Annotated in this window: 226 protein-coding genes, 7 tRNA genes, 2 rRNA genes, 7 pseudogenes and 2 CRISPR repeat arrays (2 of these 244 only partly in view); of the genes and pseudogenes, 74 read left to right on the forward strand and 168 right to left on the reverse strand. The window is 55.7% G+C overall.

Features of this window, described 5'->3' with window-relative positions; genetic code table 11:
* Positions 1 to 915 carry the end of an IS4 family transposase gene (locus HH1059_RS10055; RefSeq protein WP_096410027.1) on the forward strand. The gene continues 1,158 nt to the left of window position 1, outside the view, so 915 of the gene's 2,073 nt are visible here — the last part of the coding sequence; its start codon lies off the left edge, out of view; it ends in the stop codon at positions 913 to 915.
* Here HH1059_RS10055 and brxC read toward each other — a convergent pair.
* From brxC to HH1059_RS10075, 4 genes are read right to left on the reverse strand one after another with little or no spacing between them, the layout of a single operon-like run.
* The gene (brxC, locus tag HH1059_RS10060; protein WP_109962896.1) at positions 895 to 3,852 is read right to left on the reverse strand and encodes a BREX system P-loop protein BrxC; all 2,958 of its coding nucleotides are present in this window, start codon (positions 3,850 to 3,852) and stop codon (positions 895 to 897) included. The genes HH1059_RS10055 and brxC overlap by 21 nt on opposite strands.
* 15 nt (positions 3,853 to 3,867) lie before the next feature.
* The gene (locus tag HH1059_RS10065; RefSeq protein ID WP_096410028.1) at positions 3,868 to 4,440 is read right to left on the reverse strand and encodes a BREX protein BrxB domain-containing protein; all 573 of its coding nucleotides are present in this window, start codon (positions 4,438 to 4,440) and stop codon (positions 3,868 to 3,870) included.
* Positions 4,421 to 5,206 (reverse strand): BrxA family protein, encoded by a 786-nt coding sequence (locus HH1059_RS10070; protein ID WP_096410029.1) that lies wholly within the window; start codon positions 5,204 to 5,206, stop codon positions 4,421 to 4,423. Before HH1059_RS10070 ends, HH1059_RS10065 begins: the two co-directional genes overlap by 20 nt.
* Complete coding sequence (locus HH1059_RS10075; protein ID WP_096410030.1) at positions 5,203 to 5,694, reverse strand: BrxE family protein; 492 nt, start codon at positions 5,692 to 5,694, stop codon at positions 5,203 to 5,205. Before HH1059_RS10075 ends, HH1059_RS10070 begins: the two co-directional genes overlap by 4 nt.
* Positions 5,695 to 5,985: 291 nt before the next feature.
* Here HH1059_RS10075 and HH1059_RS13845 point away from each other — a divergent pair.
* A pseudogene (locus tag HH1059_RS13845) lies at positions 5,986 to 6,156 on the forward strand (acetoin utilization protein AcuC); the annotation flags it as partial.
* Between the two features lie 125 nt (positions 6,157 to 6,281).
* Here HH1059_RS13845 and HH1059_RS10080 read toward each other — a convergent pair.
* The 3 genes from HH1059_RS10080 to HH1059_RS10090 all read right to left on the reverse strand — a co-directional run bounded on the left by HH1059_RS10080 (position 6,282) and on the right by HH1059_RS10090 (position 8,953).
* Entirely contained in the window at positions 6,282 to 6,722 is a 441-nt protein-coding gene (locus tag HH1059_RS10080; protein WP_162549502.1) for a DUF488 domain-containing protein, read from the reverse strand.
* A gap of 88 nt (positions 6,723 to 6,810) precedes the next feature.
* A complete protein-coding gene (locus HH1059_RS10085) occupies positions 6,811 to 7,209 on the reverse strand; it encodes a secondary thiamine-phosphate synthase enzyme YjbQ (RefSeq protein WP_096410032.1) in 399 nt (132 codons plus the stop codon).
* A gap of 1,546 nt (positions 7,210 to 8,755) precedes the next feature.
* A complete protein-coding gene (locus tag HH1059_RS10090; protein WP_231901937.1) occupies positions 8,756 to 8,953 on the reverse strand; it encodes a class I SAM-dependent methyltransferase in 198 nt (65 codons plus the stop codon).
* A gap of 216 nt (positions 8,954 to 9,169) precedes the next feature.
* On the opposite strand from HH1059_RS10090, the gene HH1059_RS14125 reads away from it, so the two are divergent.
* The 3 genes from HH1059_RS14125 (at position 9,170) to HH1059_RS10105 (ending at position 12,573) form a co-directional block, all read left to right on the forward strand.
* Positions 9,170 to 9,556, forward strand: a complete 387-nt coding sequence (locus HH1059_RS14125) for a CFI-box-CTERM domain-containing protein (protein ID WP_096410034.1) — start codon at positions 9,170 to 9,172, stop codon at positions 9,554 to 9,556.
* Between the two features lie 562 nt (positions 9,557 to 10,118).
* Complete coding sequence (locus tag HH1059_RS10100; RefSeq protein WP_162549503.1) at positions 10,119 to 11,078, forward strand: hypothetical protein; 960 nt, start codon at positions 10,119 to 10,121, stop codon at positions 11,076 to 11,078.
* Positions 11,068 to 12,573, forward strand: coding sequence for a DUF2779 domain-containing protein (locus HH1059_RS10105; RefSeq protein ID WP_096410036.1), 1,506 nt, complete (start codon positions 11,068 to 11,070; stop codon positions 12,571 to 12,573). The genes HH1059_RS10100 and HH1059_RS10105 overlap by 11 nt, the downstream gene beginning before the upstream one ends.
* 37 nt (positions 12,574 to 12,610) lie before the next feature.
* Here the strand turns inward: HH1059_RS10105 and HH1059_RS10110 are convergent, their stop codons facing one another.
* The 3 genes from HH1059_RS10110 to HH1059_RS13985 form a co-directional block, all read right to left on the reverse strand.
* Positions 12,611 to 12,913, reverse strand: coding sequence for a hypothetical protein (locus HH1059_RS10110; protein ID WP_096410037.1), 303 nt, complete (start codon positions 12,911 to 12,913; stop codon positions 12,611 to 12,613).
* A 371-nt stretch (positions 12,914 to 13,284) separates the two neighbouring features.
* Complete coding sequence (locus HH1059_RS10120) at positions 13,285 to 14,064, reverse strand: hypothetical protein (protein ID WP_096410039.1); 780 nt, start codon at positions 14,062 to 14,064, stop codon at positions 13,285 to 13,287.
* A 400-nt stretch (positions 14,065 to 14,464) separates the two neighbouring features.
* Positions 14,465 to 14,593, reverse strand: coding sequence for a hypothetical protein (locus HH1059_RS13985; RefSeq protein WP_275951849.1), 129 nt, complete (start codon positions 14,591 to 14,593; stop codon positions 14,465 to 14,467).
* Positions 14,594 to 14,935: 342 nt separating this feature from the next.
* On the opposite strand from HH1059_RS13985, the pseudogene HH1059_RS10130 reads away from it, so the two are divergent.
* The 9 genes and pseudogenes from HH1059_RS10130 to HH1059_RS13850 form a co-directional block, all read left to right on the forward strand.
* A pseudogene (locus HH1059_RS10130) lies at positions 14,936 to 15,280 on the forward strand (IS1634 family transposase); the annotation flags it as partial.
* Between the two features lie 452 nt (positions 15,281 to 15,732).
* Complete coding sequence (locus HH1059_RS10135) at positions 15,733 to 16,386, forward strand: MarR family transcriptional regulator (protein WP_096410042.1); 654 nt, start codon at positions 15,733 to 15,735, stop codon at positions 16,384 to 16,386.
* Between the two features lie 3 nt (positions 16,387 to 16,389).
* On the forward strand, positions 16,390 to 17,094 hold the full coding sequence (locus HH1059_RS10140; RefSeq protein WP_096410043.1) for a hypothetical protein: 705 nt from the start codon (positions 16,390 to 16,392) through the stop codon (positions 17,092 to 17,094).
* Entirely contained in the window at positions 17,094 to 17,792 is a 699-nt protein-coding gene (locus HH1059_RS10145) for a SpoIIE family protein phosphatase (protein ID WP_096410044.1), read from the forward strand. The genes HH1059_RS10140 and HH1059_RS10145 overlap by 1 nt, the downstream gene beginning before the upstream one ends.
* Positions 17,793 to 18,134: 342 nt before the next feature.
* Positions 18,135 to 18,269: a hypothetical protein gene (locus HH1059_RS13990; RefSeq protein ID WP_276309270.1), complete on the forward strand. Its 135-nt coding sequence runs from the start codon at positions 18,135 to 18,137 to the stop codon at positions 18,267 to 18,269.
* A 1,558-nt stretch (positions 18,270 to 19,827) separates the two neighbouring features.
* Positions 19,828 to 20,649, forward strand: a complete 822-nt coding sequence (locus tag HH1059_RS10155) for a type IV toxin-antitoxin system AbiEi family antitoxin domain-containing protein (protein ID WP_096410046.1) — start codon at positions 19,828 to 19,830, stop codon at positions 20,647 to 20,649.
* A pseudogene (locus HH1059_RS13995) lies at positions 20,639 to 20,755 on the forward strand (nucleotidyl transferase AbiEii/AbiGii toxin family protein); the annotation flags it as partial. The gene HH1059_RS10155 and the pseudogene HH1059_RS13995, both read left to right, overlap by 11 nt.
* 86 nt (positions 20,756 to 20,841) lie before the next feature.
* The gene (locus HH1059_RS10160; RefSeq protein ID WP_242469209.1) at positions 20,842 to 21,276 is read left to right on the forward strand and encodes a nucleotidyl transferase AbiEii/AbiGii toxin family protein; all 435 of its coding nucleotides are present in this window, start codon (positions 20,842 to 20,844) and stop codon (positions 21,274 to 21,276) included.
* Positions 21,273 to 21,539: a hypothetical protein gene (locus HH1059_RS13850; RefSeq protein ID WP_231901938.1), complete on the forward strand. Its 267-nt coding sequence runs from the start codon at positions 21,273 to 21,275 to the stop codon at positions 21,537 to 21,539. Before HH1059_RS10160 ends, HH1059_RS13850 begins: the two co-directional genes overlap by 4 nt.
* Positions 21,540 to 21,584: 45 nt before the next feature.
* Here HH1059_RS13850 and HH1059_RS10165 read toward each other — a convergent pair whose 3' ends face one another.
* A complete protein-coding gene (locus HH1059_RS10165; RefSeq protein WP_096410411.1) occupies positions 21,585 to 21,746 on the reverse strand; it encodes an IS3 family transposase in 162 nt (53 codons plus the stop codon).
* Positions 21,747 to 22,588: 842 nt separating this feature from the next.
* Between HH1059_RS10165 and HH1059_RS10170 the strand changes: the two genes are divergently transcribed.
* Positions 22,589 to 23,089: a cyclin-dependent kinase inhibitor 3 family protein gene (locus HH1059_RS10170; RefSeq protein ID WP_162549504.1), complete on the forward strand. Its 501-nt coding sequence runs from the start codon at positions 22,589 to 22,591 to the stop codon at positions 23,087 to 23,089.
* Between the two features lie 803 nt (positions 23,090 to 23,892).
* On the opposite strand, the gene HH1059_RS10175 is transcribed toward HH1059_RS10170, so the two are convergent.
* The gene (locus HH1059_RS10175) at positions 23,893 to 24,459 is read right to left on the reverse strand and encodes an RES family NAD+ phosphorylase (RefSeq protein WP_197710724.1); all 567 of its coding nucleotides are present in this window, start codon (positions 24,457 to 24,459) and stop codon (positions 23,893 to 23,895) included.
* 124 nt (positions 24,460 to 24,583) lie between these two features.
* On the reverse strand, positions 24,584 to 24,967 hold the full coding sequence (locus tag HH1059_RS10180; protein ID WP_197710725.1) for an MbcA/ParS/Xre antitoxin family protein: 384 nt from the start codon (positions 24,965 to 24,967) through the stop codon (positions 24,584 to 24,586).
* Positions 24,968 to 26,327: 1,360 nt separating this feature from the next.
* Here HH1059_RS10180 and HH1059_RS10185 point away from each other — a divergent pair.
* Positions 26,328 to 28,124 (forward strand): annotated as a pseudogene (locus tag HH1059_RS10185) (Tn3 family transposase); the annotation flags it as partial.
* On the opposite strand, the gene HH1059_RS13490 reads toward HH1059_RS10185, so the two are convergent.
* A complete protein-coding gene (locus HH1059_RS13490) occupies positions 28,121 to 28,291 on the reverse strand; it encodes a hypothetical protein (protein WP_162549505.1) in 171 nt (56 codons plus the stop codon). The pseudogene HH1059_RS10185 and the gene HH1059_RS13490 overlap by 4 nt on opposite strands.
* A 96-nt stretch (positions 28,292 to 28,387) precedes the next feature.
* Between HH1059_RS13490 and HH1059_RS14000 the strand changes: the two genes are divergently transcribed.
* Genes HH1059_RS14000 through HH1059_RS10195 form a run of 3 tightly spaced genes read left to right on the forward strand, consistent with a single transcriptional unit; the run spans position 28,388 to position 31,858 of the window.
* Positions 28,388 to 28,522, forward strand: coding sequence for a hypothetical protein (locus HH1059_RS14000; RefSeq protein ID WP_275951824.1), 135 nt, complete (start codon positions 28,388 to 28,390; stop codon positions 28,520 to 28,522).
* The gene (locus HH1059_RS10190) at positions 28,519 to 29,928 is read left to right on the forward strand and encodes a DUF262 domain-containing protein (RefSeq protein ID WP_096410049.1); all 1,410 of its coding nucleotides are present in this window, start codon (positions 28,519 to 28,521) and stop codon (positions 29,926 to 29,928) included. Before HH1059_RS14000 ends, HH1059_RS10190 begins: the two co-directional genes overlap by 4 nt.
* Positions 29,921 to 31,858 (forward strand): DUF262 domain-containing protein, encoded by a 1,938-nt coding sequence (locus HH1059_RS10195; protein WP_096410050.1) that lies wholly within the window; start codon positions 29,921 to 29,923, stop codon positions 31,856 to 31,858. Before HH1059_RS10190 ends, HH1059_RS10195 begins: the two co-directional genes overlap by 8 nt.
* 71 nt (positions 31,859 to 31,929) lie before the next feature.
* Here the strand turns inward: HH1059_RS10195 and HH1059_RS13495 are convergent, their stop codons facing one another.
* On the reverse strand, positions 31,930 to 32,322 hold the full coding sequence (locus tag HH1059_RS13495) for a hypothetical protein (protein ID WP_162549506.1): 393 nt from the start codon (positions 32,320 to 32,322) through the stop codon (positions 31,930 to 31,932).
* Here HH1059_RS13495 and HH1059_RS10200 point away from each other — a divergent pair.
* The 3 genes from HH1059_RS10200 (at position 32,314) to HH1059_RS10210 (ending at position 34,842) form a co-directional block, all read left to right on the forward strand.
* Positions 32,314 to 32,592 (forward strand): hypothetical protein, encoded by a 279-nt coding sequence (locus HH1059_RS10200; RefSeq protein ID WP_096410051.1) that lies wholly within the window; start codon positions 32,314 to 32,316, stop codon positions 32,590 to 32,592. The two genes, HH1059_RS13495 and HH1059_RS10200, sit on opposite strands and share 9 nt — an antisense overlap.
* A 159-nt stretch (positions 32,593 to 32,751) precedes the next feature.
* Positions 32,752 to 33,726, forward strand: coding sequence for a L,D-transpeptidase family protein (locus HH1059_RS10205; protein ID WP_096410052.1), 975 nt, complete (start codon positions 32,752 to 32,754; stop codon positions 33,724 to 33,726).
* A gap of 183 nt (positions 33,727 to 33,909) precedes the next feature.
* Entirely contained in the window at positions 33,910 to 34,842 is a 933-nt protein-coding gene (locus HH1059_RS10210) for an arginase family protein (protein WP_096410053.1), read from the forward strand.
* A gap of 127 nt (positions 34,843 to 34,969) precedes the next feature.
* Here HH1059_RS10210 and HH1059_RS14130 read toward each other — a convergent pair whose 3' ends face one another.
* The 4 genes from HH1059_RS14130 to csx16 all read right to left on the reverse strand — a co-directional run bounded on the left by HH1059_RS14130 (position 34,970) and on the right by csx16 (position 38,126).
* Positions 34,970 to 35,410, reverse strand: coding sequence for a DUF488 domain-containing protein (locus HH1059_RS14130; RefSeq protein WP_162549507.1), 441 nt, complete (start codon positions 35,408 to 35,410; stop codon positions 34,970 to 34,972).
* 107 nt (positions 35,411 to 35,517) lie between these two features.
* Positions 35,518 to 36,060 (reverse strand): peptide-methionine (S)-S-oxide reductase MsrA, encoded by a 543-nt coding sequence (gene msrA / locus HH1059_RS10220; RefSeq protein ID WP_338033905.1) that lies wholly within the window; start codon positions 36,058 to 36,060, stop codon positions 35,518 to 35,520.
* Between the two features lie 42 nt (positions 36,061 to 36,102).
* Positions 36,103 to 36,510 carry a secondary thiamine-phosphate synthase enzyme YjbQ gene (locus tag HH1059_RS10225; RefSeq protein ID WP_096410056.1) on the reverse strand — a complete coding sequence of 136 codons (408 nt, stop codon included), beginning with the start codon at positions 36,508 to 36,510 and terminating at the stop codon, positions 36,103 to 36,105.
* Between the two features lie 632 nt (positions 36,511 to 37,142).
* Positions 37,143 to 37,674: a CRISPR direct-repeat array (repeat unit 36 nt; unit sequence GTCTGAATCTGGCCCTGTTTGAGAAGGGATTAAGAC).
* A 161-nt stretch (positions 37,675 to 37,835) separates the two neighbouring features.
* Complete coding sequence (gene csx16 / locus HH1059_RS10230; RefSeq protein ID WP_096410057.1) at positions 37,836 to 38,126, reverse strand: CRISPR-associated protein Csx16; 291 nt, start codon at positions 38,124 to 38,126, stop codon at positions 37,836 to 37,838.
* A gap of 139 nt (positions 38,127 to 38,265) precedes the next feature.
* Here csx16 and csm6 point away from each other — a divergent pair, with 139 nt between their 5' ends.
* Entirely contained in the window at positions 38,266 to 39,393 is a 1,128-nt protein-coding gene (gene csm6 / locus HH1059_RS10235; protein WP_096410058.1) for a CRISPR-associated ring nuclease Csm6, read from the forward strand.
* 24 nt (positions 39,394 to 39,417) lie between these two features.
* On the opposite strand, the gene HH1059_RS13500 is transcribed toward csm6, so the two are convergent.
* Positions 39,418 to 39,609, reverse strand: coding sequence for a hypothetical protein (locus tag HH1059_RS13500; RefSeq protein ID WP_162549508.1), 192 nt, complete (start codon positions 39,607 to 39,609; stop codon positions 39,418 to 39,420).
* A gap of 414 nt (positions 39,610 to 40,023) precedes the next feature.
* Here HH1059_RS13500 and cas6 (HH1059_RS10240) point away from each other — a divergent pair, with 414 nt between their 5' ends.
* From cas6 (HH1059_RS10240) to csx2, 8 genes are all read left to right on the forward strand, one after another.
* Complete coding sequence (gene cas6 / locus HH1059_RS10240) at positions 40,024 to 40,767, forward strand: CRISPR system precrRNA processing endoribonuclease RAMP protein Cas6 (protein ID WP_162549509.1); 744 nt, start codon at positions 40,024 to 40,026, stop codon at positions 40,765 to 40,767.
* On the forward strand, positions 40,764 to 43,394 hold the full coding sequence (gene cas10 / locus HH1059_RS10245) for a type III-A CRISPR-associated protein Cas10/Csm1 (protein ID WP_096410060.1): 2,631 nt from the start codon (positions 40,764 to 40,766) through the stop codon (positions 43,392 to 43,394). Before cas6 (HH1059_RS10240) ends, cas10 begins: the two co-directional genes overlap by 4 nt.
* Positions 43,391 to 43,840 (forward strand): type III-A CRISPR-associated protein Csm2, encoded by a 450-nt coding sequence (csm2, locus tag HH1059_RS10250; protein WP_096410061.1) that lies wholly within the window; start codon positions 43,391 to 43,393, stop codon positions 43,838 to 43,840. Before cas10 ends, csm2 begins: the two co-directional genes overlap by 4 nt.
* A 2-nt stretch (positions 43,841 to 43,842) precedes the next feature.
* Positions 43,843 to 44,646: a type III-A CRISPR-associated RAMP protein Csm3 gene (gene csm3, locus HH1059_RS10255; protein ID WP_096410062.1), complete on the forward strand. Its 804-nt coding sequence runs from the start codon at positions 43,843 to 43,845 to the stop codon at positions 44,644 to 44,646.
* A gap of 14 nt (positions 44,647 to 44,660) precedes the next feature.
* Positions 44,661 to 45,656: a type III-A CRISPR-associated RAMP protein Csm4 gene (csm4, locus tag HH1059_RS10260; protein WP_096410063.1), complete on the forward strand. Its 996-nt coding sequence runs from the start codon at positions 44,661 to 44,663 to the stop codon at positions 45,654 to 45,656.
* On the forward strand, positions 45,657 to 47,156 hold the full coding sequence (locus HH1059_RS10265) for an RAMP superfamily CRISPR-associated protein (protein ID WP_096410064.1): 1,500 nt from the start codon (positions 45,657 to 45,659) through the stop codon (positions 47,154 to 47,156).
* 1,206 nt (positions 47,157 to 48,362) lie between these two features.
* Positions 48,363 to 48,989, forward strand: coding sequence for a CRISPR system precrRNA processing endoribonuclease RAMP protein Cas6 (gene cas6, locus HH1059_RS13505; RefSeq protein ID WP_162549510.1), 627 nt, complete (start codon positions 48,363 to 48,365; stop codon positions 48,987 to 48,989).
* Between the two features lie 46 nt (positions 48,990 to 49,035).
* Positions 49,036 to 50,247 (forward strand): TIGR02221 family CRISPR-associated protein, encoded by a 1,212-nt coding sequence (gene csx2 / locus HH1059_RS10280; protein WP_096410067.1) that lies wholly within the window; start codon positions 49,036 to 49,038, stop codon positions 50,245 to 50,247.
* Positions 50,248 to 50,381: 134 nt separating this feature from the next.
* On the opposite strand, the gene HH1059_RS10285 is transcribed toward csx2, so the two are convergent.
* Positions 50,382 to 50,969 carry an NUDIX domain-containing protein gene (locus HH1059_RS10285; protein ID WP_096410068.1) on the reverse strand — a complete coding sequence of 196 codons (588 nt, stop codon included), beginning with the start codon at positions 50,967 to 50,969 and terminating at the stop codon, positions 50,382 to 50,384.
* Positions 50,969 to 53,140: a CRISPR-associated ring nuclease gene (locus HH1059_RS10290; RefSeq protein WP_096410069.1), complete on the reverse strand. Its 2,172-nt coding sequence runs from the start codon at positions 53,138 to 53,140 to the stop codon at positions 50,969 to 50,971. The genes HH1059_RS10285 and HH1059_RS10290 overlap by 1 nt, the downstream gene beginning before the upstream one ends.
* A gap of 179 nt (positions 53,141 to 53,319) precedes the next feature.
* Here HH1059_RS10290 and HH1059_RS10295 point away from each other — a divergent pair, with 179 nt between their 5' ends.
* The 5 genes from HH1059_RS10295 to HH1059_RS14135 all read left to right on the forward strand — a co-directional run bounded on the left by HH1059_RS10295 (position 53,320) and on the right by HH1059_RS14135 (position 56,039).
* On the forward strand, positions 53,320 to 53,601 hold the full coding sequence (locus HH1059_RS10295) for a CRISPR-associated endonuclease Cas2 (protein WP_096410070.1): 282 nt from the start codon (positions 53,320 to 53,322) through the stop codon (positions 53,599 to 53,601).
* Positions 53,602 to 53,614: 13 nt separating this feature from the next.
* Positions 53,615 to 54,415, forward strand: a complete 801-nt coding sequence (locus HH1059_RS10300) for a CRISPR-associated endonuclease Cas1 (RefSeq protein ID WP_096410071.1) — start codon at positions 53,615 to 53,617, stop codon at positions 54,413 to 54,415.
* The gene (gene cas2, locus HH1059_RS10305; protein ID WP_096410072.1) at positions 54,408 to 54,719 is read left to right on the forward strand and encodes a CRISPR-associated endonuclease Cas2; all 312 of its coding nucleotides are present in this window, start codon (positions 54,408 to 54,410) and stop codon (positions 54,717 to 54,719) included. Before HH1059_RS10300 ends, cas2 begins: the two co-directional genes overlap by 8 nt.
* Positions 54,720 to 54,829: 110 nt before the next feature.
* A complete protein-coding gene (gene cas1 / locus HH1059_RS10310) occupies positions 54,830 to 55,816 on the forward strand; it encodes a CRISPR-associated endonuclease Cas1 (protein ID WP_096410073.1) in 987 nt (328 codons plus the stop codon).
* The gene (locus tag HH1059_RS14135) at positions 55,809 to 56,039 is read left to right on the forward strand and encodes a helix-turn-helix domain-containing protein (protein WP_096410074.1); all 231 of its coding nucleotides are present in this window, start codon (positions 55,809 to 55,811) and stop codon (positions 56,037 to 56,039) included. The genes cas1 and HH1059_RS14135 overlap by 8 nt, the downstream gene beginning before the upstream one ends.
* Before the next feature lie 170 nt (positions 56,040 to 56,209).
* Positions 56,210 to 56,602: direct repeats of the CRISPR family, unit length 36 nt; unit sequence GTCTGAATCTGGCCCTGTTTGAGAAGGGATTAAGAC.
* Positions 56,603 to 57,342: 740 nt separating this feature from the next.
* On the opposite strand, the gene HH1059_RS13510 is transcribed toward HH1059_RS14135, so the two are convergent.
* Together HH1059_RS13510 and HH1059_RS10325 are read right to left on the reverse strand one after the other, a co-directional pair.
* Positions 57,343 to 57,762, reverse strand: a complete 420-nt coding sequence (locus tag HH1059_RS13510; RefSeq protein WP_162549511.1) for a hypothetical protein — start codon at positions 57,760 to 57,762, stop codon at positions 57,343 to 57,345.
* A 148-nt stretch (positions 57,763 to 57,910) separates the two neighbouring features.
* A complete protein-coding gene (locus HH1059_RS10325; RefSeq protein ID WP_096410076.1) occupies positions 57,911 to 58,828 on the reverse strand; it encodes a cation diffusion facilitator family transporter in 918 nt (305 codons plus the stop codon).
* Positions 58,829 to 58,922: 94 nt separating this feature from the next.
* Between HH1059_RS10325 and HH1059_RS10330 the strand changes: the two genes are divergently transcribed.
* Positions 58,923 to 59,867 carry a LysR family transcriptional regulator gene (locus HH1059_RS10330; protein WP_096410077.1) on the forward strand — a complete coding sequence of 315 codons (945 nt, stop codon included), beginning with the start codon at positions 58,923 to 58,925 and terminating at the stop codon, positions 59,865 to 59,867.
* An 80-nt stretch (positions 59,868 to 59,947) separates the two neighbouring features.
* Here HH1059_RS10330 and HH1059_RS10335 read toward each other — a convergent pair whose 3' ends face one another.
* The 7 genes and pseudogenes from HH1059_RS10335 to HH1059_RS10360 all read right to left on the reverse strand — a co-directional run.
* Positions 59,948 to 60,160, reverse strand: coding sequence for a hypothetical protein (locus tag HH1059_RS10335; RefSeq protein ID WP_096410078.1), 213 nt, complete (start codon positions 60,158 to 60,160; stop codon positions 59,948 to 59,950).
* A gap of 139 nt (positions 60,161 to 60,299) precedes the next feature.
* On the reverse strand, positions 60,300 to 61,142 hold the full coding sequence (locus tag HH1059_RS10340) for a phospholipase D-like domain-containing protein (protein WP_096410079.1): 843 nt from the start codon (positions 61,140 to 61,142) through the stop codon (positions 60,300 to 60,302).
* A 225-nt stretch (positions 61,143 to 61,367) separates the two neighbouring features.
* Complete coding sequence (locus tag HH1059_RS10345; protein ID WP_109962899.1) at positions 61,368 to 61,742, reverse strand: radical SAM protein; 375 nt, start codon at positions 61,740 to 61,742, stop codon at positions 61,368 to 61,370.
* A 60-nt stretch (positions 61,743 to 61,802) separates the two neighbouring features.
* Entirely contained in the window at positions 61,803 to 61,952 is a 150-nt protein-coding gene (locus HH1059_RS13515) for a hypothetical protein (protein ID WP_162549512.1), read from the reverse strand.
* A gap of 217 nt (positions 61,953 to 62,169) precedes the next feature.
* Positions 62,170 to 63,141, reverse strand: coding sequence for a hypothetical protein (locus tag HH1059_RS10350; RefSeq protein WP_096410081.1), 972 nt, complete (start codon positions 63,139 to 63,141; stop codon positions 62,170 to 62,172).
* Complete coding sequence (locus HH1059_RS10355) at positions 63,138 to 63,404, reverse strand: hypothetical protein (protein WP_162549513.1); 267 nt, start codon at positions 63,402 to 63,404, stop codon at positions 63,138 to 63,140. The genes HH1059_RS10350 and HH1059_RS10355 overlap by 4 nt, the downstream gene beginning before the upstream one ends.
* Positions 63,391 to 63,729, reverse strand: a pseudogene (locus HH1059_RS10360) (site-specific integrase); the annotation flags it as partial. The pseudogene HH1059_RS10360 and the gene HH1059_RS10355, both read right to left, overlap by 14 nt.
* Before the next feature lie 202 nt (positions 63,730 to 63,931).
* Here HH1059_RS10360 and HH1059_RS10365 point away from each other — a divergent pair.
* The 13 genes from HH1059_RS10365 to HH1059_RS10425 all read left to right on the forward strand — a co-directional run bounded on the left by HH1059_RS10365 (position 63,932) and on the right by HH1059_RS10425 (position 75,558).
* Positions 63,932 to 64,008: transfer RNA gene (locus HH1059_RS10365), tRNA-Val, on the forward strand.
* A gap of 94 nt (positions 64,009 to 64,102) precedes the next feature.
* Positions 64,103 to 66,025 carry a threonine--tRNA ligase gene (gene thrS, locus HH1059_RS10370; RefSeq protein ID WP_096410083.1) on the forward strand — a complete coding sequence of 641 codons (1,923 nt, stop codon included), beginning with the start codon at positions 64,103 to 64,105 and terminating at the stop codon, positions 66,023 to 66,025.
* A gap of 54 nt (positions 66,026 to 66,079) precedes the next feature.
* Positions 66,080 to 66,577: a translation initiation factor IF-3 gene (gene infC / locus HH1059_RS10375; RefSeq protein WP_338018635.1), complete on the forward strand. Its 498-nt coding sequence runs from the start codon at positions 66,080 to 66,082 to the stop codon at positions 66,575 to 66,577.
* A gap of 78 nt (positions 66,578 to 66,655) precedes the next feature.
* On the forward strand, positions 66,656 to 66,850 hold the full coding sequence (gene rpmI / locus HH1059_RS10380) for a 50S ribosomal protein L35 (protein WP_096410085.1): 195 nt from the start codon (positions 66,656 to 66,658) through the stop codon (positions 66,848 to 66,850).
* Between the two features lie 37 nt (positions 66,851 to 66,887).
* Positions 66,888 to 67,247 carry a 50S ribosomal protein L20 gene (gene rplT, locus HH1059_RS10385; protein WP_096410086.1) on the forward strand — a complete coding sequence of 120 codons (360 nt, stop codon included), beginning with the start codon at positions 66,888 to 66,890 and terminating at the stop codon, positions 67,245 to 67,247.
* A gap of 17 nt (positions 67,248 to 67,264) precedes the next feature.
* Positions 67,265 to 68,299 (forward strand): phenylalanine--tRNA ligase subunit alpha, encoded by a 1,035-nt coding sequence (gene pheS / locus HH1059_RS10390; RefSeq protein WP_096410087.1) that lies wholly within the window; start codon positions 67,265 to 67,267, stop codon positions 68,297 to 68,299.
* Between the two features lie 6 nt (positions 68,300 to 68,305).
* The gene (gene pheT / locus HH1059_RS10395; protein WP_096410088.1) at positions 68,306 to 70,693 is read left to right on the forward strand and encodes a phenylalanine--tRNA ligase subunit beta; all 2,388 of its coding nucleotides are present in this window, start codon (positions 68,306 to 68,308) and stop codon (positions 70,691 to 70,693) included.
* 1 nt (position 70,694) lies between these two features.
* The gene (gene ihfA, locus HH1059_RS10400) at positions 70,695 to 70,997 is read left to right on the forward strand and encodes an integration host factor subunit alpha (protein WP_096410089.1); all 303 of its coding nucleotides are present in this window, start codon (positions 70,695 to 70,697) and stop codon (positions 70,995 to 70,997) included.
* Positions 70,975 to 71,337, forward strand: a complete 363-nt coding sequence (locus HH1059_RS10405) for a MerR family transcriptional regulator (RefSeq protein ID WP_096410090.1) — start codon at positions 70,975 to 70,977, stop codon at positions 71,335 to 71,337. The genes ihfA and HH1059_RS10405 overlap by 23 nt, the downstream gene beginning before the upstream one ends.
* Positions 71,338 to 71,381: 44 nt before the next feature.
* Positions 71,382 to 71,458 (forward strand) — tRNA-Pro (locus HH1059_RS10410).
* Positions 71,459 to 71,801: 343 nt separating this feature from the next.
* The gene (locus HH1059_RS10415; protein WP_096410091.1) at positions 71,802 to 72,281 is read left to right on the forward strand and encodes a DUF3015 family protein; all 480 of its coding nucleotides are present in this window, start codon (positions 71,802 to 71,804) and stop codon (positions 72,279 to 72,281) included.
* 248 nt (positions 72,282 to 72,529) lie between these two features.
* Entirely contained in the window at positions 72,530 to 74,371 is a 1,842-nt protein-coding gene (locus tag HH1059_RS10420; RefSeq protein WP_162549514.1) for an Lnb N-terminal periplasmic domain-containing protein, read from the forward strand.
* 338 nt (positions 74,372 to 74,709) lie between these two features.
* Complete coding sequence (locus HH1059_RS10425; protein WP_162549515.1) at positions 74,710 to 75,558, forward strand: alpha/beta hydrolase; 849 nt, start codon at positions 74,710 to 74,712, stop codon at positions 75,556 to 75,558.
* Between the two features lie 23 nt (positions 75,559 to 75,581).
* On the opposite strand, the gene HH1059_RS10430 is transcribed toward HH1059_RS10425, so the two are convergent.
* From HH1059_RS10430 to ffh, 4 genes are all read right to left on the reverse strand, one after another.
* A complete protein-coding gene (locus HH1059_RS10430) occupies positions 75,582 to 76,331 on the reverse strand; it encodes a sulfite exporter TauE/SafE family protein (protein ID WP_231901941.1) in 750 nt (249 codons plus the stop codon).
* On the reverse strand, positions 76,321 to 77,772 hold the full coding sequence (locus tag HH1059_RS10435) for an SLC13 family permease (protein ID WP_275951822.1): 1,452 nt from the start codon (positions 77,770 to 77,772) through the stop codon (positions 76,321 to 76,323). Before HH1059_RS10435 ends, HH1059_RS10430 begins: the two co-directional genes overlap by 11 nt.
* Before the next feature lie 5 nt (positions 77,773 to 77,777).
* The gene (locus HH1059_RS10440; protein ID WP_096410096.1) at positions 77,778 to 79,406 is read right to left on the reverse strand and encodes a methyl-accepting chemotaxis protein; all 1,629 of its coding nucleotides are present in this window, start codon (positions 79,404 to 79,406) and stop codon (positions 77,778 to 77,780) included.
* Between the two features lie 95 nt (positions 79,407 to 79,501).
* Positions 79,502 to 80,902, reverse strand: coding sequence for a signal recognition particle protein (gene ffh, locus HH1059_RS10445; RefSeq protein WP_096410097.1), 1,401 nt, complete (start codon positions 80,900 to 80,902; stop codon positions 79,502 to 79,504).
* A gap of 205 nt (positions 80,903 to 81,107) precedes the next feature.
* Between ffh and HH1059_RS10450 the strand changes: the two genes are divergently transcribed.
* Positions 81,108 to 81,914, forward strand: a complete 807-nt coding sequence (locus HH1059_RS10450) for a cytochrome C assembly family protein (protein ID WP_096410098.1) — start codon at positions 81,108 to 81,110, stop codon at positions 81,912 to 81,914.
* Positions 81,915 to 82,032: 118 nt separating this feature from the next.
* Here the strand turns inward: HH1059_RS10450 and HH1059_RS10455 are convergent, their stop codons facing one another.
* On the reverse strand, positions 82,033 to 82,611 hold the full coding sequence (locus HH1059_RS10455; RefSeq protein ID WP_096410099.1) for a thioredoxin family protein: 579 nt from the start codon (positions 82,609 to 82,611) through the stop codon (positions 82,033 to 82,035).
* 62 nt (positions 82,612 to 82,673) lie between these two features.
* Positions 82,674 to 83,711 (reverse strand): TRAP transporter substrate-binding protein, encoded by a 1,038-nt coding sequence (locus HH1059_RS10460; protein ID WP_096410100.1) that lies wholly within the window; start codon positions 83,709 to 83,711, stop codon positions 82,674 to 82,676.
* A 109-nt stretch (positions 83,712 to 83,820) separates the two neighbouring features.
* Here HH1059_RS10460 and HH1059_RS10465 point away from each other — a divergent pair, with 109 nt between their 5' ends.
* Positions 83,821 to 84,378, forward strand: coding sequence for a TRAP transporter small permease (locus tag HH1059_RS10465; protein WP_096410101.1), 558 nt, complete (start codon positions 83,821 to 83,823; stop codon positions 84,376 to 84,378).
* On the forward strand, positions 84,372 to 85,658 hold the full coding sequence (locus HH1059_RS10470) for a TRAP transporter large permease (RefSeq protein ID WP_231901942.1): 1,287 nt from the start codon (positions 84,372 to 84,374) through the stop codon (positions 85,656 to 85,658). Before HH1059_RS10465 ends, HH1059_RS10470 begins: the two co-directional genes overlap by 7 nt.
* Positions 85,659 to 85,842: 184 nt before the next feature.
* On the opposite strand, the gene HH1059_RS10475 is transcribed toward HH1059_RS10470, so the two are convergent.
* The 11 genes from HH1059_RS10475 to HH1059_RS10525 all read right to left on the reverse strand — a co-directional run bounded on the left by HH1059_RS10475 (position 85,843) and on the right by HH1059_RS10525 (position 99,544).
* Positions 85,843 to 86,682, reverse strand: coding sequence for an energy transducer TonB (locus HH1059_RS10475; protein ID WP_207148213.1), 840 nt, complete (start codon positions 86,680 to 86,682; stop codon positions 85,843 to 85,845).
* Positions 86,682 to 87,080, reverse strand: a complete 399-nt coding sequence (locus HH1059_RS10480) for an ExbD/TolR family protein (protein ID WP_096410102.1) — start codon at positions 87,078 to 87,080, stop codon at positions 86,682 to 86,684. The genes HH1059_RS10475 and HH1059_RS10480 overlap by 1 nt, the downstream gene beginning before the upstream one ends.
* Positions 87,081 to 87,082: 2 nt before the next feature.
* The gene (locus tag HH1059_RS10485) at positions 87,083 to 87,481 is read right to left on the reverse strand and encodes an ExbD/TolR family protein (RefSeq protein ID WP_096410103.1); all 399 of its coding nucleotides are present in this window, start codon (positions 87,479 to 87,481) and stop codon (positions 87,083 to 87,085) included.
* Positions 87,471 to 88,271 (reverse strand): MotA/TolQ/ExbB proton channel family protein, encoded by an 801-nt coding sequence (locus HH1059_RS10490; protein WP_096410104.1) that lies wholly within the window; start codon positions 88,269 to 88,271, stop codon positions 87,471 to 87,473. The genes HH1059_RS10485 and HH1059_RS10490 overlap by 11 nt, the downstream gene beginning before the upstream one ends.
* A 127-nt stretch (positions 88,272 to 88,398) precedes the next feature.
* Entirely contained in the window at positions 88,399 to 88,914 is a 516-nt protein-coding gene (locus tag HH1059_RS10495) for a hypothetical protein (protein WP_096410105.1), read from the reverse strand.
* A complete protein-coding gene (locus HH1059_RS10500; RefSeq protein WP_096410106.1) occupies positions 88,911 to 89,492 on the reverse strand; it encodes a YajG family lipoprotein in 582 nt (193 codons plus the stop codon). Before HH1059_RS10500 ends, HH1059_RS10495 begins: the two co-directional genes overlap by 4 nt.
* Before the next feature lie 42 nt (positions 89,493 to 89,534).
* The gene (gene rssA, locus HH1059_RS10505; RefSeq protein WP_096410107.1) at positions 89,535 to 90,500 is read right to left on the reverse strand and encodes a patatin-like phospholipase RssA; all 966 of its coding nucleotides are present in this window, start codon (positions 90,498 to 90,500) and stop codon (positions 89,535 to 89,537) included.
* Between the two features lie 28 nt (positions 90,501 to 90,528).
* On the reverse strand, positions 90,529 to 91,239 hold the full coding sequence (locus tag HH1059_RS10510; RefSeq protein ID WP_096410108.1) for a TSCPD domain-containing protein: 711 nt from the start codon (positions 91,237 to 91,239) through the stop codon (positions 90,529 to 90,531).
* A gap of 20 nt (positions 91,240 to 91,259) precedes the next feature.
* Positions 91,260 to 94,496: an LAGLIDADG family homing endonuclease gene (locus tag HH1059_RS10515; protein WP_096410109.1), complete on the reverse strand. Its 3,237-nt coding sequence runs from the start codon at positions 94,494 to 94,496 to the stop codon at positions 91,260 to 91,262.
* 584 nt (positions 94,497 to 95,080) lie between these two features.
* Positions 95,081 to 97,798 (reverse strand): cation-transporting P-type ATPase, encoded by a 2,718-nt coding sequence (locus HH1059_RS10520; RefSeq protein WP_096410110.1) that lies wholly within the window; start codon positions 97,796 to 97,798, stop codon positions 95,081 to 95,083.
* Between the two features lie 87 nt (positions 97,799 to 97,885).
* Complete coding sequence (locus tag HH1059_RS10525) at positions 97,886 to 99,544, reverse strand: Na/Pi cotransporter family protein (RefSeq protein WP_096410111.1); 1,659 nt, start codon at positions 99,542 to 99,544, stop codon at positions 97,886 to 97,888.
* Positions 99,545 to 99,650: 106 nt separating this feature from the next.
* Here HH1059_RS10525 and HH1059_RS10530 point away from each other — a divergent pair, with 106 nt between their 5' ends.
* Entirely contained in the window at positions 99,651 to 100,436 is a 786-nt protein-coding gene (locus tag HH1059_RS10530; protein WP_096410112.1) for a hypothetical protein, read from the forward strand.
* A gap of 5 nt (positions 100,437 to 100,441) precedes the next feature.
* Here HH1059_RS10530 and HH1059_RS10535 read toward each other — a convergent pair whose 3' ends face one another.
* Both HH1059_RS10535 and rraA read right to left on the reverse strand, forming a co-directional pair.
* On the reverse strand, positions 100,442 to 100,828 hold the full coding sequence (locus HH1059_RS10535) for an RNA-binding S4 domain-containing protein (RefSeq protein WP_096410113.1): 387 nt from the start codon (positions 100,826 to 100,828) through the stop codon (positions 100,442 to 100,444).
* Positions 100,829 to 100,867: 39 nt separating this feature from the next.
* Positions 100,868 to 101,362, reverse strand: a complete 495-nt coding sequence (gene rraA / locus HH1059_RS10540; RefSeq protein ID WP_096410114.1) for a ribonuclease E activity regulator RraA — start codon at positions 101,360 to 101,362, stop codon at positions 100,868 to 100,870.
* 84 nt (positions 101,363 to 101,446) lie between these two features.
* Here rraA and HH1059_RS10545 point away from each other — a divergent pair, with 84 nt between their 5' ends.
* The 4 genes from HH1059_RS10545 to HH1059_RS10560 are packed head-to-tail and all read left to right on the forward strand — an operon-like array spanning position 101,447 to position 105,366.
* Positions 101,447 to 102,397 (forward strand): GGDEF domain-containing protein, encoded by a 951-nt coding sequence (locus tag HH1059_RS10545; protein WP_162549517.1) that lies wholly within the window; start codon positions 101,447 to 101,449, stop codon positions 102,395 to 102,397.
* 47 nt (positions 102,398 to 102,444) lie between these two features.
* Positions 102,445 to 103,551 carry a RuBisCO large subunit C-terminal-like domain-containing protein gene (locus HH1059_RS10550; RefSeq protein ID WP_096410116.1) on the forward strand — a complete coding sequence of 369 codons (1,107 nt, stop codon included), beginning with the start codon at positions 102,445 to 102,447 and terminating at the stop codon, positions 103,549 to 103,551.
* A gap of 29 nt (positions 103,552 to 103,580) precedes the next feature.
* The gene (locus tag HH1059_RS10555) at positions 103,581 to 104,051 is read left to right on the forward strand and encodes a cupin domain-containing protein (protein WP_170113006.1); all 471 of its coding nucleotides are present in this window, start codon (positions 103,581 to 103,583) and stop codon (positions 104,049 to 104,051) included.
* A 16-nt stretch (positions 104,052 to 104,067) separates the two neighbouring features.
* On the forward strand, positions 104,068 to 105,366 hold the full coding sequence (locus HH1059_RS10560; RefSeq protein ID WP_096410118.1) for an HlyC/CorC family transporter: 1,299 nt from the start codon (positions 104,068 to 104,070) through the stop codon (positions 105,364 to 105,366).
* A 32-nt stretch (positions 105,367 to 105,398) separates the two neighbouring features.
* On the opposite strand, the gene HH1059_RS10565 is transcribed toward HH1059_RS10560, so the two are convergent.
* The 19 genes and pseudogenes from HH1059_RS10565 to HH1059_RS10655 all read right to left on the reverse strand — a co-directional run bounded on the left by HH1059_RS10565 (position 105,399) and on the right by HH1059_RS10655 (position 123,950).
* Positions 105,399 to 105,911 (reverse strand): chemotaxis protein CheW, encoded by a 513-nt coding sequence (locus HH1059_RS10565; RefSeq protein ID WP_096410119.1) that lies wholly within the window; start codon positions 105,909 to 105,911, stop codon positions 105,399 to 105,401.
* Between the two features lie 21 nt (positions 105,912 to 105,932).
* The gene (locus HH1059_RS10570) at positions 105,933 to 106,859 is read right to left on the reverse strand and encodes a chemotaxis protein CheW (RefSeq protein WP_096410120.1); all 927 of its coding nucleotides are present in this window, start codon (positions 106,857 to 106,859) and stop codon (positions 105,933 to 105,935) included.
* Complete coding sequence (locus tag HH1059_RS10575; protein WP_096410121.1) at positions 106,852 to 107,646, reverse strand: ParA family protein; 795 nt, start codon at positions 107,644 to 107,646, stop codon at positions 106,852 to 106,854. The genes HH1059_RS10570 and HH1059_RS10575 overlap by 8 nt, the downstream gene beginning before the upstream one ends.
* A gap of 17 nt (positions 107,647 to 107,663) precedes the next feature.
* Positions 107,664 to 108,869, reverse strand: a complete 1,206-nt coding sequence (locus tag HH1059_RS10580; RefSeq protein WP_096410122.1) for a protein-glutamate methylesterase/protein-glutamine glutaminase — start codon at positions 108,867 to 108,869, stop codon at positions 107,664 to 107,666.
* A gap of 68 nt (positions 108,870 to 108,937) precedes the next feature.
* The gene (locus tag HH1059_RS10585) at positions 108,938 to 111,190 is read right to left on the reverse strand and encodes a chemotaxis protein CheA (RefSeq protein WP_096410123.1); all 2,253 of its coding nucleotides are present in this window, start codon (positions 111,188 to 111,190) and stop codon (positions 108,938 to 108,940) included.
* A 110-nt stretch (positions 111,191 to 111,300) separates the two neighbouring features.
* Positions 111,301 to 112,077 carry a protein phosphatase CheZ gene (locus HH1059_RS10590; protein WP_096410124.1) on the reverse strand — a complete coding sequence of 259 codons (777 nt, stop codon included), beginning with the start codon at positions 112,075 to 112,077 and terminating at the stop codon, positions 111,301 to 111,303.
* A gap of 5 nt (positions 112,078 to 112,082) precedes the next feature.
* Complete coding sequence (gene cheY, locus HH1059_RS10595) at positions 112,083 to 112,469, reverse strand: chemotaxis response regulator CheY (protein ID WP_096410415.1); 387 nt, start codon at positions 112,467 to 112,469, stop codon at positions 112,083 to 112,085.
* A gap of 43 nt (positions 112,470 to 112,512) precedes the next feature.
* Positions 112,513 to 113,256, reverse strand: coding sequence for an RNA polymerase sigma factor FliA (locus HH1059_RS10600; protein ID WP_096410125.1), 744 nt, complete (start codon positions 113,254 to 113,256; stop codon positions 112,513 to 112,515).
* On the reverse strand, positions 113,253 to 114,137 hold the full coding sequence (locus HH1059_RS10605) for a MinD/ParA family protein (protein WP_231901943.1): 885 nt from the start codon (positions 114,135 to 114,137) through the stop codon (positions 113,253 to 113,255). Before HH1059_RS10605 ends, HH1059_RS10600 begins: the two co-directional genes overlap by 4 nt.
* Entirely contained in the window at positions 114,124 to 115,983 is a 1,860-nt protein-coding gene (flhF, locus tag HH1059_RS13630) for a flagellar biosynthesis GTPase FlhF (RefSeq protein ID WP_096410126.1), read from the reverse strand. The genes HH1059_RS10605 and flhF overlap by 14 nt, the downstream gene beginning before the upstream one ends.
* A 6-nt stretch (positions 115,984 to 115,989) precedes the next feature.
* Positions 115,990 to 118,107: a flagellar biosynthesis protein FlhA gene (gene flhA / locus HH1059_RS10615; protein ID WP_096410127.1), complete on the reverse strand. Its 2,118-nt coding sequence runs from the start codon at positions 118,105 to 118,107 to the stop codon at positions 115,990 to 115,992.
* Positions 118,104 to 119,291 (reverse strand): flagellar biosynthesis protein FlhB, encoded by a 1,188-nt coding sequence (gene flhB / locus HH1059_RS10620; protein WP_096410128.1) that lies wholly within the window; start codon positions 119,289 to 119,291, stop codon positions 118,104 to 118,106. Before flhB ends, flhA begins: the two co-directional genes overlap by 4 nt.
* Before the next feature lie 3 nt (positions 119,292 to 119,294).
* Positions 119,295 to 120,086: a flagellar biosynthetic protein FliR gene (gene fliR / locus HH1059_RS10625; RefSeq protein ID WP_096410129.1), complete on the reverse strand. Its 792-nt coding sequence runs from the start codon at positions 120,084 to 120,086 to the stop codon at positions 119,295 to 119,297.
* A gap of 29 nt (positions 120,087 to 120,115) precedes the next feature.
* A complete protein-coding gene (gene fliQ / locus HH1059_RS10630; RefSeq protein WP_096410130.1) occupies positions 120,116 to 120,385 on the reverse strand; it encodes a flagellar biosynthesis protein FliQ in 270 nt (89 codons plus the stop codon).
* 91 nt (positions 120,386 to 120,476) lie between these two features.
* The gene (gene fliP / locus HH1059_RS10635; RefSeq protein ID WP_096410131.1) at positions 120,477 to 121,226 is read right to left on the reverse strand and encodes a flagellar type III secretion system pore protein FliP; all 750 of its coding nucleotides are present in this window, start codon (positions 121,224 to 121,226) and stop codon (positions 120,477 to 120,479) included.
* A 4-nt stretch (positions 121,227 to 121,230) separates the two neighbouring features.
* A complete protein-coding gene (gene fliO, locus HH1059_RS10640; RefSeq protein ID WP_096410132.1) occupies positions 121,231 to 121,725 on the reverse strand; it encodes a flagellar biosynthetic protein FliO in 495 nt (164 codons plus the stop codon).
* Entirely contained in the window at positions 121,725 to 122,279 is a 555-nt protein-coding gene (gene fliN / locus HH1059_RS10645; protein WP_096410133.1) for a flagellar motor switch protein FliN, read from the reverse strand. Before fliN ends, fliO begins: the two co-directional genes overlap by 1 nt.
* 234 nt (positions 122,280 to 122,513) lie before the next feature.
* Positions 122,514 to 123,476 (reverse strand): annotated as a pseudogene (gene fliM, locus HH1059_RS10650) (flagellar motor switch protein FliM); the annotation flags it as partial.
* Between the two features lie 21 nt (positions 123,477 to 123,497).
* Complete coding sequence (locus HH1059_RS10655) at positions 123,498 to 123,950, reverse strand: flagellar basal body-associated FliL family protein (RefSeq protein WP_096410135.1); 453 nt, start codon at positions 123,948 to 123,950, stop codon at positions 123,498 to 123,500.
* Positions 123,951 to 124,230: 280 nt separating this feature from the next.
* Between HH1059_RS10655 and HH1059_RS10660 the strand changes: the two genes are divergently transcribed.
* From HH1059_RS10660 to HH1059_RS10675, 4 genes are all read left to right on the forward strand, one after another.
* Positions 124,231 to 125,661, forward strand: a complete 1,431-nt coding sequence (locus HH1059_RS10660; protein ID WP_231901944.1) for a zinc-regulated TonB-dependent outer membrane receptor — start codon at positions 124,231 to 124,233, stop codon at positions 125,659 to 125,661.
* A gap of 36 nt (positions 125,662 to 125,697) precedes the next feature.
* Positions 125,698 to 126,621, forward strand: coding sequence for a metal ABC transporter substrate-binding protein (locus HH1059_RS10665; protein ID WP_096410136.1), 924 nt, complete (start codon positions 125,698 to 125,700; stop codon positions 126,619 to 126,621).
* Between the two features lie 254 nt (positions 126,622 to 126,875).
* Positions 126,876 to 127,505 carry an ATP-binding cassette domain-containing protein gene (locus HH1059_RS10670; protein ID WP_231901945.1) on the forward strand — a complete coding sequence of 210 codons (630 nt, stop codon included), beginning with the start codon at positions 126,876 to 126,878 and terminating at the stop codon, positions 127,503 to 127,505.
* Entirely contained in the window at positions 127,505 to 128,308 is an 804-nt protein-coding gene (locus HH1059_RS10675) for a metal ABC transporter permease (protein ID WP_096410137.1), read from the forward strand. The genes HH1059_RS10670 and HH1059_RS10675 overlap by 1 nt, the downstream gene beginning before the upstream one ends.
* A 94-nt stretch (positions 128,309 to 128,402) precedes the next feature.
* Here HH1059_RS10675 and HH1059_RS10680 read toward each other — a convergent pair whose 3' ends face one another.
* The 14 genes from HH1059_RS10680 to HH1059_RS10745 form a co-directional block, all read right to left on the reverse strand.
* Positions 128,403 to 129,884 (reverse strand): flagellar hook-length control protein FliK, encoded by a 1,482-nt coding sequence (locus tag HH1059_RS10680; RefSeq protein ID WP_096410138.1) that lies wholly within the window; start codon positions 129,882 to 129,884, stop codon positions 128,403 to 128,405.
* Between the two features lie 181 nt (positions 129,885 to 130,065).
* Positions 130,066 to 130,527 carry a flagellar export protein FliJ gene (fliJ, locus tag HH1059_RS10685; protein WP_096410139.1) on the reverse strand — a complete coding sequence of 154 codons (462 nt, stop codon included), beginning with the start codon at positions 130,525 to 130,527 and terminating at the stop codon, positions 130,066 to 130,068.
* 41 nt (positions 130,528 to 130,568) lie between these two features.
* A complete protein-coding gene (gene fliI, locus HH1059_RS10690) occupies positions 130,569 to 131,915 on the reverse strand; it encodes a flagellar protein export ATPase FliI (protein WP_096410140.1) in 1,347 nt (448 codons plus the stop codon).
* On the reverse strand, positions 131,912 to 132,982 hold the full coding sequence (locus HH1059_RS10695) for a flagellar assembly protein FliH (RefSeq protein ID WP_096410141.1): 1,071 nt from the start codon (positions 132,980 to 132,982) through the stop codon (positions 131,912 to 131,914). Before HH1059_RS10695 ends, fliI begins: the two co-directional genes overlap by 4 nt.
* A 103-nt stretch (positions 132,983 to 133,085) precedes the next feature.
* Positions 133,086 to 134,081 (reverse strand): flagellar motor switch protein FliG, encoded by a 996-nt coding sequence (gene fliG, locus HH1059_RS10700; protein WP_096410142.1) that lies wholly within the window; start codon positions 134,079 to 134,081, stop codon positions 133,086 to 133,088.
* Positions 134,082 to 134,093: 12 nt separating this feature from the next.
* Positions 134,094 to 135,875 carry a flagellar basal-body MS-ring/collar protein FliF gene (fliF, locus tag HH1059_RS10705; RefSeq protein WP_096410143.1) on the reverse strand — a complete coding sequence of 594 codons (1,782 nt, stop codon included), beginning with the start codon at positions 135,873 to 135,875 and terminating at the stop codon, positions 134,094 to 134,096.
* Positions 135,876 to 135,892: 17 nt separating this feature from the next.
* A complete protein-coding gene (fliE, locus tag HH1059_RS10710; RefSeq protein WP_096410144.1) occupies positions 135,893 to 136,213 on the reverse strand; it encodes a flagellar hook-basal body complex protein FliE in 321 nt (106 codons plus the stop codon).
* A gap of 10 nt (positions 136,214 to 136,223) precedes the next feature.
* Positions 136,224 to 137,744 carry a sigma-54-dependent transcriptional regulator gene (locus HH1059_RS10715; RefSeq protein ID WP_096410145.1) on the reverse strand — a complete coding sequence of 507 codons (1,521 nt, stop codon included), beginning with the start codon at positions 137,742 to 137,744 and terminating at the stop codon, positions 136,224 to 136,226.
* Positions 137,745 to 138,039: 295 nt separating this feature from the next.
* Positions 138,040 to 138,387 carry a flagellar protein FliT gene (locus tag HH1059_RS10720; protein WP_096410146.1) on the reverse strand — a complete coding sequence of 116 codons (348 nt, stop codon included), beginning with the start codon at positions 138,385 to 138,387 and terminating at the stop codon, positions 138,040 to 138,042.
* A gap of 15 nt (positions 138,388 to 138,402) precedes the next feature.
* Complete coding sequence (gene fliS, locus HH1059_RS10725) at positions 138,403 to 138,825, reverse strand: flagellar export chaperone FliS (protein WP_096410419.1); 423 nt, start codon at positions 138,823 to 138,825, stop codon at positions 138,403 to 138,405.
* A gap of 116 nt (positions 138,826 to 138,941) precedes the next feature.
* A complete protein-coding gene (fliD, locus tag HH1059_RS10730) occupies positions 138,942 to 140,363 on the reverse strand; it encodes a flagellar filament capping protein FliD (protein ID WP_096410147.1) in 1,422 nt (473 codons plus the stop codon).
* Positions 140,364 to 140,476: 113 nt separating this feature from the next.
* A complete protein-coding gene (locus HH1059_RS10735; RefSeq protein ID WP_162549518.1) occupies positions 140,477 to 140,923 on the reverse strand; it encodes a flagellar protein FlaG in 447 nt (148 codons plus the stop codon).
* An 80-nt stretch (positions 140,924 to 141,003) separates the two neighbouring features.
* Positions 141,004 to 142,506: a flagellin N-terminal helical domain-containing protein gene (locus HH1059_RS10740; protein WP_096410149.1), complete on the reverse strand. Its 1,503-nt coding sequence runs from the start codon at positions 142,504 to 142,506 to the stop codon at positions 141,004 to 141,006.
* Between the two features lie 316 nt (positions 142,507 to 142,822).
* Positions 142,823 to 144,235: a flagellin N-terminal helical domain-containing protein gene (locus HH1059_RS10745; RefSeq protein WP_096410150.1), complete on the reverse strand. Its 1,413-nt coding sequence runs from the start codon at positions 144,233 to 144,235 to the stop codon at positions 142,823 to 142,825.
* A gap of 560 nt (positions 144,236 to 144,795) precedes the next feature.
* Here HH1059_RS10745 and HH1059_RS10755 point away from each other — a divergent pair.
* Entirely contained in the window at positions 144,796 to 147,084 is a 2,289-nt protein-coding gene (locus tag HH1059_RS10755) for a TonB-dependent receptor family protein (protein WP_096410152.1), read from the forward strand.
* Positions 147,085 to 147,318: 234 nt separating this feature from the next.
* On the opposite strand, the gene flgL is transcribed toward HH1059_RS10755, so the two are convergent.
* From flgL to HH1059_RS10820, 13 genes are all read right to left on the reverse strand, one after another.
* A complete protein-coding gene (gene flgL, locus HH1059_RS10760; RefSeq protein ID WP_162549519.1) occupies positions 147,319 to 148,584 on the reverse strand; it encodes a flagellar hook-associated protein FlgL in 1,266 nt (421 codons plus the stop codon).
* Between the two features lie 10 nt (positions 148,585 to 148,594).
* Positions 148,595 to 150,652, reverse strand: a complete 2,058-nt coding sequence (flgK, locus tag HH1059_RS10765) for a flagellar hook-associated protein FlgK (RefSeq protein WP_096410154.1) — start codon at positions 150,650 to 150,652, stop codon at positions 148,595 to 148,597.
* A 44-nt stretch (positions 150,653 to 150,696) separates the two neighbouring features.
* Complete coding sequence (gene flgJ, locus HH1059_RS10770; RefSeq protein ID WP_096410155.1) at positions 150,697 to 151,779, reverse strand: flagellar assembly peptidoglycan hydrolase FlgJ; 1,083 nt, start codon at positions 151,777 to 151,779, stop codon at positions 150,697 to 150,699.
* 60 nt (positions 151,780 to 151,839) lie between these two features.
* A complete protein-coding gene (locus HH1059_RS10775; protein ID WP_096410156.1) occupies positions 151,840 to 152,952 on the reverse strand; it encodes a flagellar basal body P-ring protein FlgI in 1,113 nt (370 codons plus the stop codon).
* Positions 152,953 to 153,006: 54 nt separating this feature from the next.
* Positions 153,007 to 153,690 carry a flagellar basal body L-ring protein FlgH gene (locus tag HH1059_RS10780; protein ID WP_096410157.1) on the reverse strand — a complete coding sequence of 228 codons (684 nt, stop codon included), beginning with the start codon at positions 153,688 to 153,690 and terminating at the stop codon, positions 153,007 to 153,009.
* Positions 153,691 to 153,715: 25 nt separating this feature from the next.
* Positions 153,716 to 154,501: a flagellar basal-body rod protein FlgG gene (gene flgG / locus HH1059_RS10785; protein ID WP_096410158.1), complete on the reverse strand. Its 786-nt coding sequence runs from the start codon at positions 154,499 to 154,501 to the stop codon at positions 153,716 to 153,718.
* Between the two features lie 73 nt (positions 154,502 to 154,574).
* Positions 154,575 to 155,315: a flagellar basal-body rod protein FlgF gene (gene flgF, locus HH1059_RS10790; RefSeq protein ID WP_096410159.1), complete on the reverse strand. Its 741-nt coding sequence runs from the start codon at positions 155,313 to 155,315 to the stop codon at positions 154,575 to 154,577.
* 64 nt (positions 155,316 to 155,379) lie between these two features.
* Positions 155,380 to 156,603: a flagellar hook protein FlgE gene (gene flgE / locus HH1059_RS10795; RefSeq protein WP_096410160.1), complete on the reverse strand. Its 1,224-nt coding sequence runs from the start codon at positions 156,601 to 156,603 to the stop codon at positions 155,380 to 155,382.
* Positions 156,604 to 156,635: 32 nt separating this feature from the next.
* Positions 156,636 to 157,511: a flagellar hook assembly protein FlgD gene (locus tag HH1059_RS10800; RefSeq protein ID WP_096410161.1), complete on the reverse strand. Its 876-nt coding sequence runs from the start codon at positions 157,509 to 157,511 to the stop codon at positions 156,636 to 156,638.
* A gap of 15 nt (positions 157,512 to 157,526) precedes the next feature.
* Positions 157,527 to 158,096 carry a flagellar basal body rod protein FlgC gene (gene flgC / locus HH1059_RS10805; RefSeq protein WP_096410162.1) on the reverse strand — a complete coding sequence of 190 codons (570 nt, stop codon included), beginning with the start codon at positions 158,094 to 158,096 and terminating at the stop codon, positions 157,527 to 157,529.
* A gap of 6 nt (positions 158,097 to 158,102) precedes the next feature.
* Positions 158,103 to 158,504 (reverse strand): flagellar basal body rod protein FlgB, encoded by a 402-nt coding sequence (flgB, locus tag HH1059_RS10810; RefSeq protein ID WP_096410163.1) that lies wholly within the window; start codon positions 158,502 to 158,504, stop codon positions 158,103 to 158,105.
* A 275-nt stretch (positions 158,505 to 158,779) separates the two neighbouring features.
* Positions 158,780 to 159,604: a CheR family methyltransferase gene (locus HH1059_RS10815; protein WP_096410420.1), complete on the reverse strand. Its 825-nt coding sequence runs from the start codon at positions 159,602 to 159,604 to the stop codon at positions 158,780 to 158,782.
* Between the two features lie 20 nt (positions 159,605 to 159,624).
* The gene (locus HH1059_RS10820) at positions 159,625 to 160,560 is read right to left on the reverse strand and encodes a chemotaxis protein (protein WP_096410164.1); all 936 of its coding nucleotides are present in this window, start codon (positions 160,558 to 160,560) and stop codon (positions 159,625 to 159,627) included.
* 89 nt (positions 160,561 to 160,649) lie between these two features.
* On the opposite strand from HH1059_RS10820, the gene flgA reads away from it, so the two are divergent.
* The 4 genes from flgA to HH1059_RS10840 all read left to right on the forward strand — a co-directional run bounded on the left by flgA (position 160,650) and on the right by HH1059_RS10840 (position 162,977).
* A complete protein-coding gene (flgA, locus tag HH1059_RS10825) occupies positions 160,650 to 161,423 on the forward strand; it encodes a flagellar basal body P-ring formation chaperone FlgA (RefSeq protein ID WP_162549521.1) in 774 nt (257 codons plus the stop codon).
* A gap of 166 nt (positions 161,424 to 161,589) precedes the next feature.
* Entirely contained in the window at positions 161,590 to 161,898 is a 309-nt protein-coding gene (gene flgM / locus HH1059_RS10830; protein WP_096410166.1) for a flagellar biosynthesis anti-sigma factor FlgM, read from the forward strand.
* A 7-nt stretch (positions 161,899 to 161,905) separates the two neighbouring features.
* Entirely contained in the window at positions 161,906 to 162,418 is a 513-nt protein-coding gene (locus HH1059_RS10835) for a flagella synthesis protein FlgN (protein ID WP_162549522.1), read from the forward strand.
* Between the two features lie 181 nt (positions 162,419 to 162,599).
* Positions 162,600 to 162,977 (forward strand): hypothetical protein, encoded by a 378-nt coding sequence (locus HH1059_RS10840; RefSeq protein ID WP_096410168.1) that lies wholly within the window; start codon positions 162,600 to 162,602, stop codon positions 162,975 to 162,977.
* Here HH1059_RS10840 and rplS read toward each other — a convergent pair.
* Genes rplS through rpsP form a run of 4 tightly spaced genes read right to left on the reverse strand, consistent with a single transcriptional unit; the run spans position 162,970 to position 164,928 of the window.
* Entirely contained in the window at positions 162,970 to 163,323 is a 354-nt protein-coding gene (gene rplS / locus HH1059_RS10845) for a 50S ribosomal protein L19 (RefSeq protein ID WP_096410169.1), read from the reverse strand. The two genes, HH1059_RS10840 and rplS, sit on opposite strands and share 8 nt — an antisense overlap.
* Entirely contained in the window at positions 163,320 to 164,147 is an 828-nt protein-coding gene (gene trmD, locus HH1059_RS10850) for a tRNA (guanosine(37)-N1)-methyltransferase TrmD (protein WP_096410170.1), read from the reverse strand. Before trmD ends, rplS begins: the two co-directional genes overlap by 4 nt.
* A complete protein-coding gene (gene rimM, locus HH1059_RS10855; RefSeq protein ID WP_096410421.1) occupies positions 164,125 to 164,616 on the reverse strand; it encodes a ribosome maturation factor RimM in 492 nt (163 codons plus the stop codon). The genes trmD and rimM overlap by 23 nt, the downstream gene beginning before the upstream one ends.
* 54 nt (positions 164,617 to 164,670) lie before the next feature.
* Positions 164,671 to 164,928: a 30S ribosomal protein S16 gene (rpsP, locus tag HH1059_RS10860; RefSeq protein WP_096410171.1), complete on the reverse strand. Its 258-nt coding sequence runs from the start codon at positions 164,926 to 164,928 to the stop codon at positions 164,671 to 164,673.
* Positions 164,929 to 165,071: 143 nt separating this feature from the next.
* On the opposite strand from rpsP, the gene glpD reads away from it, so the two are divergent.
* Both glpD and HH1059_RS10870 read left to right on the forward strand, forming a co-directional pair.
* On the forward strand, positions 165,072 to 166,679 hold the full coding sequence (gene glpD, locus HH1059_RS10865; RefSeq protein ID WP_096410172.1) for a glycerol-3-phosphate dehydrogenase: 1,608 nt from the start codon (positions 165,072 to 165,074) through the stop codon (positions 166,677 to 166,679).
* Positions 166,680 to 167,035: 356 nt separating this feature from the next.
* A complete protein-coding gene (locus HH1059_RS10870; RefSeq protein ID WP_096410173.1) occupies positions 167,036 to 168,181 on the forward strand; it encodes an ABC transporter ATP-binding protein in 1,146 nt (381 codons plus the stop codon).
* Between the two features lie 54 nt (positions 168,182 to 168,235).
* Here the strand turns inward: HH1059_RS10870 and HH1059_RS10875 are convergent, their stop codons facing one another.
* The 9 genes from HH1059_RS10875 to hemH all read right to left on the reverse strand — a co-directional run bounded on the left by HH1059_RS10875 (position 168,236) and on the right by hemH (position 176,709).
* Positions 168,236 to 169,936 carry a complex I subunit 5 family protein gene (locus HH1059_RS10875; protein WP_096410174.1) on the reverse strand — a complete coding sequence of 567 codons (1,701 nt, stop codon included), beginning with the start codon at positions 169,934 to 169,936 and terminating at the stop codon, positions 168,236 to 168,238.
* Positions 169,926 to 171,440 (reverse strand): complex I subunit 5 family protein, encoded by a 1,515-nt coding sequence (locus tag HH1059_RS10880; protein WP_231901946.1) that lies wholly within the window; start codon positions 171,438 to 171,440, stop codon positions 169,926 to 169,928. Before HH1059_RS10880 ends, HH1059_RS10875 begins: the two co-directional genes overlap by 11 nt.
* Positions 171,437 to 172,903 (reverse strand): complex I subunit 5 family protein, encoded by a 1,467-nt coding sequence (locus HH1059_RS10885; protein ID WP_231901947.1) that lies wholly within the window; start codon positions 172,901 to 172,903, stop codon positions 171,437 to 171,439. The genes HH1059_RS10880 and HH1059_RS10885 overlap by 4 nt, the downstream gene beginning before the upstream one ends.
* The gene (locus tag HH1059_RS10890) at positions 172,900 to 173,211 is read right to left on the reverse strand and encodes a sodium:proton antiporter (RefSeq protein ID WP_096410175.1); all 312 of its coding nucleotides are present in this window, start codon (positions 173,209 to 173,211) and stop codon (positions 172,900 to 172,902) included. Before HH1059_RS10890 ends, HH1059_RS10885 begins: the two co-directional genes overlap by 4 nt.
* Complete coding sequence (gene mbhE / locus HH1059_RS10895) at positions 173,208 to 174,173, reverse strand: hydrogen gas-evolving membrane-bound hydrogenase subunit E (protein ID WP_096410176.1); 966 nt, start codon at positions 174,171 to 174,173, stop codon at positions 173,208 to 173,210. The genes HH1059_RS10890 and mbhE overlap by 4 nt, the downstream gene beginning before the upstream one ends.
* Complete coding sequence (locus tag HH1059_RS10900) at positions 174,170 to 174,475, reverse strand: cation:proton antiporter (protein ID WP_096410177.1); 306 nt, start codon at positions 174,473 to 174,475, stop codon at positions 174,170 to 174,172. The genes mbhE and HH1059_RS10900 overlap by 4 nt, the downstream gene beginning before the upstream one ends.
* Positions 174,472 to 174,744, reverse strand: a complete 273-nt coding sequence (locus tag HH1059_RS10905) for an MrpF/PhaF family protein (RefSeq protein ID WP_096410178.1) — start codon at positions 174,742 to 174,744, stop codon at positions 174,472 to 174,474. The genes HH1059_RS10900 and HH1059_RS10905 overlap by 4 nt, the downstream gene beginning before the upstream one ends.
* A 314-nt stretch (positions 174,745 to 175,058) precedes the next feature.
* Positions 175,059 to 175,556, reverse strand: coding sequence for a Na+/H+ antiporter subunit E (locus HH1059_RS10910; protein WP_096410179.1), 498 nt, complete (start codon positions 175,554 to 175,556; stop codon positions 175,059 to 175,061).
* A gap of 34 nt (positions 175,557 to 175,590) precedes the next feature.
* On the reverse strand, positions 175,591 to 176,709 hold the full coding sequence (hemH, locus tag HH1059_RS10915; RefSeq protein ID WP_096410180.1) for a ferrochelatase: 1,119 nt from the start codon (positions 176,707 to 176,709) through the stop codon (positions 175,591 to 175,593).
* Between the two features lie 325 nt (positions 176,710 to 177,034).
* Here hemH and HH1059_RS10920 point away from each other — a divergent pair, with 325 nt between their 5' ends.
* The 3 genes from HH1059_RS10920 to HH1059_RS10930 all read left to right on the forward strand — a co-directional run bounded on the left by HH1059_RS10920 (position 177,035) and on the right by HH1059_RS10930 (position 179,649).
* On the forward strand, positions 177,035 to 178,246 hold the full coding sequence (locus tag HH1059_RS10920) for a Na/Pi cotransporter family protein (RefSeq protein WP_096410181.1): 1,212 nt from the start codon (positions 177,035 to 177,037) through the stop codon (positions 178,244 to 178,246).
* 34 nt (positions 178,247 to 178,280) lie between these two features.
* Positions 178,281 to 178,955, forward strand: a complete 675-nt coding sequence (locus HH1059_RS10925; protein WP_096410182.1) for a phosphate signaling complex PhoU family protein — start codon at positions 178,281 to 178,283, stop codon at positions 178,953 to 178,955.
* Between the two features lie 253 nt (positions 178,956 to 179,208).
* Entirely contained in the window at positions 179,209 to 179,649 is a 441-nt protein-coding gene (locus tag HH1059_RS10930) for an arsenate reductase ArsC (protein WP_096410183.1), read from the forward strand.
* Between the two features lie 244 nt (positions 179,650 to 179,893).
* Here HH1059_RS10930 and ampD read toward each other — a convergent pair whose 3' ends face one another.
* The 3 genes from ampD to prmB are packed head-to-tail and all read right to left on the reverse strand — an operon-like array spanning position 179,894 to position 182,717.
* Positions 179,894 to 180,436, reverse strand: a complete 543-nt coding sequence (ampD, locus tag HH1059_RS10935) for a 1,6-anhydro-N-acetylmuramyl-L-alanine amidase AmpD (RefSeq protein ID WP_096410184.1) — start codon at positions 180,434 to 180,436, stop codon at positions 179,894 to 179,896.
* Between the two features lie 55 nt (positions 180,437 to 180,491).
* A complete protein-coding gene (phoR, locus tag HH1059_RS10940; protein ID WP_096410185.1) occupies positions 180,492 to 181,802 on the reverse strand; it encodes a phosphate regulon sensor histidine kinase PhoR in 1,311 nt (436 codons plus the stop codon).
* 33 nt (positions 181,803 to 181,835) lie between these two features.
* Positions 181,836 to 182,717, reverse strand: a complete 882-nt coding sequence (prmB, locus tag HH1059_RS10945; protein WP_096410424.1) for a 50S ribosomal protein L3 N(5)-glutamine methyltransferase — start codon at positions 182,715 to 182,717, stop codon at positions 181,836 to 181,838.
* 265 nt (positions 182,718 to 182,982) lie between these two features.
* Here prmB and HH1059_RS10950 point away from each other — a divergent pair, with 265 nt between their 5' ends.
* Both HH1059_RS10950 and asd read left to right on the forward strand, forming a co-directional pair.
* Entirely contained in the window at positions 182,983 to 183,654 is a 672-nt protein-coding gene (locus HH1059_RS10950; protein ID WP_096410186.1) for an SCO family protein, read from the forward strand.
* Positions 183,654 to 184,487: an archaetidylserine decarboxylase gene (asd, locus tag HH1059_RS10955; protein WP_096410187.1), complete on the forward strand. Its 834-nt coding sequence runs from the start codon at positions 183,654 to 183,656 to the stop codon at positions 184,485 to 184,487. Before HH1059_RS10950 ends, asd begins: the two co-directional genes overlap by 1 nt.
* Before the next feature lie 9 nt (positions 184,488 to 184,496).
* On the opposite strand, the gene HH1059_RS10960 is transcribed toward asd, so the two are convergent.
* From HH1059_RS10960 to HH1059_RS11235, 56 genes and pseudogenes are all read right to left on the reverse strand, one after another.
* On the reverse strand, positions 184,497 to 185,117 hold the full coding sequence (locus HH1059_RS10960; protein ID WP_096410188.1) for a class I SAM-dependent methyltransferase: 621 nt from the start codon (positions 185,115 to 185,117) through the stop codon (positions 184,497 to 184,499).
* A 255-nt stretch (positions 185,118 to 185,372) separates the two neighbouring features.
* The gene (locus tag HH1059_RS10965) at positions 185,373 to 186,647 is read right to left on the reverse strand and encodes an aspartate aminotransferase family protein (protein ID WP_096410189.1); all 1,275 of its coding nucleotides are present in this window, start codon (positions 186,645 to 186,647) and stop codon (positions 185,373 to 185,375) included.
* A gap of 47 nt (positions 186,648 to 186,694) precedes the next feature.
* Positions 186,695 to 188,137, reverse strand: a complete 1,443-nt coding sequence (locus tag HH1059_RS10970) for an MBL fold metallo-hydrolase RNA specificity domain-containing protein (RefSeq protein WP_096410190.1) — start codon at positions 188,135 to 188,137, stop codon at positions 186,695 to 186,697.
* 94 nt (positions 188,138 to 188,231) lie between these two features.
* On the reverse strand, positions 188,232 to 189,404 hold the full coding sequence (locus HH1059_RS10975; protein WP_096410191.1) for an isocitrate/isopropylmalate dehydrogenase family protein: 1,173 nt from the start codon (positions 189,402 to 189,404) through the stop codon (positions 188,232 to 188,234).
* A gap of 7 nt (positions 189,405 to 189,411) precedes the next feature.
* Positions 189,412 to 190,392, reverse strand: a complete 981-nt coding sequence (locus HH1059_RS10980; RefSeq protein WP_096410192.1) for a malate dehydrogenase — start codon at positions 190,390 to 190,392, stop codon at positions 189,412 to 189,414.
* 12 nt (positions 190,393 to 190,404) lie between these two features.
* A complete protein-coding gene (locus HH1059_RS10985; RefSeq protein WP_096410193.1) occupies positions 190,405 to 191,352 on the reverse strand; it encodes an SAM hydrolase/SAM-dependent halogenase family protein in 948 nt (315 codons plus the stop codon).
* Positions 191,312 to 191,749: a 50S ribosomal protein L17 gene (gene rplQ / locus HH1059_RS10990; protein WP_096410194.1), complete on the reverse strand. Its 438-nt coding sequence runs from the start codon at positions 191,747 to 191,749 to the stop codon at positions 191,312 to 191,314. The genes HH1059_RS10985 and rplQ overlap by 41 nt, the downstream gene beginning before the upstream one ends.
* Positions 191,750 to 191,774: 25 nt before the next feature.
* Complete coding sequence (locus HH1059_RS10995; protein WP_096410195.1) at positions 191,775 to 192,773, reverse strand: DNA-directed RNA polymerase subunit alpha; 999 nt, start codon at positions 192,771 to 192,773, stop codon at positions 191,775 to 191,777.
* Positions 192,774 to 192,800: 27 nt separating this feature from the next.
* Positions 192,801 to 193,424, reverse strand: a complete 624-nt coding sequence (gene rpsD, locus HH1059_RS11000) for a 30S ribosomal protein S4 (RefSeq protein WP_096410196.1) — start codon at positions 193,422 to 193,424, stop codon at positions 192,801 to 192,803.
* 16 nt (positions 193,425 to 193,440) lie between these two features.
* On the reverse strand, positions 193,441 to 193,836 hold the full coding sequence (gene rpsK, locus HH1059_RS11005) for a 30S ribosomal protein S11 (protein WP_096410197.1): 396 nt from the start codon (positions 193,834 to 193,836) through the stop codon (positions 193,441 to 193,443).
* Positions 193,837 to 193,913: 77 nt separating this feature from the next.
* Positions 193,914 to 194,273 carry a 30S ribosomal protein S13 gene (gene rpsM, locus HH1059_RS11010; RefSeq protein ID WP_096410198.1) on the reverse strand — a complete coding sequence of 120 codons (360 nt, stop codon included), beginning with the start codon at positions 194,271 to 194,273 and terminating at the stop codon, positions 193,914 to 193,916.
* Positions 194,274 to 194,357: 84 nt separating this feature from the next.
* The gene (gene rpmJ / locus HH1059_RS11015) at positions 194,358 to 194,471 is read right to left on the reverse strand and encodes a 50S ribosomal protein L36 (RefSeq protein ID WP_096410199.1); all 114 of its coding nucleotides are present in this window, start codon (positions 194,469 to 194,471) and stop codon (positions 194,358 to 194,360) included.
* Between the two features lie 111 nt (positions 194,472 to 194,582).
* Entirely contained in the window at positions 194,583 to 195,926 is a 1,344-nt protein-coding gene (gene secY / locus HH1059_RS11020) for a preprotein translocase subunit SecY (protein WP_420797774.1), read from the reverse strand.
* Position 195,927: 1 nt separating this feature from the next.
* Complete coding sequence (gene rplO / locus HH1059_RS11025; protein WP_096410200.1) at positions 195,928 to 196,365, reverse strand: 50S ribosomal protein L15; 438 nt, start codon at positions 196,363 to 196,365, stop codon at positions 195,928 to 195,930.
* Complete coding sequence (rpmD, locus tag HH1059_RS11030) at positions 196,365 to 196,553, reverse strand: 50S ribosomal protein L30 (RefSeq protein WP_096410201.1); 189 nt, start codon at positions 196,551 to 196,553, stop codon at positions 196,365 to 196,367. The genes rplO and rpmD overlap by 1 nt, the downstream gene beginning before the upstream one ends.
* Positions 196,554 to 196,555: 2 nt before the next feature.
* A complete protein-coding gene (gene rpsE / locus HH1059_RS11035) occupies positions 196,556 to 197,059 on the reverse strand; it encodes a 30S ribosomal protein S5 (RefSeq protein ID WP_096410202.1) in 504 nt (167 codons plus the stop codon).
* A gap of 17 nt (positions 197,060 to 197,076) precedes the next feature.
* A complete protein-coding gene (rplR, locus tag HH1059_RS11040; RefSeq protein WP_096410203.1) occupies positions 197,077 to 197,430 on the reverse strand; it encodes a 50S ribosomal protein L18 in 354 nt (117 codons plus the stop codon).
* A gap of 14 nt (positions 197,431 to 197,444) precedes the next feature.
* On the reverse strand, positions 197,445 to 197,978 hold the full coding sequence (gene rplF, locus HH1059_RS11045) for a 50S ribosomal protein L6 (RefSeq protein WP_096410204.1): 534 nt from the start codon (positions 197,976 to 197,978) through the stop codon (positions 197,445 to 197,447).
* Positions 197,979 to 197,991: 13 nt separating this feature from the next.
* A complete protein-coding gene (rpsH, locus tag HH1059_RS11050; RefSeq protein WP_096410205.1) occupies positions 197,992 to 198,387 on the reverse strand; it encodes a 30S ribosomal protein S8 in 396 nt (131 codons plus the stop codon).
* A gap of 13 nt (positions 198,388 to 198,400) precedes the next feature.
* On the reverse strand, positions 198,401 to 198,706 hold the full coding sequence (gene rpsN, locus HH1059_RS11055) for a 30S ribosomal protein S14 (protein ID WP_096410206.1): 306 nt from the start codon (positions 198,704 to 198,706) through the stop codon (positions 198,401 to 198,403).
* A gap of 21 nt (positions 198,707 to 198,727) precedes the next feature.
* Positions 198,728 to 199,267 (reverse strand): 50S ribosomal protein L5, encoded by a 540-nt coding sequence (gene rplE / locus HH1059_RS11060; RefSeq protein WP_096410426.1) that lies wholly within the window; start codon positions 199,265 to 199,267, stop codon positions 198,728 to 198,730.
* Positions 199,268 to 199,278: 11 nt separating this feature from the next.
* On the reverse strand, positions 199,279 to 199,596 hold the full coding sequence (gene rplX, locus HH1059_RS11065; RefSeq protein WP_096410207.1) for a 50S ribosomal protein L24: 318 nt from the start codon (positions 199,594 to 199,596) through the stop codon (positions 199,279 to 199,281).
* 12 nt (positions 199,597 to 199,608) lie between these two features.
* Positions 199,609 to 199,977 (reverse strand): 50S ribosomal protein L14, encoded by a 369-nt coding sequence (gene rplN, locus HH1059_RS11070; RefSeq protein ID WP_096410208.1) that lies wholly within the window; start codon positions 199,975 to 199,977, stop codon positions 199,609 to 199,611.
* A gap of 52 nt (positions 199,978 to 200,029) precedes the next feature.
* Positions 200,030 to 200,290 (reverse strand): 30S ribosomal protein S17, encoded by a 261-nt coding sequence (gene rpsQ, locus HH1059_RS11075; RefSeq protein WP_096410209.1) that lies wholly within the window; start codon positions 200,288 to 200,290, stop codon positions 200,030 to 200,032.
* Complete coding sequence (gene rpmC, locus HH1059_RS11080) at positions 200,287 to 200,490, reverse strand: 50S ribosomal protein L29 (protein ID WP_096410210.1); 204 nt, start codon at positions 200,488 to 200,490, stop codon at positions 200,287 to 200,289. Before rpmC ends, rpsQ begins: the two co-directional genes overlap by 4 nt.
* Positions 200,490 to 200,903 (reverse strand): 50S ribosomal protein L16, encoded by a 414-nt coding sequence (gene rplP / locus HH1059_RS11085; protein ID WP_096410211.1) that lies wholly within the window; start codon positions 200,901 to 200,903, stop codon positions 200,490 to 200,492. Before rplP ends, rpmC begins: the two co-directional genes overlap by 1 nt.
* Before the next feature lie 20 nt (positions 200,904 to 200,923).
* Positions 200,924 to 201,610, reverse strand: coding sequence for a 30S ribosomal protein S3 (rpsC, locus tag HH1059_RS11090; RefSeq protein WP_096410212.1), 687 nt, complete (start codon positions 201,608 to 201,610; stop codon positions 200,924 to 200,926).
* A 24-nt stretch (positions 201,611 to 201,634) separates the two neighbouring features.
* Positions 201,635 to 201,967, reverse strand: a complete 333-nt coding sequence (gene rplV, locus HH1059_RS11095; protein ID WP_096410213.1) for a 50S ribosomal protein L22 — start codon at positions 201,965 to 201,967, stop codon at positions 201,635 to 201,637.
* Positions 201,968 to 201,980: 13 nt separating this feature from the next.
* Positions 201,981 to 202,256: a 30S ribosomal protein S19 gene (rpsS, locus tag HH1059_RS11100; RefSeq protein ID WP_096410214.1), complete on the reverse strand. Its 276-nt coding sequence runs from the start codon at positions 202,254 to 202,256 to the stop codon at positions 201,981 to 201,983.
* A 13-nt stretch (positions 202,257 to 202,269) separates the two neighbouring features.
* The gene (gene rplB, locus HH1059_RS11105; protein ID WP_096410215.1) at positions 202,270 to 203,094 is read right to left on the reverse strand and encodes a 50S ribosomal protein L2; all 825 of its coding nucleotides are present in this window, start codon (positions 203,092 to 203,094) and stop codon (positions 202,270 to 202,272) included.
* Positions 203,095 to 203,106: 12 nt separating this feature from the next.
* Complete coding sequence (gene rplW / locus HH1059_RS11110; RefSeq protein ID WP_096410216.1) at positions 203,107 to 203,403, reverse strand: 50S ribosomal protein L23; 297 nt, start codon at positions 203,401 to 203,403, stop codon at positions 203,107 to 203,109.
* Positions 203,400 to 204,017, reverse strand: a complete 618-nt coding sequence (rplD, locus tag HH1059_RS11115) for a 50S ribosomal protein L4 (RefSeq protein WP_096410217.1) — start codon at positions 204,015 to 204,017, stop codon at positions 203,400 to 203,402. Before rplD ends, rplW begins: the two co-directional genes overlap by 4 nt.
* Before the next feature lie 15 nt (positions 204,018 to 204,032).
* Positions 204,033 to 204,686, reverse strand: a complete 654-nt coding sequence (gene rplC, locus HH1059_RS11120) for a 50S ribosomal protein L3 (RefSeq protein WP_096410218.1) — start codon at positions 204,684 to 204,686, stop codon at positions 204,033 to 204,035.
* 166 nt (positions 204,687 to 204,852) lie between these two features.
* Positions 204,853 to 205,188, reverse strand: coding sequence for a 30S ribosomal protein S10 (rpsJ, locus tag HH1059_RS11125; RefSeq protein WP_096410427.1), 336 nt, complete (start codon positions 205,186 to 205,188; stop codon positions 204,853 to 204,855).
* Between the two features lie 6 nt (positions 205,189 to 205,194).
* On the reverse strand, positions 205,195 to 206,385 hold the full coding sequence (tuf, locus tag HH1059_RS11130) for an elongation factor Tu (protein WP_096410219.1): 1,191 nt from the start codon (positions 206,383 to 206,385) through the stop codon (positions 205,195 to 205,197).
* Between the two features lie 53 nt (positions 206,386 to 206,438).
* Positions 206,439 to 208,535 carry an elongation factor G gene (fusA, locus tag HH1059_RS11135; RefSeq protein ID WP_096410220.1) on the reverse strand — a complete coding sequence of 699 codons (2,097 nt, stop codon included), beginning with the start codon at positions 208,533 to 208,535 and terminating at the stop codon, positions 206,439 to 206,441.
* A gap of 48 nt (positions 208,536 to 208,583) precedes the next feature.
* Complete coding sequence (gene rpsG, locus HH1059_RS11140) at positions 208,584 to 209,051, reverse strand: 30S ribosomal protein S7 (RefSeq protein WP_096410221.1); 468 nt, start codon at positions 209,049 to 209,051, stop codon at positions 208,584 to 208,586.
* Between the two features lie 12 nt (positions 209,052 to 209,063).
* Positions 209,064 to 209,441: a 30S ribosomal protein S12 gene (gene rpsL, locus HH1059_RS11145; protein WP_096410222.1), complete on the reverse strand. Its 378-nt coding sequence runs from the start codon at positions 209,439 to 209,441 to the stop codon at positions 209,064 to 209,066.
* Positions 209,442 to 209,680: 239 nt separating this feature from the next.
* A pseudogene (gene rpoC, locus HH1059_RS11150) lies at positions 209,681 to 213,845 on the reverse strand (DNA-directed RNA polymerase subunit beta'); the annotation flags it as partial.
* Between the two features lie 198 nt (positions 213,846 to 214,043).
* The gene (gene rpoB / locus HH1059_RS11155; protein ID WP_096410224.1) at positions 214,044 to 218,189 is read right to left on the reverse strand and encodes a DNA-directed RNA polymerase subunit beta; all 4,146 of its coding nucleotides are present in this window, start codon (positions 218,187 to 218,189) and stop codon (positions 214,044 to 214,046) included.
* A gap of 250 nt (positions 218,190 to 218,439) precedes the next feature.
* Positions 218,440 to 218,820, reverse strand: coding sequence for a 50S ribosomal protein L7/L12 (gene rplL, locus HH1059_RS11160; protein ID WP_096410225.1), 381 nt, complete (start codon positions 218,818 to 218,820; stop codon positions 218,440 to 218,442).
* Between the two features lie 79 nt (positions 218,821 to 218,899).
* A complete protein-coding gene (gene rplJ, locus HH1059_RS11165; protein ID WP_096410226.1) occupies positions 218,900 to 219,427 on the reverse strand; it encodes a 50S ribosomal protein L10 in 528 nt (175 codons plus the stop codon).
* 279 nt (positions 219,428 to 219,706) lie between these two features.
* Positions 219,707 to 220,402, reverse strand: coding sequence for a 50S ribosomal protein L1 (gene rplA, locus HH1059_RS11170; protein WP_096410227.1), 696 nt, complete (start codon positions 220,400 to 220,402; stop codon positions 219,707 to 219,709).
* Positions 220,403 to 220,405: 3 nt separating this feature from the next.
* Complete coding sequence (gene rplK, locus HH1059_RS11175) at positions 220,406 to 220,837, reverse strand: 50S ribosomal protein L11 (RefSeq protein ID WP_096410228.1); 432 nt, start codon at positions 220,835 to 220,837, stop codon at positions 220,406 to 220,408.
* Between the two features lie 86 nt (positions 220,838 to 220,923).
* Positions 220,924 to 221,457 carry a transcription termination/antitermination protein NusG gene (gene nusG / locus HH1059_RS11180; RefSeq protein WP_096410229.1) on the reverse strand — a complete coding sequence of 178 codons (534 nt, stop codon included), beginning with the start codon at positions 221,455 to 221,457 and terminating at the stop codon, positions 220,924 to 220,926.
* Positions 221,458 to 221,461: 4 nt separating this feature from the next.
* Positions 221,462 to 221,839, reverse strand: coding sequence for a preprotein translocase subunit SecE (gene secE, locus HH1059_RS11185; RefSeq protein WP_096410230.1), 378 nt, complete (start codon positions 221,837 to 221,839; stop codon positions 221,462 to 221,464).
* Between the two features lie 58 nt (positions 221,840 to 221,897).
* Positions 221,898 to 221,973: transfer RNA gene (locus HH1059_RS11190), tRNA-Trp, on the reverse strand.
* A 65-nt stretch (positions 221,974 to 222,038) separates the two neighbouring features.
* Complete coding sequence (tuf, locus tag HH1059_RS11195; RefSeq protein WP_096410231.1) at positions 222,039 to 223,229, reverse strand: elongation factor Tu; 1,191 nt, start codon at positions 223,227 to 223,229, stop codon at positions 222,039 to 222,041.
* A gap of 79 nt (positions 223,230 to 223,308) precedes the next feature.
* Positions 223,309 to 223,384: transfer RNA gene (locus HH1059_RS11200), tRNA-Thr, on the reverse strand.
* A 35-nt stretch (positions 223,385 to 223,419) separates the two neighbouring features.
* Positions 223,420 to 223,493: transfer RNA gene (locus HH1059_RS11205), tRNA-Gly, on the reverse strand.
* Between the two features lie 51 nt (positions 223,494 to 223,544).
* Positions 223,545 to 223,629, reverse strand: a tRNA-Tyr gene (locus tag HH1059_RS11210).
* Positions 223,630 to 223,682: 53 nt separating this feature from the next.
* Positions 223,683 to 223,758: transfer RNA gene (locus HH1059_RS11215), tRNA-Thr, on the reverse strand.
* Between the two features lie 93 nt (positions 223,759 to 223,851).
* The gene (locus tag HH1059_RS11220; RefSeq protein WP_162549524.1) at positions 223,852 to 224,613 is read right to left on the reverse strand and encodes a type III pantothenate kinase; all 762 of its coding nucleotides are present in this window, start codon (positions 224,611 to 224,613) and stop codon (positions 223,852 to 223,854) included.
* On the reverse strand, positions 224,607 to 225,599 hold the full coding sequence (locus HH1059_RS11225) for a biotin--[acetyl-CoA-carboxylase] ligase (protein WP_096410428.1): 993 nt from the start codon (positions 225,597 to 225,599) through the stop codon (positions 224,607 to 224,609). Before HH1059_RS11225 ends, HH1059_RS11220 begins: the two co-directional genes overlap by 7 nt.
* Before the next feature lie 80 nt (positions 225,600 to 225,679).
* A 5S ribosomal RNA gene (gene rrf, locus HH1059_RS11230) occupies positions 225,680 to 225,796 on the reverse strand.
* Between the two features lie 117 nt (positions 225,797 to 225,913).
* Positions 225,914 to 228,287, reverse strand: a 23S ribosomal RNA gene (locus HH1059_RS11235) (it continues 516 nt past the right edge of the window).

Here is a 228,287-nt window from a genome sequence, read left to right on the forward strand (position 1 = left end):
GAGTCCGGCAAATGGACGGACAGCCACCAGCGGGCGAGCGAGCTCCAGCAGCAGCTCGACACCGGCACCCGGGTAGTCAGCGTCGCCGACCGCGAGGGCGATCTCTTTGAGCTGCTCACCGCTGCGACCGATCCCGAGCGCGCTGACCTGCTAGTCCGGGCCAAGCACGACCGCCCCCTAGCCGATGGCTCGGGTCGGTTGTTTGGCCATATGAAGGCGCTCGACGCCGCCGGCGTCCAGGAGCTGACGCTGCCGAAGCGGGGCAACCAGAAGGCACGCACCACGCGCATGGCCGTCACCTTCGATCGGGTTACTCTCCAGCCCCCGAAGAACAAGCGCGGCCAGGAGCCGGTAACCCTCGATGTGATCCGTACCACGGAAATCAATCCACCGAAGGGGGCACAGCCGGTAACTTGGACCCTGTTGAGCACGGTGCCGGTAGAGACGCTTGAGGACGCCTGCGAGCGCCTCGCCTGGTATACAAAACGCTGGCAGATCGAGGTCTATCACCGGACCCTCAAGTCCGGCTGCCGCATCGAGGAGCGCCAGCTCGGCAGCGCTGACAGCCTCGAAGCATGCCTGGGCGTGGATCTGGTCGTCGCCTGGCGGGTATCGCTGCTCACCCATCAGAGCCGTGAAGATCCGAACGCCCCCTGCACAGTATTTTTTACCCCGGACCAATGGAAGGCGCTATGGGTGCGCACCGGCGCCGAGGGCATCCCGGAGGACAATGATGAACCCACGCTTCGGGAAGCCACGCGAACCGTCGCCACACTCGGCGGATTCCTGGGCCGTAGGAGCGATGGCGAGCCTGGGGCTCAGGCCCTTTGGAAAGGCCTGCAGCGACTCGATGACATCACCGAAATGTTCTGCATCATGATCGAAAGGGCGAGGTCAGGCCGCGCTCCGCCATGATGCCAGCCTACTTGTGTGTAAAGCCCAGAGCCGCTGCGGGGCATCAGAGGCGTCTGCCTCTTGCATCTCGACCATGGCCTGCGTGAGGTTGCCCAACCGTTCCCCGCCTGGCAACTCCAGGCTGGTCAGCTTGGCGCTAAGCTGGGCGAATCGCTGCTGGAGCTTCGGGAACAGGCCCATCGCGGTCCGGCTAATCTCATCCTCTAGGGGGACCACCGACTCGCCGGTAAACTCCGTGAGGCGCTCGGCTGCGAGGGCTAGCATCTCGTTGGACGGGCTGTCATCGCGCAGCGATACGCCCACGTTCTTGAAGGCGTTGTTGGTCTTGAGCGCTTCCTGCGCCTGCTGGCCGTTGACCGTGACGTCCCGTCCTCCCACGCGGAGCTTGATGACTCCAGCCATCAGCATTGCGGCAACCAGATACCGCAAGGTGTCCTGGGACCAGCCGAAGGGCGCCTCGGAGAAGCGTTTGGTCAGGCTCTTGCCCTCCACCTGGCCCACCTTATCCACATGATCGCGGATGCTCACGATGGCGCGGTTCTGGGTGTTGATCTGTGGTTGACCGTTCACGGTTTGAACCAGGCCCAGCGGATCGAGCTGGCTGGTGACGCCGTTGAGATTACCTACGCGCAGAAAACGCTCGGCAAGATCGGTATTCGCGCAGACCGGTGCCTCGCTGTAACGATCGAACACCTGCGTGGCCACTTCAGCGAGATGCTTGCGCGCCGCCTCTATCAGATCGCTGCTCAGGGTCTCTACCGCAGTCACCTGCCCGCGGAAGATGAACGAGCCCTGGACGAGGCTGCGCTTGAGTTGGCGCTGGAGCTCGCCCTGCAGGCGGGCGGCCCGGTCCTGCTGGCTCTTGCAGTACTCCTTAACCTCCTGGTCCGGCTCATTGCGGTATTTGTTGGCAATCTCTTGGCTACGATGGATCTCAGCTGTGAGATCGTCAATTTCCGTCGGATAGCGGCCGATCAAAAGCACCTGCTGCTCCGCATTACGCGTTACGGATTCATCGGTGAGCCGGGTGCGCGCTGCTTCGTAGTCGGCCGGATCCACCAGCTCGACGAGGGTCTGGATGGAATTGCGCTCGCCCGCCAGGGAAGTCGGTAGACCACCATTCTGTACCTTGAGTCCAGACTGCACCGACAGGGAACCCCCGAGCTGGGTGGTCGGCAAAGGCGAGAAGGCCTCACCCAGGGCTATGTTAATGAGGCGCTTGCGCTCCGCCTGACGGATCGGCAGTTTACTCCGCTCTTGCTCGATGTCGTTGAGCTTCTCGCTGAAGAAGCGCAGGCCGCCGTTCTGTTCACCAAATGGCACGTAGCTGTCGCCGATGAGATCCTCGATGGCGCCTTCCACTTCCGTTGCCTCGCTCGGCTGAGTGGCGTCCGGATGCATCAGACTGGCCACGTTTCGACGAGTTATGGGGAGATTGCCAAGGATCTGTAGTACTGCCACAGTCTTAGCCACCCGTTGGTGCAGCTCGGATGCCACGTAGTGGGTCTTATAAACGTTGGCGACCGCCTTGTGGATGGTCGGAAACGCCCGTTCGATATCCTTTTCAAGGGCGTCGTAGAGGATGACGTTGTTCGCGAGCCAGCCAACGGGCCGGTCGGCCACCGGGGTGCGATTACCGGTCTCATCGACAAGGATGTCCTGAATCACCTTGATGGCCGACCGCAGACCAATACCGCCAGTAGAGCGCGCTAACGAACCGAGTAGGTGCAACAGGATGTCGAAGTGCGCCGGCAGGAAGGGGTACAGGTCGATGAAGGTCTGGCGGTCAAAATCGGCGCCGTAGGCCCGCGCATCCTCGAGCTTGGTGCTCTGGCGCAGGGCCTGGCCGTACTGATCAAAGAGCTCGCCGATCTGCCGGCTACCCTCCGCGGACTTGCCGAGCAGGCGGCGGTAGCAGATCTCCTTAATATCATCCGCTTGCAGATTAATATTGATCGGGAAGCGGTCCTTGAGCTTAAACAGCTCCTGGGAATTGACCGAGGCGCCCGGAACGTCCTCAGTAAGGGTCTGCTGGCCCGTACCAATAATCCAGACCTTGCCCTGCCCCTGGGCCTTGATGTTCTTGGCAAGGCCGTCGAGGTTGAGGATCATCTGCGGCCTTGAGCCGACGTACTGGCCTACCTCGTCGATGATGAAGATGACGTATTCCTTGCCGGAGGCCTCGCGGACGATCTCCAGCATCTCCTGCACGCGGTCGTTCTCGAAACGAACTACGTCAGTAGACTCGGTGTTGAAGGCCTGCTGCGTGGGAAAAAGCTGTGGATAGAGCTCGTGAGCGATCTCGGGGATCAGGCTGTCGATCACCAACTCGTCGTTGCGGTAACCTGACCAATCCTCCCCGTTGGTTTTCTCCCGGAACATTTCCAGGAATTCCTCGTAACGACCCTCCTGCTTCAACCGCCGTTCCAGGTAGGCCACCTTGAGGTTACGACTGTAGCCCGCCCACTGGAGAACTTTGTAGTAAAGAACACTAGAGACCTCCGCCATGGTTGCACCCGACACCTGCTCCGTCGCCAAGTCCAGCATGAGAACGGCTGCCGGGAAGCGTTTGGCGACGTTATTCAACAGCTGCCGGGTGCTAGAGCTCTTGAGCCGGTCCTGCAGGTGCTGGCGAAACGGGACCCCATCAACCGTGACGCTCTCGTCAAAAGCGAGCCCGAGGTATTTCGTAAACGAGCTCTTGCCCGAGCCATAGAAACCGGAGACCCAGACACCCACCTCGTTCTCTCCGCCGGCGTCCATCGCAGCCTGCATCTTGCGCAGCAGGTCATTGAACTGCTCGTCGATGGCGTCGGTCACAACATACTCGGCGATCTCCTTCTTGAGCCGCTCTTCCTGGGAGACGCCGAAAGCGATTACCTTCTCAATGCTGCGATAGATGTCCCGGCTGGGGTCGAATAGGTCTTTGATTGCCATTATTGTCTCTTGTAGTTAGCCACCGACGTGGACCGAGCGATAATTGCCGTCCTCGGGATAAAACCCCAGGAACTTGAGCCGGGTATCGCCGGTGCGGATCCCCGGGTAGAAGAACACGGTCGGCACCTGGAACCGACCTTGGAGCTGGCCCTCGATGACGCCGATTCGCATATAGGGATGAAGGGCCTCGAGATCTGTAACCAGCAGGATCGCGTGTTGATTGCCTTCCAGCGGCTCGAGGGTGGCCTCCAAGCGCTGCTGTAACGCCCCGTTGGCGATGGCATTCGCGAGCGAGCTGTTGGTCTTGTCCCAGTCAACGGGCTTGCGTCGATCCGCCATAAGCCAGGTCTGACGCATGGGTGCGTTGCTCAGGATCTCGTCGACCGCCTGCGCGATCGAGAAGGTATGGACCTCCCACCCTTCGTTGGCCAGGCGGCTCGTCCACGCATGCATCTTCCGCTTGACAGACAGGATTTCCTCCGGACTGAACACAAGGTAGAAGATCGGCTCGAAGCTGGCATGGCCGAATTCACGCCCACGTCGGATCCGCTCCATAAGCTCGTTAAAGTTAATGTCCAGCGAGGGCATTCACTGCCTCCCCCATGGTGCGATAGCCCCAGGTGATCTGCGTTACATCACCAGCGGATTGCACAATGAAATGCCCCTCGGGGGCAAGGCGTTTGAGCTGCTGGCGGACGTCATCACCCTCCAAACCAAACAGTCCCCAATCAGGGTGGCGTATTATCTGTCTGTCTGCAAAACCCAATCCGCGGAGGTTATAGGCGAGGTATGTCGCCACTCGGGGATGGATACGAACCGGCCTTATTGGCCGTGGCGGTAAGCGACAATTGCCGAGCAGCCCAAAATCCGTGCACGTCCCCAGCAGATAGGACGCGACACGCCGCACCGTGCTCGGTGCCCAGGGTTTTTGAGTTCTGCCCTCTCGCACTGCAGCTTCGACAAAGGCTGTTGCATCGTCTCGGGAAAGCTCATCAAAACCAGCCATGTATCGGGGCCAAAAGACCTCACGGATGAAATCCGCCAGTATGCAATTGGCCCGCGCCGTATACAGCATAAACAGCTGGATGAGCTCGTCGCGCTGCCAATACTCCGCGAGACGCTTTAGTATGGCAGCCACCTCGGGATCCTCCATATACCGCGGCGCGAACCCTTCCTGTACCAAGTTTAGCAAACGACGTGCTGTCATCGTCGGAAAGCGCCCGGAGTCCAGAGCAGCTGTGTAGAGCTCGCGCACCGACATGCCCGAGCGGTAGAGCTCGAGCAGCGCGAGGGTCTCATCAACGAGGCCTAGGCCCGCTTGCAACCGCGTTGTGTAAAGTCTAGCCTCACTCACTCTGCGTGCCTCAGGTAGGGATAGGCCCGTCGATTCTCGTGGATTGCGGCCGCATAGTGACCGGCCATCTTCCCAAGCGAGAGGGCCAGGTCCTCGTCCCACCCGCCTACCAATACCGGCCCTTCATTGGGCTCGACGGGATAGGCGAGTGCGGACAGCCGCTGCATGGCCTCTTCCCGGCTGCCAAGATGGGCAAGGACTTGATCAATGCCCGTGGCGTCACGCAGGACCGCCGCGGCCGCCTGCTCGTGAAGTTCAGGCATTCGAAACAGGTGCACGATACGGCCCACGCCGATACGTTCGTCATGTGCCCTGGCGGCGGCTACGGTAACGCCCTGATACTGACTCAGAGGCAGCGAACGGGGAAAGACCGGCATTAAAAAAGTGCGAGAAGAACGCGCAAAAAACTGGCTGCCCCACCAACCATGCTCCTCTCCCAGATAACCCACAAGGGCCCTCAACTCGGCGAGGACTTCGATTGCCCGCATGAACGTCTCTCCAATTCCACCATCGATCCTACCTGCTGATTCTCACCGCTGGATGGCTGCAGAGTCACGCATTTTCTTAGTCGAGCACGGCCAGCACCATAGGGTTCGATTAAAATGAGATGGCAGCTTCCGATGAGCACAAGCGTGGCGTCGACCACTTACGCCAAAGGAACCTGCCATCGCTGTGAGAGGTAACGCATTTGCCGAGCTGATACAAGCCCCGCCGGTGGATCTTGAGTCGCACGCCCGGAAGCGCGGTGCCTTGCAACGCTCCCGCAACTTGCCGGTGATCCGCTCGCGAGCCTGCGCTATACGTCGAAGACGCACGCATCAGCGGCACGAAGCGTGCGGATCCTAGCTGAACGCTGGGCTGAAGGTCGGTTGTTAGCGCTGGGTGGCGACGGCTACGACTTGTCGAACATCGCTGCAGCCTGGACTGCCGTTGTCCGGGAACTCGCCTGAGGTTGGCACGCGTGGATGTTCCCAGTCGGCTTAGAGGCCGTGGAGAGCAACCCAGCGGACGTGCGCGAAGTCCGCGAATCGGCGGCGGCCTACGCTCGCGTGGGCGCCTATCTGTTGCCACATGCTCATCCTGCCAGGTGATGCGATGCGAGTTTGTGGCTTCGCTCCAAGCGCTCCGCGATCAACAGCCGATGACACTCTGCCGGGTCCCGCTCGTAACAGAGCAGGGCTACCGCCTCGGTGACGGCTCGCTCGGCGAGGGAATGGAGAGCGTCCTGGGTCTTCGGTTCTTCCAGATGCGACGCGTAAAGCTGGTAAAAGCGCTGTGCGTCCCCCGCCTTGGCGGCGTCACGGGCGGCTTGAGGGGCGCCGAGGACCGGCCAGCTCTCGTAGCCGATGCCGGCGCCAGGGAGTTCCCTGGCGAGGTGCTTGAAGGCGAATTCCCGCCGACGGGAGTGGGGGCTGGCCCGCACGTCGATGATGGTGGCCACGCTAGCCCTCTGCAGGGTTGCAATGAAGGCCTCGAGATAAGTGCGCTCGTAGCCGATGGTGTAGAGCGTGTGCAAGATTACCGACTCCTGCTGCGTTCTGGTGGCGCTGTGGCAGCACTAAAGTGGCGGCGTCCCCCTTGCAGCGCCTCTTCGGCTAGACTATTCAATTCAGCGTACATACCACCGTGCGCTCACGGCGAGGCCCATCAAACTCGCAGAGGAAGATACCCTGCCAAGTGGAGAGCCCCATTTTGCCGTTAATTATGGGTATGGTCTCACTCGGCCCAATGAGTCCGGCCTTAAGGTGAGAGTCGCCATTGCCATCTTGTGCATCGTGCTCCCAGACCCCGCGAGGTACAAGCTGCTGCAAAAGGTTGACGGCATCGCGGGGGACGCTCGCATCCCAATTCTCCTGGATCATAATGGCCGCGGTGGCGCCCTGCACATAGAGCGCTAGCAGGCCGTCGCTAACTTCCGCCTCCGCGACGGCTCGCCGGATCGGTTCAGTGATGTCAACGAGCTCCTCGCGTTGATGGGTAGTCACAGTGATGGTAGTGCGCATAACTTTACCCCTGCTCTAATGGTTGCCGGAGATGTCGGAGCACTGATTCGTCCTGAGGATGTGTTCGGCGCTCCAGCCTACTTCCCCATTCTTCCACCATGCTACCCTTGCTCTTAGCCTGTCCCGCCGGCGATTCGGTGGTGATAAGCCACCCAGGCTGACCCCGTCAAGCGCCTTATTTCAGCATCAGCCAAGAAGCAACCAAGGGCAAGCGACATGATATGACGCTCCCGTATGCTCCTCTGGTTGGGTTAGCTTGGGGATTATTTACAAATACTTTCATGATATATACGCTTATTCTTGTGCCCTCCCCCCGGGCTATGTCAGACACCAATGCCGGAGCGATCCGGCGTTGGCATTCGTTATGTCGGGATGGCACGCTCTAGTTGCACGGGCCTGGCGGTAGCGTGGTCATTGTTGAAGGTGATCTGACCTACTGTCCACAGAACGGACTCTTAAAGCGCTCTAGCCTGACTTGGTTACAGACGGTATGATCAAGTATAGGTGTTGGAGTTCTTTAAAAATGAGAATGGAGTGCAACTGCCAGCGTATGTTAAGTATTCGGGCACCTCGATTTCTGTCAAACCCCCTTATAGCTATCTGTTTTGAAAGGGCTTATAGAGCCGAGGAGTCTGAATCTGGCCCTGTTTGAGAAGGGATTAAGACTAGTTGTTGTTGCTATTCTTGAAGACCAATCCATTGTCTGAATCTGGCCCTGTTTGAGAAGGGATTAAGACCTTCCTCTTTTTGACTTTCTAGGCGAGCGCGTGTAAGTCTGAATCCGGCCCTGCTTGGGAAGGGAACAAGACTACGAGTGGGCATTGACTAGCCTATAGAGGTTTTTTTGGCCCTTGACATTTGCCTGTCAACACCACTCAGCCAACTAAGTTATGCACAAGGCTCAATGCTTGCGATTTGGACCAATAATCAGCCTGTAATAAAGCGCAAGACCCACTTTGCATCCTGCATTACAGTCATAAACCACTGATTTTAATGATCCCAGTGTCTTCCTGAACAAAAACTATCCAAACCCGCCAAATGCCCGTTCTTATTAGGCAGATGGAAAATCTCCACAAAGTTTTCCACAGCTTTTGTGGACAACATTCAGTAGCTCTCCCGCCTTCAGATCCACCCTACTCTAAGGCCGCGCCTACCCTTAGGCTCTCCGATGGACATGAGCACTCAAGCATCTCCTTTACCGCTCAGCCGCCGCTCTCCCCTCCTCTCTCGCCTGCTCCGTTCACCCCATCTATCTACCATGTCCGTTCATAATCCAACTCCCCGGTCACTTGCATAGTGGTTACCCGCCCCGTGACTCGCATCCAGGGCATATTCCCAGGGGTTGCGCCCCATAGATACACCTTGGATTGGATGCGGTTTGCGCGCCAAGCTTAAAATATAGCGGACGCTCTAGGCAGCCACTTTTGTAGCAGTGTCATCCCATAATTGGATTATTCACTGAATTGCTCTTCATGCAATCGAACGGCAACCTCTGCCCAAGACACCTCTGCCCTGCCGAGCGCATCAGAGCTGTGATTACTATGTTCTATATAGGCACCATGTTCCCGAGCCAGCTTATCCACTCATCAGGATGACGGCGCTGCGCCTCCTGACGCAGTTCAGCGGCTGGCTCCACCGCCACAACATCATGCCCTTGCTCAGCCAGCCAAGCTGCGTCCCGCCCAGATCCGGCACCTATATCAAGCACCAAAGCACCACCACCGCTGGGCAAATAATCACGCAACCAGCCGTGTACCAGATCAAAGTAGAGCTGCTCATATTGATCGGCAATCTGCGCGGCGCGGTTGTTTTACCAGGCGATGTTTGGGGGTTGGGTGTCGGGCATTGGTAGTTTGGCTTAATTAGCTTATGGTTGGTGTTGTTGGGCAAGCATATCAAGCCATGACGGGCCACACTAAATAGAAAGCCATTGGAGCTATTAGATTTAAGGGGGAGTGGAATGAACAAAACAAGGAGCAAACTATATAAGGCAGCGCGTATCTTAGGGGATGTACAAGCCGTTAAACGCGGACGCGTTGGGCAGCGCATAGCCCGGCGCTCAGTGGGCAGGGCTGTAGGACGTGGTTTGGGCAAAAGTGGGTGCTATATTGCAAGCTGTGCGTACGCCGATGCTAAACACCCTGACGTCGAGGCATTACGCCACTTCCGGGACGGCTTTCTGATTCAGAAAAAATGGGGCAGGAAGTTTATTGCATTCTATGAGAAAACTGCTCCAGGTCTGGTAGCTCGGCATGGGCATCGCCAGTGGCTTAACAAGCTGATCTACGTTTGTCTTAGTAATCTCGTTGTACCGGTGCTGAGACTATCGTCTAGGCACAATGAGTAAAAAGTGGCGTAACTAGCTCCGCCAGCGGGATGCATCCATCCGTCCTCTGCAATCCATGCCTTCGTGCCTCCCTGCGGGCAACTCCGCTAAAATTTGTGTTCGCTCCTGGCTGAAGGCATCGAGCGCTTTTGGTCGAACAGATTTATTGCCGCCAAGAAACACGCCACAAGTGCCTTGGCTCATTGCCATAAAAGATGAGGCTCTCGGTAGATTCCGGAAGGCCCGCCCCCGGCTTAACCTGAGCTTGACATTTGTATGTCTATTCGATTCAACTTCGATAAAGTTTACCTAGGGGACCTCTAGAAGCCGTCTATTAAGTCGCTATTGTCTCTGGAAGTGATCGATCAGTCTCGTAGAATGGATTCATTATCATGATAGGACTTTTAAGACGACGCGTAGTGTCGCGCAAATACACTAAAATGACTGAAGTGCTTTAGTTAATGCGCTCACTTGTGCTGCATTTAGTCAATACGGACACTTGTCAAGGTGTGGGGTTCCTTCACCCACGGTACATGCGCCATATCTGCAATGTCATTAACCGTTTATCCAGCCAGAGTCACTAATGAACAAAACTAGTCCCCACGAACATCGCATCCCAATCAACCGCAAGGAGAGCTTCTACACTGGAACCATCTTCCCCATGCTTGCCGCTGAGGGCGGATTCGAAGCACTGCGTAGAATTATCACGGAGGTGTATCCGGCCTCTCTGGATATCCCTTTGCTGAAAAAACCGTGGCGCCAGGGGTGGGACATGCAGTTCTTCACTGAGTACAGCCTAAAAGAGTCAATCGTCCCCGACACGCCTAACAAGATGTTCGAGAATATAGAGCTGAGCGGATCTAAAGAAACCCCGGATATTGTCCTTTACTTTTACCCCAATGACACTCAAGCAAGTCCTTTACGCGGCACCCTAGTAGGCATCGAAGCCAAGATGTTCACGCAGCCTAGCCTTCCCGACCTGGAGGGACAGATATCGGCTCAGCGACAGATCCTGCAACAGATGAGTGAGAAACTCGATAACTGCGATCTATACCAGCTCGTACTAATCCCTGAGGAAACGATCAAAAAATACGATGAACAAAAGCTCTCGGATTCTGTGCAAGAAGGCAGGTTCCAAGGCTGGTTGACCTGGAATTCGGTGCTTGACGCTTGGCAAAAAGCCAACGGTGACTATGCGTCCCCAGCCGGACTGTTCGCCAAAGACCTAGAATTTGCCTTAGAAAATTTCGACTCTCTAGTCTCTGAAGTATCCAGGAGCGGTCAGAACTGCGATGCTAAGCTGACAGGCAAAGCCATTTATAATGGGTTCAAGGAAGGCTCTACCGATTTTACCTATAAAATCATGGGGTGCAGCGGGGGACTCAATGGAAATAGGCTTAACAACCATATTGAAAAATCAGAATGGCAATATCAGGAATACGAGGTTAGCAACCAACACGAACCTTTTAACCACAACTGGTTTTCAATCGATGACTTCGTAAAGAAGATCGACAATCGATGCCCGAAATCAGATGACCATTGATCTCACTCAGAAGGCTTCCACCGCACCTCGCCTGTCCAAGTCCCGATTTATCGCCGGCTGGCAGTGCCCTCTGCGGCTCTGGTATGCCGTCCACCATCCGGAACTGGCACCGCCTCCCGACGATCGCCAGCAGGCGATTTTCGATAGAGGTCACAAGATCGGTGAACTGGCCCAGCAGCGCTATCTGGGTGGTAGGCTCGTTGCCGCCGATTTCCGCCACATCGAGGCGGCGATTGACGAAACCAACGCCCTGATGGCGAAGCCGGAAGTGCCTGTACTCTACGAACCAGCCATCCTTCACCGCAATGTCCTCACCAGGGTCGATATTTTAGCGCGCTTCGCATCCGGTTGGGACATAATAGAGGTTAAATCGTCTACCAGGGCCAAGGAGGTCTTCAGGGTCGATTTAGCTGTTCAGTACTGGATCCTCCGTGGGGCCGGGGTGCCGATAGACAGAGCAGGCCTGCTACTGCTCAATCGTGATTACGTCTACCCGGGAGGCGAATACGATCTGCAGTCTTTATTCCGCTTCGAGGAACTCACCGAGCAGTGCCAAGCTCGCCAGGGCTGGGTTGAGGAGCAGGTTGAGCGGTTTCAAGCAATCGTCGCAGGAGCATCGCCACCTGCTATCGAACCGGGGGAGCAGTGCACTACCCCATATACCTGCCCCTTTACCAGCCATTGCTGGCGTGATCGCGAACAGGCCGCCAACCCAATTACGCTCCTGCCAAACCTTGCCAGTAGTCGCGTTGCCTCGCTGCGCGAGAAGGGCATCGAAGCCATTGAGGATCTACCTCCCGATTATCGCTTGACCGACGTACAGCAGCGTGTGCGCCAAGCAACTCTAAGTGGTTTATCTTGGCAGTCGAGTGGCCTAAAAGCGGCGCTGGAGAAGGTAAGCTGGCCGCTGTTCTACCTTGATTTCGAGGCGGCAATGATGGCGCTACCCCCCTATGCGGGGATGCGACCTTACGATCCTGTGCCCTTTCAGTACTCCTGCCACATCCAGCGGCGGCCCTATGGATCTCTGGAACATCAAGAATTCCTGGCCACCGAAGACGGTGATCCCCGGACGCTGCTAGCCGAGTCGCTACTTGATACCCTCGGGGATAGCGGCTCGATCATCGTCTACTCCGGCTACGAGCAGGCGACCATAAACCGGCTAGCACAGGCCTTGCCGGATCAGGCGGGGCGGTTGCGCGCCCTGATTCCGCGGCTGGTCGATCTCCTGGCGATCGTTCGTAACCACTATTACCATCCGGATTTCAGGGGTTCCTTTTCGATCAAGAAGGTATTACCGGCCTTGGTCGAAGGTATGGATTACCTGGATATGGAGGTGGCCGACGGAGAGGCAGCAGGCCGCGCTTGGCAGCAGATGCTGGCTAGCGAGGACACAGCGGAGCAGGAGCGCTTGGCCGCGGCCCTACGTGCTTACTGCCGACAGGACAGTCTGGCGATGTACAGGTTGCGTGAGGCGCTGATGGAACTGACGTAGGTAGGAGTGACGAAGCCGCTCAGTGATCTTTTCATCCTCAACCGAGGGCAGTGACAGAAACCGTCTCCGGCAAAACCCAGCCCTTTTGGGCCTCCTGGTGCTTGGGCAACTGCGGGATAGAGGCGCGAAGCATGGGCATGAAAAGCCGAATCCAGGTAAGAGCCACCAAGCCCATATGCAGCTTTATCTTGTCGTTATCATCAACGACCGCTAGACCATCAGCACCGTCAGCTATCCGGCATAGTGTGCGCAGCAAGGCAAGTTTATTCGTGGAGCTTTTGTTATCGTTGAGAATGATATGGCGCAGCAGCGGTAACGACCCTGTCCCATCATCCGGCAACCGAATGGCAACGAAGACGGGAGGGTAGGATCCGGTACGCGAAATTGCAGCGCGTCTTCGTTGAAAAATGGTTCCCGCTCCGCCATCTTCTTGTTCAAGGGTTGGAGACTGACAAGAAAATCATCCTTTTTGGAGAATGGCGCATTATGCTATACGACGACGGTGTGTTTAATGAGGACGCATTGCAGGAGCTTAACGCTCAAATAGACTGGCCTTTAGACCTTGAACGTTATCCAATTGTGCATACCGCCGTAAGGCCACCCGCGACCTAAACGGCGCGGAGACTTTCAAAAGAGCTTATTTACGGCCGAATGTTTGCGATCATCAGAGTCATGATGCACTAGCGGTCTGCTACTTTTCCTACAACCTTTTTATCCAGTCGTTATCACACGCTGTCTTACTAACGCAAATATGCTTGCTTCAATATCGCACAAACGCCATTCTTGTAGGTAGTCATTTTTTATTTTTACCAAATCATTCATGAACAGATTGTATCCTTGCGGGGTGAGAGCATACCCAAGCCCCTCACTAAGAACAGAGTCAAGCACGGCAAATCTTGATGGGTCTAATAGCCGCAAATGCTTACTCGCAAATGACACCCCTAGCCCTCTTATAGACACTCCTTGTGATATAGGGTCTATATAGCTGTCGTAGTTTCTAACCGAAGACAACCACGATGATATTGCTTCGCCTAATTGCGACTGACTGTAGTGTTGATTAAGACGGCCCCACACTCTCATTCCTCTACCCCATCGGCATACCTCTTCAGAGAATTTCAGGGCGTCTTCTCTCCTCTGCACATTCAGATTCGAAAGTTTTTCCTCGAATTGCTGTGCTTCCTCATGATAAACAAGATTTGTATAGGCGCCCTTAAGCGCCCGCTCCGTAAAGCGTATATTGATTAAATCAATTATATTATAACTATTTTCTCTCGGGGTTAGTTCATGATCATGAATAGTCATAGATAGTCCATCATTACGGATAAACGGGTATCCATGAGTCAGCTCCATCCCCAACATGTAGGCATGCTCATTTAGATCTAAAACCACTTTTTGATTTGGTCTTGCCTTAGGGTCGGCCACAGCTGCCCTAAAGTGGTTTCTAGCTTTTTCAAAGCTGCGGCCATCAATCCAAAAGTTTGTATAATTCATGATCTTTCCTTTAGATATTTAGCAGCCGTTTTTTAGATAGGATCTGGCTCTCAGGCCTCTACATACCTCGCGCTTGGCTCGATAACCCTTCGATACCAGGGACGGCGGTTGTAGTTTATAGATTACCCCCTTTGATAGCATGTACCGAAGTTGAAGATTTAAAAGGTTCCCTAATCACTCCAAGATAGGAGCACTGCAACAGGCCTAGGGAGAGGGGGGAGGCCGCAATAGCCAACGTATATACTGTAGAGGGCTTTGTAAACTCCCCTCACCCACAGAACCTCTTCTCACCAATGAAACATACAGAAGCGACAGCTCATGTCGCGTACTTTAACTCGTACAATCTCTTCTATAAATTGCTTACAGAGCCATTCATATCTCCACGGCCTCCGAGTGCGACTCACTGCACTTTGAGGATGTCTTTGACCCCACTAACGCCGAGCGTGATGTCTATGCCGATAAGGGTTATACCAGCGCCACGCGCTAGGCCGCGCTGCGCGAGAGTGGCTGAGGACCGAAAATTCAGCACAAGGCACCGCCACTGGGAATCCTGTCGATGGGTTAGCAAGATCGCAATCAACGTAGTGCACAGTTCCGCGCCCGGGTAGAGCATGTCTTCGGTAGCATGCATGAGGCACATGGAGGCGCTTGTGCTGAATACAATCGGTCTCGGTCGGGCCCGCTTCCAGTTGACCCTGCGCTGCGCGGTGTACAAGCGGTGTACAACATGCGCCGGGCTACACAGCTTGAGACGGCAGGGGCAAGACCGTTCCAGCCTAACAAAAATAGGTGGCTCCGATAGACAAATTGGATCTTGCGCTTTGATCTCAGCCTCAATTGTAGGCTGATAGACAGTTTATAGAGGCTCCCTATAGTCGACCGCTACCGCTCCTTAGCTGATATCGAGCGCGGATTTCGGGCCTTGAAGAGCACCCTGCAGATCGCACCAGTGCATCACCGCTTGCCGGATCGAATGCGGGCTCACGCGCTGATCTGCTTTCTAGCCTTGATTCTATACCGTGTACTGCGCATGCGCCTTAAGGCCAATAAGTCAGAATATAGCGTCGAGCGCGCACTAGAAGCGCTGGAATCAGTGCAATGGCATAGGGTCAAGATAAACGGCGAGTCACATACCGGCGTTTCGGTTAGCAATCTGCAACGTAAGCTATTTAAAGATATGGAGGTGAAGCCGCCGAAACAAGCAACCACCGCCTAATGTTGTGCCAAGATTGATTTGCGCCCCCGGCGCATCAGGTGCTTATGGCTGTGGCTGTTGAAACTGGGAGCCCCCCGCCGGCGTTGCCGGCGGCATTATAGAAGTTTGGTAGTGGGTGCTTCGGCTATCCTGGTAGCGGCTGCATCTTGGTTAGCCGTCCCATCAAGCGGTTCCAGTAGGTCGCAGCCCGTCGCTCGATATCGATCTGGATACACCTAGCGTGAAAACGAACCGGTCGTTTGCTACTCGTTCTTTCTGTTTGACGGTGTCAATCTGGTGAGCCAGCAGGATGTCGACGCCTTTTTGGATGCCCTCAAGAGAGAGCTCGACGACGCCATTCAGGCCAACAAGCGGATTCACCTACGCTGAGCGATTTTACTTGACAAGGCAGCGGCACTTAATCAAACCTGTCCCGTGTCCTAGGACGCGGGACAGGAAGGGTTGGTGACGTTTTGAAAAGTCAAGATATTGGTCTGCTTTTGAAGTTGGTAGCCCTGAGAAGCAGGGAGGGCCATGGCCACGACACTCACGCCAGCAAGGGAGCAAAGGCGCTTCCCGATGACTGGCGGGACTGGGCTCTGGATGATGTCGGCAGCGACTTGTGCCAAGAGAGCATGCCTGGGCTCGATGACGATCAGCTGCTCTCCCGCTACAGCGTGCGAGCCTTGGCCGAGGAAACCGGCATCAGTAAGAGCCAGGTGAGCCTAGCCCTGCAGCGCTGCCTGGAGGTAGGCCTGGTCCGCAAGGAGCGCAGCACCGGCGTGCCGCGCGCCAATGTCCGCGCCTTGTTAAAATTCATCGTGCATGGAGTGCGCTATGTGTTCCCGGCCAAGCCCGGCGAAATAACCCGCGGCATCGCGACGACCTTCGCGGCACCAGTGCTGGAGGGCCAGCTGTATAGCGCGGGTGAACTGCCGATGGTGTGGCCAGACGCCCGGGGCAACAGCAAAGGCCAGGCCATCGAGCCGCTGTTCAAGAGTGTGCCCTTTGCGGTGCGTCGCGACCCCGAACTGTACGCCATGTTGGCCCTGGTCGATGCCATTCGACTGGGCCATCCCCGCGAGAGCAAGGTCGCTGCTGAGCGGCTGGCAGAGTATCTGGAGTAAACGATGAGCCTATTTGACGATCAGCGCGCCATGCTGCGTCGGGTGGCTGAGGGCCTCGGGACCGAACTGCGCGACCAAGTGGCCTTCGTTGGGGGCTGCACGACTGGGCTACTGCTTACCGATGCGTTCACCCGTGAGCAGGTACGCAGCACCGACGACGTGGATCTGATTATCAGCGTCATGACCTATGCGCACCTGAATCGCTTCAAGGAAGCGCTGAAGACCAAGGGGTTCAAGGATCCCTCTCCGATGGACGGGGAGATGCCTATCTGCGCCATGAAACTGGGGGAACTACGCATCGACTTGATCCCGGACCATGACGAGGTGCTCGGCTTCAGTAACCACTGGTACCCATTGGCGCTGAAAACGGCAGAGCCCGTCTCATTGGGAGGCGATCTCACGATTCGCGTGGTCACGCCGCCGCTGTTCATCGCCACTAAGCTGGAGGCCTACAAGGGGCGCGGCGAGAGTGATCCTTTGTCGAGCAACGACATCGAGGACATCCTCAATCTGGTAGATGGCCGTCCCGAACTGCTCGATGAGGTGCGAGCAGCCGACAGCGCACTCCAGGCCTACATCGCCGCCGAGCTCAGCGAGCTCCTTGGCAAAGATGATTTTAGCTATGCCGTGCAGAGCCAAGCTGGCGACCCGGACCGGGAGGCACTGCTCTTCGAGCGCCTAGAGATCTTGACCGGGGTGCGTGGCTGATGCAGGCCCGCTGGTTCAGCCAGCAAGGCCGCGAGCGTGCCCGCAACAGCGATGCCGCAGCAGTGGGTCAGCAAGGCCAGCACCTATTGGCGGTGCTGGTCGACGGTGCGGAAAAGGGGCCACGAGGCGCGGAACTGGCACGGCACTGGGCCGATACCGTGATGCAGGCGCTGGCCGAGGCATCCACTCGCTCGCAGGCAACGGTTGGTGCACGCCTCAGACAGGCACATGCCCAGCTCCGCCACGACTTTCTCCACGATATCGCCAGCTACTGCATGGTCAGCCTCGACCTGGAGACGCTGGCGATGCACGTCTGGCACTGTGGTGACTGTCGTGTAGGCCTGCGGCGTCCGACCAAGACGCGCTGGCTGACCACGCCACACCTCCTGGTACATCAGCCCGGCCTGCCATCTTCATGCTCACCTGAAGAGCAAGAACGCCGGGAACAGCAGCTAACCCGGAGCCTGAACGCCAGGCGTTTCTGCCCTCCCGAGAACCACGTTTTTTCGCTGTGTCAGGACCAAACGCTGCTGCTCAGCACCGATGGCTACTGGCAGGAGCATCTTGAAGCAGGTACGCCACGCGACTGCTTGCAGGACGATGCCAGTCTTCTCACCTTGCCGGTCAGACCCGGATCGCTTGCTCACGTCGAGCAGGCGTCGGATACCGACAATCTCAGGTACGTTTCACCTGCATAATCGCGGCCCCCCGGTCCGGAGCTGACCTAATCTCCTGCATTTGCTTTTTGGCCGCTGACACGAGTGAGACCCTTGATCCAGGCCGGGATATGACGTCTTTTAACTCAACACGTTACGACAGATGTTGACATTTCCACAGCTATCTGTAGACTACCCCGTCGTAGCTATAGGCGGATCTGCGCCTCAAGCTCTTTGGATATAGCCATATCCTTACACTCCATATGCTCGGCGAGATGAGCGCAGAAACATGCGCCTCGGGCTTAGCGCAAGGCAATTCTCGCCGGATCTCAGGGACCCGAGGGGCGCAACGGCTCGCGGCGAGAATAGCGGCGCAGGGTATTTGTGCGGACAAATACCGAGCACGGGCGAGCGCAGAAGTCACAGCGCGGGGCGCTCTCTGTAGTCGGCGCGCTTGCTGATAATCGGGCCGCTGAACAGGCCGTGCTCGAGCTTGGTTATCTGGCTGCGAGAGCTTAAGTGAAGCATCACTATCAACAGGTGTGGAACCCTGATGCGTCACTTTTTTGTCTCGGCTTAGGGATAGGGATAGGGGTCGAGTCCGGGCCCTGGCTCGATAACGACTCTGGCGCTCTGCATGCTTGGCTTTGCCTCGCCTAGAGTCTTGATAACGCCTACCCGCCTCGCGCAGGGACTGGCGGCGGGCAGCAGTTGCGCATTGCTGACTACAGTAGCGATTGCCGCGATCGCATTGACTGCAGATCATGACCTGTCGATTGCAGCAATCGCAAAAGAAAAGTCGGCGGGTCAATGCTTTAGGCTGGTTCATCGGGGCGCTTATCCAGGTAAATTGCAAACACTGGACAACGGCGCTAAACCCGAGGATACTGATAAGTGCCGTGTCGCAGGACGCGGTGGGCGTGGCATCAGGAGGGTTGTCAGCCTCTGGTTACCTGATGTCGCGTCGCCCTTACTACTTGCCTACCGATTCTCACCCTCTTATAAGCAAATCTCCATTACTTTTAGCTGCATAAGCAATAGCTCTGTGGACTTGTGGACGAGCGCTTCGCGCCGCCCTGAGCCCTACGGGCCGTGTGGACAGCCCGTGGACAACCCTGCGGGTTGCCCACCGCCTGCCCACACTCTCAGGGCTCTCGCCCACAGGGCCCACAGAGCCAGTTACTGGTTTATAAGGAAAAGAAGGGACAAGCGAAAGCAGAAATCGACACAGTGTGTGGTAGCTAGTCTTAGCTTTTAGCTACCCAGTAGTTATGCGTGTTCTTGAATCCTCCGCCAAATATGTACGGATTTTGGCAGCCAACAACATACGAGGCGCTACGGGCGCGGGGCGCCGATCTCGAGCTCCGGGCCCTGCCGCCGCGGGATCCCGCCGCCGCGGGCCGGCGCGGCCGGGTCGCCTTCCACGTCGCGGGCCGCCGGGCGCACTACCTCGACGGCGAGCGCTTTGAGGTGGTGGCGGCCGACGGCAGCCGGCGGGAGCTGCCCCGGGAGGTCGCGGCTGAGGCGCTGGCCGGCGCCCAGGGGACCGACGCACCCTAGGCGCGGTTTTCCCCAGAACCTGTGGAAAAGTCTGTGGAGGAGACGCAGGGTCCCGGCGCAATGAGCAGGCTCGGGGCCCGCTGAGCAATCGGTGACCAAGAGCCGATCCCGTCCATAATCAGGATCTTGCACTTGACATTCGGCGTGGCGCGGCTCTCGGAGCGTTGCGTTCTCCGCCTGTGCAGAATCGCGTAGCGCGTGCAACGGGCACACGGGGCAGTGTCAGCACGATCCGCTCTTCGCCCTCTCGGCGAGACCAGCGACCTCACCGGGCACGCAGACTTGCTCACATAGCGAACGGGCCAAACCGCGGTTCTAGTGGGTAAGCGGGTCGGCGGAGCGGAACGCATGCCGGCGGTGCACGCGAAGTGGCGATTGCCCACCATCAGGCACTGCTAGCGCTTTCATGGTTGCCCCCTTTGATATGCACCCTTCTTGTCTACTTGTGATGGACGTTTCAGATCCTCATCAAAGATCCACGTGACAGGCTCTTTGCTTATGTGCGATTATGTCTACTATGAGTAGACAAAAAAGAGACAACCTCAAGAGGTTGCTGGAAGCGGTGCCCGCAGGCTTCCTTGTGGACTCTGCTTGGCTGGAGCGCCACGGCATAGGCCGCCGCTCGACCTATGCCTACGTCAAGAACGGCTGGCTGACACGCGTCCATCGCGGCGTCTTCCGACGCCCCGCGCCAAACGCCCCCAAGACCGGCGTAATCGACTGGAAGGTCTGCCTGCTCTCGATGCAATACGTTATGGGCTACGATGTCCATGTTGGCGGCACGAGCGCCCTCGGGCAGCACGGCTTCGACCATTATCTGCATCTGGGCAGCAACGTACCGGTTCGGGTCTATGGGGACGCCATACCAACCTGGCTCGTCAGATTGCCCCTGAGCGCCCCGATAGAAACCCGCAGAACATCTTTGTTCGTGGATCGCGCCCTCGGTCTGACCAAGGACAATAAAGATGCGGCAACCATCCTGTCATGGGACTGGCAACTGAGGATTTCATCTCCCGAACGGGCGGTAATGGAAGCCATGGACGAGCTGCCGACGCATGAGACCTTTCACAACCTCGACAGGATCTTCGAAAGCCTGACAACACTGCGCCCGCGCACACTCTCGGCGCTGCTGCACAGCTGCAAGAAAATCAAGGTCAAGCGCTTGTTTTTCGTCTTCGCCGACCGCCACGACCACCCTTGGCGCAAGCGCTTGGATGCGGAAGAATTCAACCTCGGGAGCGGCGACCGTGCACTGGTCAGTGGCGGCAGGATGCACCCGCGCTATCGCATCATGGTGCCAGAAGATTTCGTAAAGCCGGAGGTAAGCGATGGCGCGTAAAACCTATGAAGCCCAGGTTGCGCTGCTCGTCCGCATACTCCCGCATGTCGCCAACGAACCGATCTTCGCCCTCAAGGGTGGGACGGCGATCAACCTGTTCTACCGCGACCTGCCACGCCTGTCGGTCGATATCGACCTGACCTACTTGCCGATCAAGGATCGCGAGACTAGCCTCGCCGAATCAATGAAGCGATGGATCGCCTTGCATTATCCATCGAAGACGCTATCGTGGGCGCCAAAACCCAACTCATCAAGGTCGGAGGTGGTACCACACGCTTGCTTGCCCGTCTCAAAAGCGCCGAAATCAAAGTCGAGACCTCCCCCGTCATGCGTGGCGTCGTCCATGAACCAGAATCCCGCGCAGTTACCGAGGCCGTCGAAGATGAATTTGGGTACGCGGAGATGCAGATCGCCGCATTCGAAGACCTGTTCAGCGGAAAGCTCCACGCCGCCCTCGATCGCCAGCATCCACGCGACATCTATGACATCAAGCTACTCTACGAGCACGAAGGGATCACGGACGATCTATTCCGCACCTTCCTGATTTACATTGCCAGCTCACCACGCCCGGTGCACGAACTTCTCAATCCGAATCTTATTGATCTTGACAGGAATTTGAGGGGATGACGAAGACACCCGTCACCCTTAACGAACTCCTATTAACCCGCAAGAAGGTGGTCACGGACATCCAATCCCGCTTAGGCGAGGATGCGAAACGCTTTCTGGTCAGCCTGCATGACGGCGCGCCCGACTTCGATATCATCGACCGCCCGCAGGCAGCCAATCTGCCCGCTGTGCGCTGGAAGATTCTGAACATCAAGAAATTGATGACTGAAAACCCCGAAAAACACGCCGAACAGCTTACCCAACTTGAGGAATTGCTCGGGTGACGTTATCCATCGCGGCATAAAATCCTTTTTGGTGATCGAAGAGCATCAGTGCTCGTGCTCGCGCATCACCCGCAGAACCCGCTTGCGGGAGGTGTAGACCCCGCGCAGCTGGCGCAGCTTGGCCCAGACCTTGCGGTGGCCCTCGCCGGTGAACGCGCTGCCCTGGATGAGCGCCCGGATCTCCTGGTGCAGCTGCTCGTCGCTCAGCCTCGGCCGGGGCCCCGGCCTGCGCTTGCGATGAGCCTGTGCAGCGCGCTGTGCGCATGCAGCTTGCTGTCATTGTTCACAAAAACTGTGGAAAACTCTGTGGAGACAACCCCACAAGCCCTGACTCCTGCAGCTTAAAGGCTTGCTGAGTAATCTTTGACCAGTAGCCTATAAGAGAACCGAAAATCAATCTGTTAGGGGCAACTGAAGTCATGGCAGTTATCACATGCCGTAACTCAGTAGATAAGAGCGTAGCGTAGCCATCTTCTGTGCAAAAAGACCTAACGCCAAGTCTGCTAGCAAAGTTTTTGAGCGTAATTGGAGCAAGCTCGGCACCATAACCGCCAAAGCATGGGGGAAATGCGAAGCAAGGTAGCCTGGAAGTGGGTTCTGCTTGAGTGAGCATAGACGGGTCATCCTTGAGTCCTGTTGTCAGCGCCTCTGTCCCTGGGCACTTAGTTGTGATCGGTGGAATACTAAACCTAACTTCTGTGCTTCGCTAGCCCCAGTGTGAATTTTTTGTAACCCACACCCCCACCTACTAACCAATCGATCAACGATCCTGTGGGGGTTAGGGGTAGGTTTAGATTCATTTATAGATTCAGTTCTAGATTGGTGTGCATCTGGTGCACCACCCCCCTGCACGAGATGCACTACCCCCATGCAGCAGGTGCACTACCCTAATGTGCCTGATGCACCATGCAGCTAACCCCAAAGCCAATATTTTCATACTCACGAATTATGCTAGCTTCGCGTTTAGGCAAGCAGATAGAAAGCAGAGTATGGCTACCGAACCTCTCCGTGTAGACAGCATCCTCCTCCCAAGCGGTGGACGCATTGGGATGACGCTCTGCCCTGGCAAAATCGGGCCCGGGCGAGTCCATCCTTGGCAACGCAAGCTCGATGATGATATCGAAAGCATCGTGCAGTGGGGTGCGAGCCGGGTAGTCACCTTGATGGAAAACAGCGAGCTCGTCAGTTTTGGGGTTGGCGATTTAGGCGCCCGAATTCGCGAACGACTTGGCGATCACTGCTGGCATCACCTGCCGATAATCGACGGCTCGGTGCCTAGCGCCAAGGCGGAGAAGAACTGGGAGCCTATTGCTGACGACCTGCACTCCTGCTTGGGCGCAGGAGAAAGGATCTGCATACACTGCCTCGGCGGTCTGGGACGTACTGGAGTTATAGCCTGCCGGCTGCTTGTCGAACTTGGTTTCAGCCCTGATGAAGCTCTCGGCCGAGTCCGGCAGGCCCGCCCCGGGGCAGTTGAAACCAAAGAGCAGCTGGATTACGTTACGAGACTGCCTGAGCTTCCAGCGGTTCAGAAGAGAATTAGCAATTAGCGCTTGCCAAAAAATCTCTGTGGTATGCTCCAGCTTCTAGCAGACGACATGCAGGCACGGAAAACCCGCCACTAAGCAGCTCGGGTCGGGCGGCCCGCCCCGGCGTAGCCGGAGCTTGACATTTGTATGTCAATACCAATTAGTCACGTAAGTTATACACAAGTCTAAATGCTTGCGATGAGGATCAATAATCAGCCCGCGATAAAGTGCAAAATCCACTTTTTGGCCTGGATGACGGTCATAACTCACTGATCTTAATGTTCTAACTGCTTTTCTGAACAAAAACTATCCAACCTCGCCAAATGCCCGTTATGCTTAGCCAGATCGAAAATCTCCACAAAGTTTTCCACAGCTTTTGTGGACAACTTCAGTAGCTCTCCCGCCTTCTGACCCACCCTACTCTAAGGCCGCGCCTACCCTTAGGCTCTCCAATGGACATGAGCAATCAAGCATCTCCTTTACCGCTCAGCCGCCACTCTCCCCTCCTCTCTCGCTTGCTCCGTGCACCCCATCTATCTACCATGTCCGTTCATAATACACCTTCCCGAGACATGGACGGGTGCGGTCAGATTCCTCTAAAAGAATCCTTCACCAATTATGTACGTATTTTGGCAGCCAACAACATACGGGTGGTGAGTCTAGTTGAGATGCTTTATAAGCGCGCGTAAGTTAGCGGCAGCATTTGATGAACCAGAGCAATGTGTCCGTTACCATTGGACCACAACATCCCGAAGCTGTACCGTTGGGTACCGACCTCAGCGAATGCCCTAGCGTACGATTTTTTCCTTTTTCTGAGAGGGCCCCTAGTAGTTCGTTTCCCGGAGTTCGACGACGGCCGTGATCCGCTGACCATCCCAGCGATATTCGAAGTGCTTCCCCTGGCGCGTCGGGCCAAGTGCCGGAGGGCGGAATACGGCGGCACAGTCGCCTCCCTCCTGGTCTCTGACGCTGGGGTAGGCCAGTCCGTAATGATCGTGCATGCGGGCAATCGCGCCGAGCCGTTGGCTGTTGGCATAGCTGTCGGGATCTAGGTACGAGGTGGCCAAGTTGGTATCACCGCGCAGGTCGAGCAGGTCGGCGTCGAGTTCCGCGATGTAAACGCGCATCTCCACCGCCATGGGTGGCTCATTGGACTCGGCTTGGAAGCGCTCACGATGGTATCGCGTCTCAGCGACGGCCGTGCGCTCATTGTCTGCGCAGTAGTACACGCCGAAGCTGCAATCGGTGAACCGGCTGGGCCGCGGATAACACAGGGCGGCCATGATCGGTGACCATCTCGGCCCGTAACGCCGATCCTCCTGCTTGATCAGGTGGATTTCGCCCGCCTCTTCGCGTAAGCGGTTTGCTGTCAGGCCCTCGAGTTCGTTCAATGCATCGAGATCAGCGGGATCACCGGCAATGCCCTCGAACAGGGCAATTGGAGGGAAGCGAGAGGTAACGATGCGGTACGATCACGGCCAGAGGACCGGGGAAACAGGGAACAGGTCGCACTCGTCAGCCACGGGCACCGTCCAGATGCTGGCGCACCGCCACGAGATCGCCCACCTGACCTCCCAGCATGCGCTCAAGTGGGGTGTGTCCGGCGAACAAGGGGTTCGTGTTCGGGCGTCGTACCCAGCTGTTCGCAGCGTCCTCGCGCGGAAGCAGGATGTGCAAATTCTTGTGGATCCCCAGGATCAACGACAACCGCTCTAGGTGGTTTACGTCGAGACTGGCGCGCTCGGGGTTGCGCTTCCACCGCCGGTAGGTGCTTTCCGGGGCGCCGAGTAGCCGCGCGGCCTGGGTTTCAGTAAGCCCCCATGCGCGGGCAATGTTGGGATAGGCGCGAAGGCCGGCGGCACCGAGCTGATGCTGCTTTCGAGCGGTCATCTGTTGCATGGCGTATACCCGAGATCTCGTTCAGTATTCCTTTATTGTACATCCAAGTAAGCTTTCACGGCAAAAAATCGCTCATTTGGTCGATGTTTGTTTTTGGGGAGCGCGTCAATCTGTATGGGCGGTTCGATCTCGATATGAGTACCCGGCGCGACCTGTCGTGGTCGAGATGGCCCCTGGTGACACGACTGTTGGGCCTACCCCTACTACCGAACCTAACAGGCAATAGTTACCCTTCGGCGTTTGTTGAGTCGGCCCGGGGAGCCTATCCAGAGCCGCTCTAAGAACCTTGCGTGACATACTGGCTTCTCCTTGCTGGCGACCTTGGGTTCTCACAGTTCTACTTCATAGAGACATCCAGCGAAAAAACCATCGGCCAAGAAGTGACCAAGGCTAAGCGACACGAGGGGACGCTCCTGTAAGATTTTCTAGGTATGAAGAGTTTGGTGAAGGATTTACAAATTCCTTTACAACATATACGTTTACCTTGTGAGCCCTCCCCCCGGGCCATGCTAACGACCAATGCCGGAGTGATTCGGCAGTGGTTATGGCTATTTCGGGATGGCACGCGCGAAATTGCACGGGCCCGGCGGTAGCGTGGTCAGTGTTGAAGGTTATATGACCTACTGTCCACAGAACGGACCCTTAAAGCGCTCTAGCCTAACTTGGTTACAGACGGTATGATCCAGTATAGGTGTTGGAGTTCTTTAAAAATGAGAATGGAGTGCAGATGCCAGCGTATGTTAAGTATTCGGGCACCTCGATTTCTGTCAAACCCCCTTGTAGATATCTGTTTTGAAAGGGCTTATAGAGCCGAGGAGTCTGAATCTGGCCCTGTTTGAGAAGGGATTAAGACCCTGCGGGCGGCTTTCTTTACCTCCCTTCGGCACTGTCTGAATCTGGCCCTGTTTGAGAAGGGATTAAGACTTTTTGACACCGGCTAATCGTCTACGCGATAGCCCTGTCTGAATCTGGCCCTGTTTGAGAAGGGATTAAGACTGCGAGCAGGTATTGACCAACCAATATAGGGCTCTTTGCCCTTGACATTTGCCTGTCAACACCACTCAGCCAACTAAGTTATGCACAAGGCTCAATGCTTGCGATTTGGACCAATAATTAGCCTGTGATAAAGCGCAAGACCCACTTTGTACCCTGAATTACAGTCATAAGTCACTGATTTTAATGCCCCCACTGCCTGCCTGAACAAAAACTATCCAAACCCGCCAAATGCCCGTTGTGATTAGCCAGATAGAAACTCTCCACAAAGTTTTCCACAGCTTTTGTGGACAACTTCAGTAGCTCTCCCGCCTTCTGATCCACCCTGCTCGGGGTACTGCAACAGTTGTGTCACCAGGGGCCATGCCGCTACGCGCCAGAATTCCTTGCCGTGCTCAAGCTGCGGGCCGCGCCCGCAGCCAAGGATGTGCTCGATGCCATTGAGGTGCTGCGCGGCATGAACAGCAACAACGCCCGCAAGGTGCCCGCTGACGCGCCAACCGACTTCATCAGGCCGCGCTGGCAAAAAATAGTCATGACCGACACCGGCATCGACCGGCGTTACTACGAACTGTGTGCATTATCGGAGTTGAAGAACGCGCTACGCTCCGGCGATATCTGGGTACAGGGGTCACGCCAGTTCAAAAACTTCGACGACTACCTGGTGCCGCCCACGACATTCGCCAGCCTCAAGCAGGCCAGCGAACTGCCGCTGGCCGTGGCCAGCGACTGCGACCAATACCTGCATGAGCGTCTAACGCTGCTGGAAACGCAGCTCGCCACCGTCAACCGCATGGCGCTGGCCAACGAACTGCCGGACGCTATCATCACCGAGTCGGGCCTGAAGATCACACCACTCGATGCGGCGGTGCCCGAGACCGCGCAGGCACTGATCGACCAGACGGCGATGATCCTGCCGCACATTAAGATCACCGAACTGCTGCTGGAGGTAGACGAGTGGACCGGCTTTACCCGTCACTTCACGCACCTGAAGTCAAACGACCCGGCTAAGGACAAAAAACTGCTGCTGACCACGATCCTGGCCGACGCGATCAACCTGGGCTTGACCAAGATGGCAGAGTCCTGCCCCGGTACGACATACGCCAAGCTCGCTTGGCTGCAAGCCTGGCACATCCGTGACGAAACCTACGGGGCGGCATTGGCCGAGCTGGTCAACGCGCAATTAAGACATTCCTTTGCCGAGCACTGGGGAGACGGGACCACATCATCGTCGGACGGCCAGAACTTCCGCACCGGTAGCAAAGCTGAGGGCACGGGCCACATCAACCCGAAATACGGCAGCAGCCCCGGGCGAACGTTCTACACCCACATCTCCGACCAGTACACGCCGTTCCACACCAAGGTAGTAAACGTCGGTGTGCGCGATTCGACCTACGTTCTCGACGGCTTGCTGTACCACGAATCCGACCTGCGCATCGAGGAGCACTACACCGATACAGCCGGCTTCACCGATCACGTCTTCGCGCTGATGCATCTGTTGGGCTTCCGCTTCGCGCCGCGCATTCGCGACCTTGGCGACACCAAACTCTACATCCCGAAAGGCGAAGCTGCCTACGAAGCACTGCATCCAATGATCGGTGGCACACTGAACATCAAGCGCGTCCGAGCCCATTGGGACGAAATCTTGCGGCTGGCCACTTCAATCAAGCAGGGTACGGTGACGGCTTCGCTGATGCTCAGGAAACTCGGCAGCTACCCACGCCAGAACGGTCTGGCTTTGGCGCTGCGCGAGTTGGGACGCATCGAGCGTACGCTGTTCATCCTCGATTGGCTGCAAAGCGTCGAACTGCGCCGCCGCGTGCATACCGGACTGAACAAAGGGGAGGCGCGCAACGCGCTAGCCCGCGCGGTGTTCTTTAACCGCCTAGGCGAAATCCGCGACCGCAGTTTCGAGCAGCAGCGCTACCGAGCCAGCGGCCTCAACCTAGTAACGGCGGCCATCGTGCTGTGGAACACAGTCTATTTGGAGCGGGCCGCGAACGCTTTGCGTGGTCACGGCCAGACCGTCGATGACGCCTTATTGCAGTACCTGTCGCCACTGGGCTGGGAGCACATCAATCTGACCGGCGATTACCTCTGGCGCAGCAGCGCCAAGATCGGCGCTGGCAAGTTCAGGCCGCTACGGGCGTTGCAACTGCCTTAGCGTACGATTTTTTCCGTTTTCTGAGACGACCCCTCATTGAGCTGGCGAGCGGCTTCATTGTCGCAGATGGCATAGGCGATTTCATCCAGTTGCTTGAAGGTCACGCCGGGCTTGAGGTATTGCTCGGCGTTGGCCAGCGACTTCAGCTTTTCGTAGGGCGTCGCCATATCTTCATAGCGGTAGCGCTTTCGGCGCCGGCCTTTGGTGTTTTTTCTTGAATTATCCGGGACAATGTGAAGGAATAAGGAGCCAAGGAGACTATTATGGTTAACCGAACCAACGAACGGGCTGCGGAGGTGTCCATCGAACTGCCACTTGAACAGATGGGCCTGACCAGGACAGGCAAGGCAACGTACATGCAGAGTGCAGCGATTGATGATAACAGGGCTGGCTTATGACCGTCGTTGTCGCCAGTTGTACCGTTGCCAAGCTTTTTTCAGGTGAGACCTTCGAGGCCAGCGACGGTACATTGATCGAGGGCAACCTGCATCTTCCCGAATACCAGCGCCCCTACCGATGGGGGGAGGCCCAAATCAGACGCCTGCTGGAAGACTTACGCCGATATTTTTGCCCGCCTCACCCTGGTTCGTCACCAGCGCACCTGTTTTATCTGGGCAGCATCATCCTGCATCAGGACGGGGAAGGTCGTCTCAACATCATCGATGGCCAGCAACGGTTGACGACAATGGCTCTTCTAATGTGGCAGCAGGCGCCCGGCAGTGAACCGAAGTTACGCTATGAGTCGCCACTCAGTCATGCACAGATTCGGAAAAACCAAGAGTGGCTGAAACAGCAGGAAAACTGGAACCGGGCGTGGCTGAAGCTAGAACGCATTAACATCACCGTGGTGGTCACCCGTAGCGAGGACGATGCCTACTGCTTTTTCGAAACCCAGAATACCGGCGGTGTACGCTTGAGCGGGCCAGATATCATCAAGGCCCATCACCTGCGGGCCACACCTCGCAGCCGGCAGGACCGCTATGCACGTCTCTGGGAGAGCCTCGGCGATCTGAACCCGGTGGTGGATGCGGTGCTCAAGGCTCGCTCTTGGAATGCACTTAATTTCCGGCACGTCCCATCCCGCCGCGAGCCGCTCAGTGTACGCGAGACTGTGGTCACGGAGCTGGCTGAGAATACCGGAGAGGGGCACGCCGATGTGGCTTATGGTCTAACCGCAACCTCTCGGACCCCGGACGGTGCGGTAGTGCAGGTGGCTCATGCAGACGGATACGCCATGCGCCAGCCCCTCAACGCAGGTATTAACTCCATTCACTATCTGGAATATTTTGAGAGCCTTCGCCGAATACTCCTGACTAACCACCGAGAGCCGGATCTAGACTCTTTCCACAACTTCTATCAGGGGCTGATCGTCGGCCGGCAAGGGTGTAGCTACCTGAAGAAGCTCTACGACAGTTGCTTGCTGCTTTACGCCAGTCATTTCGGGCGGAGCCAACTCTTCGAGGCTAGCTTACGGCTGTTTCGGGTTGTCTATGCTCCGCGAGTGACCAACGAAAAGACCGTCAAGGAAGCTACAGCTTCCAAATTTGTTCGTGAAAACCCCGTATTCGACTGGATACTGATGAGCTACACCCACGAACAATGTATGGAGCGCCTGCGTCTGTTCGAGGTAAAGGTCAGTGCTAAGAACCTTGGCCAGAGTGATGATGGTGTCAAAAAACGCTTCGTCCAGGCCGTGAACGAATGGTTCAGTCTGGAGCTGCCAAAGGATCGGATGGCGGAACAATATGACGATGCGCTGCAGAAAGCGATCAAATCTACGCTGGAGGTGGTGAACCATGGATAATTGTGTTTTGACGCAGGTGCAGGCCCCGGCGGCAATTCTCGACGAGGACATCGCCTTCGTTATTCCCAGTTACCAGCGCCCGTACGTCTGGCCCGATGACGCGGTAGTGAAGCTGTTTGACGACATTTTCCGCGCATGGCAGTGGGATGCTTGTTCCAACTATTACATCGGAACCGTTCTGACCGCGCCGATTTCTCACATTGAAGGTGCTGCCTACGAGCTTATAGACGGCCAGCAACGCATTACCACGCTGATGCTGATCGCTCTGGCCTTTCGTGTCACAGGACAGGAGACCGCTCTGAATCCACTGGCCGAACGGGGGAATGCGCCACGCCTGACCTTCGCCATCCGTGAGCAGGTCCAGGCACTACTGGGCTATTGGTCAGGGCTGGACGGCTACCAGTATCCTGGTGAAGATGCGGTGAAAACAAATCCTTATCTGACACGTCTTGACGACGCGCTGAATGTGCTAAAGCAGTTGGTAGGTGCCATAGAAAAGGACCGTCGGATCGAGTTGGCTGGTTACATCCATACCAATGTGCAGTGGGTGAATAACACCATGCCTGGGAGCATGGACCTGAACCGCCTCTTCGCAACCATGAATACCCGGGGAGTACAGCTGGAACAGTCCGATATCCTGAAATCCATGCTGCTTAGGCGAATTTCCACGGATAAATCCCGCTACGAAGCCATCTGGCAAGCCTGCGAGCAAATGGACAACTACTTCGAGCGGAACGTCCGGCAGATTTTTGGAGGTACCGACTGGTCGGATATGCTCCCAGAGCATTTGCGCCATTTCGACCCAGCGCGTTTTTTGCTGTCCGAGGAGCAAAATCTTGAAGCGGAAAGGCCGGGTTCTGGGCTCACCATCAGCCAACTGGCAGATAGCTCCTACCCCGATGAGAACGAAGGATCTAGTGCTCTGGATCTGGACGATACGGTCTACTGCCAGTCAATCATAGGTTTTCCTCTTCTTCTGATGCACGCACTCCGTATCTACACCGCCCGTTCTGGCTATGCCGACATTGGTGGCCGTCTCCACAGCGAGCGGCTTATCGACAGCTTCAGCGTTCTTGTCGACGCATCAGAGACGGAGGTCAAGGAATTTGTAGAATGTCTCTGGGAAGTGCGTTACCAGTTTGATCGCTGGGTCGTGAAGTGGGTAGAGCGGTCTGATGAGGATGAGAGGCAACTCCGGCTGACGGATATTAACCGCAGCCCGTCGAATGGTAATTGGTATCTAACCCGTAGTGTAAAAAAGCTCTTCGAGCTAGTACCACTCCAAAGCGTTCGCCACTTCACTGGCGAACACAGTGCCCAATACTGGCTGACTCCGTTTCTCGGGCTTTTGTGCATGGAAACAAACCCCTCGGAAAACACAGTTCTGGACATTATGGAGCGAATTGATAACCAGCTTTCCCTTGCAGAAGCATCCCAGAAACAAGCAAGTTTTGAGCTGCTTTCGGGTGATGTCTCTGCCCAACGGTCGGTAGCTGCCATCATTGAATATCTGAAAACCCCCTGCGGAACCAAGTTCGAACACTACTGGTTCCAGAAGCTGGAATACCTTCTTTGGAAGAGGGATCACAGCCAAGATGAGAAGGTGCTCAATTACCGCATCGTATCACGCAACTCCATTGAGCATGTTTACGCTCAAAATGAGGAGTTTAAAAATGAGATGAAGCGGGATTACCTTGATGCTTTTGGGAACTTGGTACTACTCAATCCCAGTGAAAACTCGTCTTACGGCTACCAATCTGTAAACAAGAAAAAGGCAGACTTTAAGGACAGAAGCCATTATAATGGAAGTTATGACTCACTCAAACTTAAGGAAATATTCTCACTAATGGGCCAAGGCGAATGGAGTCCCAACCTTGTTGAAGCCCATCAAGAAGCCATGTTTGAGTTAATTTCGTGTCATTACAGCTGAACGGAATTGGGGTAGACCCAACAGTCGTGTCACCAGCCGCCACTTCTCTCAGGGCAGGGCCAGCCGAGTGTTCATGTCGAGTTCGAAACGCCCGTAGGGGCCCTCTCAGAAAAAGGAAAAAATCGTACGCTAAGCATGCGCTGACGCCGGCGTCCAGCGGTACAGCGGCCGAGTGCCTTGGCAACGTGATTGGGCGGCACCCCTCTGGCCAGCAGCTTCTTGACTGACTCGAACTCGCTGCCTGTCATTTTTGGCTTGCAACTGCCCTTGTGACCGGACTGCTTGGTGACTTTCAGACCGGCGCGAGCAAGTTCAGGCGAATACGGCCGCTGCAGCTGCCCTAGCGTACGATTTTTTCCTTTTTCTGAGAGGGCCCCAATGAGATCGCCAACGAGCGAGACAGCTACCAGCAGCGCGCCGAGAAGCTCGAAGATCAGCTCAAGCAGGAAACGAAAATGCTGCAAAGGAAACTAGACAGCGCCCATCAGGAACGCAACCAAGCAGAACACGAGAGGCATCGGCTCGAAAAGGACTACGCTAGTCTGCAGAGCCAGGTTGATCGCCATAAGGAGCGGATTGAGCAGTTGCAGGCTGAGGTAATGCAGGAGAGAGAGCGGCACCAAGAGGCACAGGAGCTAGCTCGCTACCATCAGGAGCAAAGCCAGGCCTTGATGGAGGTGCTGCGCAGGGGGGATGGCACAGGTGAGGAAATGGAGGGTGGTGGGTATAGTTGAGGTGCTTTGTAGGCGCGCGTAAGTTAGCGGATGCATTTGCTGAACCAGAGCGAGGTGTCCGTTACCTTTGAACCACAACAAGGGCTTGGCCCCGGCGGAAGTATGCTGAGGTAAGCTGCTAAAATTGGTGTCCGAAATCATTTTGACCAGAACAGAGATATGTGGCTTTGCTCGCCCACGATCTGCACCGCCGCCGCTGCAGCGCTACTCGCTCCGGCTTTGGCTGGCCCATCCACGGCTAGCGCGGGGCCGGGAGACCGGGAGCGCGCGCTGCACCGTTACGAGGCGCCAGCGCAGGTAGAGGTCGTCGGAGGCGTTTACCACGTTCCGGTGAAGCCTGATGAAGCTCTCGCCGAGGTAGCTGAGCGCGAGGGCGTGGGCGTTGAGCGTCTTCGTGCCGCGAATCCGCACACGGCTACAGAGAACGCATCAGAAAGGGCGCTGCGCATTCCGGCCCGACATGTGCTGCCCGATACGCCGCGCGAGGGTCTGGTCATCGACGTCGCCGGCATGCGGCTTTTCCATTATCCCGAAGAGACGGATGCGGTCGAGGTCTTCCCGATCAGCACCGGCCGGGAGGGATGGCCGACGCCCGTAGCGATGAAGACCGAGGTTGCCGAGAGGCTTGAGAACCCGGCGTGGTATCCGCCGGAATCGATCCGTGACTCACGAGCCGCTAGTGATGAAAGCGGCTCTTTGCCGCGCATGGTTCCGCCGGGTGCTGAGAATCCGCTCGGGGAACACGTACTTATACTTGAGGTCGACGGCTACCTCGTCCACGGTACTAACGAGCCGCACAGCATCGGCGAGCGTACCTCGCACGGCTGCGCACGGATGCATCCGCAAGATATAGAGCACCTATTTGAGCGTGTCAAGGCGGGGACACCGGTGCGCTTCGTCGATCAGCCTTTCCGGATCGGACGCTCGGCGCGGGGCGAGGTTTGGGTCGAGAGCCATCCGTCGGCGCCCGACGGGTCGAATCCGGAGCTTGACCGGCGTTTCGTCCGCGCCCTGCCTGATATAGCCGGTGAGGGTGTCGCCATCAACGGCGCACGCTTGATCGAAGCGGTGAATGATCAGGACGGCATCGCCGTGCGTGTTTCTGTAGGCGAAGAGGGCGCCGGGAAGCGCTGATAGCCTTCCGGGATAACTTCGTTAGGCAGTAAGCGGTCATTCTGACATGGGGTAGACCCAACAGTCGTGTCACCAGCCGCCACTTCTCTCAAGGCAGGGGCAACCGAGTGTTCATACAGATTCTGATCAAGTTAGCGCACGCTGCTGCTTCTGGCCATGTTGACGATCTGCGGAGGTAGAGCCATGACGGGCGTACCGCTGCGCATCGCTACCGATAAGCGGCTCGGGGCCTACCACTTCGGACCTGGCCATCCGTTTGGCCCAGGGCGGATGGCGGCATTCCTCGAGGCGCTCGATGAACTCGAGCTTGCGTATGAGGCGCTGCCGCTAGCGGAGGCTGATACGGCGACGCTGACGCGTTTTCATGCGCGGGAGTACGTCGAGCGTGTCCAGTCGCTGGCTGGCACGGGTGCGCCGCTGGACCTGGGAGATACGCCGGCCGTGCCCGGGATCGACGGCGCAGCCAAGCGTGTCGTGGGGACCGTGGCCGCCGCGGTCGACGACTTGCTGGCAGGGCGCGTGCGGCGGGCCTTCGTCCCGATTGCCGGGCTTCACCACGGCCAGCGCGACCGGGCGAGCGGCTTCTGTGTCTACAACGACTGTGGTGTGGCTCTGGAGACGCTGCTTGCCGCCGGAGTAGCGCCTGTCGCCTACGTGGATATCGACGTCCACCACGGCGACGGGGTTTACGATAGCTTCGAGACCGACCCACGGGTGATCTTTGCGGACATCCACCAAGATGGTCGCACGCTATTTCCGGGCACTGGCGCCGCCGAGGCGCAAGGAAAGGGGGCAGCGCACGGCACGAAGCTCAACGTCCCCCTGCCTCCCGGCGCAGACGACGACGCGTTTGTCGAAGCCTGGGAGCGCATCGAAGCGCATCTTGAGAGACACCAGCCGAAGGTCATCGTGATGCAGTGCGGTGCCGACGGGCTTGCCGGGGATCCGCTCGCGAGTCTGCGCTATACGTCGAAGACGCACGCATCGGCGGCACGACGTCTGCGCGTTTTGACTGAACGCTGGGCTGAAGGTCGGTTGTTAGCGCTGGGTGGCGGCGGCTACGACTTGTCGAACATCGCTGCAGCCTGGACTGCCGTTGTCCGGGAAATCGCCTGAGGTTGGCACGCGTGGATGTTCCCAGTCGGCTTAGGGGCCGGGAAGGGGCAACCCAACGGCAGGTGCGCGAAGTCCTCGAATCGGCGGCGGCCTACGCTCGCGTGGGCGCCTATCCGTTGCCACATGCTTATCCAGCCAGGTGATGCGATGCGAGTTTGTGGCTTCGCTCCAAGCGCTCCGCGATCAACAGCCGATGACACTCTGCCGGGTCCCGCTCGTAACAGAGCAGGGCTACCGCCTCGGTGACGGCTCGCTCGGCGAGGGAATGGAGAGCGTCCTTGGGCTTCGGTTCTTCCAGATGCGACGCGTAAAGCTGGTAAAAGCGCTGTGCGTCCCCCACCTTGGCGGCGTCACGGGCGGCTTGGGGGGCGCCGAGGACCGGCCAGCTCTCGTAGCCGATGCCGGCGCCGGGGAGTTCTCTGGCGAGGTGCTTGAAAGCGAATTCCCGCCGACGGGAGTGGGGGCTGGCCCGAACATCGATGACGGTCGCCACGCTAGCCCTCTGCAGGGTAACGATAAAGGTGTCGAGATCGGTGCGCTCGTAGCCGGTGGTGTAGAGCGTGTGCACGATTACCGACTCATGCTGCGTTCTGGTGGCGCTGTGGCAGCACAAAAAAGTGTCGTACGGCGGACGTTGAGAAGCGTTGCCACCTCACAATATGTCCTTCCCGCTGGTTAATTTGCCCAGCCATCAAACAAGCGAGGAAAACGCTCACGGGCTTTGGCGATCTTAGGTGCAATCATCGAGCGACAGTAAGGCGCCTCCGGTGCCGCCTCGTAATAGCGCTGATGCATTTCTTCCGCCGGATAGAAAGTAGTTAACGGAACCAACTCGGTAACGATGGGCGCGGAGTATTCGCCTGCTGCCCCTATCTCTTTGATGACGGCTTCGGCGGTCTGCCGCTGCTCCTTATCGGCATAGAGAATGATCGAACGATACTGTGACCCTACATCGGGACCCTGGCGATTGTGCAGGGTCGGGTCGTGGATAGCAAAGAAGAGCTCCATCAGGGCTCGCTCCTCGACCTGCTCCGGATCAAAGTTAACCTGCACTACCTCGGCGTGTCCGGTACGGCCGCTGCAAACCTCGCGGTAGCTTGGGTCGGGCGACTCGCCGCCGGCATAGCCGGAGATGGCTTGGTGTACTGCTGGAAGCTGCTGAAAAACGCCTTCGATGCACCAAAAACAGCCGCCGCCTACTGTGATAGAGCGTGACACCCTGATCTCTCCTCGCTGCCGTTAGGTCTTTACCTTGCTAAATCACATAGCAATCAGCGTACATACCACCGTGCGCTCACGGCGAGGCCCATCAAACTCGCAAGCGAGGAAGATACCCTGCCAAGTGGAGAGCCCCATTTTGCTGTTGATTATGGGTATGGTCTCGCTCGGGCCGATGAGCCCGGCTTTAAGGTGAGAGTCGCCATTGCCATCTTGCGAATCGTGCTCCCAGACCCCGCGAGGCACAAGCTGCTGTAAAAGGTTGACGGCATCGCGAGGGACGCTCGCATCCCAATTCTCCTGGATCATGATGGCCGCGGTGGCGCCCTGCACATAGAGCGCTAGCAGGCCGTCGCTAACTTCCGCCTCCGCGACGGCTCGCCGGATCGGTTCAGTGATGTCAACGAGCTCCTCGCGTTGATGGGTAGTCACGGTGATGGTCTTGCGCATAACTTCACCCCTGCTCTAAAGGTTGCCGGAGATGTCGGAGCACTGATTCGTCCCGAGGATGTGTTCGGCGCTCCAGCCTACTTCCCTATTCTTCCACCATACTACCCTTGCTCTTAGCCTGTCCCGCCGGCGATTCGGTGGTGATAAGCCACCCAGGCTGGCCCCGTCAAGCGCCTTATTTCAGCATCAGCCAAGAAGCAACCAAGGGCAAGCGACATGATATGACGCTCCCGTATGCTCCTTTGGTTGGGTTAGCTTGGGGAATTATTTACAAATACTTTCATGATATATACGCTTATTCTTGTGCCCTCCCCCCGGGCCATGCTAGCGACCAGTGCCGGAGTAATCCAGCAATGGTTATGGGTATGTCGGGATGGCACGCGCGAAATTGCACGTGCCCGGCGGTAGCGTGGTCAGTGTTGAAGGTTATATGACCTACTGTCCACAGAACGGACCCTTAAAGCGCTCTAGCCTGACTTGGTTACAGACGGTATGATCCAGTATAGGTGTTGGAGTTCTTTAAAAATGAGAATGGAGTGCAACTGCCAGCGTATGTTAAGTATTCGGGCACCTCGATTTCTGTCAAACCCCCTTGTAGCTATCTGTTTTGAAAGGGCTTATAGAGCCGAGGAGTCTGAATCTGGCCCTGTTTGAGAAGGGATTAAGACCCTATAGTTCGTTGAAATATATCAATCGCTTCCCTGTCTGAATCTGGCCCTGTTTGAGAAGGGATTAAGACCTGGACCTTGACAGGATTTTGGTTGCCTACACTATCGTCTGAATCTGGCCCTGTTTGAGAAGGGATTAAGACGGCGTCCTTTTGGACGTAGGGCACCGCCTTCATCACGTCTGAATCTGGCCCTGTTTGAGAAGGGATTAAGACGCGCACTCCGGGCTTATTTCGTCACGCTCGAGTTGGTCTGAATCTGGCCCTGTTTGAGAAGGGATTAAGACCCCACCAGTGCGTAAGAGTTGTCATACGCGGATGTCTGAATCTGGCCCTGTTTGAGAAGGGATTAAGACAATTTTATGTTGAACCATTCCGTGTCCTGGTCCGTCTGAATCTGGCCCTGTTTGAGAAGGGATTAAGACAATTCCTTTCTGATAGCTGTTAACGATTCAACAGCCGTCTGAATCTGGCCCTGTTTGAGAAGGGATTAGAGTATAACTGGCTGCACAAAATCGCTAATTCTGCAGAGCCGGAATATTGCTGTACTGGGATGTTATGCGGCGGGGTTACTTTAAAGCTCAGAACAAATAAACACGCAGATTGGGACTTAATTAAGTATCTACAAGAAGTTCAATCGAGTGATTTTTTGGATGAGTCACTTTTTCTCTACGTGAAAGCGCTCGATCCTGGCACCAGCTAATTCCATGTCATCTTCACTAAGTTCCTTACCGCGCATATCTAGAGGCAGCTCCAGCGACAAATGCCAATAGGCAGCACCGCGCTGGCAGATCATCGCAGCGATATGGACCGGTAGTGTCCCTATAACAGCATCTCCTCGCTCGACCGCTGCCCAATCCAAGTGCTCAACAAACCTGTCCACTTCTATTCCTTGACGCTCGGCCCAAGCCGCTGCTCCAGGATGACGGGAAACAAACCAAGTAGTCATAAAACCTCCGATTTCTCAATCCCTATAGAGAGTAGTTGTGCGCTACACAGAGCCAGAAGTTGGCAAGCTTGCAGGGTTCAGGGCCAAACATGCATTATCCTATACTTATGGCAAATCATAGCTCATAAAGGAAACCCTCATGGCAACCGAGGGCAAGAATACGCTTCTGTGTATCGCCGGGCTAACGCCGCAAGTGGTTACAGAGACGCTGTATGCAATCACCATTGAGAGCCAGGGTGCCTTACCCGACCGCCTGGAAATCATTACAACCACGGAGGGACGAAGGCGTCTTCTACTAACCTTGCTATCTAAGGATGGTGGACATGGCTACCTGGATCGTTTTTATCAAGACTACGGCCTTGATCGAGCAAACTTGGCTTTTGATGAGTCATGTGTGCATGTAATCCACGGCTTAGATGGGGAACCATTGGCAGACATAGTTACTGAGCAGGACAACTGCGCCGCAGCTGACTTAATCCATGAGCGCATACGTCAGCTCACCCAGCAGACGCAGAAACTCCACGTCTCTATTGCCGGGGGCCGCAAAACCATGGGCTTTTATGCTGGTTACTCGCTCTCGCTATACGCACGACCGAGTGACCGCCTCAGCCATGTGTTAGTCAACGCACCTTTTGAGTCGCATCCGAGCTTCTTTTATCCCCCGCCGCAGCCACTGACTTTGCAGCTTCCCGGTCGTAACGACATCATCAGCACCGCCGAGGCGCAGGTGCGTCTAGCAGACCTCCCGTTCGTGCGCCTGCGTGAGGAACTAGGTGAGGATTTACCTTATGCCGGACTTTCCTTCAGTGAAGCTGTTGAGCGTGCACAACAAGTTATCACGCCAGCTCAGCTTGCCCTCGATTTAGCCGAGCGAACCGCCAATCTCCAGGGTCAGGTAATAAAGCTCTCCCCTACCCACTTCGTCTGGTTAACCTGGTTTGCCGATCGCGCCCGACGAGAAAAGCCACCTCTGCGCTTTGATCACGAAGCAGCGAAGGAATTGGAGCGCTACATAGATTGGCTCGACGGCAGCAATTCGCCGCTTCACGAAAGCCTCCACTCAGCGCGCGAAGAACTAGAATCGGAGGGGTGCTCCAACTACTTCGAGCGCACCCGCTCGCGACTTAACAAAGCGCTCGCCGAGCGCAGCGGTTTACCGGCTCGGGCGGTAGCGCGCTATCAGATTCACGCATGCAGCAACCGCCCGCAAAGCACTTATGCCCTCCGCTTAACTCCTGAACAGATCCGCATGGTGGGGGAGCCTTGAGCCGGCAAGCTTGCCAATGTCTTTTTACAGTTGTTGTTGTGCAACCATTTGCCCTATCAAGATCGGCTCATGCATGCGTAAAACGATAGAGTGAATGTTATGCCCTTCAGGATCCATATTGGCAAGTCTTTCCAAACACACATGCATACCCGGCAGGCCTTCCTGATGCTGCGGCACTACTGGCGGATAAGCTTTAAGCATTTTATGAATCAGCAAGCCGGAACAACTCCTGTTGTGGATATTAAAAATAGCTGTGCCGGGGCAGCACGTGCTAGTTTACCCCAGCATGAAGAGATTGAGGCTGACTTAGCCAGTAGTAGCGTGTCCCGCCGTCAGCTTCTTAGTTTGTTTACTGAAGCTCGAGCAAGACTAATTTAGTAACCCGCAGAGCCCGTAATGTTTCCTGAGATGCCAGTAGCCCACTATCGCTTCACCTTCCGTGCTCAAGAAGACGGACGACTGCCGCGCTACCTCGGGTCCGCCTGGCGGGGGTTATTGGGACACACTTTTAAACGCCATCTGTGCGTAACAGGCAAGCGTACATGCGAGCTATGTCTTTTATACCGGCATTGCATCCATGCTGATATTTTTGAAACGCCCACACCTGCTCCCGATAAATTAGGTAAAGATATGGTTAAATGGCAGGCGCGCTATCCTAAGGCGCCTCATCCCTTTGTACTTGGCTTGTCGCTAAATAGTGGTGGCCAGGTTAGCGCTGGCGAAAAACTTTCCCTCGGCGTCACCCTGCTAGGCAGAGCGACCGGCACCATTCCCTACTGGGTCCATGTCTTGCAGGCTGCCGGCGAGCAGGGGCTAGGCCCGCAGCGTGTGCCGCTGGCTCTGGAGACGGTGCACCAGGAGTGCGGGCCAGGTGATGGGGATTGGGCGCTGGTGTACCTTCCTGGCGAGACGTTTGAGCCGCAACCAGCGCAGCACCCGAAACCACCGCCGGTGCCTAATCGCGTGCGGCTGCGCCTGCACACTCCGCTGCGAGTTCGTCGTGGAGGCAGGCACGTTTCGGCACAAGAGCTGGCTTTCCACGACCTGTTCCGTACCCTGCTAAGGCGGCTGTCCATGCTCAGCCAGTTCCACGGCCCAGGCCCCCTGGAAGGAGATCCCCGCACCTTGGTTGAGATAGCGCGCGGCATAGCTTGGCAAAAGACTGACTGGAGGTGGCACGATTGGCAACGCTTCTCGGCTCGGCAAGGCAGACGCGTTCCTATGGGGGGAGTCATCGGCGAAGCCCTGCTTGATGGTAACGACCTGGTGTTCATCTGGTCACTGCTTTGGTTCGGCCAGTGGGTTCATGCTAGCCGTGGGGCTAGTATGGGTCTTGGTCGCTACGAGATCATAAGCGAGGACGCGATATCATGAGCACGGAGCAAATAAAAACCAGCTGGCGTACGCAAGATCATGTTGTGCTCGGCGCCCTGATCCACGACATCGGCAAGCTCTTCGAGCGAGGCGACTTGCTCGACAGCTATAGAAATGATGAGGATATGCTTCAAGCATACTGCCCTTTTCAAATAAGGGGCCGTTATTTTAGCCACAAGCACGCTGTTCATACTTTGGCCTGGGCCGAGCGCCTTGCAGAGCGAATACCTGCGCTTGATCCAGAGCACCTCGGGATTGGTACGGATCACTGGCTAAACTTGGCCGCCCGGCATCACAAGCCCTCGAGCGCCCTGGAGGCTCTCATAAAGAGAGCCGATGATCTAGCAAGCCAGGAGCGGGATCCGCTAGGCATCGACGCTCGCTTTATCAGCCGTAAAGTCCGGCTCGAGCCTATCCTGGAGCGCGTAACCCTCGAGGCCGATCCCGGTCGAGCGCGCACCACGGAAACCCGCGTCCCCCTGACACCGATGGAGCCAGGGTCGCCCTACTTCCCGGAGCATGCTCACAAAATGGATCCGCCCATGAACTGGGATCGTGAAAAATGCGCCTGGGTAAGCCAGCAGGATCTGGGGGACGCCTACGCACGGCTTGGCCAAGACCTACTCGGCCAGCTTGAGCAACTCCCCACCGCCGAGGCCCCGCCCAGCGCGATCATAGGGACACTACTTACTCTGCTCGAGCGTTACACCGCCCAGGTGCCCTCGGCAACTAACACCGCGCACCCGGACATCTCGCTGTTTGACCACTTGCGGGTGACGGCTGCCATCGCCGAGGGGCTGTACACCTATCACCAAGACCAAGGCGACGGCCTGGAGAACGTCGAGAAAAGGGACCAGACCGCCAAGTGGGCATTGGTATGCGGTGATCTCTCAGGCATCCAGCGCTTCATCTACCGTATCACCAGTCGCGGAGCAGCTCGCGCGTTGCGGGGGCGTTCGCTGTACCTGCAGCTTCTCACCGACGGTCTAGCCAGCCGCATGCGCCGCGAGCTTGACCTGCACGCACCGGCGCAGATATACGCCTCGGGCGGCAAATTTTTCTTGCTTATCCCCAGCACCCGCGTGGATCAGGCTCGTCAGGTCGCCGCGACCATCAACGATGAGCTTCTGGCCCCCTTCCAGGGCCAGCTCCGCCTAGGCCTGGGCACCGCACACCTCGCCCCGAATCACTTCCGGGCGGGCCATATGGGCGAGCGCTGGCAGGCGACGATAGATGACCTCCACCGGGACCGCACGCGCCCCTGGGCAGGACGCATGGCGCATCCCCCAGAAAAGGAGGATCAGGATTTCTTTGCCCCCGAATCTCCGTCCGAAGACGGGCACTGCCACGCCTGTGGGCGCGACGATCCGCCGGGCGACATCTGCGATCGCGGAGAAGGCCGCAGGCTCTGCCAACAGTGCAATGATCTTGAGCAGCTAGGCTTGGCCATCCGGCATGCGAGCGCGATTACCTGGCACGAGCCGGGCACGCAGCGACGGGGATGGGAGCTTCCCGGCACTGGCCGCGTCATTCGCCTGCCCAGCCGCGAGGATCCGGAGAGCCTCCCGCTCGCCGCCGGCGACGTTTTGGAGCGCCTGGAGGGTTGGCCAGAGCTGGCCGAGGCCCGCCCCGGGATCGCCTACAGCGCCCGCTTCATAGGTCGCTGGCAGGAGAGCTGCGGGGAGAGCGAGCTTGAGGAGCTCGCGGCATCCTCGCAGGGCATTAAGCGGCTCGGCATCCTGCGCATGGACGTTGATAATCTCGGGCAGATCTTCGCCCGTGGGCTGCGCTTCGGCAGCACCACCGAAACCGAAAGCAGCGCCGATATGGGGTCGCTGTCGCGCACCGCTACGCTATCGCGGCAGCTGCACTGGTTCTTCAGCACTCACCTCACCCGCCTGCTCGAGCAGGCAGAGGCCCCAGCGCAAATCATGTACGCCGGCGGCGACGATCTCTTTATCGTCGGTGCCTGGCACGCGATGCCGGAGTTGGCGGTACGCATCCAGCACGATCTGCAGCGCTTTGCCAGCCACAACCCGGTCTTCTCCCTCTCTGGTGGTATCGAGCTGGTGGGCGGGCGCTACCCTATCGGACACGCCGCGGAACTCGCCGGAATCCAGGAGGAGCACGCCAAGGGTCATCGACGCAGCGATAAAGAGGGCCAAACCCGCGACAAGTGCGCCCTCGCCTTCCTCCATACCCCGGTCGGCTGGGAGCAGATGGAGCACGTCGAGGGAGTGCGCGAGCAGTTGGAGAGATTCCTCGAGGCGACGGGCAATCGCGCTGTCCTTGGCTATCTGCGTCGCGCCGTGGCGGACATGGAGGGCCTGCAGCGGCGCTATGCGCAGGGGCGCTGGAGCGATACCGAACTTCACGCGCTTGTCGAGGCGCAGCGCTGGCGCTGGCAGCTGTTGAGCCGTTTGCGGCGGCTGCGCCGTCGGCATCAGCATCACACCGAAGCGGTCGGGGCGATCGATCGGCTCCAGGAAGTTTTCATCGAGCAGCAACAGCCACACAAGCCACCGGACCCGCACCTGCTAGGCCTGCCCGGGCGATGGGTCGAGCTCAAGTACCGGCAAAGCGGTAATTATCTTCCAGATAGAGGCGAGGAGGTACACGCACCATGAACGCAGCCAATGCCAACCACCCTAGGCATAAGCAACAGGGACCTTCGGGTTCCGATCCAGCCACCATCCGCGGCTTCATCGAGGACGATCAGGCGGACCAGCTCGTAGCTACGGCGGAGCGTCTAGGCCAGGACATGGGCAAACAGGTCTCTACTAGCCAGGTGCGCAACATCTTCTCCTCCATCAAGCGCCTAGAAATGCGCGAGCAGCAACACAGCCCTTCCGGGGATGCACCCCTCTCTCCGAACGTGCGACGCGAACTGCTGCTACTCAAGCCACGCCTTGCCTACGCCACCGCGCGAGAGAACAGACTCAAGCCGCTCCATGATGCGGTAACAACCGCCCTCGATGTCGTAGCCCAGCAAGGCGACCAGAACGCGCTACGGCGCCTGAGCGCCTTCTATGAGGCCATCGTCGCTTATCATCAGTACCACGGAGGCAAGTAGCCATGACGGATGTCAGCCAATACGCCACACTGCAGTCCAAGGTGTTTCTACGCGGCGAGCTGCGCGCCGAGACGGGGCTGCACATCGGCGGCAGTGAAACGGGGCTGGGCATCGGCGGTGCGGACAGCGTAGTGGTCCGCGACCCGCTCGACCATACGCCATACGTCCCCGGAAGCTCCCTGCGGGGCAAGCTGCGCTCGCTACTTGAGCGTGCTCGCGGGCTGGAGGGTGCGAATGGTAATGCCGAGGGCGGCTTTGCGCTAGGCAAGAACAACGCCGGGGTGCCCGGGCGTGATCCGAGCACTGCGCTCGCCCAGCTCTTCGGGATCACTGCGGACCAGAACGCCCGCGGCCCCTCGCGGCTGATTGTGCGCGATGCCCGGCTCACACCGGATAGCTATCAGGCACTTATGGATGCCCCGGGCACCGACATGCCCATGACGGAGGTCAAGACTGAGGTCAGCATCGACCGCATCACTTCCGCCGCCATGCCTCGGCAGCTCGAGCGCGTTCCCGCGGGCGCCCGCTTCGACTTTGAGCTCGTCATTACTGTCATGGTCGCCGACGACCGGCAGCAGTGGCTCAACCTCATCCTTGAGGGTCTGGACCTGCTCCAGGACGATACGCTCGGCGGCAACGGCTCGCGCGGCTACGGTCGGATCAGCGTGGACCTCCGGGAGCTCCTGGAGCGCGACAGCCAGGCCTACCGGGAGGGCCGCGAGGCAATCCCCATCACGGATCTGGATATCCCGCCAGCGCTCCAGGGGCACCCGGAGGCAACCTCCCCATCCACGGCCACCGCCTGACGGGGAGTAGCGCCATGCGTTGCTACCGCCTACACTTTCGAGCGCCCCTACACATCGATGACCGAGGAACCGGTTATTACGAGGCTAGTGACCCGTTCGTCCGGTCCGATACCGTGAGCGCCGCGCTGCTGACGACCTGGGGTCAGCTGGACCCCGAGAACGCCACGGCACGTGCCGCGAAGCCGCCGTTTCGGGTTAGCTCGGCGATGCCATGGTTAGAAGGTACGCCGCTGCTACCGCGCCCAGTCCCGCATCGTGCTGCCCCAGCCCCGCAAGGCGATCCGGCGTTGGCTAAAGTAACCAAAGGTGTTCAATGGCTATCCCCCCGGTTATGGCACCGGATCTGGCATGAGGGGTGGCAACAGGCCCTTCATCCCGATACGGTTTGTACCCCGCAAAAAGAGATCGCACTCGCCCGGGATGAGGCGTCTGAGCCTTCCCCCGCCTGGGCGCAGGAGCGACGCCCCCGGCTGAACGTAGACCGCATAACCGACGGCCCGGTGGAGGGGCAGCTCTTCGAGTTCGGGCGCATTCACTTCCTCCCCTCGGCGGGTCTGTACCTGCTCGCAGAGCACGCCGATGAAACTGCTCGACAAGGGTTCGAGGCAGCCCTGTCGCTACTCGGTGATACGGGCCTCGGAGCCGACCGAAACGCCGGCAACGGACAGTTCACCTGGGAGCCTGCTGCAGATTTCCAGGAGCGGCTCGGTGTCCGCCAAACCGAGCCGGGAGAGTCCGGTGTGCTCGTCTCCTTGGCCAATCCCGGTCTCAGCGAGCGCCAATGGGCAGGCGATGAGCGTAGCGCCTACGACATCACGACGCGCGGTGGCTGGATCGCGAATTACGGCATCCGCCGCGCCCGAGTGCGCATGCTCACCGAGGGAAGTTTCCTGTCCGTGACGATCCAGGGCCGGGTTCTGGACGTGACGCCCAGAGCTCTGGCCTCGGAGCTGCCCCACCCTATCTACCGGGATGGCCGAGCCCTGATGCTGCGACCCGAGGAGGGATAGATGACCGACATTCGTGGAGCCCGCCCGGAAACCGAGAACGTGTGCATCGAGGTGGTCACGCCGTTGCACATCGGCGATGGCGAAAGCTTGATCAAGGACGCCGACTTCGTCCAGGAGCGGCCTGGACACCCATTCCGGGTCATCGACAAGGCAGGGCTTGAGCGCCGGCTCGCTGAACAGGGCGGAGACGAGGTCGAGGCCTACCTGGCCCACCAGGAGATGCCCGGCCTGCAGGATCTTGTAACCCTCGCTGGCGGCGCCTCCCATGCTCCGGGCTACGACCTGCCGCCCCATGAGCCTGGGCACGCCCCCGCCTCCCCGGAGATCCGGTCCACGATCAAGGACGCCTGGCTTCGCCCGCTGCTGCCCGGCAGTGCCCTCAAGGGTGCGCTGCGCACGGCTTGGATCGCGCAACATCTACGCGACCAAGTCATTCAGCCTCGCGCCCAGGAGCTGAATAAACCACCGCGTTTTGCGGCCGCCCGCTTCCTGGGCCGACTGACCAGTGCCCCCGCCCACGCCGGATCGGGCAGACCTGGTCCCAATTCCGATGCCTTCCGCGTCCTGCGTCCCCGCGATGCCCAAGCACCGAGGAGCGCCCTGAGCTGGGTGGACATCCGGATAGCTAAGTCGCCGCGGGACGGAAAGGTCGGATGGCACGTCACTACCCGCTCAGGTAGGCGCCAGGTCGATGACTGGTCCCAAGCCACGGCCCTGAATGCTGAAGCCCTGGCTCCAGGGACTGTGCTGGCCACCCAGATCAGTTGGGACGGCCTGCTTTGCGCTAATGAGTCCGCTTGGCGTGCCACAGGCAACGAGCATATCGCGTTGCCCAGAGGCTTTTGTGAATTGCGGGATGTGCTCATACGCCATGCCCGTCATCAAATCCAGCGTGAAAAGAAAGACTTATTTGCATGGGAGCTTAAGGCCGCTTACCGAACTTGGCAACAGCTTGAACAGCAACTGGAGCAGGCGATCCAGCAAGGGGGCGCGCCGCTACGACTAGGTTTCGGCATCGGCTGGCTCGGCATGACCGGGGACTGGCTGAGCGACGAAACCTTCCACACCGTGCTTGCTGAAACACATTGGAAGGTGAAGCAGCCGCATCGCTTCCCCAAGACCCGGCGGTTGGTGGTGGAGCGCGGGCAGCCGCAGGCACCGCTCGGCTGGGTGATACTTTGGCCAGCGGATTCCGGGCCACCTCCCACCGGGCAGGACCCTGAAGAGCAAAAGGATCGTGAGGATCCCGGCGACGCGGGCCACCCTTGGGTCAACACCAAGATCGCCGAGCTCCAGAAGGCGCACAACAGCTCCCTGGAAGAGGTGCTGCGGGGCAAAAAATTGGCGCAGGCCTGCCAGCTGATCGATGATCTGGAGACCCGCAGCGAAGTGCTTGCCGATATCCGGCGACGGTGGCAAGAGCGAGGCTGGTGGAACGATCCACGGGGCAGGGCTATGAAGCAAGCTCGGCAGATCTATGGCGAACTGACGGGCGAATAAGATCAAACAACAAAGAGAGCAGCAATCAAAGAACCAGGAGCTTTAGCAGCGATTTGGACTGCCCTGTTGGAATTAGGCAAGCCTGGTTTATCTCGCGCTATCCGGGGACGGTCGAGTAGGCCCGCAGCCAAAACTTGGAGTTTGACTCAATCCCAAGCAGGTGCATTTCGGTGATGCGGCATGCGCGAGTGTGCACGGATCCGCGAAGGTAGCATGTTCAATGTGACAGGCCCTACTGCTAGCCCTGGGCCCGGAACCGCAAAGCGCTCACTGGCCTTGCTTGGTTATAACCGGTATGATCGTGAAGATAGTCAGGGGGTCTTTAAAAATGAGAATAGAGTGCAGATGCCAGCTTATGTTAAGTATTCGGGCACCTCAATTTCTGTCAAACCCCCTTGTAGATATCTGTTTTGAAAGGGGTTATAGAGCCGAGGAGTCTGAATCTGGCCCTGTTTGAGAAGGGATTAAGACGTTTCCTGAGCGTTGGCTCCGCAGTCGCAGCAGAGTCTGAATCTGGCCCTGTTTGAGAAGGGATTAAGACCCCCGTGACATAGAACATTGCAATTGGTTGAGTAAGTCTGAATCTGGCCCTGTTTGAGAAGGGATTAAGACGATCTGTATCTTGAATGGGCACTCCCACCCGACCAGTCTGAATCTGGCCCTGTTTGAGAAGGGATTAAAACAGCGACAGGTGGTGCTAATAACATTTTTGTCCGGACTGAATCCGGCTCGCCGTAAGCACTTAATATTGACAGATTAAATACATCTGCAAGCTGCCGATACCTTAAAATCTCAGAATTTTTTTTCAAGCAAAAATGCTTAAATCTAAGCATCATATAAAATAAATAAACGATGATTCCCTTATTGCCATTGCGTTTGCATTACCGTGCTGAGCAACAGGTTAAGTTGCCATTTTTTCCGGGTTCTATCTGGCGTAGCGCCTTAGGTTACCGACTGCGCCGTGCTAGCTGTGTGACAGGAGCGGAGCGTTGTGATGGATGTTTAGCCGCCACCCATTGTGCTTATGGCCAGCTGTTTGAAACACCAACGCAGGCCGTTACTGCGAGGACCCACCCCTACAGCGAAGAAGTTAGTGCGGAAAAATTACTTAAAAACTACCCTAAAGCTCCCCACCCTTTTGTTCTCTCACCGGTAAGCCCAGGGGGTGAATATTCTGCCGGGAGTGAAATAGAGGTAGAGCTAATTTTGCTTAACCCTGCCCTGCGCTGGATGCCTACGCTATTACCTGTGTTGCATAACCTCCAGCTTAAGCGCTCAAAGCTAAAGCTCCAGAGGATTAGCCTAGTTAATACAGATGGGTTGGCAGCCAGCGGGGCAGACAACAAAATCAACGTCACAGCAGAAGAGCTGCTCAAGATAAATGAATTAGCAACGCCGCAACATCCTCCCCATCCTCCAGAATTTATAACCATCAGAGTGCAGCAGCACCCTTTGCGGTTGCGGCGCAAAAACCGCTATGTGGGCTCCGAACAATTCGATCCTGGAGTTTTTATCTCTGCCCTGCTGCGCAGAGCTTCCATGCTCAACAGTATAACTAGCCAAGCAACTGAAACTGATTTTAGATACCTGACTCAGCTCGGCCGATCAATCGGTCTGAACCGATCAGAGCTGCATTGGTTTGATTGGCACCGTCACTCAACACCACAAGATCGCCGTGTGCCGATGGGAGGCCTACTTGGAGAGTTTCAACTTGATTCAGTCCCAGAGGAGATATGGCCTTGGGTTTGGTTAGGACAATGGTTGCACGTAGGCAAAGGCGCTGTGATGGGTATGGGCCGCTATCAGCTAGCAGAATACGCCGCTGATAATTAGATCTACTTGTTCTTAGTAAACCCATTACAACAATGGAGCATTAAGGGTGCACACACTTGTCTCATTCATTGGTCGCACTAGACGCCCTGAGCAGGGTTATGAGCGCATCGCTTATAATTTTCCCGATGGTGCTGTACAGAATGGCATTGCCTTCATTGGCAATGGCGTTGCCCAATACACTAAGCCTGACCGACTGGTAATTCTCGGCACCTCGGGGAGCATGTGGGATCAGGTAATCGTTGACTACCCGGAAGTCAAACTGGGTGAGGAGAAGGATCTCGCGCTCTCAGATAGTGTTGATAATCAAGCGACCACTGCCGAGCAACTTTCTGAGGTAGCAGCTGCACTTAGCGAAACGGCCTCTTTTACGGTGGATTTGCGCTTGATCCCCGAAACACCTGGCATGGAGCAGACTTGGGAGATTCTCCACACCCTAGTTGATGCCACCTCAGGCAGCGATCGGCTAACCATAGACATCACGCACGGCTTCCGCCACCTACCTATGGTAGCGATGATGGCAGCGCTTTATCGCCGCACTCTAGATGATTCCCAGAGCTTCAGCGTCGATGCCTTGTGGTATGCCCAGCTACCGCCAGGCGCCAAAGAGGCCGAGATGCACAACATCGTCGGCATTCTAGCGCTCGCTGACTGGATGGAGGCGATCCAGCACAGCCGCACCACAGGAGATTTGTCGCGAGTTGCCGAGCTTCTGCGCGAAGAGGCCCCAGAAATTGCCGAAAACCTGGCCCAGGGAAGCTTTAAGGAGACGATTCACCAAGGGACTCAGGCCAGAGGTCCTTATCGCAAGGCACGTAAAACTTTGAGCGAGACTACCCTACCGGGACCGGCCGGTCTTTTCCAGCCAATCTTAGAGGATCAGATAAGCTGGGTTGACGGTCAGCATCTGCATGTTCGTCAAGCCGCTCACGCCCGCAGCGCACTGGAGCGCAAGGACTACCTGCGTGCTGCGCTCTATGGTTACGAAGCCTTTGTTACGCAGCTGACGCGGGAGCATCACTCGATAGAACAACTCGACCACCACGAGAAACGGAAAGCTGCAAGTGATGCATTTGCTGAGAGCTGCCAAGGCCGGAGCAAAGAAGATCCAAAATGCCGTGCCTTTCATCAATTGCGTCAGTTACGCAACGCCCTCGCCCACGGCGATCAGCCCAAACATGCCGATGTCCAGGCTGCACTACACAGCCCGCAAGCTCTGCATAAACTGTTGAGCGAGGCCTTGGACCGGTTACTACCGTAGCCAGGCAGTGTCCTGAAATGAGCAACTTTTCTTATCCGGCACTAACCTGTTGCTCGTATAGAGATAAGCGTTAAAAAGCTTTGAATAAACCGAAGTGGCCTTGTTTTCGCTAGGCTAGACGGGTTAAGCATTTGTCAAAGCCGCATTGCTAGCCTGCTCCAGTATTCTAGTTCATCTTCTGGTAATTGACCTGGCGAGCGCCAACCCATTTCCCCTAGTTCGGCCCCTGGCTTGGGCCTATCAATACCAGCAACTGCCTCCCACACCATCCCCAAATGCACCAATCCTACTTCCGTCTTCTCTTCATTGATCAAGCCCAAAAACTCTAGCCTCTCTGGCGTAAATCCATTTAATTCCTCTTCCAGTTCTCTATAAGCAGCTCTTTCAAGCGCTTTAGCTGCGTCTGAGTCATCTGCTGCTGAACAATCCCCTTCGTCAACATGGCCCCCTAGCCCAACAGACCATAAGCCGTGGAGGCGTTGCTCACTGCCTTGGCGCTTATAGACAGCATAACTCCCCTGCGAATCACGCAGGCGCACATACGCAATTAATTGCTTGTATGCGTGATCATACTCTGCCTGTGAGCGCTCTAACCAAAGAGTACCGGCTGTCGATATAACTTCTTTGACCTCGCCCCACGTCGACCGCAATGCGCCCTCGTGCGGTAGCCAGCTATCCGGCAAATCCTGTCGCGGCACAACCAAAACTTTCCCTTTACCCATTACTCAATAGCTCCATCCTGCACTGCCTCGATTATTTTTTTCTCTGCCTCAATCAAATGAGAGCGGCGTTGCTCCTGACCGCAAAATGCGGCTTGATAGCCATTGCGGATAATCTGCAGGATGTGCCAAGCGCTTAAACCGCCGGGGGTCATCTGCGCTGCCGTCAGGAATTCTTCGCTTAAGCTAGTTCTAGATATGCCGGGGTTATCCGTGTTGATGCTCACCCGAAGACCAGCCTCAAGGTATGAGCTTAGTGGGTATTTGCGCTCTTCTTGGGGCGAGTAATGGGGATGATAATAGCCACGTATCTGGCGATTACTAGACGGACACATCTCCAGCGCTATGCGCCGATCCCTGAAGCGGTCGATCAGATCCGGGTACTCCTTAAGGGTCAAACCATGACCTATACGATCAGCTGACAGCTCATAAACCGCCTCCCAGATATTCTCGGCTCTCTCGCCCTCCCCCGCATGGATAGTCATGCGCACAACCCGCTCATGCAAGGGGAGAAAATACTCTCTCATTGCCGCAGGCTGCATTGCATGTTCTGCCCCGGCAAGGTCAAAACCGACAAACCGCTCCCTAAAGCTCTTACTGTTATCGAACCAGTGTAGGGCAAGCTCGATATGTTCCTTGGTCTGTTCTGGATCGCGATGGCGGCTAGCAATGAACAGCAAACGAACATCACAATCCTCTATGCGCTCTGCCTCCTCAACAAGGATGCGAACCACATCGTCCTTATCTAAGTCGCCTCTGACATAATTTAGGGGTGAGCAGCGCAGCTCTAGGTAACCAATCCGCTCCCGACGGCATATTGCACCTAGCTCTGCCATCGCTGCACGCAGCGTTTTCTCAGACTGCAAGAGCCCAGAGCCTTGTAAGTTGCCTAGTTCCTCATAGCTCTCTATGCCGACAGCAGTAAACTGGCTGGGCTGCTGGTAAACACCATAGAGCAGTGAATCAAGCAATTGCGGGTTATCCCTGAAGGCATACAGCAGTGCTGCTACCGAGAGTGGCTGTGTAACTGAGAAGTTATCCCGTAAAGGCTTTCCGCTCAGAGAGCCGCCGGGGAGAAGGCTCTTCAAGTATGGGATGTTACCTGACCTAATCGCCGTCTCCATATCCCGGCGCCAAATCGCGAATTCTCGATTGCGCCTATCTTCAGCAGCCAAATCATCGGCCATCGCTTCGGCTACTCTAATCATCCCCGCACTATCAAGAATACCCCCAAGGTGGCAATGCAATTCGGCTTTAGGTAAGCGGCGCAACCAAGCTAGCTCCTGCTCTTGCTTGTGTTGATCGCAGCCAAGCCGCGTTTGGCGTAACTTTTCTACAGTTTGCGGCGACAAGCCATAAAGGGCACGGAAATTGCCTAGTTTTTCATGAGCCGAGACCTGTAAGCGGTAGTTAGCAAGCAAGGCCTCAGCCCGCTTTTGGCGTTCCTTAACCCAAGCGTGGAGATCATCTTGGGCGGGCACAGACTCAATGGAGAATCTTTGCTGATCGCCAAAGCCAGGAAGGGGGAAGCGCTCTTCAAATTCGCAATCAAGCTCCTGGAAGCTGTTCAGTAAAGCCTCATTCCCCGGTAAATCCCCGTTAGTTACCAAAGGTCTAATGCTATCTGCGAACTCTTTTGGTAGAGGCTGACACAGGCTTTGGAAGGATAAGCTGTTAAATTGCTCACGTTCTTGTTTTGCAAAGCGGTCCACTACATGCAATAGAGCGTCGGCGCCAAACAAATGTGCAGCCTGCTGGAGTTCAGCACTCATAGTCTTGCGGCCGCCGGCGAGCGCGAAATACAAGCAGCTATTGTTCCGGCGAGTATGAAGACGGGCATGTAGTGCCACGCGGTAGATTAGATCCGCCATGGCACGGTTCTCTCCAGGAGTGAAGAGCTCTTCTATCCCCTTGATGTACCAGCAACGCATTTCTATAGGCTCGGGCAGGTACTGTTGCCACTGGCATAAATTCTGCCATTCTTCAATGCCACCTTCGGTGGTGATTATCCAAAGTGACTGTACCGGCCTTAGACCATAGTCTTTCCGTTCTTCTTGTATATCGCCTGCAGCACTGGAGTGCTCATACAAAGGTGCTGCGCCCGGATTGGTATAGGCGAAAATTTCAGGCAAAACCTGCCAGGTAGTCCCAAGCGTAGCCACCAGTGTGTTCATGGAAGATCTCTGCTCTTACCCATCGTTTAGTGCTTGGCGAGTCATTTGCTCACCCACCCCAATAAAATAGGTTTTTAGGCCGAATTGTAGCACTTGCAAGCTTGCCGCTTGCCACGATCTGGGCTTAAGCGTGGCAGTTTATATTGAGGCTCTCTGCCTAGCTTAAAGAGTTAACATAAATGGCTCGCAAGCTTTTTCTAGCTGCCTACGATGTGCGCTGTCCACAACGCCTGACCAAATCCGTCCGGGTCATCAAGGGTTACGCTAGTGGTGGTCAGAAATCTGCCTATGAGTGCTGGCTAACCCAGGCAGAGCAAGAGGAATTACACCTACAGATGGCGAATGTTATTGACCCGAGGGTAGATCAGTTTGCCTTACTTCCCCTTGAGCCGCGTAAGCCATTGGTAACTCTTGGAGCAGCCGAAGAGCCAGCGGATCCAGACTTCTTTTACTTCGGATGAAAGGCGGTATGTCATGTCCCATGCAGAGCCGCGCACTATCTATATAAATGCTGATCGCGTAAACGTCCGCCACGAGGACTCCGCGCTGCGAGTAAATCGCCCTGGCAAAGCGGCCACCTATATCCCCATTGTGCGTATCGGCCGTGCGGTGATTCGAGGTTGTGGCGGCGAGGAGCTATTAGGTGCCTGCTTGGCTTTAGCTAGAGCCGGAGTAGTAATACATTTCCAGGATGGCAACGGTCAACAAAGTGCCTGGCTACAGCCATCTGGTGAGCCAAAGAACCAACCAGCGCAGGAGCTAGCGGCCCTTATCGGTGAACATACGGCCCTAGGGCCTTACCACTGGTGGCGCGATGCACAGCGTCGCCACTGCTGGAGCATGGTTTTTCGCCACTCGCCTAAGGGGGACTTTCACTCTGGCTGTAAAAGGCTAGAGAAATACCTGCGTAAACTTAGCCCGCTGCACTGGATAGATCATGAGATCGAGGCCCTTAGCCGCGATCTGCGCAGCTGGCTACAAGCGGAGATACATCGTAGGGGCTGGAATAGCGTCTGCCGGGTTTTGGCTGCTCAAGGCGAGGACTTAGAAAGTGAGTTATATCGCTGCTTATACATTCCTCTGCTTTGGCGCTTCGTCAGGTGGCGGCGACAACAGTCACTAGAAATCAGTGAGTACAAGCGGTTGGAGTTTGTTGAGCTACAATTAGCCAATCCAATCCCTCGTCAGCTCTACCGCCATCTCCATGCTCTGACCGAAGAGTACTATGTCAGTTGGCATAAAATGAGCAAAAACAAGGTTCAAGCTGATGAGTGAGCACCCTGTAAATCATCTCGTCTGCTACGACATTAGGGATCCCCGTCGCCTGCGCCGCGTGCATCGTAAGATGAAGGAGTGGGGAACGCCGCTACAGTATAGTGTCTTTTACTGCCGCCTTGTCCCTAGTGCGCGCCAACAACTTGCCGAAGTGCTGCGCCATGAAATTGATGAAAGAGTTGATGATGTACGTATATATGCTCTGCAGAATCGCGCTCAGGGCACTTACCAGGGCCCTGCCCCCTTGCCGGTCGGATTAATCCTGCCTGGACTGTACCTAAAGGAGCAATTCCCTGGGCAGTGACACTAGCTGTCAACCACTCCCTAGCCTGGATGGCAAGGTTGCCGAGTGAATATACCCGCGATTTAGATGCCAACCTGTAAGCCAGTAACCTTAAACAAGAGGTAAGGCTTGTGGGTACGCTCTACATAGATCGGCGCGGGACCAAGCTAGATTATGCCCATAAAGCGCTTTTAATCCGAGAACCTGATAAACAACCTCGCTCCGTACCATTGAACCTTCTGGAGCGCCTTGTGGTTATCGGCAACGTGGAACTCACCAGCAATGTGCTCACGAACCTTGGGGCGTCCGGCATAGGGGTTACCTTTATGCCCGCTCGCGGTCAAAATCGCAGTTCTTTCATGCGCAGCGAGAGCCATGGCGACTCCACTCGCCGCTTAGGTCAGTATGAACTAGCTACTACCCAGCCGAACGATCCTGTTTGGGCTATTAAGTTAATTCGCCTGCGCCTAGCCAGCCAACATCGCTTACTCCATCAGGCTTTAATCCACCGACCAGAGCAGCGTCAACCGATCTTCTGCGCCTTAGAGGAAATCGATAGAATGCGCTCCCACTTGCGCCACTCATCGCAGTCACTGACTCTCGAACAATCCCGCGGCTACGAAGGATCAGCCACTGCTGCCTTTTTTCGAGGCTACACATCGTTATTTCCGGAATCCTTAGGCTTTAAGAGCAGGAACCGTCGCCCCCCACGCGATCCAGTAAACGCCATTCTCTCGTTGGGCTATGCTCTCGCCCACGGCGATGCCCTAAGAGCAACGATGGCAAGCGGCTTAGATCCGGCGATCGGATTTCTCCATCAACCTGCCTGGGGAAGAGACTCTTTAGCTTGCGATCTAACGGAGATAGCCCGCTCCCGGGTAGAGCAACTAACCTGGCACCTATTCGCGAATCGTTCGCTGAGGGCCGGCGACTTTAGTACCGACTCTGACGGCGAGGGTGTTCGACTGCGCAAGTCAGCAAGATGCAACTTTTTCGCATGTTGGGAGGCCCATGCAAAGCTTCACCGCCGTTGGCAAAAGCGGGCAGCAAATACTATAGCATCCCACTGCTTGCACTTAGGCAAGTCACTCAATCCGGGTAATAGTGAATATGACTGAGTTTGAGTTGCTTGTGCGCCAACAAGCTAGATCCAAAAAGATACCGATGGCGGAGGTTGCAAGGCGTTCTCGATTGAGCCGTCAATCCCTTTACAATATTTGTAACTGCACTAGCCATCCGAAGTTGCAAACATTCGTAGACTTAGCTCACGCCCTAGACATTAGCCCTATGGTCTTGCTCGAAGCTTACTTGCAAAGCGCTGACAAGGAAGAGCAACCATAAAGGTATGGCGATTATAGGTTTTTTGTTATAGCATCACTTACGGATGGGGAAGGATCTTTAAAAATGAGAATAGAGTGCAGATGCCAGCGTATGTTAAGTATTCGGGCACCTCGATTTCTGTCAAACCCCCTTGTAGCTATCTGTTTTGAAAGGGCTTATAGAGCCGAGGAGTCTGAATCTGGCCCTGTTTGAGAAGGGATTAAGACCTGTTCTGTTCCCCTTGGTTGAGTATCATTCTGCTGTCTGAATCTGGCCCTGTTTGAGAAGGGATTAAGACGTTTCGATCAGCGGGTCATCAAAACCCTTCCGGCGAATGTCTGAATCTGGCCCTGTTTGAGAAGGGATTAAGACCGGCTTCCGTCTGAGCGACTTCCCGCTCCATCTCCGTCTGAATCTGGCCCTGTTTGAGAAGGGATTAAGACGCCATATCATCGTCAGTATCCTCCCTGAAGCCTAGTCTGAATCTGGCCCTGTTTGAGAAGGGATTAAGACTCCAACTCTTTGAGGACCTTGCTTGGGTTGAATTTGTCTGAATCTGGCCCTGTTTGAGAAGGGATTAAGACTGCGAGCAGGTATTGACCAACCAATATAGGGCTCTTTGCCCTTGACATTTGCCTGTCAACACCACTCAGCCAACTAAGTTATGCACAAGGCTCAATGCTTGCGATTTGGACCAATAATCAGCCTGTGATAAAGCGCAAGACCCACTTTGTATCCTGAATTACAGTCATAAGCCACTGATTTTAATGTCCCCACTGCCTGCCTGAACAAAAACTATCCAAACCCGCCAAATGCCCGTTCTTATTAGGCAGATGGAAAATCTCCACAAAGTTTTCCACAGCTTTTGTGGACAACTTCGGTAGCTCTCCCGCCTTCTGATCCACCTACTCTAAGGCCGCGCCCACCCTTAGGCTCTTCAATTGACATGAGCACTTGAGCATCTCCTTTACCGCTCAGCCTCCGCTCTCCCCTCCCCTCTCGCTTGCCCCGTTCACCCCATCTATCTACCATGTCTGATTACAATCCACCTTCCCGTTAGCAGGCATCAATGGCTCATCAAGAGGATTCGGACACTGACAGACCAACTGCGCCAGTTAAGCTTTCAACTTGGATGGCAATCGACTCTCAGCGCATCCTGGAGCGTGCTGAAAGCGCGTTAGATGATCCGGAACTATTGCGAACAAAACGGTATTACTGTACCGACTCATGGCGGCTTGCCAGGTGATAAAAAGAAGCGCTGAAAAGAAGCTCCAAATAATCAATAACGGGGAGTAATATGACGACGTTAGATAGCACCAAGGCCTCACTGAATGATCTGCTGCGAGAAATTCGCGAGAGCAAGGTCCAACTCCCTGACTTCCATCGCGGCTGGGTCTGGGATGATGACCACATCCGCGACTTGCTGGTGAGCATCGCACGCTCCTTTTGCCGCCATCTGCACAAACATCTGCCTCGCAACCTCAAAGGCCTGCTCATCATCAAAGGCCTCAAAATCCCCCTGCGCCTCAAGCAAGCCCTCGGGAGTATCTGGATACCGGTAAGTTGCAGTGCAGACGCTCACCCCGGAAGGTCGGCAGCAAACCCGCACCTCAGGCCCCTGCTCTGCGCCCTCATCTAGCAACACCAAAATCTGGCCTAGTTTAGGATGAACAAACAACTTACAGAAGTTTGGCGGCTGACCTGCATTTGCCTCTGTAGTGGATTGACTGACTCTCTCGCTCATAACTGGCCATTGGAAGCTGGACACAAAAGGTAAGGATAGCAAGATCGCTCAAGGCAAAGTTGACCAGACAAGCCTGCTACCCCCGGTGGATGTGGGGTAAGACCACTGCCATGCTGGCCGCCGGCCGCGGCCGACGACTCCCCGTCCGTCACCACGGACGCTCGCCGGGGGTATCCAGCCAGGGCCAGCTACCATCCGCGCCCGAACTGGCCCGCATCAGCACCACCGGGCGGGCCTCGATGTGGGCCAGACGCCGATAGAGCCCGAAGCGCAGGGCTTCCGGGCTGGTGTGCTCCGAGGGCGTGACAAGCAGTTCCAGGACCAGATAAGGCCCGACCTTTGTCATGCGCACCGCCTCCGATGGCAGCCCCAGGTCAGATGTCGCCTGCAGCACCTCTTCGCGCATTGCGGCCGGCGGCGCGGCAAGGACCAACTCCCGGACCGCGGCGCTCGTCATGCGCAGGGGCACCCAGATGAAGTAGCCTGCAACCAGCGCGACCATGGCCGGATCGGCGTACACTGCCCAATCTGCCCACGCTGTCCGCTCAAGGGCGTAGGCGGCCGCGAAACCGAGCAGGATCGCGACGCTCAGTACGGTGTCCATCCGCCACTGCTCAAAATCCGCAGCCACCAGCCCCGACTCGTTGCGGGCCAGGGACCAACGCAGATAGACCGTGCAGGAAAAGCAGGCGATCAACCCAATCATGGTGAAAGCGATGGCGATGTCCAGATCAATCTGCGAGCCGCCGGTGAGCAGCGCATGCAGCGCCGACGCCAGCGAGACCAGGCAGAGCAGCGTAATGGTCACGCCTTTGACAGCGATGACCAGCGGCTCCAGGGCTGCGTAGCCGAAAGGGAAGTGTCGGTTGCCCGGCTGACGGACCAGTCGCGCCACGTAGAGCGCCAGCATCGAGAGTACTAGACTGATCAGCGAGTAGGCGCCATCGAAGAGGATCATCAGTGAGTCCATCCACAGGCCGAGGCCGATGCCGGCGGCAGCGAACAGTGCCGCGATGATCACCGAAACGGTCAGCGACGTGTTTTCCCTCGACAGAAACTCCTTCATAATCCCTCCAGTACCATTTCATAAGGATTCTAGGACGAGCCGGTGAGCCAGCCCAGTCGCTGAGCGACGGCTTTTCCGTCGCTGGAATGAGGCCATGCGGATTGAGCAGATCGAGAGTGTCCTGGCAGTGGTGGAGAGCGGCTCTGTTGCCGCCGCGGCTCGCAGGCTGGGTCAAAGCCGCACTACGGTGAGCACAGCAATTTCGGCCCTGGAGGATGAACTGGGCGTGACCCTGTTCGAGCGCTCTGGCAACCGGCTCGAACTCAGCCCCGTGGGCGGGGCGATCCTTACCGATTGCCGGCGGCTGCAGCAGGTGGCCGATCAGATTCGCTCCCGTTGTCTCCATCACCTCAGCGGCGCCGAGTCGCGGCTGTGCATCGCCCGGGACGACGCCCTGCCCGAGTCCCTGTGGCGTGAGCTGCTTCGCCGATTGAAGGAGCGCTACCCGCAGACCAGCGTCTCGGTCTATGTCGCCCCACCCCAGGAGTTGCCCGCCCTGGTCGAGCGCCAGTCGGTGGATGTCGCCTACGGCCTGATCCCGCCCTCGCTGAGCTTCGGCTATCACCACCTGCGCGAGATCGCAGACGTGCTCATGCACACCGTGGCCGCCGCCGAGCACCCGCTGGCGCGCATGCCGCGGGTCACCCAGGATGATCTGGTCCTGCACACGGAGGTCACGCTTGCCTACATGGGCACGTCTACCCTTGTTGCGGAATCACCGGAGACCGCCAACTACCTGGCGTTTACCCAGTTCGAGATCATGCGCGATGTGGTCATGGAGGGCTCCGGCTGGGCGGACCTCCCGCTGCCCTTGATCGCGGAGCCATTGAACCGGGGCGAACTGCGGGTCATCCGTCACCCGGAGGCGACGTGGTGGATGACCCTCTCGGCCCTGGAGACCGACCAGGCCCACGGCCGCCCGGTGGTGACGTGGATGGGCAATGCCCTGGAGGCGTGCTTCACTCAGTGGGGGCTGGCTGAGCCTGCCGTATCAACACCCGCCGTATCCGCCGATCTGAACGAGCAGAAGGAACCATGAAGCCCCTGTTCCGGCCAAAAGATTTCGGACACCAATTTCTGCAGCTTACCTAATCATACTTCTGCCGTAACTGCGCCATTCTATCCGCTACTGTTGTCTGACAGAGAGCCTTCTACTTCGGAGCTTTCGGCACGCAGAGCCAGCATGGCATCGGCCTCTGCATAGCGCATCCGGGCTCGGGCAGCAATCACATCATCTACGCTGGGCTTGCGATTGCCGGCATTGCGCAAAACATTCTCCGCATCCTGCCAGGAGACATAAGTGTGGGCGGCAAAGTAGTCACGGTCGTTCATTAACCCCCCCTCTGCAAAGATAACACTGCCCTGTCGGTGTTTTTCGGTTATTGAAGGTCCCCTCACGAAACACTGCAGGTGTGAAAGTGATTGAGTAGACAGCAAACCCATACGACAGAGAATAAGATAATTCAACTTGCTACAGAGCCTCGGAAATGGCGTTCCTCTTGATATCCTTGGACACCGATGTCCACATCTCTTCAACGAAGCCTGGATCCTCTATAATCACACTCAACTCATCGTTGACTGAGAAAGCGTTGGAGAGCCAGTTAAAGCTTCCGATGGTACAAGCCGAGTCAACCAGAAGTAGTTTGGAGTGGTTTTTGAAGTGCGCAAGGGTCATGCTGTCCTTTTGGTTACGAGCCAGTTCTATAAGGCCCTTCTCCGCCGGAGTTGCCTCGCCCGACGATTGAGCCACTTCCTGCCGGGACTTATAACCCCAGCCGATGTAGATTTTAACCCCACGTTTGGCAGCATTGCGCAGAGCTCGGCGCATGGTATTGTCGAAGCCGTATCTGGTTACCCACCCGCTCAGGATGATGATGCGCTTCTGGGCAGAGCGAACTTGCTGAAGAAGCTCTTGACGGTGTTGCTTCGTCCCGCGGACCAGGCGAGTTGGGCGGACGCCTTTAGCAGGCGCGGCAGCACTGAAGTTATCTTGTAGATCCCGCATTGAAGTGCGCAAAGCCTCGTTCTCCTCGAGTAAGCGCGCACTGCACTCTTTCCAGCGATTGTAATAATAAACTGTTGCGACACCGGCCAGTCCTACCAAGACGATAAGCGTTAGCTGGAAGCTTGCAAGCTGCCCGCTCAGGGAGTAGCCAACAAACAGCGCTGAAAGCCCGAGCGTCCATGCGAGCCAAAAGAGAACTACGCCGAGGCCTACTTGCAACGCTTTCTTGTATGAGATGAAGACGAGCGGCAGTAGAAAGCCAGCCAGGATTGTTAGTGCAATAAACGCTTGCCAATTTAGTGCGGACATAGGTCATCCTCTTTTTTTATGGTCAAAGGCAAGGCTGCAGCTATATAGCGCTTCGGCAACCTGCACATACAGCGCCGGGGATCCTCGTCTGGCTTTGTCATGCCTTGATGCAAATGATGATCCGAGAAATTCTGGCCCAACGACATTTTAGGCCATATGAAGTGGTGCATAGGGCTAATGCTGCATTTTGTCTAAGGGGTGTCTAGCCACAGCACCGCCCCCTAATCAACCAACCCCCTCCAACACCCTCAACTCATACGCCACACCACTCGCTTTCACCGCCTCTACACTCTCCCTGGCTTTCTCAGCGCTATTGGCAGCGCCGGTTACCTCAGGATAATGAGCCCACTCCCCCTTGATATCCATCGCCACCCAATCGACCCACGGCAGTGCCTCCTGTAGCAGCTGTGGGTAGCTACCAGCAGTGTGCAGCACGACTTTAAAACCAAGATCACGCACCGCCTTTACAGCATCAAAAATAGCCGGCTGCATGGTCGGCTCACCTCCGGAGAAGACCACCGCATCAAGCTGACCCTGGCTACGGCACAGCAACTCCTGCAGATCTGCCCACCCCAGCTGATTCACCCCGCGAGCTGGCACTAAACTGCGCGCCCTCTTGCGGCCGTTATCACTGGGGTTGCGCGTACCAATTACTGCAACCTATGGGCTTGCTAAAAGATCCTTGCGCCCGCCGCAGTAAAGTAGCGCTAGTGGGTGCTCGGCATCGTAAAGCTGTGGTGGATAGCCAGCGCTGCCGCGCAGCAACACATCAAAATTATCGACACCGCCGGCGTGTAAAGTCTCGATCACTAGGCGAGCTTGGTGCGCGCCTGCTGGGAAGTGGCGAAATCGGCTAACTGTGCCCGAGGATTTTGGCGGAACAGATCCGCTAACCATTTGAAACTAGCTTTGCGGTTCAGCCAAAGGGTTTCGTATGCGCCCATCTCCAGCGGTGCAACTGGCGCCGCTTCGGTCTCTTATCTGCTGCCGATATCAAACGCCAGTTGCACTGCTGGTTCTCCTCTACCTACATGACTGCCCCAGCACAGCGTTCTCCTAACTGAAGCGCTTCAGACCGGGGCCGGTAAAAGCTCCGGGAAGGGCCTCCATTACTAGGCTTAAGACTGGCAATCTGTCTATACCGTGGCAAAGATTCAAAAGCACGCCGGCTAGCATCTTCGGCTGCACTAAAACGATCCAGTGCCAAAAGAAGACCCACCCCAGGAACACGATTACCATCGGTGATTCCCTCAATGGCACTAAACATGTAGTGAAGCAATAACCAAGCCTCAAGGTCCTCTTCCTTCAGTAAAGAGAGTTCCTTCTCAAGCAATAGCTTGTTTAAGCTAGCATGCTCACGAGCCTGGAAAGGCAACATACCAAGCACATCCCGAGCTACCTTGCCCAAATCATGCAAAAGCGCACTCACCAATAGGCACTGCCGGCTCACCCCGTTTTGATGACCCCAAGTCAACATATCCAAACCGTGAACTATTTGCAGAGAGTGTTTAAGCAACCCTCCTGGTTCCACATGGTGGCAATCAACACTGGCTGGCTTGCTGACGAAAGCCCGGGTTCTCTTCTGGTCGGCAAAAACACGCTCCAGAAAACGCCGCAAGGCGGGATTTGTGATCTCACGGTTGACCACTTCATACAGCCTATAGAGCAAACCAGGTACAGGACATAGCCGATGAGGAAGCAGTTGCAGCGTTGAATACTCATCAATCTGCTCAAGCTTATCCACTCGGTTATACCACCCACCATGGAGGGCCTGGGTCAGAGTTACGGTAACCCTCACAACACTACCTTCCCAAGGTGGGCATGGCTGCCCGAACTCATCCATTGGCGCCAAGTAAAGAACCTTTAGGCTGCCCGAACAATCTTCTAGCTCGAGCTCATGCAGATTGACCATTCTGATCCGGGGATTCACCTGCGCTACCCGATACTCACCGGACCAAGGGACATCAGCCTTTTCGGGTGTAAACTTGATCAGTTTCATGTCAACACCTCCACCCGGCGCTGCAGCCGGTCCACAAAAAGCCTGAACAGAATCTGCGCCACGGCTTGATCCTCCAAATCCAGCTGCAGGAGCAACCAATCCTCCAGCGCTTCCTGCAGGGGTTGTCCTTCCCGTGCTCCTACTGCTGCCCGTAGCACATCCGAATCCTCGCTTGCGAAAGCACTGAGCAGCACTTGCGCCATCTCTTCGACCGCAGCCGGCACTATATAGGCGCTGAAGCCTGGCCCCTTAATTTGAGTCACTTTCATCTCCCACCCCCTGTACTTCATCGCCTGCCATTTCACATACGCCCTGCACCGGCCCGAGCTGAGCCGATAACAGCCTCTCTATTGCCGACCCATCACGCCGTGTCAGGTTGGGGACATAGCGCGAATAGACGGTAAAGAGCATCTTCGTGTCGCTATGGCCCATCTGCTGGGCTATCCACTCCGGCGACTCGCCAGAGGCGAGCCAGAGCGTGGCCGCGGTGTGCCGGGTCTGGTACGGCCGCCGGCGTCGTAAACCAGCAGCCTTCAGCGCCGGATACCAGACTCGATTAGACAGATTGTTGTACTGGATCGGCCCTCCCCCCCCCTCGCGAACACTTTAGGCCCATCTTAGGCCGCAAGTGGGCCAAGACGGCAAGAACCTAATCCCTGCATTTGCTTTTTGGCCGCTGACCCGAGTGAGACCCTTGATCCAGGCCGGGATATGACGTCTTTTAACTCAACACGTTACGACAGATGTTGACATTTCCACAGCTATCTGTAGACTACCTCCTCGTAGCTATAGGCGCGTAGCTCAGCTGGTTAGAGCACCACCTTGACATGGTGGGGGTCGGTGGTTCGAGTCCACTCGCGCCTACCAGTTCCATGGCTTCATCAATCCTTACCGATACAAACGCCATAAAAATGCATGTGGCCCCTCGTATAGGCCACCACTGTGGAGACTCTCACTAAGCATGCCGAACATCACACTTCCCGACGGTTCAGTCAAAAGCTTCGACAACCCTCCCACCATCCACGAAATAGCCACCTCGATCGGTAGCAAGCTGGCCAAGGACGCCGTTGCTGGGCGCATTGATGGGGAGCTAGTCGACCTCACCTGTACCGTAGACCGCGACGCTCAGGTCGAAATAGTCACCGCCAAAGATGACGACGGGCTCGAGATCATCCGCCACTCCACCGCCCACTTGATGGCGCAGGCGGTAAAACAGCTCCACCCCGAGATGCAGGTCACCATCGGCCCTACCGTCGAGAACGGCTTTTACTACGACTTTGCCGGCGAGCACAGCATATCCGAGGACCAGCTGGAGGCCATCGAACAGCGCATGAGCGAACTCGCCGAGGCTGACCAACCGGTCGAGCGGGAAGTCTGGGATCGGCAGGCGGCCAAAGAGTTCTTCCTCGAGCAAGGCGAGACCTACAAAGCGCAAATAATCGACGAACTGCCGGAGGGCGAGGCTGTCAGCGTCTACCGTCAGGGCGATTTCGTCGACCTGTGCCGCGGCCCCCATGTGCCGAGCACCGGCAAGCTCAAGGCCTTTAAGCTCACCAAGGTAGCCGGTGCCTATTGGCGTGGCGACCAGAACAATGAGATGCTCCAGCGCCTCTACGGCACCGCTTGGGGGGATCGCAAACAGCTCAAGGCCTATCTTCAGCGCCTCGAAGAGGCCGAGAAGCGCGACCATCGGCGCTTAGCCCGCAGCCTCGACCTCTTTCATGTGCAGGAAGAGTCACCTGGGATGGTCTTCTGGCACCCACGCGGTTGGCAGCTTTACCTCACCGTAGAGAGCTACATCCGCGATCTGATGCGCAACAACGGCTATCACGAAGTGCGCACCCCGATGCTCGTCGATCGCAGCCTGTGGGAGCGCTCCGGGCACTGGGAGATGTTCGCCAGCAACATGTTCGTCACCGAATCGGAATCGCGTGACTATGCGGTAAAGCCGATGAACTGCCCATGCCACGTAGAAATCTACAAGCAAGGGCTGAAGAGCTACCGTGAATTGCCGCTGCGCCTGGCCGAATTCGGCTCCTGCCATCGCAACGAGCCTTCCGGCACCCTCCACGGACTCATGCGGGTGCGCGGATTCGTGCAGGATGACGCCCATATCTTCTGCACCGAAGAGCAGATCCAGAGCGAGGTGCGCGCCTTCATTGACCTGGTGCACACCGCCTATCGCCATTTCGGCTTTAACGAGGTCATCATTGCCCTATCGACCCGCCCGGATGAGCGGGTCGGCGACGATGCCGTGTGGGACAAGGCCGAACAGGCGCTTGCCCAAGCCCTGGAAGACCACGGCCTGAACTATACCGTCCAGCCCGGCGAGGGGGCCTTTTACGGCCCCAAGATAGAGTTCTCCCTGCGTGACTGCCTGGAACGGGTCTGGCAACTCGGCACAATCCAGGTCGACTTCTCCATGCCGGGGCGTCTCGGCGCGCAGTATGTCGACGAGGACGGCGAGCGGCGCACCCCCGTTATGCTCCATCGCGCCATACTGGGCTCGCTGGAACGGTTCATCGGTATACTCATCGAACACTACGGCGGCGCCTTGCCAACCTGGCTCGCGCCGGTTCAAGTTGCAGTGCTTAACATCACTGATCGCCAGGCCGATTATGCGCAACAAATCGCCGCATCTTTAAGAGAATACGGCTTTAGAGCCGATGTTGACTTGAGGAATGAGAAAATCGGCTATAAAATCCGCGAACATACACTGCAGAAAGTGCCTTACATGCTCGTGCTCGGGGACCGGGAGATGGATACACAAACCGTAGCCGTGCGCATGCGAGATGGCACGGATCTCGGTTCCATGGGCTATGAGGAGCTGGTGGCGCGACTGCAACAAGATATTTCGCACCCCGGCTGCAATACGGAGGATTAGAGGATCGCAACCAAAGCGAAACGCGGTCAGCGAGCAAGTGGCGGTGATCGCCGCATAAATGACCAGATCACAGTGCCCCAGGTACGCCTCATCAGTAGTGAAGGCGAACAGGTGGGGGTAGTAGCCACTGAAGAGGCCCTCGCACAGGCGGAAGAAGAAGGGCTTGACCTAGTAGAGATCGACGGTAACGCTGAGCCCCCTGTCTGCCGAGCTATGGACTACGGCAAGTTCAAGTTCGAGCAGAGCAAGAAACAGCAGGCTGCGCGCAAGAAACAAAAGCAGATCCAGGTCAAAGAAGTTAAGCTCCGCCCCGGAACCGACGAAGGCGACTTCCAGGTAAAGCTGCGTAACTTACGCCGCTTCTTGGAGGATGGCGATAAGGCTAAGGTAACCATCAGATTCCGCGGCCGTGAGATGGCCCACCAGGAACTCGGCAAGCGCCTGCTTGATAGAGTTGAGCAAGAGCTCGAGGATATAGCAGTTGTAGACCAGCGCCCACGTATGGAGGGGCGCCTGATGGTCATGATGATGAGTCCCCGCAAGGGCAAGTAAAACCACAGTCTCATTGGCGGGCGCGCACCGCTTGCAGGTGTCGCGCTCGCTTCTTTTTGTTACAACGGGAGGCAGATCATGCCCAAGATGAAGACCAATCGTGGCGCAGCTAAGCGCTTCAAGGTAAGACCGTCCGGGCGGATCGTCCGTGCCCGCTCGAACCACAGTCACATCCTGACCAAAAAGGACCCGAAGCGTAAGCGTCGCCTCTGTGAGCTTACCGAGGTTCATGACAGCGACGCGCCAATGGTAAGGCGCATGCTCGCTAAGTAATTTTGGTCTCGCCAAGCTAAATTGAAGGGAGCATCCCATGGCAAGAGTAAAGCGTGGCGTTGAAAGTCGCGCCAAACACAAGAAGGTTCTCAAGGCGGCCAAAGGCTACTATGGCATGCGGCGCAAGTCGTTCCGTATTGCTCGTCAGCAGGTCATCAAATCCGGTCAGTACGCCTATCGGGACCGCCGTCAACGCAAGCGTGAGTTTCGCCAGCTGTGGATCCAGCGTATCAATGCGGCTGCCCGCCAAAACGGCCTTTCCTATAGCCGCATGATGAATGGCTTGCACCAAGCCGGCATAGAAGTCGATCGTAAGCAACTGGCCGATATAGCCGTAAACGATCCACAAGCGTTTACCGCCCTGGCAGAGCGGGCGCAGGGCGCCCTGGCCAGCTAAGGCGGGTCGGCACCGGTATGGGGGCGGCAGGACATCCAGACGATCTGGAGAGCTTAACGCGCGAGGCCGAGGCGGCAATTGACGCAGCTGCCGATCCTGGTGAGCTTGACTCGGTCAGGGTCACTTACCTGGGCAAGAAGGGCAAGCTGACCGCCCTTCTCAAAGGTCTGGGTCGACTGCCGGCTGAGCAACGTCCAGAGGCAGGCGCGGCAATCAATGCTGCCAAGGACAGACTCAACGAGCGGCTTGAGAGTCGGCGCAGCGAACTTGAGCGCGCTGATCTTGAGCGGCGCCTGCAGGCAGAACGGATAGATGTCTCCCTGCCCGGGCGAGGGATGGAACGGGGTGCCTTGCACCCGGTTACCCGGACTTTGCAGCGCATAGAGGCGATATTCGCCGGGGCTGGATACAGCAGTGCCGACGGTCCTGAGGTTGAGGATGACCGCCATAACTTTGAGGCCCTTAACATCCCTGCCCACCATCCGGCGCGGGCCATGCACGATACCTTTTACTTCGATGCCAGTCGCCTGCTGCGCACCCACACATCGCCGGTACAAATCCGTGTCATGGAGCGCGACGGCGCTCCGGTGCGGGTTATAGCCCCGGGGCGTGTCTACCGCTGCGACTCGGACCTAACCCATACCCCGATGTTCCATCAGGTGGAGGGGCTCCTGGTAGATCGCCAAGTGAGCCTGGCTGATCTAAAAGGCGTGTTGCACGAATTCTTGAGCGCATTCTTCGAGCGCTCGGTAGCGGTACGCTTTCGCCCGTCATATTTCCCCTTTACCGAACCATCAGCCGAGGTCGATGTCGAGTGCGTAATTTGCGGCGGTGATGGCTGCCGGGTCTGCAAGCAAAGTGGCTGGCTTGAGGTGATGGGGTGCGGCATGGTCCACCCGGCGGTTTTTGAGCATGTCGGGATAGACCCTGAACAATGGACCGGTTACGCATTTGGCATGGGCGTAGAGCGCTTAGCCATGCTGCGTTATGGCGTTGATGATCTGCGCCTGTTTTTCGACAACGATCTCCGCTTCCTCGGCCAATTCCGGTGAACTCCCATGCGTGTAAGTGAGCAATGGTTACGCGAGTTGGTCAACCCGCCACTCTCTTCGCAACAACTTGCCCAGGCGCTGACCATGGCAGGCCTGGAAGTCGACTCCGTGGAGCCTGCAGCTCCGCAATTTCAAGGCATAGTAATCGGCGAAATCACCTCCTGCGCCGCGCATCCTGATGCCGATAATTTGCAAGTTTGCCGAGTCAGGATCGACCAAAATGCGGAGCAATTTGAGGTTGTTTGCGCCGCCCCTAACGCTCGCCCCGGCATCCGGGTGCCTTTTGCTCCGGTAGGTGCTCAGTTACCCGATGGCCGCGAAGTGGAAGCTGCCGAAGTGCGCGGCAAGAAGTCATCCGGCATGCTTTGCTCAGCGGCTGAGCTAGGGTTAAGTGATGATCACAGCGGACTGCTGGAAATAACCCCCGACCTACCCCTAGGAGCCGACCTGCGGGTAGCCCTAGACCTCGATGACACCATTTTTGACATTGATCTAACCCCCAACCGCGCCGACTGCCTAGGCATGACCGGAGTGGCCAGGGAAGTCTCGGCCATTACCAAGACGCCATTCCGCGGACTACAAACAATAAACATAGGCGCGGATCGCAAGGATAGCGTAGCTGTTGAATTAGCCAGCCCAGCGGACTGCTCACGCTACTGCGGCCGAGTGATAAGAGGCATCAACCCGCAAGCCCCCACGCCCACTTGGCTGCGTGAGCGGTTGCGCCGTGCCGGGATAAGGAGCGTATCGGCGGTTGTCGATATCACCAATTACGTCATGCTCGAACTCGGCCAGCCCATGCACGCCTTCGATCTCAATAAGCTGCAACCACCGATTGTTGTGCGTCGAGCTCAGCCTAATGAAAAGCTCGAACTGCTTGGCGGCGAACAGAATGTAGAGCTCGATGAAGATGTGCTAGTCATTACCGATCAGAGTGGGCCGATCGCATTTGCTGGGGTGATGGGGGGCGCCGCTACCGCAGTGAATGACCAGACCCAAGACATATTTCTCGAAGCGGCTTTTTTCAATCCTGCTACTATCGCTGGCAGAGCTCGAAGGTACGGTTTGCACACCGACTCATCCCACCGCTTCGAGCGCGGCGTAGACTTTGCCGCTGCTGCCAAAGCCTCTGAAAGGGCCACCAGCCTTGTCTGTGAGATATGCGGCGGTTCCCCCGGACCGCTTGATGACACGTTTGATCCCAGCGCGCTGCCCCGGCGCAGTCCAATCAAACTGCGTCGCCAACGACTTGAATCACTCCTCGGCTGGTCGCTAGATGACCCAACTGTGACAAGCATGCTCGAGAGCCTGGGAACTGATCCGCAACAGCTTGATGATGGATGGCGCGTGCAGCCTCCTAGTTGGCGCTTTGACCTGGAGCGCGAAGTCGACCTGATCGAGGAGGTGGCCAGGCTCTATGGTTACAACTCCATCCCCGAGCGCCCCCTCCAGGCACCACTGCATGTGGCCTCTGCGCCCGAGCAAGAGATCGGCCCCGAGCAGCTCAAACAGACCCTTGTGGAGCGGGGCTATTACGAGGCGATAACCTACTCATTTGTTGATCCTGCCCTGCAGCAGCAAATCGACCCTGATAGTCAAGCCCTGCCCTTGGCCAATCCACTCTCCGCAGAACTAGCGGTAATGCGCACCACCCTTTGGCCTGGGCTGCTCAAAGCGGCGCAGCACAATCAACACCGCCAACATGAGCGGGTTCGTTTGTTCGAGCTGGGCGGCGTATTTTACGGTGATCTCGACAATCTAGCCCAAACCTCTCGCCTAGCGGGTGTTTGCTGCGGCCCATTGTTGAAAGAGCAGTGGGACGGTTCGCGGCGGGCAGCGGACTTTTTCGATGTAAAGGCCGATCTTGAGGCGCTGTTAGTGCGCACCGGCAATATGGACGAATTCACCTTTGTTGCTGATACAAACCCTGCCCTCCACCCCGGCCAATCAGCCCGCATTGACATGCGTGGTCAGCCGGTGGGATGGATCGGCACGCTGCACCCCGCACACGCCACGACCCTGGAACTATCCGCTAACACCGTACTGTTTGAGATCGACTACTCAGCACTTGCCGCAGCCAGGTTGCCCGAATTCCAGGCTATATCCCGTTATCCAGCGGTACGTCGCGATATAGCAGTGGTTGTAGATAATGAAATCAGCACCGATGATCTGCTGCGAGCAGCGCGCGCGCAAGCCGGTGATCTCCTCGTAGACTTGGTCCTATTCGATATTTACCGTGGCAAAGGTATCCCGGAAGGCTCTAAAAGTGTTGCCATGGGCTTGATTTTGCAGGATTATTGCCGCACGCTAACAGAAGAGGATGTAGAGCGAACTACCCAGGCCGTTTTAAAACACCTGCAGGACGAGTACCAAGCGAGCTTGAGAGGGGGATAGGATGTCTTTAACTAAGGCTGACATTGCCGAGCGGCTTTTTGAGGAGTTAGGCTTAAACAAGCGCGAGGCTAAAGAGTTGGTCGAGCTCTTTTTCGAAGAGATCCGTGTAGCACTAGAGAGTGGCGAACCAGTAAAGCTCTCTGGATTCGGTAACTTTGAACTACGCGATAAAAACCAAAGACCGGGACGTAACCCCAAAACCGGAGAGGAGATTCCGATATCAGCTCGGCGCGTGGTGACGTTTCGCCCCGGCCAAAAACTAAAGAGCCGTGTCGAGGGCTATGCCGGAACCACAGAAGAATAACCAGGATGAGCTGCAGCCGATACCGGCAAAGCGCTATTTCACTATTGGTGAAGTCAGTGATCTGTGCGCGGTCAAGCCCCACGTCCTCAGGTACTGGGAGCAGGAGTTCCCCCAACTCAAGCCGGTAAAGCGTCGCGGCAACAGGCGTTACTATCAACGTCAGGACGTCATCTTAATCAGGCGTATCCGCGCCCTCCTTTACGATGAAGGCTTTACAATTGGGGGCGCTAGACAGAAGTTGGAAAGCGGTGAAGAGCGTGAGGATACGCGCGAAAGCAAGCAGGTTATCCGGCAGATGCGCTCTGAACTTGAATCGGTGCTCAATATCCTAAAAAGATGAGGCTTGCCGATAAAAGCACATAGATGTATGATCAACGGTCAATTCGGGGCGTAGCGCAGTCTGGTAGCGCACCTGCATGGGGTGCAGGTGGTCGCAGGTTCAAATCCTGCCGCCCCGACCAGACAATCAAATGCTTATCGCTCGATAGAGCTTCACAAGAGCGTCCAGCTGTATAGAAAACCGCGTCGACACAGCAGCCACACCTACCCACCGATAACAATAGAGCCGCAAACAAATCCCTTGATCCAAGTGATCAGATTGTATTACTTAGATTATTATTTGATCGCAAGATTTACGCCAAATGTTTTTTCTTTTTCTTTGTGTTGGGAATAATCGCCACACCATGCCCTATCGCCAATCTTGCACATAACGTGATAGATTGGATACAGGTCGTGTGAGACGGCCAGAGCTTAGATTTAGGCTTGTTATAAACGATTCTCATACGAGAAAATAAGGAGAGAGTTATGCGTAAAAGTTACCTAGCGGCTACCGCACTTGCCGGAACGATGGCTGTGGCCGGAGTAGCTAAGGCTGACAATACCGGTTGCGGTCTCGGCAGCATGGTTTGGGAGGGTCAGTCTGGAATTGCTCAAGACATACTTGCAGTAACCACCAATGGCATCTCCGCTAACCAGTTCTTCGGTATCACTTCGGGCACCCTTGGCTGCGAGCACGGCGCTACCATCACTGCCGAGGCTGATGCTTTCATGGCTGAGAACATGGAGTCGATCATAGTAGAGGCTGCCAACGGCGGCGGTGAGAGCATTGATACGCTAGCTGCCCTGCTTGACATCGAAGAGGCTGACAGAGGCGAGTTTGCCGAGCACATGCAGCAAAACTTTGCCGAGATATTCCCGTCAGAAAACGTCACTGCCGGTGAGGTTATGGAAAACCTAGAGTCCAGCATGGCCGCAAGCGAGACTCTAAACCGCTATACCGCTTGAAAAGGCTGATATATAACAGCCGTTTAAGCGTCAGATCGCCTAGGTGTCTTGCCTAGGCGATCTATTTTTAGGACTAACATCTATAGACAACTTAACAAGAGTACATTCTCGTTGTGATGAACCTTAGCTGGCTCATCTGCCCGAAACATTCTCTTTCTAGCTCATTTTATGCGGTTTTGCTTATACTGCTATTAAGCAACCCAGTCATTGGGTCAGAAGTAGCGTTTGGTGCTCCCCCTGAAGAGCTTTTGGAATCCTCAGAAGTTGCCGAGCTAGCCCAAGATTCCCGTTGGCTAAGCTTGCTCGCCTACGAGAACAGGGTTTTCCGGCCGGGACGTCGAGGCATGGTGAAAACGCCGGGATTCTATCTTCACGAAGATGGCAGAAATGATCCTCATGCCGAATTAAAAGCAACCTTAAAAGCTTTATTTGCCCCAACAATCCCCGGAGCAGATGATGCCCATGCCGCTTGCCTATTCCCTGCTCGTAGACAGTTCATATTTAGTGAGCTAAATCTGGCTGAGTTCATATCACGGCTGCCAACTCCTCAGTGTCGAGCCTACACTAGCTGGCGAGAGCGCATAGAAACCGAACGTGTAGCACTTATCTTTGCCGACGCCTACATGGGTAACCCGGCGTCAATGTTCGGCCATACCTTATTACGTTTAGATAGTAGCGCAGATAGCAAACATACATTAACTTCGTTTGCCCTCAATCACGCCGCGCAAACTGGAGAGGATCACGGCGTCATTTTTGCTATGCGTGGTGTCTTAGGAAGTTACCCTGGATCTTACGCCATAATGCCTTACTACCAAAAGGTAAACGAATATACGCGGCTAGATAGGCGTGATTTATGGGAGTACAAGCTAAACTTAGATGATGCTGCCATAGATAGATTGCTCGCACACCTTTGGGAACTAGATGGTGTTGGCCTGCCGTATTATTTCTTTTATCAAAATTGCTCCTTAAGACTGATGTATCTTCTTGAAATTGCCGACCCAGATCTAGACTTGGTCAGCAACTTTAACTTTTGGGCTATCCCGGCTGACACTGTTCGGGCTGTGAAAGAACACCCCGAACTAGTAGATCAGATAACCTACCGCCCGTCTGCCGCTCGCAAACTTGATTACGCCTTCGAACAATTGACCGATGACCAGAGCAAATTAGCTAAAGATTTAGCTTATGGCGAAATCGATGCCTCAAGCGAGGCCTTAGTTGAACTGCCTGAAGATAAAAGAGCCCATATCCTAGAGGCAGGTTACGAATATCTAGACTATCTGGCTCAAACGAAAGATTTAGGTGAGGAGTCACGATCTCGGCGCTACAACCTGTTACTAGCACGATCTCGCTTAAGCGCTGAGAGTCTTGCAGACCCACCACGCCCTGATGTACGGCCAGACGAAGGTCACCGAACGGGCAGATATGGCATCGGCTTTGGCCAACTTGATGGGGTCAACTACGCTGAAATCCAGTGGCGCGGCTCATATCACGACCTTCTAGATCCTCCGGGCGGCTATTTGCCCGGCGCACAAATCGAAATGCTTGATCTGAGAGCCCGTTATTACCAGGATGATGACCCTCGCAACGGCACTGAGCCAGACGGCGGGCTTGAGCTAGAGAGGCTAAACCTAGTAAACGTTCGCTCTATTACACCACGTAACCAGCCACTACCGGGTATTACTTGGGGAGCAGAACTGGGCGCGCAGCAACACCGGGCTGAGGAGGGGCAACGGGCGCTAGCCGGCACCACATCTGCCCACGTCGGTTCTGCTTGGCGTTTTGGGGACACAAAATCTGGTCGCCTAGTGGTTGCAGGTGCAACAACTTTGCGTGGTTCTCCTGATTTTGATGATGGCTACCGAGCAGGCGTTGGTGGCCAAATGGAGATTCTCTATAGCCGCCCTCTAGCCCGTTTGAGCTTATCTGCAGAGAGTCTAGCTTTCCACGACAACAAAGAATCATGGCGGGTTGCAGCGAAAACTGCTATCAGTATAACCAGTAACTCCGCCATACGTTTGCATGCTATCCGCGAAAAGGACTTTGAGGTACGCCATAATGAAGTGCAGCTGCTTATGCATTTTTACTTTTGATACAGAAGGAGTAACGGTGCCCTCAGGTGGCCTCTAAAAACTCCGCCGGCGCTACCATCCGCCCCGGTGTGGAGGTCTTGGCACCAGGGATGGCGCCATGAAGCCTCCAGGGATGGATTCACGGCGTCCTCCACACCGGGGCGGATGGTAGCGCCGGCGGAGTTTTTAGAGGTTCCCCTCAGCACCTATCAACCATCGGCCCGAGGGGAACTTAAAGGTTCTTAATCGCTATGCGGATCCTCGAATTATCAGTTAATACAACTACTCCCCGATCACCGCTAGTATGTAAACTCACAAGAGCGACTCTAATACTTGTTTTGATTTCAGCAGCCGCCTTGGTGTCGGGCTGCCAGCGGGCATTCTTCTTTCCCAGTGAGGAACACTACTGGGATCCTAAAGAGGAAGGAGTGGAGTATGAGGACGTATTCTTTAAATCCTCGGATGGGGTAAAGCTCCACGGCTGGTTTCTACCGGCTCAAGGTGATGAGACTTTTGGCACCATTATTCACCTCCATGGAAACGCCCAGAATATAAGCACCCATTTAGTATCCGTATGGTGGCTACCAAAACACGGTTTTAACGTCTTTGTCTTCGATTATCGGGGATTTGGCCATTCAGAGGGACGGCCTGATTTTAGCGGTGTACACAAAGACGCCCACGCCGCCTTAGAAACGGTTATTAACGACATGGAAAAGGACCCCGAAACGCTGCTAGTCTTCGGTCAGAGCATCGGCGCGAGCATTGCTATAACTTCGCTAAGCCTCTGGGAAGGAGAAGAGCCTGCCGGGTTGGTAGCCGAAACCCCATTCGCATGTTATCGGCAAATAACCCGTGAGGTTCTAGGTAGCTTTTGGCTGACATGGCCATTTCAATATCCGTTCTCCTGGCTAGTCACGGATGCGTACTCGCCAATTGATTTTATTCATGACCTGCAAATGCCAGTACTGCTTATAGCCGCCGAGAAAGACAGAACTACCCCTCCCCATCACGCCGAGAGCCTCTATGAGGCGGCATCTCCGCCCAGACACATCTGGCATATAGAGGGCGCTAGACACGGCCTTCCTATGGCCGACTCCAGGGTCCGTAAACACTTACTAGACACATTCCATGGCTGGCTTGAAGGCGATTTGGATGCGGCTGAAAAGGCACCTGCCGATCCCTGGCAGCAGGATCCGCCACGCCCCTAGGCACTTCTAAACTCTCCCGGATCCTACCCCCACACCCCCTGCCCTATAGCAGCCAATCCGGCCACAGCAGAGACCCCCAGCACCGCTGCACGCAGCCACTGGCGATCAAAGATCGTAGCGGTGTAGATGGATACCCAGAAGCCGATTAGTATCGGCGGCAGCAGACTCAGCCCAATGAGCATCTCTTCTAGCCCGAACCGCCCAATCACCGCAAGCGCGCTCAGCGAGCCGAACGCCCCGACTACAAAGACCGCCGAGAGCGAGGCGCGCAATCGAGCACCACTGACGCTTTGATAGGCAATAGCCAGGGGCGGACCACCGATAGAGGTAGCTGTGGCCATAAAACCTGACAAAGTACCGGCGCTTAACAGCCGTCCCGGAGTAATCCGGGGCGCCCCGGCGAGGGCACTCAAGATGACCGCCAACAGGACCAGCACACCGAAGAGAAGAGATAGCAAAGACTCGTCGACAACTGCCAGGACCAAGCCCGCCAGCACTGCCCCAGATAACTGGCCTGGTATGGTCCACTTAACCCCCTGAACGTCCATGGCTCGCCATTCACGGATAACTATCAGCAAAGGCAAGGACATCCCCACCACCAACATCGGCCCGGGGACCAGATCCTGATTCAGCCAATAAAGCAACGGGGCCCCGAACAGGGCCAGTCCGAAGCCGATAGAGCCCTGGATCACGGTTCCGAGCAGCAGTATCGCGCAGGCGATTAGCCACTCACTCAGCTCGATAGGCAGGGGCAAGGCTGAACTAGCTGACACTGAAGCCGAATAGCCACGGGGCGATTAGGTAGGCAGCCGCTGTCGCTAGCAGCGCACCACCGATGGTTAAACCAAACCCGGCCCTAACCATATCCGGTACCGTTATTTTCTCACTGCCAAAGACAATCGCATTCGGCGGCGTTGCTACCGGCAACATAAAGGCAGCCGAGGCTGCTAATGCTACAGGCACAGCGAACAATAACGGATGCACGTCGATCTGCAGGGCCAGCGAGGTAACCAGCGGCAGAAGAGTTGCCGCAGTTGCAGTGTTACTCGTCACGTGGCTCATCAGCGCCGCCAAACCGGCAATGATCAGCACCAAGGAAACCGTCGGCCAAGCCCCGATGCCGCTTAACAAGCCGGCAATAAAGCCGGCGAGCCCACTATCCTCTATCGCCACACCGAGGCTCAGACCGCCACCGACCAGCACTAGCACCCCCCACGGCAATGCGCGGGTATCTTCCCAATCAAGCAAAAAGCGCAACCGCAAGCCTTCTGCTGGCACCAGGAACATCGCCATAGCCCCCATAAGGGCTATCCCGGCGTCACTGATGGTTATCCACTCCGGCATTACACCTTCTAACCAGGGCCGGAATATCCATGCCACTGCAGTCAAGGCAAAGATGATAGCTACGCGCATCTCCGGGGTCTTAATCTTACCTACTTGACGTCGCTCGCGTTCGATAAGATCGGCCACACCAGCTATGGGCTGACGGGGTAAGGGGAAGGAGACCCGGGTGAGCATCAACCAGGCAAAGACCAACATAGTCACGCTCACCGGCACGCCAATCAGCATCCACTGCCCAAAACCCACCTGAAAATCGTAGCGCTCGCCCATATAGGCAGCTAGGAAGGCGTTAGGTGGAGTCCCGATCAGGGTGCCTAAACCACCAATATTGGCGCCAAAGGCTATGCCGAGCAGCAACGCCAGGGTAAGCCGTCGGCTAGACTCACCCGTACTCGCCTCGACTAGGGCTATAACCGATAAGCCGATTGGCAGCATCATGGCAGCGGTCGCGGTATTGCTCACCCACATCGACAGCAGCGCGGTAGCGAGCATAAAACCGGCTACCAGGAAGTCATCACGCCCCCCGGCCACCCTTAGAATAAGCAAGGCAATCCGCCGGTGCAGTCCCCAGCGCTGCACCGCCATGGCGATAAGAAATCCGCCGAGGAAGAGCATCACCATGGGATTGGCATAGGGCGCGGCAGCCTCCTCGGGCGAGGCTACGCCCATCAGCGGCAGGCAGATGGCCGGAAGCAGGGCAGTAACCGGTATCGGCAGGGCCTCGGTAACCCACCAGGTTGCCATCAGCGCAGTCAGCGCAGCTACTCGCCAAGCATGAGGGTCTAGCCCTTCCGGCTCACCGAGCAGGAGCATCAGGCCGGCTATAACCGGCCCGATGGTTAGGCCTATCAGTCTGCGTTTGTTTGCTCCCAAGCTTGTCAAACTCTGAATTGTTCAACCAGGCTCTTAAGATCTCTGGCCAATCTCTCCAATTCATCGCCAGCGGAGCGAGTCTCCCGGCTTTGTCTGGCGGTCTCCTCCGAGACATCGTTGATTGTGGTGACGTTGCGGTTTATCTCCTCAACTACTTGGCTCTGCTCTTCGGCAGCACTGGCAATCTCAGTGTTAACCTGACTGATGTTGGAGACTGCATCCTGAATCTCATCCAGCACAGAGGCAGCCTCGTTAGCCTGCTCCACAGTCTCTTGGGTCTTGGCGTGGCTCTGCTCCATAGCGTGCTGGGCGCTGCCAGTCTCCTCCTGCAAGCTACTAATCATATCCTGGATTTGCTGAGTCGACTCATGGGTACGGGTAGCTAACTTGCGCACCTCATCGGCAACAACCGCAAACCCACGCCCTTGATCACCCGCCCGCGCGGCCTCAATCGCTGCATTAAGGGCAAGCAGATTAGTCTGCTCGGCAATCTCGCGAATCAGATCGATTACCGTACCAATCTGCTCACTATCATCGGCCAGCTTCTTAATGGCCCCTGCTGCGCGGTTGACATCATCAGCCAAGTGGTTAATACCGCCGACGGTCTGCTCAACAACCTGCTTGCCGCGAAGCACAGCCTTCTCGCCGGACTGAGTTGACTCAGCAGCGTTCTGGGCATTGCGCGCCACCTCATGTGCTGTCGAGGTGAGCTGATTCATGGCAGTAGCAACCTGCTCAATCTCCGAGCGCTGGCGCTCAATATTATCATCGGTGTTCTCGGTTACCCGCGAGACCTTCTCTGCTGCTGTATTGAGTTGCCCAGAGGCCTCTATGACCTGCGAAATCAGGTCGTGGAAAACAGCCATAGAGCAATTGAAGGCGCTAGCTACTTCACCAATCTCATCCTTACGTTGATCGTTCATACGGTGGCGCAGGTCGCCAAAGCCGCCAGCTATAGCGTTCAAGCTATCGGTCATCTCGCGAATCGGGAAAGTGACAAAGCGCTGGATAAACAAGTAAACCACGAGCAGGAAGGGCAAACTGAGCAGCACTGCTATTCCCCACATGGTCAACCCGAAGCCCACTACGGCCTCGTTTACATCCTCAAGGGTGATCTCCATATTCACCGCACCCAGGACCTCGTCCTCAAGATGCTCGCCATGGCAGTCAACACAGCTCTTGCCTAGGAATTCGCGGTCATTGAAATTGGGTATCACGGCACGCACCGCTCGTCCGCCGTCGACCTGCTCTATATAGGCCTCTCCGGTGCGCAGTACCTGCTCTTCAATCTCATCCTGAGGCTGCTGCTCCTCAGGGCCGTCGCCATACAGCTCCCGGGTAGCATCGGCCCGGAGCACGCGCAATCCACTGACGTTGGGTAGTTCGATTATCTGATCGAGAAACTCATCACGTTGATCGATTGTTCCAGTCCACATCATGGCAGTCAGGCCAGCCATGGTCATCTGGTTCATCGTCTGAGTGAAGTCGATCGCCTGATCTACGGCAACATCACGCTTCTCCCAAGAGGCGAAGGCAATCATCACCGTCCAGGTGAGAACCAACATAGCCCATATTGCAATGAGCAAGCGTATCCAAATCCTAACGTCACGGATGCGCCCCAGGAGAGCCTTCATATTCTACCCCCATGCCCATCGCCAAGCTGGCGACAAGGCCAAATTGTCCTGATAAATTCTATACTTGTGAACCCGATTGCATTCACCACAGCTGATTAACGCCCCATTCCCGGCGGCAGTCCTCCACCTCCGCCAAGGCCACCGCCGCTACCGCCGCCCATTAGCTGTTGAGCCAGACGTTGCGCGCCGCCTTTTTTCTTAACCTGCTTCATCATCTTTTGCATCTGCTTGAACTGCTTGAGCAAGCGGTTTACATCCTGTACTTGGACTCCTGAACCGGCGGCAATCCTCCTCTTGCGCGAGCCGTTGATGATATCGGGGCGAGTCCGCTCGCGGGGGGTCATAGAGTCGATCATGGCCAATTGGCGACGTACGTAACTACCGTCCATCTGCTCTTTTACCTGGTCGGCATACTGGCCTAGCCCCGGCATCTTCTCAACCATACTGCCCATACCGCCCATTTGGTTAATCTGCTGCATCTGCTCACGGAAGTCTTCCAAATCGAAGCCCTTGCCGCCCTTGCGTAGCTTCTGCTCCAGCTTACGGGCCTTCTCCTGGTCAACTGAGCGCTCTACCTCTTCGACCAAACTGACCACATCGCCCTTACCGAGTATCCGCGATGCTATGCGGTCAGGGTGAAATGGCTCCAATGCATCAGTCTTCTCGCCAAGCCCCATAAACTTTATGGGGGCACCGGTTATCTGACGGACTGAAAGGGCGGCACCGCCGCGGGCATCACCATCGGCCTTGGTCAAGACCACGCCGGTTAGCGGCAGAGCCTCGCCAAAGGCCTGCGCAGTCTTGGCGGCATCCTGACCAGTCATAGCGTCTACGACGAAGAGGGTCTCAGCAGGATCGACAGCGCGATGGAGGCGTTTGACCTCATCCATCATCGCATCGTCTACCGTGGTACGTCCCGCCGTATCAACCAAAACCACATCGAAGTAGTGCCGCCGGGCATGATCTATCGCCTTGCGGGCCATGCGCTGGGGATCATCCCCGGAGCTGACCGGATAGGCTTCAACCCCTACCTGACTAGCAAGTGTCTCAAGCTGCTCTATGGCCGCCGGACGGTAGACGTCACAGCTAACGACGAGCACCTTTTTCTTTTCTCTCTCGCGCAGATAGCGGGCTAGCTTGCCAATCGATGTAGTCTTACCGGAACCTTGCAGACCGGCAACAAGGATCGTAGCCGGGGGTTGGACACTAAGGTTGAGCGGCTCAGCTGCCTCGCCGCCCATTACCCGCACTAACTCGTCCTGCACGATCTTGATGAAGGCCTGTCCAGGAGTAAGGCTCTTGGCTACTTCAGCCCCTAGAGCCCGCTTTTTAACTTCATCTGTAAAACTGCGCACCACCGGCAAGGCGACATCGGCCTCAAGCAGCGCCATGCGTACTTCGCGCACAGTCTCCTGGATATTGTCCTCGGTGATCCGTCCCTGGCCGCGCATGCGCTGCGCTACAGAGTCGAGACGGCCGCTAAGGTTGTCAAACATACGTGACACCTAAAGATTGATGATGATTAGAGCTAACCAAAAATGGCACAATGCGTAACAGTAAGATGCATGCTACTTATTATACTTGTAACGCTACTATACTTAACCACACAGCTGCTTGCTAGTTTTCACTAACAATCTGTGACTTGCCAATTCGTCACATCCCTCTTCCAGAATATCACTCAGTATGGGATGATCTGCGATTATGTACGTGTTAGCACTGACTATCATAACTGCCCTGTTGTACCTAGCAGCCGCCGGTGCGATAGGGAACAGGATCTATTTCGGCGAGGAGCGAGGACCAGCCCGCTCCACTGGTCTAGCGCTTGCCGCCGCGGCGGTAGGCGTTCACGCCGTGCTGGTTGCCGAAACCACTTGGGCCGGAGTGGAGCTAAACCTCTCTATATTTAACGCCCTATCCCTGGTCACCTGGATCTCTTGTGCCGGAGTGGTGGCGTTTAGTCTGCGCCACCGTATAGAGCATTTGGGGTTATTGCTCTGGCCAATTACCTCTTTGGCAGTTCTAACCACCCTGTTCGAGGATCCCGGCACCAGCGTTACCCGCGACCCATTTCTGACTACCCACATAGTCATCTCTATGGCCGCCTACGCCATATTGCTGGCTGCCGTGATACAGGCAATAACTGTCGCTATACTGGATAACCGTTTGCGCACTCACCGCCGGGCAATAGGCTTTGTGCGCCGGCTGCCTGCCTTGCGCACAATGGAGCGCCAGCTGCTCTGGCTTGTTGCTATCGGCTTTAGTGCCCTGACCATATCCCTCGCCACCGGGCTAGGCTTCTTTTTTGATGAGGTTGCATCGGGGGGAATGATCCACAAGACATCCCTGTCGATTGCATCCTGGCTGGCCTTCGGCTTCCTCTTGTTCGGCCACACACTGTGGGGCTGGCGAGGTCAAACCGCTGTGCGCTGGACAGTCTTAGGTTTCGTCGCGCTGATGCTCGGCTACTTCGGCTCGAAGTTTGTGATCGAGTTGATTCTTAACGGCTAACCGCGAGCTATCTTGGCGCCACCCCGGCGCCAAGATATCCCAAAACGGACTGCAATCTCACTAGGCAGAGCGTCGGTTGATCTTCCCTGTAACTCAACCAAACAGGTAGCGGCGTTGATTAACCGAAATAATCAGGCTCATTGCCCGGCTTCCATTTTATATTGCAGCCTATACTCGGATACTGAGGCTGCGGGGGCTGCTCGCCATTGAGCAAGGAGTCTAGTGCTGAACGCAGATCATGGCCTGTAATCGGCCGGCCGTTCTTGGGTGTGCTGTCATCAAAGCGGCCGCGATAATACAGCTTCAACTCACTGTCAAAGAGAAAGAAATCCGGAGTGCAAGCGGCACGGAAGTCCTTGGCAACCGACTGCTCTTCATCAAACAAATAGGGAAACGGATAGCCGGCGGCAGCCTTCTCCTCTGCCATCTTCTGCGGACTATCGTCAGGATGTGTCTGGGGGTTGTTAGAGCTAATCGCAACCATTGCTACCCCCTTTTCCTGGCACTCGTGGCCAAGTCGTGCCAACTCGTCACGCAGATGTTTCACGAAGGGGCAATGATTGCAGATAAAAGCAACCAGCAGGCCGTTCTTGCCTTCCGCATCAGATAACCTGACTATCCTTCCATCTGTATCGGGTAGTGCGAAATCGGGCGCTGGGGAGCCCAAATCAAGCATAGTTGACTCAGTCTGAACCATATCGCTTATCTCCAGAATGCCATGTTATCGATTATTCGATATTACAGAGCATATTTACTCCACTATTGCTCTGCCTCTTGCACCTCATCAAGTAACTTAGCCAATAACCTCTCTCCCCGGCTACCTACTTCCGAAGAGAACCTGGCCCGCAATGGACGGGCTAGCTCTTTAAACTCCTCCCTCTCGCTATCAGCGAGCTCAATCAGCTCTATGTTTGAATTTTGCTTGATCTGCTCAAGGCGCTCGGCATTAACCTCCTGCTGCATCTCATGGGCCCATTCGACTAGATCAGCAGCTATCTCTTGGAGCATTTCGCGCTTATCCCGCGGCAGCCGTTCATAAAAGATCGAACTGGCCATGAAGCTTGCCACAAACTGCGATTGGCGGGCGGATATCAAATAATCCTGCACCTCGTAAAAGCCCATCTCTTGGTGCGCGAAAAATGGTTGTATCGCAGCATCAACTACCCCCTGCTGCAACCCGCTATAAAGCTCGCCGTACTCCATAGGCGTCGGGTCAGCACCGTAAGCGCGGTAGGTTTCACGCAGCAAGCGGTTATCCATGATACGGATCTGCACCCCGGAGAAATCCGCCGGTGTGCGGATGGGCTGATTAGCGCTCCAAACCTGCCAGCCCTCGGGGAGCAGCGAAAGCAGCTGGAAACGGCGCTCCTGATAAGCCTGCTGCAGATCTTCACTCCAGAGAAAATCGGGGCTGTTAAGGGCCCTGGTGTTGACCAGTTCATCGTCACTGAGCACGAAGTGGAGACTAAAGAGTTGGCTCTCGGGTACGGTGGCCCCCAGACGCCCTGAACCAAAAGCAAAATGAACCGCGTTATTCTGCAGCTGCTCATAAATATCTTCTATATTTCCTAGGGCCCCGTAGGGGTAAATATTGACCTCTACCTCTCCCTCGGTCCGCTCTGCCACCTCTTCAGCAAACCGCTGTGCATATTGATATTGGATACTGCCCTCCACCTCCTCTAGGGCTATACGCCACTGAGTTGGCTGATCGGTATCATCACACGCTACCAGCAATAGAGTAGCGATCGAGACTGCAAACCATCCGGCGGGCAATATGGGAAGCGAAAAACGGCGCATTGAGATTCACCCTGACTAACTGTTGTGAAGCACAAGAAGTTTATACTTTCATATCCTCACGCATAACCGCTATCATTTACTCCGTCAAGCCGCTGCGCGGGAGAGCGCGATGCCAGCCGGAAACTATCTGCACCGCCTTGACCGAGGTGTAGAGCGTTTTGAATCGATAATACTCGCCGGCGGTGTCCTAGCACTAGCGGCAGTATCCATAACCAACACCCTGCTACGCAACCTCCTCGGTACGACCCTACCTGGCGCCTCCGAACTTACCGAAATATTCATGATTTGGATCACCTTCGCGGGCTTAGCCTACGCTGTACGCCGAGCTCGTCACATAGCCATGACGGCGCTCTACGATCAGCTGCGCGGTATAATCCGTAAGGCATTGTTAGTAACCATCAGTGTCGGCAGCGCAGCACTGCTTTTCTATCTGAGCTATTTTGCCCTCATTTATGTGCTCAGCACTTATCAGGGCGGCAGAACAACGACCGCTCTAAGCATCCCTGTCTGGGCAGCCTACGCCATAGTTCCGGCAGGCCTGTTCCTTGGCGCTATTCAATACTCACTGACCGCCTGGCGCAACCTCAGCACGGCTGGCATACATCGCTCTTTTCAAGAGCGCGAGCGCTACGAACAAGAACCCTCTGAAGGAGAGCCCAAGTGGTAGCGGCTATCGCCTTGAGCGTGATGATACTCCTGTTAATTGCAGGATTCCCGCTAAAGGTGCCCTTGATAGTCGGGGCATTGATAGTCATGTGGCTGGAGATGCCGTTTCTTGACCCGTCTGACTTAATCAGACAGATGATTAGCGGTGTTCAACCGGTAGTTCTTTCAGCGGTGCCGATGTTTATCCTAGCCGCCGATCTGATGACGCGCGGTCGCACCGCGCATACATTACTCGATCTAGTTAGCAGCTTTCTCGGCCACCTCCGCGGCGGTCTGCCGATAACCACCGCGGTAAGCTGCACGCTTTTCGGCGCCGTTTCCGGATCAACTCAGGCCACCGTTGTAGCTATGGGATCACCCTTGCGTCCTCGCCTACTAAAGGCCGGATACAAGGACTCTTTCACGCTTGCCCTCATCGTTAACGCCAGTGATGTTGCGCTGCTTATACCCCCTAGTATCGGCATGATTGTCTACGGTGTTGTTGCTCAAACATCACCGGCACAGTTGTTTATTGCCGGAATTGGCCCAGGACTGCTGATCGTTTTGATGATCAGTGTTTGGTGCTATGCCTACACTCGCTGGCAAGGCATTGCTCCGCAACCCCGAGCCGCCTGGTCAGAGCGCGGGCGCGCTTTATTACGGGCCTTCCCAGCCTTCGGGCTGCCTGTTGTAGTCATTGGCGGAATTTACAGCGGGGTTTTTACCCCTACCGAGGCCGCATCCATATCAGTGCTCTACGCTGCTATCCTGGAGCTTCTTGTCTATCGAAGCCTGCGGCTTAGCGATCTGTTCTCAGTGGCGCGCTCTACTGGCCTGATCACGGCAGTTGTTTTCATTTTGGTTGCCGCAGGGCAGGCATTCGCCTACTCAATCTCTTTTGCCCAAATCCCGCAAGAGCTTATTGGGCCACTTATTGAGTTTGTTGGCGATAACCCTCAGCTAGCCCTTTTGGTGATTGCGCTGATATATTTCGTCGGCTGCATGTTCGTCGACCCCATAGTAGTCATATTGATATTTACCCCCATTCTTGCCCCATTAGTGACGGCTACCGGCCTTGATCCGGTTCTTGTAGGAACCATAGTGGTTATGCAGGCGGCAATCGGCTCAGCAACACCACCCTTCGGGGTCGATCTTTTCACAGCGATGGCGGTATTCAGGCGACCTTATTTCGATGTTATCAAGGGCACCCCGCCATTTATTCTGATAATGGTTATAGCGACCATACTAGTGATCGCTTTCCCACAGATCGCGCTTTTCCTGCGCGATTTAGCGTTTAAGTGAATAAGTTCCAATAGGTGCCTCTAAGAACCGCCCCCCGGCGCCATCATCAACCCCGGTGTGGAGGTCTTGGCGCCAGGGATGGCGCCATGAAGCCTCCAGGGAAGGGTTTACGGCGTCCTCCACACCGGGGCAGATGATGGCACCGGGGAAATTTTAGAGGTTCCTCAGTTGAAAAGATTTCCCCTCACCGCAGCCTAAACTCGATCGGCACAGTAAGCTGCAGTCGATCTATCCCCTCTTCTTCAGGGATAGAGGGCAGCTGCACTGAATCAATCATCCTCTCTACCTCCTCATCAAGCACACCGTGACCTGACCCGGACTCTATCCGCCACTCTTCAACCGTACCATCAGCATTCAACACAAAATAAAGCTCGACGGTTCCTTCCAAACGCCTGCGTTCAGCCGAACGGGGGTAGCGCTGTTCGCCCTGCAGTGCCCTATGGATATCAGCTAAGTATGAATCAGTGACATCGGCTTCTGTGCCGGGAGTACCCTCCTCAGGCTGTGCTTCAACCAGCTCATCGGCCTCGGGCAACTCTGGGATTGGGTTTTGCTCCAGTTGCTGCTGCTCGGGTTCCGGTTCTGGCTCCGGCTCCGGTTCCGGCTCCGGTTCGGGTTCGGGGTCCGGCTCAGGCTCGGGCTCGGGCTCGGGCTCCGGTTCCGGGTCGGGCTCAGGTTCCGGCTCAGGTTCCGGTTCCGGTTCCGGTTCGGGTTCCGGTTCGGGTTCCGGTTCCGGCTCGGGCTCCGGTTCCGGTTCTGGCTCCGGTTCCGGCTCGGGCTCGGGCTCGGGTTCGGGTTCAGGTTCTGGTTCCGGCTCCTCGTCAGGCTCATCCTCTTCGGTCTCTTCGACCTCCTCAGCTGGCTGCTCCGGAGCACCTGCCAAAACGATCTCCACCCCCTCCGGAGCGTGTACCTCATCCGGCTCGTCAGTATCTCTAGGCAACCAAGCTAGGGCACCTAGATGCACGCCTAAAGCTATAACTAGAGCTGCCAACCATTGTCTTGCTCGCACCTCCACTGCCATCACTCCCTGCGGGTCACCAGATCGGCCCTCTCAACCCCAGCATCCCGTAAGGCATCCATTACATCGAGCAAAACCTTCGACTGTGCAGAGCCGTCGGCTTCTATCTGCACCGGCAAATCGGGAGATTCATCCAATTGCGCCGCTATCCTGCTTTCGAGGTCCTCTACCGAAACCTCCTCATCAGCCAGAGCCACCCTCCCATCACCACTTAAATATATCCTAAGTGGGTCGCGGGGCATTTCACCGCCCTTCTCGGTGGCTGGCAAATCGATGTCGAACGGCTGGCTGGGGGTCAAGGTGCCCGCCACCATAAAAAAGATCAAAAGCAAAAAGACAATATTAATCAGCGGGATAACATTCTCTTCAGGCTCTTTGCGCTGAGGTGCTGGTAACTTCAAGACTACTCCTCCCGAATCACCGCCACATCCTCAATGCCTGCACCCGCAGACCAGTCGATCAACTTAATTACCGCCCTAACTGGAGCCTCTGCCACCGCCAACACCTGCACCCTAGGCTCGTCTTCATCAGCAGCCAACTTACGCAGCTTGTCTATCACCGCATCCCTATCCAGCAGCTGCTCATCCACCCGATAGCCATCCTCATCAACCCTGATGCGCAGCGGCTGAACATCATCATCTTGCGTAGCCGCGGTATCCTGCGCCGGCGCATCAACACTGAATATATGCTGATCAACAAAAGTTGAAGCCAGCATAAAAAAAATCAACAATATGAATACAACATCTATCAGCGGGGTCAGACTAACCAGGCGCCGGCGGCGTTGGGGTTGCTCAATTTGCATTTACAGCACGGTTGCCATTAACCGATTTCAGATGTGAACCTTCAGAGTCGTGCTCTCGCCCTGCCGCCTCGTCAGCCGATAGCTGATCATCACCTACGCTCTGCCCACCCTGAGCGCCTGATACAGGCGGCGGAGTAGTAAATACCTGGGTAACCGCATCTTCCAATCGGGTGCGAAAACGCTCAACTATCCTCTCTAACCAGGTCAACATGGCTACCGCTGGGATTGCCAAGGCCAAACCAGCAGCTGTAGTAAGCAGCGCCTCCCAGATCCCCCCGGAAAGAGCTGACGGGTCGACTTGGCTGCCAGCCGCCTCAAGTTGGCGGAATGCCTCAATCATACCCAACACGGTACCCAAGAGCCCCAACAAAGGGCTTAGGACTCCAATAGCCTCAAGCCCGCGCAAATGGCTGCGCAGTTGTTCTAAGCGACCGGTGGCGAGCCTGGTAACCTCCTCGCGCAATCTTTCATCATCAGCACTGCCATGTTCCAGTCGGCCACGCATCGCCGTAGCCAACACCTCAGCCCCGATATGCTTGGACGACTCCAATCGCTCAACACCAGCCTCAAACTCACCACGCCGCCACAGCCCTATTGCCTCTGGCAGGGTGCGCCGATCCTGCAAACGCGCGGCAGCAAATTGCCAAAACTTGACCAAGATTATTGCTAGAGTGACCACGGATAAGATGCTTAGCAGGGTCAAAACCGGGCCGCCCGTGTCAAGTAACGATCCTAGCCTCTCCAGAGCACCCCCATCAGTCAACAAGGCGTCGGCTCCCGCATTATCCATACCTCTACTCCAAACAAAATCCCAATCTAACGGCGCATCATATTTGTATTGCGAATCATTTTCAATCTTATGCTGTTCCCTGGCGAACGGGTCGCCGGAGCAACCCAGTAACTGCAACTCGTTATTCTTATTCCCGGTCTAGGGTATTAGCCAGCATCTGCCACTCGACGGCGCCATCATCTGCCAGGCTGAAGCTGAGCAAGGCCTTACCTTCACCATGGTCGGTATCCAGCTTGACCAGAGCCCAATGATCCGTGAGAACCAAGCTCTTGTCCCGAACAATTTCCACATCGCCATCGAGATTGGAACTCTCAACAAGCCAATCGCTCTTCCCTTCCAGATCAGCGAACAGGTGCTCATCTGGGGCCTGCTCTATCCCGGCTGCCTCGAAGCGATCGATGGCCTCAGAACTAAACCCTAGGCTTATGTCGACTTCAGCAATTTCGCCCAGCTGTAGCACTTCTTGCTCAAGCTGCTCAGCTCTCTCCTGTGCATCGAAGGCGACATAGAAGAGCCAACCGGTTACCGCCAACAGCATAAGCACCGCGGCGCGCCAGACCAGGCGCTCGCGGATCTGTCCTGGATCTCGCGAGCCCTTAGCGCTGCCGGATTGCAATGGTTCTTGTCCCTGCTCTGTGCTCAATCTTTAACCTCCCTTAACTGCTCCAGCAGATCATCATTAGTGACCACCTGATGTATAGCCCGATTGAGTATGGTATTGACCAACTCCTCATTCTTGGCATCGCCAGGGACTGTTAGCATCCTCTCTGAAGTGCGCGCTCGAGCCTGCGAGCTTACCCTAGTACCCTCAAAAGAACCTAGGACATCCCACTTGGTCTCAAGATCAATTTGTCGCCGCAGAAAGCCTCCAGAGCGCTCATAATCGAATGATTTTATATCCACTGTCAGCCGGTTCTCAGCCTCTCCATCCCATTCCTTGACGGCCACTCCCTGACGCTCAAGGGCCTCTCTAAGGCTTTCCCTGACTACATCGGCCAGCGAGCCCTCGATTCCCAACGTGATGCCACGGCCTGGATCACGGTAGCCAAGGATCTGCTGAGACCGCCTATCTTTGACCCGCAAGGCCACCTCGGGTCTCTCCTCGGCGAAGCGTTCTTCGACATCTACCTGTGGCTCCAACTTTACGTTTTGAGCGCTAGGCGCACAGCCTGCTACTATCAGCGCAGCTCCTGCCCCAATCAAAAAACCTTTAAATTTCATAGCACCCCCTTATTAATAAGCCCGCTTGAAACATATAGTTATTTATTTGGCGTGTCCAAGCAAATCATTGATCGACGGCATCATCCGCTCGACGATGCCCTCACCGATACCTATCGCCTCTTCGGCGCGATGGAACTCAAGCAGACCTATATGAGCTAGCCGTGGTGACAGAAGCAGCTCAGGCGGATCGCCTGCCATACGGCTGCGCGTTATGCGGTCTTGCATAATATTAAGCGAACCGGCGAGAACCTCAAACACCCCTGGAGCTGGGTTTTTCTCCTGTCCTTCCGCAGCCCCTCCTGACCAACTATCCCATAACCCGGCTAGAACCTGAGCCCTTTCCCGCATCCCTTTAGGCAACTGCTGGATCAGCTTATCCATCTCTAGAGAGTGGTTCCCGGCATGATGGGTCGGCTCCCGGATATGCCGGCCAACCAGGTCACCATTAAGATTGACGGCAATCACAACATCGGCACCAAAAGCTCGGCAGACACTTACCGGCACCGGGTTAACTAACCCCCCATCAACCAGCCAGTCTTTGCCTCTAGGTACCGGGCTAAGGATCCCAGGGAGCGCGGTTGAGGCCCTCACAGCGTCGGCGACATCACCTTCGTGCAGCCAAACCTCTGCTCCTCGCCCTAGAGTAGTCGCCACAGCAGCAAAGCGCACCGGCAGCGATTCTAGATCAGCTCCCGCTAGATGCTCATGGTAGAAATCGTGCAGCCGCTGCCCTTCTATCAACCCGCCACTGCCCCGCAGCTTAGGGTCAAGCATGCCTATAACCTCGCGTCTGCCTAGGTTGCGCACCCACGGCTCAAGCGCATCCAATTGGCCAGCGGCGTAAAATGCCCCAACAAGGGCACCGATCGAGGTTCCGGCAACAACAGCAGGCTCTACTCCGGCCTTCTCCAAGGCCCTGATAACTCCAATGTGGGACCAACCCCTGGCCGAACCACTCCCCAGAGCCAAACCGATACGCGGCTTTGCAGTGTTTTGCTGTTGCTCCATTTGATTATTAGGCTCTGCTGATACTTTTTTACCCACACTTTGACTCGCCGCAGTTAAGGCAGGTCAGGCAGCCGTCCATATCTACCATAGCCTTAGTTTGGCATTTGTTACAGAGTTGCGCTCCCTCAGGAAAAGCGGACCCTCGCTCGCCATCGCCATTATTAGCAGCCGGACCGCCGCCCTCGATCTCCGCTCTCTTCTGAGCTATAAAGCGCCTCTGGTGCTCATCGAGCCCCTCCGGATCAAGCATACCGATGCTGCGCAGATGGGTCTCGATAACATCGCCTATCTCGGCGACCAGCGACGGCATAAACCGGCCACCCTTCTTGAAATAGCCGCCCCGCGGGTCGAATACCGAGCGCAGCTCTTCGGCGAGAAAGGTGCAGTCGCCGCCTTTGCGAAAGACCGCTGAGATGATCCTGGTCAAGGCAACTATCCACTGAAAGTGGTCCATGTTTTTCGAATTTATGAATATCTCGAACGGCCGCCTTAGCTCATGCTCGGTGCCCGGATTGAGGATTACATCGTTGATGGTCACATATAGGGCGTGCTCGGATAGCGGCGTTTTTATCTTGTAAGTCGAGCCGTGGAGAGCTTCAGGTCGCTCGATCTGCTCATGCATATGCTCGATATCAGACCCGCTCTGATCGTCCGTAGCATTTGACGCCTCAGCTGAGCTAGAACCACCCCGCGCGACCTCATAGTCGATTATGGCCTGGTCTATCTTTTTCCTCGCCATGATAAATATCGCCTCTGTATCTAGAACTTACCGTAATAACCTTCTTTGAGGGCCTCGTAAAGATTTGCTGCGGTGTGTACTTCACCGTCATATTCGATCTCTTCATCGCCCCGCGCCTCAAGCACACTGCCATCCTCAAGACGGAAGCGATAGGTTGTATCGGCCAAGTCCTTTTCCTTGACCAGCACGCCCTGAAATACTTCAGGGTTAAAACGAAATGTTGTACACCCTTTCAGCCCCATCTGATAAGCATAACGGTAAATATCTTTGAAATCCTCATAGGGATAATCGGTAGGCACATTGGCCGTCTTCGATATCGAGGAGTCGACCCACTTCTGAGCAGCTGCCTGGATATCAACGTGCTGCTTAGGGGTGACATCTTCGGCGCTGATAAAGTAGTCAGGCAGCCCGCCTAGTTCGGCGTCAGAGCTCTCCGGCATCGCCGCCTCATTGATGAAATGGCGATAGGCGAGCAGCTCAAAGGAGAAGACATCCACCGATTCCTTCGTCTTTCGCCCCTCACGAATCAGATTACGCACATAGTGGTGAGCAAACGAAGGCTCAATCCCGTTGCTAGCATTGTTGGCAAGCGACAGGGATATGGTTCCGGTTGGCGCGATCGAGCTATGGTGAGTAAAGCGGCCACCGATGTTGGCCAACTCGTCAACTAGCTCAGGCTCGACTTCGGCAATCCTCTGCATATACCTCGAATAGCGTGCCCAGAGCACCCTTGCTGGCACATGCTCGCCGACCTCATAGCCGTCTGCGGCCAATTCCGGGCGCTTGCGCATAAGTTCGGGGGTGATCTTGTACATCTCCTCCATGATCGGTGCTGGCCCCTTCTCCCGAGCCAAATCCAGAGCACTCTGCCAGCCCACCAGGGCAAGTTGCTTGGCCACCTCCTCGGTGAACGCCACCGACTCCTCATCGCCGTAGCGCATCCGCAGCATAGTCACGGTTGAACCGAGGCCGAGAAAGCCCATGCCGTGGCGGCGCTTGCGCTCGATCTCCCGGCGCTGTTCCGAGAGTGGCAAGCCATTGATCTCGACAGTATTATCGAGCATCCGGGAAAACACGCTGACCACCTCGCGGAAGGTGTCCCAGTCAAAGCGTGCCTTGGCGGTAAACGGATCACGAACAAACATGGTCAAGTTGACCGAGCCAAGCAGACATGCCCCGTAGGGCGGCAGCCCCTGCTCGCCGCAATTGTGGACCATGACACCGTGGCCATCGAAGGCATTCACACCTGGTACCTGAACATCGTAGACATCCGCCTCACCGTCGGCCTCCACCGAGGCGACCTCAGCGACAAAGCGCTCGCGATTGAGCCGATGCTGGCAGCTACTAAGGGCTGCATCCAGCCGCCGGCGCTTGTCGGTATCGGCGAAGCCCACCTCGTCACGGAAGGTGCGCAGATTCTCGCCGGTGATGAGCAGCTCATGCTGGGCCTGACCAACTCGGATACGACCGACGATCCCCAAGCGCAGGAGCATCCGCTGGATCTGCTCCAAGCTCGCGCGCTCGGAGTACGCCAGGCAAACAGATGCATCTGTATGCTGCCCCGCCTGGATGAGGCAGCCCTCCACATCAAACAGACCGCGCAGGAAGCCACGGTGGAAATCGCTGGAGCTTCGCTCCATCTCAGCGGTGGGCTGCATAGCCCGTGGGTCTACACCCAGCTCGGTGGCCAGCTTACCAAGAGCCCCTGTCGTGAGCAGAAGCCCGTCGCCCTCTGGTGATTCTTGCCAGGCCACAGTATCTGCGCCGTACTGATAACGGCTAACCGCCCTTTCGGCAGCGGCCATAACACCGGCAACGCCGCTGAGCTGGGAGTCATTGGCAACAGCCGCCGGAGGCTGCAGTGACAGGGTTGCTTGGCCATCATCCCTAATCGCCCCATTACCAATTAGCAGCCCCATCAAATAGCCATCATCCTCGCTGTAGCGTCCACCCCATTGAGCACCACTGCGATGATCGTGGAGAACCACCTGATCACCGGCGGCTAGCTCTCCGGCGGGGCACCACTGCTCATCGCGTCCCCACGGGGTGAGCTGAGTGACGCGGCGAACCCTATGATCCGCGGTCAGGCGCAGGCTCATGCCGTCCCTAGTGCGCAGACGAACCACGGGCTTGCGGCCAGTGTGGAAAAAGCCGTCGGCACCGGTCGCGTAATCCTCGCCGTGGACGCGGGCCCGGAACGGTCTCCCAAGCAGATCCGCCACCTGGCGCGGCCCTTGGTCGGTCTGCACCCAAGTATCTGCGGTAACACATGGATTGGTGGCGCGGATCTCCTCGCAGAACCAGTTGTTGTTCAGCTCATTGTACTGATCGATCAGGATGAACCCAGGCTCCGCGTAGTCGTAAGTGGAGGTCATTATCAAGTTCCACAGATGTCGGGCCTTGACCTTCTGATAGATGCGGCATGCAACCCTGCCCTCACCATCGGTAACGTAGCCCTCTTTGCTCGGCCACTCACGCCAGAGGACCTGTTGCTCATCATCCAGATCGATACCCTCGGCTGCCACTTCAGCCTCGGTCAGCGGAAACGCCAGCGGCCACTCACCATCGGCCTCTACCGCCTCCATGAACCCATCAGATATCAACAACGAGAAATTGAACTGACGCAACCGGCCATCCTCACGCTTGGCCCGGATGAAGTCGGTAACATCAGGGTGACCGACATCAAAAGTCGCCATTTGCGCCCCCCGCCTGCCACCGGCAGACGAGACGGTAAAGCACATCTTGTCGTAGATATCCATAAACGACAGCGGCCCTGAGGTGTACGCGCCCGCCCCGGAAACATAAGCACCACGAGGACGCAGGGTACTAAACTCGTAGCCGATGCCGCAGCCGGCCTTAAGCGTCAAACCAGCCTCATGAACACGCTTGAGAATGCCATCCATGGAATCATTGATAGTGCCTGATACCGTACAGTTGATAGTCGATGTGGCCGGCTTATGGTCCCAGGAACCGGCATTGGAGATTATCCGCCCAGCGGGCACTGCCCCGTGACGCAGCGCCCAGAGAAACCGCTCATACCAATGCTCCTGCTTCGCCTTACTCTCCTCGACTTCAGCAAGCGCCTTGGCTACTCGCTGGTAAGTCTCGTCGATACTGCCATCGACGGGATGCTCTTCCTTGGTCTTGAGCCGATATTTCTTGTCCCAGATATCGAGCGATGCGCTTTGAAACGGCACATCGGCCGATGAACGACGTGAGGCACCTTTGCTTTTCTTCTTTGCGGCAGCTTCTGTCATCTCGAAACGCCTTCTCCCCGGTATATTTAACTTTTTTGCGTTGAACACACGACAGCTAACGCTAGCAGAGCAGGTACGCTCAGCCGCGGCGCTAAGTGCTGTATGAAATTTTGCGGATGCGCAACAGATAACACTATATGTTGTGTCCGATAGGAGTATTTTACACAACAAAAGCTAGAATAGCGAGTCAGTGGCTCAAATCTTTCTCAGCCCTCAGGAAAACCACGCAAGGCAACAAGTTACAATTAACACTCATTGCAAAGGGTATCTTTTTGGGAAAATCAATTCACTCGGGTGTGAGTCTTAAGGCGCGTCAGCTAAGGCCTGAGCGCTGCATACAGCTTTGTTCTCTATCCACGCCCCACCCCTAGATGGTCGTGGCCGATTGTCGCACGCAAAATAAGACTGAGGAATGAACACCAAAATCAGCAACTTGTGTAGGCAGGATGTTTTCCGCACAGCCCCGCTACGGCGGCCTTAATCTAGGCTGCTGAGCACAACAAGGGCAGAGGCGTCAGCATTGTCGGCTGGCACCATGAAATCCGTGGGTCAGGATCTCCGCCGGTACCAGCCACAAATCACTACTAATCCTCCGGCGAAATACGCCGCCGCAGCACCGTCTTCTCTAACTCCACGATGACAAAGAGCAGTGCCCCAAAGGCGAGAACTCGCAGCCACTGTTCTGTATCCAGCGCGGCCGTACCAAATAGGGTCTGCATCGGCGGAGCATAGGTAAACAGCCCCTGCAAGACGATAAGCACGCCGATAGCTATCAGCACCGCCCGGCTGCCAAATAGGCCGCGGAAGTTAAACGCCGGCTCCAAGATGTAACGGGCGTTAAGCAGGTAAAAGACCTGTCCCATAACCAGGGTATTTATTGCCACCGACCGGGCCAACTCTTCGGGAACACCCTGCATCTCCATATAGACGTAGTGGCCAAAGGTGCCGATCACCAGCAACACCGAGACAAACAGCACCCGCCAGATTAAGAATCCAGAGAGTATCGGCTTGGCCGGATCGCGCGGCTGACGCTCCATCAGCCCTGGCTCGGGCGGTTCAAAGGCCAGGGCCAGAGCCAAGGTGACCGCGGTAACCATATTGATCCACAAGGCCTGGACCGGGGTAACCGGCAAGGTTAGCCCGAACATTATGGCGATCACGATGGTAAAGGCCTGACCACCGTTGGTCGGTAGCAGATAGAGGATGGCCTTTTTCAGGTTGTCGTAGACGGTTCGCCCCTCTTCGACCGCGTGAGCGATCGAGGCGAAATTATCATCGGCAAGCACCATCTCCGAGGCCTCCTTCGCCGCCTCGGTGCCCTTGTTGCCCATTGAGATGCCGACATCAGCCCGTTTGAGTGCCGGGGCATCGTTGACACCATCACCGGTCATCGCCACCACTTGGCCGTGGCTCTGCAGCGCCTTAACCAGGCGCAGCTTGTGGATAGGGGTGGTACGTGCGAAGACATCCGTCTCCAGGCAACGGCGGTTGAGCTCAGCATCGTCGAGTTTCTCGATCTCATTGCCGACCAAAGGCTGTCCCCGAATCCCTAGCTGATCGCCTATGGCCGCAGCGGTTAGGGCGTGATCGCCGGTTATCATCTTCACCCCGATGCCGGCGCGATGACACTCATCAACCGCGCTGATCGCCTCATCCCGCGGCGGATCGATAATCCCCATGACCCCGACCAGAACCATCCCCTCGTCGACATCGCTAAAGAGCAATTCACGGTGATCGATGCTCGTCTCCTTGACCGCAACGGCCAACAGGCGCTGACCACGCGAGGCGATATCATCAAGGGTCTGTTGCCAGCGATCACGATCAAGCGGCTGATCGCCCGCCGCGCTGCGCTGCTTGGTGCATGCTGCCAAAACCCGCTCCGGGGCCCCCTTCATGATCAACAGGCCATTGCCTTGATGGTCGTGGTGGAGGGTGACCATGAACTTATACGACGACTCGAAAGGTATTACGTCGACCCTTGGCATCTGCTGCTCGAGCTGTTTGCGGTCATAGCCGCCTTTGACAGCCGCGACCATCAGCGCCCCCTCGGTCGGATCCCCTTCCAGCCGCCATTGGCCGTCACGGCTATAGACCGACGACTCGTTGCATAGCGCCACGCCGCGCAGCATCTGTGCCAGCACCGGGTCTTCTTCTGCCGGTGCCACCTCTTGTTCACCGTGATGGAAGGCACCATCAGGTATGTAGCCGACCCCGCTGACGTGGTATTCGCGATCAGCGGTAACCACGCTGCGGACGGTCATTTCGTTGCGGGTTAGGGTGCCGGTCTTATCCGAGCAAATAGTGGTCACCGAGCCGAGGGTCTCAACCGCCGGCAAGCGCCGAATGATAGCGTTCCGCCCAGCCATGCGCTGCACGCCGATAGCCAGGGTGATAGTCATAATCGCCGGCAAGCCCTCGGGGATCGCAGCAACGGCCAGGGCGACAGCTGCCAAGAAGGTCTCAAGTGCGGTATAACCCTGCCAAAAGTAGCCGATCAGGAAGGTCGCCGCTGCCAATACGACGATACCTACCGAGAGCCAACGCCCGAACTCGTCGACCTGACGCAGCAGCGGGGTGGTAAGCTCCTGGACATCGGCGAGCATACTGCTGACTTTACCGATCTCGGTGTAATCACCAGTAGCCACCACCACCCCGTAGCCCCTCCCATAGGCAACCAGGGTGCCGGAGAAAGCCAGGGACTTGCGGTCACCAAGTTCAGCCTGCTCCGCTACCGGCTCATCGGCCTTCTCCACCGGCACCGACTCGCCGGTCAGTACCGCCTCATCAACGCGCAGGTTGTGGCCGCGCAGGATGCGGACATCTGCCGGCACCCGGTCACCAGCCTCCAGCATGACCACATCACCCGGCACCAAGGTTTCGGCATCGACGGTGAGCCTCTCACCATCACGCAGGGCAACCGCACGCGGCGATAGCATACCGCGAATGGCATCCAGCGCCTTTTCCGCCTTGCCCTCCTGAACGTGGCCGATGATGGCATTGATGACGACGACGGCGAAGATTACCGCGCTATCCAGGTGGTGGCCGAGCAGGCCGGTGATCACACCAGCGACGATGAGAATATAGATCAGGACGTTGTGGAACTGTTTGAGAAAACGCTTGATCGGGCCTTCGCGCTCAGGCGGGCGCAGCCGGTTCGGACCGTAGTCATCCAGCCGCTGCTGTGCCTGCGTGGAGTCCAGCCCGTGCTTAACGTCAGCACCGAGGCGCTCCACGACCTGCTCCGCAGGCATAGCATGCCATGAGCACTGCTGCTGATTAGTCCTCTCCTGGCCCTCACCCATCCGTCTTCCCCCGCTCCGCTGCCAATACGTATTTTTTATGACAAGTAGACCTTGCAACATGACTGATCAGTCATGCCTTGCGCTCAATCATACTCTCTCTTGCGCCTGATCGTCATCCTGTAGGCTCCTAACGGCACGTTGAAACTTGCGCGAGTAGCGGGCCGCCTTGAGCGCTTGATCAACCCCTCGGCGAGCCGCCGAGATAAGATCAAGCACCGCAACCATCTGCCTTACCCCCAACCGCCCCTCGGCACTCGCCCGCAACAGGCGATTCTTTAAGCGCTGATAATCCCCTTCTAAATCTCTCAGTTCCGCATCTACAGCCTCTCTGTTCCATCTATCAGCATCTTGACCAGACGCCTCAATCTTCCCCGCCACCTTGGCCATCAGCTTATCGAGATCACCGGCCAGCCTTCGCTCAGCAAGCTCCCCATTACCAGAGTGTTTTATCTCTGCAATAACTAGGGCCCGCTCCGCCATATCCTGATAGTACTGCGTCACCCGCAGCAGGTTAGGCAGACTAGCGCTAACACTTTCATCTCGCTGCGCCCGCTCAATCCTGTTGGCGAATTCGTTGATCGCCACAACCAGCCGCTCTAGTGCCTGCTGCTCTTGCTCAATCCAGCCATAGAGACGCCGATCACCGCCGCTGATCGCTGCACAGATCATCTGCCGAGCCATACTGCCACACCGCTCAGCCTCAGAGCGGACAGCCTCTAAGGCCAAGCTCGGAGTAGCCAGTACATTGCTATCTAAATATATTGGCTGACCGCGATCTTCGCCGCGGCGCCGAAACCGGGCCTCTAACCACTCCACTAGCCTACCGGTCAGCGGCCAAATAGCCGCAACCCCAAGCAATTTGCTCAGCGTATGGAACACCGCCAGGACCACCGCCGGCTGAGCCTGCAAACCTACCCCCTCGGCGAGGACAGTAGCCAAGCTGAGCAACCAGGGCAGAGCGGCAAAAGATATAACCCCGGCAACCAGGTTAAAGATCACATGGGCTACCGCCGCCCGCTGGGCATTAGCTGTTGCTCCAAGAGCCGCAAAGACAGCAGTAGAGGTGGTGCCCAGCGCGGCACCGATTAGCATTGCAGCAGCGGCCTGGATGGGGATCAGCCCGCCAGCCGCAGCGGTTAGCGTAACCGCCAGGGCCGCTGAAGAAGACTGGGTCAGTGTCGTAATCACTATTCCCGCGCCAACAAACAGTCCCAGCCCGAGTAGACCATAGTCGGCCAAGCGGGCGATCAGCTGCGGATCGCCCACGCCGGCAAAACTTTGCTGCAGCACATCGAGGCCAAGAAAGAAGACCCCCAACCCCGCTAGTGCATCGCCCAACGCCTGCCTGCGCCCTGACCCGGAGACCAGGCGTAAACCTACGCCAAGTGCTATCAGGGGCAGTGCCAAGGCCTGTAAATCGACGTTAAAACCGACCAGGGCGACTACCCAGCTAGTCAAGGTCGTGCCGATGTTAGCACCGTAGATGACCCCTATCGATTGATAGAGAGTTAGCAGGCCAGCATTGACAAAACCGATAGTGGCAAAGATTACTGCACTAGATGACTGCACTGCAGAAGTTATCAAGACCCCTGAAAACAAGCCGCGCAGTCGCGAGCGCGTAGAAGCTGCCAGGACATCTCGCAGAGCAGGACCTGCGGCGACCCGTAGCCCATCGCTCATTAAACGCATACCGAGCAGGAACAGGCCTACTCCACCGAGAAATGTAGCTAGGGCACCAGGATTCATACAGAAGTGCTTGGTAAGAGTTTGGTTTTGAGCATGCTAAGCCTCGGTGAGTAATTCTTGCTTAGCGATGTTAGACTAGCTGGCTCTTATCTGAAACGATCATCTCATGTTGCGCGACATCGCCATAATCATAAGCAACGGCTTTCTTATTCTAAGCAAGGGCTGGCTGCGAGTCTGCCTACCGGCCTTGGTGCTGGTGTATCTAGCAACCCTGGCGCCAACCTGGGCATATGTGCAGCTTAACCAACTCCAGTTCCCGATCCAGGCCGCTCTCTCCGTCTGGATAGCAGCCCTGGCCCTAGGCGTGGCCCTGGCCGTGACCACCTTACTAACTGCCGCCTTTTGTGGCTTGCCGGTCCGGCTATTTCCGCGGGCACTCATGCGCTTGGTCCATGTATGGCTGCTCCAGGCAATCTGGTTGATAATACCGGCCATACTCCTGGCCGCCTCGCTACAATTCACTGAGCTGATCAACTATTCGCTACAGCCGTGGGCAGATGCCCATGCGCTGGATCGTCTGAGTAATATCTGGGCCACCGCACCAACCTTGGAGATAGCAACAGGGATCGGCATCTACGGCCTATTCGCGGTAGTTACTGGCATCTGGCTCTGGCCGCCACTAGCGATCCTCAGGCTTAGCGACGAATTGCGCTCGACCCGCTCGTTGGCCAGGCGGATGTTACAGCGCATTCCCAGCCTGGAGTGGTCGATGGTTATATTCATCCTAGCGGTAGTGCCTGCAGCTACTTTCTTCCCAGCTGTTAGCGCTGCAACTCTTATCGTAGTGGCTGCTTGGCCGGCAATTGCGACAGCGGCGCTGCAACGAAGCAATGAGATATATCGCCGTTCTAACAATGCCTCCAGCGATATAACCGGCATCTATTCACGCTAGCCACCTCACCCGCCACGCTTGAATGAAGAGAGCCGCCGCCGCTCTCGCTTATCCGGACGCTGCTCTGGGCGGGGCATAGCCGCCCCCGCAATGCGCCGCTGGTGGGCCTGCTGTTCGCGCCGCTCACGGCTCTGTGCTGTCTCCTCATATAGGGTCTCGGCGACCTTGGCCGGACCACGCTGCTGGGCGACATCTTGCACGACAACCTCAAAGCGCTGCTCACCTTTAGTAATAGTCAACCTATCACCGGGCTTGACTGGGCGCCCCGGCTTAGCCCGAGCCCCATCCACGTCAACTTTACCCCCCTGAACCGCTTCGACAGCAAGGCGCCGTGTCTTGAAAAACCGCGCCGCCCATAGCCAACGGTCAAGTCTTACCGAATTATCACTCAACCTGTGCCTCCCACTAAACTATGCAAGCAACTCCCCAACTCACGTATTAAGCTGTTGACTGGCAACAATTATTCCGTCTTCATCGGCATACAACCACTCACCTGGCTGGATTGTTACGCTACCAAAGGTTACCGAGACATCCCGCTCACCCAAACCTTTCTTCTGACTCTTAAGCGGGTGCGCATTGAGTGCTTGCACACCTAGTTCGATCTCCATCAACTGGGCGCTGTCACGCACGCAACCATAGACAACAACCCCTGACCACCCGTTATCCTTGCCCAGCTGCGCCAGCTGATCACCGAGTAGCGCACAACGCATCGACCCGCCGCCGTCTATCACTAACACTCCGCCATCCCCTGGCTCACTCAAGACCTCCCGGACCCTGACGTTGTCCTCAAATAGCTTGAGCGTGGTTATCTGACCGCTGAATCTCTTCCTGCCGCCAAAACCGGTAAACATTGGATTGACCACTCGCAGTTGCGCTTGGGGGTCATCCATATACTCATCACAAAGGTCTGTAGTCGCAAAATTCATTTACCCTCCACATTTTGCTAGCCGCTTTGTAGGATATTGGTTTAAGGTAGACATTATTGTCAGCAAGCAGGAATGACCGGCGCCATGCCAGCACAATCTTCTAACCAGCCTCCTGAGCACATAGAGACGCTGGAAGATTACCTCAGAGCTCTGGCCGAAAGCCATAGTACTCGCGAGGTAGCCCAAGCGCTTAGCCAGACAGCTGCCCAGGCACTCCCCGAGACTTCCGGGCTGCTCTGGGAATTAGCACCCGATCGGGAGTCCTGGCGCTTGGTGTGTCGTTGGCGCAACGGTCATGCCGACCTAGTAGAACCTAGCGAGTCTGCGGAGGAGCTACCAGAAGCGGCAGATGGACAATTCAGGTTTGAACTTACTGCGCAGGGACTTCTGCTTGGCGAGCTGCGCGCTGATGGCCAAGACAGCTTAACAGATAGAGAAAAATCACTCTTGCGGACTATAAGCAATGCTGCTGCCACTACCCTAGCGGTATTGGTGTTACAGCGCCGAGTCCGACAGCGCAACGTCCGCGACCCGCTCACCGGCATGTTTAACGCCCGCTACCTGGAAGACACCCTGGAACGCGAGGTACATCGGGCCCGTAGATGTCAGTCCCACCTGACAATGATCCGCATAGAGCCTGATAAGATCAGCGAGTTCATTCTTGATTACGGCCCAGAGTCTGCCGACCGACTATTACAATTGATGGCTGATTTGCTCCACAGATCGTTCCGCGGCTCTGACGTTTGTGCCAGAATCACCGACTTTGGCTTCTGTATCCTGATGCCGGATGCCAGCATCGAGTCAGGTTACAAGCGTGCCGAGGCGGTCCGTGAAGAGCTCGGCGAGATGCGCGTGCAAAGACGTGGCAAGGCCTTTGGACCGTTAACCGTATCGGTTGGGGTGGCAGAGTTTCCCGAACATGCCCAGATCTGTGAAGACATCATCCAAGCCGCTGAAAGCGCCGTCAATCTTGCCCAAGATCGTGGCGGAGATACAACCTGTGTAGCCGAGCGCATCCACCCTGAACCAGCGTAATACCCGTCAGCTAATATATGACCAACATATAAAATAAAGGAGCAGCCTTGTCTGACGTTCTCCGCGTAACCTACCTAATCACCTGCCGCGAAGGCGAAGACCCTGAAGATAAAGCCCGTGGCATCGCCCTAGAACAAAGCGCCGAGTTGCCCTCGCGCTGCATACCTGAGCACGTCTACGATCAGGTAGTGCCGCGCATAGTGACACTCGAGCCAATCTCTGCCGGGCGCTACCAGTTGGTTCTCGACTTCCCGGAGGCTATTACCGGCTATGAACCAACTCAGCTGATCAACAACCTGTTTGGCAATATATCGCTAAAGAGCGGTATTCGCCTCCATGATGTTGAGTGGACCCCCAAACTACTTAGTGCCCTCGGCGGGCCCCGGTTCGGCACCAGCGGAGTGCGCCGGTTGCTTGGAGCGGATAATCGTCCCCTGACATCGACCGCGCTCAAGCCTCTCGGGCTGGATACTAAGACTCTTGCCGGATACTGCACCGATTTCGCCCATGGTGGCATTGACCTTATCAAGGATGACCACGGGCTGTGTAACCAGGCCACGTCGCCTTATCTGGAGCGCCTACAAGCCTGTCAAGACGCGGTCAATGAGGCGAATGCCGCAACCGGAGGCAATTCACTCTACCTACCCAATGTAACAGCCCCGCGCGGCCAACTTGAGCAGCGCCTAGAGGCAGCTCAGCAGGCGGGCTGCAAAGCTGTACTGATCTGCCCATTCATTACCGGACTTGACGCGCTGATATGGGCGCGCGACAACTACGACCTCGCCCTAATGGCTCACCCGGCCTTCGCAGGTGCTGTCGCCGGAGCAGAGCACGGTATAGATCCTGCCCTCCAGCTCGGTGAGATAACTCGCCTATTCGGCGCTGACATGGTTGTTTACACTAACGCTGAGGGCCGCTTTCCGACCTATGATCAAGAACTATGCGATCGCATCAATGATCGGCTTTGGCGACCATTAGGGGATATCCGCCCAGCCCTACCTACCCCCGGCGGCGGGGTAGATGCGGCTCGAGCCCCCTACTGGGTAGAGCGTTATGGCCCCGACGTGGTTCTGCTCATTGGCGGCAGCCTCTACGCTCAGGGCGATCTAAGGGCGGCTGCGCGGCGCTTGCAGGATGTGGTCGAGGGCCGTTGACAGGAGCAGATTGAGGAGAACCGCGACTGATGTCCACCAGCAATACTGCCTCAAAGGTTTTGTGCGAAGAGGATTTTCGCTGGCAAGGCGTGACGGAAGAGGCCTATAAGGCGCAGGGCACTCACTTTAGTGGGGCCCTGCGGCAAGTGTTGGTGGGACCTAACCCTGACGAACCAGGGGCATCATTCGAGACCCGCTACTTTGAGGTCAAACCAGGGGGGTATACCAGCCTTGAGCATCACGCCCACGCCCACGTAGTAGTTATCCTGCGCGGCCAGGCCGAGGTAATACTCGACCGAACTGTTCATACTGTCTCCCCCTTTGACTGCATATACATTCACCCACATAGCGTCCATCAGATCATCGCTTGCTGCGAGCAGGAACCACTCGGTTTCCTCTGTATAGTTGATCAGTGCCGTGATCGCCCCCAGCTGCCTGACAAAGAAACACTAGATTGGCTGACCAAAGACCCCGAGGTCGCAGCGCGGATCCGCACCTGAAGGTAATTGCCGAACCTTGGAAGATATACCCCTTAGCCTCCTGTTCCTAGCCTTAGGCGGCTTGATCATCCTTTCGGGCTGTTTCTCAGGATCCGAAACCGCCCTAATGTCGATCAACCGCTACCGCATGCGCCATTTAGCAAGACATGGCAACCGTGGAGCTAGCCTGGCAGAGAGGCTTTTACAGCGCCCCGACCGAGTCCTAGGGGTGATCCTGCTAGGTAACAACTTCGTCAATATAGCTGCCTCGTCTCTGGCAACGGTGATAGCGCTGCGGATTCATGGCGAGAGTGCGATCGCCATTGCGGCCGGACTATTGACGCTGGTGATCCTGATTTTTGCCGAGGTTGCCCCGAAAACCCTTGCCGCTGTCCACCCGCAGCGAATCGCTTTCCCCGCATCCTACGTGCTCTGGCCGTTGCTGCGACTCCTCTACCCATTGGTCTGGCTAGTAAACAGTGCGGCAAACGCCCTGCTTTCGATCATCCGGGTACGGGTTGAGGACGTAAGTGGCGGCAATCTAAGCCGTGACGAGTTACGCACGGTAGTAAACGAAGCCAGCGGCCTAATCCCGGCTCGTCACCAACGTATGCTGCTGGGCATACTCGACCTCGAACAGGCAAAGGTCGAGGATATAATGGTGCCTCGTCCAGAGATTATCGGCATCGATCTCAACGATCCCTGGCCAGATTCGATCGAGCGCATCGCCACCAGTCAGTACACCAGACTGCCCGTATACCGCGACAGCATAGATAACATTGAGGGATTTATCCATCTGCGCAAGATCATCGGGGAGTTCTACAGAGGCAATTTCACCCCTGAAGATCTGTGCTCAAGACTAACAGAACCGCTGTTCATCCCCGAAGGCACGGGGCTTCATACCCAGTTGCTTAAGTTTCAGCATCAACGCGAGAGGGTTGGCCTAGTAGTAGACGAATACGGCGATATTCTCGGATTGGCAGCCCTAGAAGACATTCTTGAAGAGGTGGTGGGCGAATTCACAACCGACCCGGGTTCATTGACGCGCTCAATAACCCGCCGGGAGGACGGCACCTATCTTGTTGAAGGTAGTGCCACGGTTCGTGAGATAAACCGAGTATTGGGCTGGAATTTGAGTACAGCCGGCCCCAAAACCCTCAATGGACTAGTCCTCGAGCAACTTGAGACGATACCTGAGTCTGGAACCAGCCTGCTTATAGACGGCTACCCGGTGACCATAGTCCAGACCCACGGCAACCGCGTTAAAGCAGCCGAAATTCAGCCCGAGCGTCCGAAATCTACCCAACGGCCCAAGCGCCAGGGGATATCGTCATAACCAGCCCCTTAATGGAAATGAGGATTACCGCATCAAACGGACATTGCGTTACTAGCCTCCTGAAACTCCTCGTCGATCAGTAGCTTATTAGCATCAACAAGGATGAGCAGGTCGGTATCATCTCTACTCACGACTCCGTATATATATCGCGACGACTCCTCATTGCTGACGTTGGGCGCTGTGTCGATCTCATCTTCCCGCACAGTAGCCACTTCATTAACGCCATCCACCATTATGCCGGCGATATTATCTTCAACCTCCATGACAATGATTCGGCTTTCACTGTCGGCCTCCTTGGGCGGCATCCCGAACCGCAGCCGCGTATCGAGTACTGTTACCACTTTGCCGCGTAGATTGATTATGCCCAAAACGAAATCCGGGGCCCCGGGTACCGGCGCGATCTCGGTGGGCGGAAGCACCTCCTGGACCTGCATCACATCTATAGCATAGTGCTCCCCACCAAGCTTGAAGGTCACCCACTGGCTTGTCTGGCCATCAGCCTGCTCGTCGTTCTCTTCCGCATAGACAAGTTCATGATCTGTCATAGAATATATCTTCCTACAGGATTACCGAAAATCGGTCGAATTGCTGACTACCCGTACAGTTTGCCCGGGATCCAAAGATGATGCCAATGCCCCTTCAAGATCATCCTCATTTTCCAGCAGCTGCGTAAAAGAATCTGTATCGAGCAACGCACACAGTCGCTCGCTGACTGTACCGGCCAACCAGCGGTGCCGGCCATGCTGATCACGCCACTGGACCTGATCCGGGGTCAGCTTGAATACATCACCCACTTCCTGACACGCCAGAGCCCAGCTGCCGTCACCCACAACGAGAAGCTTACCCTGCTGTCTCTCCTGCACAGGGGGGCGGTGCTTGGCCGGCAACACCAACTCAGCAGTATCTACAACCCGCACGAAACGGTTGCGGTGGTACAAGGCCCCGTGAACCCATGCCGGCTGGCTGACATAAGGCTCTACTTGCACATCTTCCCACCGCAACACCCGATGCAGCTTTACTAAAGGCACCGCGACACGCAAAGGGCCGACGTGGAAAATCATAGCCTGAAACCATGGCTTTGCCCAAGATGGGATGGGGTCTTGATCACGGCCTTGCCCAGCCCCCCCACCATGCTTGGCTGGGATCCTTTGCTGCTCTGGCGTTGGCCTCTTAGCTGGAGCCTTTGCTTGCGCTTGACTTGCCTCAGGATCGCCCTGCTCGACCTGCGGTAAAGGCATCTGTGGCAACTTTTCGCGCTCAGCCACTCGCTGCTGACGTCCAGTTTCAGGCTTGGCTTGGGGCGCTGCGGCGGAGCTGGCGGGCGAACTAGCTGCAGTGGAACTAGCAGCAGAGGAGCTAACGGATGAATCCCGCTCTTCAGCCGGCGCCTCTGCTACATCGGCTAACAGTTCATCGAGATACTCGGCGAGGGCCTTCTGCGGTTGGCTCTCAGTGCCGTCATCACCACTGTGGCGGCGATCTCGCTCAACCATGTTTCGCCACCTCCTTTCCTTTTAGCTTATCTTGCACCAACAGATGCTCAAGCAATTTACGTATCGCTATACTACCGCGAGACCAAGGCAGGCTAACAGTGAGCGGCAAACCGTCGCGGCTAGCCTCACGGAACTGGGTATCAATCGGGATGGCACCCCCCCACACCTTATCTGTGTAGCGTTGTCGCACCTCCTCCAAGGCCCGGTTAGCCGCCCGGGTACGCCGATCATATAAGGTTGGCACTATCGTATAGGGGAGCTGATTAGAACGCGAGCGGTTGATCATATCTATAGTGCCAACCATTCGCTCTAATCCCTTAAGGGCCAGGAATTCAGTCTGGACTGGAATAACCAACCTATGGCAAGCGGCAAGGGCATTAACCATCAACACCCCAAGCATAGGCGGGCAGTCAAGGATAGTGTGCTCAAACCGATCAGCCATTGAGGTGACTGCGCGCTTGATAACCAAACCCATTCCCTTGCGATTGCCAAACTGGCGATCAAGCGTCGCTAAGGCAGTCGATGCGGGCATCAAATAGAGGCCATCAACTCCGGTTGGGTGTGCGATTTGGGGATCAGCAGTACGGCTTGGATTTTGGAATAGCCCATAAAGATTAGGCTCCACAGAATCAGGGTCAAAGCCAAAATAACTGGACAACGAGCCATGGGGGTCGAGATCCACCATAAGTACCGACCGGCCACGCTGGGCCAGCAGACCGGCAAGGCTTGTTACCACGGTGGTCTTGCCTACTCCTCCTTTTTGGTTGGCCACCGTCCAAATACGCATATAAAACAGCTCCTGGCTCAGCGCAACCGACTAAGCTCTATACCGATTTGATCAAGTGGTAAAACCTGATCGCTCAGTCCTGCCTTTGCTACAGCTGCCGGCATACCATAGATAACACTCGTGGCCTCATCTTGGCTCCAGACCCACGAACCTTGGTCTTTCAATACCTTTGCTCCTTTAGCACCGTCAGAACCCATGCCGGTCAAGACTATTCCTAACACCCCACCAGGGGCCAAACGGGCAATTTCTGCAAAGGCTATATCAACACTGGGCTTGTAGTAATGCTCTGATGAACCTTCATGGGTATAGACCGTCAGTGCACCACTTCGGCCACGCACGCCAATATGCTTACCCCCAGGAGCCAACAGCACCTCTCCGCGGCGCAACACATCGCCCTCCTGTGCCTCCCGTACGGTTACTCTACACAGCTCATTGAGGCGCTCAGCAAATGCTGGAGTAAAAGAGGCGGGCATGTGCTGTACAGCCAATATTGGCACCGGAAAGTTAGCCGGCAATGCCGTAAGAACCTGCTGCAAGGCAACAGGTCCGCCGGTAGAGCAACCAATAACTATCGCCTCTAAGTCGGCTAAACGAGGAGCGCGCACCTCGCTGCGTCGACGCCGGCTTGATTTGCGGTCAGCGACGGCTCCAGGATCTTTATCGCGGCTTGGCACAGGAGGCTGGGCAACTTCTTGCTCTCCCCTCTGCCGTGTGACAGGCTTAGATGATCTCAGCGCACCCGGTTCAGGACTTTTGGTTTTATCTTGAGCGGTTCTGGTGACTGCCGCGGCGGCGGCCTCACCACGCCTACGCCCCCCGCCTCTGGCACCGCCGCCTAGCTCTACTAGTCGATCACAGAGCTGGCGCTCAATCTGCTCACTATCACCTGAGACGTCCGCGAAACGCTTGGGAATAAAATCGGAGGCGCCTGCCTCAAGGGCCTCCAGCGTAGACTTGGCACCTTCGTAGGTCAGAGAAGAGAACATCAGTACCGGAGTAGGACGCCGGCGCATTATCTCACGCACAGCTGAGATACCATCCAGCTCCGGCATCTCAATATCCATGGTTATAACGTCCGGGCACAGACGCTCGGTTAGAGTGATGGCCTCCTTACCATTAGTCGCCTCGCCGCATACATGAAGCTTTGGATGCGACTCGACCATCGCCCGTATACGGCGCCGGAAGAAGCCGGAGTCGTCGACTACCAGCACTCTTATGCTCAACCCCTATCTCCTTTTGCTCCATACCGGGGAAGTGTAAAGTCACCGCCTCCCCGAGCGGCGAAAAAAGGCTATAAACGCCTTCCATGTGCCTTAATCAAGCTGGGAATATCGACAATCAGGGCAATCTGGCCGTCCCCGGTAATAGTTGACCCAGCCAATCCCGGCAGACCGTGGAGCATTGCACCTAGGGGTTTAATTACAACCTCCTCAAGTCCTATTACCTCATCGACGACAAATCCTACCGCCTGGTTACCTACGATGACCGTTATAACCTGGCGCTCGTCCTCCACCTCTTCGCCATTATCACCTCCGGACGCCACAGCCATCTCGCGCTTGGTCGCCAACACCGGTTCGCCCGTCTGGTGTAACCACCGCTCGAGGAAGAACAAGGGCATAGCCTTATTTCTCACCAAGGCGACCAGGCGGTTGTTGACCACGCTAGTACGCACATCATTGAGCTCGAATATTTCGCGTACTACCGACATCGGCAGAGCGAACTTGCGTCCGGAGATCTTGACCATAAGGGTGGGCAGGATCGCCAAGGTCAAAGGCAACTGGATGCGCATAATGGTGCCGCGCCCCAACTCGGAGTCAATATCTACAGTGCCGTTGAGCTTGGCCAAGCTATTCTTGACCACATCCATACCGACTCCGCGACCGGAGACATCACTAATCTCCTCTTTGCTGGAAAATCCGGCATGGAATATGAGATTAAAGGCCTCCTTATCATCAAGGCGCGAAGCGCTCTCCTGATCCATCACCCCCTTCTTGACAGCGAGGCTACGCAGTTTATCGGCATCCATGCCCCGCCCATCATCGGTAATCGAGAGCAGAATATGATCACCCTCCTGCTCAGCAGCCAAGGTTACCACCCCCTCCCTGGGCTTGCCCGCCGCCTCGCGCTCATCCGGATACTCAATGCCGTGATCCACTGAATTGCGCACTAGGTGGACCATGGGATCAGCTAAGGCCTCGACCATGTTCTTGTCTAAATCGGTGTCTTCGCCCTGGGTCTCGAGGCTCACCTCCTTTTGTAGCTGTCGGGCAAGATCACGGATTACGCGCGGAAAGCGACCAAAGACCTTCTTAATCGGTTGCATGCGGGTCTTCATGACCGAACTTTGCAGGTCGGAGGTTACCAATTCGAGGTCACTGACCGCTTGACTCATGCGATCATCTTCCAAAATGTCGCGCAGATTCGATAAGCGGTTGCGTACCAGCACCAACTCCCCGACCAGGTTCATGATCTCGTCGAGTTTCGATGTGTCGACGCGTACCGAGGACTCAACCTTGGCGCCACCGCCGCCACCGGCTGCCTGACCACCGTCTTGACCACCACCGGCTGCTCTGCCGCCACCGCCGCCGCCTTTATCATCGCCGCCTCCAGCTCCGCCCTGGCCACCACCTCCAGCCGCGGGCTTCGCAGGCTCAGACTGTTTTGCGGCCGGCTCATCCTTCTGATCTTGTTCCGACTGCAGAGCTCCCTCGCCAGAGCCAGTCTCGGCCTGTTGTTGCTCCATCTGCTGATGCTGTGTGGCCTGCTCTGCAGCGCCAGCTTTAACGGCGGGGGGCTCGCCATGCTTGCCCGGCGCCGCTCCCTCCCCATAGAGGTTATCAAGCAGCTGCTCGAATTCTTCTTCGGTAATCTCATCATCGCCCGCAGCCTTCTGCGGCTCAACCTCGCGGCCCTCAGCAGCCTCAACCGCTGGTGGCCTGCCAGCATGGCTACCCTTGCCGTGCAGCTCATCAAGCAGCTGCTCGAACTCCTCGTCAGTGATCTCGTCGCTGTCACTCTGCGCAGCAGCACTCTCGGCTTCGCCCTCACTGAGCATTTGCTCGAAGTCGGCTTCACTCATTCCAGCAGATGATTGCGACTGTTGCTCCGGGGCTGCGCCGCTCGTGCCAGCTTTACCGCTAGCACCGGCGGCGCCATCCGGCTGTTTGAGCTGATCGAGTGATTGCAGCAGGGTGTCCGGGGCCTGCTTGGGATCATGACCTTGCTCAATCTGGCCAAACTGCTCCACTACGATATCCAAGGCCTGCAAAACGGTATCCATCAAGTCCGCCGAGACTTGTTTCTCACCGTTTCTGAGCAGGTTAAAGATATCCTCCGTACGGTGGCATATCTCCACTAGCGGATTGAGCCCCAAAAAGCCTGCACCGCCCTTGATGGTGTGAAACCCGCGAAATATCGAGTTCAGTAGCTCTTTGTCATCGCCACGCTGTTCAAGATCAACGAGCTGACCACCGAGGCGCTCGAGTATCTCTCGAGACTCGACCAAAAAATCCTGCACAATATCATCGTTGAGGTCGATGGCCATCGTTGAGGCCTCCGCTATTGATATATTTAACCCAAGCTGTCACAGCACATCCGGGTTTATTTGCCAATTTCTAAGCTGCCACGCAGGGAGCGCGCGCTAGCAAGCGCCAACTAGAAACCAAGGCTTGAGAGCAGATCGTCTACCTCATCTTGGCCGCTCACTACGCCCTCGTTATCGCCACCCGGAATCGACGGCCCTTCACCTTTCTGCATGCGCTCACTGGCCTCGCTCTGCTTGCGCTCAGAACGCTGCGGATCATCTACTATGCGCTGACCGGAAATCCTGACCAGCTGCACCAAGTTCCCTTCCACCTCTTCGACCAGGGCTATTACCCGACGGATTATCTGTCCGGTAAGATCCTGATAATCCTGAGCCATAAGGGCATCATTCAACTGCGATGTAACCTTGTGGCCGTTCTCTTGAAGGTGGGAGAGAAACTCATCTAGATCACGGCACAACTGCCGAAACTGCTCAACATCAAGATCTCGCTGGCGGAAAGCCTGCCAGCGCTCGGCCAGCCGCTCACCCTCTTCAGCCACCCACTGCACCAGCGGCGTTGTCTCCTCGATCATCGTCAGAGTTCGGTGAGCAGCCTGCTCGGTCATGGTTATAACGTAGTTGAGCCGCTCGCGAGCATCGGGTATCTCGGATTCAGTTATATCCGCAAGGCGCTCATCGTAGTGGAAGGCCTTGATCGCCTCATGCAATTCACGAGTCAAGGTGCCCAGCTCTCGGAAGAGCTCGGTTTCCCTCAGGTGCGTGAGATCATCAATTACACTCTGCGCCCCCTCTACGTCCCCAGCATCGACACACTCAAGCAACTGCTGAGCAGCAGAACGATAATCCTCCAGCGATGCATTCTCGGGAGTAGTGCTGTCTAAGGCCATACTGCTCAACCCCCACCCCCGGCATTGACTCGCTCGAAAATCTTATCGATCTTTTCGCGCAGCGTGGCCGCCGTGAAGGGCTTAACTACATAGCCGTTCACACCTGCCTGGGCAGCCTCCATGATCTGCTCACGCTTAGCTTCGGCAGTGACCATAAGAACCGGTAAGTCCTTCAGGTTAGGGTCAGCCCTGACGTTCTTGAGCAAGTCCAGACCGGTCATACCGGGCATATTCCAGTCGGTTATGAGGAATTCAATCCCGCCCTTCTGCAGTATGGGCAGCGCAGTGTTGCCATCATCGGCCTCAACTATGTTGTTGTAGCCGAGTTCGCGCAACAGGTTCCTGATTATTCGCCTCATCGTGGAAAAGTCGTCCACAACAAGGATTTTCATTTTCTTGTCCGCTGCCACATTGCCCCCCTATTCTGAGGCTAGTTCACGCCGTTCGTTGCTGGTTTTCTCGAGTCCAGTCAGCCAGACGGTTGCGCAATTTAAGCATGATGCGGCCGTGAATCTGGCTGACCCGTGACTCCGAGACCTCAAGTACTTCACCAATCTCGCGTAGATTCAGCTCTTCATCATAATATAAAGCCATCACCAAACGCTCGCGTTCCGGCAATTCGCGTATCGCCTCGGCCAACTCAGCTTGAAACGCATCATCCTGAAGTATGACCAACGGCCCAGGGTCGCTGCCTTGCGGCTCATGAACCTCGCCGGTGTTGGGGTCTTCCTGATCGATGCTGAACACGCGCGCTGTCGATACATCCTGCAGAATACTATGATATTCCGCAATGGAAATTCCCATTGCCTCGGCGACCTCATGGTCGCGAGCATCGCGTCCAGTTCTGTGTTCAATTTGCCTGACCGCCTCGGCAACATCACGCCCCTTGCGGTGCACAGAGCGCGGCGTCCAATCAAGCCGGCGGATCTCATCCAGCATGGCGCCTCGGATGCGTATCCCAGCATAGGTCTGGAAGCTTGCCCCTTGTGAGGAATCATACTGCCGCGCCGCCTCTAACAAGCCGATCATGCCTGCCTGAATGAGGTCCTCCAGCTGCACACTGGCTGGTAAACGACTAGCCAAGTGGTGAGCTATCCGTTTAACCAGAGAGGCATGACGGGTAACCAGGTCTTCGTCGCCCTGTGAGGCAACTGCCGTGTACATGGCGTGACCATTCATCCGGCCATCTCTCCATGGACGATGCTGTACTCAATCAGACGCTCAACAAAAAACTCCAGATCACTGGCCGCACCACTCGGTGCCGGCCAGCTACCAATACGCTTGGCTAATTCTCCGAAAGCTCGCGCTGAGGGACTGTTTGGATAAACCATAACCACCGGTTGTTGTTTCTGCACAGCACGCCTTAGGCGTTCATCTTCAGGGATAGAACCCAGAAAGTCGAGACGCAGGTTTAGGAAACGCTCTGTAGCAATCGCCAATTTATGGTACAGCATGTGCCCTTCACGCTGGCTCCTAACCCGATTTGCGACCATGTGAAAGCCTTCCACCCCATGGCGGTTGAGCACCTTTATAAGTGCATATGCATCGGTGATAGATGATGGCTCATCACATGCAACTATTATCAGCTCTCTGCAAGCCCTAACGAAGTTTACTACGCTCTCCGAAATGCCGGCTGCTGTATCAACTATAAGGACATCAACCGAATCTTCAATATCACTGAAACAGCGTATCAGACTGGCGTGCTCATCGGCACTAAGCTCTGCCATCCGCTGTGTTCCGGATGAAGCGGGGACTATTGTAAACCCTCCTGGCGCTTCCACAAGGATATCGCTCAGGGTCGATTCTCCGGCTATGACATGAGAGAGATTGCGCTGCGGCGAGAGGCCCAACTGAACATCAACATTCGCCAAACCGAGATCGGCGTCAAAGAGCATGACCTTGGAGCCCATCCGGCTTAAAGAAGCTGCCAGGTTGACCGAGACATTGGTCTTACCGACACCGCCCTTACCGCCCGTAACGGCGATGACTTTAACAGGCCGGGCAGCTCTCATGCGCCGTAAACCCGAAGCCTGATCCAATAAAGGCTCACTCAGGTGCATTAGCTCCTCCACCTAGGGACAGCGCCAGGGCGTCTTCATCAAGCTCTTGCTTGTGCTCATCAAGCAGGACACAGGCCCTGTGAACGAGTGTATCACCCCGTGCCGCCTGTATATCTTCCGGAACCCGCTGTCCCGTAGCCAGATAAGCCAGCGGCAACCGGGTTCGCAGGGCACATGTCAATGCCCCACCGAGTGTTGTCGCCTCATCAACCTTGGTCAGAATGCACCCAACCGGTGAGGCCCCGGTAAAAGCACTGACCGAATCCGTTAGTGTCGAGAGCTGGGTTGCCGCTGACAGCACCAGGTAGGTACGAACCAGGCCCTCTGCGCTGCCCAACGTCTTGAACTGCTCGGCCAAACGGACATCGCGCTGGCTCATGCCAACCGTGTCAATCAGAACCAGACCACGTCCGGCCAGGTCATCGACTACGTTGCGCAACTCATGCTTATTGGTAGCCGTGTACACCGGCACATCGAGGATCCGAGCATAGGTTAGCAACTGATCTTGCGCGCCCACGCGGTAGTTATCGGTACTGACCAAAGCAACCTTGTCGCGACCATGGCGCAGTGCGTAGCGCGCCGCAAGCTTAGCAACTGTGGTTGTCTTGCCCACCCCAGTAGGCCCTACCAAGGCCACAACACCACCGCGATTAACGATTTCATCACCAGCAATCGGCAGATGCCGGGCAACCAGGGCCAACGCTTTGCGGAAGGCGGAATTAGGATCCTCGTCGCTACCTATGTGATCAGCTAACCGCTTACTGATATCGGAACCCAGACCAAGATCCGCCAGACGCTTTATAACCCCCGCACGCGCCGGATGGCGACGCCCCATGCGCCCCCATTCGAGTAATGAAAGCTGACTCTCAAACAAGTCGCGCAGGGCACTTATCTCCTCACGCATTTGCCTTAACTCAGCCTCATGCGAACTGCCGCTGCGGCGATTTTGCGCAGCTGAGTCACGTCCACTGAAATAAGCCGACTCGGGCTGCTCAACCGAGGGCTTATGGCGCCTTGCAGAAGTAGAATGCTGATTACGCTCCTGCCGTCCCGACGGCGCATTGGGCTTGGCTCTTTGCTTGGCTTGAGGGGCTTGTGCACGCTGCTTTTCGCGCTCGCTGTGTTCACGGCTCAACGCAGCGAATAGCTCTGCGTCATCGTCATCATCCCCTACGCGCAGATTGAGCCTGCCGCTATCCGATCCGGCCAGATCATCGGCAGAAAAGCGCCGTGGCGCGGCAACTTTGCCAGTCTCTGCTTTGGCACCATCAGCTGCCGAACGCAAATCCGGAGCTGGCTGATGATGCTGTTGAGCAGCAACTGGCTCTTGCTGGCGGGAGAGCCCCACCTGGTTGTCCTGGGGCTGACTCCTGTCCGCCTCTCCTTGACCAAAAACATCGGGCAAGGCGTTATCGGCGACACCATCGGCGCGCAAGCGACGAAGGCGCGCCAATGCCGCCTGGCGGGCGCGCGAGGCATCGTCTACGCCCGAGTCACGACCCGTATCGGCGGCTTGGCTGGCGTCATTAGGCATAGCTGGGGTTGCCCCGTAGCTGCTATAACCGCCAGTTCTGGAGGCATGGGCTTGGTCGTCTGCAGCGGCTCTATCCGGCTCTCCCGGGCGCGGCCCCGGCGACCCTTCTAACGGCGGTATCTCGTTAGCCCGCGGATCTTGGGCACGCGCGGCGGCCTGAACAGCCTGCTCGTCGTAATCGATCGCCGAGATAACCTCCACTCCGCCGTCAATACTCCGCGATGAGAGCACAACCGCGTCGGGGCCATGCTGTTCTTTGACCTTGCGCAGTGCCTCACGGGTATTTGCGGCGAAGATTCGCTTAATTCGCATTATCTATCACCCCTGGTTGCCTGAGTCTTGTTGACCCTGGCCTACGGTGGCCACTATCCGCACCTGGCGATCATCAGGCACTTCATTATACGACAGGACATAAAGCCCCGGGGCTGTATTTTTTGTCAGCCGCCGCAACCAACTCCGCAACGAAGGCGAGGTCAGCAGTACAGCAGGCTGACCGGCGGACTCTTGGCGTTGCACCGCGTCGCTTAGCGACTGCTGCATACGTTCAGCAAGACCGGGCTCAAACCCCCCGCCATCGCCGGAACCCTGGATTGTATTAAGAAGCAGCTGCTCAAGCTGCGGCTCCAAGGTGATTACCGGCATCTCCCTTTCCATGCCCACAATGCTTTGTACAATCATCTGCGCCAACCCTTCCCGCACGGCTTGGGTCAGCTGCGCCGGGTCCTTACTCTTCTGGCCGTGCTCGGCAAGGGTCTCAACAATAGTGCGCATATCTCGGATTGGCACCGACTCTTCAAGTAGATTCTGCAATACCTTGACTAATACCGAAAGGGATATGGTGTTTGGCACCACCTCTTCGACCAGCTTTGGCTGACTCTGGCCGAGAATATCCAGCAACTTTTGCGCTTCCTCATGGCCGAATAGCTGATGAGCATTGCGCTGTACCACCTGCGAGAGATGCGTGGCGATTACGGTACTAGCGTCGACAACCGTATAACCCAGGGTTTGGGCATAATCATGCTGCGATGGGTCTATCCAAACAGCATCCAAATCGAAGGCTGGATCCTTGGTTGGTGTCCCCGGCAGTTCGCCATGCACTGAGCCTGGGTTAATTGCCATCTCCCGCCCCGGATTAACGTCGGCCTCGGCCATAGGTACCCCATGGATACTGACACGGTAAACATTTGGCCCAAGATCTAGATTATCGCGAATATGGACAGGCTGCACTAAAAAACCCAAATCTTGTGAAAGTTTTTTGCGTACACCCTTGATTCTTGTCAGTAATTGCCCCCCTTGCTGGCGATCTACCAGCGGAATCAGCCCATAACCGACCTCCAATCCTACCGGATCAACCGGCGGCACATCGTCCCAGGTCAGCTCCTTTTTCTCTGGATCAGTCTGCTCCCCCTGCTTTTTCTCAGCCTCTTTCTTATCTCTTTCCTGGTCCTGCGCCTCGGTGCGCCTGAAGGTGGCATACCAAGCCCCTAAACCGCACAACCCGGCAAAGAACAAGAACGGCACCGCCGGCAGCCCCGGGGCTAGGCCGAGTAGGCCAATTACCGTCGCCACCACCCATAGCACACGTGGGTTGCTAAACAGCTGACTGAGTACCTCGTCGGTCATCTGCCGGCTGTCAGAATCCCGGGTGACCAGTATCGCGGTCGCGCTCGATAAGACCAGGGAGGGGATCTGCGCCACTAGGCCATCACCGATGGTCAACAGGGTGTAATTGCGCGCCGCCTCATCAACCGGCATACCGTGCTGTGTCATGCCGATAATCAAGCCGCCGACGATATTTATCAGCAGAATCAGGATACCGGCAATGGCATCGCCCCGGACAAACTTGGCCGCACCATCCATGGAGCCGTAAAAATCAGCCTCTCGGGACACTTCCGAGCGGCGGGTACGAGCCTCCTCCTGGCTGATAAGGCCGGCGTTGAGATCGGCGTCTATAGCCATCTGTTTGCCGGGCAGGGCGTCGAGAGTAAATCGGGCGGTTACCTCAGAAATACGCCCGGCACCTTTGGTTACAACGACGAAGTTAATAATCACCAGGATGGCGAAGACCACAAAGCCAACTACGTAATTGGCACCGACAACAAACTCGCCGAACGATTGGATTACGTTCCCCGCAGCGTCGGTACCTGTATGCCCCTCAAGGAGAATTATCCGGGTAGAGGCTATGTTAAGGGCCAGGCGCAGAAGCGTTGCCACCAGCAATATGGTGGGGAAGACCGCAAATTCCAGCGGCCGCATTATATAGACGGTAACCAGCAATATTGATAGCGACAGGACAATGTTGAAGGTAAACAACATATCCAGCGCCAACGGCGGCAGAGGCACAACCATCATCGCCAACAGGGCGATGACCAACAGCGGTGTTCCTAATCCGCGTGAGCCGATGCTGCGAATTTGATCGGCGATCGCAGAACTCATCGATTATCGGTCTCCCCTCGACCGGCGCTGCGGCCATAGCCGGCATCGTCCGAATCAACATCAAACCCCTCCGGCACTTCGGGGTCCGGCCGCTCTGGGCGCTCCCATCCACGCCGTTGAGCCGCCTGAAACTGATAGACATAGGCCAGCACTTGAGCAACCGCCATATATAGCTCGGCAGGTATCTCCTGCTCCAGCTCAGTCGAGTAGTACAACGCCCTTGCCAATGGGGGGGACTGAAAAATCAGAATGCCATTCTCCTCAGCTATTGACCTGATCCTCGAGGCCACAAGGTCTGTACCCTTTGCTACAACCTTGGGGGCACGCATCTGCTGCTGATCATACTGCAGAGCAACAGCGAAGTGCGCCGGGTTAGTGATTACTACATCGGCATTGGGAACCTGCTCCATCATCCGTCGATTAGCCATTTCACGTTGCTGATCGCGGATGCGCTGTTTGACCTCGGGCTTACCCTCCGTCTGCTTATGCTCGTCTTTAACCTCCTGGCGAGTCATGCGGATCTTCTGGGTATGATCATAGATCTGATAAGGAATATCTATCGCCACCACCACCAGCATTGACAGAGCCAAGAGAAAGAAAAAGATGTAGAAGAGTCTAACACCTTCGGCCATGGCCGGCTCGAGTGGCTGGCGACTCATGGTGTGGAAGTTATCGAAAAAGAGATAGAAAAGACCTACCGCAGTGCCGCCAATAACCAGCACCTTGCCCAACGCCTTGCCCAGCTCAACAGCCGCTTTAGTGCCGAACATCCGCTGGAAGCCTTTTATCGGGCTGAGCTTCTCCGGTTTCGGTGCCATAGGGTGGAAGGAGAAGCTCCACCCCCCCAGAGCGGTCGGCGCGAGCAGCGCTGCAGCCAGCATGACGGCGATAAATGGGATCACAGTTATGAGGCCGTGCCCGATCGCCTCGTGGAGGCGCTGGATTACGATATCAGGGTCGAAGATATGGCTGCGGTCAAATGTGAATGACCACTCCAAGAGGCTAGTTAGACGGTTGCCCATCCAGCCGCCCAAAAAGAGCATAGCCAAAGCCGCTATTAGCAGGATGAGCATCGTAGTAAGCTCCCGCGAACGCGGCACCTGCCCCTTTTTGCGTGATTCTTCGCGCCGTTTCGGGGTAGGTTCTTCAGTTTTTTCCTGTCCGTCTTCGCTCTCCTGAGCCACCGCTCAGCCTCCTATCGGCGTAACCCCGAGCAACTCACCTATGGTTCGGTACGCCTCTGCCCACATCGCCTCCATACGCAATGGCAAGACCGGCAGGACCAGGATCGGCAGCAGCACCCCGCCAACCAGGATGGTCAGAGGCAGCCCGACTGAAAAGACGTTCATCTGCGGTGCTGCCCGGGTCATAACTCCCAGTGACAGGTTAATCACCAGCAGCACCGTAACCACCGGCAAGGCTATAAGAACCGCGCCAGCGTACATCTGCGTGCCCCACGCGGCTACCCCCCAGAACATGTCGCGGTCAAGCTGAAATTCACCAACAGGAATAACCGTAAAACTTTCCGCAAGCAACTGCACTATCATCAAGTGGCCGCCGATTGCCAAAAACATCAAGGTGGTTACGACCAACAGGATCTGCGAGATAACCGGCACTGACATGCCCGTCTGCGGATCAACCATAGTTGCAAAACCCAGCCCCATAGCCAGGGCAATACTCTCCCCGGCAACCACGACGGTATTCAGGGCCAGAGCCAAAACAAACCCTATAGTCAGGCCAATCACAACTTCCTGCAGGGCAATCAGGAGCCCGTCGATGGATAGAGGGTCTACCGGCGGCGGTTGCCCTACAGCTGGAAGTACCGCAATAGTGAGCGCTACGCCGAGGAATATGCGCACCTGGGTCGGCACCATGTTGTTGCCGAATACAGGAGCAGCAAGTGCGGCGGCCCCCACCCGCATCAATGGATAGACGAAGGCGCCCACCCAAGATGCTATTTCCGAGGTGGTGAACTCCATTTATGCAGACACCTCGGCCACCCGCGCGATCAGCTCAGTATTCCCGGAATGCCGCGGATTAGCCGTTCAGTAAAATCGGTTAGGATCCGGGTCATCCAGGGGGTTAGCAGGAACAGAACTACAGCCAAACCGGCCAACTTGGGAACAAAAGACAGGGTCTGCTCGTTGATCTGGGTAGCTGCCTGAAACATACCCACGATCAGACCGATGATCAGCGCCGACAACAAGATCGGCCCAGCCAAAAGCACGGCGACTGTAAGGGTTTGATTGCCCAACTGGATAGCCAGCTCAGGAGTCATATAGAACCTCTGCCAAGGCAAGCTGAAGACCCAAATTAAATAATTGCATCATTACGCATATTAGCGAGGCCAAACGCCCCTCATTATGCAATCAAACAAAGAAACTTGCTGCCAACGTCCCCATGATGAGAGACCAGCCATCAACTAGCACAAATAGCATTATTTTGAATGGTAACGAGATAATCATGGGGGATAACATCAGCATACCCATCGACATTAAGGTACTGGCAACCACCAAATCAATAACGAGAAACGGCAAGTAGAGTATGAAGCCGATAATAAATGCAGTCTTCAGCTCACTGGTCATGAATGCGGGGATAAGCACCGTCATCGGCACATCATCAGGTGTTTCGACCTCGCCATAATCGGCTATGCGCAGAAATAGCGCAATGTCGTCCTCCCGCGTCTGCTGAATCATAAAATCGCGCATCGGCTGACTTGCCGCCTGCAGAGCCTCTTCCGGACCTAGTTCTTCTTCGAGATAAGGCTGCAAAGCAACCTCATTGACCTCATCGAAGACCGGCATCATGACAAAGACTGTCAAGAACAGGGCCAAACCGATAAGCACCTGATTAGAGGGTGTTGAAGCTGTACCCATTGCTTGGCGGAGGATGGCCAGGACAACGATGATGCGGGTGAACGCGGTCATCATCAACACCATGGCCGGCAGCATGGTGAGCAGAGTCATGAGGACGAGGATCTGTACGCTCAGACTCCAGGTCTGCCCGTCCTCAGTATCTTGAATAGTCAAAGCCTCGAGTGCCGGCTGACCAAAGGCAGGCAACGGCAAACAGAATAGAGCCGCGGCAAGGAGTAGTATTAAGCCGTGCGCTTTGGACATTAACTCACTGCTGCTTTGATTGATGCTGCATCATGCTCCGCAACCGAGCCGCAAAGGGACCTGCCTGCGCAGCTCCCGGAGCAGTATCATCAACTACTGGCTTATCAAGCACTTGTAAAAAACGTACACTACCGGGCGCCACCCCCAGAAGGATCTGCTCCTCGCCTACCTTGACCAGAACCACCCGCTCTCTATTGCCGACAGGTAGCGAACCGAGCACTCGCATTTGCCCTGATGCTGTGCTGCTCAAACCGCTAAAACGCCTTAGCCCCCAGGCCAGTGCCACTATCAGAACGACTATTATTACAAGGACAACAATAACTCGCGCTATAGCCTCCGCCTCTACCCCTGGCACCCTGTCTTGATCTGCCCAGGCAAGGTGGCTATAGCAAAACAAGAGACAATAAACCGCCAGCGGTCTGGCTAGTTTAGCAGACTTGGCGGCAAACCTCTGCAGGGTTGAGTGGCATGAGCCGCGCTGGGGAACGATATCAATCATTAACGCAGCTTCTTGACACGCTCCGCCGGGCTTATTACGTCGGTTAGACGTATTCCAAAGCGCTCATTTACTACCACCACCTCACCATGCGCTATCAGGGTACCATTGACCATAACGTCAAGGGGCTCACCAGCAAGTCTGTCGAGCTCAACCACAGAGCCCTGGTTCAGCTGCAGCAGGTGGCGGATACTGATCTGTGTCCGGCCGATCTCCATAGACAGGGTAACCGGAATATCGAGGATTACATCAATATTACCTTCATCCTCACCCCCGCTGCCTGGCTCGGTTGCAGCCGGATCAAATTCATCAAGCTCGACCGTTTGTTGAGTGCCTTTGCTCTGCGGCTTAGCGCCTTGCTCGGAACCTCCGCCACTCGGCTGCGCTTGGTCTGCCTCAGCTTTACCCGCCTCGGTAGCTGATCCCTGATCAGTAGCTGGGGGCTCCGCCGGCTGTTCTTCTGAGCCTACAGCAGAGTCTCCCGCCTCGTCCTGTTGCTCCGCCAGGGCATCTGCCCAAGAATCCCCCAGGGACTCCTCATCTTTTTCATCACTCATCGTACTGCCACCTCATGCCGAAACGCCGCTAAACCGGATTTACCAGTCATCAGCGTCATAATCGCCGCCGGCTACGGTTTGCTGAGCCGTCATCCGGGTAATCTGCTGCTGCACCGACTCCTCAGTGTGCTCCTGCTCATGCTCCTGTTGCTGCTCGCCTTTGTTTTCAGACTTTTTGCGCCCCTCCTCACGCACCTGATCACGCTCCGGCAGGAGGGTCTCCCGCTCAGGGGCCTGAATCTTCTCGTCAATACGCACAGCTGCGTACCCTTCACAGACCCCGTAGGTGCCGTAGAAAATGGGTACCTCTTCAGCTTCAAGCACTACCTGATCCGGCATCTCTATAGGTATGACGTCCCCCGCCTTCAGGTACATTAAGTCGCGCAGAGTGATCTGACTCTTGGCTAGGGTGCTGTGCATCTCCACCTTGGCTGTCTTCATCTCTTCGCGCAGGGCGCGCGCCCAGCGATCATCGACATCGTTACGATCAGACTGGACACCTGCGTCAAGCACCTCACGAATCGGCTCAACCATCGTGTAGGGGAGAGTGACATGGATGTCACCGCCACCACCGTCAAGCTCGACGTGGAACTTGCTCACCACCACAACCTCGGTCGGGCTGACAATATTGGCGAACTGCGGATTGACCTCCATGTTGACGTACTCGAAGTCAACACCAAGGACTGGGTTCCAAGCCTCGCTCAAGTCATCGAAGGCCTGATCCAGGAGCAGGCGAATGACCCGCTGCTCAGTTGGGGTAAACTCGCGCCCCTCTACCTTAAGATAAAAATGGCCGCCGCCGCCGAAGAAGTTATCCACCACCAAGAATACGAGTTTGGGATCGATAACAAACAGCCCCGTCCCGCGCAGAGGGGGGACGCGGATTATATTCAGGCTAGTAGGCACAAAGAGCGTGTGAACGTACTCGCCGAATTTCATCATCTCGACGCCGGTTACGGAGACTTCCGGCGTCCGCCGCAACATATTAAACAGCCCGATCCTGAACAGCCGCCCAAAACGCTCGTTGACCATCTCCAGGGTCGGCATCCGGCCCCGGACGATGCGCTCCTCGGCAGTAAAGGTATACGGGCGTAGCTCTGACTGATCCTCTTCTTCATCGGTATCAACGTCCCCGTCATCTATACCGTGTAACAGGGCGTCGATCTCGTCTTGGCTGAGGATATCCTGCTGCGCCATAGCTTCCGCCTGAGTTTAGTGCTACTGCATAACAAAACTAGTGAAGTAGACCGCCTCTACCTCACCCTGGGCACCGCGCTCCTCAAGGATACCATTGATCTCCTCAAGCGATTTGCGCCTTAATTCCTCGCGTCCAGCGCGTGTATTCAGCTCCTGAAAGCTCTGATCGGCAAACAGCATCAGCAGATTATTGCGAACTACAGGCATATGCCGCTCTACCGCTTCCAGAGCCTCTTCACTGCGCGCCATCAGTTCTACCTCGGCCTGCAGATAACTGATGCGTTGACCGCGCTCGAAATTGACCGTCAAGGGGGGCTCTAACTTAAGGTAGATCGGATCTCCCAGATCCGGCTCGCCGTTCTCCTCAATTCCGGCCGGAGTTATGTAGCCTAGCGCCATAGCCCCGACCAGCCCCATAGTCCCTGCCAGGAGCAGAGTTATCGCAAACATAAAAATGTAGATGATCTTCGGCACCGCCGAACCTCCTTACCCGTGGCCGCCAGGGGTAGGCAATCGCCTTTCTGGGTATTGTACAGCCTGACGATATTCTAACGCACTTAGCCTGTCCAGCGGTCACTTGACATTTGCACTCACCTGCAATTTAATTGCGATAGTCGTTCTCGTAGTCTTCTCAGACCCCACATAATAGGTGTCGGCACCGGGTGGCAAAGCTTAACTGCATAGGTGCATTTTAACTCGACACAGGGGACGAGGAAGAAACTCCTAAAAGCCCGCAATTAGGGAGCCCTAACCAATGACAGAGAGTTCAGCCCAAACCATAGCTAAATGGTTATTGTTATTACTAACATTTGCTTTAGCCTCGCCCGCAGCATTAGGCCAGATGCCGCAGGGTAGTGGCCCGGCAATGGATCAACCCCATACTACCCCCGAAGCACAGGCACGCACTCCTGGAGCGCCCTCCTCGACCGAAATGATTGGCGCCGGAACTCTGATGAACCCGTCGATATCGGTCATCATGGACGGTGTCTACGCTAACGAGTTCTCCGGCCATGTCGGCGACCCCGGGGGCTTTGATATGGGGCACAGCCACGATCACGGTCACGGTCATGACCACGGGCTTGAAGATGGCTTTCAGCTGCGGGAGACCGAATTCGCCTTTGAGGCCACGGTGGACCCCTACTTTGACGCATTCGCCATGCTGGTGATTGAGGACACCGACCACGTCGATCTTGAAGAGGCCTACTTCACCACCCGTTCTCTGCCTTGGGGGCTGCAGATCAAGGGCGGACGTTTTCTCTCCGATGTCGGCTATATTAACGCCTTCCACCCCCACGACTGGGACTTTGTCGATCGGCCTTTAGCCAATGAACATATTTTCGGTGACCACGGCCTGCAGGAGATCGGACTACAGCTCAATTGGGTGGCCCCTACTACCAGCTATCTTAAGTTGGGGCTTGAAAGCCTGCAGGGCGAAGGTGGCAGCTTTGCGCGCCATGAGGGCGATTATGCTGATTCTGCCGGCCCCCGCGTGACAACAGCATTCGCCAAATGGGGTCCGGACCTGGGCTTCGATCACGCCGCGCAGTTTGGTGCCTCATTCGGCTATAATCGCGCTTGGCACGACGAAGTGGAGCACTCAACCGATAGCGAGATATGGGACGGTGATGCCTGGTTTGCCGGACTCGATGCGGTCTACAAATACACCCCGCCGCGCAGCTACCAGGGAGAAGGTCAACTGACCATACAAGGTGAGTGGTTCTACAGGCATATTGACACAGACTATCTCGTCTTTAGCCACTCTGAGGATAATAATAGTGAGGATAATAATAGTGATTATCCCTTTGGCGATGGTCTCGCAAATGCCGAGATCGATGAGTCGTCATCTTGGAAACAGGACGGCATGTACCTGCAAGCCGTCTACGGTATCGCACCGCGCTGGCGGGCAGGCGTCAGGGCCGAGGCGCTGGGCTTATTGGAGAACCGAGCTCATGTCGTCCATAGATCAGACCATGCAGATCACGACAATTTATACGATGATCTCGATACCTCCTACCGCTACTCGGCCTCGGTGACCCACTACCCGACCGAGTTCTCCTACATCCGCGGGCAGGTCAATTACTCCGATTTTGCATCTGATGACCCCAACGGCTCGAGTGAAGACTCCTGGCAATTCCTTGTGCAATACAACTTGAGCCTCGGCGTCCACGGAGCGCACCCGTTCTAAGCGCAGCAGCAGATCAACAGCGAACAGGAGCCAAACATGTCAAGCAGAACAACCCGCAAAGGCCGACTAATAGCCGCTCTGGTGGCAACAGCAACCGCCCTCCTCGGCCTTACCGCAACCAACGCCGCGGCGGATACCATCAAGGTTGCTGCCTCCACCACTAATATGGGCATGCTGGTTCGCGAAATCGGCGGTGAGCATGTCGAAACAACCACCATGGCACCACCCGATCGCGACGCCCACTACCTCGAAGCACGCCCCTCAATGATGGCCGCAATGCGCGGTGCCGATCTGCTCGTCGCCGTCGGTGCCGAGCTGGAAGAGGGCTGGGTGCCGGCAGCCCTGCGCGGAGCCAACAATCCCGACATCATGCCCGGGCGCACCGGCTACTTCGAGGCCGCCGCCCAGGTCGAACTGATCGGTCAGACCGGCCACGCCGACCGCGGCAGAGGTGATGTCCACCCCGCCGGCAACCCCCACGTCTATCTTGATCCGGTCCGCATGGCTGAAGTCGGCCACGCCCTCGCGCATCGCCTAAGCGAGTTGCGGTCGGCCCACAGCGACACCTTCCATAGCAACGCAGAGGCCTTTGAAAAAAGGGTCAAGGAGCGCATGCCCGAGTGGGAGGAGAAGGCCGCCCAATCCTCCGGGGTCGTGCTCTTTCACGAAAACATCGACTACCTCATGGATCGGTTAGACATCCAAATCCACGGCTTTATTGAACCGCTACCCGGCATCCCCCCCACTGCTCGCCACCTCCGCCAGCTGGTAAGAGACCTTGAGGGCAAAGAGGGGGTTACCATCTTCGCCGACTTCGAACCCAGCCGGGGCGCCGAATTCATCAAGGATCAGCTAGGCTGGGAGTACTACTCGCTGCCCACCCACGTCCCGGTCGGCGGTGATGCCGAGGATTACTTCGAGGTCATCGATGCCTTGGTAGAGGCAGCAGCCTCTTCTTAATCTCAGCCTTCAGGCAGGGGAAAGGAGCTATATAGGGGCCAGCAACAAACTGGCCCCTATATTTACCGCCCCGAGCCTAAATTACGCCCGGGTCACCTCCTCTTGATCTTGATTTACTTGACTGCAAACGAGAATGGTTGTCACTCCATTCAAGGTTTGATAACGTTAGCCGCCAAGACATTGGCGTGGCTCGCCAGATCCCTGGCAACGCCCGAGATGCTGTCAGTTCAGCAAATACCAGAAGGTGCATAGCCGTGACCTCTTCCAATCCCTTCAACAAGCAACCTCTACTGAAGATAAAAGAATTACGGGCTGGATATAGCCAGCCAGTGGTTGGCCCTCTGACCGCCAACATAAACCCGGGTGAAGTAGTAGGATTCACTGGTCCGAACGGTTCCGGCAAAAGCACAATCATGCGGGTGCTGACCGGACAGGCAAGGGCCTTTAGCGGCCAGATTGCCCCAGCTCCGGGAATCAACATCGCCTGCCAAGCACAGAGCCCTTATCAGGGCGGTGAGCTGCCCCTGCGCGGCAAAGAGCTGCTGGCGCTTATGGGAGCCGAACCGGAAGTGCTGCCCCAGCCCCTGCACCATCTGCTCAACAGGCGCGTCGATAGGCTCAGCGGTGGCCAACGGCAAAGCTTGATCGTTTGGTCTGTTATCGGCCATAGCGGTGAACTGATCCTGCTTGATGAACCTACCAACAACTTAGACTCCCAGGGCCGCGAGCTGCTCATAGAGGGATTGAACAACTTGTCAGAACACCGCGGAGCCTTGGTCATCAGCCATGATCATGAATTTGTCCGGCAGGTCTGCTGCTGTTCTATACCAATATCCCCCTCAGGCATACCTAGCTCAGCTCAGGAAACAAGGCAAGCTGCTTAATGGATCTGCTCTTCGACCCCCTATTTAGACTGCCCTTCTTTGCCGGCCTGACAGCCTCGGTAGTTGTCGCCATTATCGGTCTCTATCTAAGGCTGCGTGCCGAATGGCTCGCCGCTTTAGGGTTCGCCCATCTCGCCGGGGCAGGCGGGGTGGCTGGGGTACTACTCGGCGCGCCAGCGCTGGCAGCAGCGCTAGCTGCCAGCGCTTTAGCGGTGTTAATCAAGGGTCTATTAAGACGCAGCGGCAATGACGTGTACGCCTGGCTAATACTATTTGGCTGGGCGGCGATGTTAATCGGCGCCAGTCTCACCCACCATGCCAAGATACTAGGTGACGCCCTCGTCGATGGCCAACTCTATTTCGCCTCTACCGCTGAACTCTGGTCAACCCTGAGCATAGCGGCCGCGGCTACCATAATCCTGCCACTCATATCGCGCCGGCTGCTGCGCAACGAACTCTTCCCCGGCCACGACCAAGCCAACGCCAAGTCGCTGTGGCCGGTTACCGTCGGCTTCGACCTGCTCGCCGCTGCCGCGATCGCCGTCACCGCCCTGGTCATGGGAGTAATGGCCGCGTTTGCGATGGTGTTTATCCCCCCCTGGATTGCCTTTGCCTTGTCCGGCGGGTGGAGGCTTGCGGTTCTTTGGTCTGCCCTACTCGCTGCAGCTCTCTACACCGCGGCCTATGTTACCGCAATGCTCGCTGACATGCCGTTCGCGCCAGTTCTCGTAGCCTTGGCTGTAGCGATTGCGCCACTGCGTTTCCTGGCCTCTTTGAAGCCTACAAACAGGGAGGCGGCTTGATTCTAAGCCGCCTCACCTGCTCCTAAAGGGGAGTTGGAGCAATACACTTCCTAACGCTCGCTACTCACGACAACTCACGCTTATAACAAAGGGCTCAGGCAAAGTGATCGACCAGCCCTAAGCCTCTAGCAGAGCCCTCCTGTGCCGGGGTTTCGCCATCATCCCCCTCACCAACAGAATCGACACCAACCTCCGAGGCATCGGCCAAGAGCTCAGCTTCATCCTGCTGACCCTCTTCTCCACCAGAGGAGATGTTTACCTCCACTTCCTCATTGCCTTGTTCGGCTAGCATCTGCCTAAGACGCTGCATATCTTCCTGGAGCGCTTCGCGGGTTGCAGCATTATGGGCAATTATATTGACTGTGGTGCGCTCCTCACCGACCGTTACCTTGACGTCCAAGGGCCCCATACCAGGTGGATTGAGCTGCAACCGCGCCTCTTTTACCCCTTCCTTGACCATCCAGTCTATGCGCTCGCCGACCGCTGGGGTAAAGCCATTCTGTCCCACCTGCTGCGGGACATTAAGCTGAACTCCACCGCTCGAGCGCGCACTTGCCTCCAGGCCTTGAGCTGCGGCAAACATGCTGCCGAAATCAGCGCGCCCCATGCTTGCCTCTTCACCACGCCGCGAGCCCCCTTCCGCGGCCTGTAGCAACGCCTCCATACTCGCCTGACGCTCACCGCCGGATGACGAACCTCCGCTGTTGGCATTCTGCCCGGCAGGATCATCTCCGCTAGCTGCTGCCGAAGCACTCAGCGCCCCGCCTGCCCTTAACTCGCGGACAATCTGCTCCCCCTGGGAGTTTTGAGCGATGCTGCGCTCCCCGAAGCGCTCTGCGCCCTCACCACCGAAACCAATGCCGCCCATCGAACTGAATCCGGTTCCACCCGAGCTCATTGGATCGGCTTGCCAGCGCCCAGATATCTCTTTGAGCCTATCGGCATCGCTGACTATCTCGACTTCCAGGTGCTCTAGCTTGCCTGCTTCTTTCAGCTCGGCAACCCTCTCTTCTAGCGCTGCCCACAGGTCCTCGCCATCAAGCCCCTGTTCTTTGAGCTCTGCCAGCTCCTGTAGGAGCTCCTCACGCTCAGCCTTCAGTGCCTGCAGCTGCTCGGCATGATCTCCCTTACCGCTGAGGACCAAGCCCCGACCTAGGCCCTCGGCGCCTTCTTTTAGTAGTAGGGTATCGGCAGAGAAGGTTTTGCCTTCGCCATCACCCTCAGCCGACTTAGTTTCAGTGAATATTTCCCAGCCATGCTGCTGCAGCAGCTTGAGCTTACCTATCTGGTCAGTGTCAAAAGAATCGCTGCCGCCCAGCTGACTAACCAGCTGACTAAACAGATCTTTCAGTTCTCCCTGAACCTTGTTGCCGTCATGCGGCAACCCTTTGCCGGTTTTGGCATGATCTATCAGTGCCGCAAACTGCTCTTTAGACACCCCCATATCCTTTAAAGCAGAGCCATCAAACAACGCATCCGCGAACAGCTTCCCCTCTGCGTCCCCCTGTTTGGCAGGCTTGGCGCCTTTTTTGCCGAGCATATCCAGATCCAGAGCAGCAAGTTCCATTGGCATCATTAACGGGGGTCTCCTTGTGTCCTTGTTAATCCGTAATTCATTAATGCAATATTCGCGCCATCAAATCTCCAGGGATGGATTCACGGCGTCCTCCACACCGGGGTAGTTGAGTGGCTCCGGGGGAGTTTTTGGAGATTCCTCCCGAGATAATCGATGCTAATCAACCCCTCTGTCAGGCAAATTACTCGCTGTCGGAAGCTATACCACGCTGAGCAGCCTGAAACAGCAACCGCGCCGTTTCATCCAGCTCTCTCTGTTCGCGGCGCTCCTGTTCCTGACGCTCCTGCTGCGCGCGGCGCTCAACGACGCTCTCAATGCGCCGATGCTCCGCCCACCGCCCCAACCACTGCTTATGAAGCTGCTCTACTCGCTGCTGCTGATCGCTAATACCTTGTCTTTGCTGATCCACTGCTTCATCGAGCCGACAGAGAAAGGCGTGGAAATCACGCAGCCGCGATGCTTCAATGGTCCCCTCGCAGACCAGTCGGCGCCGATAATCCTGGCGCATATGGAGGATATTCTCGAGTTGCCCCTGGCTCTCCTGCAGTTCACTGCGCGCCTTGGCAAGCTCCACCGCTGCCCGCTCTTGACGCTGCTGGGTCAACCTCTCAACCGGGCGTAGCTTCTTTGAGCCGCCGCTCATCGCGACCTCCTGGATTTTATCTATTACGATCTGTCAGTTACTCAGGCTGCCTCACGCAGTAAACGCTGCAATGAGGCCAATGACTCAGAAAAATCGACTGCCTCGCTCACGTCTTGCTGCATAAATGCCCGCATGTGGGTTTGGTAGGCTATTGCCTGATCAACTAAAGGATCGCTGCCGCGCTGGTACGCCCCGACACTTATCAGATCCTCGTTCTGGCGGTAGGCCGAATAGAGTTCGCGGAAGCGCTGCGACAATTTCTGATGCTGAGCTGTTGTCAGCGACATCATCGCCCGGCTGATGGACCCCTCCACATCTATGGCCGGGTAGATCCCGGAGTCTGCGAGGGACCGGGACAGAACAAGGTGGCCATCTAGTATAGCCCGGGCCGAATCGGCAATCGGTTCCTGCTGATCATCCCCTTCAACCAGGACTGTGTAGAACGCCGTTATTGACCCACTGCCCTCAGGGCCATTGCCGGCGCGCTCTACCAACCTGGGGAGTAAACCAAATACCGACGGTGGATAGCCTTTGGTTGTCGGCGGCTCACCTATGGCTAGACCAATCTCACGCTGGGCCTGGGCATAGCGCGTCAATGAGTCCATTAGCAGCAGGACGTTATAGCCTTGGTCGCGAAAGTACTCAGCAATACTGGTAGCACGCATAGCGCCGTGCAGGCGAAAAAGCGGCGAAGTATCCGCAGGCGCCGCCACCACAACCGCCCGCGCGAGGCCATGGCGCCCCAAGATATCGCTGATAAACTCGCGCACCTCACGTCCCCGCTCGCCGATTAGCCCGACTACCACAATGTCAGCTGTCGTATAGCGCGTCATCATACCGAGCAGGACGCTCTTACCCACACCGGAGCCGGCAAACAGGCCCATCCGCTGGCCGCGCCCCACCGTGAAGAGCGCATTGATTGAGCGCACGCCGACATCAAGCGGCGATTCTATAGGTGCCCTTTCCAGCGGATTGATCGGATCAGAGACAAGAGGAGTCCTTTCTCGTACTTTGAGCGGGCCACGCCCATCAATTGGCGCCCCCTCGCCGTCGACCACACGTCCGAGCAACCCCTCTCCGACCTTGACCTGTGCTGCCGTGCCCCGCGGTATTACGCGAGCACTAGGCATGACGCCATGCAACTCACCTGTCGGCATAAGATAGAGGCTATCGCCGGAGAACCCGACTACTTCCGCCTCGACGCCAGAGTTACCGTCCTCTATGGTACAGCGCGAGCCCAGTGGGGCTCGACACCCTTCAGCCTCCAGTGTTAGCCCCACAATCCGCCGTAACACCCCTTCAACCGGGGGACGGACCGGCTCCAGCTCGCCCACCCGCTGACGCAAACGCTCTGTCCAAGCCCTGGCATCAGCCTGCGCTTCACTCATGTCTCGCCATCCTCGCGCTTGCGCCTGGTCCCCCGTCGCCGGCGAGAAGATCTATCGCGCTTCGTTTTTTGTTCTGCCTGACCAGCAGCATGAGACTGCTCACTGCCACCGCTAGATTGATTTGCAGGAGCATCAGCGCTTGATGTTGCGCTCGACTGATCGGCGGTACTTGCTTCCGCGCTATTGTCCGTCTGGGCAGGGGCGGCTTCTTCCTGCTGCTGCTCAGCTTCACCGCGATAAGTGCGCACAACCTCCTCAGTCTCCTGCGTAGCATGGGCATCGCCGAACAATTGCTCAGCTACAGCCTCAATCCGCCGCTCCACACTTGCATCAACGCGGGATGTCTCGGTGCGAACTACACAACCTCCATGGCTAACCTGTTGGTCAGCGACCATAGTCCAGCCCCGCTGCTGAGCATCTGCGCCGAGTTGTTCCTCAATAAATCCGATTTCCTCGGGGTTGACATGGACACTAATCCAGCGGTGATTGGCCGGCAACTCTTTGAGGGCACGGTTAACCGCTGATTCAGCATGGGATGGGTCCCGGCGCAGCTCGCTCAGCACCATCCGCTTGGCAATGCCAAAGACTAGATGGGAGAGTTCGTCTTCTATTTCGCGATCGAGTTTTTCCAAGGGGCGGCCAAGGGTATCTAACAGTGTCCGCAGACGCCTCACCAACTGTGCACCAGACTTGCGGCCATCCTCTTCACCGGCCTTGAGGCCTTCTGGATAGCCGGCGTGAAACCCCTCAAGTTTCCCTTCTCTATGCCCTACCTTATAGCCCTCTTTACGCGCCTGAGTACGGATCTGTTCGATCTCTTCCTCGCTCGGCAGGGCACGCCGAGCCTCATCCTCCTGTTTAAGCCGCTGGTAGACGGCTTGGCGCTTCCTCTCACGCTGCCTGCGCCGCTTTTCGAGTTCCTCCTGGCGAGCGCGTTCCTGCTCCTCAAGTTCTAGCTGACGCAGGCGCTCGCGCTCAGGCTCATCAAAGTCAGGGGTCTCCCAGGTCTCTATGCCATCCAAAGCCTCACCGGGAATCACTCGGAATCTCTTGTTGGTGTTATCCATCACCACCCCCGGCCCGGACAAAGACCGACATCACTTACAGAACACCCGGCCACATAGCGTCTTTGAGGACATCAGGGCACTACAGCTGGATGTCTTACCAAGCCTAGACATATTGCTCTGTGCCACTAGCCAGGTTGATGGTCCCCTCGTCGGCGAGGCGTTTAGCCGTGGTAAGGATCTCTTTCTGCGCACCTTCGACATCGCTCAAGCGCGCCGGACCCATCGCCTCAAGCTCTTCCTGCAGCATCTCGCCCGCACGCCGTGACAGATTATTGAAGAACTTGGTCTGTAGCTCCTGGCCAGCACCTTTCAAGGCGAGGGTCAGCGAGCCGGTGTCAAGCTCACGCAGCAGCTGCTGCATGGAGCGGTCGTCCATTTGTTTAAGGTCCTCGAAGACAAACATGAGCTCTTGAATACGATCAGCAAGATCTTCATCAAGCTCTTTGACACTATCCATAATGGCGCCTTCGGTCTGCGAATCCATATTATTGAGGATATCCGCTGCAGACTGCAGACCGCCGATGGTTGAAGATTTGAGCCTCTGCTGGCCAGAAAATTGTTTTTCCATGATCTCGTCGAGCTCCTGTAGGGCACGCGGCTGGATACCTTCAAGGGTCGCTACACGCATTACTATGTCGTGGCGAATCCGCTCCGGCATTTCGGCCAATACTAGTCCGGCCTGGTCGGGCTCCAGATAAGAGACCACTATGGCAATTATCTGGGGGTGCTCAAGGCGGATCATCTCGGCTATAGTCCGCGGATCGAGCCACTTGAGCTGATCAAGTCCGCGGGTACTGCCGCCCATGACGATGCGATCGATGATCGAACCCGCTTTCTCCTCGCCGAGGGCTTTGACCAATGTGCTGCGGATAAAATCGGTCGAGCCGATCCCCAATGAGGTCTGTTCGGCAGCGGTATTGATAAACTCATCAAGTACTTCATCGACTTGCTCGCGGCTTATCTTGCCGACCTGCGTCATGCCCAAGCCGAGCTTCTGGACCTCGCGCGGCCCGAGATAGCGCATAATCTCGGCAGCCGCATCCTCACCGAGGGTTAACATCAAAACTGCCGCTCTATCCGAGCCTTTCATTGTTGACATGAGCAGCCACCATTAACGGTTTTCTTCTTCTTCCAACCACGCCTTGACGGCATTTGCCGCCAGCTCAGGCTCGTTCTCGACAAGCTCTAGTACTGCTTGCAACTTGGCCTCGTAGGGGCGCTCGCGCATATCGCTGAGCTGTTCTCCGCCCAATCCAGCCAAGCGCATAGCTACATCACTTTCATCTCCGCCACCCTCACCAGCCGGGCTCTCCAGCGCCTGCTGATCGCCTTCCGCAGTATCTTTATCCTCTTCCTCTTCTTCTTCACCGCCAAGGACCCGGTTAACAATCGGGCGGATGGCTACTATATATATCAGCAAGCCTATCGCAGCAAAGACGGCAAGACGGATTAGATCGCGTACCCACTCCTGCTCCCAGACCTCCGGCGGCGGCTCAGGTGGCTCGACGATCTCCGCAAAGGGCACAGTAACCAAGCTCACTGCGTCGCCACGCTGAGCGTCATAACCTACCGCATCCTGAACCAGATTCTCGAGTCGATTCAACTCCTCGTCGCTCAACGCCTCGCGGACAACTTCGCCTTCCTCACCTTCGACGTAGCGGTGATCTACGAGCACACCCACAGTCAAACGGTCAAGGACGCCCAAAGCCGGCTGGGCTTCGGTCAGTGTCCTACCGACTTCCCAATTGCGAGTCTCATCAGAGCTAAACGGTATACCGCTGCCTCTGGCATCAGGGCTATCCGGGTCCAATTCCCCCGGACCAGGAGGTTGATTAGTCAGTGCCCCGGGGATGCCAATAGGCCAAGTATAGCCACCGCCGCTGCGCTCTCCCATCTGCTCGCTACGGATAGCGCTACGCTCAGGATCGAAAAACTCTTCAACCTTGCGCCGTGAATCGAAATTCAGACGCGCGCTTACTTGTGCCCTAACCCTATCTGGCCCAATGATCGGCTTGAGTAGATCCTCCACCCGCCGCTCGATACGCTCTTCCACGCGGCGAGTGAGCTCATGTTGCTGCGCAGCAGCTGTTGCTTGGGTCGGCTCGTCATCGGTGGTAAGCAGGCGACCGCGATGATCTACGACACTGACATTCTTGTGACTGAGATCCGATACGGCACTGGCGACCAGGTGGACTATCGCATCCACCTGTCGGCTCGGCAGCTCCCTATCCTCTCTGAGTTCCAAGACTACTGAGGCTTGAGCCTCACGCCGATCACGCACGAAAACAGATTCCCGGGGACTATCGAGGTGTACTCGCGCTGACCTAACCTCGCCTAAGGCCTGGATAGAACGTGCCAACTCCGTCTCCACGGCCCGATCAAAACGAGTATGCTCCATGAACTCGCTGACCCCGAACCCCGGGTCTTCCTCGAGCATTTCGTAGCCGAAACCAGACCTGCTCGGTAGTCCTTCTGCTGCGAGAAAGATCCGCGCCCGGTGAACCTGCCCCTCAGGCACCTGTATATCTCCGGTGCGCTCGTCAAAATCTACTTTCACACCCTGTTCTTCAAGGGCGTTGATTATCTGGGAAGCATCTTCGGAGTCTAAGTCAGAATAGAGGGTGCGCAACTCAACCGGGCTTTGCGCCCAAAAGAATAGCGCCACGCCTAGTCCAAGCACACCAATAAGGCCAGCAACGAGGCCCAACTTACGTAGCGGGTTCTCGCCCAGCCACGCCTCAAGCCACTCCTGCCAATTATCAGGCAGAAGCCTCCCGAGACCGGAGGAGGAGGAACTACCCTTCTCGTCACCGGCTGATTCTGGCGAGCCGTTTTCTACCGGAGATGGCGGTGGTGCGCCATCCGACTCGGCCATTGCCCGGCTCTCAGCCATGGCGTACCCTCACGAACCTATACTTGCATATTGGAGATTTCTTCATAGGCTTCCAGGAAGCGGTTACGCACCTCCTTCATGGCCTCGAAAGAGAGCTGCGCCTTTTGTGAAGAAATCATGACATCGGTTAACTGGACATCCTCTCCGCGCATGTATGCGTCTTTGAGATCAGTCGAGTCGACTTGGCGATCATTGACATGCTCCACGGCCTGACGCAAAAGGCTCGAGAATTCTTCCACGGGGGGGGCATCTTGCTTATTGGTTGCCGCCGCCGATTGCTGCTGGCCACCAATAGAACGCATCTCTGCAAGTGCTTGCTCAATGCGAAAGTCGGACATGGCCGGGTCCTCAGTTACCGTAGACGTAGATATTAGTCGAAGCGCTGCCCCGGTCGGGTACTTCGACGCCTTCTTGACGCATCCGCGCCAGCTTGTACCTCAACGTCCTGCTGCTTATACCAAGACGGGCTGCAGCCTCTTTGCGATTGCCGCCTACCGCAGTCAATGTCTCAAGGATTAGCCTATACTCGCGGGTCTTCAAACCCTCTTCAAGAGTCTGCCCGGAAGCTTCCTGACCTGACCGCTCCGGGGTATGTGGCTCCTCATATCCCGGAGCCACTGGAGCCGATTCAATTCCTTTAGGGATTGTTGGTTGCCACGGCTTAGCAGCATGATTGGGCTCAAACAGCGCCCCCGGGCCGCCTTCTACTGCACGCACTGCCTCATTCGTCCAATCAGGTACCGACTGCGGCTGAGGCTCCAGCGAGACTGGATCGAATTGGATCGCACCACTATCGATTTTATCGCCATCGGCGAGTATCAATGCCCGTTGGACAACATTCTCCAATTCACGGACATTGCCGGGCCAAGTATGCTGAATGAGCTTGCGCTGCGCGTCGGAGGTGAACTCTACCCCTGCTGCCCCACCCAATTGGGCGTACTTGAGGGCGAAGGACTGGGCCAAGGGGATAATGTCTGCCAGTCGATCACGTAGAGGGGGCAGATGTATCGGGAATACGTGGAGGCGATAGTAAAGATCCTCTCGGAATTTGCCCAACCGCACAAAATCACGTAAGTCGCGGTTGCTGCTCGCTAGTACCCTTACATCGAGCGGGATCGGTTTATGGCCACAGAGTCTCTCGATCTCCTTCTCTTGAAGGGCACGCAGCAGCTTTGCCTGCAACCCAAGGTCTATCTCGGAGACCTCGTCCAACAGCAGGGTTCCGCCCTGGGCCTGCTCAAACTTGCCGGAGTGGGAGCGGTTCGCCCCGGTAAAAGCGCCTTTTTCAAAGCCAAACAGCAGAGCCTCCAGCATATTCTCCGGGATCGCTGCACAGTTGACAGCCACAAAAGGCCCATCAGCCCGGTGGGAGCGCTCGTGTATGTAGCGGGCAAAGACTTCTTTGCCCGTGCCGGACTCACCAGTCAATAAAACCGTCACATCTTTTCCGGCAACTCTTTGCGCAAGTGCGATAAGTTGCCGACTGCTCTTATCTTCGGCTATCAGCTCCGGGCCGTTGTCAGTCACTCGGGAGACGGCTGCCGCCAACTCATCTGCCGCCGATTGCTCGGCCACAAAATCTGCCGCGCCATCACGCATCGCGGCCACTGCGACTCCTACTTCTGCTGTTGCAGAGACCAAGATAACCGGGGGGGCCATCGGGTGCCTGACAACCGATCGCCAGTCACTACCATCACCAGCACCTTCGCAGTAGACAATAGCCGCGAGGCCACCCTGATCAAGCATTCTGTGCGCGGCATCAGGACCCTCAGCCGCAACGGTGGTAAAGCCAGCCCTGGCCAAGTGTCCGAGTTGCTCGGAACGTCTGTCCGCATCGCGGGATACAACGAGCACACGCTGCTGACCCATGTTTCTCCCCCTAAGCAATGAATCGCCTACTGCGGCCGCTGCCGCCACACCGCAGGAATGGCGCCGCGCTCGCATCCGCACCTGTACATCAATCAATAACAGGCGGGAGCACTACGGCCGGCCACAAAGCACCGAACGAGATTAGTTTACGGGGAAGGGAGTGATCAGTCAAAGCCGCGTGTACAAAAAAGAAACAACAACGCAGCCAGAAATCACGTGCATGGAATGTTGTTTTGGCTTTAACCTGGTGACCCAGATCCACTAAATGCCACGATTAACCATTAGGAATTTTCTATTAACCACCGTCTGATGTCTGCCTATAAGCATCGCTAGCGGTACGTAACTGCATCTCTTTGCGTGATTCGTCGCCGAGACGATCGCGCTCGGCCACCATGAGCTTGCGAACCTTCTCCTCAATCTCCAGCGACTCAGCCAAGCACTGCCTAGCCCGTGCACTGGAATCAGCTCCAAGTTCATCTGGCATCCCACCAAGTTGCTTGTTACGCAGCTTGTCACGCTCCATAACAGAGTCCCAATCGCCCTGCCGAGCACAACGCAGCATTTGCCTGGTTAGCTCCAAAACCCTCTCGGCATGGAGCTCGACGGCAGCTGCGCCGCCGAGCTCGTCGCGATTTCTTACCATGGCCGGCAATTAGATTTACTGGCCCTGGGCAGCTGCGGCTTGGGCAGCTTCCCTAGTGCGCAGCTCAGGGGGTATTGCATCCCATGCGCTCTTAATCTCACGCATAAGCGAGGCTACTTCGTCAAGGTACTCGACTTCATTTTGCATGTTCGCCTCAACCAAGCGACGCTGCATGTATGAATAAAGCTCCTCGAGATTACCTGCTATGCGCCCGCCTGTCTCGTGATCCAAACCTGAGCGCAGGCCGTCAAGAATGGAGATGGATTTACTGATAAGTTCGCCCTTGGCTGCGACTTCACCTCGCTCCATCGCACCTCGGGCTTGCGCCACCCGATCCAACAGGCCATCCATTAACAACTGAACTAGCCTATATGGGTCTGCGTAGGCGGCACTGGAATAACTACCAACCTGTTGATACTGATTTACGCCGCGATGCATAGACATATCCTATTCCTGTGCTTAGGGGGCGTTGATTTACTACACTTTACTGCTTCTCTTTACCACTCAAGTTATCTATCGGCACATACAACAAAAACTTTAGCAAAGATGACTATTTAATTCTTATTCGTGGCATCCAGGCGCTGCTTTATGAATTCCGACGTCTGATTGAGCTCAGCTACGCGCTGATCCATCCTGGAAAATTGACTACGCAATTGTTCCTCTCGTCTTTCCATGCGCCGATCAAGGCGCTGGCGATCATCATCAATTCGCTCCAGGCGACTCTCCAAGCCATCGGTGCGCATGCTGATGACCCCATCTCGCCCAACCACTTCCTCAAGGACGCTCTCTAGGCGGGCCATGACTCCCCCTTCAGGGTTAGTCATTAGCTCCGTTAGCAACTCAGGGTGCTCTGCGGCCATGCTCTGCATCTGCGCACCATCCAGATCCAGCGTCCCATCGCGATTGGTGCGAATGCCCAAATCACCCAAGGCCCTCAGCGGCTGTCCTGCTAACTCACCAACCGGCTCGGTTATAGCCCTGCTCAGCCGGCTCTCTACATTGCTGAGCGTGGAATCACCCTGCAGGGGAGCAGCTTTCTCTGACTCCGGATCGTATGCGGAAAGCTGATTTAGCTGGCTGCGGACTTGATTGTAGCTGTCAACTAGTCTCTGGATGTTCTCTTCTGCAAGCCCAGTCTGCTGCCTTACCGTCACTCGACTTCTACCCTCTTCGCCAAGCTCAAGGGTCACACCATCTATCGCGCCCTCAATGGTGTTGGTAGGCCGGGTCACTTGCATACCATCTATTGTGGCCACGGCATCAGTAGCCGCCTGTACCTGCTCGAAGGCTCCTACAGCCTGTTGACCTTCGGCAGCCACACCGAACTGCAAGAGAGACAAATCACCCTCATCCTCTTCGCCTTGCTCGGTTCTGATCTGCTGTATGGCGTTCTGCTGGCCGGTTTCTTCGGTGGAGATGGCCAGGCGCGGACCGGCGCCGTCGTCAACCACGGAGGCCCTGAGCCCTTCGGTCTGTTCGTTAATCGCATCACGAATGCCAAGCAAGGTCGCCTGATCTTCATCTATACGTACTAACTGCTCCTGACCCTGACCATCGGCAATTACCATCCGGCCAGTTCCGAGCGGGTCAGAACTATCCTCAAACGCACCACTAGCTGTTGCTATGCGCTGCCCGCGGGCCAGTTGCTCCACCTGTACATCGTGATCACCGGCCGGAGCGCCCTCTTCAGCGCTCGCTTGCACGGCCGAGGAATTGCTGGAATCTACCTCTATACCCGAATAGGCACCAGGGTCTGCCAGTCCACTTATGCCCTCGCGAAACTCGCTAATCGTGCTCTGCATCTGGCCCAGAGCGGAAATCTTCTCCTGAATCTCCTCTTCACGGTTCGCTAGGCGTTTCTCCGTGGGCGCGCGCTCTGCCTGGACCAGATCCTGGACCATCTTGCGAGTATCAATGCCCGTGCCAACATCCATTTGGCTTGGCATGTGCGGCATTTGATCCAGTGCAGTTGGCATAGTTGCCTCTCTAGTTGATCAACTAACCTTGCAGCCTAACAAGGTTCGACCCTTGTATATATCTTTCGTTCCTTCGTCCGCCAGCCTATGACGTTGTCAGTCTGATCAATTCTTCACGCGCGATCATTGAACAGAATGCCGTGAACCTCTTTCATTCTTGCAGCTATCGCCAACATCTCATCCGGCGGTATTTGGCGCACTACATCTTCTGTCCCTCGCACATAAACCGTTACCACTGTCTTGCCGGTTTGATCATCGACGCTAAACTGCAGATCGCGCCCAACCCTTTTGATGAACTCTTCAAACCTCTCAATTGCCTTGGCCAAGGCCTGCGGGTCATCAGCACGATACACGTCGAGTGGTTCGAGCTCATCGAGATGCATCATCACCCGCGGTTCTGCTTTCTCACCTACTTCTCCCGCCTCTACCGAAGTATCGGCATACCTAGCATCACCCCGAGCAGAACCCCCCGATTCTTCCGGCCTGGACTCTCCGGTTTCAACCCGACTCCAGCCTTGACCAGCAGCTACTGCCGAACCGTAACTGTAGATCTCGCTCATACTGCCTCCCCACCCACCCCGCATTCAGGGGGATTGCGGGCCGGGTCACCGTTCAGGCAGTACGGAACTCCCGGCCGTGGTTATTGTTGCAGCAACTGAGTCACCATCTGCGGCATCTGGTTGGCCTGTCCTAGGACCGACGTGCCAGCCTGCTGCAGTATCTCCGTTCGCGTCATCTCTGCGGTCTCCTCGGCAAAGTCGGCATCGCGGATCCGCGAACGTGACTCACTCAGGTTCTCCGAGGAGATGTTCAGGTTATTTATTGTCGCTTCAAAGCGGTTCTGTACCGCACCCAAATCGGCTCGCACCTCATTTATACGCCCGAGAGCGAAATCAACCGTCCGTATGGCATTATCGGCTGCCGCACGGTTTTGAACGTTTATGGTCTCTACCTTACCATCAACTTCCTGGCCGGTAACCACGTAGTTCTTGCCAGAAAGCAAATCTCCATCTGCATCAATCAGGCCGAGCCTGGCTAGATCCTGGTCATCTGCTTCAATCGAAACTGCTCCTTCAAGCTCGCTTGCCAGCTGGATACCACGCTGCACGTGGAGTCCTTCGCCGAAATCGAACTCATCCTCCATGTCCAGGGCCCCATCGACACCATCAGGTATCGCTATAGGCAACTCCCCAACATCGGATCTGCCTATCCGGAAGTCAGACTCCGAGCGAAACTCCACCCGGCCATCGCCAGATACGCGCGCTTCAACGCCAGTCTCAGCGGCCCTGGAGTTTACCGCATCGACCATGTTCTGCAGCGCTTCTTCTGGATCTTCACCCATGTTGAAATTGATCTGCTGGCCGTTGATCTTCAGGCTGGCGCTCTCCTCGGTGCCATCGAAGTTATCTTCAGCAAAGGTGAACTCCTGTGTCGCACGATCCGCCCTGAAGGCTTGAACTCCGGTGACCGGATTACGCTCGTTGATCCTCTCCACAGCCTCTGAGACGCTGCGTACGCCCTCAAGGCTTATTGCGGTACCATTTATATTTATATCGGCGTCACCAAAATCAAGCTCTTCGCTAGCTCCCTCTTGAATCTGGCTGAGCACAGCCTGGCCGTCAATTATCTGGGCTCCAAGCTTCTCGCCGCGCAGATCCATCCCTGAGACACTCAGACTCTGGGCGCGATTCGCCCCGACTTGGAAGATCAGCTCACCGAGAGAGCCATCCAGCACATTTTGCTGGTTGAACTGAGTGTTCTCGGCGATCCTATTCACCTCATCCAACGCAGCCTGCACCTCGCGGTTGAGGGCATCCCGATCTCCCGGGGTGTTGGTGTCGTTGGCCGCCTGCACAGCGAGCTCGCGCACTCTCTGCAGCAGGTTGCTCATCTCTTCCATGGCGCCTTCGGCTGTCTGCGCGAAAGAGATGCCATCGTTAGCATTCCTGGCCGCCTGATCAAGGCCATTGATCTGAGCGGTGAACCGCTCGCTTATCGCCAAGCCCGCGGCGTCATCCCGCGCACTATTGATGCGTAAACCGGATGATAATCGCTCAATGGCAGTCTCCATATCGCCTTTCGAAGCATTCAAGTGGCGCTGCGCATTAAGCGATGCAACGTTTGTGTTGATCACCTGTGCCATGACCCGTCTCCTCAAGTGGACGCCCAAAGCGTCTTTGTCCGTTGACCTCAGCACGAGCCTTCTGTTTGGACATGCAACTCGCGCTCTTGCCCAAACATATCGGCGCTCTTCGGCAAAGCTTTAGTCTTTTGCCGCGCTGCTGATCCAGCGGTAAAAATGTCTCTGACGGGTCTGGCTAATTCTTAATAATCCTTCCCCTTACAATAGTTTGTGATGACTCACCGGAACAACGGACACAACTTGAGAGACGGATACTTGTTTAGCCCTAAGTCGATGCGGGGCCTGGGAGGTCAAGCCAGACCCCGCCGATTTCGACTTACTGCAGTAGCGTCAACACGTTCTGCGGCGACTGGTTGGCCTGTGCCAGCACCGAGGTTCCAGCCTGCTGCAGCACATCTGCACGCGTCATTTCAGCACTCTCGCGGGCGAAATCAGCATCCAGGATGCGTGAACGAGAAGCCTCCATGTTTTCCGAGACGTTCTGCAGATTGCTGGTAGTAGCCTCGAAGCGGTTCTGGATCGCACCGAGGTCAGCTCGCGCCTCGTTTATCCGCCCCAGGGCAAAGTCCACGGTACGGATGGCGTTATCCGCATCGCCCCTGCTAGCCACTGAAAGCGCATCGGGACCACTTACCCGGCTAGACTCAACCTCTAAGACCTCGCCATCTTGATCGGCCAGACCCAACTCGGTCATAAGATCGTTGTCACCGGTGACCTGCACCGGCCGCTCAATGTCAGCGGCAAGCTGAATTCCCCGCTCGAAGCGAACGTGCTCGCCCTCGTCCATACCGAGAGGATTATTGTCCCCCGCTTCGATACGGAAGTCGGACTCGGAGGCGAACTGCACTGTCCCCTCATCCGTCACTCTTGCCCGAACCCCGGTCTCCTGTGAGTTGCGGTTTACCTCATCAACAAACTCGTTAATGTCAGCACCTTCGCTGACGCCAACATGCTGGCCGTTGATCTCAATGCTGGCGCCTTCTTCCCCTGGAGTTTCGTAATCAAACTCCTGAGACTCAGCACGATCGGCCCTAAAGGCTTGCACACCGGTCGACCCAGCAACGGCATTTACCCTATCGGCCACGTCAGATACCTCACGCACGCCATCCATGGAGACTTCGACACCGTTGACACTGATACTGCCCTCAATATCCAGATCACCGTAGGCGCCATCTTCGCCGATTTCACGCTCTATCGCGCGACCATCCATGATCTCGGCACCAAGGTTGTGGCCGCGCACATCAAGGCCGGATACGTTGATGCTCTGGGCCCGGTTGGCACCAACCTGGAAGACCAGCTCTTGCAAGGAACCGTCGAGGACGTTCTGGTTGTTAAACTGAGTCGTTTGAGCAATACGATCGATCTCCATGACCGCTTGCTGAACCTCAGCATCCAGAGCCCGCCGATCCTCTGCAGTGTTGGTGTCGTTTGCCGACTGAACCGCCAGCTCACGGACCCGCTGCAGCAGGTTACCCATCTCTTCCATCGCCCCTTCTGCGGTCTGGGCGAAAGAGATGCCGTCGTTAGCGTTCCGTTCGGCCTGGTTAAGGCCGTTTACCTGCGAAGTAAAGCGCTCACTGATGGCCAAGCCGGCAGCATCATCTGAAGCAGAATTGATCCGCTTACCTGATGACAGGCGCTCTAGAGCCTGCTGTTGATCTGCCTGAGTGGCATTAAGGTGCCGCTGCGCATTCAGTGAAGCGACATTTGTATTGATAACCTGTCCCATAGCTCTTCTCCTCTTACTTTATTTGCCGAGAAGGCCAGGGCGGCAGCCACTTGCCGCCGTCTTGAACCCTACTCTGCCTTCATAACCCATATCGGCCCTTTGCGGCAATCCTTTACCCCCTTAAGCGGCAAAAATTTTCCGCTCTACGGTCGCCCTTGGTTCCTGTCTTGGGCGCGTCGCTTGAGGCCTTAGCCTGCGAAATCAAGGCTTCCAGCCAAACCCACGACTCGGGTGCCACTATCTTGCCACCACTTGGCGGCAAAATAAAACCGTTGCGGCAAAAAAAGGCAAATTTTTTCCGTAGTCGGCAACGCGCCGCCATATGACGAGTGTGCGTGGACTAAGGTATATCGGAAAAAACTGCGCAAGACACGGCATTGCAGCCCAACAACCGCTTCTGCCATGAGGTAATCATCTGCGGCAAATCGTACCAATGAGGCAAAACAAATGCAGAGTATGTTGACTATGCGAATCGTTCTCACTAGCATCATTTAGCCATGTGACGGAGCCTTAAGGCAGTAGGCTTTTTATGGTGCATTGCTTTCTTATAGGGGCCTTAAATGAAACAACCCAACCCTTACCGCATGTTCGGAACCTTAACCAGCACAACAATCCTGGCATGCGCTTACGGCACGGCAAGCGCCGAGACTTCAACAAGACTGCTCGATCGGGTGATGATTACCGGGGATCCGGACCGGATTGAGGAGATACCAGGCTCAGCTCAAGCGCTGGATCGGGAAGCCCTCGACCGGCACAGTCATACCGACCCGCACCGCATCTTGCGTGACATTCCAGGCGTGACCGTGCTCGAAGAGGAAGGCTACGGGCAGTTTCCGCACATCAGCATGCGTGGCACACCGCCAGAGCGCGGCGAGCGAGTGACGATCATGGAGGATGGTGTCCTTGTCGCGCCTGCCCCCTATGCGGCCCCTGCGGGTTACTATTTCCCACCCATAGGCCGTATGGACAGAGTTGAAACCCGCAAGGGCTCGAGTTCCATCAAATATGGCCCGTATACAGTTGGCGGCGCACTGAACATGGTCTCAACCCCGATACCGCGTGAGCGCTCCGGCAAGGCAGACATCCTATTTGGCTCGCATAACGGCAGAAGGATGCATGCCCACATTGGTGGCCAAGAGGGCGAAAACGATCAATGGGGATGGCTCGTTGAGGGCTACACTGAGCAAAGTGATGGTTTCAAGGATCTTGATAATGCCCTCTCCGGACCCAATCAGCCCGAGCCGAATACCGGCTTTGATCGACGCAACCTGATGACCAAGCTGCGCTGGAATAGCGACCCGATGGCCGAACTATACCAAGAGGTGGAGTTCAAGTTCGCTACGGATGAGCGTACCGTCTACGACACCTATCTCGGCCTTACGGAGCAAGACTACGCCGACGACCCCTACCGGCGCTACGCCGGTTCGCAGATCGACGAAATCAATACCGAAAACGACAAGTTCATGTTAAGGCACTACATTCAACCAACCGCCAACGTAGACATCACCACCACCATTTACCGCACTGAAACAGTGCGCAATTGGTACAAGCTCCACGAGGTCTCTGACGGTAACCCCGACAACGGCGGAGAGTTCACCGGCATCGGTGACATCCTCGATGACCCGGAGGAGCACTCGGCCGAGATGGATTGGATCCGGGGCGATATCGCTAGTTGGGATGATGACTCGGTTGGAGATGTGCGAGCCAACAACCGTGAGTATTTTGCCCACGGCCTGGACGTCCAGATGGGCTACCTCTTCGACGCCTTCGGCTGGGAGCACGAGCTCGAGAGTGGGCTACGCTACCACCAGGATGAGGAGGACCGCCTTCAGTGGCACGACAGCTTCGCCATGGAAGACGGGATGATGTACAAGGTAGATGGCTCTAAACGGGATACCCCGGGTGATGTTACCAACCGCCTTACCGAGGCTGAGGCTATCGCCGGTTTCGTGCAGAACACCATGCGTCAGGGTTCCTGGACCGTTACCCCGGGCGTGCGCTACGAGTACGTCGATGTTGAGCGTCGCGACTGGGAAGGTCCGAACCGTAGCTCCGCCAATCTAGATGATGACCGTCCGCGCTCGAACACCTATCGGGAGTGGATCCCTGGCATCGGCGCGGTCTACGACATCGACCGGCGCTGGAGCGTGCTGGCCGGCGTCCACCGCGGCTTCGCCCCCGGCGGATCGGACCCCGACGGTGAGGCTGAGGAGAGCAACAACTACGAGCTCGGTGCCCGCTTCCGCGACGCCTATACCCAGGCCGAGCTCATCGGCTTCTTCAACGACTACTCGAACATAAATGCCCAGTGCACCCAAGTCGGCGGAGGCTGTGAAGATGAGGACGATGTCGCACCGATCGGGGAGGTGGAGGTGTACGGTCTTGAGGCCACCTGGCTCCACGACCTCGGAGCTTCACAAGGCTGGGGCGTCCAGGTTCCCGTGAGCCTGACATACACGCTGACCCGTAGTGAGTTCCGGGAGAACATCGGTAAAGAAGAGGCGCCGAATAATTGGGCTTACGCCCGCAAAGGCGACTCCCTGCCGGAAATCCCTGAGCACGAAATCAACGCCCGCATTGGGCTCGCCCAAGAGGATTGGCGGATCAACTTGGCTGCCAACTGGACCGACTCAGTCAAAGCCAAGGCCGACCCAGACTACTCGCATCAGGAGATCGACTCCCGCGTACTAATCGATCTGTCAGGTGAGTACTACATCACTGAGGACGCTCGTCTGTTTGCCGCAGCGGAAAACCTCACCGATGAGGAGTATGTAGCTCACTGGAGGCCCGCCGGCGCACGTCCGGGCAAGCCGCGAGAATTTTGGGCAGGAATAAAGGTGGACTTTTAAAACAACTCGCCCCCGCTTAGGCAGATCTCTACCGAGCGGGGGCAGCCTACGGTAACGAGTTAGTACTTGCGGAAGCGTGATGCGACAGCCGGCGAACCAGCAGCAGCCAACAGTACTAGTACTGCAACAACCAATGTCGAACAAGTCATACCAACATCCTCCTGGTTAATGGATGGATAGCCAACTCTCAGAACTGCTTCACCGCAGCCCTGTTAAACTAAAGCCAAAACTGGCTTAGATATAATTGAACAGGCTCAGGTTCTGAACCCTACCGAAGGTGGCCTGTGCTGCTTCCAAGCCGCTGAGTTGTTTATTAAAGCGGCCGGTAGCCTCGGCGTAGTCGAGATCTTCCTCAGTCGATATAGTCTCCTGCAGATCTACCAGCGCGGCCTCATTGCTAGCTCGCTCGGAATCGAGGGTGGACAGCCTAGCACCTATCTGTGAACGGATGTTTATTACATTTTCAAGGGCTAAGTCTACATCGCCGAGCGCTCTATTGACTGCATTGCGAAAGTGCGGCCCCTCGCCGTCCTCTTCCAGGGCACCGATCAGTTCATGCACCGTCTCAAAAATAGACTGAGGGCGACTTGTCGAAACAGTAAAGGTATCCCCCTGTTCAGGGCTGCCATCTACCTGCACCCGCACACCCTCCTCAACCTCTATCGTACTACCCGGTGCATATTCAGGTAGCTGATCTACCGCAGGTGGCTGACCATCTGGTCCAGCCGGCGGTTGGACCAACTCCCACCCTTCGGGATTGTTCTGATCGTGGCGGCGCTCAACCATATAACGCATATCGCCGTAATCATCCTCGACAAACTGGAGGCGATATTCGCCGTACTGCGGGTCAATACGGTGCACCGACTGATCAACAACATTGATCACCCCGCTGCCATTATTTTCTCGGCTCTCGTAGGCCTGGAACTTGCCATTGCCATTGGGGACCTTCATAAAGGCCTCAAACCCCGAATTATCTACGCCAATCTGCCGCCCCGGACCTACCCTAACCTGACGGCTATTCTGATCACCGTGATACTCGACTTGACCACCCGGCTCCATGCTGAAAGGGCGAGTCTTGGTCTTGGCACCGGCAAACAGATATTCTCCATTGCCATCTCTGCTATTACTCAGCTGCAGCAACTGTTCATAGCGTTCTTTGATCTCTGAGGCGATATAGCCACGCGTCTGCGGATCCTGAGAATCATTGGCGGCCTGTACCGTCAACTCCCGTATGCGCTGCAGGTTGTTACCGACCTGCTCCATAGCATTTTCAGACATCGAAAGCCGGTTGCGCGCCATATCATTATTCCGATTGAAACGCTCAACCGAAGAGACAGTGCGCTCTAGATCAAGTATGCGCGCCGCCGAGGAGGGATCGTCGGAGGGCCTCAGGACGCGCTTGCCGCTAGAGAGCTGATTGTGACTCTCGTTTATCTCAGACTGCTGACCGGTCATGTTCTGCACGCCGGTATTATGCATGTGGCTAGTCGATACTCTCACGACTCACCTCCTAGCGGCGCACTGCATTGAGGATTTCCTGGAAGACCTCATCTGCAGTGGTTATAACCTGTGCCGCAGCTTGATAGGCCTGTTGATACTCCATCATATTGGCGGCCTCCTCGTCGAGGTTGACACCAGAAAGTTCCTCCCAGTGCTCCTCGGCTTGACGCAGCAGGGTCTGCTGAGCATCGCGGTTGGTCTGGACCCGTTGGCTAAATCCACCCAAATCGCCAACCATTGAACTGTAGGCTTCCTGGAAGCTGCTGTTGCCATTGTCCATGATGGACTCATCCATCAGTTCCGCCATAGCTAGCGCGTTAGTGTTATCGCCTACCCCTTCGTAGTTGCCGTTGATTGCGAAGCTATCCCCTGGGTCCGGCAGACCAGAAATGCGCACAGTGACATCCAAGTCCTCAAGCCCCTCAACATTTGAGAGATTATATTCCTGCCCGCGGTCGTGGTCGTCCGGATTATAACGCAGCCTTGCCCCTGGAATTTCCTCGCCGCCAACATAGACCTGAAAATAAGATTCGCCATTCGGCTCCTGCTGGTGCTCTAGTATCACGCCCTTGTGCAACGGCCCACCTTCGCGGAGCGCCTCCATGACGCCCTCAGCATCACCAACCTCTGCAGGGCCTATCTCACCCCTGCCGGTGTTCTCACTCTGTCCAGTCGCAGTCACGGCCTCACCGGTTGCAGCTGGCGAAGCAGCCGCAATCTGAGTTGGCCTCGACAGCCTCGTGTCAAGCCCTCTTGCCCCCTCTTTGGTGGGCTCTATCAAGAACCTTTCGCCATCTTCGGCCCCATCCGGCAGCTTGACTTTCATGCCGTCAAAGCGGAAATACCCGTCTTCATCGGGCACCATAACATCATTACCAGCAGCGGAAGCATTCTGGTTGGGAAGTAGGTTTATTGTCTGGTTGTCCTGCTCCCTGCGCACTTGCCACTGATCGTTGCCAGCATCGTAGCGCAAAGAGTATGCGCCACCTTGTAACTCTCCTATGCGCTCGGGGTCTATTTGCACCTCAGGTTTTTCGGCATCGACATTAGCAGCATGTGCAGAGACCTTGACGTCTGCAACATCGAAGAAATTATCACCGCGTTGCGGCTCTCCCTCTTCGTAGTGGACACCGCGCTTGTGCTGCTCATTCAGGGCTACGCCCAACGAGGTGGCCACGCGACCAATATCATCGCGGGTTTCATCCAGTACCCCCTCACGAAACTCGAGCAGCCCCCCCATACTGCCGCCGCGCAATCGATCAGTAACTACAACCTCTCGATCGCCAATTTGCATGGCCAGTTCAGGGCGCTCCGGGTCATATGGGTTTTTAACTACGTCTAAGTTGTAGGTGCGATCTCCAACCACAAGCGGCTGCCCGCCACCGACTCCGACATTGACCGAACCATCCCTTTCCTGAGTCACCCTTACAGCAACGAGTTCTGATAACTGACGTATTTTTTCATCGCGCTGATCGAGCAGATCGTTAGGGGGACGCTGTTCGTTATGAAAGCGCTGACGGATCTCATTGTTAAGCTCGGCTATAGAATGGGCCAGACCATTGACTTGTTCGGCTTTTTGGCCAATCCGCTTATCAACATCGTTCTGCAATTCGAGCAGGCGATTGTCCATGGTCTCAAAACGATCGACCAACGCCTGCCCCCTGGTTAGAAGCAGCTGCCTAGTAACAGTATTAGCCGGATCGTTGGCAACCTCTTCCACTGCATCGAAGAATTCGCGCATCGCTGGGCTGAGCCCGGCATCTTTATCGGCCACCAGATTATCAACCCGCGAGGTCATCTCTTGCAGCTTGTCAAGCCGCTCAAACTCGGAGTTATGGCGGCGCAAGCCCTCGACCCGCGTATCTTCACTCAGGCGCTGAATGGTCTGTACCTGCGTCCCGGTACCGATCGCACCACGTGAATAATAATGAGGGTGAGTTGTGTCCTGCTCGACACGCTGCCGGCTGAAACCGTCCGTGTTGACATTGGAAATGTTATGCGAGGTAGTCGCCAAGCCGCGCTGCGAGGCACGTAGCCCACTTATCCCAGTGTTGAGGAAATCCGCCATAGCCGTTTATCCCTGTTTGGCCAGAAAGGCCCATTAACCCTATATTAGCTGTTCGGCAGACTATCCGAAATCTTTAGCACTTCGGTTCCAGCCCGAACGCCTACTCCACGCTCCGGATCTATATCCATTATCTGCTGCAGCTTTCTAGCGTAGTTTGGATCTGTCGCGTATCCCGCATCCTGCAAGGCTCTAACAAAGCGCTCGGGGTCATCCCCTACCCGCAGGGCCTCCTGGTAGCGTGGATTACGCTCCAAAAAGTCCGCGTAATCATCGAAGCTATCCTCTAGTGACTCGTAGGCCCTAAAATCGGCCATCTCCCTCTGAGCCACCCCATTACGATACTCCAAGGTAGGAACCTTCACCGAGTCGCCATTCCATCCGGAGTACTGGGCCTTTATATTGAATAGGTTATTCGAACTAACACCGTCACTATCTTGGATAACGTGCCTACCCCAGCCTGTCTCCAGAGCGGCTTGGGCAATCAGGGCCACCGGTGAGACCCCCAAACGCTCAGCGGTATCCTTTGCTAACGGAGTTATGTCTTCTACAAATTCCCGTGGGGTCGACCAAGCCGGTCCCTTATCGCCGGGCTTCTGCTCTTCCAAATTATTCGTCTGATTAAGAGAGGCGGTGGCAGAATCTACCACGCCCTCATAAAAAGAGACAGGGTCGTCTTTATCGGCAACTTTGCTATCGCCACTTGATACATGCTCGTCTTCGGAACCAGGCTGGGCTGAGCTATCTGAGTATGGCGAGAGAGGCACAGAGGAGTGCCTATAGTCATCCAGGTCGCGCGGCCCACCTTTTACTCTGTCGGTCTCAAACCCAGCATTGACCCGCAATTGTTCCTCAATCATGGGCGCCAACCCCATGCCCTCGCCCCTGGCCATCTGCACCGCCATTTGGCGATCAAAAAGCCCGCGATAGGTCTCTTCGGCATTGCCTCCAAAGATGTCCTCACCTGGCGTAGCTGCACGCATCTGCTTGAGCATCATCTCGACAAATACGGCCTCAAACTGCTTAGCTACCTCGGCCAGATCCTCTTCACTGGGATCCTGGACACGCCCACGCAGCTCATGCAGCCCCTGCGGCTCGATCGCATTACCCAGACTTCCGACATCGCGCATAGGCAGAAACACCTCAACCCTGAAGAAAATTGCGAACTTGAGCCACCTGCACCTTGATCATTACAACACGGTCAACTCAGCTCGCAGAGCACCGGCACGCTTGAGAGCCTCTAGTATAGCAATCAAATCCCCCGGAGCTGCACCGACACTGTTAATAGCGTCGACGATCTCGTTGATATCGGCCCCCGGCTGAAAGACAAATGCTGGGTTATCACCTTCGACCTCACCCAAATCCTCATCTGGGGCCATTACCGGCTCATCCAACCCTAGCGGGTCCTCGGCCACCTGCTCAGCCGGTGCCCCAGCTATAGCGACGGTCATGTTGCCATGGCTCACAGCTGCAGGCCTTACCCGCACCCCCGAGCCCATCACTATGGTACCAGTACGCGAATTAACAATTATCTGCGCAGGGGCCTCGCCAGGCTCAACCTCAAGCTCTTCAAGGAATGAGACATAGCTTACACGCTGATCGGCATCTGCAGGCGCCCGCACTCTCACGGAGCCGGCATCAACAGCCCGCGCAGTATTAGGGCCAAGGTTTTCATTAATCACCTCGGCAGTGCGGCGCGCAGTTGTAAAGTCTGGATTGTGCAGATTAAGCACCACCTCGTCACGCTCACCAAAGCCACTGTCTATAGTGCGTTCTACCATAGCACCGCGGGGTATAGAGCCGCCTAGGTGGTTATCTACCGGTATCTCGGTGTCTTCTGCACCGAACCCCCCTACAATGACTCCCCCCTGAGCCACGGCATAGACCTCACCATCCGAGCCGCGCAGAGGTGTCATAAGCAACTGGCCTCCCTGCAGGCTATCAGCATTTCCCAGTGAGGAGACCTTAACGTCAATCTGCTGCCCCTCGCGGGTAAAGGCCGGCAATTCGGCGGTTACCATTACTGCTGCGGTGTTATCAGACTGCGGATCGACGTCATGCGGAATGTTTACTCCCATCGCACTGAGCATGGAACGCACACTCTGATCAGTGAAAGGGGCATTATCGCCCGTCCCATCCAGCCCGACCACCAAGCCATAGCCGACTAATTGATTGCTCCTAACACCGGCTATGTCGGCGATATCCTTTATGCGTTCCGCCGCAGCCAGACCAGAAGCCAATAAAGCAACGGTGGCGAACAACCCTGCAGCCACGTAACGCAAATAAAAGCCTGCCCGCATCATGGTTAATAACCCCTTGTGCGTCCTTTACATCGAGCTAGTAAGCGAGCCGAACGGCTATCTACTCATAAAAAACCGCGACATCCAGCCGGGCGCGGCCGCATCATCTATGGACCCTTCTCCCGTATAACCAACCTGCATCGCTGCAATCTTATCGGAGGATACCTCGTTATTAGCCCCGACATCATCCGGGCGCACTATTCCTGAAATAGTTAAGTACTCTTCGCCCTGGCTGACTGTAACTGCCTTTTGGCCCTGGATGACCATCTGACCATTGGGCAATGTGTCGACAACTACCGCAGTGATAGTTCCGGAGAGACTAGTATCTTGATCGGCTCCGCCGCCGCCCTCAAAGTTTGACTCGCTATCGTGCTCAAAGGACATCGGACGCCCGGCAATGTCGAAGTCTTCACCCCCGAACTGAGGAGTCGGAAAGTCTCCTTCCGCGGCCCTGAACATATCCGCGCCCACCGACCTGCTACCACTCATCTCTTCTTCGACAATTACCGTAATCAGGTCGCCTTGACGGCGCGCACTGCGATCCTCAAACAGGCGCATCCGTTGCTGCTCATCGAATAGTGCCCCTCTAGGCGACTCCGCCATATCCGGGATCTGCACACGAGGCGCCGTTATCGGCGATGGCCCATGCTCCTCTGGCATAGGCGCACACCCAGACGCTAGCCCGAGGGCTAGGGCAGCTAGTGCTACTACGCTGACGGTCCGGCTATATTTTAGCCTCATAATGACCCCGGTTAGCCCGATGACCCTAGACGTTCTGCGTCATAAACTGGAGCATCTGATCAGTAGTAGAAATAGCCCGGGTATTGGTCTCGAAGCCCCTCTGGGTTTCGATCATATTCACTAGTTCTTCGGCTATATTGACATTGGACGTCTCCAGAGCGCCCTGCATGACGGAGCCAAAAGCATCCTCCCCTGGCATACCTACTACCGGCGCACCACTAGAGGCGGTCTCTTGGAAGAGGTTCTCACCTACCGGCTCCAAGCCCGAGGGGTTGATAAAATCGGCCAATTCGATCTGTCCCAGCTCTTCGGGGTCGGCCTGATTGGGCATCTTCGCCGTTACAGTACCATCAGTGCCAATGGTTACCGACTGCGCATCTTGCGGCACCTCTATCGCCGGCTCTAGCAAGTACCCCCCTGTAGTGACAAGTTGTCCTTGCTCATTAAGCTGAAAGGCTCCGTCCCGGGTGTAAGCAACCTCGCCATCGGGCCGTAAGATCTGGAAAAATCCTTTACCCTCAATCGCCACATCAAGGTTGCGCTCGGTTTGCTGGATATTGCCCTGGGAATGGATCTTCTCGGTCCCAGCAACACGCGAACCGGTGCCCAGCATCAACCCCGAAGGCAGCATGGTGTCTTGGCTCGAGCGACCGCCCGGCTGTCGTACCGTCTGGTAGAAGAGATCTTCAAAGTTCGCCCGATCTTTCTTGAAACCATTGGTATTGACGTTAGCCAGATTGTTCGAGGTCACTTGCATGCTCTTCTGCTGAGCATCAAGTCCGGTCTTAGCCACCCAAAGAGCGGGATTCATACAGTTACCTCCGTTGTGTTAACACCTGTCGGCCCGCATGCGTCCAGACCAATAATCATCTATCCCATAACGCCTATGACGGATGCCTGAGCAGTTGTGAGCTAGTTTGTTCATTCTCTTCAGCGGTGGTTAGCATTTTTATATGGGTCTCAAACTGGCGGGCGTGATCTATCATCTGCACCAGTGACTCAGCCATGTTGACGTTACTACCCTCCAACGCCCCTGAGCGAACCCTGACCTGGGCATCATCCTGGGCCGGCTCGCCGTCATAGTGTCGTATCAAGCCATCTTCGCTCTTGACTAACTCTGCGGGATCCGGGTTAACCAGCCTAAGGCGGTCGACCTCTATAGGCGCCTCCGGCGCCTCTCTAGGGATAGCGGTTATGACTCCATCGTCTGCTATCTCTATATTAGAATCGGGTGGAATCGATACCGGGCCATTCTCCCCCATAACCAAATGGCCATCCCCAGTGGTCAGCAGCCCCTGAGAATCCTGGCGAAAATCTCCCCGCCGCGTATAGGCCTCTGAACCATCAGGTGCCTGAACTACGAACCAGCCCTGATCCTGTATGGCTACATCAAGTTCGCGGTCGGTAGTCATAATCGACCCGGGTGTGAAATCGGTTCCGGCTCGAAGCTCCTCAGCATAGGCACGAGTAGGGAACCCGGGACCATACATCGGTGCCTGATAGAAGCTATCCAGGTCAGCACGAAACCCCGGCGTGTTAGCGTTGGCCAAATTCTGGTTGTTATGGTGCTGCGCCTGCAGGCTATGCTTAGCCCCAGTCATGGCGATGTATAGCTGTCTATCCATGTTCCCTTCCTGCTCTATACCCTAATCACACCAAAATCAGACTACCCGTCCACTGATTGTTGGATCAGCGAATGTTAAGAATCTCCTGGGTTACCTGATCCTGAGTAGATATCATCTTGGCGTTGGCGGAGAAGTTTCTTTGCGCGGTAATCATGTTAACCAGCTGCTCTGAAACCTCTACGTTCGATTGCTCCAAAGCACCTGCTTCAATGCGCCCGAACTGTCCTTGCCCGGGGACGCCAATAAGCGGATCACCAGCCTCAGCCGTCGCCTGCCAGGAGGTCTCGCCGACATTTTGCAGCCGCTCCTCAGAGGCAAATTGGGTCAGCGCAACCTGCCCGACAGCCTGAGTTTCGCCATTGTTGTAACGAGCATAAATAGTACCGTCATTCTCAACATTGACGTTCTGAAACTCGCCAGCAGTATAACCGTCCTGAGAGACCTCAGTGACATTGAAAGGCCTGGCGAATTGGGTGACATCGCCGAAGTCTATCTCGACATCAAGATCATCGACGTTGGCAACGAACTCGGACTCAATCGCTTTAGTGTCACCCTCTATCAAGTTGCCTGCGCTGTCGAATTCAAGCTGGTGAGGACCGAAGAAGTCCTGGTCGCCCTCATAATCAGCGCCCTCGACCTGAGTAAATACTTCCCAGGTGTTTTCGCCACTCTTTACGAAATAGAAGGTTGCGTCGTGAGCACCGCCTTGCGAGTCATAGAATGTCGTGGTAGTAGACTCGTTGAAGCTATCAATGTCTTCCGGATCAAAGGCTTCCGGATTAAGGATTTCAGCGTCAGCGTTAAGATTGGCGCCTAAGCGCGCCTCTTCGGTAGCTTGCGCCGGGATCCCCTCGGTCGGCACGCGCAGGTGGTCGCGACCGTCACCAATGCGGCTACCATCTTCGTCAGTCTGAAATCCGGTCAAGCGCTTACCAGTATTGTTGACTACGTAACCATCTCTATCGACCTCGAATTCCCCGGCACGGGTATAAGAAACATCGCCATCGTCATCCAGCCGGAAGAATCCTCCCCCTTCTATGCCAAGATCTAGACTACGCTCTGTGAAATCGAACGACCCCTGGTTAAACATCTGTCCGACATTGGCCATCCGTGACCCTTGCCCGATGGCCAACTGCGGAATCCCCATCGGCCCTAGGGCGAAAAGGTCGTTGAATTCCGCACGTGATTTCTTAAACCCAGTGGTACCCGCATTAGACAAGTTATTACTCGTCGTCTCTAAATCCTTGGATGCAGAGTTTATCCCGGTTAGCGCTACATTGAATGACATCTGTGCTCTCCTTGATCTTAGTCGGTAATTTTTTAACGGACTCTCTTGACATCAGACAGAGAGATGTCCCCTAGCCCGGCAACATTCAACTCCGGCGGGCGGCCATCCATACCCATTGATACGCTAGTGACCTGTGCCCCCACCAAGGTTCCTACGGGTTCACGCTCATCACCGTCTTCGGTGTACGCCTGAAGTGTATACTGGCCCTGGGGTAAACGTTGGCCATCTTCATCGGTGCCATCCCACACAAAAGGGTGCTCTCCTTCCGAGACCTGACCCAGCTGCTCCCTATGGACTCGCTCACCGTGCTCGTTTTCTATCTCCACCGTAAGGTTAGGCGCTGAACTTTCCAGCTGTAGGATGGCCTGTAAGTCCCCATCCTCCGGCAAATAGCCTTCGCCGCTATCAGTTAAAACCTCACGACCGACTAGCTGCGCCGCGCGGAGTGACTGATCGGAGCGCATATGCTCGAAAAACTCCTGAAACTCACTCTTCAGCTCGTTGATCCCTGCGGCGGTTGTGAACTGGGCAATCTGCCCCATCATCTGTTCGGTATCTTGCGGGTCTGTCGGATCCTGATTCTCAAGCTGGGTTAGCATTAGCTTAAGGAAGTCTTCATGGCCTATGCTCTGCGGATCACCTTTATTGTCATCCTCCGCCAATCTAAGCTCATCGGGAATGCCTCCGTCTTGCTCTGCCGCCCCGACACCCCGGCCCTCGGCCCTTTCGGCGCGCCTTGAGCTACCAGCAGGGGCATTCTCAGCTGCAGGGGCTTGACCCTGCTTGGCACCAGCGGCAGGTTCCTGCCCCGCAGGACCGGATTCCTTTACCCCCTGTCCAGCAGCGCCCGTTGATTGCTGAGGTTTGGCTCCAGAGGCACCGCCCATCAGTTGTGCAGGATTAAGCATATAAATGCTCCTCTGTTATCTGCCCAGGCGCAGGGTTTCCATCATCAGATCACGCGATGTATTCATGACTTCAACGTTGTTCTGAAATGATCGCGAGGCGGAAATCATGTTGGTCATCTCCTCGACCGTGTTGACGTTGGAGCGGTAGACATAGCCATTTTCGTCAGCCATAGGGTGGTGTGGCTTGTGGATAGGCTCTACTTCGGCGTCACTCTCTACCACACCGGGCATAAACACCGGCACGCTCGGCGAGGGGCTGGCCCATGGGTCTTGCATATGGGCACCATTCACCGGCTCACCACCAAAAAACTGGCGCTGAAAGCTAACCGGACTCATTCGATCAACCGGACCACCACTTTCAGCCCAGCTTGGGGTCTGCGCAGGCTGTGGCCCACCCTGCTGCGGATAACCCCCTTGAGCCTGGTGCAGTGCCGCTGCAAAGACGGGCTGGCGAGCACGATAGGCCTCCTCAGGGCTCCCGGCAACGGTCTCGGCATTAGCCAGATTGCTTGCCACGGTATTCAGCCGTAGCTGCTGTGCGTTCATGCCGGTTCCAGCGACATCAATCGCATTCATCAAGGACATCTGCTATCACTCCCTTCTTAAGGCGCCGGAAAGCTTGCTTATGCGACCGTTAAGAAACTCTAGTGTGGCCTGGTAGTTAACCGCGTTTTCAGCAAACTTAGCTTGCTCCACATGCATCTCCACCGTATTGCCGTCAAGAGAAGCACCATGCGGTTGACGGTATAAAGATTTCGGATCACCCGCCGATACGTGTGATGCCGGCTGCAGATGTTGCGGGTTAGTAGCCTGCAGCGGCTGTTGGGGCGGCTGCGTCGCTTCCCTCATAGCCGTGCGGAAATCCATGTCGCGCGCCTTGTAATTAGGCGTGTCGGCATTAGCTATATTGGAGGCAAGCAGCTCATGCCGCTCACCGCGCAAATTCAGTGCCTGCTCATGGGTAGAGAAGGCTTGGTCAAGACCGATGCGCATCGCGCTCTCTCCGTTAGTTCTTGGCCACCTGGTTGGCCATGCAGATTACATGCCAAAAATCACATAAAACAGAATCAACAGCTTAGGCAGCACGCCCCCAGTGTCGGCGGCAAATTTTTGCCGTCTTTGCCGGCACTCTGTTGCCAATCAGCGGGTAGCGGCAGACCCTAGCGCGCCAAGGCGCCTGTCAGCGAACCGCGCCGCTAACCGAATTTATGCCCGAGTAGCCCGCCGCCTGACTAGGGAACTTCTAGTCAACATGCCGGCGCGGTCCGCTATTTGCGCTTATACACTACTCCCCCGTCGAGCCGAATCAACTCAAAGGCATCAGAGTGACGGGCCAAAGACTCAGATGCACCAACCACAAGAAAACCTCCAGGCTTAGTTATCTGCGCCATCCTATTGATGATATCTCGCCTGGACTCCCAGCCAAAGTAAATGAGCACATTACGGCAGTAGATTACATCAAAACGCCCTAAACCCGAGTAACTCTCGAGCAAATTATGGACCTTGAAGCTAGCCCTTTTGCGAATGTTTGGCTTGACTTCCCAGGTGTTTTCCCCCACCTCATCGAAGAATCTCTTTTGGCGCTCAGAGGCCAGCCCCCGGCTGGCGACGTTGGCTGTATAACGCCCCCGGCGGGCCTGATCAATCATAGCCGGAGATATGTCAGTGCCTATAATCTCGGCCTCAATTCGCCCGCCCGAGGCACGATACTCCTCGACCGTCATGCTTATGGAGTAAGTCTCCTGGCCGGATGAGCAAGCCGCTGACCAAATGCGTACTGTGGGTATGCGCTGCTTTTCCATCTCCGGCAAGATGTGCTTACGCAGAACATCGAACGGGTAAGTATCACGAAACCACTGAGTCTCATTCGTGGTCATGGCCTCTATAACACGCCCCTTTAGATCCGCCGAAGGGCGCTTCTCGAGGGCCTTGACCAGTTCACCCAAATTTGGGATCTGTTCATTCTGGAGCACTGGAGCCAGGCGACTAGCCACCAGGTACTGCTTGTTCTCACCAAGGACTATACCGCAAGCACGCTCAAGGAACCGGGCAAAAGCTCGGTAGTCTTCGTCTTTAATAGACAGCTCGGCCAATGTCTCCTCCTCTGTGTCTATCAATCGCCGAGCGCCTGAAGACGCCCTCTAACCCGATCAGCGAGCTCATCGGCATGAAACTTAGCTAGAAACTCATCGGCTCCCACCCGACGGACCATCTCTGTATTGAACACGCCGCTCAGAGAAGAGTGCAGCAGGACATATACGGAGGAGATACTATCATCCTCACGCAGTCGCGCGGTCAGGGTATAGCCATCCATAGCTGGCATCTCTATGTCAGAGACAACCATGAGCAAATCGTCCAAGCCAGATGGTTCCTGGCGTGCCCAGCTTTTCAGCTGCTCAAGGGCCTCCTTGCCATTCATCTTGGTTACCACCCGGACACCGAGATCCTCCAAAGTGCGCTGTATCTGGGTCAAGGCCATCTTTGAGTCATCCACCACCAGCACCTTATAGGCGTCGGCACCTTTTGCCGCAGCCACCCCGCCACCCTCAGTGGTCTTCGGATCAACCCCACTGTCTCGGTTTATCTCACCAAGAACCTTTTCAACATCGACTATCTGGATCATCTGTTCTTCATACCTGGCCACCGCAGTTAAATAGTTACCTGCACTGCCGCCGCTCGGCGGGGGCATGACCTCTTCCCAATTGATGTTGATGATCCTATCGACACCGCCGACTAGGAACCCCTGCACCTGGCGGTTATACTCCGTTATTATGATGTAGTTGCCTTCCTCTTTCTGGATCCCATGACCGGAAATGGCGTAGCTCAGATCCAGGACTGAAAGGGCCTGCCCCCGCACATAGGCGATGCCTCTTGAGGCGGGGTGAGCTTGAGGCACGAGACTCAGCTCAGGGGCGGGGATGACTTCGCGCACTTTGAACACGTTGATGCCGTAACGCTGCCGTCCTTCGAACCTAAAGAGCAGCAGCTCCATTCGATTACGGCCGGCTAGATGGGTGCGCTGATCAACGGAGTCAATAATTCCGGCCATTACGCTCCGGCTCCTTGTAGTTTTAGAGTGAGCTCAGGAAACCTGAGTGATACCCTTTTATGGTAATCCGCAACCACCAAGAGGGAAAGATGCGGATGCGCAATTTGATTGACTCCATGGCGGGAAGACCGCAAAACTCAACAATCGCCAACGTCATTATACGGCGCACAATGGCTTTGTTGCTTCTCTTCCTGCCGCTTGTAACTGCGTCCCACGCACTTTCTGCCGAGCGCCAGCAACCAGGCTTGATTGAGGAAGCTGCAGAAGAGTTCCTATACGATATACTATCTCAGGACTATGAGCACGTAGAGGTTAGCGCTAGAGGAGTCGACTCACGCCTCAACCTTGCTAAGTGCAGCGGCAAGCTAGAGGCCTTTATACCCCATGGACGCGACGCTATAAGGGCGAGCACAGTAGGGGTCAGTTGCAGCGGCGATGAACCGTGGACTGTATATGTGCGCATGGAGATTGAGATCGGCGCTGACGTGGTTGTCGCCTCTCGACCGCTCAGCAGAGGGACAACACTCGATCACGATGACGTACGCATCGCCCGCAGGGATGTGCGGAGAGCCCGGGGCGAATGGTTCACCGACATAGGGGATGCTATCGGACTTGAAGCCCAGCGCAACATCCGGCAAGGTGACCCTATAACATCGCGAATGGTCGATCAGCCACTATTCGTAAGCAGGGGGGAGCGCGTGACCATTCAGTCTGGAGGCCAATCCGGGATCAGCATAACCGCTCGCGGCGAAGCCCAGGAAAACGGTCGGCAAGGCGAGAGAATCCGCGTGGAGAACCTTGATTCCGGCAGAGAGATTGAGGGACGCGTGGTCGCACCCGGGGTTGTCCGGGTAGGCCGTTGAAGGGGAGTTGCTTCGAGGCCGCATTTAGGTCAAAGTATGCAAACGAGAATGGCGGCTTAAGTTCCAGCAGCTGGTGCCGATAAGATTGGAGAGCTGAGGTCTTGCCGTGATTAGGGGTACGTGACAGTAAGCGAGACCGTTAAGGAACAAAGCTGAGGAGAGCCCGATGTCCAATCCGATCGAAGGGGGGCCGCGCCCCATCGGGTCCGCGGCAACACAGCCGGGCAAAGGTCATAAGGTCGATGACAATGCGCCGCAAAGCACATCCTCGCGTGCTGGAGTTGGCGCTGATGAGGCCGAGACCTCTGAGCGGCTTAAAGGTGTGCGGGACCGGATAGACCAAACACCGGAGGTGGATCGTGCCCGTGTTGACGCAATCAAAGAGAAGATTGCTAACGGCGACTATCCGGTTGACGCAGAGAAAATCGCACGCAAATTCGCGCAGTTTGAGGCTCTGATTGAGGAAGAGGGTTAGCGCGCCGTTGAGCAGCGACACATCGCCAGAGGAACGCAGCCTATCTAAGGAACAGATTGCCCGACTCGAGTCCCGCATTGAGCGTTGTCGCGAGCGGGCGAAGGCGTTAGCAGAGACCCTCGACTCTGAGACGGAGATGCTTGCCCAACGTAAGATAGAGGGCATGGACGCGCTACTGCAGCGCAAATCTGAGCAAGTTACCGCCCTTGAAGAGGCGGAACGCAAGCTCAGCCGCTTGTTAGGTAGGATCGGCTTACCTGAGGGGCGCCAAGGGGTGAGGTTAGCCTTGCGCTCCGCACCCGACAGGCTCGATGCCGCTTGGCAGGAGCTGGAGAGCATACTGCAAAGCGTTCAGGCTCGGAACGAGGCCAACGGGCGGCTTATTCACCAAAATCTCGAATATACGCGCCGCATGATTGATCTAGTCGCAGGAGCACATGACCGCTCAGACGAGGCGCTTTACGGCACCAATGGCAGCCGTAGTGCGGCTCAACGCAGCCGTAAGATAACCCAGGCCTGACTCGGGCGCACGGGGGACGCCGATACCCCTCCACACCCCCACTCCGAAGCACTTCCTTGTCTAGTAACTATGGCAGATACGGCAGGTAAGGTGTAGACTCTTAGGCAAGCGCACTGCAAGAACGTTGTCTGCCTTTCAAGGAGGGCGCTCTAGCAACAGCAGCAGTGAGGAGATGAGCGACATGTCCGACTTCGAGCCATCCATTGCCGGCCCGGAAGCCAACCGCAGCAGTCACGCTGAGTATCTCAAGGACCTGCGTCGAGAGGAAGCCCTACGCCCCTCTATAGAGCGGGAAGACGCTGCTCATCGACTGGATCAAGGTCACCCGCGAATCGAGCAAGGTAACGCTGTCGACGGCGATTCGGTAGCGGTAACAGCCAACCGCCCCCAATCGGCCAACGACGCCGCAGATATGACCCCTGAGAATGCCAGGCAACTTGCCGAAGATACCCGCGAAAGGATACTGGAGTCGCCGCAGGATGCCACAGAGGCCGTCCGGGACACTGCCCAGGAGCCGGCCTCCAGCCGCATCAGCAGGGCCATTGATGCCCTCAATTAATCTTCTCTTTGATCCGCGCCGCCTTACCACTTAGTTCACGCAGGTGGTAAAGCTTGGCCTGACGGACATCACCCCGACGTTTAACCTTTATGCTCTCGATCTGCGGGCTGTAGGTCTGAAAAACCCGCTCCACACCTTCACCGTGCGATACCTTACGTACTGTAAATGACGAATTGAGGCCACGGTTACGCTTGCCAATTACAACGCCCTCAAAGGGCTGAACACGCTCGCGCCCGGCTTCCCGCACCCATACTTGCACAAGCACCGTATCGCCTGGACCAAACTCAGGCACAGTGTGCTTGCATGCCTCAACCTGTTCCTGCTCCAACTCGTCGATGACATTCATGTCGAATCCCCTTGATTATCTGATTTGTCTCTCTGCTCTTGGGCTTCACTGCCAGATCGCTCAATCTCGCGATACTCGGCTACGAATTCGTCCAACAACTTCTGCTGACGCGGCTCTAGCTCCCGATTAGACAACAGCTCCGGGCGCCGCAACCAAGTCCTGCCCAGCGCCTGCTTTAAGCGCCACTCCTCTACGGCCCCATGATCGCCAGAGCGTAGGACACGAGGCACCGTCCTGCCTTCAAAATCATCTGGACGCGTATAGTGAGGGTGATCGAGCAACCCTGTAGCGAAGGAGTCCTCAGCCGCCGAGTCTTCATGGCCGAGCACCCCAGGAATCATTCGCACTATAGCGTCCACGACTACCATCGCCGGCAGTTCCCCGCCACTTAGCACATAGTCGCCGATTGATACCTCTTCATCCACCTCCGCCTCAATCAAGCGCTCATCAATCCCCTCATAGCGCCCACACAGGAGTATCAACCGCTTATGCCTAGCCAGGCGGGCCACGCCCTGCTGGTCAAGCCGCTGCCCCTGCGGGCTAAGGTAGATCACCCGTGCAGGCCTGCCATCGGCTAACCGGGCTGAGCGGATAGCCGCGCGCAGGGGGGCAGCCTTCATCACCATACCCGGACCACCACCATAGGGGCGATCATCAACCGTGCCGTGGCGATCCTCGGCGTAATCGCGAGGGTTCCAAACAGCTATTTCGGCTAATCCTCGCTCAACCGCCTTCCCGACAACACCGTAGCGGGCAACCTGCATCACCATCTCGGGAAACACGGTTATTATATCGAGGCGCTTAGAACTCTGGGTCCCAGTCAACAGAGATGAACCCCCGGTTTAAATCTACCCTTTTCACGTAGTAGCCGGGCACGAACGGTATCAACCTCTCACGATCGCCACAGACCACCATCACGTCATTGGCTCCGGTCTCCAGCAGATGATCGACCACACCCAAGTGCCTTTGCTCAAGGTCATAAACCTCGAGACCCAGCAGATCAGCCCAGTAGTACTCATCTTCGCCGAGCTCGGGCAGATCGGCGCGGGGGATCCTGATATCAAACCCCAACCAGGCACGGGCTTGGTCGCGGTCGTCAACCCTTTGCAGCTTCGCTACCAGCCCTTTGCCTTGTTTCTTGCTTGCCTCTACCGCGAACTCAGCCAACAGCTTAGAGCCACAAAGCTGCCACTTAGGGTAAGCGAGCAGATTCTCCTTTGGCTGTGTATAGGAGTAAACCCGCAACCAGCCTTGCACACCATAGAGGCCTACTACGCGGCCCACGGTGACCATGTTGGGCTTATCGTCAACACCCTCCACGGCTCTACCCAAGCCAGCGCTGCTCTACTAAGCGGCCTGCTCAGCCCGCTCCGCTTCACGGATCAAGTTGGCTACCCGCTGAGTGGGTTGAGCCCCCTTCTCGATCCACTGCTTAGAGCGTTGCAAATCAAGTTTGTAGGGTGCCTCTTGCCCCGCAGCGACCGGGTTAATATACCCGAGGCGCTCAATAAACGCCCCGTCGCGTGGCTTGCGAGCGTCCGTAACTACTATGTGGTAAAAGGGCCTCTTTTTCGATCCTGCTCTTGCCAGTCGAATGGTAACCATATGCGCCTTATCTGATTATTCCAGTGTTGAAACCTTGTCCTCGCGGCACTGAAAAACCAATGCCTATGAGACACCTTCTGATTAATCCGCCTATTGTACGCTCTTTGCTGGCAAAGGGAAGCCCCTGGCATAATTACCATCAAATGAAAAAGCACAATCACTACGACCTCGTAATAATTGGCGCCGGCATAAACGGTGCCGGGATTGCCCGTGATGCTGCGCTGCGCGGGCTTAAGGTTCTGGTAGTGGAGCAGAACGACATCTGCTCTGCAACCTCAGCCTGGAATAGCAGGCTTGTGCACGGCGGACTGCGCTACTTAGAGCATAAAGAGCTAGGGCTGGTCAGAGAGTCGCTGCGTGAACGTGAAAACCTCCTACGCACCGCCAGTCACCTAGTCCACCCATTGCCTCTGATGATCCCCATATACGCAAGCAACCGCCGCGGTCCCACCATTGTGCGCATGGGCATGCTGGCCTATGATCTACTCTCTTACGACAAAAGCCTGCCCCGCCACCGCATGCTCTCGCGCCAGCAAGCAGCGCAAAAAGCCGCCGGCCTCGACCAAAAACAGCTTAAAGGGGCAGCCCAATATTACGATGCCCAAGTAACATTTCCCGAAAGGCTGACACTTGAGATCCTGCTTTGTGCCCGCGAAAACGGCGCTGAAATACTTACTCACACGCCAGTAAAGCGCATAAACTTGGACGAGACGAACTCCGCTGTTAGCGGGGTTAGGATCCTCAACCGCGCTACAGGAGAAGAAGAGGATATCGTCTCAAAATGCGTAGTCAATGTAAGCGGACCTTGGGTAGATCAGGTACTGACCACCTCTGGCCACACCTTACCCAGGCAGATCGGCGGCACTCGCGGTAGCCACATAGTCGTAGCCCCATTCTCCGGTGCCCCACAAGTCGCTCTTTATGCCGAGGCCGAGGACGGCCGGCCGTATTTTACCATACCCTGGAACGGTCTCTTCTTGATCGGCACCACAGACCTTCACCACGAAGAGCCGCCCGATTCTGTCCATGCCACAGAAGAAGAGATAGACTACCTGCTGAATTCCACCAACCGCCTACTGCCGTCAGCGCAGCTCGAAAGGGACTCCGTTTTATACTCTTACGCCGGAGTCCGGCCCTTGCCGTATGTCCCTGCCGGACAACCTGGGACAATAACACGACGCCACATAGTTCACGACCACAGCCCCCAGATCACCGGTTTGTGGTCGATAATTGGCGGCAAGCTTACTACTTATAGGAGCCTGGCCGAGGAGGCCGTAAATAAAGTTGCTGCGGCGCAGGGCTGGCGTCTGGCACGCTGCTCTACTCACCATCGCCCGCTACCCGGCGCCAGGCGGCACAACGCCCGAGAACTAGAGAAACGTCTATGCGCTAATTATGGTTTAACCAGCTTGGCGGCAAGGCGCATAGTATCCATATACGGGGCACGCAGCGAGGACATACTTGAGCTGCTCAGCGAGGCGCCGGAATTAGCAGAAAACCTAAGCCCAGAGACTGGCGCTATCAAGGCTGAACTGGTCTTTGCTATGCGCTATGAAATGGCGGCTAACCTCACTGATGCGCTTATGCGCCGAACTATGGTCGGGCTTGGCCCCGCAGCAGGATTGGATGCGCTCGAGAACGCAGTCGCAACTCTCTGCCAGCATCTTAACTGGGATCGGCACACAGCCATGGGACAGGCTGATGAGTTTCGCCAATATGTCGCCCATACCCTGCGCACTCAAGATCCCTAGCTAAGCCCTTGACTCCTAGCACAGACCTATACAACTCCCCACCCAGCGCCATTAGCTGCCCCGATGTGGAGGACGCCGTGAATCCATCCCTGGCGGCCCCATGGCGCTATCCCTGGCGCCAAGACGTCCACATCGGGGCAGCTAATGGCGCCGAGGGAGGTTTCGAGACACCCAAGGGGGGGGGGGGGGGGGGGGGGGGGGGGGGGGGGGGGGGGGGGGGCTAATAAGGAGCGACGCTAATCGTTAGCGCTAGATCTGAATGGCGTGTCAAGGTCAGCGGGTATTGAGAATTATTCGCAGACCAGGCATTATCACTCAACCAAATATCACTACTTAACCGTAGCGGAAGTTTTTTAATGAGCAGAGTTTCTACCCCGTTGCTGGAACTCAACGATATGCGTTGTTGCTACGGCAATTTTGTGGCTGTCGAGCAACTGAGCTTTGCCCTTGAACAGGGCAGCATAGCTTGCCTGCTAGGGCCAAGCGGATGCGGCAAAACTACCGCTTTACGCACAATTGCCGGGTTTGAAACTATAGCCAAAGGTGAGATACGCCTGCAGGGGCGAGTTATATCTTCTCCAAATTACACCCTCCCGCCTGAGAAACGGCGGATGGGCATGGTCTTTCAGGATTACGCCCTCTTCCCCCATCTGAATATATATGACAACGTCACCTTCGGACTGCGTAGGATGAGCCGAGATGAGCGGCGCAAGCGCGCCGACGAACTCCTTGAGCTGGTTGATTTGCGCAATCTCGGCGATCGCTATCCCCATGAACTATCCGGAGGCCAGCAGCAGCGAATATCCCTGATCCGTGCGGTTGCCCCCAGGCCTGATCTTGTCCTTCTCGATGAGCCATTCTCCAACCTCGATGTCGATCTGCGCGAGCGTCTCGGGCGCGAGTTTAAGGATATCTTCCGCAACGAGGGGGTGACTGCCATCCTGGTTACCCACGATCAGAGCGAGGCCTTCGCCATGGCCGATGAGATAGGGGTGATGTGCAGCGGCAGACTTATCCAGTGGGACACCCCCTATAACCTATACCATAAACCGGCTAACCGGTTTGTCGCCGACTTCGTCGGCTATGGCAGCATCGTTGAAGGTATAGTCGCAGATAGCGAGAAGGTTAAAACCGAACTTGGCACCTTGTGCAGTAATAATGGCGAACTGCCCTGGCCGCGCGGCACAAACGTCGAAGTCCTGCTGCGCCCTGATGATGTAAAAATGGGCCAGGCCCCTTCTGGCCTGCACGGCAGAATAGTCAAAAAGGCCTTTAAAGGGGCAGAAACACTGTATACGCTGCGCACCCCGAGCGGCCATGAACTAGTCTCTTTGGCCCCTAGCACCATCGATTATGAGGAGGGCAGTGATATCGGACTTACCCTCGACACCAACCACTTAGTGGCGTTTCAAAGAAACGATATGGCAGATCCGTGCTCTTGCAAGCACCAAGCAAGTCTGAGCCCGGCACATGAAACACTCTCTCAAGCTGCTCAAGGCTAGCCCACTCACCTATCGCGGATCATCTAGAGGCGCCCCCCATTAGCCGAGCACAGCTTACGGATTCTCACCTGCAAACAGGCCTATAAGGCTGATACCAAGGACCAAGGCCAAAAATAGAGCGCCGGCCATAGCCAGGGCAAAGAGCCTACTCTCAATAGCTGCGAAGAGACGCGCGCTGAGCAAAGTCGGCGATGGGGCGCTCGGCAGACGCGGACGGTTGCGCCAATGGCGCCGGATAAAATAGCCACTGCGCACGCCCCAGAGCATTGCCGGCTTGATCCAGTCGCCCTCAGGCAGACGCGGCAGTAAAGGGGCGCCAGCAGACCAGAACAAGGCGCCAAAAATGCCAGCCCCCCCTAGACCTACCAGTACTGGCCAGGCTGCTTCGAAAACTGCTTGGCCGGTAATAGCAGAGTTTACTTGCGTAAAATCCCAATGAGCGGCAACCAGCCAGGGCAGACACAATGACGAAGCTATTAGGCCAAGCACTGCCAGTTGCTGGACTCTCCCGTCGGACTCATGGCCAACGCCCCTACCGCTCCAGGCTACCCACAAAAAGCGCAGCAAAAGCAAGGTGGTTAGGACGGAGGCGACGCCCAGAAAAGCCGTCAGCAATTCTCCGGCTGGCAACTGGTAGGCTCCATCCTTGATTGCCGCCTTAGCCAATGCGCCACTACTTAACGGCACCCCAGCAATAGCCATAGCAGGCAAGAGCATATACCATCCCCGGCCGCTACTACTCAGCCCACAAGCGAGGAACAATGCGCCCTTAGCCAGACCATGATGCACAGCAAACAACAAGGCCCCACCAAACACTGCAGGGGCGATTTGCGGATAGCATAACGCCATACCCACCGCCAGCAGTAGGAGCCCCATTTGACTGACCGTTGAGTAAGCCAAAACCGTCTTGGGCCGAGCCTGCACAATACCGACGGCATTGGCATAGACTACGGTAACAATGCCGGCGGCCATGAGCAGACCACCATAAAAAGGCAAGCCTACCTCACCGAGGGGCAGCATCCGCAACCAAGCGATCAGAGCAGCTTTAACCACTAACCCTGAGAGGAGCGCACTCGCTGCGACCGGCGCAGCGGGATGGGCCAAGGGCAACCAAACATGGAGTGGAAAGGCGCCGGCCTTAACCGCAAAGCCAAGCAACAAAAGGCCAACTAACAACTCCTTGCGCGGGTGTTCAGCGACTATGCCCGGCACCTCGGCCAGAAGTGGGTTCCCTACCCCGGCAGAAAGCAGCAGAACGGCGCTGAGCACAGCCCCTTCAGCCAAAACCGCCATAGTCAAATAGACCCTGCCAGCACGAAAAGCAACCGGAGTGCGGTAGTGAACAACCAGGGGATAGGCGGCAAAGGTCATTAACGCATAGGCGAAGTAGAAGCTGGCCAGATCAGCTGCTGTAAGAACGCCGTATAGCGCCGCTAAAACCACTGCCAGTGCGGCCATAAAAGCGCCGCGATGAATGTCATCGCGCATCTGGCACCAGGCCGAGACAACTGCTGCAGCCCACAGCGGCCCAGCAAGGATCAGCAGTGGCTCAGCTATCTGATCAACACTGAAACGAGCTTGCAACAGAGCCCAAGGTAATTCGACCTGAGCGCCGGAGGCAAAAGCGAATAACGGCAACATCAGACCTATCACTACCAAGGTCCAGGACCAAAACAGCCTGCCCCGCCCCAGCAATGGGGCAATTGCCAGCGGCGCCAGTAGAGGCAGCAATAGCAACCATTGCTCAGCGTTCATCCAGCGGATACTCCTGCTCGACAATCCTTTCCGCCCAGCTCAGCGGCGACCATTGCGAGGCCGCAAATGCCCCTGCAAAAAGTGCCGCAAAGGCAGTAATCAGCGCCGGGTAAAGCAGCCAGGCGTGCGACTCCAACTTGCCACTATCGTGTCTTTTAAGCCCGATTGGGGCTGCCGGCAATAACCATATACGCCTTATCACCGGTAAGAAATAGGCAGCATTGAGCAAGGTGCTTAGCACCAAAACGGCGAGAACCCAATAGCTCCCCTGCTGCAAAGCACCAAGCCCCAGATACCACTTGCTTATAAAACCGGCTAAAGGAGGCAGTCCGACCATACCTAGCGCCCCGACAGTGAAGGCGACCGAGGTCCAGGGCATGCGCCAACCAACCCCGTTAAGCTGATCTATCCGGCTTATACCGAGTGTTTCTGAATAATTACCTGCACAGAAGAACAAGGTAATTTTCATAAGCCCCTGGTGAACCAGATGGGCAACGCCTCCAATCAACGCCAGGGGGCCACCCGCCGCCACCCCTAAGGTTATGTAGGAGACCTGACTGACCGTGGAAAAAGCCAGCCGGCGCTTGATATCGGTCTGTGCCAATGCCCGCAGGGAACCGTAGATTATGGTGATGGCTGCCAACACCGCAAGAACCGGCGTAATCCCAAGCTCAAAGGCGATTTCAGCACCATATATATCCTGTACAATCCGTATCACCCCAAACGCCCCGGCCTTGACGACCGCTACCGCATGGAGCAGTGCGCTCACCGGCGCTGGTGCCACCATAGCAATGGGCAACCACGAATGCAGCGGTACTAGCGCCGCCTTAACCCCAACTCCAGCGAGCATTAAACCAATAACCAAGGTCGCCATCAGTGGTGAGTCGGCCGCCCAGAGCGCCACTGCCTCAACTCCACCCGGGGTAAACGGCTGATCGCCTACTGCGGTGTGGAGCATTACTGCGCCGACCAACAATAGCGCCCCGCCCCCGAGTGTATAAGTGAGGTAGATTCGGCCGGCCTGGAGGGCTGCTGGATGGCCCCTGTGGACTACCAAAGGATAGGTTGCGAGGGTCAAGGCCTCGTAAAAAATGAAGAAAGTGAAAAGGTTATTTGCCAGGGCTATGCCGGTTGTAGCAGCCACACAGAGGGAGAAGAACCCGAAAAACCGCGCCCGCTGGCCTGACCCCTCTAGATAACCGATCGCATAGATAGTGGTAACTAGCCACAGGCTGGCAGAAAGCATCACGAACAGCAGAGCTAGGGGGTCGGCGGCCAGTCTAAATGACAGGTCGGGCAACACTAGCCACACAACCTCCAGCTCAACTCCACTGATTACCGCGTAGAGCATAAATACAACCAAGACCAGCTTGGTAACAGCACCGAACAGATTCCAGAACGTCCGCGCTCTTCGGCGCCTGTCGCGCAACATGAAGATGATCACCGCGGTAAGCAGTGAGGCCAGAATAGTCAATAACGGCAGCTGCTCGATAAGCCAGATCACGGCAGCACCTCCGGCGCACCCTGATCAAGGAGATTGAGCACGGGGACCGCACTTATCCCCATTACTACCGCTAACAGGGCGAGCATCAACGGTGTAAGCTGCATAACTAGTGGCACAGGCCGTGGCGGATATATCTCTATCCAGCCGTAGGGCGGTGAGGCATGTGCCACTGATAGCACCCGAAAGGCATAAGCACCGGCAAGCAGCGAACCGAGAATCAACACAATCGCCCAAACCCACTGACCGGAACCCAACGCGCCAGTTAGGATTAGCCATTTGGCAAGAAAACCTCCGGTTGGCGGCATACCCATCAAGGCAGCAAAAGCCAAACCCAAGGCTAGCAGGCTAATGGACAGGTAGGGCGTCAGGCCACGCAGCCCCTCTAGGCGGTCATTGCCAAGACAGTATATTACGTTCCCGGCCGCTAGGAATGCCGCGGCTTTGGCCAGGCCGTGGACTAGGGCCTGGTAGGCGACACCGTGCCAAGCGTAGGTTGCCGCAGCCGGCACGACCACCAGTGGCAACAACAACAGCAGATACCCCAGCTGAGCTATAGTCGAGTATGCAATCAGCGGCTTAAGTCGATTTTGCCGCAAGGCCTGCAGGGCACCATAGAGCACTGCAGTAGCCCCGAGACCACCGATCAACCAGCCCATAGGCGCTGTCAATAGCACTGGAAATACCCACAGCCATAGGCGCAACAATAGATAGACAGCTGCCTTGGCAACCAGCGCCGAGAGCGCTGCACTAGCCGGCGCAGGGGCATTGCTGTGGGCCGGCATAAGCCAAATGTGCAAGGGAAAGATGGCCGCCTTGGCAAACAAGCCGGCAGTTATCAATGCCGCCGCTACCGCCGCAGCGGCATCCGCCTGCAGCAGTTCACCCACCTCATGCAAGTGGAGACTGCCGGTTGAACCATATAGCAGGGCGACGCCCAAAAGATAGGCGAGAGAGCCGAGCAGTGCCAGCAACAAATAACGTAATGCCGCACCAAGGGCGGAACGGTCAGCTGCCATAGCCGCTAGCGGCGTAGCGGTCAAGGTAAGCAGCTCGAGCATCACGTAAAGATTGAACAAGTCTGCGGACAGAAAAATCCCGTTCAGGGTTGCCCACTGAATCAACCATAGCGGCCAGAAATGTTCCCCGCTATGGCCCTTACCGCGCAGATAGGGGCCCGCATAAAGGGTCACTGCCAACCCCACTAGGGCAGTCAGCAAGACCATCAAGGCTGCTAGCCCATCGGCGTATAACTCGACACCTAGCGGAGGCTCCCACCCGCCTAGGTGGTGGCGCTGCGGCCCATCAAGGGCGACACTAATAGCTATGTCGGCAACCACCAGCACCGTTGCCAATGCCCCGAGCAGCGGCAACCAAGGCGCCCGCCGCATCCCTACCAAAAAGACCAGCAGCGCGGTGAGCAGCGGCAGGAAAAAGGCCAGTGGCAGAGAGGGTAAGAGGCTCAACCCTTATCACCCTCATCTTCGGGCAGATAAACCAACCCTGTTTCGGCGTGGTAGCGCCTAGCGAGCACTAGCGCGAAGGCTGTCGCGCTGACGGCAATCACTATACCGGTAAGGACCATGGCGTGCGGCAGGGGGTCGACGTAATCCTGATCACGCCGGGCTAGCGCTACGAGCAGCAGAAATATCGAGTGGCCGAGCACGTTTACCGCTAAAACCCGGCGCAGCAGGTGGCGCTGGGTAATTAGCCCGTAGATCCCGATACCTGCTATTACCCCTGCGACTAGAGCAAAAAAGGCCGCCTGCGTCATCTAACCTCCCGGCGAAAGCCGCCCGACCCACTAAAGAGCAGCGTCAACGGCAAGGCGATAGAGATGGTAAGTGCTGTCTCGATCAACAAAATCAGCCCATAATCCCAGCCCGGGGGGTATTCAAGGACTGCTGAGGCCAGCCCGGCGCCGGCCAGGCCAATGGCAGAAAAGAGCACAACCCCACCGACAAGGGCACTGCGCTCAATAAGGGATGGCTCAGTGGTCGGACGCAGCCGTCCGGTCAAGCGCAACATCACCCCTAAAGCGGCAAGGACTGCACCGGCCTGAAATGCCCCGCCAGGCTGATGAGCACCAGCCCAAAGAAGGTAGCCTGTAACCAAAAGAGCCATAGGTGCGATAAAAGAGATCAACGGTCCAACCAAGATTGGTTCACGATGACTGGCGCGCAGCCAATCTCCAGGACCGGCGTGGTTTATATCCTGGGCTACTACTCGGGCGGCGAGAAAGGCAACCAGCAACACAACAACCTCACCGAGGGTATCAATGCTGCGAAAGTTAAGCAGCACAGCGGTTACCGGATTATCTACTCCGCTGTCGGCCAAGTTTTGCAAGGCCAGGCGGCCGGCGGTCTCTTGTGGCGACTGTAGGCCGACCACGACCCAGCCAATCCCAGCAACTAGCCCCCCGGCTAAACATCCCGCCAGCAAGGCTGCCCAACGCGGGACTGCTGAAGGCGGCGACGACTCCTGCTCGTCAGTAATCAGGGAGCGATACGCCGAAAGCAGCAGCGCCCCGGTTAGCCCAGCACCGATAGCGGCCTCAGCCAAGGCCAAGTCGGGGGCCGCTAACCGCGCCCAAGCAATGGCCATGAGCAAGCCAAAGACGATGAACAAGACTACGCTGCGAAACATGTGTCGACCGGCCACGATTTGGTAGGCCAGGCTGATCAACCCAGCGGCTAGCAACGCATCGAACCCCCAGAGGAACCATTGCTCAATCATGGCGGCGCCCTTTGCGTCCCCCGATCAACCCGCAGTGAAAAGCGGGCGATCAGGTGAGCCGAAACCGTAGCCGCAAGCAGTGCCAAGGCCCATACCAACAAAATCTTCAGTGCTACCCATAGCGACTCTGCTTGGACCATAAGCCCTAGGGCAATAAGCCCTAGGCCGGCATTGTCAGCTTTAGTCAAGGCGTGCAAGCGCGAATAACAGCTGCTGAAACGCAGCATGCCGACTGTGCCGGTGAGAAAAAAAATCCCCCCCGATATCAGCAAAACCGCACTCAGCACATCCAGCCAACTCATCTTTCACTGCGCCCTACAGACCGCCTTGGTAGCCTAGTAAAGGCAATAGCTATCACTGCCGCAAGCAAAGTAAACAACAGGGCAACATCACGCAACGCAGGCTCTTGCATGGTTTGAGCGAGCAACAAAAGCACCGCAACCGTGGTCGTACCAAAGAGCAGTGCAGCCAACATGCGATCTGCGGCACTAGGTCCGTGGTAAACCCTGAACAAGCCGGCGAGCAGGTTCAGCAACAAAAACAACGCCAGCCCTGTATAGATGTTTTCCATGACTGTCCTCCTGGAGGGCTCATAGGAGCTTCTAATATCCCGTCGAGCCACATTTGCGCCGTGTATCAATCCACCCGCACCTAGCGCTAAGATCTCCATAGCGCGAGTGCTGTTTGGCTCACAGTGCACAGTGGCAGTCTTTAATAGCTCCCCCGGGCCTTAAGGGAACCTCTAAAAACTTCGCCGGCGCCACCATCCGCCCCGGTGTGGAGGTCTTGGCGCCAGGGATGGCGCCATGAAGCCTCCAGGGATGGATTCACGGCGTCCTCCACACCGGGGCGGATGGTGGCGCCGGCGAAGTTTTAGAGGCCACCTTAAGAAGCCTTTTGCGTCGGCACAACCTCATCAAGGGCATAGAAATAACGAATCTTCTCCTCGAGTCGCCGCACCTCGCTCTCAGCACTGGGGGTCACACCGTGGATGATCAGCTCATCGCTATAGAGATCCGCGGCCAAAGTGCCCGGCAACAGGCTTACCACAGCAACCATGACCACGCGCGGCTCCCCGATCGGCAACGACAACTTATAGCGTATCCACGCGGGGTGAACCGGTAACCCAGGGTGAAGGGCACGATAACCAACATCTAATCCACCGACAAAGGACCTAGAAACAAAGAACAAGACAAAGCCGGGTAGGCGCAACCACCGCCAGCGATGAGTCCACCTACCTAGATACAACAAAGCCCCGCCAGCAGCGATAACCACCGTGGCAACACCAAATGCACCGCCCAGTTCGCCGCCGGTCATGATCAACCACAGCAAGAGGACCAGTACTAGCGCCTTGGCAAATCGGCGCACGTTCTCTCCGGCCATATTGAAAACCCTATTCCGCAACGCAAACCGATTCTCAGGATTCGGCGCCCATTTGCTTAGCGCGCTGTGCACTAGCACGCAGAAGCTCCTGCTCTTGATCCCAGTCACGGTCAAGACGGGCCTCTGGCCACCCCTGAGCGTGGTGCAAGATAATTCTTACCAGGGCATCTATGTGATCCTGACGGCAGTTGAGCGCGGGAATATAGGAGAGGCGCTCTCCTCCATTCTCCTCGAAGTATTCGCGATTTTCCTCAGCGATCTCCTCAAGTGTTTCCAGGCAGTCGGCCGAGAACCCCGGGCAAACCACATCTACGTGCTTGACACCATGCTCTCGAGCTAAGGTAATCACTGTCTCATCGGTGTAAGGCTTTAGCCACTCCTCCTTACCGAAACGAGACTGAAAGCAGATATCCCAGCTCCCTGCAGGGAGTTCAAGCCTTTCAGCCAGCAAGCGCGCAGTTTTATGGCATTGGCAGTAGTAGGGATCGCCGTTGAGTAGATAACGTTGCGGCATACCGTGAAATGAGAACAGCAACCGCTCACCGCGACCATTTTCGGCCCAGTGTTGGCGAATCGATGCAACCAGGGCGTCGAGATAGCCTGGGTCGTCATGGTATTGGCCAATCATGCGCAGCTCCGGCACCCAGCGCCAGCGCATGAGCTCTTTGGCCACAGCATCAAACGTCGACCCGGTAGTTGTAGCCGAGTACTGTGGATAAAGCGGCAAGACCAATATCCGCTGCGCGCCGGCCTCGCGTAAGCGGCGCAACGCCGCCGAAATAGACGGATTGCCGTAGCGCATCCCCAGCTCAACGGCGAAAGGGCCAGCATCTGCCAGCTCCTGCAAGCGACGTTGGATGCCTTCAACTTGGCGTTCACCAATCTTTAGCAGCGGTGACCCGTCCTCACGCCAAACCTGCTGATAGGCCGCTGCCGATTTCGGGGGGCGAGTTCGCAAAACCAAGCCGAACAGGATCGGCCACCAACGCCATTTGGGGATTTCGATGACCCGCGGATCGCCCAGGAATTCCCGTAGATAGCGGCGCAGGGCGTTAGTTGTCGGCTCATCTGGGGTTCCCAGATTAGCAACTAGAACGCCCAATACCGGCATCTCGTCGTGACTAAAAGAGCTCTTGTTCGAATAAAGTCTCATAACACGTGAAGCATACTGACTTTACCGCCATGGATGCCAGAGGGGGGAGGCCTCTAAATCATTTTTTGCATCCTGCAGGGTGTCTTTAAAAACCGCCCCGGCGCTATTGGCAGCCCCGGTGTGGAGGACGCCGTGAACCCTTCCCTGGGGGCTTCATGGCCTACACAGTGGCAGTTGGCGATCTTTGTAACAAAACTGTAACTTGACTGTAACTCTACTGCAGGGCAGTTTTAGCGCCGATGCATGACGTTGGGTTTGCACAATGCTACAAGGCCCGTTACCAACCTACTCAGTAAGCTTCTGACACAGGTCCATTACCAACACCATGTCACGAACAGAGAAACCATCGAGCATCGGCAGCACCCACGTTGCAGTGAGCAACAAACCTCAAGCTGATTCCCCCGCCTGGCTGCGTGGCATCTATGCCGGCCTGTGCCTATACCTTTTTTTGGCGGCCCTAAAAATTATGGGTTCTGGGCTGGGGACCTTTGGCGAAGAGAGCGACTTTCTGATAAGGGCGTTCGAGTACGGCAAAAACCCCTTTATTGCCTTTCTTGGCGCAGTATTAGTTACCGCTATAGTGCAGAGTTCATCTTTCACCTCGGCCCTAATAGTAACCCTAGTGGCAACCGGGGAGATGACTCTAGGCACAGCTGTCTTCGCCATAATGGGCGCAAATATCGGCACCTCGGTAACTGCTCTGATCGTAGCCTTGGCAAACATCCGCATCAGACGCAACTTCCGTCGCTCATTCACCGCAGCCTTACTCCACGACTTTTTCAATATACTAACAGTATTGGTTATATTCCCGCTGGAATGGATTACCAGTATTTTCCATGAGCAGGGACGAGGCATAGTAACTCAGGCGGCTGCGGGAGTTGCCGACTTAATCGGACTACCCGAGGTTGCCCGCCCCAATGATCCGGTGAGCGTTGCCACCGCCCCACTGGTCAATTTTGTCGACGGCGCCGGCGCCATGTTCATGCCAACTAGCATGGCCCAGGGCATTTTCGTCGGCATAGCGGGCCTAATAATAATGCTTATCAGCCTGATCATGATGGTTAAAAACCTGCGCGGCGCCTTGCTGCGCTACATGGACGGGCTATTTCGCACCTATTTTTTCCGCACCGACCCGCGCTCCTATGGCATCGGCATCTTATCAACGGTAATGGTTCAGTCGAGCACCATCACCACTAGCTTAATGGTCCCCCTGGCCGGGGCGGGCGTGGTACCGATGAAAAGGGTTTTCCCATTCATGATGGGATCCAACTTGGGCACTACTGTCACCAGTGTTATTGCAGCAACCGCCAACCCGGTTGCTGCGGCAATGACAGTAGCCATGTTTCATGTATTGTTTAACCTAACAGGTTCCCTTATTTGGTATCCGCTGCGCTGGGTACCAATTAAGATCGCCAGTTGGTATGGTAGATTGGCTGGGCGTAAGCCGAGTTACGCCTTCCTGTTTCTGTTTTTGCTGTTCGTGGTAACACCGCTAGTCGGCTTAACCCTTACAGAATTATTGGTAATTCACAGGTGATTGACTTGCCCCTGCAAAGTCAATGGAGATGGTTATGTTTCGTGGGCTTCTAAGCGTCTTCGCCAAAGAGACTGCGGTAGACCGAGCTTTTGCTGAACTAAACGAGATGCTTGAAAAGGGCGCGTGGATGTTTGAGCGTGCCAATGATGTGCTCCACAACCGCATCAGTGCCGAACAAGCGTCGGAACAACTCTACACCCGCGATCAGCAGATTAACGATCTGGAACGCTCTATCCGTCGCAAGATACTGCGACATTTGACAGTCAACCCCGGCTACGACGTGCCGGTCTGCCTAGCTTTGATCACCGTTGCACGGGACGCGGAGCGCATCGGCGACTATTGCAAAAACGTATTTGAGATATCATGTCACTACTCAGAGGGGTTTCACGTCCCCAAATACCACGATCCGTTAGAGCAAATAAGCGCCCAGACCCTGGAGATCTTCTCGATAGTCGCCGATGCCTGTCAGAACAATTCGCAGGAAGGGCGAGCCCTAGAGACCAAAAAGCAGACACGAGATATTCAGGATCGCTGTGATCAGATTATCACCGAGATCTTCGAGGATGAAACGCAAATCGAGTTCCATGAGGCGGTAGCCTACACCCTGCTCGCTCGCCACTATAAACGGGTTGCTGCGCATCTCTTTACCGTCGCCAGCGTAGTATATGGCGAGTTAGCTGAACTTGATTTGAGCGAGAATGATTACTGACCCGGCCGGCGCAGTCTTTCTGGGCGCTTCTAACCCCCCGGAGCCACTCAACTGCCCCGGTTTTGAGGGCGCTGTGAATCCATCCCTGGAGGCTTAATGGCGCCACCCTTGGCGCCGAGACCTCCACACCGGGGCAGTTAAGTGGCTCTGGGGGCATTTTAGATTTTCCCTTAGGGGCTGCGGAGAATAAGCTCCCAGAATCATTGTCCAGTTTGGTAAACTACGCCCACATACACTCAGCAATGGTCTGACAATGAGCGAAAAGAAAAGAGTACTATTCCTGTGCACCGGCAACTCATGCCGCTCCCAAATGGCGGAAGGTTTTGCCAAGACCCTCGGCACCGACCCTTCAGTTGAGATAATGTCTGCCGGCCTTGATGCCCAAGGTCTAAACCCGATGGCCATCAAAGTGATGCAGGAAGATGGCGTCGATATATCCAGCCAAGAATCGACCACGGTTACTGAGGAGATGGTCGCCAGCGCCTCTCTTATCATAACCCTTTGCGACCATGCCGACGCTAACTGTCCGGCCGCTCCTGCGACTGCCGAGCATCGCCACTGGCCAATTGCAGACCCTGCCCAAGTCTCCGGCAGCGACGCGGAAGTGCTAGCCGCCTTCCGCGATGCCCGCGACGAGATTAAGGATTACGTATTTGGGCTAGTCAACGACCTGCGCAGCGGGGAAGAATTCTAAGCAGTTAAGCTGTCCGCCCCCGGAGCAGACGGTTTGGTACCCAGTGGGGGCCGGGCACCCCTAAACTCCCCCTGGGCCCATCGGCTACCCCACGGGTGGCCTCTAAAACTTCGCCGGCGCCACCATCCGCCCCGGTGTGGAGGTCTTGGCGCCAAGGATGGCGCCATGAAGCCTCCAGGGATGGATTCACGGCGTCCTCCACACCGGGGCGGATGGTGGCGCCGGCGAAGTTTTTAGAGGCACCCTAGAGCTGCTCATAAAACCAGTCCCAAGCAAACACGTCACCAGGATCGGATTTGCGCTCTGGTGCGATGTGACAGTGCCCAACGATGCGCTGTTTGGTGATTGCTGGATACTCCTCGCGCAGCAGCCGCGTAAGCCGGACAAGACTCTTATATTGTTCACTGGTATAGGGCGTGACCTCATCGCCTTCCAGCTCGATACCTATCGAAAAATCGTTACAGTTCCCCCGCCCCTTGAATGATGATAAGCCAGCATGCCAGGCCTGCAGATTGAGTGGCACGTATTGGGTTATGTGGCCGTGCCGATCGAGCAGGAAATGGGCTGAGACCTGCAACCGAGATATTTGAGCAAAATATGGGTGAGCATGAGGATCTAGCTGATTGGTAAAAAGATCATCTATCCATTTAGAACCGGCAAACTGACCTGGAGGTAGACTTATAGAATGGATCACCAGAAGATCAATCTCGCTTCCAGCAGGGCGCGGAGCACAATTCTTACTGATAATGTGGCGTGCAGGCCACAGCCAACCAGATCCAATATACATAGTGCCTAATTCTATTCGATGGCGGCTTTTGGGAAGCTCGCGCAGCTAATCTGATTCAATATATCGACCTCCCAGAGATGACTCGCCGTGGAAAGACAAGCATGAACTCAGAGCCTTTATCTGGAGTGCTTTTTATGTGCAATCGGCCTGCGTGACGCTGCATCACATGCTTGACTATGGCTAGCCCCAGACCGGTGCCTCCGGTTGCATTAGAACGGCCTTTATCGACGCGGTAGAACCTTTCGGTAAGCCTATTGATGTGCTCTTGAGGTATGCCTATGCCTGTATCTTCGACCACACCGTAGGCGCCGTTAGCGTCAGAGAACCAGCGCACCCTGATTTTGCCCCCGTCAGGGGTATAGCGCACAGCGTTGGACAGGAGATTGGAAAACGCGCTGCGTAGCTCACTCTCTGATCCGTATATTTGCAGCCCCGGCTCTGCCTCAAGCTCTATCTGATGTTCTCTATCGCCAGATAAGGCCCGCGACTCGGCGCATAGCTTATCGAGCAGGTTGCCGACATCTACCGGCCATTGCTCAGGGGATGGCGCCGCGGTCTCCAGGCGTGAGAGCATGAGCAGATCCTGTACTAATGTCTGCATACGCTGCGCTTGCTCGTGGAGCAGCTGAATCGGCTGCGCCCACTCTGGCTCTTTTGCCGCCAGTTCATCACGCATTTCATCGGCGACGCCGTAGATTACCGTCAAAGGTGTTTTCAGTTCATGCGAAACGTTGGATACAAAATCACGCCGCATCGTCTCTAAGCGCTCGGTTCGGGTCGTATCACGGGCTATCAGCAGACGTTGGTCCCGGCCATATGGCACTAACCGAACCTCTAGGGTAGTGCCGCGCCTAACCGGCGAGGTCAATGATAACGGCTCACCGGAATAGCCATGGCGGATATACTCCCTAAGTTCCGAGCTGCGAATGAGATTAGTAATGTGTTGACGCTCATCATCAGGCCAACGCAGCCCCAACAAACGCTTTGCGGCATCGTTCCACCACACCACACGGTCACCGCGCTGGAGCACTACGGTGGCATCCGGCATAGCCTTTGCCGAATCACGGTACTCCCGGATAAGGCCACGTAAACGCTGCTGGCGCTCGCGTTGGCGGCGCTGACGGCGACTTAAGGCGTGGAATAACTCCCCCCACAGCCCCCAGGATAGGGGCGGCTCAACTCTCCTGCCGAGTCGCACCCAGCGCTCCAAACGCGATAACTGCCATAGATTCCAGATAAAGACCAAGCCGAGCAGCAGACTCAGGATTTCCAGCCACCAGCCAGTAACAAAAGCTAGCCCCGCAGCAACACCACTTAGTGCAGATAAACGGGCCCAAAACGAGGGCCATGGACTGCGCGTCAGCATAAATATGGCCACTTGACAAGCGAGAGATTTTGTTCAGGCAGCATGCCAGTTTTTTAACTCTGTAGCGGCAAGAATAAACACACCGTGCCCACCGCGCTCTAACTCAACCCACATAGCCGGTAAGTTGGGGAAGGTTTTTGCTACTGCATCGTCACTATCACCAACTTCAACAACCAAAATTCCGTCTTCGGACAAATAACGGCTAGCCCCATCGACAATGCGCCGCACCACATCCAAGCCATCATCGCCCCCGGCAAGGGCATTTAATGGTTCATGTTTATACTCAGGCGGCAGCGCATCCATGGCAGTCTGATCTACGTAGGGGGGATTGGTGATGATAATTTGATAGGACTCATCCGGCACATCAGCAAAGACATCGGAATTGAATAATCTCACGCGATCCCCCAGTCCATGGCGCTGGATATTAATCGCTGCCACCTCAAGGGCTGCGTAGCTAGTATCTGTGGCATCTACTCGAGCCTGCGGGAAGGCGTATGCACAGGCTATAGCTATGCAGCCTGAACCGGTGCCTATCTCTAGGATACGACTGACTGAATGCGGATCAACCCAGGGCTGCAAGCTCTGCTCGATTAGTTCCGCTAGAGGGGACCGAGGAACGAGAACCCGCTCATCGACATAAAAAGGCAATCCAGCGAAGTGAATTTGGTTGGTTATATAGGGTAGCGGTACGCGCTGCTCAATACGCCTGCGAACCAGGTCCATTACTGCCTGACGCTCGGCCCCGGTAAGCCTAGCTCCCCAATAAATTTCCGGCGTATCGGGAGGCAGGTTAAGGGCAAAAAGTGCCAAAGCGGCCGCCTCATCGATGGCATTATCAGTACCATGACCAAAATAAATCCCAGCTTCATTAAAGCGACTAGCGGCGTAGCGGACCATATCCCGCAGCGTTTCCATCTCAGCGGGAGCATAATCTAGCGATTCTGACAAATCTTTTCCTCCTGCCTATATAATAATTAGACTCAGCCATTGTAAATTTACCGCTGCAGTCTTTCTGGTGCCATCCTTGGCGCCAAGACCTCCACACCGAGGCCGCTAAGCTCACAGCGGGGGGCTTTTAGAGACGCCCTCACGGGTGCGACTCTATAGTACCCAAGTTTGTATAGCTAGCTAAGCCCCGCGCTAAGTAGAATGTCTAGATAGCATTAATAGGGGCAATCTGATGGGGCTAACCAGGGCCAACATTTTCTTATGGGCGGGCCTTGCTGTGGTAGCGATAGCTGCCGCATTGGTGAGCGTTTGGCTAGCGGTGACAACTATTGGCGCACTTGACAGAGAGCTCGAGATCCGCGGCACATTCCTTGAAGGCGGTCGTCCTATAGCCGATTTCGAGCTCGTTGACCACCAGGCAGATACTTTCACCCAAGACATGCTCAAGGGCAAGTGGAGCCTATTGACTTTCGGCTACACCAACTGTCCCGACACGACTCCAGAGATGCTGGAGATGCTGTCACTAACCTATCGAACTCTTGAGGCTGCTGATCAAACGGACAATCTCCAAGTAGCTTTCGTGAGCGTCGACCCCGAACGCGACACTGTACCACGGCTAGCCGACTTCGCTCCGGGTTTTCACAGCGACTTCATAGCCTTAACTGGTCAGCATGACGAGATGCTAGAGCTGATGCGCAGCATAGGCATTAGACTTAGCCAAACCAATAGTGATGACCCAGGCTACTCAATCCGGCCGGAAGGGACTGTGGTATTAACTAATCCTGATGGCAAGCTGATAGCGCTCTTTACCCCACCACATCATCCCCAGCTCTTAGCTGAAGACCTTTACGCTATAATGAGGCATGAAAGCAGACAAAATTGGCTGGCCCCTCTAACAAACTAATGACTAGCTCCGAACCCGAACCAAATCCCTCTGACAGGCTCAAGGCCTTGGCAATGCAGGCGCTGCCCACACGGCTGTTGTCACAACTGACCAACCGGATCGCACGTATCAAGACCCCGTGGATCAAGAACACCCTGAACCGCTTTTTTGTATGTCTCTACCGAATAGACCTAGAGCAGGCGGTCCGCCACGACCCACGCGACTATGAGTCATTCAACGATCTCTTTACCCGTGCCTTAAGGCCGCAAGCACGGCCTTTGAGCACCATTCCTAACTCTGTAGTCAGCCCTTGCGACGGCACTATTAGTGCCATTGGACAACTCTCTGGGGATCAGCTCATCCAAGCTAAAGGAGTTACTTACCCGATAGCTGAACTGATGGCTGATCTATACAATCCAGAACTGGCAAATGGAATGTTCGTCACCATCTACCTGTCTCCCAGCGATTACCACCGTATCCATGCGCCGCTTAGATGCAGCCTAGAGGGCTGCCAGCATATCCCAGGGCGCTTACTGACTGTTGCTGCATCAGCGGTTAGAGCCATACCTAAACTATATGTCCGCAACGAACGCCTCGTCACCACATGGCAGACACCGGTTGGGCCGATGGCATTGATCCCTATTGGAGCACTTAATGTGGGCTCCATAGAGACGGCATGGGATCATCAATCAAGCCCTGATCTAGCCCAAGGCGATGAAGTGGGCCGCTTCAATCTAGGCTCAACCGTTATAATGATATTGCCGCAAGGAACTGTAGACTGGAATCAAGCGCTTAGAGCTACTAGTCGTGTGCTGATGGGACAGAGTTTAGGCACTATCAACGACAACCGTTGATAGTCTTTATCAATCACCATTTCGATAATGAACTAACTTCCAATATCCGAACAAGTTGGTCGGATAGACGCCAAGACGCTTGAAGTCTGGACGGTCAGGCAAATCACTTAGCTCCATGTCGGGGCGGAACCCTACCAGCTTGGACAAAGGCTTCAGTGCTCGCTCTAGGCGGCGCACCACTGGATGCTCAGAGGCAAAGTGATTAACGAAGAAGACCTCCCCGCCAGGACGACAGACACGGCGCACCTCTTCGACGAATTTCTCCGGATTAGGCACCACTGAGGCTACATACATTGCCACCACCACGTCGAAGCTATCGTCCGGGAAGTCCATTTCCTCAGCATCCATCTCATGCAGGCCCGCGACAAAATCCAAGCCCTGCTCATCAACTCGACGCCTGGCAATGTCCAGCATCTCAGGGCTTACATCCACGCCTACCACCGAGACATCGCGGCGATACTCCGGCAAAGACGCTCCGGTACCAATGCCGACCTCGAGGATGCGACGATCTGGCTGCTCATTGAGATACTGCATGGTCAACTTGCGGCCCGGCGCAAAGAAAGGACCGAAGACCTTATCGTAATATCTAGCGTAGCGGCGGTAGGCGCTGCGGATCGACGACAGATCCATTATTTAATATCCCCTGACTATCCTTTTGCTCGAGTTAAACCGGTCCAGCGGCAATTATTGCGGATTTGCTAATCCCGCCGCCATGTAGCCGGTGCTGCAGCGATGGGTGCCTCTAGAAACCTCCCTGGCGTCATCTTCTACCCCCGGCGTGGAGGTCTTGGCGCCAGGAACGGCGCCATGAAGCCTCCAGGGGGATTCACGGCGTCCTCCACGCCGGGGCAGATGATGGCGCTGGGGAAGTTTTCCAGAGGTTCCCTACAGTGATGTATTGCGCAGTGCCTGATGGAAAGCATCCACGGCTCGCTCAATTTCAGCTTGAGTGACGATAAGTGGCGGCAACCAGCGCACGATCTGACCCTGCGGGCCGCAGCGAATCATTAGCACCCCTTGCTTCTCCATCTCCTGCAAAACGCGGGCTGCCCGATCACCATCCGGCTGGCCAGACCGATCTACTAACTCGGTCCCCTGCATTAGCCCTCTGCCCTGCACAGCGCCAATCGATTCATCCTCCTGTTGCAGAGCCTCAAGTCTTGACCGCAATAGCGCGCCCTGCTCCGCGGCGTTTTCTACCAAACCCTCTTCATCTATAACCTCAAGCGTCGCTAAAGCAGCAGCGCAAGCAACCGCGTTACCTCCATAGGTACCGCCCTGAGACCCAGGCCACCCCCTGCTCATCAGCTGCTCTGAGGCGCCGAACGCGGAAAGAGGAAAGCCACTTGCCAAACCCTTAGCGGTTATCAAGATATCAGGCTGCATCTCGTCCTGCTCATGCGCCCAAAAAGTCCCTGTGCGCCCGTAGCCGCTCTGCACCTCATCTAGTATAAGAAGCATATTATGACGGTCTGCGCGCTCGCGCAGGCCTTGTAAAAAACGCTTTCCGGCAGGGATGTAACCGGCTTCGCCTTGTACTGGCTCGACGAAAAATGCCGCTGACTCCGCCGGCATGGACTGCGTAGCAAGAATATGATCAAGTTCGCGCAGGCAGAAATCGGCTGTCTCTTCGTCGCTCCACCCGTAGCGGCAGGAGTTCGGGAATGGCGCTACTACAACCCCCCCCATCATCGGCTGCACGCCGGCTCGCAGACCTACGCTTGAGGTTGTCATTGACAGTGACCCCATGGTCCGCCCATGGAAGCCGCCCTGGAACACGATCATGTTCGGTTTGCCAGTTGCCTGGCGAGCCAGCCGCATTGCTGCCTCACAGGCCTCGGTACCAGCACTAGCGAAGAAAAATCGGTCAATCTCCCCGGGCATACGCTCACCGAGCTTCTCAGCCAGTTCAACCAACGGCCTGTGGCGCAGTATGGCGTACTGTCCGTGGACCAAAGATGCCACCTGCCGCTGGGCAGCCTCTACAACTTTAGGATGGCAGTGCCCTGTGGCTGTGACGCCGATACCTGAGGTGAAGTCAAGATATCGACTACCATCACTACCAATTATATAGGCGCCCTCGCCGCGCTCAGCAACCACTCCACTGGAGGTCTTGAGCAGCGGCGAAATCTGGCCGACGCGATCCTTAGATTCGCTCATTGTCTTTCCTCCCGAGCCTTAATAGGCCCATCTTAAGAGAATAATAATCACCCGCGGGCTTCATCTACCAGCGGAGCCGGAGAGCTGCGGGAAGGCAGCCGAGTTAAATCGATAACATGGCCATATTCCGGTACTTCAACCTCGGCACCTTTGGCGCGCAGATCCTCAGCTAAATCTTCCATGCCCCCCAACTCACCATGCACAAGTGCAACACGTGGGGTATTTTTAATTGCCTCGAACCAGGCTATCAACTCACTTCGCCCGGCATGAGCCGACAACCCGCCAACAGTGTGTATCTGAGCCCCTATTCTGACACTCTCACCCCAGAGTTTCAGCTCTCGCGCCCCATCTACCAGAGCCCGCCCTGGAGTGCCCTGCGCCTGAAACCCAACGATGATTACATGACTGTTCCTACGCCATAGATTGTGCTTGAAGTGATGGCGGATTCGCCCGCCATTGCACATGCCCGAACCAGCGATGATCAACGCCCCACTAGCTACGCGATTAATCGCCATGGAGTCTTCCGCTTCTGGCGTCAACCGCAGATTGGGCAGGTGGAAGGGGGTATTGTTCTCATCTGCATAAAATTCACTTGCTTCCTTATCGTAGAGCTCCCCAAACCGGGAATAGACCTGAGTAGCGTTGATAGCCATAGGGCTATCGAGAAAAACACTCCACTCATCAAGCCCCCACTCGTCATAGAATTTCGCAAATAGATAGAGCAATTCCTGGGCACGACCAACAGAGAAGGCTGGAACCATAATGTTGCCTTGCGCGGCTCTAGCGTCGTTAATGATGGTGCCTAGCTCATCCCAAGTCTCTTCCCAGCTACGATGGTCGCGATTGCCGTAGGTGCTTTCCATGAGCAGCAGGTCAGCCTCTTCGATCCTGACAGGATCCTGCAGAATAGGAGTGTTATCCCTGCCAATATCGCCGCTGAAAACTACTTTACGCTGCTCGCCATTCTCTTCCAGCCATAGCTCTATTACCGCTGACCCAAGGATATGCCCAGCATCCCGCAACCGTGCGATGATACCTGGGGCAACTTGCCAAGTCTCATCATAAGCATGCCCAACAAACAGCTCTATGGCATCTTTCGCATCGTCTACAGTATAGACCGGCTCTACAGGGTCTTGATGGGTGCGGCGGCGTTTTTTGGTCGCGATAGCAGCATCGCGCTCTGCAATGTGCGCAGCGTCCCTGAGCATAATATCGCACAGCTGTACAGTTGCCTTATGGGCGTGCACTGGCCCGCGATACCCAACCTGGGCCAAAAGGGGGAGTCTGCCGGAATGATCCAAGTGGGCATGAGTTATCAGAACAGCATCAATCTCTGCAACATCGAAGGGAAACTCATCTCGATTAAGTTCTTCCTGCTTTCTGCCGCCTTGTATCATGCCGCACTCAACAAGCACCTTGCTGCCGGCACACTCGACCAAAAAACAAGAACCTGTAACCTGTTGAGTTGCACCCAGAAATCTAAGCTTCATTGGCCTCCCCGTAGTGCTGCAAACAGCCCGCCAACCATGGCTTTATAGTTGTAATCGATGGGGCTTTAAATGGTTATTTATGCGACTTGTTCGGCTAGATATGGGTGTTGGCTAAACGCTGCGCTATCTCTTCGCCCACCTGAGTGCAGCTCCTCCCGCTCATACCCTTCTCAGCTAGATCATCTGCAACCGCTTTGCGCAGCAATGCAGCGGCCTCTGCCGCAGCATCATCGCTTTCACCCATCCATTCGAGCATGGTCGCTGCAGTCAAGAGCATCGCCGCAGGATGTGCTCGATCGCTGCCGGCAATATCGGGAGCACTACCGTGGGTAGGCTCAAATAATGGCGGCACTTCACGATCATCCGGGTTAAGATTAGCTGATGGGGCGACACCCATTCCACCGGCAAGCACCGCGGCCAGGTCGGTGAGTATATCCCCGTGCAGATTGCTCGCGACAACAACATCGAATGCCCACGGCTGAGTAACCATTTTCATGCAGCAGGCATCCACCAACTCGTGCTGTGTATGTATATGGGGATAGTCGGCTGCAACCTCGGCGAAAACGTCACACCACAGCTCCCCTGAGTAACGTACCGCATTGCGCTTGGTTACCACGCAAACTGAGGCTGAGGCCTGTGCACTCTGCTCTGCACCGTATGGGAAACTCTTCAGCGGACGCAATCCGCGTTGGCGGTCACGGCGGCGTTGTTCGGCACGATCAAAGGCGTGGCGAATAATTCTCCGCGTCGCCGTGCGGGTAAAAACTTCTAGCTGTGTCGCGGTCTCCCTCTCGCTGCCAACACCAAGTCTCCCGCCCTGGTCTACGTACTCGCCTTCGCTATTTTCCCTAATCACCAACAAATCGGTTTCTAAGGCACGCGGATCAGCTAGATACTGAGGTGCCCCAACCATCGGCACCGCAGGCCTTTCACATGCCCACAGATCCAACCCTTTGCGGATCTCCAGCAACGGCTGTAGCGATACGCCATCTGGCAGATAATAGCGATTGGGGTCCGTAACTGGGCCCGGATCACCAAGTGCCCCAAGCAAAAGGGCATCATAGCCACTCAACTTATCCCGCCAATCAGCCGGCATCATCTCGTCCTGATCTCGATGCCAGTCATGAGAAGGCCACGGCAGCTCCTCGAGTTCAAGCTCTAAATTCGGCAGTGATTCAAGAGCTCGGCAAGTAGCTGCCATAACTTCGGGACCTATCCCATCCCCGGGCATTACCGCCACACGCCATTGCTGGTCCGATTTGTTCATCTTCTCCTCACGGCAGCAAGTGTTTTACTGCATCTCTTTCTTCACGCAATTCGGCTGCGGTTTTGTCCATCTTTTCCCGACTGAAATCATCAATATTGAGCCCTTGCACGATCTGGTAATCGCCACCGGCACAAGTCACAGGGAAAGAGTAAATAAGGCCTGCATCTATGCCATAGCTACCATCAGAGGGGATTGCCATACTCGTCCAGTCGCCTTTAGGAGTACCTAAGGCCCAGTCACGTATATGATCTATCGCTGCACTAGCTGCTGAAGCTGCACTTGAAGCCCCGCGCGCTTGAATTATCGCTGCGCCTCTTTGCTGCACAGTGGGTATAAACTCTTGCTCCACCCAGTCCTGTTGCACCAGTTCTTTAGCTGGCTGGCCTTTGACTTTGCAGTGACTTAAATCCGGATACTGTGTTGCTGAGTGGTTCCCCCAGACGGCAAGCTGGGCAATTTCACTGCTATGGCAGCCGACCTGCATGGCTAATTGGGCCAGGGCTCGATTATGGTCGAGGCGGGTCATTGCTGTGAATGCACGGGGATCAATGTCCGGGGCATTTTGTTGAGCAATCAATGCGTTGGTATTAGCCGGGTTACCAACCGCTAGAACCTTCACACGCTTGCTAGCTACATCATTTAGGGCCTTACCCTGGGCTGAAAAGATCTCGGCATTAGCCTCCAGCAGGTCTTTGCGTTCCATGCCTGGACCGCGCGGTTTAGCCCCAACTAAAAGCACATAATCAGCTTCGGCAAACGCCTCCTCGGCTGCGGATGTTGCTGTTATGCCAGTCAACAGAGGGAAGGCACAATCATTTAGCTCCATCACCACGCCTTTAAGGGCATCCTGAGCTTGCGGAATCTCCAGAAGCTGCAGGTTGACCGGTTGATCTTTGCCTAGCATCTCTCCAGCGGCTATCCGAAAGAGCAGGCTGTAGCTGATTTGGCCCGCTGCCCCTGTAACTGCCACACGTACTGGTTTTTTCATGTCCCTCTCTCCTTAATTTATCCAGCCGAATCTTGTCCCTATTTTTCCACCCTCACCCAACAAATGACTAGCGGATTCACAATTCGCCGCCACTTCGACCATGCCCATTGAGTTCTCATACCAAAACAGTTCGCCCGGAGCGACATCGGCGAATTTCTCGGCACGTCTTATTTCAGACTCTGATATTACCAGCCTCGCTGCGTCATTAACTGTTGCAGCGCGTCTGCCGGTGTGAAGGTTACCGTAGCCATCCCGATAGATTATTTCATCAATATCCTCCGGCCAATCTCGACCAACGATAGCGCCAGTGCTCGAAGTATCCATATCGCTAACCAGAAACGCTCTATCCATATGAGGTTGACCGAAATCTGCCGGGCTAGATTTGGAATCAATCGCTCTAGTTGGTTGGTGGGCCGATGATTCTCTCGGATCGCCCTGTGCTATATCCTGAGCCAGTTCAACTGCAACATCTGCAAAAACATCTCTACCATGGAAGGTTGGTGACACGCCCGTTTGAGGATGCGCTAGCCTGTAGGTTTCTTTAGCTCCGAAACGTTTTGCAGCTACAGCCATCAAGCCGTTATCAGGACCGACCAGCCAGCTGTCAGCCAATTTTATAGCTAAGCCTGCACGCTCCGAACCAACACCAGGGTCCACTACCGCCAGTAAAACTGACCTCGAGGGCAAATACGGCAGACAAGGTGCTAGCAAATATGCCGACCTCTGCGGATCGAATTGCGGAGCGTCATGCATAAGGTCAACTATCGTTGGTGAGGGAGATGCGAGGAGTGCAGAGGTTTGAATCAGGCGGGATTTAAGCTGTCCTACGTAAGGACCGTTAAGGCCGTAATCGGTAAATAGAGTAATCACTCCGGAGCAGCGGTTAGATTGCCCAGCTACTACTCCGGAGTCGATTGGCTCAGGCGCGTGCGGTCTCAACCGTTCCAGAAGCCGCGCCATCGGCTTGCTGCTCTTCTGCGGTCACACCTTTGGACATAACATCTCGATCAACCAGCTGTACTATGGCCATTGGCGCCCCATCACCTTTGCGATATCCACACCGCAGTATCCGCATATAGCCGCCCGGGCGATTACGATAAACCGGCCCAAGCTCATCGAAAAGCTTGGTTACCATCTCTTTATCTCGCAGACGAGCAAAAGCCAGCCGGCGATTCGCTGTCGTGTCTTTTTTCGAGAGCGTTATGAGTGGCTCTACTACACGCCTCAACTCTTTGGCTTTTGGCACTGTCGTCCGTATCTCTTCTTCACGCAACAGTGCAGCTGCCATATTTTTGAACATCGCCCGCCTATGTGCGGGCTTACGGTTTAAATACCGTCCTGCTTTACGATGTCGCATGGCTTATGAATCCCTTATATAATTTTCAGCCGGCAATTCGCGCCCGATCTCCAAGAGACGGCGGAGGCCAATTATCAAGCTGCATACCCAAGGACAACCCATGTGACTCCAGGGTATCTTTGATTTCGTTCAGCGATTTTTTGCCTAAATTGGGAGTCTTGAGCAGCTCCACTTCGCTACGCTGGACCAAATCTCCGACGTAGTGAATGCTTTCGGCTTTTAAGCAGTTGGCTGAGCGCACAGTAAGTTCTAGATCATCTATCGGCCGAAGCAGAATTGGATCGAGCTCCTGCTCTTTCTGAGGCTCCTCGCTCTCGAGTGTTCCACCCTGCAGATCAACGAATACTGACAACTGCTCGCGCAGCAGGGTAGCTGCAAACTTGACCGCCTCCTCAGGCGAAACCACCCCGTTAGTCTCTACATCAAGCACGAGCTTATCAAGATCGGTACGCTGCTCGACACGAGCGCTTTCCACCGCATAAGCCACTCGCCTCACAGGGCTAAAGCTAGCATCTATCGCTAGGTGGCCAATTGATCTTGTCTCTTCTTCCTCCCGCGCGGTTACAGGCAAGTAACCCCTACCCCGCTCAATCTTCAGAGAGGCCTTAAACTCTTGCTCCCGAGTTAACGTGGCCAGATGAAGCTCAGGGTTGACTATCTCGACGCCGTGATCGGTTACAACGTCAGCACCCGTGACGGGACCTGGCCCCTGCTTGTGAAGCTTAAGCGTCACTGAGTCACGCTCGTGGAGGCGAATGGCTAGGTCCTTCAGATTGAGCAGTATATCGACCGTATCCTCGTGCACACCATCTATCGCGGTGTATTCGTGCTGAACTCCTTCAATTTCGACTTCAGTAACGGCGGTACCCGGCATCGAAGATAGCAGCAGCCGACGCAGGGCGTTGCCCAACGTATGGCCAAACCCGCGCTCAAGGGGTTCTAGAACCACCTTAGCACGCCGGTCGTTAATAGGATCTATCTCAACCGAGCGTGGTTTTAGAAAATCTTTTATGTAACCTTTCATCAACGACACCTTACGATTGTGCGGCCGTTACTTCGAATAAAGCTCAACTATCAACGACTCGTTGATATCTTGGGACAGGTCGGCCCTATCAGGAACCTGCTTAAAGGTTCCAGTCATTTTATTAGAATCGACTTCTACCCAAGGCATCCAACCGCTTTGTGATGCAAGCTCAAGCGCAGCCTGGATTCGCAACTGCTTTTGCGACTTCTCCTTGACTGCCACCACCTGGCCCGGGGTTACTTGATAAGAAGGCACGTTAACTACTCGATCGTCAACCTTGATAGCGCGATGACTCACTAGCTGCCTAGCCTCGGCGCGCGTAGTTGCAAAGCCCATCCGATAAACAACGTTATCTAGACGGCACTCGAGCAGCTGTAGCAGCAAGGACCCGGTTGCTCCCCGTAGCCGCACTGCTTCCTTGTAATAATTGCGGAACTGCTTTTCCATCACGCCGTACATCCGGCGCACTTTTTGCTTCTCGCGCAGCTGCAAGCCGTAATCGGACATCCTACCGCCACGTCGCTGGCCGTGTTGACCAGGAGGCTGCTCTAGCTTACATTTCGAATCTAGCGGTCTGACTCCGCTTTTGAGAAACAAGTCGGTCTTTTCACGCCGTGCCAACTTGCACTTAGGTCCAATATACTTCCCCATGGCGAGTGCTTCCTCCTTAGACCCGTCGCTTCTTCGGCGGACGGCAACCGTTATGCGGAATCGGTGACACATCCGCAATATTGGTTATCCGATAGCCCACGGCGTTCAACGCCCGTACCGCAGACTCGCGTCCAGGACCAGGGCCTTTAACTCGAACTTCTAGGTTTTTCAAGCCATACTCCTGCGCCGTGCGAGCGGCGTTCTCCGAAGCCACTTGTGCGGCGAATGGCGTGCTCTTTCTCGAGCCTTTAAACCCACTTCCTCCGGCACTAGCCCAAGCAAGGGCATTACCCTGACGGTCTGTAATAGTAATTAGCGTATTGTTAAACGTAGCGTTTATATGCGCTACGCCGTCGCTAACTGTGCGTTTTACCTTTTTTTTGCCGCTTCCGCGGCTAGCTGCCTTAGCCATATCTCTCGATTCCCGTTATTCTCAGCGTGCTTATCTGGCCGCCAAGTCTTGGCCCGCGCGCGGTTTAATCGATAACCTCAACGGCTTGCCGGGCCGCGTCTTGGTCCTTTACGTGTTCGTGCATTCGTCTGGGTGCTCTGTCCGCGGACAGGCAGTCCACGGCGGTGACGAATGCCTCTGTAACATCCCAAATCCATCAGGCGCTTGATATCCATTGCCACTGACCTGCGTAGATCGCCCTCAATGACATAATTGGCAACCTCGCGACGCAGTGCCTCGACATCGGCATCGCCGAGATCTTTTACTCGCCTATCAGGAGCAACGCCTGAGTCTTTACAAATTTGCCGGGCGCGTGTTCCACCAATGCCATAGATGGAGGTGAGCGCCACCCAAGCATGCTTATTAACCGGAATGTTTATCCCTGCGATTCGGGCCATGGGGCCAATCTCCCGTGATGCTCACGTACTACATTGTCTTATTAGGCTCAATAGCTATGCCTGGAATCGTCCCAGGCCTATCCGCTAACCTTGCCGTTGCTTATGACGCGCTTCTGTGCAAATAACTCGCACTGTTCCGCGACGTTTAATTATCTTGCAATTACGGCAAATCCGCTTCACCGATGCTCTTACCTTCATCGTTCCTACTCCAACTCTGGGAATGCGCCTTCTCCTCGACGCAAAGAGCGGCAAGGATACCAACCTTCATGCCCTCATGCCACCCTTTTTGACGTGTTAAGCCATCTTTCCTCAGCGTAACAGTCCACCACCCGGACGTTTGTGTCCTTTCAAATTAGCCTTCTTCATGAGTGGCTCATACTGATGGGACACAAGATGCGACTGCAGCTGCGCCATGAAATCCATCACTACAATTACGCTGATCAGCAATGAAGTGCCGCCGAAGTAAAATGGCACATTCCAGTACAAGATCAAGAACTCAGGCATCAGACAGACCGCGGTTATGTAAAGCGCTCCAGCGAACGTTAACCGCGTCATTACCTGGTCGATATACCGCGCTGTTTGTTCCCCTGGTCTAATCCCCGGGATAAACGCCCCCGACTTCTTAAGGTTGTCGGCTGTGTCCCGAGAATTGAATACCAATGCTGTGTAGAAGAAACAGAAAAACATTATTGCAGCCGCATAAAGAGCCACATATATCGGCTGGCCAGGCGACAGTGTCGCAGCTATGTCGCCAATAATACCGAATCCTTCAGCATCGCCAAACCACTGACCCAGCGTGGCCGGGAACAGTATTATGCTCGATGCGAAGATAGGCGGAATGACACCAGCCATATTCAGTTTCAGTGGCAAATGGCTCTGCTGAGCGGCATACATCTTCTTGCCGTGCTGACGCTTCGCGTACTGCACCGTTATCCGGCGTTGGCCGCGCTCTACAAATACAACAAAGGCAGTGACAGCAGCCGCCATGGTGAGCAGGGCCAAGATCGTTGCTGTACCTAGCTCCCCGGTGCGATGTAGCTCTAATGCGCCACCCAGTGCACCGGGCAACCCGGCAACTATGCCGGCAAATATAATGATAGATATACCATTACCTATGCCGCGCTCGGTGATCTGCTCACCTAGCCACATCAGGAATATAACGCCCGTTGCTAATGTTACAGTAGATATCACTACGAACATAGGCCCAGGCGTTGCCGCAACCCCCTGTTGCTGAAGGGCAATGCTGATACCAAAGCCCTGAAAAGTAGCCAAACCTAGGGTGCCGTAACGCGTATATTGGGTAATCTTGCGCCTGCCTCGCTCGCCTTCCTTTTTAAGCCGCTCAAGCGACGGCACAACCGCGGCCATTAACTGCATTATGATGGCCGCTGATATATAAGGCATGACCCCCAAAGCAAAGATTGACAACCTCTCTAGGGCGCCACCAGCGAACATGTTGAACATTTCCAGAATGGTGCCGCGCTGCTCCTCGACCATCTGCTCCAAAGCAGCAGGGTCTATCCCCGGAATGGTAATGTGCGTACCAATCCGATAGATGATCAAGGCCATCAAGACAAACAGCAGACGCTGACGAACCTCAGTCAGCTTGCCCATTCCACTCAGTGCTGATGCAGCGCCACCAGAGCGTGCCAAATCAAACCTCCTCGACTCGCCCGCCGGCAGCTTCTATAGCCTTGCGAGCGCCCTTCGTTACTTTCAATCCGCGTATAGTGACGGCTCGACTAAGCTCACCCGAGGCAATGACTTTGGCAAAACGCATATTTTTTCGGACAACGCCCGCTTTTTTGAGGGTGTCCATATCAATATCACCAGCCTCGACCGAGTTCAGTTCATTTAGTCGTACCTCGGCTGTGTAGAGACCTCTCTGTGAACTAAAGCCAAACTTAGGCACACGGCGCTGCAGGGGCATTTGACCGCCCTCGAAGCCGACCTTGTGAAATCCGCCGGAGCGGCTATGTTGACCTTTATGTCCTCGGCCTGCGGTCTTACCAAGCCCACTGGCAGCGCCTCGCCCAACGCGCTTGGCCTTGGTCTTGGTGCCCTCTTTAGGAGACAGGTCATTAAGGCGCATTAAACCTCCTTGGTCTCCAGCATATAAGAGACTTTATTTATCATCCCGCGGTTCTGCGGTGTATCTTCGACTTCTACAGTTTGATGCATACGTCGCAGTCCAAGCCCAGCCACACACTTCTTATGATCGGCTATCCGACCATGAGGACTGCGCCTAAGCGTCACCCTGATCATCTTTTTCTCTGCCATGATTAGCCCACGATCTCTTCTATCGCTTTGCCTCGGCGGGCGGCCACGTCCTCAGGAGAATCCATCTGCGCCAGACCATCAACAGTTGCCCTAACAACGTTAATGGGGTTGCGCGAACCGACCGACTTCGCCAGCACATCCTGCACACCCACCACCTCAAAGACAGCTCGCATGGCACCCCCGGCGATTATTCCTGTACCGGGTGAAGCGGGCTTCATAAACACCTTGCTGGAGCCATGAAAGTGGGTTACGGGATATCGCAGCGTAGCGCCGTCGAGTGGCACTCGCCGCATATTGACGCGGGCACGCTCCATTGCCTTCTGTATTGCAGCCGGGACCTCCCTAGCCTTCCCATAGCCAAAACCGACTCGCCCGTCTCCATCACCAACCACCGTGAGCGCAGTAAAGCCGAACTGTCTCCCGCCTTTGACTACTTTAGCCACACGGTTGATGGTTATAAGCTTTTCACGGAGCCCGTCCGCAGCACCCTGTTCTCCATTAGCCATAAACTTATGCCTCTAACCTAAAACTGTAGCCCAGCCTCGCGAGCTGCCTCCGCAAGTGCCCGAATCCGCCCATGATAGCGATAACCAGAACGGTCGAAGGCCACTTGGTTTATTCCTGCCTCCTTGGCCCTTTCAGCTATCATGCGTCCTACTTCACTTGCGGCATTGATGTTACCAGTACCGCCGCTGCGGTCCCGTAAGCCCGGCTCAACTGTCGATGCAGCCGCCAAGGTCCGAGACCCATCCGGGGCTTGAACCTGAGCATAGACGTGGCGTGGGGTACGATGAACCGAGAGCCGATAAGCCCCCCTTTGCCTTATACGTCCCCTGCTTTTGCGGGCACGACGCATGCGCTCAATTTTCTTTTCCATGTCCGTTCCCACCTTTACTTCTTCTTGGCCTCTTTTAAGACCACTCGCTCACCAACGTACCTCACGCCTTTGCCTTTATAAGGTTCAGGAGGCCTGAAACGACGTATTTGTGCAGCAACCTCTCCGACTAGCTGTTTATCAGCACCCCTGACAACAACCTCGGTCTGTGATGGCACTTCGAGAGTTACCCCCTCAGGAGGCACAAAATTTATCGGATGCGAATGCCCTAAGGTCAAATGGAGCGTAGCCCCCTGCAGTTGTGCCCGGTATCCTACACCGCGCAACTCGAGGCGGCGCTCAAACCCTTCGCTGACTCCTTGGACCATATTGTTGATCACAGCCCGGGTTGTGCCTGTCAAAGCAACAGCCTTAGTTCCGCGCTTGCGGGGGCGTAGCAGTACTTTCCCCTCTTGGTGCTCGGCCTCCACTAGGCTGTGGCACCGCCAGTCCAGCTGGCCTTTAGGGCCTTTAACTTTTATATCACTGCCCTGCAGCTCTACCTCTACTTTGGGAGGGATCTGCACAGGCTCCTTTGCCACTCTAGACATAATACTCGTCCTGTTAAAAGACCACGCAGAGTACTTCACCGCCATGGCCCTGGGAGCGGGCCGATTTGTCGCTCATCACGCCACGCGAAGTTGAAATGATGGCAGTACCGAGCCCATTACGGACCTCGGGCAACTCATTGCGCCCAAGATAGATTCTCAACCCTGGACGGCTATATCGTTGTATCTCACGTATTGAAGGTTGCCCATCATGATAGCGCAACGTAATGACCAGTTCGGGTTTTTTATCCTCGCCAACTACTTCGTAATCGGCTATATAACCTTCCTCGCGTAGGACCTTTGCTATGGCTACCTTTTGCTTCGAGGACGGCATGCGCACACTAGCCTTCTCAGCGCTTTGACCATTCCTGAGGCGGGTCAGCATATCGGCAATGGGGTCAGTCATGGACATTTTTAAACCCCTCTTACCAGCTCGAGAAAGTCAAGCCTGGAATCTCACCCTTTAAAGCTGCCGCACGCAGCTGGTTTCGGGCCAGTCCAAACTTACGATAGTAACCGCGCGGCCTGCCTGAGATGGCACAACGATTTCGCTGGCGCACAGGGCTTGCGTTACGCGGGATCTGTTGCAGTTTAAGCTGAGCCTCAAACCGCTCTTCTACGCTAGATTCGGGATTCTCTATTATCTTTTTTAAGGATTCCCGTTTCTTTGCGTATCGCGCTGCTAGTTTTCTGCGCTTGCGCTCTCGCTCAACCATACATTTTTTTGCCATTGATGACGCTCTCCTAATGAATCAGGTACGGAACGGAAACCCAAACCCCTCCAACAGGGCCTTCCCTTCCTCATCGGTGCGCGCGGTCGTTGCGATGGTTATATCCATTCCGCGCACACGGTCAATCTCGTCGAAGTCGATCTCGGGAAAAATAAGCTGCTCGCGCACACCTAGGTTGTAATTGCCACGTCCATCAAATGCACGCGGTGAAAAACCCCGAAAATCGCGAATCCTTGGTGCAGCGACATGGATGAATCGCTCCAAAAACTCGTACATGCGTTCACGGCGCAACGTTACCTTGCAGCCTATGGGCCAACCCTCACGAATCTTGAAGCCGGCCACTGATTTTCGAGCCTTTGTTACTAAAGGCTTTTGCCCAGTGATCTTGGCCAAATCCCTTTGCGCAACATCAATTATCTTTTTATCACGGACTGCTTCACCAAGTCCCATATTGAGTACGATCTTATCCAATCGCGGCACTTGCATGACATTGCTATAGCCGAACCGCTCTAAAAGCGCTGGGGATACGTCTTTTCTATACTGTTCTCTTAATGTTGCCATCTCAGCCACCCTCACGCGTCGACTAGCTGCTGGTTCGACTTGAAGTAGCGGACCTTTCTATCATCATCCCAGCGGATACCTACCCGATCAGGCTTGTCTGTCTCGGGGTTGTATATCGCTACGTTAGAGATATGTATAGGCGCTTCTTGCTCGATTATGCCGCCACTCGATCCCTGCATCGGATTGCCGCGCCTATGGCGCTTAACCATGTTCACGTTATCCACTACTACCTTATCTTGATCTGGGAACACGCGTGAGACTCTACCCCGACGCCCCCGATCTTTACCGGCAATGACTACGACTTCGTCGCCTTTTCGAATCTTGCGCATGATGTCCTCTACCTACAGTACCTCTGGCGCCAACGATATGATGCGCATAAAACGTTCAGTGCGCAGCTCTCGGGTTACTGGTCCGAACACACGTGTACCCAGAGGCTGCAGATTGTTGTTCAGCAGTACAGCCGCATTGCCATCAAACCGTATTTGAGAGCCATCGGCACGGCGCACACCTCTGCGCGTCCGGACAACTACGGCGTTATATACTTCACCTTTTTTGACGCGCCCTCGCGGAATCGCGTCCTTGACGCTGACCTTGACGATATCGCCGATCCCTGCATAGCGACGCTTCGAACCGCCCAGCACCTTAATGCACTGAACCTGACGGGCACCACTGTTATCCGCCGCTTTTAGGAGGGTCTCCATCTGGATCATGACGCTACACCCGCTTCCTTTTCGATAAGCCCCGCTCGGGCACCGCTAAATCTTAACTTGCGGCTCGCTCGAGCACTTTAACCAACCGCCATGCCTTATTCTTTGACACTGGGCGGCACTCTTGAACAGCGACCCAGTCACCCTCTTTTGCCTCGTTACTTTCATCATGGGCGTAGAGTCTTGTGGATCGCCTAATAAACTTGCCATAAAGCGGATGCTTGACGCGGCGCTCGACAACCACAGTCCGTGTCTTATCCATCTTATCGCTAACAACGCGCCCGTTTACGGTGCGAGTGTTCTTAGCTTCACTCATACTCTTTGCTCCGCACGCTTACGCTCATTTATAACAGTCTTAATACGTGCAATATCCCTCTGCACCAGCCCAATTTGATGGTTCCGCGACAACTGCCCGCTAGCTTTTTGCATCCGCAAATTGAACTGCTCTTTGCGACGCTCTATTAGCTCTTTCTCGAGCTCAGCCATGTTTTTGTTGCGCAGCTCACTTGCTTTCATCACATCACCGTCCGGTTAACGAAGGTGGTCTTAACTGGCAACTTTGCCGAGGCGCGACGAAATGCTTCCCGCGCAACCTCCTCTGATACACCCTCAATCTCATATAGGACACGACCAGGAGCTATCGGTTCACACCAATGATCAACATTGCCTTTCCCTTTGCCCATGCGCACTTCCAGCGGCTTCTCGGTCACTGGCTTATCGGGAAAGACCCTGATCCAAATCTTACCACCACGGCGAATATATCTATTTATCGCCCTACGCGCCGCCTCGATTTGACGAGATGTAATCGGGCCTCGAGTAGTCGCCTTCAACCCGTACTCGCCAAAGCTGACTTTGTCACCTCGCGTGGCTAAGCCTTCATTCCGGCCCTTCTGCTTTTTTCTATATTTCGTTCTTTTAGGCTGTAACATTTCAGTACACCTTTATCCACTCAGCCTTGTGAAGCTGCTGCCCTACGCACTCGCTCCGCTGGTGCACCTTCGTTTTCGGTGTCTATTATCTCGCCCTTAAATACCCAGACTTTGACACCGATCACACCATAGGTGGTCATTGCTTCAGCAAAGCCATAGTCTATATCCGCCCTAAGTGTGTGCAGGGGTACGCGACCCTCCCTGTACCACTCGGTGCGGGCTATGTCTGCTCCATTCAGACGACCAGCTGCTTGAACTTTGATTCCTTGCGCCCCTACCCTCTGGGCATTACCTACCGCTCTTTTGAGAGCGCGGCGGAACATAACCCTACGCTCTAGTTGGCCTGCTATGCTTTCCGCGACCAGATTGGCATCCGCTTCGGGTTTTCTCACCTCTTCAATATTGATGTGCACAGGCACGCCCATCTTGGCCGTAACCTGGCTGCGCAGGCGGTCAATATCTTCGCCCTTCTTACCAATCACAATACCTGGACGCGCAGTATGTATAGTGACGAGTGCGTTCTTAGCTGGACGCTCAATCTGAATTCTGCTTACCGATGCATTTTTTAGCTGCTCACGGATAAAGCTTCTAACCTGCAGATCAGTGTTCAGATACTCACTGAACCTTTGGCTGTCTGCATACCACATGGAGCGCCAATCTTCAGTTACGCCAAGCCTAAATCCCGTAGGATGGGTTTTGTTTCCCATGCCAGCCTCTCTCGCTTAATTCTCTCAGTCCTCTTTGACAGCCACTGTAATATGACTTGTCCGCTTGAGGATTCTTGTCGCCCGCCCTTTCGCACGCGGTTGAATTCGCTTCATAGCCGGACCTTCGTCAACGAAGATCCGCGATATGCGCAGCTCATCAATATCCGCCGCGTCGTTATGCTCGGCATTCGCTACCGCTGATTCAAGAACCTTACGGATAATATGAGCACCCTTTTTTGGGCTATGCTCCAATAACCGTAAAGCCTCTTCTACCGGCTTGCCGCGCACCTGATCAGCGACCAAGCGCGCCTTCTGTGGCGATATGCGCGAGAATCGCAATTTTGCTCGAGTTTCCATAGCGCGCACTCCCTTACCGCTTGGACTTCTTGTCGGCTGCGTGGCCACGATAGGTGCGTGTCACTGCGAATTCGCCGAGTTTATGCCCAACCATGTTCTCGTTGATCAGAACCGGCACATGCTGACGGCCGTTATGTATGGCGATAGTCAAGCCAACCATGTCCGGCATAACTACCGAGCGGCGTGACCACGTCTTGATCGGCCGCTTACTGTTACTTGCATTAGCCTCTTCCACCTTCTTCAAAAGATGGTAGTCAATAAAAGGCCCTTTTTTTGTCGAGCGTGGCACGGCAATTTACCCCTTAACGCTTGCGTCTGCGCACTATGTATTTATCGGTGCGTTTGTTTTTACGTGTTTTGAAACCCTTTGTGGGCATGCCCCATGGCGTTACTGGGTGACGTCCCCCTGAGGTCCGACCTTCACCACCACCGTGAGGGTGGTCCACGGGGTTCATTGCAACACCGCGTACTGTTGGCCTGATACCTTTATATCGCTTAGCACCTGCTTTACCGAGATTGCGCAAACTATGCTCGTTGTTGCTAACTTCACCAATCGTAGCCTTACAGTCGATTGGTACTCTTCTTGTCTCACCTGAGCGCAGGCGCAGAGTAACCATACTCCCCTCGCGCGCGACAAGTTGCACGCTTGAACCTGCCGACCGCGCCAGCTGGGCACCTTTTCCAGGCTTCAACTCAACGCAGTGGATCTGTGTGCCGACAGGAATATTGCGCATCGGCAAGGAGTTTCCAGGACGAATTGGCGCTTCCCTGCTAGAGACTATCTTTGCCCCAGCATCAACCCCGCGAGGTGCAATAATATAACGTCTCTCGCCATCTTTATAAAGCACTAATGCAATATGCGCTGACCGGTTAGGATCGTATTCTAAGCGCTCGACCACCCCAGGTACGCCTTCCTTGTCCCTTTTGAAATCGATAAGGCGATACCGTTGCTTGTGTCCGCCGCCACGATGCCGCGTTGTAATCCGCCCAGAGTTGTTGCGCCCACCATTCTTAGTCTTTTTGACCACAAGAGGGGCATAGGGATCACCTGTGTGAAGCCTATGATCCTTTGGACGAACTAGAAAACGCCGGCCAGGCGATGTCGGTCTACTCTTCATTAATCCCATGACTCTATCCCCTTACTCTGCACCGAGGAAATCAATATCTTGCCCCTCGGCGAGGGTAACGTAAGCCTTTTTCCAATCACGCCTGCGTCCGTTAACTCTCCCGAAACGTTTGAGCTTACCCTTCGCTCGGGCGGTGCGCACGTCAACGACACGGACCTCAAAGAGCTTTTCGACAGCCCTTTTTATTTCACTTTTGTTAGCATCTATCGCGACCCGAAATACAACCTGTCCTGCGGAGTCAGCAATGACGGTGCTTTTCTCGGATATATGCGGTCCTTCGAGTATGGTATACAAGCGCTCTTCATTCATGACAGCCACCCTTCAACACGCCGCAGAGCTTCAGCCGTAATCAAAACATGCTCGGCGCTTACCAGACTCACCGGATCAATCTTCTCGGCAGCGATAACACCTACACCCGGCATGTTGCGCGCGGCAAAATACAGATTTTGATCTGGCTGTTCAGTTACAATCAGGACATTTGACAGTCCGAACACTTCGAGGCGCTGTTTGAGCTGCTTAGTTTTGGGGCTATCGACCTCAAAAGTTTCTACGGCCGTCAGCCTATCTTGACGCACCAGCTCGGATACAATGGATCGCATAGCGGTTCTGTACATTTTGCGGTTGAGCTTTTGCGCGTGATTCCTAGGCTTGCCCGCAAAAGTTACTCCTCCACCACGCCAAATAGGGCTGCGCGATGTTCCAGCCCGGGCATTACCGGTGCCTTTCTGCCGCCAGGGCTTTTTCCCGCCTCCACTGACCTCTGAGCGGGTCTTTTGGCTCTTCGTCCCAGCTCTCCCGCCAGCCATATAGGCAGTAACAGCCTGATGTATCAAAGTCTCACGAAACGGCTCACCGTAGGCCTTGGCTGATACTTCTACTACACCAGCCGCTTCACCGTTTTGTTTTTTGAGATTGAGCTCCATGGCTCCCCCTGTAACCTATTTCGCCTTACGTGCGGGACGAACTAGCAAGTCACCGCCGACTGCACCTGGGACCGCGCCGCGTATCAAGAGCAGGTTCCGCTGACTATCTACACGGACAATCTCGAGATTTTGTACGGTTGCTCGCTTATTGCCCATTTGCCCAGACATTTTCTTACCCTTAAAGACACGCCCTGGGCTTTGGCATTGACCAATGGAACCAGGAACTCGGTGTGACTTTGAATTGCCGTGGCTATTGCGCTGCGCACGGAAGTTATGGCGTCGCACTGTACCCGCAAAACCGCGCCCCTTGCTGGTTCCTACAACATCCACTGACTGCCCGACCTCAAAGCTCTCGACAGTTACCTGAGTCCCAGCTTCATAAGCGCCATCACCCTCATCTGGGGATCTTTGGTCGAGCTTAAATTCCCACAATCCACGGCCCGCCTCAACACCGGCGCTCGCAAAATTGCCCGCCTCGGGCTTGTTAACGCGCTGCGGCTTACGCTTTCCAGCAGTTACCTGCACGGCTCGATAACCGTCTACCTCATCGGTCTTAACCCGAGTAACTCTGTTCGGCTCTGCTTCAATTACGGTTACCGGGATTGACTGTCCGTCTTCGGTAAACACCCTTGTCATGCCGCGCTTGCGACCGACGATTCCGATAGCCATCGTCCGCGTCTCCTCACAAATAAAAAACCCCGGCAGAAGCGCCGGCAGCTTCTAATACCAGTTCTACTCTGTTGAATGTCGCAAGGCGTCCATCCCCGCAACACTCTGAGCAACACCGTTCGTTAATGCCACGACCGGTTTTTGAATAGCCGGCCGTGGCGATCTGTTAGTAGAGCCTGATCTGGACATCTACACCAGCCGCAAGATCCAACTTCATCAAGGCATCTACGGTCTTATCGGTCGGGTCAACTATATCCATCAGGCGCTTGTGTGTGCGGATCTCGTATTGATCTCGAGCATCCTTGTTTACGTGAGGTGAAGTCAGAACAGTGAATTTTTCCTTCTTCACCGGCAGAGGGATGGGACCGCGCACATGCGCACCAGTACGCTTGGCCGTGTCGACAATTTCCCTAGCCGACTGATCTATCAGGCGGTGATCGAAGGCCTTTAACCTGATCCTGATACGCTGATTACTTGTTGATGTAGCTGCTGAGGTCACCATGATCAATCACTCGATGATCTTAGAGACGACGCCTGCACCTACGGTGCGGCCGCCCTCACGGATAGCAAAACGAAGACCATCTTCCATCGCGATCGGCGCAATCAACTGCACGGTGATCTTTACGTTGTCACCGGGCATTACCATCTCCGTACCTTCCGGCAACTCCACCGTGCCGGTTACATCCGTCGTACGGAAATAAAACTGCGGCCGATATCCCTGGAAGAACGGCGTATGGCGACCACCCTCGTCTTTGGACAGAACATAAACCTCCGCCTCAAAGTGAGTATGCGGGGTGATCGACTTCGGCTGACACAACACCTGACCACGCTCGACATCATCGCGCTTGATACCACGCAGCAGAGCACCGATGTTGTCCCCCGCCTCGCCCTGATCTAGCAGCTTGCGGAACATCTCGACGCCGGTGCAGGTCGTCTTGCGGGTCTCAGTCAACCCGACAATCTCTACCTCTTCACCTACCTTGATTACCCCGCGCTCGACGCGCCCAGTCACCACCGTACCACGACCCGAAATCGAGAATACGTCCTCTATCGGCATCAAAAACGGCTGATCAACCGGCCGATCAGGCTGCGGAATCGCCTCATCCATCGCCTCTACCAAGCGCACAATCGACGGCATACCCATCTCCGAGTCATCACCCTCCAGCGCCTTAAGCGCCGAACCGGTGATTACCGGTATACCATCACCATCAAAATCGTAGTCGCTGAGCAGCTCGCGAACCTCCATCTCTACTAGCTCTAGCAGCTCCGCATCATCGACCATGTCAGCCTTATTCAGGTAGACAACAATCGCAGGCACTCCTACCTGACGAGCCAGAAGAATGTGCTCGCGCGTCTGCGGCATCGGCCCATCTGCCGCCGAAACCACCAGCACCGCACCATCCATCTGCGCAGCTCCAGTGATCATGTTCTTGACATAGTCCGCGTGACCCGGACAGTCAACATGCGCGTAGTGCCGACTGTTCGACTCATACTCAACGTGCGCTGTCGCTATCGTTATACCGCGGGCACGCTCCTCCGGCGCATTGTCTATCTGATCAAATGCACGCGCCTCGCCTCCGTAAGAATCCGAGAGCACCTTCGTCATCGCAGCCGTCAACGTGGTCTTACCATGGTCCACGTGACCTATCGTGCCCACGTTTACGTGGGGTTTCTTACGTTCAAATTTTTCTTTGGACACGCCACACCTCGTTAAACTCTATTTCGTTAATCCAGTCGGTTCAAAAGCCGCCGTCACGACGCTTTCTTAATTACTTCATCGGCAATGCTTGCAGGCGCCTCAGCATACTCGGCAAACTCCATCACGTAAGCTGCACGCCCCTGTGTATTGGAGCGCAAATCTGTTGCATACCCGAACATTTCCTTCAGGGGCACCATTGCGCTTATCTGCTTGCCAGTCGGTATGTCGTCCATCTTCTGGACATTCCCGCGCCTGCGGTTTAAGTCACCCACTACGTCCCCCATGTACTCCTCAGGAGTGGTGACCTCAACCTTCATTATCGGTTCCAGCAGAACCGGGTTGGCTTTGTTAAAGCCTTCCCGGAAAGCCATCGACCCGGCTATCTTGAAAGCCATCTCGGATGAGTCGACGTCGTGATAAGAGCCGTCAAACAACTCAACCCGCACATCAACAACTGGATAGCCTGCCAGTATGCCTTCTTCCATGGCCTCTCTGCAACCCTGATCTACCGAAGGTATATACTCCTTAGGCACTACGCCGCCTACAATCTGGCTTTGGAACTCATACCCCTCACCGCGATCCTGTGGGATAATACGAATATACACATGTCCGTACTGTCCTCTTCCGCCGGACTGGCGTATGAATTTACCCTCCTGCTCGACCGTCTTGCGTATAGTCTCACGGTAGGCAACTTGAGGCTCGCCAACATTGGCCTCAACTTTAAACTCGCGCTTGAGGCGATCTACTATAATGTCCAGGTGCAACTCACCCATCCCGGAGATAATTGTCTGCCCTGATTCCTCATCAGTCCGCACCCGGAATGAAGGATCCTCTTGAGCTAACCGGCCCAGTGCCTGGCCCATTTTCTCTTGATCGGCTCTGCTCTTGGGCTCTACCGCAACCGCTATTACCGGCTCAGGGAACTCCATGCGCTCCAGGGTAATTTTGTTGCTTGGATCACAGAGCGTATCCCCAGTAATTACCTCTTTTAAGCCGACCGCTGCCGCGATATCCCCAGCACGGACCTCCTTGATCTCCTCACGCTGATTAGAGTGCATCTGCAGAATCCGACCGATCCGCTCTTTCTTCCCTTTGACAGGGTTATATACCTGATCACCCGAGCTGAGAACGCCCGAATATACCCTGAAGAACGTTAGGTTTCCAACGTAAGGGTCGTTAGCAATCTTAAAGGCCAAGGCGGCAAAGGGCTGCTCATCGCTCGACTCGCGCGTAGCAACCGTCTCTTCATCATCCAAGATGCCTTCAATAGCTGGCACTTCGTTGGGTGCGGGAAGGAACTCAACCACCGCATCCAGCAGAGTTTGTACACCCTTATTCTTGAAGGCCGAACCGCAAAGAGCCAGAGTTATCTCAGTGTTGAGGGTTCGCTTACGCAGCCCACCCTTGATTTCGTCGTTGCTCAAATCGCCATCGGTCAAATACCGATCCATTAGCTCTTCGTCAGCTTCGGCGGCGGCTTCTACCATCGCTTCCCGAGCATTTTCAGCTTCCTGCTTAAGCTCTTCAGGGATCTCTGCTTCGGTATAAGTTATTCCTTCCTTATCACGATCCCAATAGATCGCACTCATCCTGATTAGATCTATAATGCCGCGAAAGTCATCTTCTGCGCCTATCGGCAGCTGAATGGGCACCGGATGAGCTCCTAACCTATCGCGCATTTGCCCTACTACGCGAGAGAAATCAGCGCCCGCGCGATCCATTTTGTTAACAAACGCTATCCTCGGCACGCCGTATTTGTTCGCCTGCCGCCAGACTGTCTCCGACTGTGGCTCCACGCCGCCAACCGCACAGAAAACCGCCACTGCACCATCAAGAACTCGCAAAGAACGCTCCACCTCGATGGTGAAGTCAACGTGACCAGGTGTGTCGATGATATTAATACGGGTTTCAGGATACTGCTGATCCATCCCACTCCAAAAGCAGGTTGTAGCTGCGGAGGTTATAGTAATCCCTCGCTCCTGCTCTTGGGACATCCAGTCCATGGTTGCCGCACCGTCATGGGTCTCACCCATCTTGTGTGAGACTCCGGTATAGAAAAGGATGCGCTCGGTAGTAGTTGTCTTACCAGCATCTATATGTGCAGCTATACCTATGTTCCGATAGCGCTCTATTGGCGTCTTGCGTGCCACGGTGGATACCCCGTCAAATTGTTTATTTCTATGTATTGCTAGCAGCTATTACCAACGGTAGTGGGAAAACGCCTTGTTGGCCTCTGCCATCCGGTGGGTGTCTTCTCGCTTCTTAACCGCTGCGCCGCGGCTATCAGCTGCTTCCTGCATCTCGTTAGCTAGACGAGCAGCCATGGTTTTCTCGCCGCGCTTTCTCGCTGCCTCGAGCAACCAGCGCATGGCCAGGGTTTGACGCCGCTCTGGGCGAACTTCTACAGGAACCTGATAAGTTGCGCCACCCACACGACGCGACTTCACCTCCACCCGAGGCTTGACGTTTTCCAGTGCAGTCTCCATTACCTCGACAGGATCAGAGCTTTTGGAACCTATCTTCTCCAAAGCCCCGTACATTATCCTCTCTGCGACCGCACGCTTGCCGTCGAACATAACCATGTTGACGAACTTAGTCAGCACCTCGCTCCCATACTTGGGATCAGGCAGGACTTTGCGCTTAGGTACTTCTCTTCTCCTGGGCATGATCGATTCCCGTTACTTGCTCTTCGGGCGCTTAGCGCCATACTTAGAACGACCCTGCCGCCGCTTGTCTACGCCCGCTGTATCCGCGGCCCCGCGGACAACGTGATAGCGCACACCAGGCAAGTCCTTAACACGACCACCGCGTATCAGAACCACAGAGTGTTCCTGGAGGTTGTGACCTTCGCCACCAATATAGGCAGCAACTTCGTAACTATTAGTTAGACGAACACGCGCAACCTTGCGCAGCGCTGAGTTCGGCTTTTTCGGTGTAGTAGTGTAAACCCGCGTGCAGACTCCGCGCCTCTGCGGGCACCCCTCGAGAGCGGGCACACTACTTTTAGCGGTGCGCTTTGTGCGCCCTCTTCGCACTAATTGATTAACTGTCGCCATAGGGTTTCGCGCTCCGTACAGACCCAAAAACGACAGGCCGGCAGTCCGGCCTGTCGAAGAGGCGGAATTTTAGGGCGATTAGCCCCGCTTGTCAAATACTACTGAGTTACACACTCAGTTTTCTTCCTGGCTGCCACCTTCTGCTATAGCTGCATCATCCCCGCCGCCTGGAGCAAAAGCCTGTGCAACTTGCTCTGCAGCAGAACCTTCGCCTTCAGCAGACTGCGAGGTAAACTGCCGCCGCGCAGCATGGTAGGCAAAGCCGGTTCCGGCTGGGATCAGGCGGCCAACAATCACATTCTCCTTAAGTCCTCGCAGATCGTCCCTTACTCCACGTGTCGCTGCCTCAGTCAGCACCCGAGTAGTTTCCTGGAACGAGGCCGCTGAGATAAACGACTCGGTTGACAGCGAAGCCTTGGTGATGCCCAACAGGACCGGCTCGTATGTCGCCGGTTCTTTTCCGGCTGCCACAAGACGGTCATTCTCCTCCAGCATTTTAGAACGATCTAGCTGTTCCCCTTTTAGGAACATCGAATCGCCAGGGTCTTTGACCTGAACCTTGCGCATCATCTGTCGAATGATGACTTCGATATGCTTGTCATTTATGCCCACGCCCTGGAGGCGGAAGACGTCCTGTATCTCCTGAACGATATATTCTGAGAGTTTCGTTACCCCCAGCAAGCGCAGTATGTCATGCGGGTTTGGTTCACCATCGGCGACCACCTCACCCTTCTCAACATGCTCGCCCTCAAAGACAGTCACATTACGCCATTTAGGTATCAACTCTTCGTAAGTTTCACCATCTTGCTGCGTAATTATTAGCCTTTGTTTACCTTTAGTCTCGCGGCCAAACCCTACTGTACCGGAAGCCTCCGCAAGAACCGCTGGATCCTTGGGCTTGCGTGCCTCGAAGAGATCGGCAACACGCGGCAAACCGCCTGTAATATCGCGGGTCTTAGATGCCTCTTGCGGTATCCTAGCCAGAGCATCACCGACCCGAACCTCAGAGTTATCATCAAGCGAGACGATAGCACCAACCGGCAGGTAATAGTGCGCCGGGATTTGGGTTCCGGCGATATTCAGATCCTCGCCATTTTCATCAACCAATTTGATCATTGGCCGCAGATCTTTATAGGCGACACGCTCTTCCGTCGCTTTACCGGAGGCGTCTTCAGTAGAGCGTTTATGCTCGCCACTGCCCCTGCTCTTCGGGTCGGTTACAACGTGGCTTGTTAAGCCGGTAACCTCGTCTAGCTCGCGCTGGACTGTCACACCCTCTACAAAATCATGGAAGCGAACATATCCGTTCACCTCGGTCACAATCGGGTGCGTATGTGGGTCCCAGTTGGCTACTGACTGGCCGGCCTCAACCGAGTCACCATCGCCGACACTCAATACAGCCCCGTAAGGAATTTTATAGCGCTCTCTCTCGCGGCCATACTCATCCATTACGGTTATTTCACCAGAACGTGAGACAGCCACATAGTTACCTGAGTGGTGCTCAACAGTCTTTATGTTGTGCAAGCGTACATTGCCGGAGTTGCGCACCTCCACCTGAGAAGTTGCAGCAGCTCTTGATGCCGCACCGCCGATGTGGAAGGTCCGCATGGTTAGCTGGGTACCAGGCTCGCCGATTGACTGAGCTGCGATTACCCCAACCGCCTCACCAATATTTACTCCATGGCCGCGAGCAAGATCACGTCCATAACACTTAGCACAAACCCCATGGCGGCTTTCGCACGTTACCGGCGAGCGGGCCTTGATTTCATCAATACCCATCCTCTCTAGGGTCTCAACCCAGTCCTCATCAAGCAGCGTGCCGGCCTCAACCGCTATCTCAGCACTGCCAGGAACAGGTACGTCCTCGGCGACAACTCGGCCCAAAGCCCTTTCGGCAAGGGTTTCAACTACGTCACCGCCTTCGATGATTGGGGTTAGTACTAACCCATGTGTCGTGCCGCAATCTTCTACAGTAACAACCAGATCCTGCGAAACATCGACTAACCGGCGGGTAAGATAGCCGGAGTTGGCCGTCTTCAACGCCGTATCGGCAAGCCCCTTACGGGCGCCGTGGGTCGAAATGAAGTACTGCAGAACATTCAGGCCTTCACGGAAATTCGCCGTAATCGGGGTCTCAATGATAGAACCATCCGGCTTGGCCATAAGGCCACGCATTCCGGCTAGCTGACGTATCTGGGCGGCTGAGCCACGGGCCCCAGAATCGGCCATGATGTATATCGAGTTAAGCGATTTCTGCTCAACTTGATTACCATCGGCGTCGACAACTACCTCCTTACCCATCTGCTCCATCATGGAGGAGGCAACCTGGTCATTGGTATGGGCCCAGATGTCTACTACCTTGTTATAACGCTCGCCACTCGTTACCAGGCCCGATGAGTACTGTTCTTCAATCTCCCTGACTTCCTCTTCAGCCTCCCGCAGGCTCTGTTCCTTATCGGGCGGCACCTCCATATCATCGACACCGATCGAAACTCCCGCCTTCGTGGAGTAGTAAAACCCGGTATACATCAGTTGGTCGGCGAAGATTACGGTGCCCTTCAGGCCAACCTGCCGATAGCAGGTGTTAACCAGATTAGAGATGGCCTTTTTATCAAGCTCTTTGTCTACTTCATCGAAGGGTATCCCATCGGGAACTATGTTGAACAGTAGCGCCCTGCCGACGGTGGTCTCACGCCTCTGTGGGCGTTCAACTAATTCGCCATCATCACCTACTATCCGCTCTTTAATCCGCACTTCTACGCGGGCGCCTAGCTCAGCAGCGCCAGTTTCATATGCACGATGAACCTCTTCGACATTGGCGAAGCGCATCCCCTCACCGCGGGCATTAACAAGCTCCCTTGTCATGTAGTAGATGCCCAGAACCACATCCTGTGAAGGCACTATAATCGGCTCACCGGAGGCAGGCGAAAGGATATTGTTGGTTGACATCATCATGGCGCGGGCTTCGAGCTGCGCCTCCAGAGATAGCGGGACGTGCACCGCCATCTGGTCACCATCGAAGTCCGCGTTGTACGCAGTACACACCAACGGATGTAGCTGGATTGCCTTACCCTCAATAAGCACGGGTTCAAAAGCCTGAATACCCAAGCGGTGGAGGGTGGGGGCACGATTAAGGAGAACCGGGTGCTCGCGGATGACCTCCTCTAAAATATCCCATACATCCCCCGTCTCTCTTTCGACCATCTTCTTCGCGGCCTTAATGGTCGATGCATGGCCACGCCTTTGCAATTTAGAGAATATGAAGGGCTTGAATAGCTCCAGGGCCATCCTCTTTGGCAGTCCACACTGGTGCAGGCGCAAAGTTGGTCCGACAACAATCACCGAGCGCCCTGAGTAGTCGACGCGCTTGCCAAGCAGGTTTTGCCGAAACCGGCCCTGCTTTCCTTTGATCATATCCGCCAGCGATTTTAGCGGCCGCTTGTTGGTCCCGGTTATCGCCCTGCCCCGTCTGCCGTTATCTAGAAGGGCATCGACTGACTCCTGAAGCATGCGTTTTTCATTGCGCACGATTATATCCGGAGCTGCTAGCTCCAGAAGACGCTTCAGGCGGTTATTCCGGTTTATTACCCTTCTATAAAGGTCATTCAGATCTGACGTAGCAAAACGCCCGCCATCCAAGGGGACCAAGGGGCGCAAATCGGGCGGCAATACCGGGAGAACTGTCATTATCAGCCACTCCGGCTTATTGCCCGACTCAAGGAAGGCCTCTATAAGCTTAAGCCGCTTGGTATGTCGCTTGATTTTTGACTCTGATCCAGTCGACTCAATCTCGTCACGCAGCCGCCGTGCCTCAGCCTCGAGATCCATACCTTTGAGAATTTCCAGGACGGCCTCTGCCCCCATACGGGCATCGAACTCATCACCGTACTCTTCCACTGCTTCAAGGTATTGCTCATCAGTAAGCAACTGTCCCCGCTCTAAGGGCGTCATGCCGGGTTCAATTACTATAAATGCCTCGAAATAAAGAACCCGCTCGACATCCCGCAGCGTCATATCCAAGAGCAAGCCGATACGCGATGGCAAGCTCTTAAGGAACCAAATATGCGCTACCGGGCTAGCTAAATCTATGTGGCCCATCCGCTCTCGGCGGACCTTAGCAACGGTGACCTCTACACCACACTTCTCGCACACAACACCGCGATGCTTCAGGCGCTTATACTTACCACAAAGACATTCATAATCCTTGATAGGACCAAAGATTTTGGCACAAAAGAGTCCATCTCTCTCCGGTTTGAAGGTGCGATAATTGATGGTTTCAGGCTTTTTAACCTCACCAAAGGACCAAGAACGGATCATATCAGGCGACGCTAACCCGATACGTATCCCATCAAAGTCCTCTAACTGAGCACCCGGTTGCTTGAAAAGGTTGAGGAGATCTTTCATATCTGCTGCCCGCTCGCGCTGGTTTTCATGGCTGGGCGCCGAAGATCAAAGCAACTGCAATATAGCCAGACCAAGAAGGCGGCACCCAACGGAAAAACGTTTATGTGATATTGATAAGCTTTAACTAAGGCGCACTCCGGCAATACGCCGGAGGCGCTCATAACTACCAGGATTTAAACAACCAAATCACATTCCTTATCAATCATCTCTTTCAAGCTCAATATTGATGCCGAGCGACCTGATCTCCTTGACCAGGACATTAAATGATTCCGGCATGCCAGCCTCCATTCGGTGATCACCATCAACGATGTTCTTATACATCTTGGTACGGCCAGTCACATCGTCTGACTTAACGGTCAACATCTCTTGCAAGGTGTAGGCGGCACCATAAGCCTCAAGTGCCCAAACCTCCATCTCTCCGAAACGTTGCCCACCAAATTGTGCTTTACCGCCCAGTGGTTGCTGGGTAACCAGTGAGTAAGGCCCTGTGGCACGAGCATGCACCTTATCGTCAACCAAGTGGTTGAGTTTGAGCATGTACATGTACCCCACTGTAATTGGTCGGTCAAAGGCATCACCAGTTCTACCGTCATACAGTCTAGTCTTGCCCGATTCTGGTAGACCGGCAAGGCGCAGCCAGCGCATTATTTCATCTTCATTTGCGCCGTCGAACACGGGGGTAGCAACAGGAACGCCGCTCTTAAGGTTGTTGCAGAGAGTCTTTATATCCTCTTCACTAAGCTGATCAAGCTCCTCCTTCCTACCCGATATGTTGTAGATCTCACTTAGGAATGCGCGCAGTTGCTCTACATTAGAGTGTTCCCGTAACATCCCCGCGATTTTTTCGCCGAGGCCTTTAGATGCCCATCCCAGATGAGTCTCCAAAACCTGTCCCACATTCATTCTTGAAGGCACGCCTAAGGGCGACAGCACGATATCCACCGGAGTGCCGTCATCCATAAACGGCATGTCCTCCTCGGGCACTATCATCGAGATAACGCCTTTATTACCATGGCGGCCTGCAAACTTATCGCCGGGCTGGAGACGACGCTTCACAGCCAAGTGGACCTTAACCGTCTTGAGAACCCCAGGGGAAAGATCATCGCCGGCAGTTATCTTGGCCTTTTTCTCCTCGAAGCGTTTTTCCAGCCTCTGATTCTGCGCCTCGAGTTGATGGCGCACGGCCTCAAGCTGCTGATTTACTTCCTCATCACGCACGCGGATTTCGAACCAGCGCTCCCGCGAGAGATTATCCAAGTAATCCTGTTGTATCTCGGCGCCGCTGCCAAGCCCCTGTGGCCCGCCTTCAGCTATCTTGCCGACCAGCAGTCGCTCCAGGCGAGCATAAGCATCATCCTCGAAGATACGTGCCTCGTCATTGAGGTCTTGGCGAATGCGTGCAATCTCTTCTCGCTCTATCGATCGCGCCCGCTCATCTTTCTCAACGCCATCACGGGTAAAGACCTGCACGTCGATAACTGTGCCATCCATGCCCGTAGGTACGCGCAGTGAGGTATCCTTTACGTCAGAGGCCTTTTCACCAAATATTGCTCGCAGCAATTTCTCCTCAGGCGTAAGCTGAGTCTCACCCTTAGGCGTGACCTTACCTACTAGGATATCTCCACTCTTGACCTCGGCGCCTATATAAACTATCCCGGACTCATCCAACCTTGAAAGGGCCGACTCAGATACGTTTGGTATATCTGAAGTAATCTCTTCAGTGCCTAGCTTTGTATCACGAGCGACACAGGTGAGTTCTTCAATATGCACCGAGGTATAACGGTCTTCCTTAACCAGCTTCTCGGATACGAGGATTGAGTCCTCAAAGTTGTAGCCGTTCCAGGGCATAAAGGCCACTAGCATGTTCTGCCCTAGTGCCAATTCACCCAGGTCTGTTGAGGGCCCATCAGCCAAAGCATCGCCGCGTTCGACGTGATCACCAGCATAAACTAATGGTTTCTGGCTAAAGCACGTATTCTGATTGGAGCGGGTGTACTTGGTAAGGTTGTAAATATCAACCCCCGGTTCACCTGCGGCTGTCTCGTCATCTTTTACTCGGACTACGATGCGATTTGAATCCGCTTGTTCAACTACCCCACCACGCTCGGCAGTAACAATAACTCCTGAGTCCTGTGCAACAGTCCGTTCGATTCCCGTACCCACTAAGGGCTTCTCGGCACGTAACGTCGGCACCGCCTGACGCTGCATGTTAGAACCCATCAAGGCGCGGTTAGCGTCATCGTGCTCGAGGAAGGGGACCAACGAGGCAGCAACAGAGACTATCTGGCGAGGTGAAACGTCCATATACTGGACCCGCTCGGCCGTCGCCATGGTGAACTCGTTCTGATGCCGGCATGAGATCAAGTCATCGGCAAGGAGACCGTTCTCGTCTACCCGAGCGTTTGCCTGCGCAATAACATAACGCGACTCCTCTATTGCCGATAGATAATCGACCTGGTCAGTGACCTTACCATCCTCAACCCGGCGATAAGGGGTTTCCAAGAAACCATAGCGGTTAGGTCTAGCGTAAACGGCCAAGGAGTTAATCAAGCCGATATTCGGTCCTTCAGGAGTCTCGATCGGGCAAACCCTACCATAGTGCGTTGAATGGACATCACGCACTTCGAATCCTGCACGCTCCCGAGTCAAACCACCTGGGCCCAAAGCGGATATGCGCCGCTTGTGAGTCACCTCAGAGAGCGGGTTGTTTTGGTCCATAAACTGAGAGAGCTGCGATGAACCGAAAAACTCTTTGATTGCTGCTGCCACAGGTTTGGCATTAATCAATTCCTGGGGCATCAAGCCCTCGCTCTCGGCAAGCGACAGGCGCTCTCTCACTGCCCTCTCGACCCTGACCAAACCTACTCGAAAATGGTTCTCGGCCATCTCGCCAACCGAACGGACCCTCCTGTTGCCTAGGTGGTCAATGTCATCGACCTGACCATTGCCATTTCTGATGTTTATCAGTTCGCGCAAAACAGCCAGGATATCAGAGTCATCACCTAGTCGATCGACAAGCTCTGCAGCAGATTGATCATCTTCAGCCAGTAACTTGAAATATCTGCTGTCATAGAGAATCCCTGGGCCCGTTTCGTTGTCGTACCCGACCCTTAGGTTGAACTTCATTCGCCCTACTGGAGAAAGGTCGTAACGATCACTGGTAAAGAAAAGACTATAAAAGAGATTTTCTGCCGCATCCTTAGTCGGCGGCTCACCCGGGCGCATCATTCGATAGATCTCTACCAAGGCCTCCATCTGTGTGCGGGTAGGATCGATCGCCAGGGTATTGGACATATAGGGCCCGCGGTCGAGATCATTTATGTATAAGGTATTAACCTCACGTATACCGGCGTCGATCAGCTCCTGAATAAGTTCAGGAGTTAGCCCCGTGTTAGCCTCAGCTAATACTTCGCCGCTTTCCGGGTCTACGACATCGTGAGCGAGGATCTTGCCGACCAGATAATCTTCAGGTACCTCCAGCTGATCTACACCAGACTTCTGCAGCTGTTTGATATGCCGAGCGGTAATCCGGCGCCCAGATTGGACAATGGTCTCCTCGCCAACATTAATATCAAAGTTTGCCGTTTCACCACGCAGCCGTTCAGGGATGAGGTCCAAGACGACCAAGCCATCCCCACGCAGCTCATAGCGATCTGTCTCAAAGAATTCTGCTAGTATGTCTTCATTAGTATACCCCAGCGCCCGCAACAATATCGTTGCCGGCAATTTGCGCCTACGATCAATGCGGACATAGATGGAATCTTTGGGGTCAAATTCAAAATCTAGCCAAGAGCCACGGTAAGGAATAACTCGGGCTGAGAACAGATGTTTTCCTGATGAGTGACTCTTGCCTTTATCATGGTCGAAAAACACACCAGGCGAGCGGTGCAACTGGTTAACTATTACTCTTTCGGTACCATTAACGACAAAGGTGCCCGTTGAGGTCATCAGGGGCAACTCCCCCATATAAACCTCTTGCTCTTTGACGTCTTTGACAGCGCCACTATCTTTATCGTAGATGGCAAGACGTACAAGCATGCGCAATGGAGCAGCATACGTTAGTCCACGGTTTTGACACTCCTTAACGTCGAAAGGTGCCTCGCCGATGCTGTATGAAACATACTGAAGCTCGGCATTCCCGGAGTGGCTGCGAATCGGGAATACCGATCTGAATGCCCCCTCTAAACCTGCCTCATGATCCCTCTTCTCTTCAGCTATATCTTCCTGAAGGAATTGTCTATAGGAATCTATTTGGGTAGCAAGCAAATACGGCACATCGAGGATGTTTGGGAGCTTACCGAAATCTTTACGGATGCGCTTCTTCTCGGTGAACGAATACGGCATCGGGCTTCCTCAGCGCTTGAGCAGCTTTGTCTTTAACGGATCATGGACCATATATTATGGCCACCTACACACAACCGATTACGGTTGTTAAGAGACGTTCATTGAAAATGGTACGGCTAATCTACATTTTGTGCGACTTTCCCCACCTGCACGCTTGTTTACGATTATCGTCGCTCCAACAGGCACGGGCCGACGACCACCTGGTCGCCAGCCCAGTGTCTATCATCTAATAGTATAGATGAGGCTCGGCTCATTTAAGCTCGACGCTTGCTCCAGCCTCTTCTAGCTTGCCTTTGATCTCCTCTGCTTCCTCTTTTGAGGCACCTTCTTTCAGAGGTGACGGGCAGCCTTCTACCACCTCTTTTGCTTCTTTGAGGCCAAGTCCGGTCACGCCACGAACCGCCTTGATAACACCAACTTTGTTATCACCATGCGAGGTCAGCATAACGTCAAACTCAGTCTTCTCTTCGGCGGCTTCTGCTTCTCCACCGCCACCGGCGGCCGGCGCAGCGGCAACCGCTGCAGCAGCAGTAACTCCAAACTTCTCTTCCATTGCCTCGATCAGCTCAACCACTTCCATGACGCTCATGTTGGAAATGGTTTCGAGGATTTCATCTTTTGATACGGCCATCAGTAAATATCTCCTTAAATCAAGACTCAAGCGAGCAAGATCTCACGATCTTGGTTCTAATGTTGGCGATGTCTCAGGCTTATGCACCTTGCTTAGCATCACGAACAGCAGCCAGTGTGCGCACCAACTTACCGGGCACCTCGTTCATAGTCGTTGCAAGTTTTTGCACCGGCGCCCGCATCGTCGCCATTAACTTCGACAACGCCTCTTCACGGGTCGGCAGGGAAGCTAGCCTTTCCACTTGATCAGCCGCATAGAGAGTTCCGCCAAAGACCACATTACGAGCTGCTAAAGCATTGTGGTCTTTAGAGAAATCCCTGATTAATCTGGCGGCTGCACCCGGATCCTCCTGCGAAAACGCAAGTAGGAGCGGGCCATCCAAAGCTTCCGTCAAGCATTCAAACTCGGTGCCGGCTACTGCCCGCTTAGCCAAAGTGTTTTTAACCACTCGCAGATAGACACCTCGCTCGCGAGCCTCAGCTCGCAAACGGTCCATCTGCTGCGCGGTCAAACCACGGTACTCTGCGGAGACTGCGGTCAACGCGTTCTGCGCTACCGTCGACACCTCCTGCACCATCGCCTTTTTCTGTTCCAGACTTTGTCCCATCGTCCATCTCCTGGGAAGGTTAATCTCCTCGGAAGCGCCTTCCGGGAGCCGATGGCACACGCTTTTGGCGTGCTTCTCGACTCTCTCGAGTCGGCTTCACGGTGGCGAAGTGCAGGCCCCTCGCTCGCGCCACCGTCTACGCTGGCGGGTTTCAACCCTTTAAGTCGAAGTTGACACCGGCGGTCTCTGACGGCTGCCTTGTCAAAATTGACAGCCTTGACCAGCCTCCTTTCTGGCCGTTAATGCAGCGCTACCAATTGCTGCTAATTACCTTAAACGTCAAGATGTTACGCTTGACTGGTCAACCCTAACACCCGCTCCCATCGTGGAGGATACGGAAATGTTTTTCAGGTAAACACCTTTTGATGTGCTCGGTTTGAGCTTTTGCAGATCAGCTAGTAGTGCCTGAAGGTTCTCTCTCAAAGACTCAACCTCAAAGCTAGCTCGGCCTATTGGGCTGTGTATAACACCAGAGCGATCGGTGCGGTAACGGACTTGTCCGGCCTTTGCGTTGCTCACTGCTCCTGCCACATCAGCGGAAACGGTTCCGGTTTTGGGATTAGGCATTAGCCCCCGCGGGCCAAGGACGGGACCCAGCTTACCGACTACCCCCATGGCGTCAGGCGATGCAATAACGACATCATAGTCAAGCTCACCGTTTTGCATCCGCTCCGCCAGGTCGTCCATACCCACAGCATCAGCCCCTTTGGCCTTTGCAGCTTCGGCATTATCGCCCTGAGCAAAGACCGCTACCCGCATACTCTTGCCTGTGCCGTGGGGCAGCACGGTCGAGCCACGAACAATTTGATCTGATTTGCGTGGATCTACTCCGAGCCCAACCGCAACATCAATGCTCTCATCAAAGCGGGCGGTGGCTAGCTCTTTGACTAACCCAAGCGCCTCATCCACCGAGTATTGGCGAGTATGATCGACGCGCTCACGGATCATTTTTTGCCGTTTGGTCAACTTAGCCATCGCTCATACCCCTTCCACGTCTATGCCCATGCTGCGTGCGGTACCTGCAATCGACCGCACGGCGCCATCCATATCGGCTGCGTTTAGATCAGGCCACTTAGTCCGCGCGATGTCTTCTAACTGCTCGCGGCTAACCGTCCCTACCTTCTTAGTGTTAGGCGTACCTGATCCTCCACTGATGCCCAGGGATTTAAGCAGCAGCACAGGTGCGGGAGGGGTTTTGGTAACAAAGGTAAAGCTGCGGTCCGAGTAAACGGTTATCACCACAGGCACCGGCAACCCTTGTTCCATATCCTGCGTTTGAGCGTTAAACGCCTTACAGAACTCCATAATATTAACGCCGCGCTGACCTAGCGCTGGCCCGACCGGCGGGCTTGGATTAGCTTGACCAGCAGCAACTTGCAGCTTTATGTAAGCTTCAACTTTTTTTGCCATTATCTCCTAGCTCCTCTCGCGGGTACTCACGCCTAATCCGGCTCCCCGCTTAAATCATGGCGCCATTCTCAGGGCAGAAAACGTCACTAGGTCTTTTCAACCTGACTGAACTCAAGCTCAACTGGCGTGGAGCGGCCGAATATCATCACCGCCACACGCAAACGACTTTTCTCGTAGTTAACCTCTTCTACCGCACCATTAAAATCGGTGAACGGCCCATCGGTAACACGCACTACCTCACCGACCTCAAACAGCACCTTAGGCTTGGGCTTTTCAGCCCCTTCGCGAACCCTATTGAGGATCGATTCGGCTTCCCTATCTGTTATCGGTGAGGGTCGGTCGGGTCGGCCGCCTATAAAACCCATTACACGCGGCACCTCCTTGACTAGGTGCCACGTATCATCATCGAGCTCCATCTGAACAAGCACATAGCCGGGAAAAAACTTTCTTTCGCTTTTACGCTTTTGTCCCTCGCGCATCTCAACGACTTCCTCTGTCGGCACGAGGATCTCACCAAACTTTTCCTCCATGCCCGCGCGCTTAACACGCTCTTTAAGCGAACGTTGCACCTGCTTCTCAAACCCAGAGTAGGCGTGTATCACGTACCAGCGCAGCGCCATCGGCTTATCCTCCGTGGCCAGTAATCATGCCGACCAACCAGAGTAGCAATATGTCCATCAGCCACAAGAAAATAGCCACAATTATTACTACGGCCACAACCAGCAGTGTAGTCTGCAGTGTCTCTTGACGCGTTGGCCATATTACCTTCCGGACCTCTTGCTTAGAACCTTGGGCAAACGACCATAGCGACCTACCCTGCGCTGTTGTAGAAAGCATTGCAAACGCCACAGCAACAGCTGCCAGTAAACCGCCAACTCTGTGCAGTAGCGGCTCGTCACCAAAGAAGTAGAATCCGGCCACTCCGGCAACTGCTAGGGAGATAGCAATGATCCATTTGATGACGTCAAATGGTGAGGTACTCTTTTCAGCGCTCGATTTCATGGAACCCGCTACCGAAGCGGTCCGGCGGGAACCCCCCTACCGGACCGCACCGAGAATTTGGCAGGCCAGGAGGGACTCGAACCCCCAACCTGCGGTTTTGGAGACCGCTGCTCTGCCAATTGAGCTACTGGCCTATATTAGTTTGTCCTCCAGCCCGACTTGAGCGTTGGCTCAGCCACACTGATGGCACCTACGTATATCACTCGATGATCTTAGAGACGACGCCTGCACCTACGGTGCGGCCGCCCTCACGGATAGCAAAACGAAGACCATCTTCCATCGCGATCGGCGCAATCAACTGCACGGTGATCTTTACGTTGTCACCGGGCATTACCATCTCCGTACCTTCCGGCAACTCCACCGTGCCGGTTACATCCGTCGTACGGAAATAAAACTGCGGCCGATATCCCTGGAAGAACGGCGTATGGCGACCACCCTCGTCTTTGGACAGAACATAAACCTCCGCCTCAAAGTGAGTATGCGGGGTGATCGACTTCGGCTGACACAACACCTGACCACGCTCGACATCATCGCGCTTGATACCACGCAGCAGAGCACCGATGTTGTCCCCCGCCTCGCCCTGATCTAGCAGCTTGCGGAACATCTCGACGCCGGTGCAGGTCGTCTTGCGGGTCTCAGTCAACCCGACAATCTCTACCTCTTCACCTACCTTGATTACCCCGCGCTCGACGCGCCCAGTCACCACCGTACCACGACCCGAAATCGAGAATACGTCCTCTATCGGCATCAAAAACGGCTGATCAACCGGCCGATCAGGCTGCGGAATCGCCTCATCCATCGCCTCTACCAAGCGCACAATCGACGGCATACCCATCTCCGAGTCATCACCCTCCAACGCCTTAAGCGCCGAACCGGTGATTACCGGTATACCATCTCCATCAAAATCGTAGTCGCTGAGCAGCTCGCGAACCTCCATCTCTACTAGCTCTAGCAGCTCTGCATCATCGACCATGTCAGCCTTATTCAGGTAGACCACAATCGCTGGTACACCTACCTGACGAGCCAGGAGAATGTGCTCGCGCGTCTGCGGCATCGGCCCATCTGCCGCCGAAACCACCAGCACCGCACCATCCATCTGCGCAGCACCAGTGATCATGTTCTTGACATAGTCCGCGTGACCCGGACAGTCAACATGCGCGTAGTGCCGATTGTTCGACTCATACTCAACGTGCGCTGTCGCTATCGTTATACCGCGGGCACGCTCCTCCGGCGCATTGTCTATCTGATCAAATGCACGCGCCTCGCCTCCGTAAGAATCCGAGAGCACCTTCGTCATCGCAGCCGTCAACGTGGTCTTACCATGGTCCACGTGACCTATCGTGCCCACGTTTACGTGGGGTTTCTTGCGCTCGAACTTTTCCTTTGACATCTAAAGGATCTCCCCGTCGGTCAGGAGACTGCCTCGCTCGACAGCTCTGCTTTTATCAACCTGTATCTAGCCAACCTTTTGGAGCCCATAACCGGACTCGAACCGGTGACCTCTTCCTTACCAAGGAAGTGCTCTACCTGCTGAGCTATATGGGCTTATCAAGTACCGCAAAGTGCTCAGTGCGCCAGCTTGGAGCGGGTGATGGGAATCGAACCCACGTCATCAGCTTGGAAGGCTGAGGTTCTACCACTGAACTACACCCGCTTAGCTTTGGCTTATAACATAGCGAGCATCTCTACACTCACTAGTCCTGCTTGGTGGAGGGGGTAGGATTCGAACCTACGAAGGCTAAGCCAGCAGATTTACAGTCTGCCCCCGTTGGCCGCTTGGGTACCCCTCCTATAAATGAACCAGAAAGTATGAAGGCGACGCTTCTGGTTGTCAATACATATATGGAGCTGGCGACAGGATTCGAACCTGCGACCCGCTGCTTACAAGGCAGCCGCTCTACCTTCTGAGCTACGCCAGCAATGGATCCCATGATAATTCAACAAACCAAATACCGCAATGCGATGAAGCTCTTACCCCAAAAACGGGGAGAGGGTGAGGTCGCATATCTTATTCAGCCACTCCGACTATGTGATTCCATCATGCGACCAACCCCTTCCAGGACCAAAGATTCACGGTACTCCCATCTATAACCACTCGGTAGATTATTAATCAATTTCTTCCCCCCTCCGCCTGTAACCAACCCCCGAAAATCTCTCGGACACTCCGCGGCTATCCGCTGAGATAACCCCCTGACAGCATCTTTAACACCACAGCTAATGCCAGCCAATAGCGCATCTTCCGTACACAAAGCAGGTAGTGTTGGCTGTACTTGGCGATGCCGCACATCAATCCCGGCGGCGGCCCCACTCATAGCAAGCGCGAGCGCCCTTTCCCCCGGGAAAATCGCCCCGCCCAGATGTCTGCCTTTATTGTCCAGCCCATCTATGGTTATCGCAGTACCAACATCAATTACACAGGCACCTTCTGGCGCTATTCCGCGTGCAGCTATCAAGGCTGCCCAACGATCTGCACCTAACTGAGACGGGTTTTTATAACCATTGCTCACCCCGCATGACTGTTCACTAGCTGTTAGCCATTCAACATTTAGGTCAAATAGCTCATGAACGACATCCTCTACATATCTCTCTCTTGCTGAGTCGGCTACACTTACTCCAGCGACACGCGTGATATTGGTTGGCACCTGTCCGCCAATCTCAGCTAACCGTGGTTGCAGTGGCTCGGCATAGCTTTGAGCGCCTAAAAGCGATACCTTTCCCTCTTCCCAGCATCCCCACTTGACCCTGCTGTTGCCCAAGTCGAAGAGAATTAGCACCTCTGCATCCTCAATCGAGATTCACCGCTGGCGAACTTTATTTGGTTATTGTCCGTGCGCAGGATCAGCCGCCCTTCTCCATCAACCCCGCGGCATTCCCCTTCGAACCTACCTTCACTTGTACAGACTTCGACACTCTTGCCAAAAAAATAATCATACCTGATCCACTCAGCCGCCTGGTTTGCTAAGTTGCCCAGAGCAAAGTCATACATGGTTTTATGAACTTCGCCCGCTATTTTTCCAACCAGCCTATTCCGATCCAAGCCTCGAATTGACCCAACCGGCAGAGGGCTTACACCTGTGTTGCTTAGTTCGTCTTTAGGTACGATTAAATTTTGGTTAGCAGTATTTAACCCAATGCCCACCACTATTCGGCAGGGCCCGCGGGGATTGCCCTTTAGCTCGGCGAGCAGGCCACCAGCTTTCCTGGCATTTATCAATATGTCATTAGGCCATTTCAATTGCGCTTTAACGCCAAACTTGTTTAAGCTAGATACTATGCTGAGCGCACACCAGATCGTAAGTGCTGTAGGCATAGCAGCTATTGTCGAAAAATCCCTAACCAATGAGATATATACTCCCCCCAGCGGGGAAGTCCAACTTCTCCCCATACGACCTTTACCGGCACTTTGGCACTCTGCCGCTACCACCCCATATTCCCCCTCATCCAGATCCATTGACAGCGCGGATATGTTGGTGGATTCGACCTGAAACTGAACTGAGATCTTTAAGTTGTTAAGTTCGGCCCGTTTACTTATTTCACTCGGATCTAGCGGTCGCAAATCATCCCGAGATTGGTAGCACTCCCCACCGATCTCCTCGATATCCATTCCCAGCTCTCGTAACCCTTCGATCAGCAGTGGGATGTTGTCGTACGCTATACCAGTTGTTTTGCTTATGTCATAAGTTGAGAATGCACCACCTCTGCCCAGCAGGGCGAAGATAGCCTCAAGTCCTTTATCTTTACTATGCAACCAGTCACCCATAAACGCATTATCCAACCAAAGCCAAAGGGTAAGCAAAAAAAACCCCCTATGGGGTTTATCCACAGGGGGTTTATTAGGGAGCCTGGCGATGACCTACTTTCGCACAGCGGTTTAGCTGCACTATCATCGGCGCTGAGTGGTTTCACTTCCGAGTTCGGCATGGTGTCGGGTGGTTCCCACTCGCTGTACTCGCCAGGCAAAACTTTGGCCGGAGGGATTATTTTTCCCTCCTTGGCGTCTATTCGGGAAGTTGCCGCCATGCAAATAGGTGCACTGCGCTGTATTGCGTTATTTAGAACGTGCTTGGGTGTTATATGGCCAAGCCTCACGGGCAATTAGTACTGGTTAGCTTCATGCATTACTGCACTTCCACATCCAGCCTATCAACGTCCTAGTCTTGGACGGCCCTTCAGGGACCTCGAGGGTCCAGGGAGACCTTATCTTGAGGGAGGCTTCCCGCTTAGATGCTTTCAGCGGTTATCCTGTCCGTACGTAGCTACCCGGCTGTGCCACTGGCGTGACAACCGGAACACCAGAGGTACGTCCACTCCGGTCCTCTCGTACTAGGAGTAGATCCTCTCAAGTCTCCGACGCCCACGGCAGATAGGGACCGAACTGTCTCACGACGTTCTAAACCCAGCTCGCGTACCACTTTAAATGGCGAACAGCCATACCCTTGGGACCTGCTACAGCCCCAGGATGTGATGAGCCGACATCGAGGTGCCAAACTCCTCCGTCGATGTGGACTCTTGGGAGGAATCAGCCTGTTATCCCCGGAGTACCTTTTATCCGTTGAGCGATGGCCCTTCCATACAGGACCACCGGATCACTAAGGCCGGCTTTCGCCCCTGCTCGACTTGTAGGTCTCGCAGTCAAGCACCCTTATGCCTTTACACGCAATGCGCGATTTCCGACCGCGCTGAGGGTACCTTCGCGCTCCTCCGTTACTCTTTGGGAGGAGACCGCCCCAGTCAAACTACCCACCACGCACGGTCCCCGACCCGGATAACGGGCCAAGGTTAGAACCCCAAGCATGCAAGGGTGGTATCTCAAGGATGGCTCCGGCAAAGCTAGCGCTTCGCCTTCAAAGCCTCCCACCTATCCTGCACAAGCATGCTCGAAGTCCAGTGCGAAGCTGTAGTAAAGGTTCACGGGGTCTTTCCGTCTTGCCGCGGGTACACAGCATCTTCACTGCGATTTCAATTTCACTGAGTCCCGGATGGAGACAGTGGGGCCATCGTTACGCCATTCGTGCAGGTCGGAACTTACCCGACAAGGAATTTCGCTACCTTAGGACCGTTATAGTTACGGCCGCCGTTTACCGGGGCTTCGATCAAGAGCTTCGCCCAAAGGGCTAACCCCATCACTTAACCTTCCGGCACCGGGCAGGCGTCACACCCTATACATCCTCTTACGAGTTAGCAGAGTGCTGTGTTTTTAGTAAACAGTCGCAGCCCCCTGGTCACTGCGGCCCCCTTCTGCTTCGCCCGCAAGGGGCTACACATAATGGAGGCGCACCTTCTCCCGAAGTTACGGTGCCATTTTGCCGAGTTCCTTCACCCGGGTTCTCTCAGGCGCCTTAGGATTCTCACCCTGCCCACCTGTGTCGGTTTGCGGTACGGTCTCTTACTGCCTGATGCTTAGAGGCTTTTCCAGGAAGCCGGGCATCGGTCACTTCCGCTCCGTAGAGCGTCGTGTTCGCGTCTCAGCGTCAGGACCCCCGGATTTGCCTAAGGGTCCCGCCTACTCGCTTAAACCGGGACGTCCGTCACCCGGATGACCTAGCCTTCTTCGTCACCCCGTCGCAGCAGCAAGAGGTACAGGAATATTAACCTGTTTCCCATCGGCTACGCCTTTCGGCCTCACCTTAGGGGCCGACTAACCCTGCGTCGACTAGCGTTGCGCAGGAAACCTTGGGCTTTCGGCGAGCGGGTTTTTCACCCGCTTTATCGTTACTCATGTCAGCATTCGCACTTCCGATACCTCCAGGGGTCCTCACAGATCCCCCTTCAGCGGCATACGGAACGCTCCCCTACCATGCACTTGCGTGCATCCGCAGCTTCGGCGTGTGGCTTGAGCCCCGGTAAATCTTCCGCGCAGGCCGACTAGACCAGTGAGCTATTACGCTTTCTTTAAAGGATGGCTGCTTCTAAGCCAACCTCCTGGCTGTCTCTGCCTTCCCACATCGTTTCCCACTTAGCCACAACTTCGGGGCCTTAGCTGGCGGTCTGGGCTGTTTCCCTCTCGACAACGGACCTTATCACCCGCTGTCTGTCTCCCGTGATTGCACTTCCCGGTATTCGGAGTTTGCCTCGGTTTGGTAAGGCACGGATGCCCCCCTAGCCGAAACAGTGCTCTACCCCCGGGAGTGAGACACGAGGCACTACCTAAATAGCTTTCGGGGAGAACCAGCTATCTCCGAGCTTGTTTAGCCTTTCACTCCTACCCACAGCTCATCCCCTAACTTTTCAACGTTAGTGGGTTCGGGCCTCCAGCAGGTGTTACCCCGCCTTCACCCTGGCCATGGGTAGCTCGCTCGGTTTCGGGTCTACTCCCAGCGACTGCACGCCCTATTAAGACTCGGTTTCCCTACGGCTCCCCTAAACGGTTAACCTCGCCACTGAAAGTAAGTCGCTGACCCATTATACAAAAGGTACGCGGTCACCCTTACGGGCTCCCACTGCTTGT

Source organism: Halorhodospira halochloris, from assembly GCF_002356555.2.
GTDB classification, from domain to species: Bacteria; Pseudomonadota; Gammaproteobacteria; order Nitrococcales; family Halorhodospiraceae; genus Halorhodospira; species Halorhodospira halochloris.

Coding starts and splice junctions, on each gene's coding strand:
- HH1059_RS13850 (WP_231901938.1), top strand. CDS start 21,273: ATGACGAAGACACCCGTCACCCTTAACGAACTCCTATTAACCCGCAAG.
- flgB (WP_096410163.1), bottom strand. CDS start 158,504: ATGCGCATCGGTCTTGACCAAGCCTTCTCTACCCATGAGCAGGCACTG.
- rssA (WP_096410107.1), bottom strand. CDS start 90,500: ATGGAGCAACAGCAAAACACTGCAAAGCCGCGTATCGGTTTGGCTCTG.
- rplX (WP_096410207.1), bottom strand. CDS start 199,596: ATGCGCAAGATTCGAAAAGGCGACGAAGTCGTAGTCATTGCCGGTAAA.
- HH1059_RS10145 (WP_096410044.1), top strand. CDS start 17,094: ATGCAGGCCCGCTGGTTCAGCCAGCAAGGCCGCGAGCGTGCCCGCAAC.
- rraA (WP_096410114.1), bottom strand. CDS start 101,362: ATGAATTTTGCGACTACAGACCTTTGTGATGAGTATATGGATGACCCC.
- HH1059_RS10500 (WP_096410106.1), bottom strand. CDS start 89,492: ATGAAATTTAAAGGTTTTTTGATTGGGGCAGGAGCTGCGCTGATAGTA.
- HH1059_RS10075 (WP_096410030.1), bottom strand. CDS start 5,694: ATGCGGGCAATCGAAGTCCTCGCCGAGTTGAGGGCCCTTGTGGGTTAT.
- HH1059_RS10890 (WP_096410175.1), bottom strand. CDS start 173,211: ATGACGCAGGCGGCCTTTTTTGCTCTAGTCGCAGGGGTAATAGCAGGT.
- fliG (WP_096410142.1), bottom strand. CDS start 134,081: ATGTCAACAATGAAAGGCTCGGATAGAGCGGCAGTTTTGATGTTAACC.
- cas10 (WP_096410060.1), top strand. CDS start 40,764: ATGAGCACGGAGCAAATAAAAACCAGCTGGCGTACGCAAGATCATGTT.
- nusG (WP_096410229.1), bottom strand. CDS start 221,457: ATGGCGCTGCGCTGGTACGTGATACACGCCTACTCTGGGTTTGAGAAG.
- thrS (WP_096410083.1), top strand. CDS start 64,103: ATGCCGAACATCACACTTCCCGACGGTTCAGTCAAAAGCTTCGACAAC.
- hemH (WP_096410180.1), bottom strand. CDS start 176,709: ATGAGACTTTATTCGAACAAGAGCTCTTTTAGTCACGACGAGATGCCG.
- HH1059_RS13490 (WP_162549505.1), bottom strand. CDS start 28,291: ATGGCGACGCCCTACGAAAAGCTGAAGTCGCTGGCCAACGCCGAGCAA.
- HH1059_RS10870 (WP_096410173.1), top strand. CDS start 167,036: ATGAGCAGAGTTTCTACCCCGTTGCTGGAACTCAACGATATGCGTTGT.
- HH1059_RS10520 (WP_096410110.1), bottom strand. CDS start 97,798: ATGGGTGAGGGCCAGGAGAGGACTAATCAGCAGCAGTGCTCATGGCAT.
- HH1059_RS10675 (WP_096410137.1), top strand. CDS start 127,505: ATGGATCTGCTCTTCGACCCCCTATTTAGACTGCCCTTCTTTGCCGGC.
- cheY (WP_096410415.1), bottom strand. CDS start 112,469: ATGAAAATCCTTGTTGTGGACGACTTTTCCACGATGAGGCGAATAATC.
- HH1059_RS10490 (WP_096410104.1), bottom strand. CDS start 88,271: ATGGATAATGCGGGAGCCGACGCCTTGTTGACTGATGGGGGTGCTCTG.
- rplQ (WP_096410194.1), bottom strand. CDS start 191,749: ATGCGACATCGTAAAGCAGGACGGTATTTAAACCGTAAGCCCGCACAT.
- HH1059_RS10585 (WP_096410123.1), bottom strand. CDS start 111,190: ATGGCCATCGACCTCAACGATGATATTGTGCAGGATTTTTTGGTCGAG.
- HH1059_RS10225 (WP_096410056.1), bottom strand. CDS start 36,510: ATGCGCAAGACCATCACCGTGACTACCCATCAACGCGAGGAGCTCGTT.
- fliQ (WP_096410130.1), bottom strand. CDS start 120,385: ATGACTCCTGAGCTGGCTATCCAGTTGGGCAATCAAACCCTTACAGTC.
- csx16 (WP_096410057.1), bottom strand. CDS start 38,126: ATGACTACTTGGTTTGTTTCCCGTCATCCTGGAGCAGCGGCTTGGGCC.
- rplB (WP_096410215.1), bottom strand. CDS start 203,094: ATGGGATTAATGAAGAGTAGACCGACATCGCCTGGCCGGCGTTTTCTA.
- HH1059_RS10285 (WP_096410068.1), bottom strand. CDS start 50,969: ATGGGTAAAGGGAAAGTTTTGGTTGTGCCGCGACAGGATTTGCCGGAT.
- HH1059_RS10475 (WP_207148213.1), bottom strand. CDS start 86,682: ATGGCAGTGGAGGTGCGAGCAAGACAATGGTTGGCAGCTCTAGTTATA.
- rplP (WP_096410211.1), bottom strand. CDS start 200,903: ATGTTACAGCCTAAAAGAACGAAATATAGAAAAAAGCAGAAGGGCCGG.
- HH1059_RS10300 (WP_096410071.1), top strand. CDS start 53,615: ATGTCCCATGCAGAGCCGCGCACTATCTATATAAATGCTGATCGCGTA.
- HH1059_RS10180 (WP_197710725.1), bottom strand. CDS start 24,967: ATGCAACAGATGACCGCTCGAAAGCAGCATCAGCTCGGTGCCGCCGGC.
- HH1059_RS10295 (WP_096410070.1), top strand. CDS start 53,320: ATGGCTCGCAAGCTTTTTCTAGCTGCCTACGATGTGCGCTGTCCACAA.
- HH1059_RS10100 (WP_162549503.1), top strand. CDS start 10,119: ATGAACAAAACTAGTCCCCACGAACATCGCATCCCAATCAACCGCAAG.
- csm4 (WP_096410063.1), top strand. CDS start 44,661: ATGCGTTGCTACCGCCTACACTTTCGAGCGCCCCTACACATCGATGAC.
- tuf (WP_096410231.1), bottom strand. CDS start 223,229: ATGTCAAAGGAAAAGTTCGAGCGCAAGAAACCCCACGTAAACGTGGGC.
- HH1059_RS10155 (WP_096410046.1), top strand. CDS start 19,828: ATGAGTAGACAAAAAAGAGACAACCTCAAGAGGTTGCTGGAAGCGGTG.
- HH1059_RS10960 (WP_096410188.1), bottom strand. CDS start 185,117: ATGGATCTGTCGTCGATCCGCAGCGCCTACCGCCGCTACGCTAGATAT.
- rpsC (WP_096410212.1), bottom strand. CDS start 201,610: ATGGGAAACAAAACCCATCCTACGGGATTTAGGCTTGGCGTAACTGAA.
- HH1059_RS10485 (WP_096410103.1), bottom strand. CDS start 87,481: ATGCAAATTGAGCAACCCCAACGCCGCCGGCGCCTGGTTAGTCTGACC.
- rpsH (WP_096410205.1), bottom strand. CDS start 198,387: ATGTCCATGACTGACCCCATTGCCGATATGCTGACCCGCCTCAGGAAT.
- flgK (WP_096410154.1), bottom strand. CDS start 150,652: ATGGCGGATTTCCTCAACACTGGGATAAGTGGGCTACGTGCCTCGCAG.
- prmB (WP_096410424.1), bottom strand. CDS start 182,717: ATGGAAACGCTGCGGGATATGGTCCGCTACGCCGCTAGTCGCTTTAAT.
- HH1059_RS10200 (WP_096410051.1), top strand. CDS start 32,314: ATGCTGCAAAGGAAACTAGACAGCGCCCATCAGGAACGCAACCAAGCA.
- rpsK (WP_096410197.1), bottom strand. CDS start 193,836: ATGGCTAAGGCAGCTAGCCGCGGAAGCGGCAAAAAAAAGGTAAAACGC.
- HH1059_RS10170 (WP_162549504.1), top strand. CDS start 22,589: ATGACGCTCTGCCCTGGCAAAATCGGGCCCGGGCGAGTCCATCCTTGG.
- pheT (WP_096410088.1), top strand. CDS start 68,306: ATGCGTGTAAGTGAGCAATGGTTACGCGAGTTGGTCAACCCGCCACTC.
- rplO (WP_096410200.1), bottom strand. CDS start 196,365: ATGCGCCTTAATGACCTGTCTCCTAAAGAGGGCACCAAGACCAAGGCC.
- ihfA (WP_096410089.1), top strand. CDS start 70,695: ATGTCTTTAACTAAGGCTGACATTGCCGAGCGGCTTTTTGAGGAGTTA.
- flhA (WP_096410127.1), bottom strand. CDS start 118,107: ATGAGTTCTGCGATCGCCGATCAAATTCGCAGCATCGGCTCACGCGGA.
- HH1059_RS10265 (WP_096410064.1), top strand. CDS start 45,657: ATGACCGACATTCGTGGAGCCCGCCCGGAAACCGAGAACGTGTGCATC.
- fliO (WP_096410132.1), bottom strand. CDS start 121,725: ATGATTGATATCGTTCCCCAGCGCGGCTCATGCCACTCAACCCTGCAG.
- csm6 (WP_096410058.1), top strand. CDS start 38,266: ATGGCAACCGAGGGCAAGAATACGCTTCTGTGTATCGCCGGGCTAACG.
- HH1059_RS10210 (WP_096410053.1), top strand. CDS start 33,910: ATGACGGGCGTACCGCTGCGCATCGCTACCGATAAGCGGCTCGGGGCC.
- rplA (WP_096410227.1), bottom strand. CDS start 220,402: ATGGCTAAGTTGACCAAACGGCAAAAAATGATCCGTGAGCGCGTCGAT.
- HH1059_RS10920 (WP_096410181.1), top strand. CDS start 177,035: ATGTCACGAACAGAGAAACCATCGAGCATCGGCAGCACCCACGTTGCA.
- HH1059_RS10085 (WP_096410032.1), bottom strand. CDS start 7,209: ATGCGCACTACCATCACTGTGACTACCCATCAACGCGAGGAGCTCGTT.
- flgF (WP_096410159.1), bottom strand. CDS start 155,315: ATGGATAGACAGCTATACATCGCCATGACTGGGGCTAAGCATAGCCTG.
- cas2 (WP_096410072.1), top strand. CDS start 54,408: ATGAGTGAGCACCCTGTAAATCATCTCGTCTGCTACGACATTAGGGAT.
- HH1059_RS10875 (WP_096410174.1), bottom strand. CDS start 169,936: ATGAACGCTGAGCAATGGTTGCTATTGCTGCCTCTACTGGCGCCGCTG.
- fliP (WP_096410131.1), bottom strand. CDS start 121,226: ATGTCCAAAGCGCACGGCTTAATACTACTCCTTGCCGCGGCTCTATTC.
- HH1059_RS10995 (WP_096410195.1), bottom strand. CDS start 192,773: ATGAAAGGTTACATAAAAGATTTTCTAAAACCACGCTCGGTTGAGATA.
- flhF (WP_096410126.1), bottom strand. CDS start 115,983: ATGCGAATTAAGCGAATCTTCGCCGCAAATACCCGTGAGGCACTGCGC.
- csm2 (WP_096410061.1), top strand. CDS start 43,391: ATGAACGCAGCCAATGCCAACCACCCTAGGCATAAGCAACAGGGACCT.
- rpsM (WP_096410198.1), bottom strand. CDS start 194,273: ATGGCCCGAATCGCAGGGATAAACATTCCGGTTAATAAGCATGCTTGG.
- HH1059_RS10120 (WP_096410039.1), bottom strand. CDS start 14,064: ATGAATTATACAAACTTTTGGATTGATGGCCGCAGCTTTGAAAAAGCT.
- HH1059_RS10570 (WP_096410120.1), bottom strand. CDS start 106,859: ATGGTTGAGCGAGATCGCCGCCACAGTGGTGATGACGGCACTGAGAGC.
- HH1059_RS10600 (WP_096410125.1), bottom strand. CDS start 113,256: ATGAATGGTCACGCCATGTACACGGCAGTTGCCTCACAGGGCGACGAA.
- HH1059_RS10510 (WP_096410108.1), bottom strand. CDS start 91,239: ATGGCGAGGAAAAAGATAGACCAGGCCATAATCGACTATGAGGTCGCG.
- rpsQ (WP_096410209.1), bottom strand. CDS start 200,290: ATGAGTGAAGCTAAGAACACTCGCACCGTAAACGGGCGCGTTGTTAGC.
- fliJ (WP_096410139.1), bottom strand. CDS start 130,527: ATGAGCGGCGGCTCAAAGAAGCTACGCCCGGTTGAGAGGTTGACCCAG.
- HH1059_RS10290 (WP_096410069.1), bottom strand. CDS start 53,140: ATGAACACACTGGTGGCTACGCTTGGGACTACCTGGCAGGTTTTGCCT.
- HH1059_RS10950 (WP_096410186.1), top strand. CDS start 182,983: ATGGGGCTAACCAGGGCCAACATTTTCTTATGGGCGGGCCTTGCTGTG.
- secE (WP_096410230.1), bottom strand. CDS start 221,839: ATGAAATCGAGCGCTGAAAAGAGTACCTCACCATTTGACGTCATCAAA.
- HH1059_RS10140 (WP_096410043.1), top strand. CDS start 16,390: ATGAGCCTATTTGACGATCAGCGCGCCATGCTGCGTCGGGTGGCTGAG.
- rplF (WP_096410204.1), bottom strand. CDS start 197,978: ATGTCTAGAGTGGCAAAGGAGCCTGTGCAGATCCCTCCCAAAGTAGAG.
- rpsJ (WP_096410427.1), bottom strand. CDS start 205,188: ATGGTGACCTCAGCAGCTACATCAACAAGTAATCAGCGTATCAGGATC.
- fliE (WP_096410144.1), bottom strand. CDS start 136,213: ATGTCCGACTTTCGCATTGAGCAAGCACTTGCAGAGATGCGTTCTATT.
- HH1059_RS10925 (WP_096410182.1), top strand. CDS start 178,281: ATGTTTCGTGGGCTTCTAAGCGTCTTCGCCAAAGAGACTGCGGTAGAC.
- HH1059_RS10800 (WP_096410161.1), bottom strand. CDS start 157,511: ATGCTTAATCCTGCACAACTGATGGGCGGTGCCTCTGGAGCCAAACCT.
- rpmI (WP_096410085.1), top strand. CDS start 66,656: ATGCCCAAGATGAAGACCAATCGTGGCGCAGCTAAGCGCTTCAAGGTA.
- rplV (WP_096410213.1), bottom strand. CDS start 201,967: ATGGAAACTCGAGCAAAATTGCGATTCTCGCGCATATCGCCACAGAAG.
- HH1059_RS10840 (WP_096410168.1), top strand. CDS start 162,600: ATGTCCGACTTCGAGCCATCCATTGCCGGCCCGGAAGCCAACCGCAGC.
- HH1059_RS10975 (WP_096410191.1), bottom strand. CDS start 189,404: ATGAACAAATCGGACCAGCAATGGCGTGTGGCGGTAATGCCCGGGGAT.
- glpD (WP_096410172.1), top strand. CDS start 165,072: ATGAAAAAGCACAATCACTACGACCTCGTAATAATTGGCGCCGGCATA.
- HH1059_RS10720 (WP_096410146.1), bottom strand. CDS start 138,387: ATGGTAAGAAATCGCGACGAGCTCGGCGGCGCAGCTGCCGTCGAGCTC.
- flgM (WP_096410166.1), top strand. CDS start 161,590: ATGTCCAATCCGATCGAAGGGGGGCCGCGCCCCATCGGGTCCGCGGCA.
- HH1059_RS10330 (WP_096410077.1), top strand. CDS start 58,923: ATGCGGATTGAGCAGATCGAGAGTGTCCTGGCAGTGGTGGAGAGCGGC.
- rpoB (WP_096410224.1), bottom strand. CDS start 218,189: ATGCCGTATTCGTTCACCGAGAAGAAGCGCATCCGTAAAGATTTCGGT.
- HH1059_RS13510 (WP_162549511.1), bottom strand. CDS start 57,762: ATGAGCGAGAGAGTCAGTCAATCCACTACAGAGGCAAATGCAGGTCAG.
- HH1059_RS10190 (WP_096410049.1), top strand. CDS start 28,519: ATGACCGTCGTTGTCGCCAGTTGTACCGTTGCCAAGCTTTTTTCAGGT.
- HH1059_RS10930 (WP_096410183.1), top strand. CDS start 179,209: ATGAGCGAAAAGAAAAGAGTACTATTCCTGTGCACCGGCAACTCATGC.
- HH1059_RS10820 (WP_096410164.1), bottom strand. CDS start 160,560: ATGGCCGGAATTATTGACTCCGTTGATCAGCGCACCCATCTAGCCGGC.
- HH1059_RS10780 (WP_096410157.1), bottom strand. CDS start 153,690: ATGAGGCTAAAATATAGCCGGACCGTCAGCGTAGTAGCACTAGCTGCC.
- HH1059_RS10545 (WP_162549517.1), top strand. CDS start 101,447: ATGCCAGCACAATCTTCTAACCAGCCTCCTGAGCACATAGAGACGCTG.
- HH1059_RS10450 (WP_096410098.1), top strand. CDS start 81,108: ATGTACGTGTTAGCACTGACTATCATAACTGCCCTGTTGTACCTAGCA.
- HH1059_RS10525 (WP_096410111.1), bottom strand. CDS start 99,544: ATGAATCCTGGTGCCCTAGCTACATTTCTCGGTGGAGTAGGCCTGTTC.
- HH1059_RS10195 (WP_096410050.1), top strand. CDS start 29,921: ATGGATAATTGTGTTTTGACGCAGGTGCAGGCCCCGGCGGCAATTCTC.
- flgG (WP_096410158.1), bottom strand. CDS start 154,501: ATGAATCCCGCTCTTTGGGTGGCTAAGACCGGACTTGATGCTCAGCAG.
- ampD (WP_096410184.1), bottom strand. CDS start 180,436: ATGTATATTGGATCTGGTTGGCTGTGGCCTGCACGCCACATTATCAGT.
- rpsP (WP_096410171.1), bottom strand. CDS start 164,928: ATGGTTACCATTCGACTGGCAAGAGCAGGATCGAAAAAGAGGCCCTTT.
- rpsL (WP_096410222.1), bottom strand. CDS start 209,441: ATGGCGACAGTTAATCAATTAGTGCGAAGAGGGCGCACAAAGCGCACC.
- HH1059_RS10455 (WP_096410099.1), bottom strand. CDS start 82,611: ATGGTTCAGACTGAGTCAACTATGCTTGATTTGGGCTCCCCAGCGCCC.
- HH1059_RS10905 (WP_096410178.1), bottom strand. CDS start 174,744: ATGGAAAACATCTATACAGGGCTGGCGTTGTTTTTGTTGCTGAACCTG.
- HH1059_RS10555 (WP_170113006.1), top strand. CDS start 103,581: ATGTCCACCAGCAATACTGCCTCAAAGGTTTTGTGCGAAGAGGATTTT.
- fliF (WP_096410143.1), bottom strand. CDS start 135,875: ATGGCTGAGAGCCGGGCAATGGCCGAGTCGGATGGCGCACCACCGCCA.
- HH1059_RS10965 (WP_096410189.1), bottom strand. CDS start 186,647: ATGAGCGAATCTAAGGATCGCGTCGGCCAGATTTCGCCGCTGCTCAAG.
- rpsN (WP_096410206.1), bottom strand. CDS start 198,706: ATGGCAAAAAAATGTATGGTTGAGCGAGAGCGCAAGCGCAGAAAACTA.
- HH1059_RS10205 (WP_096410052.1), top strand. CDS start 32,752: ATGTGGCTTTGCTCGCCCACGATCTGCACCGCCGCCGCTGCAGCGCTA.
- flgA (WP_162549521.1), top strand. CDS start 160,650: ATGCGGATGCGCAATTTGATTGACTCCATGGCGGGAAGACCGCAAAAC.
- rpmC (WP_096410210.1), bottom strand. CDS start 200,490: ATGAAAGCAAGTGAGCTGCGCAACAAAAACATGGCTGAGCTCGAGAAA.
- HH1059_RS10745 (WP_096410150.1), bottom strand. CDS start 144,235: ATGGGACAGGTTATCAATACAAATGTCGCTTCACTGAATGCGCAGCGG.
- HH1059_RS10415 (WP_096410091.1), top strand. CDS start 71,802: ATGCGTAAAAGTTACCTAGCGGCTACCGCACTTGCCGGAACGATGGCT.
- rplE (WP_096410426.1), bottom strand. CDS start 199,267: ATGGCAACATTAAGAGAACAGTATAGAAAAGACGTATCCCCAGCGCTT.
- HH1059_RS10715 (WP_096410145.1), bottom strand. CDS start 137,744: ATGGGTCAGCAGCGTGTGCTCGTTGTATCCCGCGATGCGGACAGACGT.
- asd (WP_096410187.1), top strand. CDS start 183,654: ATGACTAGCTCCGAACCCGAACCAAATCCCTCTGACAGGCTCAAGGCC.
- csm3 (WP_096410062.1), top strand. CDS start 43,843: ATGACGGATGTCAGCCAATACGCCACACTGCAGTCCAAGGTGTTTCTA.
- HH1059_RS10325 (WP_096410076.1), bottom strand. CDS start 58,828: ATGAAGGAGTTTCTGTCGAGGGAAAACACGTCGCTGACCGTTTCGGTG.
- rplN (WP_096410208.1), bottom strand. CDS start 199,977: ATGATCCAGATGGAGACCCTCCTAAAAGCGGCGGATAACAGTGGTGCC.
- rpmD (WP_096410201.1), bottom strand. CDS start 196,553: ATGGCAGAGAAAAAGATGATCAGGGTGACGCTTAGGCGCAGTCCTCAT.
- HH1059_RS10460 (WP_096410100.1), bottom strand. CDS start 83,711: ATGCGCCGTTTTTCGCTTCCCATATTGCCCGCCGGATGGTTTGCAGTC.
- flgC (WP_096410162.1), bottom strand. CDS start 158,096: ATGTCCTTGATGAATGCGATTGATGTCGCTGGAACCGGCATGAACGCA.
- pheS (WP_096410087.1), top strand. CDS start 67,265: ATGGGGGCGGCAGGACATCCAGACGATCTGGAGAGCTTAACGCGCGAG.
- HH1059_RS10575 (WP_096410121.1), bottom strand. CDS start 107,646: ATGCGTATTTGGACGGTGGCCAACCAAAAAGGAGGAGTAGGCAAGACC.
- rplW (WP_096410216.1), bottom strand. CDS start 203,403: ATGAATGAAGAGCGCTTGTATACCATACTCGAAGGACCGCATATATCC.
- fliI (WP_096410140.1), bottom strand. CDS start 131,915: ATGAGTGAAGCGCAGGCTGATGCCAGGGCTTGGACAGAGCGTTTGCGT.
- HH1059_RS10665 (WP_096410136.1), top strand. CDS start 125,698: ATGTCAAGCAGAACAACCCGCAAAGGCCGACTAATAGCCGCTCTGGTG.
- rplS (WP_096410169.1), bottom strand. CDS start 163,323: ATGAATGTCATCGACGAGTTGGAGCAGGAACAGGTTGAGGCATGCAAG.
- HH1059_RS10755 (WP_096410152.1), top strand. CDS start 144,796: ATGAAACAACCCAACCCTTACCGCATGTTCGGAACCTTAACCAGCACA.
- HH1059_RS10900 (WP_096410177.1), bottom strand. CDS start 174,475: ATGAGTTGGCTGGATGTGCTGAGTGCGGTTTTGCTGATATCGGGGGGG.
- HH1059_RS10065 (WP_096410028.1), bottom strand. CDS start 4,440: ATGCCCTCGCTGGACATTAACTTTAACGAGCTTATGGAGCGGATCCGA.
- HH1059_RS10440 (WP_096410096.1), bottom strand. CDS start 79,406: ATGAAGGCTCTCCTGGGGCGCATCCGTGACGTTAGGATTTGGATACGC.
- phoR (WP_096410185.1), bottom strand. CDS start 181,802: ATGCTGACGCGCAGTCCATGGCCCTCGTTTTGGGCCCGTTTATCTGCA.
- HH1059_RS10775 (WP_096410156.1), bottom strand. CDS start 152,952: ATGATGCGGGCAGGCTTTTATTTGCGTTACGTGGCTGCAGGGTTGTTC.
- HH1059_RS10565 (WP_096410119.1), bottom strand. CDS start 105,911: ATGACAGATCATGAACTTGTCTATGCGGAAGAGAACGACGAGCAGGCT.
- rpsE (WP_096410202.1), bottom strand. CDS start 197,059: ATGGCTAATGGAGAACAGGGTGCTGCGGACGGGCTCCGTGAAAAGCTT.
- HH1059_RS10695 (WP_096410141.1), bottom strand. CDS start 132,982: ATGGATAACACCAACAAGAGATTCCGAGTGATTCCCGGTGAGGCTTTG.
- HH1059_RS10515 (WP_096410109.1), bottom strand. CDS start 94,496: ATGACAGAAGCTGCCGCAAAGAAGAAAAGCAAAGGTGCCTCACGTCGT.
- HH1059_RS10985 (WP_096410193.1), bottom strand. CDS start 191,352: ATGGCGCGGCTTCTGGAACGGTTGAGACCGCACGCGCCTGAGCCAATC.
- HH1059_RS14135 (WP_096410074.1), top strand. CDS start 55,809: ATGACTGAGTTTGAGTTGCTTGTGCGCCAACAAGCTAGATCCAAAAAG.
- rplR (WP_096410203.1), bottom strand. CDS start 197,430: ATGGAAAAGAAAATTGAGCGCATGCGTCGTGCCCGCAAAAGCAGGGGA.
- brxC (WP_109962896.1), bottom strand. CDS start 3,852: ATGGCAATCAAAGACCTATTCGACCCCAGCCGGGACATCTATCGCAGC.
- cas6 (WP_162549509.1), top strand. CDS start 40,024: ATGGTTAAATGGCAGGCGCGCTATCCTAAGGCGCCTCATCCCTTTGTA.
- HH1059_RS10530 (WP_096410112.1), top strand. CDS start 99,651: ATGTTGCGCGACATCGCCATAATCATAAGCAACGGCTTTCTTATTCTA.
- rpsG (WP_096410221.1), bottom strand. CDS start 209,051: ATGCCCAGGAGAAGAGAAGTACCTAAGCGCAAAGTCCTGCCTGATCCC.
- fliN (WP_096410133.1), bottom strand. CDS start 122,279: ATGAGTGATGAAAAAGATGAGGAGTCCCTGGGGGATTCTTGGGCAGAT.
- HH1059_RS10105 (WP_096410036.1), top strand. CDS start 11,068: ATGACCATTGATCTCACTCAGAAGGCTTCCACCGCACCTCGCCTGTCC.
- HH1059_RS10660 (WP_231901944.1), top strand. CDS start 124,231: ATGACAGAGAGTTCAGCCCAAACCATAGCTAAATGGTTATTGTTATTA.
- rplJ (WP_096410226.1), bottom strand. CDS start 219,427: ATGGGACAAAGTCTGGAACAGAAAAAGGCGATGGTGCAGGAGGTGTCG.
- rimM (WP_096410421.1), bottom strand. CDS start 164,616: ATGGTCACCGTGGGCCGCGTAGTAGGCCTCTATGGTGTGCAAGGCTGG.
- mbhE (WP_096410176.1), bottom strand. CDS start 174,173: ATGATTGAGCAATGGTTCCTCTGGGGGTTCGATGCGTTGCTAGCCGCT.
- HH1059_RS10605 (WP_231901943.1), bottom strand. CDS start 114,137: ATGCACCTGAGTGAGCCTTTATTGGATCAGGCTTCGGGTTTACGGCGC.
- rplT (WP_096410086.1), top strand. CDS start 66,888: ATGGCAAGAGTAAAGCGTGGCGTTGAAAGTCGCGCCAAACACAAGAAG.
- HH1059_RS10910 (WP_096410179.1), bottom strand. CDS start 175,556: ATGGCCGGAGAGAACGTGCGCCGATTTGCCAAGGCGCTAGTACTGGTC.
- fliR (WP_096410129.1), bottom strand. CDS start 120,086: ATGGAGTTCACCACCTCGGAAATAGCATCTTGGGTGGGCGCCTTCGTC.
- HH1059_RS10465 (WP_096410101.1), top strand. CDS start 83,821: ATGCCAGCCGGAAACTATCTGCACCGCCTTGACCGAGGTGTAGAGCGT.
- flgJ (WP_096410155.1), bottom strand. CDS start 151,779: ATGCGCGATGTCGGAAGTCTGGGTAATGCGATCGAGCCGCAGGGGCTG.
- fliD (WP_096410147.1), bottom strand. CDS start 140,363: ATGCCAACTGCACTGGATCAAATGCCGCACATGCCAAGCCAAATGGAT.
- ffh (WP_096410097.1), bottom strand. CDS start 80,902: ATGTTTGACAACCTTAGCGGCCGTCTCGACTCTGTAGCGCAGCGCATG.
- rplC (WP_096410218.1), bottom strand. CDS start 204,686: ATGGCTATCGGAATCGTCGGTCGCAAGCGCGGCATGACAAGGGTGTTT.
- HH1059_RS10970 (WP_096410190.1), bottom strand. CDS start 188,137: ATGAAGCTTAGATTTCTGGGTGCAACTCAACAGGTTACAGGTTCTTGT.
- rpmJ (WP_096410199.1), bottom strand. CDS start 194,471: ATGAAGGTAAGAGCATCGGTGAAGCGGATTTGCCGTAATTGCAAGATA.
- HH1059_RS10350 (WP_096410081.1), bottom strand. CDS start 63,141: ATGAAACTGATCAAGTTTACACCCGAAAAGGCTGATGTCCCTTGGTCC.
- HH1059_RS14125 (WP_096410034.1), top strand. CDS start 9,170: ATGAACAAAACAAGGAGCAAACTATATAAGGCAGCGCGTATCTTAGGG.
- HH1059_RS10160 (WP_242469209.1), top strand. CDS start 20,842: ATGGATCGCCTTGCATTATCCATCGAAGACGCTATCGTGGGCGCCAAA.
- HH1059_RS10590 (WP_096410124.1), bottom strand. CDS start 112,077: ATGGCCTTAGACAGCACTACTCCCGAGAATGCATCGCTGGAGGATTAT.
- flgE (WP_096410160.1), bottom strand. CDS start 156,603: ATGTCATTCAATGTAGCGCTAACCGGGATAAACTCTGCATCCAAGGAT.
- HH1059_RS14000 (WP_275951824.1), top strand. CDS start 28,388: ATGGTTAACCGAACCAACGAACGGGCTGCGGAGGTGTCCATCGAACTG.
- HH1059_RS10405 (WP_096410090.1), top strand. CDS start 70,975: ATGCCGGAACCACAGAAGAATAACCAGGATGAGCTGCAGCCGATACCG.
- rplD (WP_096410217.1), bottom strand. CDS start 204,017: ATGGAGCTCAATCTCAAAAAACAAAACGGTGAAGCGGCTGGTGTAGTA.
- rplL (WP_096410225.1), bottom strand. CDS start 218,820: ATGGCCGTATCAAAAGATGAAATCCTCGAAACCATTTCCAACATGAGC.
- HH1059_RS10980 (WP_096410192.1), bottom strand. CDS start 190,392: ATGAAAAAACCAGTACGTGTGGCAGTTACAGGGGCAGCGGGCCAAATC.
- HH1059_RS11225 (WP_096410428.1), bottom strand. CDS start 225,599: ATGGGTGACTGGTTGCATAGTAAAGATAAAGGACTTGAGGCTATCTTC.
- rpsD (WP_096410196.1), bottom strand. CDS start 193,424: ATGGGGAAGTATATTGGACCTAAGTGCAAGTTGGCACGGCGTGAAAAG.
- rplK (WP_096410228.1), bottom strand. CDS start 220,837: ATGGCAAAAAAAGTTGAAGCTTACATAAAGCTGCAAGTTGCTGCTGGT.
- HH1059_RS10340 (WP_096410079.1), bottom strand. CDS start 61,142: ATGTCCGCACTAAATTGGCAAGCGTTTATTGCACTAACAATCCTGGCT.
- HH1059_RS10680 (WP_096410138.1), bottom strand. CDS start 129,884: ATGATGCCAATGGAACTTGCTGCTCTGGATCTGGATATGCTCGGCAAA.
- HH1059_RS10735 (WP_162549518.1), bottom strand. CDS start 140,923: ATGAGCGAGATCTACAGTTACGGTTCGGCAGTAGCTGCTGGTCAAGGC.
- fliS (WP_096410419.1), bottom strand. CDS start 138,825: ATGCATCGCGGCGTAAATCAGTATCAACAGGTTGGTAGTTATTCCAGT.
- HH1059_RS10335 (WP_096410078.1), bottom strand. CDS start 60,160: ATGAACGACCGTGACTACTTTGCCGCCCACACTTATGTCTCCTGGCAG.
- HH1059_RS10740 (WP_096410149.1), bottom strand. CDS start 142,506: ATGGCACAGGTGATCAACACAAACGTTGCATCGCTTAATGCGCAGCGC.